We start from the raw sequence: 227015 nt of genomic DNA, 5'->3' as shown, positions 1-227015 counted from the left end.
CGACTACGGCGCGCTGGTCGTCGCGCCGGCCGTCGTCGCGCTGCGCGACACGCATCCGGGGCTCGACGTCGAACTCGTCGCGAACGACCGCGTGGTCGATCTCGTCGCGGACAACCTCGACGTCGCGATCCGCATCGGCCGTCTCGCCGATTCGAACTATCGCGCGGTGCAGCTCGGCACGTACGAGAAATGGCTGGTCGCGAGCCCCGCGTTCGTCGCGCGCCACGGGCTGCCGCGCGATCCCGATGCGCTCGCCGCGCTGCCGTTCGTGATGCTGTCGACGCTACCGCGCCCGCACACGCTCGAACTCGACCACGCGCGCGGCGGCAACACGTCGGTACGCTGTGCCGCGCCGGTCGTGTCGAACACCGCGACAGCGTGCCGCGCGATCGTGCTCGCGGGCGGCGGCTTCGGGCTGCTGACGGATTTCTCGACCGCCGACGACGTCGCGGCCGGCCGGCTCGTGCGGCTGCTGCCCGCGTGGGGTTCGGCGCCGGCCGGGATTCACGCGGTGTATCCGTCGACGCGGCTGCCGTCGCCGAAGGTGCGGGCGTTTATCGATGCGATGAAGGCGAGGATCGGGGAGGCGCGGCCGGTGCCGGACGCGAAGAACAGACGTTCGCGCTAGCCGCCTCGACGGGCGTTGCGTCTGCTACTCATTCGTCGGATTGATCGAGATCCCTCAATACATGCTCAGCGGGACGAAAACGCCCCTGTTTGATTTCATCCGCGCCGAAAGCAAGCAACTTCAGTAGCACCTGCGTTTCTTCAGACACGTCATACGATTCGGTATCCACGACAAACCTCTTCCATCAGCAATAGCAGCCTCGCATCACAACGGCATTTCGCGTCGCCGCAGCATTGATGAGGAACTGTCACGCGATACGCTCACGTCTCCCCGATCGCCCGCAACGTCCCCAACAACACCTTCCTGCAACTGGCGATCATCTGCGCTTCCGGATCGCGATACTCGGTGAGCAGCCACGCCGCGCCGACGTTCGTCATCGCGCCGACGAGCGCGAGCCCGATCAGCCGTTGCTCGGTGCGCTCCGCGGGCGTCGTCGCCTCGCCGGGCGCGCCGATCGCCATGATCAGCTTGCCGAAGTCGATCAGCATGCGCTGGTACGTCATGTCGGTATCCGCGCTCACGCCCATCACCTCGAGCAGCAGCACGCGCGCCGCGCACGGGTCGCGCAGGAACGCGAAGAACGCGGCGAGCCCCGCGTCGACGCTTTCGCGCAGATCGCCGCCGCGCGCGGCCACCGCCTGCGCGACCGCTTCATGCAGTTGCTGCGCGTGATGCAGGTAGGTGCAGCGCAGCAAATCCTCGGTGCTGTCGAACGCCGCATAAAAATAGCGATCGTTCAGCTTCGCTTCCTGGCAGATCGACCGCACGGTCGCCTTGCGGAAGCCGACCGTGCCGAACACGCGCGTCGCCGCGCGGATCAACGCCTCGCGCCGCTCGGCGGCACGCACCTCGGGCGCCACGCCGCCATACGACCGGCCCCGTTTTTCCGTTTCGAGTGCTTTCTCCATTCCGCTATTTGACATCAGGACACCCGAAAACTAAAGTGGTGACGATCAACACCACAATAGCGACGCCAACGGCGCAGCGCAAGCGGAACGGGAGGAACGACGGATGAAGGGGTTTTCCGGCAAGGTCGCCGCGATCACGGGCGCCGGTTCGGGCATGGGCCGCAGCCTCGCGGTCGAGCTCGCGCGGCGCGGCTGCGAGGTCGCGCTCGCCGACGTCAACGAAACCGGGCTCGCCGGCACGGCGGCCGCCTGCGCGCAGCACGGCGTGCGCGTGAGCACACGGCGGCTCGACGTCGCCGACCGCGACGCGGTGTTCGCGTGGGCCGACTTCGTGCGCGCCGAACACCGCAAGGTCAACCTGATCTTCAACAACGCCGGCGTGTCGCTGGCCGCCAGCGCCGAAACCGCGCGCCTCGCCGATCTCGAATGGATCGTCGGCATCAACTTCTGGGGCGTCGTGCATGGCACGCAGGCGTTCCTGCCGCATCTGCGCGCGTCGGGCGACGGGCACGTCGTCAACACGTCGAGCCTGTTCGGGCTCGTCGCGATGCCCACACAAAGCGCGTACAACGCGACCAAGTTCGCGGTGCGCGGCTTCACCGAGGCGCTGCGCATGGAACTCGAACTCGACGGCGCGCCGGTCAGCGCGACCTGCGTGCACCCGGGCGGCGTCGCGACGAACATCGTCGATGCGGCCCGCGTCGATACCAGCATCCATTCGCTCACCGGGCAGGACGAAGCGACTCATCGCCGCCAGGCGAACCGCCTGATCCACGCGACGACGGCCGACGATGCCGCGCGGCAGATCCTCGCGGGCGTCGAGCGCAATGCGCGCCGCGTGCTGGTCGGCGCCGACGCGCGCCGGCTCGACCGCATCGCACGCGCGCTCGGCGCCGGCTACCAGTGGCTGATGCTGCGCCACGTGCGCCGCGCCCGCGCCCGCAACCTCGATCGCGCGCACGCCACGGGCGCGCTCCCGACCACGCCGACCAAGGACCCCGCATGACCTCGACGACCGACCGGCGCGACGCGCCGCCCGCCCCCGGCGCCCGCCGCGACAACGGCGACAACCGCGACCTCGACGTGCTGATCGTCGGCGCCGGCCTGTCCGGCATCGGCGCCGCGTATCACCTGAAGCAGCGCTGCCCGCATGCGAGCGTCGCAATCGTCGAGGCGCGCGACGCGATCGGCGGCACCTGGGACCTGTTCCGCTATCCGGGCGTCCGTTCGGATTCCGACATGTTCACGCTCGGCTACAGCTTCCGCCCGTGGCACAGCGACAAAGCGATTTCGGACGGCCAGACGATCCTCGACTACATCCGCGAGACCGCGCGCGCCTACGGCATCGACAAGACGATCCGCTACGGCCAGAAAGTCGTCGCGGCCGACTGGGATTCGAACCGCGCACGCTGGACGGTACGCATCGAACGCACGCGCGACGGCGCGACCGACACGCTCGTCTACACCTGCCGCTTCCTGTTCATGTGCAGCGGCTACTACGACTACGACGCCGGCTACCGGCCCGACTGGCCCGGCATGGACACGTTCGAAGGCAACCTCGTGCATCCGCAGCACTGGCCGAAGGACCTTTCGTATGCGAACCGGCGCGTCGTCGTGATCGGCAGCGGCGCGACGGCCGTCACGCTCGTGCCGTCGATGGCGGCCGACGCGCAGCACGTGACGATGCTGCAGCGCTCGCCGACCTACATCGTGTCGCTGCCCGCGCGCGACAAGATCGCGAACGCGCTGCGCCGCGTGCTGCCGTCGCGGCTCGCGCACCGGCTCGTGCGCGTGAAGAACGTGCTGCTGACGATGTACCTGTACAACGTGTCGCGCCGCAAGCCGGACCAGACGAAGAAATTCATCATCCGCGCGGCCAGCAAGCAGGTCGGCCCCGGCTTCGACGTCGCGAAGCACCTGACGCCGCGCTACATGCCGTGGGACCAGCGCGTGTGCCTCGTGCCGAACGGCGACCTGTTCAAGTCGATCCGCGCGGGCCGCGCGTCGATCGTCACCGACGAGATCGAGCGCTTCACGCCGACCGGCCTGAAGCTGAAGAGCGGCCAGCAGCTCGACGCGGACGTGATCGTCACCGCGACCGGGCTGAAGGTGAAGATGCTCGGCGGCGCGCGCGTCACGGTCGACGGCCGCGCGGTCGACCTGCCGGACACCGTGTCGTACAAGGGCATGATGTACAGCGACGTGCCGAACCTCGCGTCGTCGTTCGGCTACACGAATGCGTCGTGGACGCTGAAGGCCGAGCTGATCGCGCGCTACGTGTGCCGGCTGCTCAACCACATGCGCGCGAACGGCTACGACACGTGCGTGCCGCGGCTCGGCGCCGGCGATCTCGGCGACGTGCCGGCCGTCAACCTGAGCTCGGGCTACATCCAGCGCGCGGCCGGCATCCTGCCGAAGCAGGGCCACCGCAAGCCGTGGAAATTCCACCAGAACTACGTGCTCGATCTCGCCTCGCTGAAGTTCAGCGGGCTCGCCGATTCGGCGATGCAGTTCGAACGCCGCGCGAAAGCCGGCCCGGCCGCCACGCCGGTGGCCGAACCCGCACTCGAAACCCGCTGAGGCCGACATGACCCATACGCTCCACCTGATCCAGACCGTGCTGCTCGGCTTCGTCGCGGTGCTCGCCGCGCTCGCGCTGTTTTCCGGGTACGTCGCCCGGCGCGTGACGCGCGCGTTTCCGCCCGAAGGCCGTTTCGTCGACATCGGCGGCGATCGCATCCACTACGTCGAATACGGCAACGGCGCGCCGATCGTGTTCGTGCACGGGCTCGCCGGGCAACTGCGCAACTTCGCGTACCTGCCGCTCGCGCGGCTCGCGCAGCAGCATCGCGTGATCATCATCGACCGGCCCGGCGCCGGCCGCTCGCTGCGCGGCGCAGGCTCGCAGGCGAACGTGTTCGCGCAGGCCCGCACGGTCGCCGCGTTCATCGACGCGCTGCGGCTCGACAAGCCCGTGCTCGTCGGCCACTCGCTCGGCGGCGCGATCGCGCTCGCGGTCGGCCTCAACCATCCGGAACGCGTGAGCCGGCTCGCGCTGATCGCGCCGCTGTCGCACCAGCAGCCCGAGCCGCCGGCGCCGTTCAAGCCGCTGATGCTGCCGTCGCCGCTCGTGCGCCGGTTCGTGTCGTGGACCTTCGCGATCCCGCTGACGATCCTGACCGGCCGCAAGGCCGTGCGCCAGGTGTTCGCGCCGGAAGACGTGCCGCGCGATTTCCCGGTCAAGGGCGGCGGCCTGCTCGGCATGCGCCCGCACGTGTTCTACGCGACCGCGACCGACCTGCTGTCGGCGCCCGCCGACCTGCCCGCGATGGAGCGCCGCTATGCCGACCTGTCGCTGCCGGTCGACGTGCTGTACGGCCGCGCCGATCCGATCCTGAACTGGCGCGAGCACGGCGAAGCGCTCGCGAAGAAATCGGCGCGCGTGCGGCTGAAGGTCGTCGAGGGCGGGCACATGCTGCCGGTCACGATTCCGGATGCAACGGCCGACTGGCTGCTCGAGGTCGCCGCCGCGCCCGCCGAGGCGGCCGCGCAGACGGCGCGCGTCGAGTAACAGACCCACGCCGGGCGAAGCGGGGCCTGATCTCGCGCCGCGCAGCCGATGCTGCCGATGCTGCGAAATCAGGCTTCGTCGTCGGGCACCTGCAGCCCGAGATCCGCGATCACCTCGCGCGCGTTGCGGAACGCCTCGACCGCGGCCGGCGCGCCTGCGTACAACGCGCTGTGCAGCAGCACCTCGCGGATCTCGACGAGGCTCGCGCCGTTGTTGAGCGCGCCGCGAATGTGCCCCTTCAGTTCCGTGCCGCGGCCGAGCGCCGCCAGCATCGCGCACGTGCACAGGCTGCGCGTCTTCAGGTCGATCCCGCCCCGCTGCCACGTGCTGCCCCACGCGTGTTCGTTCAGCCAGTCCTGCAGCGGACGCGAAAAACCGTCGAGGTCGCGCATCGCGCGCTCGACGAACGCCTCGCCCATCACGTCGGTCCGTCGCGCCTTGCCGTGTTCCCTGTCCTGTTCGCCCATGTTCGTGTCCTGAGTGGAGTCGTGGCCGCTTCGGTGCCGCCGGCAGCCGGGAGATTTCGGGTCATGTTTGCGGGACCGGCGCGTTTCGTCAAAGACGCCGCCCTCGGTTGGCGGTCGCCCGCGTCACGCGACGTCGGACGCTACGTAACATCGCGTCGCGCGTTACGGCTGCTGACGGGAACATCGCCGTTGCCTCACCGTCGCCTCGCCGGCGCACCGTGCGTGCCCGCCGCGCGAAACCGTTGTCACGCCGTTTAAATCGCGCCGATATTCCCGATTCCTGCAATAAAGCGCGATACCGTTTCGCACAAGCTGGCGTGGCGCGAAATTTGCAGTGGTGGCTTGGACACACTTCCAATGTCGAGGCCAACATGCAAAATTACTTCAAGAAGACGACGGTCACGCTGGCCGTCTCGTCGCTGCTCGCGCTGTATGGCTGCGGCTCGGTCGATGGACCGACCACCCCGCCGACGATCAAGCCGAGCACGTCAGGGACCGGCGGCAGTTCGGGGACTTCCGGCACGTCGGGTGGCGGGTCGTCGGGGACGTCGGGTGGCGGTAGTTCGGGGACGTCGTCGGGGACTTCTGGCACGTCAGGTACTTCGGGTACGTCGGGTACTTCCGGTACTTCGGGTACTTCGGGCACCTCCGGTACTTCAGGTACTTCCGGTACTTCCGGTACTTCGGGCACTTCCGGCACGTCGGGTACTTCCGGTACTTCAGGCACCTCCGGTACTTCGGGCACCTCCGGTACGTCGGGCACCTCCGGTACGTCGGGCACTTCCGGTACGTCAGGCACTTCCGGTACTTCGGGCACCTCCGGCACGTCGGGTACTTCCGGTACTTCGGGCACCTCCGGCACGTCGGGCACTTCCGGCACGTCGGGCACTTCCGGTACTTCGGGCACTTCCGGCACGTCGGGCACTTCCGGCACGTCGGGCACTTCCGGTACGTCGGGCACCTCCGGTACTTCGGGTACTTCGGGCACTTCCGGTACGTCGGGTACCTCCGGTACTTCGGGCACTTCTGGCACGTCGGGCACCTCCGGCACCTCCGGCACGTCGGGCACTTCCGGTACGTCAGGTACTTCCGGCACGTCGGGTACTTCCGGCACGTCGGGCACTTCCGGCACGTCGGGCACCTCCGGTACGTCGGGCACTTCCGGTACCTCGGGCACTTCCGGTACCTCGGGCACTTCTGGTACCTCGGGCACCTCCGGTACGTCGGGCACTTCTGGCACGTCGGGTACTTCCGGCACCTCGGGCACCTCCGGTACGTCGGGCACCTCCGGTACTTCGGGCACTTCCGGTACCTCGGGCACTTCCGGCACCTCGGGCACCTCCGGTACGTCGGGCACCTCCGGCACCTCGGGCACCTCCGGTACGTCGGGCACCTCCGGCACCTCGGGCACCTCCGGTACGTCGGGCACCTCCGGCACCTCGGGCACTTCCGGCACCTCGGGCACTTCCGGCACCTCGGGCACCTCCGGCACCGGCGTCACCCCGCTCGGCAACGTCCTCCAGAAATCCGGCAATCTCGTGACGGCAGTCGGCACGACGGTCGCGAACGGCGGTTCCGTGATCGGCGGCGTGCAGATCCCCGGCACGAACCCGACGACGGCCAACAGCATCGGCAACGCGGTCACGAGCCTCGGCAACGGCGTGCAGTCGCTCGGCAACGGCGTCGCGGCCGGCCTCGGCTCGATCGGCGTGTCGGCGAACCCGCTCGGACCGACCCTCACGTCGACCACCGGCCTGCTGACCGGCGCCGGCGGCGCGGTCAACAACCTCGGCAATGCGGTGAAGAGCCTCGGCACGGGCCCGCTGTCGCCGCTGTCGCCGGTCACGACGCTCGTCGGCGATCTCGTCAACACCGTCGGCGGCGCCGTCAACTCGACCGCATCCGGTCTCAACACGGCGCTGAACAGCTCGCCGGTCCAGCAGCTCGAAACGCAGGTCGGCAAGATCATCAACCCGATCACGAACACGCTGACCGGCGGCGTCACGACACCGGGCGCCACGCAGACGCTCGGCGGCGTGACGCTCCTCGGCACGCCGCTCAACGGCCTGCTGAGCGCGCTCGGCAACGGCCTCGCGCTTGCCGGCACGAAGGTCGGCGGCGCGACCGACAACCCGCTCGGCGTCGGTCTCGGCGGCGTCGTGGCGCAACTCGGCAACACGGTGACGTCCACCGGCGGCCTCGTCCACGACAACAACGGCAGCTCCAGCAGCGGCACGGGCGGCAGCAACCCGCTCGCCCCGATCACGGGCCTGCTCGGCACGCTGACGGGCGGGCTCGGCGGCGGCAGCTCGAGCGGTTCGGGCGGCACCAGCGGCACGAGCGGCGGCCCGCTCGGACCGGTCACCGGCCTGCTCGGCTCGCTGACGGGTGCACTCGGCGGCCTCGGCGGTTCGAGCGGCACCAGCGGAACCGGCGGCACGAGCGGCACCAGTGGCGGCGGCCCGCTTGCACCGGTCACCGGCCTGCTCGGCACGGTAACGGGCGCGCTCGGCGGCCTCGGCGGTTCGGGAGGCACCAGCGGAACCGGCGGCACCAGCGGCACCGGTGGCGGCGGCCCGCTTGCGCCGGTCACCGGCCTGCTCGGCACGGTAACGGGCGCACTCGGCGGCCTCGGCGGCGCGGGCGGCACCAGCGGGACCGGCGGCACGAGCGGCACTGGTGGTGCGGGTGTCGGCGGCCTGCTGGCGCCGGTCACCAACCTCGTCAACTCGCTGACGCCGCTTGGTGCAAGCCTGACCGGCACCGTCACGACGCCTGGCGGCAACCTGACCGGCACGCTCGGCGGCGTACTGACGAGCGGCCCGGTCGGCACGCTGACGGGCGCACTGACGACGCCGGCCGGCGGTGCAGGCGCGGGCGCGACGGTCAGCCCTGGCGGCGCAGCCGGTACGGTGACGACGCCGGCCGGCGGCGGCAGCGTCGTGGGCGGCCTGACCGGCAGCTCCAACGGCGGCGCCGCGGGCGGTGCAGGCAACCTGCTGTCGCCGGTGACGAACCTGCTCGGCGGTCTGCTGGGCGGCGGCACCAAGAAGTAAGTCACGCATCACGTATCAGAACCACAGGCCAATGGCCGGGCGCGCATCAATACAAAGCCCGGCCGATGGCCGGCGCCACCCGCTCAGCGGGGGCGCCGGCCTTCATCCCGACGAGGATCCCATCATGAATTCCACGCTCGACGGCATCGCCGCGGTCCAGGACCGCCCGCCCCGTTCCGCCACGCCGTTCCGCGCCGGCCTGCTCGGCATCACGGCCGGGCTCATCGCGCTGTGGGTCACGCGCGATCAGCCGGCCCTCGACGCCGCGACGCGCGCGGTCATCGCGAGCCTCGCGATCATCGGCACGATCGCGCTGCACGAAATCTTCATCTCGCGCGTCTACCTGCGCCCGAGCACGGGGCTGTCACGGCAAGCCGTCCGGCCGCTCGGCATCGCCCGCGTCGCGACGCGGCTCGGCGCGCTCGCGTCGATCTACGCCGGCATCGGGATGCTGTACTGGCTGCTGCCCGAATACCACGGCGATTTCTACCGGCCGTTCTGGTCGCTGCTGCGCTCGCTCGCGCCGTACGTGATCGTCGCCGCGCCGTTCTATTTCATGTGGATGGACCGCCATCAGCGCGAAACCGACGACGCCTACCTGCTGTGGGGCCGCTTCCTGTTCCGCCGCGAGAAGCCCGCGAGCTGGCAGCCGGTGCGCGAGATGCTCGCCGGCTGGGGCGTGAAGATGTTCTTCCTGCCGCTGATGACCGTCTATCTGTCGAAGGACGCCGACCATCTGACCGCGTCGCTCGCGCACATGATGAACGGGCCGATGACGCTCGCGACCTTCTCGTTCTTCTACGATCTGTCGTTCACGATGGACCTGATGTTCGGCACCGTCGGCTACCTGTGCACGTTCCGCATCCTCGACAGCCACGTGCGCACCGTCGAGCCGACCGCGCTCGGCTGGGGCGCCGCGCTGATCTGCTATCAACCGTTCTGGTCGCTGATCTCGGGCCACTACATCCGCTACGAAGGCACGCTGTTCTGGGACAACTGGCTGCTGTCCGCGCCGACGCTGCGCGTGATCTGGGGCACGGTGATCATCCTGCTGCTGCTGACCTACGCGCTGTGCACGATCTCGTTCGGGCTGCGTTTCTCGAACCTCACCAACCGCGGAATCATCACGTCGGGCCCGTACCGCTTCACGAAGCATCCGGCTTACATCACGAAGAACCTGTCGTACTGGATGGTGTCGGTGCCGTTCGTCGAGCCGCTCGGCTGGCAGGTCGCGCTGATGCACTGCGCCGGGCTCGTCGCGGTCAACCTGATCTACTACACGCGCGCGAAGACCGAAGAGCGCCACCTGATGCGCGACCCCGACTATCGCGCGTATGCCGAATGGATCGCGCAACACGGGCTGTTCGCGCGGATCAGGCAGGCGTTCGGGGTGCAGCAGCCGGCGTGACGGCCGGCCGGGGCGCCAACGCATCCCGGTCCCGCCACCGCGCCCGCGCCGACGTTTCATCGGCCCCGGCACACAAAGGCGCTCGCCACGCATTCCCCCTGCGCTGAACGATGCCTGTCCGCCCGCATCGTTCGGCGCGTCGACGCACCGCTCATTGCGACCAATTGTCGCGAAACGGCGCTTTTCTCCGCGTTTCTCCACCTTTCCCTACTCGTCCGATTGTCCGCCCCGACTGCCTCGCGTATGGTGCTGGCCGTCCGCGTGCGATCCGTCGCCCGGACACCCGACCGTCGTTCCACACGACGGCCGTGCGGGCCGTGCCCGCCGCTCACCGTCTCCGCGATGCCGCCCGCCGGCGCCGCGCATTCATGAGGAAAGAGGCGTGATCCACAAAGTCCTGATCCTGTTCGCACTCTGCATCGCGGGCCTCGCCGCGATCGCCGCCGGTTTCCAGCACATCCCCAGCTGATTCGCGGCCCCGGCTCGCTCGCCGAGCCCGGGGGCCGCACCCATTTTTTTCCCCTTTTGCGATGAACCACTTTCCTGAACCGCCCGGGACGGGCGGCTTTTGCCATGCGTATCGACGTACAGCATTCCCAGCACGACATCGACGATGAACTCGACGCGCTCTACGCGCGCCTCCACCAACCGGGCCATCGCCTGCACGGCCTGCCGGCCGTCGCGCTCGGCCGCTCGGGCCTGATCGTCCGCCACCGCGAGGCGGATGGCGAATACTTCCTGTATGTCGAGGAGCCGGCCGCGCGCCGGCTCGCCGGCTACACGGTGTTCAACCGCCTTCCCGAAATCCCGCGCCGCGCCGACCGCTACCTGCGCGCGCCGCATACGCGGCTGCGCGGCTCGGCGCAACGCCGGGGGCTCGCGACGACGCTGTATCGCTGGGGGCTCGACGCGGGCCTGTGCCTGATGAGCGGCGCACGCCAGTCGGTCGGCGCGGCGCAGCTGTGGACGACGCTCGCGCAGGATTACCGGCACGGCTTCGTCGATATCGAAGGCCGCGCGTTGCGCTATCTCGGCGACACCGTTGCCGACGACGTGCACGGCGCGCTGCATACGCGAAGGCTGTTGCTCGGCAACGGGTGGGCGATCGGGGAATTCGCGCGCGCAGCCGGAATGAGCGACATCGAACCGGTTCGACGCGATTACGCGACACGTTTCAACGCGGCAGCGCAAGCCGCGTAGCGTCGGCGGCACGCATCACGCCGCCCGAACGCCGATGCGATAATCCGTGCGACCTGCGGCGCGACGCCACCGCGCAATACGCCAATCGAAACGAAACGCACATCCATGGCTATCGAACCCCGCACCGACTCCGCCCGCCGCATCGACATCGTCGCGCTGTGCGGCAGCCTGCGGTCGCAGTCGTACAACGCCGCGCTGCTCGATGCGGCCGCGCTCGTCGCGCCGCGCGGCATGCGCATCGTGCGCTTCGATCGCCTCGGCGAATTCCCGCTGTTCAATCCCGATGCAGAATTTCCGTCGCCCGCCGCCGTACGCGACCTGATCGACCGCCTGAACGCAGCCGACGGCGTGCTGATCGCGAGCCCGGAATACGCGCACGGCGTGACCGGCGTGATGAAGAATGCGCTGGACTGGGTCGTCGGACGCGAGGCCGTCGTGTACAAGCCGGTCGCGGTATTGAATGCGTCGCCGCGTGCGACGCATGCGGACGCGGCGCTGCGGGAAACGCTGTCGGTGATGTCGGCGCGCATCGTCAAGCACGCGTCGATCGCGCTGCCGATCCTGGGAAGTCAGCTCGATGCGGCGGGCATCGCCGCGCATCCGCCGTTCGCGTCGGCGCTGGCCGATGCGCTGCACGCGTTCGCCGCGGAGATTGCCGAAGGCGCGCCGCCGCGCTGACGTCGCGTATCCGGAAACGCATCGCAGTCCGGACGAATCGGACATTGCGCCCGCCGGCAGGCGCAATGTCCGCGCCGGATCATCGTCCGCGATAGATCGGCAGCTCGCGGGCAATCGAGCCCGACTCGCTCGCGGCGGGCGCCATCGTCCCGTATCCGCTCGTATCGGCCGCCGGCGTGTTGGCCGAACCGATCTTCATCAGCGCTTCCGACAGCCGCGCCGGATAGTGCGGGTCTTCGCCGGTCTGACGGTAGCCGGCCGCGTGCAGCGCGGCCAGTTCGGCCGTGACCTCCGCGCGCGTCACGGTGGATTGGGGCGCGGCCCATGCGGAAACAGAAGCGGTCGCGGCAACCGTCGCGAGAACGTACTGAGCAAGCTTGTTCATGTGAACTCTCCTGAGCATCGACGACGTTGTCGATGGAGAGTGAGTCGAGCCGCAAGCGCAAAGATGACACACGCCGACGGAATTTATTCGACGTCGTGTCGTCATGCGGCTATCGGGCGTCGCGCCCGATGCGGGCCGCGTGCCCGGACGAAAACCGATTGGTTGTCAGATCGGGCCGGCTCGCGCGACTACAGATAGGTGGCCAGGCGCCACCTTCCGTTCTCGTTCAAAGGGTCCGATATGAAAACCAGAATCTGGATATTGATCGCGTCGCATCTCGCGACGGCGCTCGTGGCATTCGCCGCCGGCATCTACGTGCTGCCGATCCTGACGGCATCGGAAGGCGCAAGCGCGGTCGAGCTGCAAGTCGCCGCCGAAAACACGCGCCATACCGGCCGCTTCGAACGCAACCTGCCGGGCAGCGATGCGCTGCACTGGGCGAACGGCAAGCTGACGATCACCGATTCGTCGATCGCCTTCGAAGGCGACATCGCGCCGGGGCCCGACTACAAGATCTATCTCGTTCCGGAATTCGTCGACACCAAGGCGTCGTTCCTCGCGATCAAGTCGCAGGCCGCGCGCGTGGGCGATCTGAAGACATTCGGCAATTTCGTCGTGCCGCTTCCCGCCGACGTGAATCCCGCGCAATACACGTCGGTCGTGATCTGGTGCGAACGGTTTTCGAAATTCATCAGCGCGGCGCGGTATCAGAATGCGGCGGCGTCGGGCCAGGTATCGATGTGACCGGCCTCCGCGGCAATGGCGCGCGGGCGTGCGCTACCGGCTCTTGACGCGCGTGCCTTTCTTTACCGTCTTCGCGCGCGGCGCTTCCTTCTCGGGCTGCGCGCCGCCGCCGGCGAGATCCTCGAGCCACGCGAGCGCATCGACGTACGACAGGAACTGCTGCAGATATTCCGGCGACAGCTCGCGCATCGTCGCAAGCGACCGGTGCACGAGGCTGTTCGAATTGAGCGGCCCCGCGTTGCGCGGCACCTGGTCGAGCGACTGGCGGTACTGCTGTTCCGTGCGGACCTTCGACCACATCGTGCGGAAGTAGTCGACCAGTTCGGGATCGAGCCCGCGCCGGTCGGCCTGCGCGTCGCGCGCGAGCCGTTCGACGAGCCCGGCAAGCGCGCCGCGCGGTGGCACGCCTGCCGTTGCCGCACGCTCGACCGCGCCTTCACCGGCTCGCGCGACGACTTCCGCAAAGCCTTCCATCAGCGTCGCCAGCCGCGCATCGAGCAGCCCGCGCGCATCGCCGCCGAGCACGGCCGCGCGCCGTTCGAGCGCGTCGATCCGGTGAAAGCGCACGGGGTCGAGCCGATCGGCGCCCTGCTCGCGCCATGCGTCGAGCGTCGCGCGCGCATGCGTCGCGTCGTGCGTCACCGCGCCTTCCCTCCGTTCGACGCGGTCTTGCGCGGCACCGGCGCGATTTCCACGCGGCGGTTCTTCGCGCGGCCTTCATCGTCCGCGTTCGAGCTGACCGGCTGCTCGGAGCCGAACGCGGCCGCGAACACCGACGAAGCCGGCACGCCGGCGTCGATCATCGCGCGCGTGACCGTCAGCGCACGCTTGGCCGACAGCTCCCAGTTGTCCGCGAACTGGCGGTTGCCCGCATGCACCTGCTGGTCGTCGGCAAACCCGCTGACCATCAGGATCTCGTCGCGCGTCTTCAGGTAAGTGGCCAGCGGCACGGCCAGTGTCTTCAGCAGGTCGCGGCCGGCGGGCTGCAACTGGTCGGAGTTCAGCGCGAACAGCACGTTGCCGCTGATGCCGATGCGCCCGTTCACGAGCGTCACGCGGCCGGCCGCGAGCGGCCCGGCGAGCGCCTGTTCGAGCGACTTGCGCTGCTGCGCTTCCTGCTGGCGCGCACGCACCGCTTCCTCGAGCTTCGACGTGAGCTGCAGCTGCATGCCGATCACGCCGACGAGGATCAGCACGAACGCGCCGAGCAGCACCGACATCAGGTCGGCGAACGCGGGCCACACCGGCGCGGATGGCGCGCCGCCGTCGATTTCGTCGTGCATGCGTTACGCTCCGACGGGCGCCCGCCGGCCGGCGAGCTGCTGCAAGTCTTCGACGATCTGCTTCTGCGACATCATGCTCAGGTCGATCACCTCGCGCGCCTGCGCGACGTAGTACTCGAGCTGTTCGTCGCTGCGCGCGAGCGATTTCTCGAGCGCAGCCTCGATGCGTTGCAGATGGGTCAGCAACTTGTCGTTCGATTCGCCGAACACCTGCACGGCCATCCCGAACGCATCGCCGAGGCTCGCGACCTCGACCGCGCCCGCCGTCACCTGCGCGGCCACCGAATCGAGCTTGCGCGTTTCGGCATCGACGGTGTCGTTGAAGCGCGCGCCGACGCGGTCGAGCAGGTCGGCCGACGTGCTGACGAGCGCATCGATCGCGGTGCGTTGTTCGGTCGACGCGTGGTTGACCGCGCCGAGCAGCGTTTCGAGCGTCGCGAGCAGGCGGCTGCGTTCCTCGAGCGTCGCGGTATCGCGCACCATGCTGTCGGACAGCCGCTGACGCAGCTCGGCGACGACGTCGGCCGCGGCCTTCGGCGCTTCCGATGCAGCCTGCACGAGACGCGCGATTTCGTTGATCGTGTCGCTCGCATGCACCTGCGCCTGCGCGGTGATGTCGTTCGCGGTGCGGGCCAGCGTGTCGCAGATGTCCTGCTGGCGCGTCGCGGCCTGCGCGCTCGTCTGCGCCCATTCGTCGCGCAGCGCGGCCGCCATCGCGGCGAGCGAATCGTTCCAGGCCGACAGGCGCTGTTCGTCGCGTGCGGCGAGTTGCGTTTGCAGGCCCGTATGCGAATCGCGAATCGTCGTCAGCAGATCGTTCGAGCGTTGTTCGAACGTCGAGGCCTGTGCGGTGAGATCGCGTGTGGTTTGCGCGAGCGCGTCGCAGATTTCCTGCTGGCGGCCTGCGCTGTGCACGCCTGCGCGTTGCCATTCGTCACCGAGCTTCACGGCCATCGCGGACAGCGAATCGTTCCAGGCCGACAGGCGCTCTTCGTCGCGTGCGGCCAGCTGCGTTTGCAGGCCCGTGTGCGAATCGCGGATCGTCGACAGCAGATCGTTCGAGCGTTGTTCGAACGCCGAGGCCTGTGCAGTGAGATCACGCGTGGTTTGCGCGAGCGCGTCGCAGATTTCCTGCTGACGGCCTGCACTGTGCACACCTGCGCGTTGCCATTCGTCGCCGAGTTTCGTGGCCATCGCGGACAGCGAGTCGTTCCAGGTCGACAGGCGCTCTTCGTCGCGTGCGGCGAGCTGCGTTTGCAAGCCCGTGTGTGAATCGCGAATCGTCGACAGCAGATCGTTCGAGCGTTGTTCGAACGTCGAAGCCTGTGTCGTGAGATCGCGCGTGGTTTGCGCAAGCGCGTCGCAGATTTCCTGCTGACGGCCGGCACTGTGCACGCCCGCGCGTTGCCACTCGTCACCGAGTTTCGCGGCCATCGCGGACAGCGAGTCGCTCCAGGTCGACAGGCGTTCTTCATCACGCGCAGCCAGTTGCGTCTGCAGGCCCGTGTGCGAATCGCGAATCGTCGTCAACAGATCGTTCGAGCGTTGTTCGAACGTCGAAGCCTGTTCGGTGAGATCGCGCGTGGTTTGCGCGAGCGCGTCGCAGATTTCCTGCTGACGGCCCGCGCTGTGCGCGCCCGCGCGCTGCCATTCGTCGCCGAGTTTCGCGGCCATCGTGGCCAGCGAGTCGTTCCACGCGGCAAGGCGCTCCTCGTCGCGTGCGGCCAGTTGCGTTTGCAGCCCTTCGTGCGACTCGCGCATCGCGGCGAGCGTCGCGCCCGAATGCCGCTCGAACGTCGCGGCGGCTTCGCCGAGCGCACGCGCATGCTGGATGGCCAGCGTCTCGCCGACCTGCTCCTGGCGCGACAGCGCATCGCGCCACGCGTCCGACAGGCGGCCTTCGGTCGATTCGAGGCGCGTCGCGACGCCGTCGAGCAAATCCGTCGAACGCTGCGCGAACGTGTCGGTGAACTGGCCGAGTGTCGTCTGCAACTGCTGCGCGACGGCGTCGCCCGCGCGGCGCTGTTCGTCGATCGCGCGGTTCCAGACGGTCGTCACATTGCCGGTGGTTTTCTCGAAGCCGTCCGTCAGCCCGTCGAGCTGACGCTGCACGGCGCCCGTCACGGTGTCGCGCAACGCGGCCATCTCCTGCGCGAGCCCCGTCATCGTCGCGGCGACGACCGGCTGCAGCGCGGCGCCGGCCACGCGCGCGCTCTCGGCGGCGCTTTCCTTCAGCGCATCGCCGACGTTCGACGCGAGGCCCGCATACGCGCGCTCGGTCCGGTCGAAAAACGCCTGCTGGCTTTCGAGCTGGCGATCGTGCAACGCGACGCTGCGCGCTTCGAGCGTCGTCATCATCGTCTGCAGCCGGTCGACCAGCGCCGGCATCACGTCGGCCTGGCGCTGCAGCAGCCGGAACGATTCGTCGCGCTGGTGCGCGGACGAATGCACGCGCAACGTCGTCGCGATCTTCGCGTCGAGCTGCTGGCCCGCGTCGATCCGCTCGCGGCGCACGAGCGCGGACAGCAGGCCGAGCATCGCGGACGTCGCGACGCCGGCGATCGACGTGCCGAACGCGAACCCGAGGCCCTTCACCGGCGCGATCAGCGACGCGCGGATCGCATCGAGATCGGTCGCGCTTTCGAGCGCGGCGCCCGTGCCTTTCAGCGTCACGACCATCCCGAGCAGCGTACCGAGCATGCCGAGCAGCACGAGCAGGCCGACGAGGTAAGGCGTGAGCGACGGCCCCGGCAGCGCGACGCGCGCGCCTTCGACCCGTGCGCGCACCGCGCCGCGCAGGCCCGGGTGCAGCGTGTCGAGCCACGCGTCGAGCTTCGCGGGCGGCGCGGTCAGCCCGGCGACCGCGCGCGACAGCGTGGCGGTCGCCTGCCGGTAGCGCAGCAGCTCCCATGCGCCGGCGACGTAGCACGCGCCGATCAGCAGCGTGACGGCCGTCGCCAGCGGGTTCGACGCGACATAACCGACGCCGATCCAGCCCACTGCGAGCAGGCCGGCGGCGAAAACAACGAGATCGATGCGAATTCTGGACATAGCGTATTGATTAGCTGGTGCGAAGGGCCGCGAGCAGCCCTTCTACCGTTTGAAACCGGACTTCGAGTTCGGCAAGCAGGATGCTCTGCATCTCGTCGCGAAACGTGTCGAGCCATGCACCGGGGATGATCGCCGCTGCGGACGGGCCGTCGGCGGGCGGGCTGTCGACAAGCACGTCGCCGTCAGCCGTACCGGCCGTGTCGGCCGCTGCCGCTACCGCTACCGCTGCCGCTGCCGCTGCCGCTGCCGCTGCCGCCGATTCGGCGTCGGCCAGCGCTTGCCGTTCCGCGTCGCGCAGCCGCCCGAAACGCGTGCCGAGCAGCGCGGGCACGGCCGACAGCAGGCTGCGCTCGCGCGCGCCGAGCACGCGCTCCATGATCGTGTCGAGCGTCGCGAGCCGCGCCATCCCGGACGAGCGTGCGGCGAGCGCGACCCGCAGACGGCCGCGCAACTGGCCGATCGCCGTTTCCATGTCCTGCTGGAGCGACAGGTAACGCTGACGGAAATCCGCAAAATCGGCCGTGTCGGCGGCCGGCGGCGGCATGTCACCGGGCCGGCGGCGCGCAGGCCGCCGGTTGGTGGCCATGATCGCCTGCGCGAGATCGTGACGCACGCGCGCACCGTCGCGCTCCGCGTCGTAGCCGCGCACGCCGGCCGCGACGCCCGGCGGGCTCGCATTCAGTGCGGACGACAGCGTGATCGCGTCGGTCCAGCCGAGCCACTGGCTCAGGCGGTCGGACAGCGTCTGGCGGGATTCCGCGACGTCGGCATCGGCCAGGCGCGCGAGCAGCCGGACGAGGGTCGGACCGCTCAATGCCGGGCGCGGAGGAGCTTGCACCATGCTGCAAACCGTCAAAAAAGGCAGCAGTTTACACGTCGTCGGGGAGGCGGCCGTCAGAATCGGGGAAGCCGCGCCGGCCAGCGGACCGTGTGACGCACGCGAACGCCCGTTGGGCAAGGCTTGGCGGGTGGTAGAGGGGTTGGGAATCGCGTTGGCGACTGGTGCAGCCGCCGCGGACATCGGGAAGAAATGAACTCGTTCCGAGCAGGTGTCGGTGCCGGAAGCGTGACAGGCTTTCGGGCTTTCGGGCTTTCGGGCTTTCGGGCTTTCGGGCGGTTGGGCCGTTGGACGGTCAGGCGGTCAGGCGGTCGGGCGGCGGGCGGCTGGGCCGCTGGGCCGCTGGGCCGCTGGGCCGCTGGGCCGAAAACGCTAACGGCCGGCCACGGAAATGGCCAGCCGCCGTACCATGCCCGCCGGGAATGAACCCGGTCAGATCCCCGCTTTCGGCGCGTTCAGGATGAGCCGCAGCCCGAGCAGCGTGATCGCGCCGGCTGCGATGCGGTCGACCCATTTCTTCGCGCGCAGGTAAAGCTCGCGCGGTTTGCGCGTGGAAAAACACAGCGCGACGATCGTGTACCAGCCGAATTCGACGCCGAACACGAGCGGCGGCAGCGCGAGATAGCACCACAGCGGCGGATGCTGCGGAAGCAGCGCCGCGAAGATACTGCCGTACCAGATCGCCGTCTTCGGGTTGCTGAGCTGCGTCGTCAGCCCCGTCCAGAACGACTTGCGCGCGCTGCCGGCGGCCATCGCCTGCGGATCTTCCATCGCGATCGGACGATCGGCGCCGCGCCAGATCTTCGACGCCATGTAGATCAGGTACGCACCGCCCGCCACCTTGAGGCCCACGTACAGCCATTCGACGGCCTGCAGCAGCGTATAGAGCCCGGCCAGCGCGACGCCGCCGAACACGATGCCGCCCATGCCCATGCCGAGCGCGGTGGCGAGCCCGTCGCGGCGCGACAGCCCGATCGAATTGCGCGCAACCAGCACGAAGCTCGGGCCCGGAATCATCGCGCCGAGCCACAGCGCAGCCAGGATGGCGAGTACGGCAGCCGATGCAGTCATCGAAATCTCCTTGGTCAGCGACGCCGAAGCGCCGGCGCCTGCGTGTCGTTTCCGACGGGTCGAGCCGCTGATTCTGGCACGCTTCGCGCGCGGCCGAAAGCGCCCGCGCGCTGCTATGCTGGCCGTCTTTTCCGTCATCCCGCACCAGCACCCATGATCGAGATCCGCGCCGCCCGCTATCCCGACGACGCCCGCGTCGTCGAGGCGATCTTCCGCGAGTACATCGCCAGCCCCACCGTCAGCCTCGAATTCCAGGACTACGAGCCCGAGATCGCCGCGCTGCCCGGCAAATACGCGGCGCCGCGCGGGTTGCTGCTGCTCGCGTGGCACGGCGAGCGTGCGGTCGGTTGCGCGGCATTCCGGGAAATCGACGCGTCGTCGTGCGAGATGAAGCGCGTGTACGTACGCCCCGAAGCGCGCGGGCTGAACGTCGGCCGCCAGCTCGTCGAACGGCTGCTGCGCGACGCGAAGGCGGCCGGTTATGCGCGCATGTGCCTCGACGTGCTGCCCGAATTCGTCGCTGCAAGGCAACTGTATGCATCGCTCGGCTTCACGCCCGCGCCGCCCGTCGCGTTCAATCCGGTGCCGGGCACCGAGTTTCTCGGGCGCGACCTGTAACCGCGCACGGCCGGCAAGCCCTTTCCCCTTTCGACCGGACACTCCGCCATGCGCGCTCTCCGCCTGTTCCCGTTGCTGCTCCCGTTGCTCGCGGCATGGCCTGCCGGCGCCCGCGCCGACACCCTGCCGAAGCCGATCGCCGCACAGCTGCCACCCGGCTACCAGCCACTGCTCGCGCAGGCCGGCCCCGATCTCGGTGACGGGCGGCACAGCTTTCTCGTCGTCGTGCATCGCGCGGTCGATACGCGCGAGCAGCCGTCGCCGCGCCCGCTGCTGATCTACGAGGAACAGGCCGATCATGCGTTCCGGCTCGCCGCGCGTAACGACCAGGTCGTCCTGCGCGCGAACGAAGGCGGCCAGTGCGATCCGTTCGATCCGGAAGACGCCGCCGACAACGGCCTGTCGGTGAAAGGTCGCTACTTCACCGTACAGAATTTCGTCGCGTGCGGGCAGCACTGGACCGACTACGTGACGTTCCGCTACGACCCGCGCACGCACGGCTGGGTATTCTCGAACCAGATCGTCACCGAATCGTTTCCGCTCGACGGCAAGCCCGACGAGGTCACCGTCACGCGCGCCGACGCCCATCGGCCGGTGTCGTTCAGTCAGTGGAAACGCAAGGAATGACGCGACCGGTGGAGCGCGCCGCGACCGATTGCGGCGCGCCGGGCGCCTCCCGCGCGCACCAGCGCGCGGCCCGTCACTCGCGCTCGCCGACGCTTCGCCCTTCTCGCCCTTCTCGCCCTTCTCGTCCTTCTCGTCCTTCTCGTCCTTCTCGCCCTTCAGGCACTCGCAGCCCCGCGCCAACAGGACTACCATAAGCGCTCGCCGTCGCACGACGCGGCGCCGCACGCGGCTCGCCCGCCCGCCTTCTCACGTCGCACCCGCGCAGGAGGACGTCATGACGCAACACTTCGATGCGATCGTCATCGGCACCGGGCAAGCCGGGCCGCCCCTCGCCGCGCGGCTGTCCGGCGCGGGCATGAAAGTGGCGATCGTCGAACGCGGCCGCTTCGGCGGCACCTGCGTGAACACCGGCTGCATTCCGACCAAGACGCTGATCGCAAGCGCGTACGCCGCGCAGCTCGCACGCCGCGCGGGCGAATACGGCGTGTCGGTCGGCGGCCCCGTCACCGTCGACATGAAAGCCGTGAAGGCGCGCAAGGACCAGATCTCCGGCCGCTCGACCCACGGCGTCGAGCAATGGGTGCGCGGCCTCGCCAACACGACCGTGTTCCAGGGGCACGCCCGCTTCGAGCGGGCCGACGCGGTGCGCGTCGGCGACGAACTGCTCGAGGCGGAGCGCATCTTCATCAACGTCGGCGGACGCGCGCAGGTGCCGCCGATGCCAGGCCTCGACGCGGTGCCGTACCTGACCAACTCGACGATGATGGACGTCGACTTCCTGCCCGAACATCTCGTCATCGTCGGCGGCAGCTACGTCGGGCTCGAGTTCGGCCAGATGTACCGCCGCTTCGGCGCGAAAGTCACGATCGTCGAGAAGGGCTCGCGCCTGATCCGTCGCGAGGACGACGACGTCTCGCAAGCCGTGCGCGAGATTCTCGAAAACGAAGGGATCGACGTGCAGCTCGACGCGAACTGCCTGAGCGCGCGACGCGACGGCAGCAGCATCGTGGTCGGCCTCGACTGCGCGGGCGGCGGCCGCGAAGTCGCCGGCTCGCACCTGCTGCTCGCGGTCGGGCGCGTGCCGAACACCGACGATCTCGGGCTCGACCGGGCCGGCGTCGACACCGACGCGCGCGGCTACATCACCGTCGACGAGCAGTTGCGCACGAACGTGCCCGGCATCTGGGCGCTCGGCGACTGCAACGGGCGCGGCGCGTTCACGCACACCGCGTACAACGACTACGAGATCGTCGCGGCCAACCTGCTCGACAACGATCCGCGCAAGGTGTCCGACCGCATCACGGCCTACGCGATGTATATCGACCCGCCGCTCGGCCGCGTCGGCATGACACTCGCGGAAGCGAAGCAGACGGGCCGCCGGCTGCTCGTCGGCACGCGCCCGATGACGCGCGTCGGCCGCGCGGTGGAGAAAGGCGAGAGCCAGGGTTTCATGAAGGTGATCGTCGACGCGGACAGCCATGCGATCCTCGGCGCGTCGATTCTCGGCGTGACGGGCGACGAAGTCGTGCACGGGATGCTCGACGTGATGGCCGCCGGCGCGCCGTACACGACGATCAGCCGCGCGATGCACATCCACCCGACCGTGTCGGAACTCGTGCCGACGCTGCTGCAGGATCTGCATCCGGTCGAATGACGTTTGACGCGCGGCGTGCGGTCGGCCGCGCACAGGTGTCGCGCCGGTGCCGGGCCGTATGCGAAGATGGCCGTTCGCCACGACATCCGGGAACGCCATGGACCGCCTGCAAACGATGCAGATCTACGTACAGATCGTCGAGCGCGGCAACTTCACGCAGGCCGCCGACGCGCTGCAACTGCATCGCCCGGCCGTGACGAAAGCGGTGCAGCAGCTCGAACAGGAACTCGGCATCCGGCTGCTGAACCGCAGCACGCGCCGCGTGAGCATGACCGCCGAAGGCGAAGCGTTTTATACGCGCTGCGTGCAGTTGCTCGGCAGCATCGACGACGCGTTCGCATCGTTCCCGAAGCAGCGCGCGGTGCCGAAGGGCCGGCTGCGGCTCGACATCGCGCTGGCACTCGCGAAGACGGTCGTCATTCCGGCGCTGCCCGACTTCCAGCAGCGCTATCCGCAGATCGAGCTCGTGCTCGGCACGAGCGACCAGCCGGCCGACCTGATCGGCGAAGGCATCGACTGCGTCGTGCGGATCGGCACGCTGAAGGATTCGAGCATGATCGCGCGCACGGTCGGCGCGGTGCCGATGGTCATGTGCGCGTCTCCTACTTATGTTTCGCGCCACGGTTTGCCGCGCACGCTCGACGACCTGCGCACGCATCGTGCGGTCAACTTCTTCTCCGGCAGCAATCGCAAGGTGCTCGAATGGACGTTCCGCCAGAAAGGCGAAACCGTCTCGATGAAGCTCGCGAGCAGCCTCCTCACGGACAACTCGGAAGCGCTGCTGTCCTGCGGGCTGGCCGGCCTCGGCATCGTGTACGCGTTGCGGCCCGCGCTGCAGCCGAGCATCGACTCGGGCCAACTGATCGAACTGCTGCCCGGCGTGCCGGCCGTGCCGAAGCCGATTTCCGTGCTGTACCCGAACCGCGCGCATCTGCCCGACAAGGTGCGCGCGTTCATCGACTGGCTCACCGAGCTGATCGCGCGCCGCTATCCCGCGTGAAACAGGTTCCCGCCGATTGTTATTCGACGAATAACAATCAATGATTCCGTCGCGCGTTTATCCGGCGCAGGTACCCGCCTACAGTGCTCCTTCATCGACACCCATTCATCGAAGGAGCCATTCATGTCCCGCATCGTTCGTTTCCATCGCATCGGCGGCCCCGACGTGCTGCAGATCGACAACGTCGACGTGCCCGCGCCGGGCACCGACGAAATCCGCTTGCGCGTGAAGGCAATCGGCCTCAATCGCGCGGAAGTGATGTACCGCAGCGGCGCCTATACGTTCACGCCGCGCTTGCCCGCGTCGCTCGGCTATGAGGCATCGGGCGTCGTCGCGGCGGTCGGCAGCAACGTGACCGGGTTCGCCGAAGGCGACGCGGTGAGCGTCGTGCCGGCGTTCTCGTTCGCCGATTACGGGATGTACGGCGACGTGGTCAACGTGCCCGCGCATGCGGTCGTCAAACACCCGGACAGCCTGTCGTTCGAGGAAGCGGCCGCGACGTGGATGATGTTCGTCACGGCTTACGGCGCGCTGATCGAACTCGGCGGCCTGCAGCGCGGCGACGCGGTGCTGATCGGCGCCGCGTCGAGCAGCGTCGGGCAGGCGGCGATCCAGATCGCGAACCATGTCGGCGCGGTGCCGATCGCGCTGACACGCGGCGAAGCGAAGCGCCAGGCGCTGCTCGACGCGGGCGCGGCGCACGTGATCGTCGGCAGCCCGGCGGACCTGCCGCAGCAGGTGGCGGAGATGACGGGCGGCATCGGCGCGCGCGTCGTGTTCGATCCGGTCGGCGGCCCCGACGCGGCGAACCTGCTGCGCGCGCTGCGCACGAACGGCACGTTCTTCCAGTACGGCGCGCTCGACACGCGCGACATCCCGGTGCCGGTGATGGACCTGCTCGCGCGCCACCTGACGCTGCGCGGCTACGAGCTGTTCGAAATTACCGGCGATACGCAGCGGCTCGAACGCGCGAAGCGCTTCATCGTCGACGGGCTCGCGGCCGGCACGCTGAAGCCGTCGATCGACCGCACGTTCGCGTTCGACGACATCGCCGACGCGCATCGGTACATGGAAGCCGGCGCGCAGGTCGGGAAGATCGTCGTGACGGTCTGAGCGGTGAATGCGGGCGGGGCGCGCCGTGTGAAAGCAACGCCACGACACACCCCGCCCGTTCGTCAGCTTTCGAAATACCGCGGCCTGTCGATATCGGCGATCAGCCGCGGCTGCGTCGGCGCCCAGTCGAGCCACGCACGCGTGCGCTCGCTGGTTGCGGGCGCATCCATCCCCGCGAACATCGCGAACCAGCCGAAATGTTCGCCGGCTTCCGCCGCCGGTTTCGCGACGACCGGCACGTTCAGCCGGCGGCCGATCACTGCCGCGATCTCGCGGAACGGCACCCCCGTATCGTCGACCGCGTGATAGCGCGCGCCGGCCGCACCGCGTTCGATCGCGAGCCGGTACACGCGCGCCGCATCGAGCCGGTGCACGGCCGGCCAGCGGTTGTCGCCATCGCCGATATAGGCCGATACGCCCTTCTGCCTGGCGAACGCGATCAGGTGCGGCACGAAACCGTGATCGCCGTCGCCGTGTACGGACGGCGGCAGGCGCACGACCGACGCATGCACGCCCTGCGCTTCGAGCGCGACCGCCGTCGCTTCCGACGCACGCGGATAGCTTGCCGAAACCGGCACGTGCGGATCGGCCTCGGTCGCCTCGCGGCCGGGCGCGACGAGCGCGAGGCCCGACGTGACGACGAGCGGCCGCGCCGACCCGGCGAGCGCCGCGCCGAGCGTCTCGATCGCGCGGCGGTCGAGTTCGCAGTTCTGCGCGAAGCGCGAGAAGTCGTGATTGAAGCCGGTATGGATCACGGCGTCGGCGGCATCGGCGCCGCGCTTCAGGCTGTCGAGATCCTCCAGCGATCCGCGCAGGACGTCCGCGCCGGCCGCCGCGACCGATGCGGCAGCCGCATCGGAACGCGCGAGGCCACGCACCGCATGCCCCGCGGCGACGAGTTCGGCGACGACGGCGGAGCCGACGAATCCCGATGCTCCAGTGACAAAGACACGCATGTTCAGTACCTCCGGATGGAATGGAGGATTACTATCTGGCGACCGCCTCGCGCAGTGAAGACGTGACGGTTTACCGGTAAACGAACTAACAGGCTATGGCAGACGCATCCGACAACCTGCTCGGCGCGTACCTTCGGGATCGCCGCGAAAAACTCGACCCGGCCGCGCTCGGCCTGCCGGTCACGCGCCGCCGCACGCCGGGCCTGCGGCGCGAGGAAGTCGCCCAGCGTGCGCACGTCAGCGCCGCGTGGTACACGTGGCTCGAACAGGGGCGCGGCGGTGCGCCGTCGGCCGACGTGCTCGACCGGCTCGCGCGCGCATTGCTGCTGAACGACGCCGAGCGCGAGCACCTGTTCCTGATCGACCTCGGCCATCCGCCCGAAGTGCGCTACCACGCGACCGACAGCGTGACGCCGCGCCTGCAGCACGTGCTCGATTCGCTCGAAACGAGCCCGGCGATCGTGCGCTCGGCGACGTGGGACGTCGTCGCGTGGAACGACGCGGCGGCCGCGACACTGACCGACTACGCGACACTGCCGCCCGCGCTGCGCAACATCCTGCGGCTCATCTTCGTCGATCCGCGCGTGCGCGACGCGCAGTCGAACTGGCACCAGGTCGCGCGCTTCGCGGTGGGCGCGTTTCGCGCGGACGTCGCACGCGGCGGCGCGACGCACACCGTGCAGGCGTTCGTCGACGAGATGCGCGCGACGAGCGCCGAGTTCGACGCGCTGTGGCGCGACCACGATATCCGGTCGCATGAAGAAGGCACCAAGGAACTGCGCCATCCGGCCGTCGGGCGGATCGCGCTCGAATATTCGGCGTTCGCCGTCAGCGGCCGGCCCGACCTGACGCTCGTGATCTTCACGCCGGAGACGGTCGCCGATCGCGCGCGCATCCGGACGCTGGTGGCCGCGCGCGAAAAGGCTGCCGCTGAATACGCGCCGGCCGCGTCATGATGCTTGCGCGGGCGGCCGCTCCCGCGCCGCCGCAGCCGCGCCCATCCGTCCCCGTCATCCCGCCCCGCCCCATCGCAATCCGCACTGATTCGCAGTCGAATATTTAATTTTCTCCTGGCGTAGCGCGCGCTTACCCTTTCGGCATCGCATCACAGGGCCACCGGCCCCTCCCTGGAGCATCCCGATGACCGACCCCGGCACCGCGCACGCCGTACATCGCCCGCATGCGGCTTCCGTGTCCTATGGCGCGCTCGCGCTGCTGGTGCTGGCCGGGCTCAACCTGCGTCCGTTCCTGACCGCGTTCGGCCCCGTGCTCGACGTCGTGCGCGCCGATACCGGCCTCGGCTTTCGCGCGGCCGCGCTGCTGACCACGCTGCCGTTCGTGCTGATGGGTGTGGTGGCCGGCGTCGGCGTCGGGCTCGCGCGGCGTTTCGGCGAGCAACGCGCGCTGAGCGCCGCGCTGACGCTGATCGCGATCGGCTGCACCGCGCGCCTGTGGACGCACGGCAGCACCGGTCTGATCGCGACCGCGATCGTCGCGGGCGCCGGCGTCGCCGTGGTCCAGGCGCTCGTGCCGGGCCTTGCAAAGCGCTGGTTCGTCGACCGGCTGCCGCTCGTGATGGGTCTCTATTCGGCTGCGCTGGTCGGCGGCGGCGCGTTCGGCGCGGTCGCGGCCCCGTGGCTCGCCGCGCACGGCGGCTGGCATCTCGCGCTCGCCGTGTGGGCCGTGCCCGCCTTCGTCACGCTCGCGCTGTGGCGCGCGAAGGCGCCGCGCGACGCCGTGCACGCGAGCACCGCATCGGCGCCGATCAGCGCGTTCCTGCGCATTCCGCGCGCGTGGCAACTCGCGTTGTTCTTCGGCCTCAGCAACAGCGGCTACGCGAGCCTCGTCGCGTGGCTGCCCGCGTTCTACCGCAGCGTCGGCATGAGCCCGCAGGCGAGCGGCAACCTGCTCGCGTGGATGGCGCTGTTCCAGGCGACCGGCGCGCTCGCGATGCCGATGCTCGCGAAACGTTCGCCCGACCGTCGCACCGTGCTGTGGCTCACGCTCGCGCTGCAGGCGGCCGGCTTCGCCGGGTTCGCGACGCTGCCCGCGTTCGCGCCGTGGCTCTGGGTCGCGAGCGTCGGCCTCGGTCTCGGCGGCTTCTTCTCGATGAGCCTGATCGTCACGCTCGACCACCTGCCCGACGCACGGCTCGCGGGCGCGCTCGCCGCGTTCGTGCAAGGCGTCGGCTTCCTGACCGTCGCTGCCAGCCCCTGGTTGATCGGCTGGCTGCGCGACGCGGGCGGCGGCTTCGCGATCGCGTGGTGGATGCATATCGGCGTGATCGCCGCGATGGCCGCGCTGAACGCCGCATTCTCGCCTGCCGGCTACCGGCGCAGCATGGCGCGCATCACCGGCGCCGCGCACTGAACCCGAACCCCTGATCCGGGCGGGCGCCGGCCTCTTCCGGCGATCGTCCAGCCGCCCGCGCATGGCCGGGCGCGGGCCGTCACGCCCATCGGCCGCACCTTCGCTTCACGACAAACAACATCAATCGGTATTGGAGACAGTCATGAAAAAATTCGTTCTGGCCGCCGCGCTCGCGCTGGCGGCAGGCGCCGCCGCCGCGAAAGACCCGGCGGTCCTGCGCCTCGGCGTCGATCCCAGCTACGCGCCGTTCGAATCGCTCGCGCCCGACGGCAAGCTCGTCGGCTTCGACATCGATCTCGGCAACGCGATCTGCGAACGGATGAAGGTTCGTTGCGTGTGGGTCGAGAACGCGTTCGACGGGATGATCCCGGCGCTGAAGGCGCGCAAGTTCGACGGCGTGCTGTCGTCGATGAGCGTGACCGAGAAGCGCCTCGCGCAGATCGCGTTCACGGACAAGATCAACAACGTGCCGCCGCGCCTCGTCGCACGGCGCGGCGCGAACCTGCAGCCGACGCCCGAATCGCTGCAGGGCAAGAGCGTCGGCGTCGAGCAGGGGTCGACGCAGGAAACCTATGCACGCACGTACTGGGAGCCGAAGGGCGTGATCGTCCGCACGTACCAGACGCAGGATCTCGTGTATCAGGACTTGCTGTCGGGGCGCCTCGACGCGTCGCTGCAATCGTCGGTGCAGGCCGATCTCGGTTTCCTGAAGACCGCGAAGGGGGCAAACTTCGCGTTCGCGGGGCCGCCGCTGCACGATCCGAAGACGCTGGGCGTCGGGTCGGCGATCGGCGTGCGCAAGGATGACGATGCGCTGCGCACGCAGATCAATCAGGCGCTCGCGAGTTTGATTCAGGACGGCACTTACCAGCGGATCGCGAAGAAATATTTCTCGTTCGATATCTACAACTGACGAACGCGACCGGCGCATGGGCCGGTCAATGCAAAGGGGCGTCGCACGCGAACGTGCGACGCCCCTTTCCTGTTTCAGGCAACGGTTCGCCGATACGAGAAGCCCTTTCCGGGCTGGCGGGAATGCCGCTCGATGAATCGATCGCGCGTGATGTTCGGGCGCGCTGTGTGGGTCGCGCCCGGTTGTTTCATCTGCGTTCGACGTCTCGCACCGGGGCGCTGCGTTTAACCGCGCGTGTCGACCCAGTTGCGTGCCCAGCGCGCCGAGTGCTGCAGCGCCTGCGCTTCGCTCGCGAAATAGTCGAGCGAATAGAACTGGTAGCGGCCTTCGGTGCGCGCGCTGTCGGTGCGTTCGAGCAGCAGGTTGGATGAAAAGCTACCGTCGGGCAAACGATGCGCCGAGGGTTGGACGGCATAGCCGTTGTACTGTTGAATTCGATTGTTTTGCATTTTAATTTTAATGATGTACGAGTGCGTGCGTGCCGTGCGAAATGTGCACAGGCGCGCTGATTCAAGGCCATTGCGAGCCGAATCTGAAGCAGTCGGAAAGCGAAAAATGGGCGTTGCAGCCGGAGGGGAGAATGAATCGCAACGAGGCGTGTGGCGCTTGGCAAGCTGCTGAAAAAAACAAACGCAGCAATAAGCGATCGCGCCAACTGTAGGAGACCAGGCTCCGTGAGGATGTCGCTGCAACCCGGCCTCCGTCGGTGGAGGCCAGGTCCTTCAAACTTTACAGCGGCGTGATGTTGGCCGCTTGCAGACCCTTCGGGCCTTGCTTCGTTTCGAAGCTCACTTTCTGATTTTCAGCCAGCGTCTTGAAGCCGTCGGTCCGAATTTCGGAGAAATGAGCGAACAGGTCGTCGCCGCCCTTGTCCGGAGTGATGAAGCCAAAGCCTTTGCTGTCGTTGAACCACTTGACGATACCGGTATCCATGAAGATTCCTTGAGAAAAAAATATGAAGATTTGCTCTGTGGAAGAGCGCGTGAAGCGTCAAGGAGGGAGAGGACAACGAATACCGCTTGGGGGAGCGAGCAATTGATGAACAGCAATCGGACTTCTTGGACTTCAGCCATGCACACTAACTGCCGGACAGCACCACCGTCAACAACAATCTTGTAACTGTTTCACCAGGTGGCCTGTTTTGCGAGCGAAGCGATGTGGCCCCGCAACGCCGTCTTCCTTGCGGCACGGCCCGGAGAACCCGCGAGGCCCGCTGACGTTTTGTTCGGGTGCCTCACTATGTGGTCATGACAACAGCCCATCGCGAGAAGCGGCCCGAACGCGATACCGATGCCCGCAACGCGCAAATGCCACGGAACACGCAAGTGCGTGTAGATTGGAACGTCGCTGCGACCCGCCGCCGTGTCTTCGAATCGGTCGCCATCCGCGTCAGTCCTGAAGTTGCACGGGAGCCGGCATGAACACGAAGCACAGCAAGAAAGCGCATCTCGAAGCCGCGGCGTCACACCACGAGCAGGCCGCGCGATATCACCGCGAGGCGTCTCGCCATTTCGAGGACGGCAAGGACTTTGCCCATGCCGCACATCAGGCGATGATGGCTCATGGTCACACGTTGCATGCGATCGACCAGGCACACGATGCCGGCGCGCACAGTGCCAATACGCCGGCGGCGCCATCGGCCGGCTCGGGCGCCAATGCCGCCGACGTCGCAAAACTCCATGCGGCGGCCGTCGAACTTCACACGCAGGCGGCGCAGCACATGCGCCACGCCGTCAAGCTCTTCGAGCAGGATCGCAGCGCGGCCTCACACGACGCACAACTGGCGCTCTCCCTCGCGCTGCGCGCTTTGTCCGACGGCAACGAAGCCGCCCGACTGTTCGTCAAGCTCGCTGCCAGTGGTGCCGCGTGAATCGACGCTGATCGAATTCAAGCCGATCACATCGTATTTGACGGGGTATCCGGCATGATGCGGCACCCGGTTTCAACCATCGGGTTGCACCAGGCTGCCGCGCGGATCGACGGTCATGTGCATGCCGTACCGATCCGCGCATTGCCGGATGTATCGCGCCATCCTGCGTGAAGCGTGCGGTCAGGCCGTTCGTTGCAGCAGGTCCGTTGCGAACGACTTCGCATGCGCGACGGCTTCCTGTGCGTCGGGGAACACGCCGAGCTGCTCCCAGTGTTCTTCGGCCGCGTATGTTCCTTTTACGCCGAGCGCCCGCTGAACCCGCAATTGCGCTGCGTATCTGCCGTCCTCCAAAGGTCGGGCCGTTGCAATCACCTTATGAGGGAGGCTGGATCTGTCCGGCTGCACCAACTCGACGGGGCCGCCCGGCACGCCGATATCCTTCAACTCGTTCCTGGCCTTGCAATCGGGGCAGTAGAAGCACCACCCGTCGTCCTCGTGAGTGGACCTGACCTGCCCGCGAGCCAGTACGGCACGACATTCAACGTTTTCGCAGATGAACGGCATAGCAGTCTCCGGAGTTGTTTGAAGGAAATCCTAGCATGTCCGCCGACCGCCAACCATCGGCATTGTTGCGTTGCCCGATGCTGACGAAATCCTCACGCGCGTGCAGGTAGCGTCGCGTTACGCGGCCGCAGCAGCCATGTCTCCGCCGACGCGCGTGCCGGCCCCGCCGCCGCTTGCCGGGCCGTTCGACTCGAAGCCGTTTCAGCGACGCATCCGTGAAGCAAAAAGGCCGGCCCGAACCGGGCCGGCCTTGCCAGCGTATCGTCATGCGAACCGCCAGCGGCGCAGCGGTCGGTCAGTAGTGACTGCGCCCCCACAGCGTCGCCGGTTCGTCCAGCAGGTGACGCAACCCGCTGCGTTCCATCGTGATTTCCGCCACTTCCATCACGCGCTCGAGAATCGCGTTCTCGTCGACCGACAGCACGCGCCGGTCCTCCATCAGCACGCGCCCGCCGACCATCGTCATGCACACGTCGGCCGCATTCGCGAAGCACGTCACGCGATACACGGGCATGTTCATCGGCATCATGTGCGGGCGGAACAGGTCGACGAGGATGATGTCGGCAAGCTTGCCTGCTTCGAGCGAACCGACCTCGTGATCGATCGACAGCGCCTTCGCCGCGTCGATCGTCACCATCTCCAGCACCTTGCCGTGCGGCAGCACGTCCGGGTCGCGGAAGTGCCGGCGGTGATAGTGCATGCACTGCCACATGTGGCGGAACATGTCGTAGCCGCGATCGGGCGCCGCGCCGTCCGACGCGATCGCCACCGTCACGCCCGCATCGATCAGCTCGGGCACCGGGCAGCGCCCGATGATCGACATGATCGCGCTCGGGTTGTGCACGATCGCGGTGCCCGTCTCCACGCATGCCGCGATGTCGTCGTCGGTCAGGTCGATGCTGTGCGACATGAACGACGTCGGGCCGAGCAGCCCGAGCTCGCGATGCGCGAATGCGAGCGTGCCGGCGCGATGGCCGTCCTGCGTGAACGTGAGCCCGCGCTCGCGCGCGAGCGCGCCGTAACGCGCGGCCTGCTCGCGGAACGCGCGCTCGTACTGCGCGAGTTCCGGATCGTGCTCGGGGCCGTACACGGGCAGCGTGAGCGCGATCCGGATCCGGCCGTCGGCATCGCCGTGGCAGGTGTCGATGATCTCTTCGCACACGTCGGCCATCGTGTCGAAATCGATGTCGCGCGTGTCGCTGCCGTCCGGCGTGTGGCGCGTGTACGCTCGCGGTGCGGGCGGACGCGACGGGCCGACCGCGACGATCGAGCGTGTGCCGGTGCGCACGACCGCGTCGCAATGGCGCCGCGCGTAGACCGGATCGTCGACGCGCATGATCGAGTTGCCGCCGCCGAGCAGCGACACGCCGGTCGTCACGCCGGCCTTCAGCCGTTCCAGCGCGGCGAGATGCGATTCGGTTTCCCAGAACGCCTCGTCCGACGCGCGCGTGTAGATCGTCTCGGCCGCGGCGGACCATGCATCGCCGTCGGCGCCGCCGATCGTGCGCAGCATCGCATGGCCCGCGTGCGCGTGCGCATCGATCAGGCCCGGCAGCACGGCCTTGCGGCGCGCGTCGATCGTGCGCGCGGCGCGGTAGCGCGCCTGCAGTTCATCGGTGCCGCCCACGGCGACGATGCGATCGCCCTTCACGGCAACCGCACCGTTCTCGATCACGCGCCGTTGCGGGTCCATCGTGATCACGCAGCCGTTCGCGATCAGCGTGTCGATCGCTTCGCGCCTGTCGTCGTGTTTTTCCTCGGTAGTCATCGCGTATTGTCCTGTTTGGGTTCGAATGAATCGGTCAGCCGTCGAACGACAAAGCCGCCAGGCGGCTGCCCGGCGGCTCGACTGCGAACGGCGTCATGAAGCAGCCGCTGTCACGCGGAGCCGACCGGCGTCGCGATGCGCGCCTTCAGCTTGCGCTGCACCGCGCTGATCGCGACGAACACCACCGCGTTCACCGCGAGCGCAACGAGCCCCGGGTTGATCGACGTCAGCGTGTTCGATGCGCCCGGAAACAGCGACGCGAGCGTCACGCCATAGTAGTTCGTCATCGCGATCACGATCGCGCCGGTCGCGATGCCCGCGAACGCGCCTTCACGCGTGCCGAACGGTCGCTTCAGGAAGCTCGATGCGAGCATCGGCACGAGCTGCGTGAGCAGGCTCGACGAGAAGATCGCGAGCGTGACGAAGGTCGCGCCGCCGCGCAGCACGAAATAGACGACGACCAGCGTGAAGATCGGCAAGGCGATCCGCGCGACGCGCGTGACCTCGCGGTCGGTCGCGTTCGGTGCGAAGCCTTCGCGGTAGATGTTGCGCGCGATCGTCGTCGATGCATTCAGCATGATCAGCGAGCCCGGCACCAGCGCGGTCAGCAACCCGGTGCCGCCGACGATGCCCACGAACCACGCGGGGAACGTCTGCTTCACGAGGCGCAGCAGCGCGAGATCGGTCTGCGCGCCTTCGAGCCCGTGCACGGTCATCACGGCCGCGAAGCCGACGAGGAACAGGAACGCAATCAGCACCTGGTACAGCGGCATCAGTATCACGTTGCGGCGCAGCGCGCGTTCGTCCTTCGCGACGTAGATCGCGGTGAAGCCGTGCGGATACAGGTAGTAGCCGAGCGACGTGAGCAGGATCGTCGAGTTGTACCAGCTCAGGTTGAAGCCGTGCTCGGGCATGCGCAGCAGTTCGGGGTGCGCGGCCTCGATCTTCGCGAACATCTCGCCGAGCCCGCCGTAGTAATGCATCGGCAGGTACAGGCCCAGGAAGATCGCGATCGCGAGGATCAGCACGTCCTTGACGATCGCGATGCTCGCCGAGCCGTGGATGCCCGACACGACCATGTAGACGGCCATCAGCGTCGCGGCGATCCAGATCGCGGCCGATTGCGGAATCACCCCGTACGACATCTCCGACACGATCACGCCGAGCCCGCGCAGCTGGATCATCAGCAGCGACACCATCGCGAACACCGCGACGATCGAGACCAGCACGCCGATCGCGCGGCTGTCGTACTTCGACGCGAAATAATCGGCGAACGACACGAGCCCGCGTTCCTTCGCGTAGCGCCAGACCGCGGGCAGCATCCAGTAGCCGATCACGAACGCGAGGCAGCCGTACGACAGGATGTAGAACGCCGGCACGCCCTTGCTGTAGGTCCAGCCGCTCGCGCCGAGAAACGAGAACGTCGAGAACGCCTCGCCGGCCATCAGCAGGAACGTGAGCAGCGAGCCGAAGCCGCGCCCGCCGACCGCCCACTGCTCGAGCGTGAGTTTGCGGCCGCGGCGCGCCATCACGCCGATCGCCAGCGCGAACACGGCGAACGCCGCGATGATGATGATCGATGCGTTCATCGCGCGTCTCCCGTGCGGCCGTCGCGGGCCGCGTCGCGCTCGTCGAGAACGAACAGGATCGCGAGGATCGCGGCGGTCGCCGCCATCCAGGCGAGGTTCCAGACGAGCAGGAACGGCAGCCCGAACAGCAGCGGTTTCACCTCGGCGATCGAGCCGCCTGCATACATCCCGACGAACGGCAGCGCCGCCAGCAACAGTTTGAATTTCATGAGTGCCTCCTCCGGAAGACGCGCGTACGCATCAGAACATCAGAACTTCTGGCGGATGCCGACCACCACCGCCACCTGCGACGTCGTCGACGACGGGCTGTCCGTGCCGTCGATCCACGCCTGGCCGACGGACGACGACGCCTTCTGGTAGAAGCCGTTCACGTACACGTCGGTGCGCTTGGACAGCAGGTACTGCACGCCGGCCGACACCTGCTGATAGTGGCCGCTGTCGCCGCCGCGCGCGACCTTCGTATAGGTGTAGCCGGCCGCGGCCATCAGCGCGGGCGTCACCATGTAGCGCAGGCTGCCTTCGTAGTTGTTGAAGCGCAGCGCGCCGCCCGTTGCCTGCCCGAAGTTCGAGCCCGTGTACAACAGGCCGAGCGTCGCCTGCCCGATCGCGTAGCTGCCGCCCGCGCCCCAGATCTGCTGGCGCACCGCGCTCGACATGCCCGCGCCGAACACCGACGCCGACGACGGGTAGTAGTTGTCGGACGCAACCGCGCCCGCCGCGCTGCTCGCCGGATGATTCACGCGCGCATACGCGGCGCCCGCGTTGAGTGGCCCGTTCACGTACGTGACGCCCGCGCTCCAGCTGTTGTCGTTCGCGAAGCCGGTCGAGTTCGAGAAGCCGTACACGAGGTTCGCCTGCAGGCCCGCGATCGTCGGCGACACGTACTTCACCGCGTTGTTGAGACGGAAGGTGTTGTTGATGTCGTCGTTGTCGAACGGGTGCGTCGAGTATTGCGCGAGGAAGCTGCTCATCTGCAGCGAGCCGAGGATGTCCTGCGTCGAGTTGTACTGGCGGCCGAGCGTCACCGCGCCCCAGTTCGCGCCGCTCAGGCCGACCCACGCCGAACGCCCGAACATCCGGCCGCCCTGCCCGAGCGCGCCGTTCGCGACGTTGAAGCCGTTCTCGAGCCGGAAGTTCGCCTTCAGGCCGCCGCCGAGATCCTCGGAGCCGATCAGCCCCCAGCGCGGGCCCGATTCGTTGCCGCCCGTGAACTGCCACAGCGCATGCCCCTTCGCGTTGTTCGTGTAGGTCACACCCGCATCGACGATCCCGTACAACGTCACCGTCGACTGCGCGTGCGCGGTGCCCGCGAACAGCATCGCGACAGCCGCGCTCACGCATGCGGCGCCCGTTTTACCAGCCTTCATTCGCACCATCTCCGTCATCTCCTCTCCAAACCTGCTCATCGATGTTGTGTTGTGTTTTGTCGGTGCTGCCCATGCATCCCGATCGGGTTGTATAGACAGTCGCTGGATGGTATCCAGCCGCAATCACATCAAGAAATGAAATGTTCAACTGGTCGGCAGTTGAAAATCGAATGGAGGGGAAAGGCGCGGGGCACGCGTGTGCCCGCAAGAGAAACGAAAGCGCGCAGGTCCGCCGGACGCGGCGCGCTTTGCTCAGACGTGAATGGCTCGCGTAAGCAAGCTGACGAAACGGCGACGCGTGAGGCGCCTATGCGGTTTTCCCTGATGGCCCGTGCATCGGTCGCCGCAGCGCGGCGTCGAACGGGTTGGTGCGCACGGTGATGGTGGTCGATTGAACCGCGGTCAACGCGCGCCGCGCGCTGCGGGATACGCGCGGGAACCGGCAGATCGCGCGCTGACCCGCGCGGGTGCGCGGGCGCGCGGAGGGTGTTACCGCAGCCGCTCGGCGAGCGCGTGCGCGACCATGCTCAGCGCGTCGCCGCGTTCGAGCGCGGCGCGCGGCCGCAATGCATCGGTCTTCGCATCAAGCGCGCGCGGTGCGAAGTCAGGCGACGACGAGAACTTGACGATTGTCAGCGCGGCCTTCGGATCGACGAGGATCGACTGGCCGAAGCGCCCTGATGCGGCGAAGGAACCGTCACCATCGTTCACCTGATACCAGTAGTCCCGGTATGTGAAGCCGTCGCGGCCAGGCACGGCATTTCCTTTCGCAAACAAGTCCGCGTTGTGCACAGGCCGCAGCGCCGCGCGAATCGTCGCGGCGGGCAACGTGCCCGGCGCGCCGCCGAACCCGGTACGCACGCGTTCCGCAAAGCGCGCGGCATCGCGCAGCGTCGTGTAGAACCCGCCGCTCGCCATCGCCATCGCGTTGCGGTCCACCGCGACGTACGCGTCGTCTTCCGCGAAATCGCGCCACAGCCACCGCTCGACCAGCGCGCTCCACGACTGTCCCGTCGCGCGCTGCATCGCCCATGCGACAGCTTCCGGCGAGCCGTTCTGGTAGAACCACAGGCTGCCCGGCGCCACGTCCGGCACGCGCCGCACGGTTTGCAGGAAGTCGACGATGCTGGCCGGTGCGCCTTCGCGGCGCGGCACCAGCCCGACGGCGCCGAACAGGCCGAGATCGGGCGGCACGCCGGGCGCGTAGGCCGTGGGCACTTCCATGTCCAGGTTCTGCTGCAGCGTCGCGCTGCCGAACGGCGTGTCGGCCAGTTCCGGCACGGCGCGCGACAGCGGCGCACTCGCGTCGAGCACGCCGGATTCGACCATCTGCGCGGCCAGCAGGCCCGTCACGGATTTCGTCATCGACGCCCATGCGTGCTGCTGATCGGGCCGGAAGCCGTCGAAATACCGCTCGTAGACGATCCGGCCGCGCTGCACGACGATGAAGCCGTCGGTATGGGTCGCGCGCAGGTACGCGTCGAGCGCCAGCGTTTCGCCGCCGATCGTGACGGGCAGCGCGTCGAGACCGGACACCGGTTGCTCGGGTAACGGCATCGGCGTGGCCGCGTGCCGGATGCCGGCCGTCGGCGCGAGCATCCGCGTGTTGCTCAGCGCCCAGCGCAGCCGCGCCGGCGTGAACGCATTCGCCTTGCTGACGACCTGGTCGGCCGGCGGCGGAAAGCCCTGCATCACGCCCGGCGCGGCAACATCGGGCGCGGCGGGTGCTGCAAGTGCAGTTGCGGCGAGCGCGAGCCCGCCGGCGAGCACGAAGGTGCCGGCGATCCGGCGGGTGTACCGGGTCGTCGTAAAGCGTCGATCGAATCGCATCGAGTCATGCCTCGTAGTGAATAAATGAATGGGGCCACGCCCCGCAATCAGGGCTGCTGACCATCGATTCGCAACAGGTTCGACACCGACGCGACACCGTCGACGCGCCGCGCGACCGCTGCCGCGAGATTCACCTGGTTCGTATCGGTGACCGAGCCGGCCAGCGTCACGACGCCGTCGCGCGCCCGCACGAGGATGCGCGTCGCGTTCAGGTTTCTGGTGCGCGCGAGCGCCGAGCTGACGCGGCGTTGCAGCTTGCGGTCGGCTGCCTTGCGTTGAGCCGGCGACAGGCCGGGCGACGCGGTTGCCTGCGCGGATTCCTGCACGGGCATCGACGACGGCGCCGCCGCGCTCGCGGCGTCGGATTGCGCATGGGCGGCGACGGTGCAGCACGCAGCCGTCAGCAGCCCCGCGAGAAGTCGGGATGAAGTACGCATGATCGAATCACACTCCGGAAAAAGCCATTGAAGAAAACCTCAGAACTGCGTCATCAGGCCGATCGACACGCCGGTCGTCGCGCTCGCGCCGCGCCGCAGGTTCAACGCCGCGATCGTCGCCGGGTCGCGCATGTATGCGCCGGTCATCCCGTTGCGATCGACTTCGGCATACAGCTCGGTGCGCTTCGACAGGAAGTACTCGGCGATCGCATAGGTCGTCAGCTTGTGACCATCCGCGCCCGACGCATTGCCGAGATTGCGCGCCCGGTCGTAGAACGCGGCCGCGCTCAACTGCACCGACGGCACCGGCTGCACGACGACGCCGAACGACGGGATGTCGTCGCGCCGCGACGGCGCACCGGCCTTGTTCGCGGTCACGTTCAGCGACGCATAGCTCGCGTAGAAGCGTGCGCGGCCGAGCTGCAGCGTGCCGCCCGCCTGGATCGTCTGCGCCGACTGCGTGCCGTCCGGGCTGTACGTTTTCGCATACGACGCGCCACCCATCAGATCGGCCAGCGTATACATCGCGGCTACCGAATAGCTGGTGCCCGCACGCGACGCGCCCGCGACGCCGCCCGGCGAATAGCTCGCGCCGACCCGCAGCCCGCCGGCCTGCCCGAGATACTTGATCGTGTTGTTGAAACGAGAATCGAGCGTGAAGAAGTTGCCGTCGAACAGCACGCCCGGCTCGACCGAGAGCGACTGTCCGCGACCGCCGAGCGGATCGAGCGCGATGCCGAGATCCTCGGCCGCATTGAACTGGCGGCCGAGCGTCACACGCCCGAAATCGCCCGACAGGCCGACGTACGCCGCCTGCGAAAACAGCGTGCCGGCCGTCTTCACCGCGCCGGTGCCGCTGTTGAACGCACTGTCGAGCACGAACAGCGCCTTCAGCCCGCCGCCGAGATCCTCCTTGCCGCGAATGCCGAACTCGTTGCCCGCGATGATGTTGTTGTTGAAGCCGACCTGACTGCCACCCGGCAACCCGTTGACCCAGCGCACGCCGCCGCCGATCCGGCCGAACAGCGTCACACTGGACTGCGCGTGCGCGGCCCCCGAAAGCGCGCCGATCAGCGCCGCCGCCACCATCTTCTTCATCTGTCTCCTCCGTTTTGTTGAATCGCTTCCCTTCTTCCAACCGCACTACTTCAATCAGGATTTTTCAAAGCTGGGATGGCGTGACACATCGCGCCGCCGCGCGTGTCAGCCGCCCGACGCACCGATCGCGGCCTGCCCGCGCTGCACCGCGTGCGCCAGGCGCCGCTGCGAACGCTGCGGATCGAGCCACCACGCGCCGAGCACCCCGCACAGCACGAGCACCGCGCCGCAGACGAGGCATGCCTGCTCGAAGCCGCGCGCCGTCGACGCGCCGCTCGCCTCGATCAGCAGCCCGGTGACGATCGGGGCACCGAGGCCGGCAAGCGATGCGAATGCGTTGCTGATCGCGAGCACGCCGCCGCGCTGCGCATCGGGTGTCACTTCGGCGAGCATCGCGGGGCCGATCGAGTACATCGTCAACGTCATGCCGCTGCCGACCGTCAGCATCGCGAGCTTCATTGCGCGCGGCAGGCCCGGCACCGCGAGCGCCGCCAGCAGCAACCCGGCGATCGCGAGCGTCGCCGCGACGAACACGCCACGCCCGTAGCGCGACGGCACGCCGCGTGCGAGCAGCGCCTGCGACAGCCACGCAAGCCCGAGGCTCAGCGGCGATGTGACGGCCACGAACAGCGCGAACAGGCGGCCGGCCGCATGCGGCTGGAAGCCGAGCCCGAGTTGCAGGTAAGCCGGCATCCACGTGAGCGTCATCGCGAGAATCCAGTTCGCCGCGAAATGCCCGAAGAAATTGCCGAACACGGTGCGGTCGGTCAGGAGCAGCCCGTACGGCATGCGCTCGCCGTCAGCGGCACGCGCAGTACGCGCCGTATGCGTCAGCGGGCCTTCCTCGCCGTACACGGCCCATACAACGCACCAGGCCGCGCCGAGCAGCGCGAGCATCGCGAAGTTCGCGCGCCAGCCCCAATGCGTGGTCACGACCGGAATCGTCAGGCCCGCGATCAGGAGGCCGAGCGCGCTGCCCTGATGCAGCAGCGCGACCGGCAGGTTGCGGCGCGTGTCCGGAAACCATTTGTAGATCGCGTGGGTCGCGACCGGCGACGCGGGCCCTTCTCCCGCGCCCAGCAGCACGCGGCACGCGATCACGACCCAGATCGATCCGGCGAAGAGCATCGGCAACTGCAGCGCCGACCACGCGGCCGCCATGCCGAACAGCAGCCACTTGGCGGGCCTGCGATTCGCCGCGATTCCGCCGGCGACGGCCGAAATCGCGAACAGCCAGTTCAGGCTGCCGCCGACCAGCCCGAACTGCGCCGGCGTCAGATGCAGGTCGCGCATCATCGGCACCGATACGAGCCCGAGCGCGACCTTGTCGAGAAAATTCACCAGCATCATCAGCGCGAGCATGATCGCGATCGACCATGCGCGTGCCGGGCGGTACTGCGTGTCGCCTGTCGTCATCCGTGTCTCCGTGTTGTCTTTGTATGGGCCGTCGTACGCGGCCGCTACGCGTCGTGCTCGCCGAGATGCGGCACGTGCTCGTCGCCGTCCGGCAGCCCCAGCGAGAACTTCACCGGAAAGCGCACGGCGAGCGCGCCATCGATCTCGTGCGCGACGCCGCGCGCGCGCACGTGCGGATCGGCGAACAGTTCGTCCGGGCCGAGTAGCGGCGACACCGGCAAATCGAACCCGCGCAGCACGTGCATCCATTCCGCCAGCGTGCGGCTCGCGAACACCGACTTCAGCAGTTCGCTGATCTCGCACTTGTGCTGTTGCCGCCCGGCGCGACGGGCGAAACGCAGATCGCGCAAGGCAGGGAACGCGTCGCCCAGCGCATCGCCCAGCGTCATCCAGAACTTGTCCTCGAGGATGCCGAGCGCAAGATGGCGGCCGTCCGCCGTTTCGAACAGGTCGTTGTCGGGCATCACCCAGGGCGCATCGGACGGCGCTGCGCGATGCGCGCGCGACGCCCATGCCGCGGGCGCCGTCCACGCGAGCGTCGCATCGTGGATCGACACGTCGAGGTGTTGCCCGTGGCCGTTCGCGCGCGCGCTCATTACGGCCACCGACAGCGACAGCGCCGCATGCATCGCGGCCGCGTAGTCCGCGAGCCGTACGCGCGGCCGGCCGACCACGTCGTCGACCTGCGCCGGAATCGCCCAGAAGCCCGCTTCCGCCAGGAAATTCAGATCGTGGCCGGGGCGCGCCGCATTCGGGCCGTCCTGTCCGTAGCCCGAAATCGAGCACATCACGATGCGGGGGTTGATGCGCGCGAGCGTGTCGTAACCGATCCCGAGACGCGCCATCACGCCGGGCCGAAAACCTTCGACGACCGCATCGGCACGGCGCACGAGTTCGAGAAAACGGTCGCGATCCGCCGGCGCCTTCAGGTCGAGCGCGACCGAACGCTTGCCGCGATTGAATTGCGCGAACACGGCATCGCCGAGCAGACGCGACGCGTCACCGGTCAGCGGCGGCTCGATCTTCACGACGTCGGCGCCGAGTTGCCGAAGCAGCGCGCACGCATGCGGGCCCGGCAGCAACTGGCTCACGTCCAGGATCGTCACGTCGTTCAGGCACGACCATGCTGGTTTCGCATGCTGTTGCGGCGATTCGTCGTTACGCGGAGTATCGATCGTCATCGCTCACGCCCCCGCGCCGGCCGGGTCGAGAATCGCCTTCGCGATCGTGTTGCGCTGAATCTCGCTGGTGCCGGTCAGGATTCGGAACATCCGCAGCTTGCGGAAGGTCTGCTCGACCGGATGGCCGCGCGTCACGCCGACGTTGCCGTGAATCTGCACGGCCTTGTCCGCAACCTCGAAGCAGCGTTCCGACACGAACAGCTTGCACGCGGCCGCCGCCATGCGCAGGTCCGCGCCCGCGTCGGCGAGCATGGCCGTGTGCGCGATCATGCTCTCGCATGCCCACAGCGCGGCGGCCATGTCGGCGAGCATGTGCTGGATCGCCTGGAAGCGCGCGATCGGGCCGCCGAACTGCCGGCGCGTGCGCGCATAGTCGAGCGACGCGCGATACGCCGACATCGCGAGGCCGAGCATCGTCGGGCAATGCAGCAGCCGGTTCACGTTGATCCGCGACATGCCGAGCTTGAAGCCGTTGCCGACGCCGCCGAACACGTTCTCGCGCGGCACGCGCACGTTGTCGAAACGGATGTCCGCGTCGATGTGCTGGCCCGACATCGGCACGTATTCGTGCTCGACGGTGACGCCCGGCAGGTCGAGATCGACGAGCACCGCCGTGATCTGCGGCGGCGTCGCGGCCGGGTCGGTCACGCACATCACGATCGCGAAATCGGCGAACGGTGCGCCGCTGATGTAGTGCTTCGTGCCGTTGATGACGAGCGAGTCGCCATCCTCGACCGCGCTCGTGCTGATGCTCATCGCGTCGGAACCCGAATGCGGCTCGGTCAGCGCGAAGCAGGTCGACTTCTCGCCGCGCATCACCGGCTTGAAATAGCGCTCGAGCTGCGCAGGCGTCGCGTACTTCAGCATGTTGCCGACGCGCGGCGGCCCGCCCAGTTCGCCGAGCACGTGCGGCGCGAGCGCCGCGCCCGATGCGGCCAGGTCGGCCTTCAGCGCGCAGGTCTCGACGATCGACAGGCCCTTGCCGCCCAGCGCGACGGGCAGGCTCGCAGTGTAAAAGCCGAGTTCGGCCGAACGCCGCCACACGCGGCGCAGCACGTCGCGCGGCCACACGCTTTCGGCGTCGAGCCGCAGCTCGCGCTCGATCGGGCGCAGTTCGTCGTCGACGAAGCGCAGCACGTCCGCACGCAGCGTGACAAATTCGGGGCGATTCAGATGATCGAACATGGGGGTGTCTCCTTCAGTTGACGCGGCGCGCGACGCCGTGCCAGTACTGCTCGCGTACGAGCTTGCGGGCGATCTTGCCGCTGGCGTTCTTCGGCAGCTCCGCGACGAAATCGACGGAGCGCGGCAGCTTGTAGTCGGCGAGCAGCGCGCGGCAGTGCGCGACGAGATCGGCCGCCTGAGCGTCGCGGCCGGGCTTCAGCACGACGATGGCCTTCACGGCCTCGCCCCACTTTTCATCGGGCACGCCGACAACGCACGCCTCGAGCACGTCCGCGTGCCGATAAAGCGTCGCCTCGACTTCCGTCGGGTACACATTGAAGCCGCCCGAAATGATCATGTCGTTCTTGCGGTCGACGAGGTAGATGAAGCCTTCGTCGTCGGTGCGCGCGAGATCGCCCGTATGCAGCCAGCCGTCGACCAGTACTTCACGCGTCAGCTCCGGCGCATTCCAGTAACCCTGGAACACGTCCGCGCCGCGAATCACGATCTCGCCGATCGCATCGCGTTCGACTTCGCGACCGGTCGCGTCGACGACGCGCACTTCCGTTTCGCCGAGCGGCCGGCCGCACGACGCGAGCCGCGCATGATCGGACAGCAACGCGTGCGCGTGATCGGCGATGCCGAGGCGCGTGACGCCCGACGTCGATTCGCTCGCGCCATAGCCCTGCGACAGCACCGGGCCGATGCGCGACCACGCCTCCTCGATACGCGCGGGCGCCATCGGCGCCGCGCCGTAGCCCAGCACCTTCAGACTGCGCAGGTCGGCGTGCCCGAGGTCAGGCTCGTTCAGCACCATGTTGATCATCGCCGGCACCATGAACGCGTGCGTGATGCGCAACCGCGCCACTTCGGCGAGGAAATGCGCGGGCTCGAACGCATCGAACAGCACGAGCGTCGCGCCGCAGAACAGGTACGGCTGCATCAGCATCCCCGACGCGTGCGTGATCGGCCCGATCAGCGCGAGCCGGTCGCCGGGCTGCGCGTGGCGGTCCATCCCCAGCACGATCTTGCGCAGCGACGCAAGCCGGTTGCCGTAGCTCTGCATCGCGGCCTTGATGCGCCCCGTCGAGCCCGACGAAAAATGCAGCACCGCGAGATCGTCGGCCGTCGGCGCGTAGTCGGGCATCGTGCCGCTGCCCTGCGCGAGCAGCGTTGCGTAGTCGAGGTAGCCGTCGGTCACGCCGTCGATCGATACGAATCGCTCCACCGACGCGAAGCCCGGTGAATCCGGCGAGTAATGCGCATAGCCGCGGCCGCCGATGAACGCGACGGGCGTGCAGTTGCCGACGACGTCGGCCGCCTCGGCCGCGGTGAAACGCGGGTTCAGCGCGGCCTTGACGAGGCCGGCCTTGTACAGCGCGCATTCGATCTCGACGAGCTCGATGCTGTTGCGCGCCTGCACGGCAATCCGCGCACCGGGCATGAAACCCAGCCCGCGCAGCGCATTGGCGAGGCGCGTCGAACGCTCGTCGAGCTGACGGTAGGTGACGGCGCGGTCGCGATGCAGCACGGCGGGCTGGTCGCCCCAGTAACGGGCCGCGCGCCGCAGGAAGTAGGCGAAGCTCAAGCGAATTCTCCTGGTCGAACGATGCCGCCAGTCTGTAAGATGCATGGGCATCACCACAATGCATCACCGGCTATAAAGCCATAACTCTCAGGAATCCCCTGATGGATACGCGCGATCTGGAATACCTGCTGGCCGTCGAGCGGCACGGCAGCATCGGCAAGGCCGCCGACGCGCTGGGCCTGTCGCAGCCGGCGCTGACCAAAGCCGTGCAGCGGCTGGAGACGCAGGTCGGCGTGACCTTGTTCGAACGCACCGCGAGCGGCATGACGCCGACGCAGGCCGGCGCGCGGTTCGTCGCGCGCGCGCAGCGGATCGCGCTCGAATTCGACGATGCGATGCAGGAGATGCGCGCGATCCAGGGCGGCGAGCAAGGCGTCGTGCGGATCGGCTACTCGCCGACCGTGCCGACCGCGCTCGTGCTCGGCGCATGCCGGCAACTGATCACCGAACGACCGGCCGCGAAACTGCGGCTGCGCTGCCGGCTCGCGCGCGACCTGCTCGACCTGCTCGCGGCCGGCGAACTCGACCTCGTCGTGGCGCCCGCGCCGCCGCAAGCGGACGCGACGCTCGCGCTCGTCGAACTGTTTCGTGATCGCCTGTCGGTGCTCGCCGACGACGCGCATCCGCTGCAGCGCAAGCGCGGCCTGACGCTCGCCGATCTCGTCGGCCAGGAATGGCTGCTGCCCGAAACGACGCTGCCCGTGCGGCGCCAGATCGACGACGCGTTTCGCGCGCGCGGCCTGCCCGGCCCGCGCCTGCGTGTCGAAACGGATTTCGGCAGCACGGCGCTGCTGCACCTGCTGCGCGGCACGCCGCTGCTGTGCGTCGGCGGGACCGAGGCGCTCGATCAGTTGAACGGATTGCGTGCGCTCGACCTGCTGCCCGGCGAACTCGATCTGGGGCGGCGCATCGCCGCGATGCATCGGGCGGGTGCGTACCTGCCGCCGCTGGTGCAGCGGATCGTCGCACTCCTTCAGGCGCGCGTGAAATAGCCGCGCGCTCATCGCACCATCATTTGCGGGAGTGATGACACTCCCTTTTTTCTGCGGATTTGACCGGGGCCAGCGACGGCGGCAAAACTAGCCCGCAGTGCCGCACCTGTCTCGAGACGGCACGCGCCCGCCTCCCCTTCAGAGTCCGCCATGTACCCGACCGACACCGTGCAATCCCCGAGCGCCGCCCGGCCGCTCGCCGACCGGCAACTGCGCCGGATCGTCATCGCCTCCGTCGCCGGCAACGCGATGGAGTGGTACGACTTTTTCGTGTACGGCACAGCCGCCGCGCTCGTGTTCGGCCACGTGTTCTTTCCGCCCGGCGCGTCGCCGCTCGCGGGCAGCCTAGCCGCATTCGCGGCCTTCGCGCTCGGCTTCGTCGCGCGGCCGCTCGGCGGGATCGTGTTCGGCCACGTCGGCGACCGCTACGGGCGCAAGGCGTCGCTCGTATGGACGCTGCTGATCATGGGTGCATCGACCTTCGCGATCGGCCTGCTGCCGACCTACGCGCAGGCCGGCATCTGGGCGCCGGCCGCGCTCGTTGCACTGCGCCTGCTGCAAGGCGTCGCGTCCGGCGGCGAATGGGGCGGCGGCGTGCTGATGATCAGCGAGAACGCGCCGCCCGAACAGCGCGGCTGCTACGCGGCGTGGAGCCAGCTCGGCGTGGGCGGCGGCTTCGTGCTGTCGTCCGCCGCGTTTCTCGCCGCGCAGGCGCTGCCGGACGATGCGTTCCGCGCGTGGGGCTGGCGGCTGCCGTTCCTCGCGAGCATCCTCATCTTCGCGATCGGCATCTATATCCGCCGCCATCTGCCGGAAAGCCGCGACTTCGAGCAGGCCGGCAAGCGCGGGCAGCACACGCACTTGCCGATCGTCGAATGCATCCGCCGCCACCCGAAGGAAATCCTGCTCGCGATGGGGCTGCGCGTGGCCGAGAACGGCGGCGCATACATCTTCCTCGCGTTCTCGCTCGTCTACGGCAAATATGTCGGTATCCCGAACGGCGTGATGCTCACCGGCGTGATGATCGCGATGATCGTCGAGATGGGCGCGATGCTCGCGTGGGGCCGGCTGTCCGACCGGATCGGCCGCAAGCCCGTGTACCTGATCGGCGCGTTGAGCCTCGTCGCGTGCGCGTTCCCGTTCTTCTGGCTGCTCGACACGCGCGTGACGCCGCTCGTGTGGCTCGCGCTCACGGTCGGCACGGCCGTCAGTCACGGCGCGATGATCGGCACGCTGCCCGCGCTCGTCGGCGAGCTGTTCAGCACCGAGGTGCGTTATTCGGGCGTCGCGCTCGGGCATGAAGTCGCATCGATCTTCGCGGGCGGGATGTCGCCGCTGATCGCGACCGCGTTGCTCGCGCGCTATCACGCGTCATGGCCGGTGTCGCTGTTCCTCGTCGCGCTCGGGCTCGTGACGGTCGCGACGCTGTGCGTGATGCGCGAGACGCGTGTCGCGCCTGAGAACGTCGGGCGCGGCGACGCGGGATGACGGTGCTGCCGGCACGATCGCCGTGTGCCGACCACAAGCGGTCTACCTGGAATTATCCATGCGACTGATTAAGGAATCGTTTTTTTATCGATTTGATTTATGCGATGCCCGTCCCTATTCTCGATCGCATGATGGCGCGGTGCCCGCCGCGCTGCTGTCCTCTTACCCCACGGAATTTCCCATGCAAGCGAACCGCCACCAGGTCCGGATCGACGCGCTGATCGACGCGGCGCAGGACATCCGCTGTTTCCGGGTTTCGCGCGTCGACGGCCAGCCGTTCGACGCGTACGAACCGGGCGCCCATATCGACGTCACCGCGCCGTCCGGCATCACGCGGCAATACTCGTTGTGCGGCAACCCCGACGAGCGCGGCAGCTACCTGTTCGCGGTGAAGAAGGAAGCGCAGTCGCGCGGCGGCTCGCGCTCGCTGCACGACGACGTGACAATCGGCGCCGAGCTGTCGATCGGCGCGCCGCGCAACCTGTTTCGTCTGACGGATGACGCAAGCGAGCACGTGCTGATCGCAGCCGGCATCGGCATCACGCCGCTGCTGTCGATGGCGTATGCGCTGCACCGGCGCGGCGCGCGCTACCGATTGCATTACTTCGCGCGCAGCCGCGAACATGCGGCGTTCGTCGACGAGTTGTCGGCCGAGCCGTTTGCGTCGCACGTGACGTTTCATTTCGGCATCGAGCCCGATGCGCTCGCGGTTGAACTCGGCCGGTGCGTCGAGTCGATCGATACGCACGCGCATGTCTATACATGCGGCCCGGCACCGTTCATGGACGCGGTCGTCGCGGCAGCCGCGACGCGCATTCCCGACGATTCGATCCATCTCGAGCGCTTCGCCGCGGAACCGGCCGTTGCCGATGCAGGCACCGGCGCAGCCGACGGCTTCGAAGTGCGTCTGCAACGCAGCGGGCAATCGGTGCGCGTCACGCCCGACACGTCGATCGTCGACGCGCTCGCGCGCATCGGCATCGAGGTCGATACGTCATGCGGCGAAGGTGTGTGCGGCACCTGCATGGTGCCGGTCGTCGATGGCGAGCCCGATCATCGCGATCACTGCCTGAGCAAAGCCGAACGCGCGAGCAACACGGTGATCTGCTGCTGCGTGTCGCGTGCGCGCTCGGCGGTGCTCGTCCTCGATCTCTGAAGCATCCGACGCGCGCGGCGCGAGCCGCGCGCATTCCGCCCGTCACGCGTCGTCGAAACGCTCGACGATCTCGGCCAGCAGCGCGCGCATCCACGCGTTGCCCTCGTCCTCGTGGAAGTGCTCGTGCCAGTGCATCGTCACCGGCGCGGGCGGCAGCGTGACGGGCAGCTCGTAGAGGCGAAACGCGTTGTCGCGGTTCAGGATCTGCGCGAGGCGCTTCGGCAGCGTCGCATACAGATCGGTGACCGACAGCACGCTCGGCAGCGCGACGAAGTGCGGCACTTCGAGCGCAATGTTGCGGCCCACGCCCTGCGCGCGCAACGCATCGTCGAGCGCGTGGTGGCTGTGCTCGACCGATTTCACGTTGACGTGCGCGGCGCGCACGAACTGCTCGAGACTCAGCGCGGCGCCGGCCGGCAACCCGCGCCGGCGGCCCATCATGCACACGTAGGTTTCCTCGAACAGCACCTGGTGACGCGTGCGCGGCATCAATTCCGGCAGGTTGCCGATCGCGAAATCCAGCCGGCTCGCGCGCAGCGCTTCCTCGATCTCCTCCACCGGCATCGGCTGCACGCTCAGCGTCACGCGCGGCGCGCGCTCGCGCAGCACTTTGCAGATCGCCGGCAGGTACGCCATCTCGCCCGCATCCGACAGCGACAGCCGGAACGTGCGCGTGCTGGTGGCCGGATCGAAGCGCTCCGCATAGCGCAGCGCCACGCGCACCATGTCGAGCGCCTTGCCGACGATGCTCGCGAGTTCGAGCGCGACGGGCGTCGGCTGCATGCCCGAGCGCGTGCGCACGAACAGCGGATCGTCGAACAGCGTGCGCAGCCGGCCGAGCGAGTAACTGACGGCCGGCTGCGACAGCGCGAGCCGCTCGCCGGCTTTCGTCAGGCTGCGTTCCTCGACGATCGCCTGGAACACGCGCAACAGGTTCAGATCGAGATGATCGACCGACGTCATCGTTGCCTCCATTATTTGCCGCATTTATTGACCCGCCAATTTTAGATCAATTTGACGGATAGTTAGCGGAAGACGAGACTGGGCATTCGATACCGCGCCCCGCGCGGCCCGATTTCGCGACGCCTTCCCCACACGACGATGAGCGACATTCCCTACCAGACGATCGACACCCGCGCGTTGCACGACTTCGCGCAGCCCGACCGCATCGCGCCCGCGATGTATCACGATCCCGCGCTGTTCGAAGCCGAGCTCGACCGCATCTTCTACCGCACCTGGATCTGGGTCGCGCACGAGAGCGAGCTGCCGAAACCGGGCGACTTCATCACGACGACGATCGGCCGTCAGCCGGTGATCGTCGTGCGCGACAAGACCGGTGAGATCAACGTGCTGCAGAACCGCTGCCGCCATCGCGGCGCGACCGTGTGCGAATCGCACAAGGGCAACGCGAAGGGCTTCACGTGCCCGTATCACAGCTGGTCGTACGCGCTCGACGGCACGCTGCGCGCGCTGCCGTACGGCGACGGCTACGAAGGCGTGTGCGAGAAAGGCGACCTGCCGCTCGTGAAGCTGCGTGTCGGCGTGTACCAGGGGCTGATCTTCGCGAGCTTCAACGACGACATCGAACCGCTCGAGGATTTCCTCGGCGGCGCGAAGCCGTGGATCGACCTGTTCATGAAGCAGGGCGCCGGCTACCCGATCAAGGCGAACGGCGAGCACAAGTTCAAGTTCAAGGGCAACTGGAAGATCCAGCTCGAGAACACCACCGACCTCTATCACTTCCCGGTCGTGCACAAGTCGTGGATGAAGTCGATCGACGACGAGACGGCCGCCGCGATCACGAGCTTCATGACGAGCGAGGACGCGTTCTGCCGCGGGCTCGGCAACGGCCACAGCCTCGCGGTCTTGATGCCCGAGCTGATCGACCTCGACGAAGACGACGGCGCGCCGCTGCCCGAGCGCTTCGCGCCGCTCGCCGCGAAACTCGCCGAACGCCACGCACCGGACGAAGTGCGTCGCATCGTGCGCTCGCTGATGGGCGTCGGCTTCAACCTGAACCTGTTCCCGAACCTCGCGCTGTCGATGGCGTTCTTCCGCGTGCTGCGGCCGATCTCCGCGCAAGAAACCGAGATCCGCCACGTCGCGCTCGCGATGGACGGCGGCCCCGACGAAGCGAACCGCGAGCGGCTGCGCATCCATGAGCACTTCCAGGGCCCGTTCGGTTTCGGCAGCCCCGACGACGCGGAAGCATGGGAGCGCGTGCAGCGCGGCGCGCATGCGGGCCCCGACGTGCCGATCCTGGTGAACCGCGGGCTGAACCGCGAGACGACCGCCGCGAACGGCGAGAAGACCGCGCATGCGACCGACGAAACGGGCATGCGCGAGGCTTACCAGCAATGGCGCAAGATGATGGAGCAAGCATGATGGACGACCGCAACGCCCTTTTCTCGCAGCAGACCTTCGCCCATGCGGTCGAATTCGTGTGGCGCGAAGCCGAGATGCTGGACCGCCGCGACTATCGCGCGTGGCTCGACCTGTGGGACCCGGCCGGCCACTACGTGGTGCCGATCGATCCCGATGCGACCGATTTCGCCGCCACGCTGAACTACGTGTTCGACGACCACGACATGCGCGAAAAGCGCGTGCAGCGGATGCTGTCCGGCTATTCGGCATCGGCGTCCGACGCAGCGCGCACGGTACGCACCGTGTCGCGCTTCACGCTGGAGAGCGGCAGCGCCGAGACCGTCGAGCTGAAATCCGCGCAGGTCGTCGTCGCGTACAAGCGCGGCGTCGCGACGCTGTTCGCGGCCGACGTCACGCACCGGCTGCACGTCGATGCCGAAGGCGAGATGCGAATCGTCGAGAAAGTCGTGCGCCTGATCGACTCGACCGAAGCGCTCAGCGCGATCGGCTTCCTGCTGTAAGCCGTGGCCGGTTCGTCGCTGCAAGTGCAACGGTGAACCGGCAACCTTCACCTTTCCGGATCGCCATGCCCACACTCGAAGTTTTCCTGCCAGCCGGCCACGACGACGCACGCAAGGCCGAACTGATCGCGCGGCTGACCGGCGCGACCGTCGACGCGATCGGCGCGCCGATCGAATCCGTGCGCGTGCTGCTCACCGAATTGCCCGCGACGCACATCGGCCTCGGCGGACGCAGCGCCGCGGACGGCGCGCCGCCGTCGCTGCCCGTGATCGTCGCGATCCTGATCGCCGGGCGCACCGATGCGCAGAAACGCGCGCTGATCGCCGCGCTGTCCGATGCCGGCGCGAACGTGCTCGACGCGCCGTTGCAGACGACGCGCGTGATCATCAAGGACATTCCGAACACCGACTTCGGCATCGGCGGCCAGACCGCGCGGGCGCTGGGGCGCTGACGATGCGTCGGGCGTCGATACGTCGGGCGTCGATGCGCCGCTGCGATACGACGAAGCCGCTATGCGTGCTGGCCGGCGAGCGGCAGCGTCACGCGGCAGTCGAGGCCGCCGCCACTAGCCGGGCTCGCGCCGATCCGGCCGCCGTGGCGCGTCACGATGCTCTTGCACAGCGACAGCCCGATGCCGTTGCCGCCGGCCTTCGACGACGAGAAGCCGTCGAACAGTCTGTCGTGTGCGCCTTCCTCGATACCCGGCCCGTTGTCGATCGCGCGCAGCTCCGCGTACCCATCCACGTTCGCGGTGCCGAGCGTCAGCGTGCGCGGCACGCGCTCGCAACTGGCGAACGCCTCGATCGCATTGAACGCGAGATTCAGGATCACCTGCCCGATCAATACGCGCTCGCAGCGGATCGGCAGCGGCGCATCGGCCTGCACGATCGCGACCGTCACGCCGGCTTCCTTCGCGCGCAGCTCGATGAAATACGCGACGTCGGCAAGGATGTCGCGCAAGTCGGCAAGCGCGACGGCCGGCTCGCGCTTCACGATGAACTCGCGCACGCTCTTGATGATCAGCGCCGCATGCTCGGCCTGGCGATCCGCGCTGCGCAGGCCCCAGATCGCGTCGTCCACGTTGCCGCGCCCGTTCAGCCGCTGCACCGCGCCCTCGATGAAGTTGCGCACGGCCGCGAGCGGCTGGCTCAGCTCGTGCGCGATCACGGTCGCCATCTCGCCCATCGCGTTGTAGCGGCCTGCGTATTCGAGCATCCGCGCTTCGGCGCGCCGCGCGTCCTCGATCGCGACTTCGTCGCTGACGTCGCGGAACTGCACGAGCAGCCCGTCGAGATCGCCTTCGATCTCGACCTGCCGGCACGTGATGCGCAACCAGCACGTCGAGCCGTCGCGCCGCACGATCCGGTAGCGCTGCGGCTCGGACGGGCATGTAGACGGCGCATCGCGCAACTGCGCGACGAGCCGGTCGCGATCGGCCTCGGTGCAGTAGTCGAGCACTTCGCCGAGCGCTTCGTCGGGCGCGAGCCCGAGCACGCGGCGCCCCGACTCGCTGATGAACTGCGCGCCGCCGTGCGGCGTGACGACCGCGACGCCTTCGTCGAGATCCTGCATGAACTCGCGCAGCCGCGCCTCGTAGCGGCGCAGTTGCTGGCGAATCGCTTCCTCCGCGCTGATGTCGCGAAACTGCACCATCACGACATCGCGCCCGTGCAACGGCACGTAGGTGGCGATCGCTTCCGACAGCATGTCGACGCCGGTGCGCGACCGGTAGCACCACTCGTACACCTGCGGCCCGTCGGTCATCGCGCGATCCATCGCGCCGACACCGATCTCGCGCCGGTACTTCGGCTCGGGGCGCGTCATGTCCCGCGCCTTCAGCGGCAGCAGCTCCTCGACGGAAAAACCGAGCGCGATGCACGCGGCGCGATTGGCCCACACGATCGCTTTCGTGTGCGCGTCGTGCAGCAGCACGCAGGTCGTCAGCGCGTCGAGCAGCCGGTGGAAATCGTCTTCGTCGGGAAAACTCATGATCGGATTCGGATGAAGGCGCGCGGCGTCGCGCGGCCGGATGACCAACATAGCACCGGCGCGCGCAGCCCGCATCTGAAGATTTCTTTAGTGCGGCACGGAGCGTTACCAGTCGCGCGGTCCAACGCACCAATTGCTGCGTGTTTTCGGCGTTTCTAGACTGGTTGCATCGTCGTGCTTCGCATTGAAAAACCGCACAGCACGCATGCCGCCCCGCAATCGAACCCCAATCCGCCCCAGGAGACAGCCATGCTCAACGCCGCCCTCGCCCTCGATCCCGCACCGACTTCGCCGCCCGTGGCGGGCGACCCGGCCGGGCGGCTGTCGCCGCTCGACGCCGTGATCGAAACCGTCGCCGCACGTCGCGACGAATTCGACCGCCTGTCGCACGTGCCGCGCGACGTGATCGCGCTGTTCAGGCAGGCCGGCATCTATCGCGCGGGCACGCCGCGTCGCTTCGGCGGTGATGCACTCGCGCCGACCGCGTTCCTCGACATGATCGAGCGGATCGCGACCGCCGACGGTTCGGCCGCGTGGGTCGCGAGCTTCGGCTCCGCGAACGTCTATCTCGCCGCGCTGCCGCTCGAAACCCAGGCCGAGCTGTACGCGAGCGGCCCCGACCAGGTGTTCGCGGGCGGCTTGTTCCCGGTGCAGCCCGCACAAGCCGCAGCGGGCGGCTGGCGCGTGAACGGCACGTGGAAATTCGCGAGCGGCTGCAAGGGTGCCGACTGGCTCGGCGTCGGCATCGCCGTGCCGGGCGCGCAGGACGCCGCGCCGAACAAGCCGCGCACGGCCGTGTTCCGCGCGGCCGACGTCGAGATCGTCGAGAACTGGAACGTGGTCGGCATGCAGGGCACCGGCAGTCACGACCTGCGCGTGAACGACCGTTTCGTGCCCGAAGCATGGACCTTCGTGCGCGGCGGCGAGCCGACCGTCGACGAGCCGCTGTACCGCTATCCGACCGTCGCATACGCGGCGCAGGTGCTGGCCGTCGTCAACCTCGGCCTCGGCCGCGCGGCGCTCGACGTCGCGAACCGCATGTCGGGCGGGCGCCAGACGACGACCGGTGCGCCGCGCCTCGCCGATCGCGCGTATTTCCGCATCGAGCTCGCAAAGGCGGAAGCGCAGCTTCGCTCGGCGCGCGCGTTCTTCTACGACGCGACCGACACGGTCTGGCAATCGATCCTCGCGGGCAACCCCGTGACGCCCGACCAGGTCAGCCTGCTGCGTCTCGCGGCCACGCATATCGCACGCGAGGGTGCGAGCGTCGTCGAACGCGCGTACCGCCTCGGCGGCACGGCGGCGATCTACCGGTCACATCCGTTGCAGCGGCTACTGCGCGACGCGATGGTCGTCACGCAGCATGCGTTTCTCGCCGAAGGCAATTTCGACGGCGCCGGCGCGGTGTTCACCGGCGTCACGCCGTTTCCCGGCTATCTGTAACCTGCGCCGAGCGGCGCCGCTTTTTTAAACGCGCATGAAGCCGATGCCGAAGTGCCCTCGCCGGCCCGCTCGTGCGCCTGACCGATTCCTCTGGAGAACCTGAAATGTCCGATTCGAATCCGCTGCCGTTGCGCGTGCTGTTCTGCTGCGGCGTGTCGCAAAACTTCTTCGACCTGCCGCGCGAGAAGATCGGCGAAGTGTGGCAGGCGTACGGTGCGATGCTCGCCGCCGTCGAAGCGATGCCGGGCGTGCGCGTGCTCGGCGTGATGGACGACGATCGCCTCGTGGTCGGCCAGGCCGACGGCGCGCCGTGGACGTTCTACATCATGGCCGACGTCGCCGATTTCGATACGACCGTCGCCGTATGCAACCTCTATCGCACGACGCCCGTCGGCGAATACAACCTGTGGCGCTACGGCAAGATCGAGGCGCGGGTCGGCCGCGCGCTGACCGTGCCGCCGACCGCGCGCCCCGCGTCGTGAGGCGCGCGATGCCCGACCTGTCACCCGGCCTGATCGACGCGCTCGCGCAGCGCGTGGCGACGCTCGAAGCCGAGCGCGCGGTGCGCGCGACGATCACGCGCTACATGGCGCTGTGCGACGTACCCGAGGATGCCGGCGACGGCCCGGGGCTCGCTGGCCTTTTCACGGCCGACGCCGTGTGGGAAGGCATCGGCCCGCAGTACGCGCACAAGTTCGGCCGCCTCGAAGGCACGGCCGCGATCGTCGCGATGCTGCATCGTTATCTGCCGCCCGATCCACACTTCTCGGCGAACCTGCATTTCCTGACGTCGGAATCGATCGACGTCGACGACGATCGCACGCGCGCGCGCGGCCGCTGGATCATGCTGCAGGCGTCGCGCTACGCGGACGGCACGGCCGAGCTGATCGCCGCGCGGCTGACCGTCGATTTCGCGCCGGCCGCCGACCGCCCGGCATGGCTGATCCGTCACTTCCGCACCGAGCGCGTGCTCGACGGCCCGTGGCCGCTCGCCGCCGCGCCCCGGGCCTGACACTCTCACCGCTTCTTTACGATACCGACCATGACAGGCTTCATCGATACCTTCACGCTCGGCGGGCCGGGCCCGACGATCGCGATCAAGGACACGATCGACATCGCGGGCCATCCGACCCGCGCGGCGAGCCGCGCGCTCGCCGACGCACCGCCCGCCGCGCAGCACGCTGAGGTGGTCCGCCTGCTGCTCGACGCCGGCTGGCAGATCGCCGGCAAGGCGAACATGCACGAACTCGCGTTCGGCATGACCGGCATCAACGAATACACAGGCACGCCCGTCAATCCGCAGGACGCATCGCGCATTCCGGGCGGCTCGTCGAGCGGCTCGGCGTCGCTCGTCGGTATCGGTGCCGTCGACACGGCGCTCGGCACCGATACCGGCGGCTCGGTTCGCGGGCCGGCCGCGTGTTGCGGCGTGTTCGGGCTGAAGCCGACGTTCGGCCGCGTGTCGCGGCGCGGCGTCGCGCCGGCCGAATCCACGCTCGATTGCGTCGGCCCGTTCGCACGCGATATGCGTACGCTCGCCGCCGTGATGGCCGCGATCGCGCCCGGCTTCGATCGCGCGCTCGCGACGGCGCCAGTAGCAGACTGCACCGTTGCGCAAGTCGTCGTCGATGCCGATCCGGCGATCACTGCCGCGCTCGATGCAGCGATACACGCGGCAGGCCTGCGCTCGCACGCGATCGCGCTCGACGAAATGCCGGCTGCGTTCGCCGCGGGGCTCACCGTGATCAATGCGGAGACGTCGCGCGCATTCGGCCATCTCGTCGCAACGGGCAAGCTCGGCGCCGATCTCGATGCGCGGCTGCGCGCGGCCGCGACGACGACGCCTGCCGCACTCGCGGAAGCGGAAGCCGTCCGCGCGCGTTTCACCGCGCAGGTCGATGCGGCGCTCGAACACGCGGACGTGCTCATCCTGCCGACACTCCCCGCGCTGCCGATCACGCTCGACGACGCGCGCAACGGCGTATCGGTGATCGCGATGTCGTCGCTGATCCGGCCGTTCAATCTGAGCGGCCATCCGGCGCTCAGCGTGCCGCTGCCGCTGGCCGCATCGCCACTGAAGGCCGGGCTGCAAATCGTCGGGCGCAAAGGTGCGGACGAACGCGTATGCGCGATCGCCGCGCATATCGAAGCGGCGCTCGCCACATGAACCACGACGCGCGCGCCGCTTCCACCGGCGCGCGTTCGCGAACCAGGGAATCACACACCATGTCAGACCGAGTCGTCATCGTCACCGGCGCCGCGCGCGGATTGGGCGCCGTGATCGCCGAACGCTTTCATGCGGCCGGCTATCGCGTCGCGCTGGCCGACATCGCCGCCGACGCCATCCATGCGCATGCACGCGAACTCGACCCCGGCGGCGAACGCGCGATCGCGCTGCCGCTCGACGTCACGTCGAAACGCGATTTCGAAGCCGCGCGCGATGCGCTCGTCGCGCGCTGGGGCGCGATCGACGTGCTCGTCAACAACGCGGGCGCGTCGAAGGTCGTCCCCGCGATGGAGATCACAGCCGAGCAGTTCGATCAGGTGATCGACGTGAACCTGCGCAGCGTGCTGTTCGGCTGCCAGGTGTTCGGCCAGTATTTTGCGACGCGCGGCGCGGGCCGCATCGTCAACATCGCGTCGCTCGCCGGGCAGAACGGCGGCTCGGCGACGGGCGCGCACTATGCGGCCGCGAAAGGCGGCACGTTGACGCTGACCAAGGTGTTCGCGCGCGATCTCGCCGCGCAGGGCGTGACCGTCAACGCGATCTCGCCGGGCCCGCTCGATCTGCCGATCGTGTATGAAAGCGTCGCGCCGGAAAAGCTGCGACAGGTGCTCGCGAGCCTGCCGGGCGGCAAGCTCGGGTCGGCCGGTTTCGTGGCGGACGCCGCCGTGCTGCTCGCGTCGGGCGACGCGCATTTCGCGAACGGCGCGTGCTGGGACATCAACGGCGGGTTGTACATGCGCTGAACGACGGCACGCATCGACTGCGCGGTGTCGACCGGTGCCGCGCGCGGGACACGCGCCTGAGGATCGCTAGCGCGACGACTCCCCGTCGTCGCCCCACACGACCATCACGTCGCGCACGAGCGCGGCGATCGACGTCGCGCCGAGCTTCTCCTTGATGCTCGCGCGATGCACGTCGACGGTCTTCACGCTGATCGACAGGTCCGATGCGATCTGCTTGCTGCCCTTGCCGTCGACCACGCCGCGCAGCACTTCCTTCTCGCGCGCGGTCAGCGCATCGAGCCGCTGGCGCAGCTCGCGGTGACGCTGATCGACCGCATGCCGTTGCTGCGCGAGCCGCAGCGCGCGTTGCACGCGCTCGAGCATCTGCTGCGAGTTGTACGGCTTCTCGACGAAATCGATCGCGCCGTTCTGCAGCGCGCGCACCGACATCGGAATGTCGCCGTGCCCGCTGACGAAGATCACCGGCAGCGTCGCGCCGCGCGCATTCAGCTCGGCCTGCACGTCGAAGCCGCTTTTCTCCGGCATCCGCACGTCGAGCACCAGGCACGCGGGCAGGTTCACGTCGAAGCGCGCGAGAAAGTCGGCTGCGTTCGCGAACCCTTCGGACACGATGCCGACCGATTCGAGCAACCACGCGAGCGACGTGCGCATCCCGCTGTCGTCGTCGACGATGTATACGATCGGTGCGGGTGACGTCATCGGGGGTGTCTCGTTCAATATCGGTATGGGTATCGCACGCGCCGCGCGAGGGGCCGGTTGCCGGCTCGGGGCGCGCGTCGTTCGCCGGGCGTGTGCGGCACATCATAACGAGCCGAAAACCCGCTGAACACCCTTTTACGCGCTGCACGTCCGTGCAATCGCGCTTTTTTTGCACGATGCGCGACGCATCTAGGTAGAACCTTTAGACGCGTTGGCGAGAACGCCATCTCCGGCGTCAATCGTGCGAATGGTCGCCCGCTTTTTCGCGACGTACGCTAGGCCATCGTCGACGTTCGCGTGCTGCACCGGCAGCGCACGATCGCCGCTCATGTCCACTCAGGAGCGCCCATGTCCCCCACGTCCTCCACGACCGCTATCCCGCGACCGGCGCGCGTCGAGCCGACCGACGCGCAGAAGGCTTTCCGGCAAGCGATGGCCCACCTCGGCGCGGCCGTCAACGTGATCACCACCGCCGGGCCGCACGGCCGCTGCGGGATCACCGCGAGCGCCGTCTGTTCCGTCACCGACGCGCCGCCGACGCTGCTCGTGTGCCTGAACCGGTCGAGCGCGATGCACGCGACCTTCGAGCGCAACCGCCATGTCTGCATCAACGTGCTGCCGGCCGAGCACGAACTGCTCGCGCGGCATTTCGCGGGGCTCACTGATCTGCCGATGGAACGGCGTTTCGACCTGCCCGTTTGGGATCGCGGCGAACAGGACGTGCCCGTGCTGCGCGACGCGCTCGCGAGCCTGCAGGGCACGATCGCCGAGATGAAGGAAGTCGGCTCGCATTCGGTGATGTTCATCGAGGCGACGTCGATCCGCGTGCGCGACGACGGCGACAGCCTCATCTACTTCAGCCGCGCGTTTCATCGCGTCTCGCGCACGGCGTGCGTGCGCTGAGCGTTCGCCCGATTACGCCGCGGCCCGCAACGCGCGCTGCCCGGCCGCGAGCGCGGCGCCCGCGAACAGCGTCAGTGCGGAATACACGAGCCCGCGCGCGAGCCCCGCGCTGTCCGACACCCAGCCGATCGCGACCGGCCCGGCAATCTGGCCGAACGCGAAGACCGTCGTGAACGCGCTGATCCCTTTCGCCCAGCCGTCGGGCGGCAGGTTGTGCCGCACGAAGGCGGTCGTCGATGCAACCGCCGACAGGAACGTCGCGCCGAACAGCACGCCCGACACGAACGCGGCGGCAGGATGCACGAACATCGCGGGCATCAGCGTCGCGACGCCGAGCAACGCGTTGAGCACGGCCAGTGCCTGGCCGCCGCGCATCCGGTCGAGCAGTGTCGACCACAACCGCGCCGACACGACGGTCGCGACACCGAGCATCACGTAGAACGCCGACACCACCGTGCCGCTCATCCCCGCGCCGCGCAGCAGCGCGACAATGAACGTCATGTAGCCGATATAACCGACGCCGAACAGCCCGTAGCCGGCCAGCGCGAGCGCGAAGCGCGCCGGGCTCGCGGTGACGGCCGATACCGCACCGTCGCGCGGCGCGGCTTGCGCCGCGTGCTCGTGCTCGATGCGCCGCGCGGCCGACACGGCCACTGCCGAAAACAGCACGCATGCCAGCGCGAGTGCAAACCACGCGGGCTGCCAGCCGTGTGCGCGTTGCATGAGCGTCGCGGGCACGAGCAGCGACGATGCGACGATGCCCCACCCCGTGCCGCCGTAATAGAGGCCGAGCAGCAGCCCCGCATCGCGCGGCGACGCCGACGCGAGCCGCGCGGCGAGCACGCCGCCGCTGATGAAGATCAGCGCGCTGCCGACGCCCGTCGCGAGCCGCTCGACGAGCAACGCGTGCATGCCCGACGTGAGTCCGCATGCGGCCATCAGCAACGCGGTCAATGCGCAGCCGGCCGCCAGCAGCGTGCCCGTGCGCCAGTGCCGCGACAGAAGCGGAAAGGCGAGCGCGCCGATCAGGTAGCCGGCCGCGTTCGCCGTGTTCAGCGCGCCGGCCTGCGCGAACGTCCAGCCGAGATCGGCCTTCATCGGCGGCAGCAGCAGCGCATATGAAAAACGTGCGAGGCCGAGCGCGATCGCGCTGCCGAACGACAGGCAGATCGCCAGCCGCCACGCGGCCATGCGGCCGGGGTCCGTTGCACCGGCGTCCGGCCGCGATGGGCCGGCACGCTCCGGTTGCGGCGCTGTGGGCATCAGGTTGTCTCCGTTGTCGTTCGAGGCCAGGACGCGCGCATCCGCAGTGCCGACGTGACGTCGCGAACGTCGGTCGCTGCGTCGTCGGCGCGGAATCCGACGCCGGGCAGCGTCAATCCCGATTGCCGAGGCTGACGGCGCCGTCGAGCGATCATACTTGACCGCTCGTCCCGGCGGCATGCTCCGGCAACCGGAATCCGGCGACGATCGCGACCGCTTCCGGTTCTTCCATGCGGTGACGAAAAGCCCGGGAACATGTCGGCGCGCTTGCGTGCGCTATCGGCGCAATCCAGCGGTAAAGGCCGTGAGCAACGCGCCGCCTTCGCGCCATTCCCCCAACCCGGCACCCGCATTCAGATGGCCGCGCGCGCCGAGCAGAAGCGGCGTCGCGCCGTACGCCGTGGCCCATGCAATCCCCCGCCCCGCCGGGTCGTACGGATCATCCGAACTGGCGATCGCCAGAACCGGCAGGCCGTCGAAATCACCGGTCGGCAAATTCGCGAACGCCCTGGCGGCGATGGGAAAATGCGGGCCGCCCGGATCGGGCACCGCGACGAGAAACGCACCGCGCACGCTGCGCGTCGACGCGGCATGCCAATGCGCGAACAACAGGCAACCGAGCGAATGACAGATCACCAGCGGCGGCGTCGCGGCTTTCGCGACGGCCTCGTCCAGCGCCGCCATCCAGTCGGTCAGGTCGGGCACGTCCCATGAAGCCGGCGCAATGCGCGTGGCGCCGGGAAGCGTCCCCTCCCAGTGACTCTGCCAATGATCCGCTTCCGAGTTGCCGATACCCGGCACGACGACAATCGTTTGTTCCATCCTCGCCTCCATGAACACAGGAGTTCGCAGTCTGACCTGCAGGAAACACGCCCGGAATGGCAAGTCATCGGTTATTGAGACAAAATGCCGATGACTTAACGGAACAGGAGATCGGCAATGTCGAACGGAGAGCTCGATCGCCTGGATATCGCCATCCTCGAAGCGCTGCAGGACAACGCACGGATGCCGCTCTCCGAAGTGGGCCGGCAGATCGGGCTGTCGCAGCCCGCGACGTCGGAGCGCGTCAAACGCCTGGAAGAGCGCGGCATCATCACCGGCTATGGCGCGCGGATCGATCCGGCGGCACTGGGATTGGGGATGATGGCCATCATCCGTCTGCGAACGACGCACGAACACATCAAGCCCGCACTGAACGCGTTCGCCGACATGCCGCATGTGATCGAAGTCCACCGCATGACCGGCGAGGATTGTTTCCTGCTGAAGGTACGGGTGCCGACACCGGAGCAACTGGAAACCATCGTCGACGCGATTGCCCGCTTCGGCGCGGTCACGACTTCGCTGGTGCTCCGGTCCGAGCCGGTCAAGCCGCTCGGGAAAGCGCTGCTCGGTTGATGCACGTCACTGCCGCTTCGGGGCACCGCGCGATCCGTGTCGTCTGCCTTCTTTGCCGCACCCGATCGCGAAAATCCGGTGTTTAGCGCCGCGCGGCTAAAAACCTTGCAGTGCATTGCCTTCGCCAAATCATCAGACTAATATCGACGCCACTCGTCCGGCATTCACAAAATGCCGGGCGGGCAGCGGCACTTTCCTTGCCGCGCTTTCATGTTGAATCACTCATGTTCACCACAGGAGAATTGACATGCAGGAAACCCAGCAGATCGAGTTGCTTGACTGGATGCAGGAAGACACGCACCCCGAAGCCGTCGACATGATGGTCGAGGACGCCGTGGTGCCGTTCGGCACCGCGCTCTGGCCGGTCTGAGCGGGCCACCCGTTCTCGCGGAAGGGCACGGCCCTTCCGCCGTTTCCGGAGACACGCATGCTGAACCTGCACCGCGCGCTCGGCTTTCACCCGGCGCTGCGCGACAAGCTTGCGCGCGGCGAGTCGGGAAAACTGCTGGTCGGCTATGACACCCGCAACCGCGACACCGCGTTGCGCGCATTTTCCGCCCTGCCCGATTCGCTCGACGCGACCACCCTCTGCCTCGAAAGCACCCCGCCCGCCGATATCGCCGCCGCGCTCGATCGCGCCGACCTGTTCGTGCTGCTGTACGACTCGTCGTGCCTGCCGACGCCGTCGCCGAGCGGGCCGCCGTTCCTCGCCGCGATCCGCCCCGCGATCGTCGAGCACTGGAGCAAGTCGGTACTGTTCAAGGATTACGGCCCGCACCTCGACGAAGCGTTCGCCGAATCGCTCGACGACATCGCGGCACGCAACGGCCGGCTGATCGACGCGGCCGCGCACGCATCGCACATCCATTTCATCGACGAAGCCGGCAACACGCTGACCGGCTCGCTCGCGCCCGACCAGAAATGGACCAGCGTGGACGGCATGGGCAATCTCGACGTCGTGCCCGGCGAGATCGCGACGCACGTGACCGACCTGCATGGCTCGGTCGTGTTCAGCGGCACGTTTCTCGGCACCGTGCCGTTCGCGATCAAGTACAAGGTGGCCGAGCGGCTCGCGACGCTGCATGTCGAAGGCAGCACGATCGTCGATTTCGACAGCGACGACGCCGGCTTCCGGCGCGACTTCGCGACCTATCTCGACCGCCACGCGAATCATCGGCGAATCGAGGAATTCGGCATCGGCACGAACCTCGGCATCCGCGGCCTGTACGGCCGCAACGCGGGCTTCGAGGAGCGCCACCCGGGCCTGCATCTCGGGCTCGGCGGCGGCGAAAACGGCAGCCACCATCTCGACCTGATCTTCGCGCGCGGCACGCTCGCGCTCGACGAGCGGATCGTGTTCGACGGCGCGTTCGCCGTCTGACGAAACGGCTGCGTGCTCAGGCTTCGGCGGCAGGCGTGCCGCCGAGCCACTTGAACATCACGAGGCAATCGACGAACCCCAGCCGCGCGTGACAGTACGCGCGCGGCAAGCGACCGACGATGTCGAAGCCGAGCTTCTGCCACAGCGCGACCGCCACTTCGTTCGTCGCGACCACCGAATTGAACTGCATCGCGAGAAAACCGCGCTCGCGCGCGACCTGCTGCGAGTGCTCGCACATCAGGCGCGCGACGCCGCGCCCGCGCGCAGCGTCACTCACCATGTAGCCGCAATTGCTCACGTGACTGCCGGGCCCGGCTGCGTTCGCCTTCAGGTAGTACGAGCCGAGCAGCACGCCGTCCTCTTCCGCGACCCACGTGCAAAGCGGCGCGTCGAGCCACAGCGCGCGCGCGGATTCGGGCGTGGGTGCGGGATCGAATGCATAGGTTTCCTGCGCGGCGACGATGGCGCGATAGGTCGGCCAGAAACGCGGAAAATCGTCCTCGGTCATCGGGCGAAGCGTGATCATGCGGGTTCTCTCGTGAAGTGAATGCCGTCTGGAATGCGCGTGCGAATCCGGACGCGGATTCAAACGATATCGCAGTCGCGCAGGCAACGCAGCATCACGCCCGCGTCCTCGGAAAAACACGACGCCGAGCCGTGACTCACGAACGCTCCGCCTCACGCAGCGCCGCGCTGCGATACGCGCCCGGCGGCACGCCGTACCAGCGCTTGAAGGCCTGCGAGAAACTCGACAGGTCGCTGAAGCCGAGCCGCTCGGCCACTTCCGCGAGCGACAGGTGCGCATCGCCGAGCAGCGTTTCGGCCATCGCGCCGCGCGCCTGCGCGAGCAGCGCCCGAAACGTCGTGCCCTCTTCCTGCAGCCGGCGCTTGAGGGTGCGCGGGCTCGTGTTCATCAGCCGCGCCATGTCCTCGAGCGAGAACGGCGCGGTGCCGGGCGTCGCGCCCAGGTACTGGCGTACCATCTCCGACGTGCCCACGCGCGCGCGCCGCGCTTCGACGAGCTGGCCGCACATCTGCTCGCACATCGACACCGTCAGCGGATTCGCATGCGGCAGCGGCCGCTCGAGAAACGCGCGATCGAATGCGAGGCTGTTCGCGCGCGCCGAGAACACCGGCTCGGCGCCGGCGATGCGCGGCACCGGCTGCGACGGCGCGCGCGCGGCCTGCAGCGTGAGGCGCGACAGCGCGAAATCGTCGCCGCCGATTTCCTGCAGCAGCACGGCCGCGGCCGTCATGTCGCGTTCGACGAGAAACCGGCTCAGGCCGCCGTCGAGTTCCGGCGCGCCGAAGTTGAGCACGCCCGTCCCGGCTTCCTCGCGGTACGTGATGACGGTGAACGCATACGTGAGCGGCAGGAAGCGCATCGCGAGCGCCAGCGCGTCGCGCGCGGTCGCGCTCGCGATCAGCCCGTAACCCCACACGCCGTACGCGGAGAAGTGATAACGCAGGCCGATCTCGAAGCCGAGGCCCGGCGTGCGCCCGAGCGCGCGCAGCAGGTTGCCGGTCAGCCGCAGCTCCTGCGCGGCCGTCACCTCGACCTTCGGATCGTCGAGCTGCGCATTCGCGAGCCCCGTGCCGGCCAGCAAGGTGGCGTGCGGCACGCCGCGTTCGTCGCCGAAATCGACCAGCAGCCGGGCGCTGGCCGGACTCCGGGTGAAGTCCCAGAAGCTCATGCGGAGAAACCCTCGAAGCGCCAATTTGGCCCAAATACTAAAACAATTGTCCCGAAGCAGCATTGGTGTTTTCCCATGCGGCCAGCACCATCGGCGTCATCCAGTCGTCGCCCGAACGACGCCAACGCCCCCAGGAGGAGACACCATGCGACCGAGTCGCCCGACCGATCCCGCCACCCGTTTCGAACGCCAACGCGAAGCATCCGGCCGCGTGCCGGCGCGCATCGCCTGACCCACCGGACATCAGGAAAGGAGACGATTCCATGAGCAAGACTTACGATTACATCGTCGTCGGCGGCGGTTCGGGCGGGTGCGTCGTCGCGGGACGGCTGACCGAGGACCCGGCCGTGACCGTCTGCGTGCTCGAAGCCGGCGGACGCGGCGACAGCACGGTCGTGAACGTGCCGACGGGCGCGGTCGCGATGCTGCCGACACGCCTGAACAACTGGGCGTTCGACACCGCGCCGCAACCTGGGCTCGGCGGGCGCATCGGCTATCAGCCGCGCGGCAAGGCGCTCGGCGGTTCGTCGGCGATCAACGCGATGGTCTATATCCGCGGGCATCGCGTCGATTACGACGGCTGGGCCGCGCTCGGCAACGAAGGCTGGGCATACGACGACGTGCTGCCGTACTTCCGCCTGAGCGAGCACAACGAGCGCCTCGACGATGCGTGGCACGGCCGCGACGGCCCGCTGTGGGTCAGCGACCTGCGCACCGGCAACCCGTTCCATGCGCGCTACCTGGAAGCCGCGCAACAGGCCGGCCTGCCGCTCACCGACGATTTCAACGGCGCGCAGCAGGAAGGCATCGGCATCTACCAGGTCACGCAGAAGCACGGCGAACGGTGGAGCGCGGCGCGCGCGTATCTGCTGCCGCACATCGGCCGCCGCGACAACCTGACCGTCGAAACGCACGCGCAGGTGCTGCGCATCCTGTTCGACGGCACGCGCGCGATCGGCGTCGAAGTGCGGCAGCACGGCGCAATCCGCACGCTGCGTGCGCGGCGCGAAGTCGTGCTCGCCGCCGGCGCGTTGCAGACGCCGCAGTTGCTGATGCTGTCGGGCGTCGGCCCGGCGCGCGAGCTTCAGCAACTCGGCATTCCGGTGCGCGCGGATCTGGCCGGCGTCGGCCGCAACCTGCAGGATCATCCGGATTTCATCCTCGGCTACCGCACGCGCAGCGTCGACACGATGGGCGTGTCCGCGCGCGGCGGCGTGCGCATGCTGCGCGAGTTCGCGCGCTTTCGCCGCGAGCGGCGCGGGATGCTGACGTCGAATTTCGCGGAAGGCGGCGGCTTCCTGAAGACGCGCGCCGGCCTCGACGCGCCGGACATCCAGTTGCATTTCGTCGTCGCGCTCGTCGACGATCACGCGCGCAAGCTGCACACCGGCCACGGGTTGTCGTGCCACGTGTGCCTGCTGCGGCCGCGCAGCCGCGGCTCGGTCACGCTGCACAGCGCCGATCCGCTCGCGGCGCCGCGCATCGACCCCGCGTTCTTCGACGATCCGCGCGACCTCGACGACATGGTCGCGGGCTTCCGGCTCACGCGCCGGCTGATGGAGGCGCCGGCGCTCGCGAGCTGGACCACGCGCGACCTGTTCACCGCGAACGTCACGACCGACGACGAGATCCGCGACGTGCTGCGCCGGCGCACCGACACCGTGTATCACCCGGTCGGCACGTGCCGGATGGGACACGACGCGCTCGCCGTCGTCGATCCGCAGTTGCGCGTGCACGGCGTGCAGGGGCTGCGCATCGTCGATGCGTCGGTCATGCCGACGCTGATCGGCGGCAACACCAATGCGCCGACGATCATGATCGCCGAGAAGGCCGTCGACATGATGCGCAGCGTGTGCCGCACGACTGCGCAGTCGCATCGCGATACGCCGGCGCACGTCGACACCGCTCTTTCGTCGTGCGCCGCGCACGACGCCGCCCCGCCCGAGGAAACCCGCGATGTTCTCGCCTGACGCTTCCCGCCCGGCCGAACCGGCCGCGCCGCTTTCGGCGATCATCATCGGCGCCGGCTTCGCCGGCATCGGCATGGCCATCGCGCTGCAACGCGCCGGCATCCACGATTTCGTGATCGTCGAACGCTCGCACGACGTGGGCGGCGTATGGCGCGACAACAGCTATCCGGGCGCCGCCTGCGACGTGCCCTCGCATCTCTACTCGTTCTCGTTCGAGCCCAATCCCACGTGGTCACACGTGTTCGCGCCGCAGCCCGAAATCCATGCGTACCTGCAGCATTGCGCGCGCAAGTACGGGCTCGCGCGCCATCTGCGCTTCGGCGCCGAAGTCGAACGCGCGCGCTACGACGAAGCCCATGCGCTGTGGCGCGTCACGCTCGCCGACGGCACGACGCTGAGTGCGGCCGTGCTCGTCAGCGGCACCGGCCAGTTGAGCCGCCCGGCGATGCCCGACCTGCCCGGCATCGACACGTTTCGCGGTCGCGCATTCCATTCCGCGCACTGGGATCACGACACGCCGCTCGCGGGCAAACGCGTGGCGGTGGTCGGCACCGGCGCATCGGCGATCCAGTTCGTCCCGGCGATCGCCGGCGACGTGCAGCGTCTCGTCGTATTCCAGCGCTCGCCCGCCTACGTGATGCCGCGCCCCGATCGCGCGTACCGCCCGTGGGAAAAGGCGCTGCTTCGCGGTCTGCCGTGGGCGATGAAGCTGTATCGCGCGTCGATCTACCTGCGCTACGAATCGCGTGCGATTGCGTTCACGCGCCTGCACGGTCTGATGGATTTCGCGGTCGGCCGGCCGTTCCGCAAATTGCTCGCGCGCGACGTGCCGAGCGCCGCGCTGCGCGAACGGCTCACGCCCGACTACCCGATCGGCTGCAAGCGCATCCTGCTGTCGAGCGACTACCTCGCCGCGATGAGCCGCGACAACGTCGAGCTCGTCACGCAGCGCATCCGGCGCGTGACCGAGGATGGCATCGAGACCGCCGACGGTGCGCACCATCCGGTCGACGCGATCATCTACGGCACCGGTTTCGCGGCGACCGAATTCCTGTCGCCGATGCGCATCACGGGCCGCGACGGGCTCGACCTGAACGACGCGTGGCGCCGCGGCGCGCAGGCATATCTCGGGCTCACCGTGCCCGGCTTTCCGAACTTCTTCATGCTGTACGGCCCGAACACCAACCTCGGCCACAACTCGATCGTCTACATGCTCGAAAGCCAGATCGCGCACGTGATGCGCTGCGTGCGCGCGATGCGGCGCGACGGCGCGTGCGCGTGCGCGATCGACGTCGACGCGCGACGCTACCGGCGCTTCAACGCGCACGTGCAGCAACGTCTGGCCGGTTCGGTGTGGAGCAGTTGCAAGAGCTGGTACGTCGACGCATCGGGCCACAACAGCACGAACTGGCCCGGCTTCACGCTGACCTACCGGTGGATCACGCGCTTCGCCGGGCTGCGCGCGTATCGCTTCTCGCACCCGCTGCCCGATGCGCCCGCGCCCGCACATGGCGTGGTGATCGCGCCACCGGCAGGCGGACTGGAGGCGCTCGCCGCCGCGTCGCTGCGCGGCTTCCTGCGCGTCGCGTTCAGGCCGTTGATCGGGCCGCCGTTCGGCGCGCGCATGCAGCGCGGCGTCGTCGCGCTGCTGTCGCCTCTGATGCCCGGCGCGGGCGGTACGCTGCGCTACCGCACGTCCGCGCGCCGCGTGCCGGTCGAAGTGGTCGCGCCGAAACGCGGCGACACGGGCGGCGCGATCCTCTATCTGCACGGCGGCGCGTTCTGTCTCGGCGGGCCGCATACGCATCGCGGCGTGACGACGCGGCTCGCGAACGAAGCCGGCCTGCCGGTGTGGGTGCCCGATTACCGGCTCGCGCCCGAGCATCCGAGCCCCGCCGCGCTCGACGACGCGCTGGCCGCGTACGACGCGATGCGCGCGCAAGGCCATGCGCCTCACCGGATCGTCATCGCCGGCGATTCGGCCGGCGGCGCGCTGGCGCTGGCGCTCGCCATCGCGCTGCGCGAGCGCGGCGAACCGGCCGCCGCTGCACTGCTGCTGATCTCGCCCGTGACCGATCCCGCGCTCGGCGGCGCGACGCTGGCATCGCGCCGCCACGACGATCCGATGATCCGCCGCGGCTGGCTCGAACAGGGGCTGCGCTGGTATCACGGTGCCGGCTCGACCGCGGCGCGCGGCCCGCTGGACACCGACCTGCGCGGCCTGCCGCCGATGCTGATCCAGGCTGGCGACCAGGAGGTGCTGCTGTCGGATGCGCAGCGGCTCGCGCATCATGCGGCCTCGTGCGGCGTGCCGTGCCGGCTGGAGATTCATGCGGCGCGCTGGCACGTGTTTCATCTGCAGTCGTTTTACCTGCGCTCGGCGCGGGACGCATTGCGGACGCTGGCGGGGTTTGCGTCGGAGCGTGTGGCCGCGGCGGCGTGACGACGGAACGGTGACATGCGGCGATCGGGGCGGCGGTGTACGGCTTCCGCGATCGCCGCGATACCCGTGGCCACCGTCGCGCCCGCTTGCAACGAAGCGACACCATCTTGCGAAAACCGGTCGTTTATTTTTTTCCGCCGCATGCGGCCGTCATGATCTTCCGCAAACCCCGGCCCACTGCCGGGGCGACCTCACCTCATCATGGCGGAGACATCAATGAAAAGAAGCCACACCCTCAGCACGCTGGCGCTGCTCTGTTGCGTCGGCATCCAGTGCGCGACGTCGGCGTTCGCCGACGAACCGAAGAAAGTCGCGTTCGTCGACACGGGCAACACCGGGCGCAGCGTGATGGCCGAAGCGATCGCCGGCCAGCTGATCGCGCAGCGGCACGCGCACGTCGCGGTGATCTCGCGCGCGGTCGATGAAGATCCGTATGACGAAAAGCCCGAGGAAAACGGCGTGATCCTGATGAAGCGGCACGGCCTCGACACGTCCGCGCACCGCTCGGTGCAATTGAACGCGAACGACGTCAAGCATTCCGACGTAATCCTGACGATGACCGACAAGCACAAGGAGAAGGTGCTCGCGCTCTATCCGTCGGCCGCCGGCAAGGTCTTCACGCTCGCCGAATACGCGACCGGAAAGCACCTCGACGTGCCCGACGCATGGGGCAAGCCGATCGACTTCTACGAATCGGTGACTGCGCAGCTCGACACGTACATTCCGGCCGCGCTCGACAAGGTCGCGAGCACCGCGCCCGCGAAGCAGTAACGCCGCGACGAACCTGTCGGCCCGCCGGTCGCGCGATGCGCCGGCGCCGGCAGGTTTGCCGTTCGCATCATTTCCTGCCGACACCCCGCCCACCGCGCGTGCCCGTCATCGCGCCATCCAAACAGGCCATTCGGCCGAATCGCCGCCGTCCGCAACGGATGAAAGAATGATCGTCGTCCGGGAAGCGGGCTTCGTCGCCCGACAGCCCGAACCCTGAAGGCGTCGCCTGCGCACCGGCCGCCGCGTGGCTGGCCATCCCGATCCGGCGATCCGCGCACGCATGTATCGCTCCCCGTTCACCGCGTCGGCGGCAAGCTACACGACCGCCTCTTTCCACCACCCTTTTGTAGCTTATAAGTTACAATGCTAGCCAAGTTCGAACTGCTTCGCTATCAGCGCGACGATGGTCGCGAGCCTTTCACCGAATGGCTGAACGCCGTGCGCGACAAGCTCGCCCAGGCACGGATTCGCGAACGCCTGCGCCGCGTGCAGACAGGCAATTTCGGCGATTGCGAGCCCGTCGGCGAAGGCGTGATCGAACTGCGCATCCATGTCGGCGCCGGCTATCGCGTGTATTTCGGCCGGCACGGCGGCGCGCTGGTGCTGCTGCTGTCCGGCGGCGACAAGCGCAGCCAGCCCGACGACATCAGGCGCGCAAAGGAACACTGGTTGAACTGGAAACGGAGGCAAATGTGAACAAGCTCAAAGGCGCGGTATCGCACCACGATGCGGAAGTCGCCGAACTGGGCGCCGACCGCGAACTCGCGGTGGCTTATCTGCGGGTCGCCATGGAATCGCTCGACGATCCCGACAACCGCGCGGCCGGCCTGCTCGCGCTGCGCACGGTCGCGGAGGCCTATGGTGGGCTCGGCGCGGTCGCGGCCGAAGCCGGCATCAGTCGTGAATCGCTGTATCGCACGCTGTCGCCCAACGGCAACCCGACACTGAAAACCCTGCTCGCGGTGCTCAAGACGGTCGGCCTGCGCCTGTCCGTCGTCCCCGCGCAGCCGGCGCACGCGTAAGCGGCACCCTGCCCGCTCACGGCTGGACCATCCACACGAGCAGCATCTCGGCCGGCGCGGCGCTCATCCCCGCCGGCGGACGCTCGATCGTCGGCTCGACCGCCAGCGCCTGCGCAATCGTTGCCGCATCGTCGATCGGCGTCGTATGCACGATCGTCATCAGCCGCGCCGGCCGGCGCAACGTCTCGCGATACAGCGCGCCGTACCATAACGGCCGATTGCCGAGCGCGTCCTGCAACACGTACGGATAACGCCACAACCGCAACACGAGGCGGCTTTCCGGGCGGCCCGGATCGACGCGCACGAACACGCGGCGCGTGCTTTCGCCATGCGTATAGCGCGGCAGAACCGGCAGCGCGTCGGCCGGCGCCTGCGGCAACAGCCAGCGCAGTGCGGTGGCGGGCGACCACGGCGTCGCGCGTTGCCAGCCGGCCTGCGCGAGATGACGATCGAGCGTGTCCGACGTCGCGCTCCATTGCAGCGGCAGATATTCCTCGCGATCGCCGCCGATCTCGGTGCGCCGCGTCGGCACGCGCTGCCACCCGCCGCGCATCCACTGATCGACGGTCATCGCGACCACGTCGCCGACATGCGGGCGCGACGCGCGGTCGAGCTGCCATTGCGCGGGAATCGTCCAGACGCCGGCCGTCGCGAGCACCACGACCACCGCGACGAGCGCGCCCCTCGGCTGCACATGCTCGCGCACGCGCCAGTATGCGTAGGCGCCGGCGAGCACCGCGAACCACGCCAGCCCGAGGCTCCAGCCGCCGAGCAAACCCGACAGCCACGTATCGCCGACGTACAGCCGCGCGAAGCCGCCGAGCACGATCCACAGCACGACGCCCGTCACGACCGGAATGCGCCACCGCGCGGGCCGGTCGCGCGCGAGCACCCAGCCGATGCCGCTGCTCGCGAGCATCGCGAACGCGGCGTCGGCATCGGGCAACGGCACATGCAGCGCGCCGGGCGGCAGGCTCGCGGGCGTCGCGCCGGGCACGCCCGCACCGATCACCGGCACGAGCACGACGGCGATGCCGACCGTCGCGAGCCACCACGCGGCCGTCAGCCAGCAGCGATGGATCATCAGCCAGACGAGAAACGCGGCCGCGACGATCAGCCCCGTATCGTGCCCGTGCAGCACCGCGAGCGCACGCATCGCGGCGTCCGCGGGCGGCGTGCGCAGGTTCTGCAGGAACGCGTACAGCGCGATGTCGGCGTGCATCAGCGGATCGTTCGCGACGACATCCTGCACGAGGCCCGCGAACAGCCACACGCAACCGACGAACAGCAGCGCGAACACCGGCACCGCGCCCGGCACGCGGCGAGCAGCCGCGCGCCGAATCGCGGCCAGCGGCGCGCGCATGCGTGCACGACTTCGGCGATCGCGCGGCGCAACAGCGGCCAGCCGCGCCGCAGCGCGACGCGCACGCCGATCCACACGAGCGCGACCAGCGCGGCGACGACCACCAGGATCACGGCGACCCGCACGCTGATCGCCGCCGCCAGCGCGGCCGACGCGCCGAACAGGATGCCCGGCGCCACATGCACGGGCGCCCAGATGAGCGCCGATATCACGTTGACCGGATAGAACGACCGGCGCGGCAGCGTCGCGCAGCCGACGACGACCGGCACGACCGCGCGCACCGGCGCGAGGAAGCGCGCGAGCACGATGCTCTTGATGCCGTGCCGCAGTACGAACTCCTCGCCGCGCGAGTAAGCGGCCGCGTAGCCGAAGCGCGTCCACGCGTTGCGAATCACCCCGCGATAGTGCCGCCCGAGCTCGTAGCTGATCCCGTCGCCGATCACTGCCCCGACGGCCGCGACGCCGATCGTCGTCCACCCGTCGAGTGCGCCCGCGCCGATCAGCGTGCCGGCCGCGAACATCACGGCGCCGGCCGGCACCACCGTGCCGATCAGCGCGATCGCCTCGGCACAGGCGGTGACGAACACGATCGCCAGCACGAGCAGCGGATGCGCGCCGATCGTGCCGATCCACGCGTGGATCGTCTCGCTCATCGCGCGCTCCACAGCGGCGCGGCTCGGCGGGTGGACACCGGGCCGATGGGAGCGTCGGGAAGGTTCATCTCGAGGTGCGCGCGGTCGCGCCGGCGTGAGCGGTCAGTCGAACTCGTGCTGCCGCGCATCGGCCTCGAGCGGCGCATCGTGATACCCGACCGTCGCGATCTCTTGCAGATAACGCGCAAGAAACGCGCCGATCGATCCGGCGGCCTCGTACTGATGCACATGACGGAATTCGTGGGTCAGCAGGCGGCGCGTGTCGTGCCCGCGCAGTACGAACACCGCATGGCCGAGCGTCAGGCCGATCGTCCCGGGCGACAGCAGCCCCGTGTCGCGGGCGATCGCGGCCAGCGAAGGCGTTTCGGGAAACGGCAGGCGGTCGGCGGTCACGACACGAATCCGCTCCGGCTGCGCGACCCCGACCGTGCGCGCGTCGTCGGCCTGCGCGGGTGTGAGCGGCGCGCCCTGCGCGATTCCGCGCGCCGCCTCCGCGTCGGCCCAGGCGACGGCGGCAGGCAGCGCGGACGGCAGGATATCGGCAAGATCGATCATCGTGAGGTCTCCGGGGTGGCATCGGGCACCAGTTTAGACCCGAATCGGGACGGTTCGCGCGGCGCCTTGCCGGCCGCGCACGGCCGCGGCGATCATCCGGGAATACCCGTCCCCGCCCGCGCTCGGGATCGTGCCTTTCCCGTCGATTATTTCGCTTCAGTACACATTCATCCCCGGGATATCCCGAAAATCTCTCCAACGTGTACCGCTTTGGGATTCGGCGGAATATATTGATCAGAAGAACCGCCGCGACGAGAACCGGACGGCAGGGCCCGCGGCGTCATCCCGAAGAGGATCGCTCGATGATCAGGGTAATTCTGGCTGACGATCACGCAGTCATGCGGGACGGACTGCGCTACATCCTGGAGAGGGCCGGTGGCTTCGAAATCGTCGGCGAGGCGAGCGACGGTTCGGCCACGCTCGCGCTGGCCGAGCGCGGCACCGCCGACGTGCTGCTGCTCGACCTGTCGATGCCCGCACCAACCGGCATCGAGCTGATCCGGCTGGTCAAAAGCCATGCGCCGTCGCTGCGCACGCTCGTGCTGACGATGCACGCGGAGGCGCAGTACGCGGCGCGGGCGTTCAAGGCCGGCGCGACCGGCTACCTGACCAAGGACAGCGCGACCGCCGAGCTCGTCGAGGCGGTCGGCAAGGTGGCGGCGGGCGGCGTCTACGTGAGCCCGTCGGCGGCCGAAAGCCTCGCACGCACGCTGCGCACGCCGGCCCGGACGCTGCCGCACGAACGGCTGTCCGCGCGCGAGCTCGACGTGATGCGCCGCATCGTCGCGGGCCAGACCGTCACGCAGATCGCGTCCGAACTCGCGCTGAGCGCGAAGACGGTCAGCACCTACAAGACGCGGATCCTCGAGAAGATGGAGTTGCCGAACGAAGCCGCGCTGGTGCGCTACGCGGTGCGCCACGACCTCGACCCCGGCGGCGGCGACGCATGATGAACGCCTTCCGCTTCCAGCCGGTTCCCGGCGGCAACGACGATCCGGACGCGTCGCGCCTGTTCATGTCGTCGCTGCCGCCCGGCCGCCGCGAGCGACGGCTCGCGATCGCAACCGTGCTCGTGTCGGCCGCGATCTTCGCCATGCTTGCACCGTTCGCGGGCATGCCGCTGGCGGCGGGCTGGGCGTTCATTCCCGTGTACCAGTCGGCGATCGTCGTCAACGACATGGTGACGGCCGGCCTCCTGCTCGGCCAGTACGCGATCCTGCGCGAGAAATCGCTGCTCATGCTCGCGGGCGGCTACCTGTTCACGGGCTTCATGGCCGGCACGCACATGCTGACCTTTCCCGGGCTGTTCACGCCGACCGGCCTGCTCGGCGCGGGCGAACAGACCACCGCGTGGCTGTACCTGTTCTGGCACGGCGGCTTTCCGCTGACGGTCGCCGCCTACGCGCTGCTGCGCGCACCGTCGCGGGCGCACCCGATCCCCGCGCCGCAGCGCCGCGCCGCGATTCCGGTGGTGCTCTGCATCGCCGCGGCGGCGGGCGCGACCGCCGCGCTCGCGCTGCTCGCGACCGCCGGCCACGACCTGCTGCCGCGCATCATGCACGGCAACCGGATGGCCGCGTCGATGACGAACGCGATCACGGCCGTGTGGGGGCTGAACCTGCTCGCGCTCGTGCTGATGTGGCGGCAGCGGCGGCGCCATTCCGTGCTCGACCTGTGGGTGATGACCGTGCTCGTCGCATGGCTGTTCGACATCGCGCTGTCGTCGATGCTGACCCACGGGCGCTTCGACCTCGGGTTCTACGCGGGGCGCGCGTACGGCCTCGTCGCGTCGGGTGTCGTGCTGTTCGCGCTGCTGTTCGAGAACGGCCGGCTGCACGCGCAGACGGTGCGCGCGCTGGCCGGCGCGCGCTACCAGCATCTGCTCGTCCTGCAGAAGAGCGCGCAGCTGAACGAGGCGAACGAACGGCTCGAACAGCGCGTCGCCGCGCGCACCGCGCAACTGAGCGCGTCGAACCGCGACCTGCGGCGCGAAGTCGAGGAACGTGTGCGTGCGGAGCGTGCGCTGCAGGCGTCACGCGAGGAACTGCGCGAGATCGCCGCGATCAGCGCGAGCGCGCGCGAGGCCGAACAGCGCCGCATCGCACGCGAACTGCACGACGAACTCGCGCAGACGCTCGCGACGCTGAAGAACGATCTCGAATGGCTGATCGACCGCGTGCCGCAGGACGACGCGCCGCTCGCGCGCAAGATCGCGGCCATGCACATGCTGGCGCGCGGCGCGGTGGCCGCGACGCGGCGCATCGCATCGGACCTGCGCCCGCTGATGCTCGACGATCTCGGCTTCGCCGCCGCCATGCAATGGCTCGTCGAGGATTTCCGGCACCGTCACGGGATTGCATGCGCGCTGCACGTCGAGCCGCCCGAGCTGCAACTCGACGAACCGTATGCGACGGCCGTGTTCCGCATCGCGCAGGAAGCGCTCGCGAACGTCGCGCGGCATGCGGCCGCATCGCATGCGGACGTGGATCTCGTGTGCGGGGACGATGCGATCGCGCTGACGATTCGCGACGACGGCGCGGGGTTCGATCCCGGCGCGCCGCGCAAGTCGAGCTCGTTCGGGCTGGTCGGCTTGCGCGAGCGCGCGTATCTCGTCGGCGGTACGTTGCAGATCGCGACGACGCTCGGCGAAGGCACGACGGTCGAGGTGGAGATTCCGCTGTCACATGCGCATGCGGCGGTCACGCCCGGGATTTCGCGCCGTTAGGCGCGCTCGCGGTCGTCTGAAAGGTTCAACCGGCCGCCTTCGTCCGTCGTGCCGCTTCCAGCATGCGTTCGAGTGCTGCCCTTACGTTTTCAGCATCGATGTATTTGCCGGTACGCCGTGCCTCGTCGCGCGATGCCAGGCCACGCGCGACAAACTCGCGTCGTATGCGTCGCTGCGCAATGGCATCGCGAAACGCCGTGATCGTCGTCATTTTCATTGCATGCTCCATGTGTCACCCATGGCAGCACACGGTAGTACGTCGACGCGACGCGCAGAAAGTCGGCATGCTCGCCTGTACAGGCCTCGGCGCAACGCTACAATTCGCCACCTCGCTGTATGTCGCTCGAGCCGTACGCCGGCCGCGCCCCGACCCCGCCATTCGACACGATGAAAAACATCTTCTCCTACGCATTCAGTTTCTGCGCTGTCGTGGCCGGCTGGCTTGCGGTATCGCTGCTGTGCTGGCCCATCCTGCTCGCCCTGCAGGCGCTGACGACGGCCCTGTTCATCCCGCACCCTGCGGGCAGCTACATCGGGCTCGGGTTCGTGTCGACCGCGCGGCTCCTGGATTTTCCGACCAGCTTCGTCGGCGCCTTTTCGGTGCCGTTCATGAACGTGCCGCTCGGGTTCATCGCGGCGTTCTGGTGGGTCAGCGTGGTAATGACCGTGCCATCCGCCTACCGACGGTACCGCACCAAACCGCGCGGCCGCGCCTCGCGGGCCGTCGTCTGGCGCGCGGCCCGCTCGCTGCTGATTGTCACCGCCGTGCTCCTCATCGTCGCGACGCCATTCCTGCGCCGCTATGAAATCGTGACGCACGATCACCTCTACGTGCGGCACCTGTTCGACTGGCACGAGCGAGCATATCCGCTCGCGTCGCTGAAGGAGATCCGCGTGGACGATCCCGAGACCAGCCGCGGCATCATCATGTGGAACTTCATATTCGACGGCGGCGACCGCTTCTCGACGACCGCGCCGGACATCCGCGCGCTCAAGTACCTGCTGTCGAATACGCACGTGGCCACCGACTTCAAGATCGTCGGAAACCAGTTGATGAAGCGCTGACGCCGCCCACCATCACGCCCCCACCGCCACCATCCCCCGCTCCGAGCGCGTCCACGCGACCAGCGCGCCGATCCCGAGCAACGCGAGACACACGATCGGCACGATCATCGGCCCGAACGCGGTACCCGTCACCTTGCCGGCGAACGGCATCAGGTTCTGGCTGAAGAAGCCGCCGAGGTTGCCGATCGAGTTGATCGCCGCGACGCTCGCCGCCGCACGCGCGCCGGTGAAATAACGCGGCGGCATCGACCAGAAGCACGGATACAGCAGCGGGATGCACGCACCGCCGAGCACGAGCGCGACGAAGCGCAGCGGCGTCGACGGCAGCACGAGGCTCAGCAGGAAGCCGAGCGCGCCGAGCGCCGCGACGATCGCGATCGTGCGCAGAATGCTCTTCGCGCGGCGCAACTTTCCCGGCAGCCACTGCAGCAGCAGCACCGCGAGCGCCCACGGCAGCATGCTCAGGAAGCCGTTCATGCTGCTCGACACGCCGAACGATTTCACGAGCGTGGGCAGCCAGTACGTGACGCCGTACAGCGACGTCGACATCAGCATGTAGGTCGCCGCGAACAGCATCACGCGCGGGTCGAGCAGCGCCTTCCACGGCTGACCATGCTCCGCCTGCGCGGGCTTTTCGCGTTCGAGTGCGGCCGCAACGATCTGCTTCTCGCGCTCGTCGAGGAACGGCGCCTCGCGGAACGACGCGGGCAGCACACGGAACACGACGATTGCGACGATCACGGCCGGGATGCCCGTCGCAACGAACACCCATTGCCAGCCCGCGAGGCCCCCCACGCCGTTCAGGCTCAGCAACACGCCGCCGACCAGCGAGCCGAGCATGTTCGCGAGCGCACTGCCGAGCGTGAAGATGCCGAGCACCTTCGCGCGATAGCTCTGCGGAAACCACAGCGTCAGGTAATAGATCACGCCCGGATAGAAACCGGCTTCGGCGATGCCGAGCAGGAAACGCAGCGAACAGAATGCGGGCATCGACGTCGTGAAGCCCATCAGCACCGTGATGAGGCCCCACGTCAGCATGATCCGCGCGAGCCACACGCGTGCGCCGTAGCGATGCAGCGCGAGCGTGCTCGGCACCTCGAACAGCAGGTAGCCGATGAAGAACAGCGACGACGCGAGCCCGAACGCGGCCTCCGTCATCCCGAGGCTGTGCACCATCTGCAGTTTCGCGAAGCCGACGTTCTGCCGGTCGATGAACGCGATCAGGAACATCACGACGAGGATGGGCAGCAGGCGCCGCGCCATCTTCGACATGATGCGCTGTTCTTCGGCGGACGCGGGGTCCAGGGTTTCGGTAGCGTTCACTGCGGGCTCCTTACGTGAATCGGTTACGTGTCGGTTGCTTGTCGGTTGAGTCGGCGCCGCGCGCAGCGAAGGCGCGGGCCCAAGCGGGTTTCGATGCATATCGTTTGCCGGCGGCAGCGGCGTTCAGCCCGACCGGTAGTCGTCGAGCATCGGCGCGAACATCTCGTGCCACGCGCGCGGTTTCGCCTTGATCGTGCCGGCCAGGTACAGGAATTCGACGTAGTCCATCAGTTGGTTCGGCCGCACCGAAAAGCGCGTGTCGGGCGCGGCGAGCATCTGCATCACGTCGTCGTGCGACACGCCGACGCCGGACGACGCCGCGTAAAGCGCGGCCGCCGCGCGCGGGTCCTGCGAGATCAGGCGGTTCGCTTCGTCGAGCGCGCCGAGAAACGCCGAGGCCAGCGCGGGCTCGGTATCGACGAGCCGCTTCGGCGCGAACACGACGTCGAGCGTCAGCGGGCCGAGCACGTCGACCGAACTCACGACGCGGTGGATGCCCGGCTGCCGCAACTCCAGCGTCGAGAACGGCGGCGACGTGAAATGCGCGGTGACGCCGTTCTCGCGGCGGATCAGCGCCTGCATCGCCTGCGGATGCGGCAGGTTCACGGTGATCGAATCGAGTTTCGCGAAATGCGCAGGGCCGAGTTGCCGGCTCGCGACCATCTGCAGCACGACCGCCGACAGCGACGTGCGGATGCCGGGCACCGCGATCCGGTCGGCGGGCGTGAAGTCGCGCAGCGACGCGAGGCCCGGACGGTTCGCGTTCAGCGACAGCGACGTGGTCGACAGCCCGCTGATGCCGATCACCTCGACGTTCGGGATGCCGCGCGCCCGCGCCCACAGCTCGATGAAGCCCGGCGCACCGGCGCCGGCGAAATCGAGCGTGCCGGCCATCATCGCGTCGTTGACGGAATTGCCGCCGTCGAGCAGCACCCAGTCGACCGCAACGTCGCGCACGCCATGCCGCGCCGCGTGCTGCTCGAACAGGCGCTGCTTCTCCATCACGAGCAGCGGCAGGTACAGCACGCCATAACCTTTGGAAATCCGCACGGAGCGCGGCTTGGCGCGCACGAACGCCGGCGCGGCGAGCGCGCCGAGGCCGGCGGCGATCAGTGCGCGGCGGCGCAGCGACGTCGTCATGCGCGCGCCGCCGCGAGACGGACGGCCAACGGCCGCGCGAAGGCCGGCGTCGTGCCGCACCGCGCGTTCGTCGTGCCCGTGACATGCTGCATGTTGCCGTCTCCTTGAATATTTCTGGTATTAATGCCGTCCTTGCGTGCTGCTTCCGGCTCGACACAGGTTATCGACCGAGTCTGAGAAAATGCTGACATCCCGGCCCCGGGAAAACCCCTAATCCACTCACCTGCAAACGGCACCATGCGCATTCTCGTCGTGGAGGACGATGCCGAAATCGGCGCGGCGATCCGCAATCGCCTCGCGCGGCTCGGCCACGCCGTCGATCTCGAAACCGACGGCGCGACCGCGAACGGGCTGCTGCGCGTCGAGCGCTTCGACCTCGTCGTGCTCGACGCGAACCTGCCCGGCATGGACGGCTTCGCGGTGCTGCGTAACCTGCGCGCGTCGGGCAGCAAGACGCCCGTACTGCTCGTGACCGCACGCTCGGCGATCGACGACCGCGTGAGCGGCCTCGGCCTCGGCGCCGACGACTATCTCGTGAAGCCGTTCGACTACCGCGAGCTCGACGCGCGCGTGCAGGCGCTCCTGCGCCGCAACAGCGGCCACGCGAACGACGTGCTGACGCTCGGCGGCCTCGTGATCGACCGCAGCAGCCGCCTCGCGGAACTCGACGGCCAGCCGCTGTCGCTGTCTCGCCAGGAATTCGCGCTGCTCGAGATTCTTGCGAGCCGGCCGCAACGGATCTTCTCGAAGGAAGAACTGCTGAACCAGCTGTTCAGCTTCGGCAACGAGCCGACCACGAATGCGGTCGAGCAATACGTGACGCGCGTGCGCAAGAAGCTGCAGGGCAGCTCGGTCGAGATCCGCACCGCGCGCGGGATGGGGTATCAGATTGCGTCGCATTGACTGGTTCCCGAAGACGCTGTTCGGGCGCACGCTGCTTTTCATCGCGCTCGTCGTCGCGACCGGCGCGCTCGCGCTTGCGGCAATCGCGCGCTACTACGCGGGCGTCGCGGCCGAACGCGCATACGACCAGTTGCTTGCCGGCGCATCCATCCAGGTCGCGGAGAACCTCTACGTACAGGGCGGCGTGCTCGCGCTGAATCCGCCGGTGGCCGCATTGTCGACGCTGTCGCGCTACGACCTCGTCTACTACAAGGTCGTCGATTCGCGCGGCATCGTCGTGGCCGGTTACAACGATCTCGCGAGCCCCGCGACGCTTGCCGCCGCCAAACAGGGCCCTGCGTTCGCGAACGCCGTCTACCAGGGGCACCGCATCCGCACCGCGACCATCGCGCGCTACATGCCCGAGGAACGCACGCCGGGCTGGGCGCTCGTGACCGTTGCGCAAACCACCAATGCGCGCCAGCAGCTCACGAACGACATGAGCATCAAGGTGTGGACGCTGATCCTGCTGATGAGCGTGCTCGCGATCGGTGCGAGCGGCCTCGCGATCCGGCGCGGCTTGCGCCCGCTCGCGCAGATCGGCACGCTCATCGCCGCGCGCGACCCGGCCGACCTGCGGCCCGTGGCCGTCGATACGCCGAGCGAGATCGACGCCATCATCGGTTCGATCAACGGATTGATCCGTCGCCTGGCCGAGCGGATCAACGCGATGCAGCGCTTCATCGCCGACGCCGCGCACCAGATGCGCACGCCGCTCGCGCGGCTCGACGCGCAGATCGAGCTGCTCGACGGCGAAGCCGATCCTGCGCGTCACGCGGCGCGCCTCGACGCGCTGCGTGCAACCTCCGCGGACGTCGGCCGCCTCACTGGCCAGTTGCTCAATCACGCGATGGTGATCCATCGCACCGAGGCCGTGCCATTACAGCCCGTCGAACTCGTCGCGCTCGCCAAGGACGTGCTCGGCCGCACGATTCCGCTCGCGGACGAGCGCGACGTCGCCGTCGCGTTCGCGAGCGACGCGCCGCTGGCATGGATCGACGGCGATGCGATCAGCCTGCAGGAAGCGCTGTCGAACGTGCTGCACAACGCGCTGCTGCACGGTCATGCGGACGACATCGTCGTCTCGGTCGACACCACGGGCCATGCCGACGAGGCGGTCACGCTGACCGTCACCGACAACGGGCGAGGCATTCCGCGCGAGCACTGGGACGCGGCATTGCAGCCGTTCGTGCGGATCGCGCCGGACGGCAGCGAGCGGCGCACAGGGTCGGGCCTCGGGCTGGCGATCGTGCAGGAAGTGATGAAGGCGCACGGTGGGCGCGTCGGGTTCACGTTTCCCGATGCGGGCGGATTTGCGGTGGTGCTGACGTTTCCGCGCGCGGCGGGAACGGGGGCGAAGCGCGCCTGAAGCGGCGCTCAATCGTCGCTGTCATCACGGTCGGCGTTGCGCGCTGCATGTCGCGCCACGAGCCGGTCCAGCTCGTCATACTGACGATCGCAGAACAACCGGCACAACGTATCGACGTCGGCGCGCTTTTCGACGTCGATCGTCTCGACGTACTGCTCCGGCTTCGGCTTCCCCATGCCGAAGAGTCCCTTCTTCATGCGCATCGAGACCGCATTCAACTGGAACCCGTTCGCGCTCGCATCCTTCAGCGCGGTGACCCACAATTCCCGCTGATCGTCCGCATGCTGCAGCACGAGCGCCGGAAACGGGCCGTCTTGTATCTGGTCCCACTCGGCCTGCTGCACGGCCCACGGGAACGCATCGAATGCATGAATGAACGACGCGTAGTCCGTCGCGCCCTGTGAATCCAGTTGCGTGTAGTCGTAGCCGACTTTCTGAATGGAATAGGTCAACATGGCGCGGCGCTCCCGTTGTCGTTCGATATCAGGAAATCGCCAATCTACTCCGAATTTCGGGGTACAACACGCTTTTCGCTGCGGTTCGCGAGCGGGGGTTCGCCGTCGTATCGCACGATGCCTTCCAGGTAGCGCCGTGCCCGCGCAACGAGTTCGCGCTTCAGTTTCGGGGCCGCCAGCAGCCCGCGCCGCGCGGCATTGTGAACGACACCTTCGAGCGCGGACGACAGCACCTGCGCCATCATCACGTCGCGCTTGACGGGGCCGCGCGCATAATACGCGGCAACGATCAGCGCATATCGAATCACCTCTCCATTCCATTACAGGAACAGGAATTCGCATTTCCTCAATCGGGCAACTGTTACAAGAACGTGACGGTTTTTGTGTCGCTCGCACGTTTGTGCTCGAATCGCCGGACACTTTGCTCGCGATGCACGAGGGAACGCCAACAAATGGAAGCCGACAATCAGAAGCTGCCGTATCACAAACCAAACAAACTGCTCTGGAGATGGACGCACTGTGAAGGAGACGAGGGATGCAGAATAATCCGCGGATTATGCCTTTCGATGGCCCGGCTGCCGCCCGTTCCCGATTCGAAGGTATCGGCAGATAAGCCGATCAAGTCGCGCAAAACAGTACGCCCCGATCCCGCCACGAAGATGCTCGACGATATCGAGCGTATGGTGAACGCCCACGCCAGGTTCAGGAAATGGCTGAATACTCCCTCCCCGCCGAAACCACCTGCACCTGCACCTGAACCGAAAAAGAAAGAACCGCAGGTCGAGCCGTTCGACATTCAGGAAATACCCGGCGCAATGCGCAAGCTCATGATGCCCATATCAGCAACACTTATGGAAAAGTGGTTCGCGGGGCGTTTGAACTATTCCCCGACCGTCGACGACGAGCGAAACGGCATCAATCAGGATGGTGTTCCGTATCCCCCTGACATGATCGACACGACGACGGTAAAGCTCGAATGGGTGTTGAAATATGCCCGAGCGAAGGAACAGTTCGACAACCTGACATCGTCGGCGATCAATAGCAATGCCGCGTTGCGTGTAATCCGCGCCCGGTTGCTGCCCTACAAACACCGCTATCCCGTCATCTCGATCACCGATATGTGCAGTGGCGATATTCAGTTGATTCATCACCACTTTCATTTTCAGTATGCCAAGGTAGAAGGGACCTTCGAGCAGAAGGCACTGCAGTACCTGAAGCGTCTCACCGAGGCTAACGGCATTCCGGACGATCTGACCGGCGCACTCGGATCATTCAACCTATACGCCGCCGTCGAGCGCGCCGAGATCAGCTTCGACGGAACGACAGCCGCGATTACGCATATATCCGTCTACGTGAAGGATAACTACACCTTCGGAACCGAACCGGGCGAACCGTCTCAATACCTCGGCCACTGGAACGCGCGAAGCGTAAATCTCGTTCCTGCTACGCTCGCGATGCATGCGTTCGGTCGATCATGGATCGATTATCCAGTCGGTGTGGGCGATCTTCGCAAAAAGGAAAATTTTCTCTACCCGGTCCGGAATCAGGACTTCAGAGCGTGGCAGACAAAGCACCGCCGCGGAGGCGATTTCGTCATCTATTCCGATCGACGGATTATTCGTCTTCGGTATCCCGTCTACGTGAACCTGTCATGACGCGATCCTCGAAATATCTCGTAGGCGTCGCCATTGCCGTCGCACTGATTGGAACACTGCTTCCCTACGCATGGCGCGTAGATATCCGATCGAAGACGAACCACATGCGCCAGTGCCATACGGAGCAATCCCGGCAGGGCCATCAGCACTACACGGCAACGTACTGTTACGGGCCGGGTGAGCATGTCGTGTTGCGCTTATATCGCAGTAGCAACATGGACTTGATCGCCGAGCGCATGTTTCGCTATCCACGAGGAGAGCCTGTCAGACTGACGTGGGACCAGGACGCGGTCGTGTACGACACCGCCGCATCGGATGGCGAAGGCATCATCGAACTTCCTCCATCGTTCGGCGACCGCTTGCTGGCGAAACTTCCGTAACGATCTCATCCGATCGGTCGATCGGCACGGCGACGCAACGGTAAAAGAGCGGAATCGTCGCCTATGAATCGCATGTCGCCCGCTACGCCGCCACCGCTTCCCCACCCAGATACGCATCGCGCACGCGCTCATCGTCGAGCAGCGCCTTCGCGGGCCCTTCGAGCACCACACGCCCGGTCTGCAGCACGTACCCGTAGTGCGCGATCTCCAGCGCGAGGCTCGCATTCTGCTCGACCATGAACACCGTCACGCCCTGCCGGTTGATCGCATCGATCAGCTCGAGCACCTTGTCGACGTAAAGCGGCGACAGCCCCATCGTCGGCTCGTCCATGCAGATCAGCTTCGGCCGCGCCATCAGCGCGCGCGCCATCGCGAGCATCTGCTGCTCGCCGCCCGACAGCGTGCCCGCGCGTTGCGCCAGTCGCTCTCGCACGCGTGGGAACAGGTCCAGCACGCGCTCGTAATCCTCCGCCACCGCCGTACGGTCGCCACGCGTGTACGCACCCATCAGCAGGTTCTCGCGCACGCTCATGTCGCCGAACAGCCGCCGCGCCTCGGGCACGGCCGCAATCCCGCGCCGCACGCGCTGCGGCGTCGCGAGCGCGGTCACGTCGTCGCCGTCGAAACGTACGACGCCGCGGCGTGGCCGCATCAACCCGAGGATCAGCTTCATCGTCGTCGACTTGCCGCTCGCGTTGCCGCCGAGCAGGCTCACGATCTGCCCGCGCCCGACTTCGAAGTTCACGTCGAAATGCACCTGCACCGGCCCGTAGAACGTGTCGAGGTGTTCGAGTTTCAGCAGCGCATCGGTCATGGTCGTTCGGGTTCCGGAAGAAAGGGGCGTCATGCGGCCGCCTGCGCCGTGCGATCGGCGGCCGCGTCGCCCGCATGCCGGCGGCCGAGATAGGCTTCGATCACGCGCGGATCGTGCCGCACGTCGCGCGGCGCGCCTTCGGCGATCTTCACGCCGTTGTCGAGCACCATCACGCGGTCTGACACGCGCATCACGAGTTCGAGCTTGTGCTCGATCAGCAGGATCGTCAGGCCGCGTGCCTTCAGCGACTGGATCAGTTGCAGCATCTCGGCCGTCTCCGTCTCGTTCATCCCGGCCGTCGGTTCGTCGAGCAGCAACAGGCGCGGATGCAGCGCGAGCGCGCGGCCGATCTCCACGCGCCGCCGGTTCGCATACGACAGGCTGTGCGCCGGATGATCGATGCGCGGCGTGAGCCGTTCGCCGAATCCGGCGACGATCGCGCGTGCTTCGTCGCGCAGCGCCGCCTCCTCGCGCCGCACCGACGCGGGCCGCACGAGCGCGCGCAGCACCTCGGCCGCCGCGCCGAGCGCGGGCCACCCGGGCCGCGCCGCGCGCAGCCGCGCATGCGCGCCGATCAGCACGTTGTCGAGCACACTCAGGTTGCCGAACACACGGCCGTGCTGGAACGTGCGCGCGATGCCGAGCGCCGCGAGCCGTTCAGGCGCCGTGCCCGTGATGTCGCGGCCGTCGAACGTCACGCGGCCGGCGTCGGGCCGGTCGGCGCCCGCGATCAGGTTGAACAGCGTCGACTTGCCCGCGCCGTTCGGCCCGATCACGCTCAGCAGCTCGCCGTCGGCAAGCGTCAGGCTCGCACCGTCGAGCGCGGTCACGCCGTCGAAACGGCGCGTCAAACCCTGCACGTCGAGCAAAGGTCGATTGGTGGTCATCGCATTTCCCCTCACACCGTGCCGAGCAGGCCCTGCGGCCGGAACCGGACGAGCAGCAGCAGCACGACGCCGTAGATCAGCATCCGGTAGTCGGCCGCCCAGCGGAACAGCTCGGGCAACCCGATCAGCGCGACCGCGCCGACGATGCCGCCGAGCACGTTGCCGAGCCCGCCGAGGATCACCATCGTCAGCGCGAGGATCGACACCTGCGAATCGAACGTCTGGTGGTTGATGTAGCTGTACAGGTGCGCGGCAATGCCGCCGCTCACGCCGGCCGCGACGCCGCCGACCGCGAACGCGATCGCCTTGTAGCGGTTCGGTGCGATGCCGTGCGCGCGCGCGGCGACGTCGTCCTCGCGCACCGCGCGCAGCGTGCGGCCGAGATGCGAACGCAGCAGCCGCACCTGCACGAGCGCGAGCACGACGAGCACCGCGAGCGTGAACCAGTACGCGGCGCGCGCGGTGCTCGCCCACGGCAGCGGCGCGATGCCGGTGATGCCGAGCGGGCCGCGCGTGAGGCCGTCCCAGTTCAGGATCACGAGGCTCACCACTTCGCCGATGCCGAGCGTCGCGATCGACACGTAATGCCCGCGCAGCCGGAACGCCGGATAGACGAGCAGCGTGCCGAGCACGGCCGTGATGACGCCCGCGCACGGAATCGTCACGGCCGGCGACCAGCCGAGATCCGACGACAGCAGCGCCGACGCATACGCGCCGATCACGAGCAGCGCCGCGTGGCCGAGCGAGATCTGCCCGACCGTGCCCGCAACGAGCGTGAGGCTCAGCGCGAGCAAGCCGTACAGCCACGCGTTGGTCAGCGTCTGCAGCACGTATGGCGATACGCCGAGCCACGGCAGCACGGTCGCCAGCGCGATCAGCGCGACGAGCACCGGGCGCGGCACGCACACGGCCTTCGCAGCCGCGAGGAAGGTGCCCGTCATCGGCTCGGGCGGCAGCGCGCGCTTCGCGCTGAACAAGCCGTTCGGCCGCCACACGAGGAACACGATCAGTAGCCCGAACGCAAACAGGTCGCGATAGCTCGTGCCGAACAGCGCGACACCGTAGCTCTCGACGAGACCGAGCAGCAGGCTGCCCGCGATCGCGCCCGGCACGTTGCCGAGCCCGCCAATCAGCAGCGCGACGACGCCCTTCAGCGTGGCCTGGAAACCCATCGCCGGATCGATGCTGTTGTAGTACATGCCGACCAGCAGCCCGCTCACGCCGCCGAGCGCGCACGCAATCGCGAACACGGTCTGGTTGACGCGGTCCACGTCGACGCCCATCTGCAGCGCCGCGTCGCGATCCTGCGCGGTCGCGCGCACGGCCCAGCCGAGCCGCGTGAAGCGCAGGAAGCCGTACAGCAGCGCAGCTGCCGCGATGCCGATGCCCGCGATCAGCAGGTCGAGCGAGCCGAGCGTCGCACCGGCGATCCGCAGGTGCCAGTCGGGCAGCGGCGTCGGCACGGCGCGCGGGTCGGCGCCGAAGGCGAGCTGCGCGAGCTGGTCGAGGATAAAGCTGATGCCGATCGTCGCGAGCAGCGGCGCGATGCGCGCCGCGTGGCGTAGCGGCCGCAGCCCGATCCGCTCGATCGCGACGCCGAGCGCGCCGCACCCGACGACGACCGCCGCGAGCGCGACCGGCAGCGGCAGCCCGAAGCGCGTCAGGCACAGCCAGCCGATGAACGCGCCGACCATGTAGACCGAGCCGTGCGCGAAGTTGATCAGGTGCGACACGCCGAAGATCAGCGCGAGCCCGACCGCGAGCAGCGCGTAGATGTTGCCGACGATGAGGCCGTTGAGCGTGTAGTCGAGCCAGGAAGCCATCACGATGCGTCCGCGTCCCGAATCAGCGCGCGGCGAGCTGCGGCTTCGCGCCATCCCACAGCGCCCACTGCCCCTGCTTCACCACCAGATACACGGTGCGCGCGCCCGCGACGCGGCGCGTCTGCGGATCGAAGCGCACCTTGCCGAAGATCACGCTCGGCACGTCGCTCACTTTCGCGAAGCCGTCGTGCGCGGCCTGACGCGTCATGCCGTAGCGGCGCAGCACCTCCGCCGACAGGATCAGCGCATCGTAGGCGCGCGCCACGAACGAATCGGGATCGGTATGGAATTTCGCGCGGTAGCGCTGCACGAACGCCTGCACCTCGGGGCGCGGTTCGGCCGGGAAGAAGTTCGATTCCGTATAGACGCCGTCGACGGCCGCGCCGCCCAGTTCGAGGAACTTCGGCGAATACACGGAGCCGACCGCCGCGATCGGCAGCGTGACGCCCGACGTGCGCGCCTGCCGCACGATCTGCGCGCCGTCCGCGTAGTACGAGATCAGCACGATCGAATCGGGTTTCGACGCGCCGATCCGCACGAGCGTCGAGCGAAAATCCTTCTCGGTCGGCTGGTAGCCTTCGGCCGCGACGACCTGCGCGCCGAGCCCGGTCACCGCCTTCGCGAAGATGTCCTTGCTGGTGCGGCCCCAGTCGGTGTTCAGGTACAGCACCGCGATCCGCTTGAAGCCGAGTTCCTTCACCGCGTAGCGCGCGAGCAGCGGCTGTTCCTCGGCCTGGCTCAGCGCGGTGCTCCACAGATAATCGCCGCCCTTCGTGAAATCCGGGTGCGAGTTCGTGAAGCCGAATTGAATCAGTTGCCCGCGCTGGTAGATCGGCGACGCGGCCATCGACGTCGCGCTCGAGAAATCGCCGAGTTCGATCACGATGCGCGGATCGGCGACGAACTTCTGCGCGATCGCCACCGCCTGGCGCGGGTCGCTGCGGCTGTCCTGGAAGTCGACCGCGAGCGGCCGGCCGTGAATGCCGCCGCTGCCGTTGATCTCGTCGAGCGCGAGGTCGAAACCGCGCTTCCATTGCTCGCCGTATTGCGCGTCCTGGCCCGTGAGCGGCCCGCTCACGCCGATCACGACCGGCTCGCCCGATACGCCCGCGGCAAACGCGCCGCCCGCCGACAAACCCCATGCGGCAGCGAGCGCCGCCACCGTGCCCAGCACGCGCCGCCATGCGCCGCGTGCGTCGTTCCCCGAAACGTTCATGCCGCCCCCACCTTCAGTCAGTCGAAAAGAGTGAGGGCATGTAACCATCCGGTTCAGAGCGTTCAAACGAAGTTTTGCGCATATCGATATCGCGCGCGGCGTGAAGCGGACAACGCGTGTCGGTGGCCATGCACGCGCCGCGCGTCATGCGACGCCTCGGCCTCCGTCGCATCGCCTTGATTCGACTCACGTTTCTCGCGCGGCGGCACACGCCACCGATGCGCATGCGCGCACAACCGGCCGTCACGGCGATCGCACCCTTCGCAGTTTTCACGCTGTCGATAGCAAAAATCATTATATGAATCACGCATGCTCGCACTCCTACAATGCGAAAATCGCATCATCGGAACGCGTCATGGAGCTGCATCAACTCGAAGCCTTTTCCGCGGTCATGTCGGCCGGCAGCGTGACCGGCGCAGGCGAACTGCTCGGCCGCTCGCAACCGGCCGTCACGCGGCAGATCCAGGAGCTCGAAGCCGATCTCGGCTACGCGCTGTTCGACCGGCACGGCCCGCGCGTCACACCAACACGGCGCGCCTTCCTGCTCTACGAGGAAGTCGAGCGCTCGCTGGTCGGCCTGCGCGCGATCGAGGCACGGGCACGCGCGCTCGGCGACGAAACGGCCGAACCCGTGCGCATCGCGGCGACGCCTTCGCTCGCGGCCACGCTCGTGCCAGCCGCGCTCGCCGCGCTGCCCGACGGCGCCCACGCGCCGCACTATCAGTTGCGCAGCGAGTCGGCCGAACACGTCGTGCACGAGGTGCTCGCCGGCACGGCCGACATCGGCGTCGTCACGCTGCCGATGGCGCACGCGGGCCTCGACGTGCACTGGATCGCGCAAACGCCGTGCGTCGCCGTGCTGCCCGCCGGCGATCCGCTCGCGGCGAAGCCGCGCATCGCGCTGCGCGATCTCGCGCGCCGCCGCATCGTGACGGTCGCGAACCGGCACCGGCTGCGCCAGCGCATCGACGCGGCGTTCGCGGCCGCGCGCGTCGATGCACGCGTGTTCATCGAAACCAATGCGTCGCTGAACGCGGTGATGGCCGCGCGTGCGGGGATCGGCATCGGCATCGTCGACCCGGCCATCGGCGTCGCGCTGCCGGTGGACGGCGTCGTCGCGCGCCCGCTCGACGTCGACATCCCGTTCGCATTCGGCGTCGCGACGCCCGCCGGCAAGCCGCGTACCGCCGCCGTCGATGCGCTGCTCGACGCACTGCACCGCACGACGCGCGCGCTGCTCGACGACGTGATCTTTCACGACGCCGCCGCGCACGACGCGCTGCTGCGCGGCGACCGGCTGCGCAGCAGCGCGCCTCGCCCGCCGCGCGCCGCACGTGCGCGTCGCACCCGCCCGGAGGCCGCATGACGACCCCGCTCGACGCACTCGAGGCGCGGCTCGCGCAGGACCTGCGCTGGCTCGACCTGCCCGCACCGTCGTGGGTGCCGCCGCGCGAAGCCGACGGCGCGCGCGTGCTCGACGTCGCGATCGTCGGCGGCGGCATGGCCGGGCTCGCGGCCTCCGCCGAACTGCGCCTGCTCGGCATCGACAACCAGTGCGTGATCGATCGCGCACCGGCCGGCTACGAAGGCCCGTGGGTCACGTTCGCGCGAATGGACACGCTGCGCTCGCCGAAGCAGCTCGCCGGCCCCGCGCTCGGCTTGCCGGCGCTGACGTTCCGCGCGTGGTTCGAAGCGCAATACGGCCGCGACTCTTGGGACGCGCTCTACAAGATTCCGCGCACGCAATGGATGGACTACCTGCGCTGGTATCGGCGCGCGCTCGACCTGAACGTGCGCAACGACACGACACTGCTCGCGCTGCGCCCGCGCGACGACGGCCTGCTCGCGCTCGACGTGCACGGCAGCGGCGAAGCGCAGACGCTGCTCGCGCGGCACGTCGTGCTCGCGACGGGCCGCGACGGGCTCGGCGGCCCCTATGTGCCGCCCGTTGCGCAACGCGCGCCGCGCACGCGCTGGGCGCATTCGTCGGAGCCGATCGATTTCGCGGCGCTGGCCGGCAAGCGTATCGGCGTGGTTGGCGCGGGCGCGTCCGCCTTCGACAATGCGGGCACCGCGCTCGAAGCCGGCGCGGCGCGCGTCGACCTGTTCTTCCGCCGCGCGGACATTCCGCGCATCAACAAGCTGACCGGTATCGGCAGCCCCGGCCTCGTGCACGGCTATGCCGATCTCGACGACGCGACGAAGTGGCGCTTCATGCACTACGCACTGACGTCGCAAACGCCGCCGCCGCGCGACAGCGTGCTGCGCGTGTCGCGGCACGAGCATGCGCATTTTCATGCGGGCAGCCCGATCGAGACGCTGGCCGGCCACGCGGACGGCCTCGACGTGACGACGCCGCGCGGGCGCTACACGGTCGACTTCCTGATCTTCGCGACGGGCTTTCATTCGGACTGGACGACCCGCGCGGAATTCGCGTCGTTCGGGCAGCACGTGCGGCGCTGGAAGGATCGCTACCGGCCCGAGCCGGACGTATGGCTCGACGAACTCGCCGATTCGCCCGATCTCGGCTCCGCGTTCGCGTTCCAGGAGCGCGAGCCCGGCGCATGCCCGGCCGTCACGCACATCCACTGCTTCAACCATGCGGCGAGCCTGAGCCACGGCAAGCTGTCCGGCGACATCCCGGCAATCAGCGCGGGCGCGAAGCGGCTCGCGCGCGGCATCGCGAGCCGGCTGTTCGATGCCGACCGCGACCGCCACTACGACGCGCTGGTCGCCTACGCGAATGCGGAGCTGCAAGGCGACGAATGGCGCGACGCCGACGCGTAAGCGCGCGTCCATCGATCACATGAACGACGAAGGGAAATCGACACGATGACTGAATCCATCACGCCGGCCGCCGCGCCGGACACGATCGACGCGGCGGCCGGCCTGCGCGACGGCGATGCGGTGGCCACGCTGCGCCGCGCGCGCGACAAGGTGCTGCTCCATACGCGACTCAGCGAAACCGCGCTGTTCGATCCCGCGTTGCCCGATCTCTCGTTGGCCGAAAGACTGCATGCGGCGCGGTATGTCGCGCAACGGTCGAACGCGCACACACTGGCTGCGACGTATCGCACGCGATTGCTCGATGCGGGCGGCACCGTCGAGGAGATTGCCCTCGCCGACGCCGATGCGTTCGACGCACTGGCGCCGCGCGTCGGCGCGATCCTCGCCCATGCGCGGCTTCTGACACACGCGCCCGCCGACGCTCGCGCGTCCGATCTCGATGCGCTGAAGTCGGCCGGACTCACGACACCCGCGATCGTCGCGCTGTCGCAGCTCGTTGCGTTCATCGCATATCAATTGCGCGTCGCGGCGGCTGCGCAGGCGCTTCACGCGCGTGCCACAAAGGAGGCCGCATGACGACGACCACGCACGGCTTCACGTCCGACACGCTCGGCTGGCGCGCATGGCTCGACACCGTGCCACTCGATGCGGCGACACCCGACCAGCTTGCCGTACTCGAAGCAAGCCATCCGCACGCGAAAACGTCCGACTATTACCTGCTGCTCGTGCACCTGCCCGAGATCCTGCGGCAGCGCTCGGGTGTGTTCAACGCGATCATGTACGGACCGGGCGGGCTGTCGCGCGCGGAACGCGAACTGGCCAGCACGGCCGTGTCGCGCGTGAACGGCTGCGTGTATTGCGCGTCGGTGCATGCGCAGCGCTCCGCGCAGCTCGCGAAACGCACCGATGTCATCGAGCAGGTATTTGATGATCCGGCAACGGCCGGCACGACGGCGCGCGAACGCGCGATCGTGCGCTATGCGATCGCACTGACCGAACGACCCGACACGGTCGATGCGGACGACATCGCCGCGCTCGAAGCCGAAGGGCTGACGCATGAGGACATTCTCGACCTGTCGCACGCGGTCGCGATCTTCGCGTGGGCGAACCGGTTGATGCTGACGCTCGGCGAGCCGGTGTTTCCCGAGCCGGCGGCGAGCGCGTAACCCCACACTCACACGCTCACACGCTCACGCACGAGCGGGCGCGGGCCCGGCCCGCGTCACGCCTTGTGCGTCGACAGCAGAATGCTCGTCTCGGTGCTCGCGATCCCGTCGATCAGCCGGATCGCGCCGAGCACGCGATCGAAATGCTCGAGCGAATCGGCATGCAGCTCGGCGACGAGATCCCAGCGCCCGTTGGTGCTGTGGATCGACGCGACGTTCGGATGCCCGCGCAGCACCTTCACCACTTCCGCGCCGCGATTGCCCTGCACCGCGATCGACATCAGCGCGCGAATCCGGTGCCGCTCGGCCGCCGGCTTGAGCCGCACCGTATACCCGACGATCACGCCGTTCTTCTCCAGCCGCGTCAGCCGGTTCTGCACGGTCGCGCGCGCGACGCGCAATTCCTTCGCGAGCGCGACGACGGGCAGCCGCGCGTTGTCGCGCAGAAGGGCAATGAGCTGCCGGTCGACGTCGTCGAGCGTGATCATGTACGAGGCTTCCTGTGAGGAATGAGTCGCGGGGATGAGCCGGCCGCCAGCGTGCCGGAGACTGCGCATTCCGGCCAGCGCATAACTGACAAAGTGCCGGAACGGGCTGGCAATTTGCCAAGTCTATCGATAAATTTGCCACTTTTGCTGTCTTTTTGTTGGCTCGACTCGCGGAAATAATGACTCCATCGACCGGCCGGACACGCCGCGCCGCCGCTTTTGATGGAGCCGGAGCCCGCGCCGAAGCGCCGCCCGGTCGACCAGAACGCCGGACACCCGTACCGGCAATCAAAATGGAGACAGACCGATGACTCGCTTCCTCGACGTTCCCGCCACCGCCCGACTGATCGCCAAGACCGGCGTCACGACGTTCCTGCGCGAACTCGTCGACACGCTGCGCGCCGACTACCTGCACTGGGCCGACTTCGACAAATCGCCGCGCGTCGCCTGCCACTCGCGCGACGGCGTGATCGAGCTGATGCCCGTCGCGAACGCGTCACTGTTCGCGTTCAAGTACGTGAACGGCCACCCCGTCAACGCGGCGCGCGGCATGCACACCGTGATGGCGTTCGGCGCGCTCGCCGAAGTCGATACCGGCTACCCGCTGCTGCTCGCCGAACTCACGCTGACGACCGCGCTGCGCACGGCCGCCACGTCGGTGCTCGCCGCGCAGGCGCTCGCACGGCCCGACTCGCGCACGATGGCGCTGATCGGCAACGGCGCGCAGAGCGAATTCCAGGCGATCGCGTTCCACACGCTGCTCGGCATCGACGAAATCCGCGTGTTCGACGTCGATCCGCTCGCGACCGACAAACTCGTGAAAAACCTCGCCGCGTACTCCGAATTGCGCGTCGTGCGCGCCGCATCGACGGCCGACGCCGTGCGCGGCGCCGACATCGTGACGACCGTCACCGCCGACAAGGCCTACGCGACGATCGTCACGGCCGACATGATCGAGCCCGGCATGCACGTGAACGCGGTCGGCGGCGATTGCCCCGGCAAGACCGAGCTCGAAGCGGGCGTGCTGCACGCGGGCCGCGTGTTCGTCGAATTCGAGCCGCAGTCGCGCATCGAAGGCGAGATCCAGCAGATGCCGGCCGACTTCCCCGTCACCGAGCTGTGGCGCGTGCTGCAAGGTGAGACGACCGGCCGCGAACGCGCGGACGAAGTCACGGTGTTCGACTCGGTCGGCTTCGCGCTTGAGGATTATTCGGCGCTGCGCTACCTGTACGCGCTCGCGCAGCAGCACAACGCGGGCGTCGAGATCGCGCTGATTCCGCCGGCCGTCGATCCGAAGAACCTGTTCGCGCTGATCGACGATCCGGCCGCCGTCGCGCACGGTCACGCGGCGTTCGTCACCGAAGCCGTCGCCGCGCTCGCGCGCTGATCGTCATCGCCGGGCGGCCAGCGCGCCGCCCGGTTTCCAGCCTTTCGCTCCTGCCTTCCATGAATCTCGTATCGATCCAGGCGCCGGCCGCCGTCGTGATGATCCGGCCTCACCACTTCCAGCCGAACCCGCAGACCGCGGCCGACAACGCGTTCCAGCGCACGACCACCGGCGGCGCAGGCGACACGCCGTCCGTGTCCGCTACCGCGCGCGACGAAGTCACGGCCGCCGCGCAGACGCTCGCTGATGCGGGCGTGCGCGTGCACGTATTCGACGATCACGGCGAACGCGACACGCCCGACTCCGTGTTCCCGAACAACTGGTTCTCGACGCATCCGGGCGGCCACGTCGCGCTGTATCCGATGTACAGCCCGAACCGCCGCCGCGAGCGGCGCGCGGACATCGTCGAGATGCTGAAGGCCGAGTATCGCGTGCAGGACGTGATCGACTACTCGGGCCTCGAATACGACGACGTGTTCCTGGAAGGCACCGGCGCGATGGTGCTCGACCACGTCGCGCGGATCGCATACACCGCGCGCTCGCGCCGCGCCGATCCGGTCGCGCTCGAACGCTTCTGCACGCATTTCAATTTCGAGCCGATCTGCTTCGATACGGCCGATGCCGACGGGCGCCCGATCTATCACACCAACGTGATGATGAGCGTCGCGACGGAGTTCGCGATGGTCGGCCTCGACCTGATCGCCGACAACCGACGCCGCGCCGAAATCGCGCAACGCCTGACCGAAACGGGTCGCACGGTGATCGCGCTCGATCCGTCGCAGATCGCGAACTTCGCGGGCAATACGCTGGAATTGTCGGGCAAGGACGGGCGCGTGCTCGCGCTGTCGCGGCGTGCGTTCGATTGCCTCACACACGAACAGCGCGCGACGATCGAGCGCTCCGCACGGCTGCTGCCGCTCGACGTGCCGACGATCGAACTGGCCGGCGGGTCGGTGCGGTGCATGCTCGCGGGGATTCATCTCGCGCGGCGGGCCAACACGCCCGACACGATCGCCGTTGAATCGGCCGCATCGTCACGCGAAACGGTGCCACAAACCTGACCTGAGCAAACAGGTTCGCAAAAACGCAAACGGCTGCCGATGCAATGCAACGGCAGCCGTTTTTTTAGGGTCATCGAACCGGCGAACATCGGCCCGCATCGGCAACACCGCGGAATGCTCCGGCATCCGAACGATACCGGCACACCCCACGCTGCTCACCCGGCCAGCAGCTTCAGCCCCGCCGGCAGCGTTTCGCCGAACACGCGCACCGTATCGGCTTCGTCGAACGCGATCGCTTCGCGCACCATGTCGATCCATGCCGCCGACGCATTCGCGGCCGACAAACGTCGGATCACCGCTTCGCGCGTGTCGTCCGGCAGGTCGCGCGAACGATCGCCCGTCATCCGCGCGATCTGCGCGGCCGCGAACGCGGCAGGCTCGACCTGCTTCCAGTCGAGCGCGAACAGCGCGTCGAGCCAGCCGTTCGCGATGTCGGCCGGCACGACACTGTGCGCGCTGCCGTAGAACGGCCGGCGCGCGCCGATGCGGCCGAGCGCCCACGCGCACAACGCGCGCTCGGCCGGCTTCTGCAACTGTGCGATCAGGCGCTCGGCCAGCTCGACCTTGCGCTCGACCGGCAAGCGTTCGAGCGACGCGGACAGCCGCGTCATGTCGGCCGGGCCGACCTTGCCCGGATCGAACGGCAGCTTGCGCCGCTTGTCGTCGGACGGTTCGAGGAAAGCGATCGCATCGCGCACCTGCGTCTGCGCATCGTCGTCGAGGCCGCCGGCCACGCGCCGCCACAGCGTCCACCACTCGGACCACACCTGCGCGTCGTTCACGTATTGAATGCCGTCGTCGAACAGCGGCCACAGCTGCTCGATGCGCCACGCGTCGAGCGGATGGCCGAAGCCCGGACGCAGGCAAAAGCCGGCGAGGTTCAGCCACGCGCGTTCATGATCGGCCGAACGCCGGCGCCGCCGTGCACGCGCGAGCAACGCGTCGAACAGTTCGCGCGCGAGCGCGACGTCCCACTCGTCGCGCGCGCCGAGCACCTGTTCGAGCTGCGCGCGCAGCCGGCGCGTGTCCTTCGGCGTGACGCCCGCCGCCTTGCTGCCGAACGAGCGCTCGATCAGCTCGATCGCCTGGTCAAGACGCGGATGCCGCGCGGGCCCCGTATCGTCGCCATGAACCGGCGCATCGCCGCGCAACTGAAATTCGAGCTTCCAGCGGCGCGATGCGTCGTCGGTCGCGATGCAATGCATTTCGAGCGTGCCGACTTCCGTCAGCGACGCCGTGAGTTTCACCGGCGTTTCGCGTGCGTCGCCGCCTGCCTGCCGGTCGACGACCGTCGCGATCGGCGGCAGCCGCACGAAATCGCCGCCGTCGAGGTCGACGAGATCGCCGGGCCGGTACGCGGTGTCGGCCACCGTCGACACGAGGTGGAAACGCACCGGCTGCCCGAGCTGCAGTGCGAACGTGCGATCGTCAAGCCGGATCTCGTGGCCCTCTTCCGCGCCACGCGGCAGCAGGCAGACGCCACGCGCGGCGGCTTCGCCGGCGCCGTCGTCGAGTACGAGGAAATAGCTGCGCGCGGAGCCGCCGCCGATGCGCGGCGCATGCCCGGCGCGCGCGAGCCCGTAGGCCACCGCGCCGCGCGCGACCGCCACGTCCGGATGCGCGTTGTGCAACACGTCGAGCGGTGCGCCGCGCCACGCGCCGAGCGTCTGCGCGAGACGACCGGCGAGCGCGCCCGCGCGAAACACGCCGCCGTTGAGCAGCAGCGTGTCGGGCAACGGGCCTTCCGCATGACGGTTCAGGAACGCGGCGACGTGCCGCGTGACGGCCGCGTCGCTCGCATACGGCAGCCCGAATTCGACGATCGCCGCGCGCGCGCGACGCGGCAATTCACCGGCGTCAACCTGCGGGAAGAAACCGTCGACGACGATCTGCTCGACTTCCTGCCGCGTCAGCTCGGCCGAGCGCGCGCCGCCGACGAGCTTGCTGCCCGCGCCGAGCAGCGTGACCGTGACCGACGCCGGCGCGTCGTCGCCGAGCAGGCGCTCCTTCGCCGCGCGGCAGCGCTCGACCAGTTGCGACAGGCTCGCGGCCGACAGCCGCGTGCCGGGCTCGGTCAGCCGCGTCTCGACCAGGCGCGCGAGCGCGAGGTCCATGTTGTCGCCGCCGAGCATCAGGTGATTGCCGACGCCGACACGCGTGAAGGTCGGCTCGCCGTCGCCGCCCGGCGCGACATCGACGAGCGTGAGGTCGGTCGTGCCGCCGCCGACGTCGCAGATCAGCACGCGCCGCGCATCGGCGAACGTGTCGCGCAACGTGTCGCGCTGGCCGTACAGCCAGTCGTAGAACGCGGCCTGCGGCTCTTCCAGCAGCCGCAGCGCGGGTAGCCGCGCACGCCGCGCGGCTTCGACCGTCAACGCGCGCGCGCCGTCGTCGAACGACGCGGGCACCGTCAGGATCACGTTCTGTTTCGCAAGCGGCGCATCGGGGAAGCGCGCATCCCACGCGTCGCGCACGTGCGCGAGATAACTCGCGCTCGCATCGACCGGCGACACCTTGTCGACGCCGTCGGCCGCGCCCCACGGCAGGATCGCCGCGAGCCGGTCGACCGCTGCGTGCGACAGCCAGCTTTTCGCGCTCGACACGAGCCGGCCCGGCACCTGCGCGCCGAGCGTGCGCGCGTAGCGGCCGATCACGGCCGGCGGTGCGTCGGCCTGAATCGCGTTGGATTTCGCCTTGGGTTCAACCGACCACGGCAACCGCAGCGCATCCGGCGGCAATTCACCGGCCGCCGGGTGATAACGCACCGACGGCAGCAGCGGCTGCGCGGCCACCGAGCCGGGGCCGACCAGCTGCTCGACGTCGAACACGCGGATCGCGTCGGAGCCGGCCTCGACGTATGCGACGACCGTATTGCTCGTGCCGAGGTCGATGCCGACCGTATAACGCTTCATCGCGCTCAGGCGGCGCCGCGCACGTCGAACTCGACCTTCCAGCGCTCGTTCGTGCCACTCGGGATCGCCTCGAGCTCGAGCGTGCCGGCTTCGGTCACGCGCGCATGCAGCTTCACGGGCACGACTTCGCCGACCGTGCGCCCTTCGGCGGGCAGCGTCGCCTGGATTTCTTCGAGCTCCTGCAGCTCTTCCGGCGACCAGTAGTCGAGCAGCGTGCCGACCTGATCCTGGCGGCGCACCGACGAACCGAAGAAGCGGAACTGCACCGGCTCGCCGACGACGAGGCCGAACTCCTGCGGCGGCAACGCCGCGTCGGAGCCTTCCTCCATCCCGAACGGCGCGACGCACAGCGCCTGCACCGGCGGTTCGAGCCCCGGCACCGCGGGCATCGCCGATTCGATCGCGACGTAGTACGCACGCGCCGTGCCGCCGCGAATCCGCACGCCGCGACCGCGCTTCACGTAGCCGTAGTACGCCGCGCCGCGCGCGACCGCGAGATCGAGATCCGCGCCTTCGAGCAGGCGCGCGGGCGGCGCGCCTTCGGCGGCCAGCCAGCTGTTGAGCGTGTCGAGCACGCGCTGCGTGAGCAGCGCCGACTTGAACACGCCGCCGTTGAACAGCACGGCGGTCGGATGCAGGAACGTCGCGCCTTGCGGCAGCGTGCGCTGCACGCCTTCGAGCGTGTCGAGCGCCGCGACCTGGCGGCCGAGGAACGCCGCGAGATGGCGCGTGATGCCCGCGTCCTGCGCATACGGCAGGCCGAGCTGCGTCAGGCCGACGCGCGCGCGGCTCACCGGGCGCGCAGCCGCATCGACCTGCGGGAAGAAACCTTCGAGAATCGTCTGCGTAAGTTCGGTACGCGTGAGCTCCGTGCGGATCGAACCGCCGATCAGCTTCGAGCCGCGGCTCGGCACGACGAGCGGCACCGCGTCGGTGCTCGGGTCGGACAGCAGCGTTTCCTTCGCGGCGCGGCACGCGTACGTGAGCGCGCGCAGTTGCCACGGATCGGCCTGCGTGCCCTGCTGCGCGAGCTTGCGCGCGACGATGTGCGCGAGCGCGAGATCCATGTTGTCGCCGCCGAGCAGGATGTGCTCGCCGACCGCCACGCGATGCAGTTCGAGATTGCCGTCGCGCTCGACCACCGCGATCAGCGACAGGTCGGTCGTGCCGCCGCCGACGTCGACGCACAGGATCAGGTCGCCGACCTGCACCTGCTTGCGCCAGCCGCCCTGGCTCTTTTGAATCCAGCTATAGAGCGCGGCCTGCGGCTCCTCGAGCAGCGTCATCCGCGAGTAACCGGCGGCGCGTGCCGCCTCGGCAGTCAGTTCGCGCGCGGCCGGGTCGAACGACGCGGGGATCGTGACCGTCACGTCCTGGTCGGCGAACGGCGCATCGGGATGCGCGTGGTCCCACGCTTCGCGCAGGTGCGTCAGGTAGCGGATCGAGCTTTCCAGCGGCGACACGCGCGACACTTCCGGCGGCGCGTCGCTCGGCAGGATCGCCGCGCGGCGATCGACGCCCGCGTGGCCCAGCCAGCTTTTCGCGCTCGACACGAGGCGGATCGGCGTGCCGGCGCCGCGCGTGCGCGCCATCTCGCCGACCGCGAATGCACGCGATGCGGTCCACGGCAGCGTCAGGTCGCCCTGCGTCAGTTCGCTTTCATGCGGCAGATAGAGGAACGACGGCAGCAGGTCGCGCGATTCCAGCGCGCCGGGCGCGGTGAGCTGCGCGATCGGCAGCACCTGCTGCGCGATCTTTTCGCCGTCGCTCGCGGCGCTGTCGACATACGACAGCGCGCAGTGGGTCGTACCGAGGTCGATACCGATCGAATAGCGCGGATCGCTCACAGTTCCACCTCCGCCGGTGCGACAACCGAGGCGTCGTGGCTGCCCGTCAGCTTCGGCAGGCGCACGTCGGCGACGCGCCAGCCGCGATGGCTGACGGTGCCCGTAAACGGCGCTGAGCCGACGACGTTGCCCGTCACGCGCACGGCCGTGGCGTCGAAGCCGGCCGGCAGCGTCACGCGGCTGCCTTCGGCTTCGTCGCGCACCGGCACGATCGTGAAGTGTTCGCGCAGCGCGGCGCGGCAGCCGTCGTGCACGAGGCGCGCGGCCGCGCCGATGTCGGCGTCCGCGTAGCCGGCGATGTCTTCCTCGACGAAGTCGATGAAGCGCGCATCGCGCTGCAGCAGGCCGAGCAGTTGCAGCGCGGCCTGCGGGCTCGCTTCGCGCAGTTCCGGCGCGGGCGCCTTCACGGGCTCCGGCACCACGGGTGCCGCGGCCGGGGCCGGTGCAACCGGGGCCGGGGCGCCGTCGCGCACGCGCAGCACGCCGGCCGCGAATTCGCGGTTGCCGAGCACGGAGAAGAACGTGCCGACGGCAAGCGACAGCCGGCCGAAGAAGGACAGGTTGGATTCGGGCATGGGGTCTGGACTCCTGTGGGCTCGCGACACGGCGAGCGATCTTGCCTGGGCGCCGGGCGGCGGCGTGCGGATTGCGCACTGCCGCCGCCCGGCGCGTGATTCGAACGCGCCCTCGCGGGTGCGGAAAACCCGTATTTTGCCCTGTGGCGGGCGAACCGGGCAGAAGTTGGGGGACAGAACATCGCGGCGCGGCGGTTTCAGCCGCGCCGGATCGTGCCGGATTGCACGTCAGGCGCGATCGATCGGGATGCTGCGCCGCGTCAGCGCGTGTAGCCCCGCAGCACGGCCTTCGCTTCGAAATCGCGCGACAGCATGCCGAGCGTGACTTCGCCGAAGCGCGCCAGCAGCGACGCTTCGGCATCCTTCAGGGTTGCCGACAGATGCGCGTTGACGGCCTGCTCGACCAGGCATTCGGGCTCGTCCTCGGGCACCAGATCGGAGAACAGCGGCGGCTCGCCCACCGCGCGATAGACATCGAGCAGCGTGATGTCGTCGAGCGCGACGCTCAGCACCCAGCCGCCGCCGTGCCCTTTCTCCGACTGCACGTAACCGCAATCGCGCAAGCCGCCGAGCAGGCGCCGCACGACGACCGGGTTCGTGCCCAGCATCGTCGCGATCGTCTCCGACGTCAGCGGGCCGTCGGCCTGGTCCATGTGGATCAGCGCATGCAGCATGCGCGACAAACGGCTGTCGGTTCTCACGGGCGGCTCTCCCCTTTCTCGAAACTTCTGAAGTTGCGTGAATCATAGCATCGAACTATCATGCAACTTCTCGTGTTCCATGAGTTGGCCGCCATCGACGCACGTTCGTCATTCACGCAGGTTCAGGAAAGGAGTTGGTGCATGCATACCCATCGTGACCATCATGAAGTCATCGTGATCGGCGGCAGCTTTGCGGGGTTGTCGGCCGCGATGCAGCTTGCGCGGGCGCGGCGCCGCGTGCTCGTGATAGACGCCGGCCGGCCGCGCAACCGCTTCGCCGAACACGCGCACGGATTCTTCGGGCAGGACGGCAAGCCGCCCGCGCAGATCGTGGCCGACGCCACCGCGCAGCTCGTCGCCTATCCGACCGTGCAGCGGATCGAAGGCGAAGCGCTCACCGCCGAGCGCGATGCGGACGGCCGCTTCCACGTGACGCTCGCGGACGGCCGCCGCGCGAGCGCCGGGCGGCTGATTCTCGCGACCGGCATCCGCGACGAATTACCCGCGCTGCCGGGGCTCGCGGAACGCTGGGGCATCAGCGTGCTGCACTGCCCGTACTGTCACGGGTATGAAGTCGGCGGGCAGCGGCTCGGTGTGCTGGCCACGCATCCGCTCTCCGTGCATCAGGCGATCCTGATCCCCGACTGGGGCCCGACGACGTGGTTCACGCAGGGCGTGGCCGAAGCGAATGAAGAAGAAGCCGCGTTGCTCGACGCGCGCGGCGTGCGCATCGAGCGCTCGCCGGTCGTCGAGATCCTCGGCGATGCGCCGCGCCTCGAAGCGTTGCGGCTCGCCGACGGGCAGATCGTGCCGATCGATGCGCTGTTCGTCGGCGCGCGCACGGAGATGGCGAGCGATCTCGCGCAACAGCTCGGCTGTGCATTCGACGAAGGGCCGCTCGGCCCGGTCGTCCGGATCGACGCGTGGAAGCAGACGAGCGTCGCGGGCGTATTTTCAGCCGGCGACGCGTCGACACCGATGACCAACGCGACGTTCGCGTCGGCGTCGGGCGTGATGGCCGGCGTCGCCGCGCACCGGTCGCTGATTTTCGGGCTGCACGCGTAACCACGCATGCAGCCAGGCGTCATGCGATGCGCGGCGAAGCGTCCACCGCCGGCTGCACGTCCAGCTCCGTGCTGCATTCCTCGAGCGAAATCCGCCGCGTTTCGCGCCCGTTGATCCACCACAGGCCGGCCGCGAGCGGCCCCGGCAACGCGAGCACCAGCAGCACGATCAACGCGGCCGACGGCGAGCCGGACATCGCATAGACGTTCGTCAGCATCAGCGGCGCGATCACCGCGCCGAGCCGGCCGATCGCGACCGACACGCCGAGCCCGGTCGCGCGAATCCGCGTCGGCAGGATCTCGGACGACACGACATAACCCGAGATGTACGCCCACGTGACGCCGAACTGGATCAGACAGTAACCGAGCACCATGCCGGGCAGCGCGTGCATCGCATAGATGAACACGATCGCCGCAACGGTGAACGTGTAGCTCGCGAACAGCGACGCGCGCCGCCCCCACGCCTCGACGAGCACCGCCGCGACGATGCCGCCCGCGAGCGCCGCGGCGTTGCCGATCATGTAGTAGATCGGCATGTCGGTCGACGACACTTTCAGGTACGGCAGGATCACGAGCGCCATCAGCGACAGCACGCCGTACACCACGGCCGCCTGCGAAAAGTTCAGCGCCCCGGCGAGCGCGCAGCGCGCGCGATAGGCGCCGAACAGTTCGCCGACGTTGCGCCAGAACGCAGGCGCCTGGTGTTCGAAACGGGTCGGTGTGTAGCGCTGCGCCAGTTGCGCGCGATCGGCCTGTGCACGCGGATCGCGCGCCGCGCTCGCGACGATCTGCTCGACGATCGCATCGGCTTCCGCCACACGCCCCTGCTGGATCAGCCAGCGCGGCGACTCCGGAATCACGCGGCGGATCCAGAAGAACACCAGCGCCATCGTCGTGCCGAGGCCGAAGCCCACGCGCCACGCCCACTCGGCCGGCAACTGGTTCAGCACGAGATACGACACGGCCGCCGACAGCAGCGCGCCGACCGGAAAACCCGACAGGATCAGCGCGTCGGTGCGGCCGCGATGGCGCTTCGGAATGAATTCGCCCATCGTCGCGGTCACCGCCGAATATTCGCCGCCGACGGCCAGCGCCGTCATCGCGCGGAAGAACAGGAACGACTCGTAGTTCCACGACAGCACGGTCGCGACGCTGAAGAACGCGTACCAGAGCAGTGTCGCGAGAAACAGGCGCTTGCGGCCGTAGCGGTCGGCCAGATAACCGAACGCGATCGCGCCGACGAGCATCCCGAACACCCAGATGCTGACCGCGAGCGAGCCCTGTGCGGCGCTCAGGTGCCAATGCGACTTGAGCACGCCGAACACGCTGCCGATGATGTTGGTTTCGAACGAATCGAGCGCCCAGCCGACGCCGAGCGCGACCAGCATCAGCGTGTGGAAGCGCGTCCACGGCAGGTTGTCGAGACGCGCAAGCGCGTCCGTTTCGATCGGGTGAGACGTTTTCATGATGCGGGGTTCCTCGTCAGTGAAGCGCCCGCTCGGGCTGCTCCGGGCTGAAATCGAAATGCGGAAAGCGTGCGCGCGTGCCGATGAAGTTGCGGCCGCGCGCACCGTCGAACGCGTGGTCCACGATTCGCGCCCATTCGTGCGCGTCGATGCCGTAAGCGGCCGGGTGGCTCGCGACGCCGAGCGCGTCGAGCAGCGCCTCGAGCTGCGCGGGCGCCGACGCCGTGTCGCCGAAGATCTCGCGCAGCGCGGCGTCGCATGCGTCGTCCATGCCGAGCGCCGCCTGCATCACAGCCGGCAGGCAGAACGAGCACGCGATCCCGTGCGCGACGCCGCGCGTCAGCGTGATCGCGTAGGAGATGTTGTGTGCGAGCGCCGTATGCGTATTCGAGAACGCCAGCCCCGCGCGCAGCGCGCCGAGCGCCATGTCGCTGCGTGCATCGAGATCGTCGGGATGCGCGTTCACGCGGCCGAGGCCGCCGATCAGCTCGCGCGCCGCCTGCACGGCGAGGCCGCGCGTCACCGGGTTCGCATGGATGTTCCAGATGCTTTCGAGCGCGTGCGACAGCGCGTCGAGGCCGCTCGCGAGCGTCGGCTGCATCGGCAGGCCGACCATCAGGCGCGGATCGACGATCACCGTTTCCGGATAGAGATCGGGCCGCGACAGCGACAGCTTGCGCGCGTTGTGCGGATCCCAGACGGTCGCCCAGTGCGTCACTTCGCTGCCCGTGCCAGCCGTGGTCGGGATCGCGACGATCGGCAGCGCGGGGCGCCCCGTATCGTCGACGTCGGCGTTGCCCGACAGGATGCGCAGCACGCGATCGAAATCGCCATGCTCGGCCGCGAGCACTTTCGCCGAATCGATCACCGAGCCGCCGCCGAGCGCGATCAGCACGTCCGGCTTCGCGGGCAGCGCGGCGAGCCGATCGCACGCGCGCCGCAGCATCGGCACCGACGGGTTCGCCTCGACGCAATCGATCCGCGTGAGCGCAGGCCCGAGCTGCGCTTCGAGACGGTCCGCGATCCGCGCGAATACCGCGTCGGGATACGTGACGATCGCGTAGCTGCGGCCGGCGAGCGCGTCGCTCACGCTGGCCAGCGCGTCGACGCCGAAGCGGATCCGCACGGGATTGTGGAAACGCCAGTCGCGTCGTACGACGGGTGACGTGACATCGTCGGCATCGCGAATCGTGCCGGACGGTGAATCTGCAGCGGAATTCATGCTCGCACCTGAATCGAGTGGGTATGCGCAGCAGGTTAGGCATCCGCGATGACGCGTTCGTGATCGAAAATCCCGGTCATTTGCTATGGATCGACCGAATTTTTCGATCGATCGCCGCTGCGGGCCCGCGAGCACCAGCCGCCTTCATGCGGCGCGCGACCGGCACCGCGCGACCGCATCGAAGAACGACGCGACCAGCCGGCTGTCGCGCCGCTCGCTCAGGCAGCACACGTGGATATGGGTTTCGACCGGATCGCCGTCGATGCGCAGCGGCCGCAGCCGCTCGTCGGGCACGTATTCGGCCTTCGACACCGTGCCGACGCCAAGCCCGCGCGCGACGGCCTCGCGCAACGCTTCGCGGCTGCCGATGTCCATCGCGACGCGCGGCGTCAGGCCGGCCGACGCCATCGCGTCTTCGAGCGCGCGGCGCGTCGTCGAGCCCGGTTCGCGCATCAGCAGCGGCTCGCCGGCCAGTTCGCGCAGCGTGATCGCATCGCGCTTCGCAAACGGATGCGTCGCGCGCACGAACGCGATCACCGGAAAGCTCGCGTAGCGCTGCGTAAAGTAACGCGCGTCCTCGAACGCGCGGGCCACCACGCCGACGTCGCATACGTACTGGTCGAGATCGCGCAGCACGGTTTCCGAATTGCCGAGCGCGACCGACAGGTGCATGTGCGGATGAAGGGCGTGATACGCCTCGATCATCTCAGTCACGTGGAACGGGCCGACCGCGCCGATCTTCAGCGAGCCGCGCTGCAATGCGCCGCTGTCGCGCAGCAGCGCGGCGGCATCGGTCTCGTCGCTGCAGATCCGCCGTGCGATCGGCAGGAATTCCAGCCCGACCGCGGAAAGCTCGACGCGCCGGCCGCGCCGGTGGAACAGCTCGACGCCGTGTTCGTGTTCGAGGGTCTGGATCTGCGACGTGATCGTCGTCTGGCTGGTGGACAGCGCACGTGCGGCCGCCGTGAAGCCGCCGTGCTGAACGACGGCGATGAAACTGCGAAGCTGGGTGAGGGTCATGACGGTCGATCGATCGGGAATTTCGTGTCGAATGCCGTGTGGCATCGGGAAATTCAATGTATCGGGCGAATGTGACAGGCACGCTCCCGCTGCCTCGATGGATTCGCGGCGTGATGTGCGGTTTAATGCCTGACACTTCCGGCATTAAGAGACATGAAATGCTCGACCTCGAGGATCTTCGCCTGATACGCGCGATCGGCACGTCGCGTTCGCTGGCTTCCGCCGCCCGGTTGCTCGATCTCACACCGCCCGCGGTCACGATTCGCCTGCAGCGGATGGAGGCGCGCCTGGACGCCAGGCTCGCCGTGCGACAACCGAAAGGGATCGCGTTGACCGACGAAGGGCAGCGGCTGTACCAGGAAGCCGTCGACATTCTCGAACGCGTGGAGGCGCTGCCGGTCACCATCGCGGGCGACCACGGCGACGTGCAGGGCACGCTGCGCGTCGTCGCGCCGCTCGGCTTCGGGCGCAAGTACGTCGCCCGGATCGTGCGCGACGTGCAACGCGCGCATCCGAGGCTGGAAATATCGCTTCACCTGTCGGAGAGCCCGTTGACCAGCGCAGCGGGGGCCGACGTGGTCGTTCATGTCGGCAGCCTCAAGTCGTCGTCGTGGATCGCGTATCCGCTCGCGCCCAACGAGCGCTTCCTGTGCGCGAGCCCGGCATACGCACGCCGCATCAAGGTGCTGGAACATCCGTCCGATCTGGCGCAATACGACTGCCTGTGCCTGCGCGAGAACGACGAGGACATCCCGCGCTGGCGCTTCTCGCCCGGCGGCGACGCCCAAGGCGAGCCGCGACGCTCCGTCGTAATCCGCGCGACCGGCGCGCTCTCCTCCAACGACGGCACCGTCATCACCGAATGGGCGCTCGCCGGGCTCGGCATCGTGGAGCGTTCCGAATGGGATGTCGCGCCGCTGCTGGCGAACGGCAAGCTCGTCCGGTTGCTGCCCGGCTGGAATTTGCCGCCCGCGCCCGTGACCGCGCTGTTGCCATCGCGCACCGGCCGATCCGCCCGGCAACGGATTTTTCTCGAAGCCGCAAGGCAGTTTCTCGATCCGCCGCCGTGGCGGGGCAACGCATGAGCCGCGCTCGTGCGGCTCACACGGCTCATGTTCGTTAAATTGCACTTAATGACGAATTAGACATGCGTTAAACACGGCACTCGCCGGCGGCTCTACAGTGTTCGCGTCGGCAACACTCCGAGGCAACGCATCGTGGATATTCAAACCCTCAACACCCCTGCTGCATTGATCGACGTTCGCCGCATGCGTCGCAACATCGACCGCATGCAGGCGCATCTGGACGCACTCGGCGTCCGCTTCCGGCCGCACGTGAAGACCACCAAATGCCGGCACGTCGTCGACGCGCAAATCGCGGCGGGCGCGCAAGGCATCACGGTATCGACGCTCAAGGAAGCCGAACAGTTCTTCGCGGGCGGCATCCGGGACATCGTCTATGCGGTCGGCATGGTGCCGGCCAAGCTTGGTCAGGCGCTGGCGCTGCGCCGGCAGGGCTGCGACCTGAAGATCGTCGCCGACAACCTGCAGGCCGCGCACGCCATCGCCGCGTTCGGGCGCGAGCACGGCGAGCGCTTCGAGGTCTGGATCGAGATCGACGTCGACGGCCACCGCTCGGGTGTGCCGCCCGAATCCGACCTGCTGATCGCCATCGGCCGCGCGCTGGTCGATGGCGGGATGGTGCTGGGCGGCGTGCTGGCTCACGCGGGCTCGAGCTACGAATACGACACGCGCGAAGCGCTGGCGGCGATCGCCGAACAGGAGCGCAGCCGCACCGTGCGGGCCGCGGAGCGCCTCAGGGCCGCCGCGCTGCCCTGCCCGACCGTGAGCATCGGCTCCACGCCCACCGCGCTCTCGGCGAACAACCTCGACGGCATCACCGAGGTGCGCGCCGGCGTGTACGTGATGTTCGACCTCGTGATGCACAACATCGGCGTGTGCGAACTGTCGGACATCGCGCTGTCGGTACTGACCACCGTCATCGGACATCAGGAAGAAAAAGGCTGGGCGATCGTCGACGCGGGCTGGATGGCGATGAGCCGCGACCGCGGCACGCAGCGCCAGGCGCGCGATTTCGGCTACGGGCAGGTTTGCACCGAAGACGGCGAAGTGCTCGGCGGCTATGTCGTGAGCGCGGCCAACCAGGAACACGGGATCGTGTCGCGTGCAGGCTCGCCCGACCCGGGCATCGCACAGCGTTTTCCGGTCGGCACGCGCCTGCGCATCCTGCCGAATCACGCTTGCGCCACCGGCGCGCAACACCCCGAATATCTGGCCATCGGCGAAAACGGCGACGCGCACGCGTGGCCGCGCTTTTACGGGTGGTGAGCGCCGCCTTCGCCCTTGCATTGACTATTTGTCTAAATCTGGACACACTTTAAACCTTCCTCGATCCGCCTTGCGCCGGCAAGGCTCGCCCGACATGCCGACCGACGCCCGACTCCTGCTGCTCGACCGCGACGCCATCGCCCCCGCCCTTCAGGCGGAGCGAGTGATGGCGGCCGTCCGCGAAGCCTTCGTGCTGCACAGCCAACGGGCCGGGCGCGTGTTCCCGGTGGTCCGCGAGAAACTGCACACCGGCGGCGTATTCGGCATCAAGTCGGGCGACGTCGCGAGCCAGGATCTGCTCGGCTTCAAGGCGGCCGGGTTCTGGCCCGGCAACCGGAGCCTCGGCGGCGAGCCGCATCAGGCCACCGTCGCGCTGTTCGATCCGGCCACGGGCAGACCGCTGTGCATCATGGATGGCAACGCGATCACCACCGCGCGGACCGGCGCCGCAGGCGGCCTCGGGCTGCAACTGCTCGCCCGCCGCGACAGTACGCGGATCTGCGTGTTCGGCACGGGCGTGCAGGCGCGTGTCCAGCTCGACTACGCGCTCCGGCTGCTGCCGCAACGTTGCTCGGTGCAGTACGTGAACGTCGGCGGCGAGCCGGACGCGGTGTTCGAATCGGCTTTCAGCGAACGCTGTACGATCCGCGTGGCACGCAGCCGGAACGATGCGGTGGCCAACAGCGATGTGGTCATCACGACCACGCCCGGCGGCGGCGCATTGTTCGACGCGGATGCGGTTCAGCCGGGCACCCATCTGACCTGCGTGGGTGCCGACACGGCCGGCAAGCGCGAGTTGCCGGCCGGCGTGCTGGAACATGCGCGTATTGTCGTCGACGATCACGATCAGGCGCGCAGCATCGGCGAGTGTCAGTGGGCGCCGGATCTGCCGCGCACCGAAATCGGCGACGTGCTCGCCGGAACGGTGTCGATCGACCGCTCGCCGGATGAAATCACCGTATTCGACATGACCGGGCTCGCGCTGCAGGACCTGACCGTCGCGCGTTTCCTGTATCAGCAGGCGCTCGATAACGGCACCGGTATCTCCGTTCCGTGGCCCTGGTAAACGACTTCCGCTCCATCAACCGCCATGCGTCTTGCCAAAGTATCCGCCCTCTCGTTCGACCTGGACGACACCCTGTGGCCATTCGGGCCTTCCGTCGAACGGGCCGAAGCAGCGCTTCGCGCGTGGCTGATCGAGCACGCGCCCAATACCGCGAGCGTGCTGCCCGAACAACAGGCGCTGAGCGATCTGCGTGAGGAATACGAACGTTTGCGACCGGACCTCGCCAGTGACTATCGCGCGCTGCGGCTCGGATCGATCCGGCTTGCGCTGGCGCGCGCGAACGAGGACGTCACGCTGACCGAACGCGCATACGAAGTCTTCTATGCCGCGAGGAACAGGGTCGAGTTCTATGAAGATACGTTGCCGGCGCTGGCGTGGCTGAGCGCCCGGTTCCCGTTGATCGCGGTGACCAACGGCAATGCCGACCTCCGGCTGACCGGGGGCGGCGAATTCTTTCGTGCAACGCTCAGTGCGCAGGCGTTCGGGACGGCCAAGCCGGAACCCGGAATATTCCACGCGGCGGCGAAGGCGCTCGACGTGCAGCCGGCGGAACTGCTGCACGTCGGGGACGATTACCACCTCGATATCGTCGGCGCGTTGAACGCGGGGCTTCAGGCGGCGTGGGTGGTGCGCGACACGCATCCGGAAGTGGAGCGCGGCGTGCCTGCCGCGACGCCGCATCTCACGCTGCGCGATCTGTCGATGCTGTGTCGCGCGCTTGGCGGGCCGGTCGGGGTGTCGTGACTGCAGGCCGGCGCGTTGCAGCCGGTCATGCCGATGCAGCGCATGACCAGCCCGCTTTCCATCACGCCGCCTTCCTCGCATCCGCGATCCGCTGCGGCGCCTTCGGCCGCGCATACAGCCGTTCGAGATACGCGCGCAGTTGCGGGAACGGTTCGATCAGGTGGCATTCGCTCGCCCAGTCGATCAGGTAGACCGTCACGCAATCGGCCACCGTCAGCGAATCGCCGACGATGAATTCGCGCCCTTCGAGATGCTTGTCGAGAATCGCGGCCATCGTCGTGAAATCCTCGCGCGCCAGCTCGATATCGGCCGGCGAACGCTTCTCGGGCGGATAGAGGAACGTGTGCCGCGTAATCCGCCACAACGGCTGCTCGAGCTCCGTCACCGCGAACATGACCCACCGATAGGCCTCGGCGCGCAGCGCCGGATCGACGGGCAGCAGCGCCTTCTCCGGGTACTTGTCCGCGAGATACAGCACGATCGCGGCCGACTCGGGAATCACGAGGTCGCCGTCCACCAGCACGGGCACCTTGCCGGCCGGATTGAGGCGCAGGAATTCGGGCCGCTTGTGCTCGCCCTGGAGCAGGTTGACCGACACGAACTCGAAATCCGCATCCAGTTCCTTCAGCCCCCACAACGCGCGTTGCGAGCGGGTGCCAGCGAATCCGTAAAGCTTCATCGCAAATCTCCATCCAGAATGTCGGAAAAATTTCCGCATGCGGGCCGCGGCGCATCGACGACGCGCGGCGCCCGGCATGGCTCATCGCGCGTCGCTCACGCGCCGGGAATCGCCAGCACCGGCATCACGTCGACCGTCTCGCCCGGGAACAGCGTGAAATGCGGATGGCCCTCGAACAGCGCGGCCGCCGCATCATGCGATGCCGCACGCACGACGGTGAAACCGCTCATCGCGTTGGCCGTGTCCTCGACGCCGCGCTTCCCGACGGTCTTGGTCCTGCCGAGCGGCCCGCCCAGCTCGACGATCGCGTCGCGATGCCGGTCGACCCACGCCTTCCATGCGGCAATCCCTTCCTGCTCCCGCTTGCGCCGCTCCTGTTCGGGCAGCGCCACCCATGCCTGCATGGCCGGGCTATCCTTGCTCCCGAGGAATACGGCGAGATACAACTGCTGTTGAGCACTCATGCTGCCTCCTCCAGTGACGGGCACGGCGGGCTGCCGCGCCTCGACCTTGACAAGATAGGTTGATATCAACACAATTGCAACATGGCACGCAAAGAAAAGCTCCCTTTCGAAACGACGCTGATGGTGCGCGACTGCTGCCTGTGCCTGCACATGCAGCGCGCGGCGCGCAATCTCGCGCGCATCTTCGACGATGCGCTGCGCCCGCTGGATCTCACCAACGGCCAGTTTTCGCTGCTGATGTCGCTGAACCGGCCGCAACCGGCCCCGATGAAATCGGTGGCGTCGCTGCTCGCGATGGATCGCACCACGCTGACGGCCGCGCTCAAGCCGCTCGAGCGGCGCGGCCTCGTCACGATCGTGCAGGACCCGGACGACGGCCGCAGCCGCCTGCTCGAACTGACCCAGGCCGGCCACGACCTGCTCGCCGAAGCGTTTCCGCTGTGGCAGCAGACGCATGCCGACATCGAACGGCCCTTCGCGCCGGGGGAAGTCGATCTGTTGCGCGATCAGCTGCGCACGCTGTCGGTCGATCCGGCAGCACGCGACTGAACCGGCCCGCGAAACGCGGCGGGCGGTGCCCCGCTTACTTCCTGCCCTTCTTCGGCAGCAGCAATTGCGCGATTTCCTGCAGGAAATGCACGGGCCCATGCTCGTGCAGCGCGCGCCCGCTGCTGAGCGCGCCGTCGATGACCGTCGCGAGCCGCAGCGCGAAGGTTTCCGGCTCGTCGACCCGCATCGCGCCCGCCAGCTCCGTCAGCCGGCGCCGCAGTTCCTGCTTGTGCGCGACGGCGACTTTGCGCGCCGGATGGTTGTCGTCCGCATATTCGGCGGCGATGTTGATCTGCGGGCAGCCGCGATAGCCGGGGCGCGCGATGCGCTCGCCGATCCATTGAAGCTGCGCGTCCAGCTCCTCGCGCGGCGTGCGCTTGTACTGCTGCGCCACGACATCCCAGTGCGCCCAGAAATCCGCGTCCTCGCGCAGCAGGAACGCCTCGATCAGGTCGTCCTTCGTCGCGAAGTGCCGATAGAGGCTCGTCTTCGCGACGCCCGCCTGCGCGACGATCAGGTCTACGCCCACCGCCCGCGTGCCTTCCCGGTAGAACAGCGCGCTGGCCGTTTGCAGAATGCGTTCGCGCGTATCGGGCGCGCCCGCCTGTGTATCCGTTCCTTTTTTCATCCCGACTCGGCCGCTCAGGGCCGCCCGTACCGCAACAGTGAAGCGATCATAGCACCGCAGGGTTGACGACGCTACAGGTCTGTACTATAAAACAGACCGTTCTGTATCGGAGTTGATCATGAATGATCGGATGACGGTTGCAGTCTATGGCGCCACGGGTCACACCGGGCGGTTCGTCCTCGCCGAACTGGCACGGCGCGGGCTCGGCGCGATCCGCATCGGGCGCGATGCGGCGCGGCTCGCGGAAGGTGGCGGCGACGCCGGTTCGTCACGCGTCGCGGCGATCGACGATCCGGCCGCGCTCGATGCCGCACTGCACGGCGCGGATGCCGTGATCAACTGCGCGGGGCCGTACCTCGATACCGCGCTGCCGCTCGCCGATGCCGCGTTGCGAGCCGGCATCCCCTACCTCGACCTGACGGCCGAACAGCCTTCGGTGCTGGCGCTGGCCGAACGAACCGACGCCCGTGCGCGCGCCGCCGGCGTGACCATCGTGCCCGCCGCGGCGTTCTACGGCGGCCTGGCCGACCTGCTCGTCACGGCCGTCGCCGACAGGAACCAGCCGATCGACCGCGTCGACATCGCGACCGGGCTCGACAGCTGGCATCCGACGCGCGGCACGCGCGTGACCGGCGAACGCAATCACGCGGTGCGGCTCATCCAGAAGGATGGCAACCCGACACCGGTTCCTTCAACGGCACTCGAACGCACGTGGCCGTTCGCGCCGCCGATCGGCAGCGTCGGCGTAACGCTGCTGCCGTTTTCGGAAGTGATGACACTGTCGCGTCATCTGCGCATCGATACGATCGAATCGTGGCTCGCGACGCTGGCGCTGCGCGACGTGCGCGATGCCGCCACGCCGGCGCCCGAGCCGGCCGACGCGCTCGGCCGCTCGGCACAGCAGTTCGCGATGGACGCGATCGTCGTGCAGGGCGGCACGACGCACCGCGTCACCGCATCGGGACGCGACATCTACGCGGTGAGCGCGCCGATCATCGTCGAAGCGGCCGTGCGCCTGATGACCGGCAATGCCGTCGTGTCAGGCGGCGTACGCAGCCTCGGCGAATTGTTCGATGCGCGCGATTTCCTCGCGGCGCTCGATACGGTGGCAGTATCGTTCGGCACGACCAACGACCCGGTTTTCACAAGGAGAGACAAGCATGGGCAGCAATGAGAAAGGCGCGTATTTCCGTTCGCTTCACCGCGCGGGCCAGCCGCTGGCGCTGTTCAACGTGTGGGATGCCGGCAGCGCGCGCACGGCGGCCGACGCGGGCGCCGTCGCGCTGGCCACCGGCAGCTGGTCGGTGGCGGCAGCCAACGGTTTCGTCGACGGCGAGCAGATGCCGCGGGCGCTGATGATGGAAGTGCTCGAACGGATCACGCGTGCAACCGACCTGCCGGTCACCGTCGATCTCGAAAGCGGATACGGCGAGCGGCCGGAAGATGTCGCCGAGACGATCGCGCTCAGCATCCAGGCCGGCGCGATCGGCTGCAATCTCGAGGACAGCTTTCCGGCAACGGGCGAACTGCGCGACGCCGAAGGAGCTGCGACCCGCGTCGCGGCGGCACGGCAGGCGGCCGATCGCGCGGGCGCCGACTATTTCATCAATGCGCGCACCGACGTGTTCTTCAAGGCCGCGGCCGACACGCACGACGAACGGCTGCTCGACGCAACGCTGGCGCGCGCACGTGCGTACGCAGCGGCCGGTGCGAACGGCTTGTTCGTGCCTGGCCTTCGTTCGCCGGCGCTCATTCGCGCGCTGACGGCCGCGTCGCCGCTGCCGGTGAACGTGATGCGCGTGTCGGAAACGCCGACGCTCGCCGAACTCGCGGAATACGGCGTGGCCCGCATCAGCCACGGGCCGTATCCGTATCTGCAGGCGATGAAGGCGCTTGCGACGCTGGTCAAGCAAGGCGGCTAGCGGAATCGCGGCACGGACGGCCGTCGCGCGCGCGTCGAACGATTACATCCGATGTAATTGGCGCCCGACATGCCCGCCCCTACGCTTCGGGTGTCGCGCCGCCATTCCGGCGGCGCGCCTCACCCGGGAGACATCATGTCCGCCTATCCGCTTCATACGGTCGACTCGGCGCCGGCCGAATCGCAGCCCGTACTCCGGCAACTCCAGCAGACCTTCGGCCTGATCCCGAACATCGCGGCGGCGATGGCCGCATCGCCGGTGCTGATCAACGGCTTCATCGGCCTGTTCGAACGCGTGCACGCAAGCAGCCTCACCGAGCCGCAGATCCAGACGCTGCTGCTCACCAACGCGGTCACGAACGCGAGCGAATGGCCGGTCGCATTCCACACCGCGCTCGCGCTGAAACAGGGCGTATCGCCCGCCGACGTCGATGCGATCCGGCGCGGTGGCCTGCCCGGCGACGCGAAACTGGCCGCGCTGTCGGCCACGGCGCGCACGCTGATCGAAACCCGCGGCCGCATCGCCGACGCCGACCGGCAATCGTTCGTCGACGCCGGATTCAGTGCCGAGCAGTTGCTCGAAGTGATTGCGGTAGTCGCCGCATCGACGATCACGAACTACGTCGGCAGCGTCGCGCGGCCGGCGCTCGAAGCGCCGTTCGACGCATTCGCGTGGCATGCGCACGCCGCGTGAGTCCGATATAGTCGTGCGCGTCGATCACGGAACGATCAGGGCCATCCGATGAACGCCAGCCGCCGCGATCCGAACGCGCCGCCGCACGAACTGGGCCGGTTGTTGCGCTACTGGCGCGACGTGCGCGGCGTGAGCCAGCTCGACCTGTCGCTCGACGCGGGCATCTCGCAACGCCAGATCAGTTTCATCGAAAGCGGGCGCAGCGTGCCGGGCCGCGACACGCTGCTCACGCTCGCGCAGACGCTGGATGTGCCGCTGCGCGAGCGCAACGCGCTGCTGCTCGCGGCCGGGTATGCGCCCGTGTATTCGGAAGCGCCGTGGGACGCGCAGGAGATGCAGGGCGTGATCCGCGCGCTCGAGCGGGTCGTGCGCCAGCACGATCCGTTTCCGGCGATCGTGATGGACCGCCACTGGAACGTGCTGATGACCAACGATGCGGCCCCGCGTTTTTTCGGCTGCTTCATCGACATGGCCGCACGCGAAGGCCCGCGCAACCTGCTGCGCCTGATGTTCGATCCGCACGGCATGCGGCCGTTCGTGGCCGACTGGGACACCGTATCGCGCAGCCTGCTGCAGCGCGTGCATCGCGAATCGGTCGGCCGCGTGCTCGACGACGACACGCGGCACCTGCTCGACGACCTGCTCGCGTTTCCCGATGCGCCGCACGACTGGAACACGCCGCCGGCGCCGGCCGCCGCGCCCGCGATGCCGGTCATCCCGATCGGCTTCGTGCACGAAGGCGTCGTGCTGCGTTATTTCTCGCTGGTCACGACGGTCGGCACACCGCAAAGCGCCGCCGCGCAGGAGTTGCGCATGGAATGCATGTTTCCCGCCGACGACGCGACCGAAGCGCGCCACCGGCGGTTGCTCGACGCGCACGCGCCGGCGCGTTGAGCGGCGGGCCGATGCGCGATCGCGCCAGGCGGCCCGCCGGCGCCGGTCATTCCGCCAGCGCGGGCACCACGCCGACCCGCTTCGGCACGCCGGTCACGATCGTCGCGACCGCGACGGCCAGCACGACGGCCGCGCCCACGAACACGCCGGCCGCGCCGTTCGCATCGAACACGACGCCGCCGGCCGCCGCGCCCGTCGCGATCGCGAGCTGGATCGCCGCGACGATCAGCCCGCCCGCGCTTTCGGCCTCATCCGGCACGGTGCGCGTGACCCACGTCGACCACGCAACCGGCACGCCGCCGAACGCCATCCCCCACAACGCGACGAGCACCGCGTCGATCATCGGCGCGCGGCCGAGCGCGACGAGCGCGATGCCGAGCACGACCATCAGCGCGGGCATCGCGATCAGCATCGGCCGCAGCCGGTGTTCGAGCACGCGGCCCGCAAGCGACGTGCCGACGAAGTTGGCAATGCCGTAGCCGAGCAGGATCGCCGACAACCCGTTCACGCCGACGCCCGCGACCTGTTCGAGGAACGGCCGCAGATACGTGAAGAACGCGAAATGCCCGGTGAACACGAGGATCGTCGCGAACATCCCGAGGCCGACGGTCGGCCGGCGCAGCACGTCGATCAGCGTGCGCAGCCGCGTCGTGCCGCTCGGCGGCATCGACGGCAGCGTCATGAGTTGCGACACGAACGAAACGCCGCCGAGCACGGCCGCGATCAGGAACACGTTGCGCCAGCCGATCAGGTGACCGAAGTAGCTGCCCATCGGCGCGGACGCGATCGTCGCGACCGCCACGCCGCTGAAGATGATCGACAGCGCGCGCGGCACCATCGACGTCGGCACGAGCCGCATCGCGGTGGCCGTCGCCATCGTCCAGAAGCCGCCGAGCGCGACGCCGAGCACCACGCGGCCGATCAGCAGCGTCGTCAGGTTGGGCGCGAACGCGACCGCCAGATTCGCTCCGACGAGCAGCACCGAGAACGCGAGCAGCACGCGGCGCCGGTCGATCGTGCGCGTCACGGCGGAAATCAGCAGGCTCGTGACGAGCGCGACCGTCGCGGTGGCCGTGACGGCCTGCCCGGCCACGCCTTCGGTCACGCCGAGGCTCTCGGCCATCGGCGTGAGCAGGCTCGCGGGCAGGAATTCGGCCGTGACGAGCCCGAAGACGCCGAGTGCCATCGCAAATACCGCGCCCCAGGCCGGTTCGCGGGGGGCCGCCGTCGTGGCGGCCGAGGAGATTCCGGGATTCATGCGTGGTTCCGTTGTCGTATAGGGAAAATACCGATGACGGCGTATCGTAAGGAACGGCAACAGGACGGTCTATGACATACAATCCGCTCTTGTTGATCGATCGTCCGAATCTCAAAATGTCCGATCCCGTTCTTCCCCCCATTCCCGACGTGCACGACCTCGTCAGCGAGCTGCTGCTGGGGATGCGGTTGAGCGGTGTCCAGTACCGCCGCATCCAGGTCGCACGGCCGTTCGGATTGCGCTTTGGCCAGGCGCCGGGCCGTGCGCAGTTCCACTTCGTCGGGCGCGGGCCCGTGCTGCTGCGCGACGCGTCCGGCGAAACGATGCGGCTCGAGGCCGGCGACGCCATCCTGCTGCCGCACGGGCGCATGCATTCGCTGGTGTCCGATCCGGATGCGCCGTGCCGCGAGATCCACGGCTTCGAGGCCGCGAAGATCTGCGATACGGTCGCATCGGTGGCGCCGGCCGGCGCCTCGCCCGCAGGCTGTGCGACGGCGGAGCCGGGCACCGGCGATGCGCTGATCTTCAGCGCGTGCATGGAGCTCGATCTCGGCGGCATGCAGCCGCTGGTCGGCACGATGCCCGAGTTCATGCACGTCGGCACGCTGCTCGCGCGCTACCCGGAAATCCGCCCGATGCTCGACGCGATGGAGCGCGAATCCTGTTCCGCGCGCGCGGGCTTCGCGGGCATCCTCGCGCGGCTCGCGGACGTGGTCGCGGCGTTCATCGTGCGCGGCTGGGTCGAGTGCGGATGCGGCGACGCGACGGGCTGGGTGCAGGCGCTGCGCGAGCCGAAGCTCGGCCGCGCGATCGTCGCGCTGCATCGCGATCCGGGCCGCAACTGGAGCGTCGCGGAGCTGGCCGCCGAGGCGGGCGTATCGCGCTCGGTGTTCGCCGAGCGCTTTCTCGCGGCGACCGGGATGACGCCCGTGCGCTACCTGACCGAGCTGCGGATGCGGCTCGCCGCGCAGTGGATCGCACGCGACCACGAGGCGATCGAAGCCGTCGCGTACCGGCTCGGCTACGGCTCGCTCGCCGCGTTCAGCCGCGCGTTCAAACGCGTGGTCGGCAAGCCGCCGGGCGCCGTGCGCGCGGACGGCGAGGTGCGCGTCGACGCGTAACGCTGGGCGCTTGGCGCTTGGCGCGCAACCCAAGCATGGAGCCGCCGTGCGTCGCCTCTCTCCGAAGCCGCACGCGCTCCGACGCAGTTCAAGCTGACGCCGCGCGGGATGTCCGCTTACGTTCAGCCGCTACGCGCTTCGAGCGTGTCGACCAGCGCCGTCGCGCACTGCACGGCAAGCGCCGCGCACTGTGCTGCGTCCACTGGCGCGCCGCTCGCGACGGTACCCTGCACGATCCGGCCCAGCAATTCCTTCGAGAGATCGGCGATCTCGTAGTCACGTTCCGTCATGATGTCGCTCCTGCGCGTCGCGCCGATGGCGGCAACGCGCTCACTGCCCCTGCCCGTTCAACGCCCTTTCGCCCGCACGACGATCTGCGCCTGCGTGTCGCGCTCGATGCGTTCGAGCGACGCGCGCAGCGCCGAGAATTCGTCGGGCGTGCACACCTGTCGGCCGAAATCCGCCTTCATCCGCCGCGAGACCTGCACGACACGCGCGGCCGCGTCGAACACGTAATGCGACGTGAAATCGACGAAGCGATCGTGCACGGCCGCATCGGCCGGCAGGTCGGTCACGACGACATCGGCCGGCAGCGCGATCTGGCCGGTCTCGTCGAACGTGCCGCCGATACAGCCCCACGGCTGCGTGCGCACGGGTTCGGCCAGCCAGCTTTCGACCTGCGTCGCGATCCCGCCCGTGAGGCTCGACAGCGCGGGCAACGCGGTCGTGCCGTCGGGCCACACGAAGTGATCGAGCGTGCCCGATACCGTCACGTCGAACGGGCCGTCGGTCGTGCGCCGGTCGCTGGTCGACAGTTGCGCACGGCCGCGCAGGCCGCTTTGCCGCAGGCGTTCGGTCGCGAGCTGCTCGATGCGGTCGCGCGGCGCGCGACGAAACAGGTTGCGTTCGAGTTCGGCCGTCCAGCCGTCGTCCTCGATGTACGCATGAAAGCGCGCGTCGCCGCGCTGCGCGGCATCGATCGCGAGCCGCGCAATGCGCGCGCGCGGCTGCGTGGCCGGCGTGCGCGACAGCACGCCGGTGTCGACCAGCAGCGCGGGGCGATCCATCACGATCGGCGGCACGTAGCCGAACGCGATGCCGGCGGTCGTCGTATCCGCGTAGAGCGCGAGGTCGGGCAGCCACGTGATCGCATGATTGATCGCGCCGCCGCCGTAACCGGGCACGGACGGCAGCGTATAGACGGCGCCCAGATTGATCAGCACCGGCTCGCTGCGGATGCCGACCGCCGCGAGCAGCGCGCCGAACAGCGCGACATGGTCCTTGCAGTCGCCGTAGCGGTTGCGCAGGATGTCCGTCACGCGATGCGGCGCGGCGGCCGTTTCGCCGAGAAAGAGGCCGACGTAGCGCACGTTCGCCTGCACCCAGTCGTACAGGATGCGCGCCTTGTCGCGTGAATCGGCGGCGTCCGCGGTGAGCGTATGAGCGAGCTGCACGACGGCCGGATCGCCCGCGCTCGGGTCGACGGCGGCGTTGCGATAGCGCGCGGCGAACGCCGCGTAATCGGGCAGCGTCGACACGACGAGCCGGTCGCCGTAGGTCGGGTAGCCGACCGCGCCGTTCTCGATGCGGTCGTACGGGCCGTGCCGGTAGTCGAATTCGTAACGCGTGCGGCCGTTCGCGGTCACCGGCGGCAGCGCGACGTAGCCGCGCGCGTCCGCGTACAGCGGCATGTCGGCCGGCACGTCGAAGATCAGCCGCTGGCTGTCGACGGGCTCGCGCGACGGCTCCACGTAGTAGCCGAAGTAGCCGCGATTAACGGGCTTCGTGCGCGTCTTGCGGAACGCGACGCGCGTGCTCCATCCGGCTTCGACGCCGGGAAACACGACCGTGCGCAACAGCCCGTCCTGGAACGTCGGCGCACCGGCCGAGCGCGGCTCCTGTATGTCGCGGATGCCGTCCGCGCCGACCGGCCGCGCGACGCCGTCGCGGTCGATCGTCTCGGCCGCGAGCAGGTCGACCTTCTCGAGATTCTTGTCGAACCACACGTAGCGCTGCGCGACCGCGTCGATGCCGTTCGCATTGTTCGCGCGCAGCGTCGAATCGTCGTGCTCGTCGAGCGATCCGTCGTGCTGGATCACGAATTCGTGCACATCGCTGACGAGCGTGACGGGGGCTTCGTCGCCGGCGTTGCCCGTGTCGGCCAGGGTCGTGCCGGCGCCGAGCGCAGCGGCGCAGACGAGCAGGCAGCCGGTCAGTCTGGAAGGAAAACGCACCACGTCGAGGCTCTCCGCGCGTTCGTTTCGGGACGCCAGGGTTGCGCGTCGGCGTAGGCGGTTCGACCCGCATGACGCGCACATGACAGGCCGCGCGCCGCGCGGCCATCGTGCGACCCAGTGTGGGTGACGTGCCGGCGAGCGTCAAGCCGCGGGGCGGAAGCTTGCTCGCGAAGCCTCCGGCCGCTCACGGCAGCGTGACTGTCTTCGCAATGCCGGAATGCCACCCTTGCGCAATAGATTCCGCGTTAGATCGGCATTTATATCACGACGTGATATATAATTCCGGTATGTCATCCGTGCGTGCGGTGTCGACGGAGCGAACGACGCGCCGCCGAGCCTGACATGCCGACATGGGGAAGGAGACATCATGCTGATCAACAACGACTTCGAAATCGGTTACCTCGTGATTGCATTCGCGCTGCTGGGCGTGATCCTGTTCGGCGCGCTGCTGACGGCGCTGCATCTCGAGCGGTGGCATCCGAAACTGGTCGGCGCCGCGATCGGCGCGCTGATCGGCATCGCGCTGATCGAAGCGATGCCGATGCTGACGTGAACATTGCCCGGCGCGGATTCGTCCAATCAACCGCCGCGCGGGGTCGGAACGACCGGCACCCGCCCGGGAAACCGTCATGGAATCGCCGCTCTGCCTGACCTATCGTGCGTGCGAAATCCGCGCGTGCGCGCTCGTCGACCCGGTAGCCGGCGAAGGGCTCGAACTCGGCGCGCTGTACCGACCGCTCGCTGTCGTGCACTGGCGCGATGCGGGCGGGTACCACGAAACGCACCTGCTCGACCCGAAGCACCACGTGTTTCGCAACCACGCGGACGCGGTCAGGATCTCGGTCGCGCTGGCCAAGCGCTTCATCGACACGCAGCTCGACGGCACCGTCATGCCTGCCGGCTGACCGGTAGCCGTCGCGCACCTCGTCCGTTGTCCATCCGGAGGCGACATGGAAAACGCCATTGTCCAGGCCCTGATCCTGCTCACGATCCTCGTGTTCGCGGTACTGTTCTTCACGGCCCGGCGCGACCGCGATCGTACGCGCGACAGGCTGCTGCACCGGCCCGCGCGACGCTCGTCGCGCTCGCATACGCATCATCATTCGTAACCGGGCCGCACAAAAAAATCGGCCGGCGGCCGACGCATCGTTCGACGCGAGGCCGCCGGCCTTTCAGCGGAGGTCCAGTTTCGTGGGCGGCACGCGCACGATGCGCGCCTACACGCCCCACATCACGTGCCGGCCCTGTTCGTCGGCCGCACGCATCATGTCCAGCAGCGGCCACGCGCGCTGCGCGAGCCCGCCCGCGGGCCGCGACGTATCGTCGTGCAACGCCAGCGTCGAATGCGCATGCGCGCTCTCTCTCGCCGCATCGTCCCTGATGGCCTGTTCGAGCCGCGCGATCGCGCCCGGCAGCTCGTCGGTGGAAATCACACCGCGCACGTCGAGCCCCTTGCCGACGAGCCCCAGCAGATACTGCGCCAGATCACGCAACATCACGATATCGGGTGCGGCGGAAGACCGAAACGTCACCAGCATCGTCATTTTCCCTTGTCGTCGCCGCGAAACCGCACGGCGCATCGCGCCGCCGGTCGCGGCGAGGCCCGTCGGCGCCCCTGCTCTGTGCGCGCGCCGCCCGGTTCTCCTGAACCGGACGTTCGCCCGGCACGATGCGCGTCGCGCGGCCGGGTTCATTTACGACGCAGAAGCAGGATGGCGCGAAGACCTGCTTTCATTTTATATCACATTATGATGTATTCAAGCGTAGAGATCGGGAATAAGCACAATCACATGTAAAAATCGCCCGCTGATTCGACACGCTTCGAGCAAAGCGCTGCACTACCCGACGTTCATCGGCAGCAGCACCATCTGCTTGCCCTCGACATGCAGGCGCGCCTGCAATTCGACGGGCGTCTGGTTGTGCAGCCACGCGGTCAGGAAATTCACGCGCCGGAAGATCAGCTTGCTCGCGAAGCACACGGCGTTCGGATACGCGTCGAGCGTCGACGATGCGAGGTTCATGAATTCCACGACGGGGTTCGTGCCGAACGCGATCCGGTAGTCGGCCGCGATGCCGTTGCGGCGGCAGTGCGCGACATAGTAGTCGAGCGCTTCGGTGATCGTGTGACGCAGCCGTTCGAGATGCTCGTGCCCGTCGTACGCCTTCGCATCGACCTCGCCGACCGCGAGGAAGATCACGTTGCGGAAATGCCCGGGAAACAGCCGGTTGACCCACAGCAGCGCGTGCATGCTCGCGCCGCGATGCTTGCCGACCAGCAGCACGGCCGTCGGCTGCAACGGATCGGGCTTGCCCGGCGCGGTGGCCTCGTCGACTTCCGGCGGCTTCCCGGAGAACAGCGCGTCCTCCTTCGCGAGTTGCGCGCGCGTGTACGCGTAGTGGCGGTTGATCATGAAGCACAGCGCGATCACCGCGCTCGTCACGAGCACCGTGAGCCAGCCGCCCGCGGTGAACTTCTCGACCAGCGTGATGACGAGCACGGTCGCCGTCACGCTCAGCCCGAGCGCCGACAGGAAGAAATGCTTGAACCAGCCGCGCTCGCTGCGATGGCGCCACCAGTACGTGCACAGCCCGAGCAGCGACAGGCTGAACGTGAGGAACACGTTGATGCTGTACAGCACGACGAGCACGTCGACGCTGCCGTGCGTCCACAACAGGATCAGCAGGCTCGACAGGCCGACGACGATGATGCCGTTCTGCCGCACGAGGCGCGTCGACAGGTCGCGGAAATGGCGCGGCACCCACGAATCCGACGCCATGTTCGACAGCACGGCCGGGCCGTCGAGGAAGCCGGTCTGCGCGCCGACCATCAGCAGCCCGGCTTCGAACGCGAGCACGGCCGCGAGCAACGCGTGGCGCGCGAACGCGGAGCCGAGCCCGAGATGATCGATCACGCTGCCGAACACGACCGCGTTGAGCGTCTCGCCTTCGACGGGCCGCGCGTGCCACAGCATGTACAGCAGGATGATGCCGCCGGCCGTGAACGCGAGCGACGTCGACATGTACCACATCGTCACCTTGCCGTTCGGCACGCGCGGATCGGCGAGCATGTTCACGTTGTTCGACACGGCCTCGAGGCCCGTATAGGTGCCACCGCCGAGCGAGAACGCGCGCATCAGCAACGCAAGCATCACGAACACGCCGAGCGACTGCGACATCCCGTGCGCCTCGTGCACGGCGTCGGGCACGATCATCGCCAGGTTGCTGCCGTGCACCGCGACGCCGTACACGATCAGCCCGAAATGCAGCACGACGAAGCCGATGAAGATCGGCAGCAGCACCATGATCGATTCGCGCATCCCGCGGAAGTTGAGCCCCGTCATCATCAGGATCAGCACGATTTCGGTCGTGAGCTTGAACGCCTGCGCGCTGATCGGCAGCAGGCTGAAGAATGCGTCGACGCCGCTTGCGAGCGACGTCGCAACCGTCAGCACGTAGTCGACCAGCAGCGCCGCGCCCGACACGAGCCCCGGCTTCGAGCCGAGCAGCGACGTCGCGACGCGGTAGCCGCCGCCGCCCGTCGGGAACAGCTCGATCACCTGGTTGTAGCCGAGCGCGATGATGAACACGGTCGCCGCCGTCGCGAGCGCGAGGAACAGCGCGAGCGGCGTGTGGTGCGCAAGCGCGAGGAACGCCTCTTCCGGGCCGTAGCACGACGACGACAGGCCGTCGGCGCCGAGCCCGACCCAGGCCAGCAACGGCGTCACGGCGATCGCATGCCGCGTGCGCGGATCGAGCGGGTCCAGCGGCTTTCCGACCAGCAACTGCCATACCTTCTGGAATGCGGTCATGGTCTCCTCCCGGAGCGCCGGACGCGGCGGCGTGATCTTCTAAAGCTAATCGACGCGCAGGCGTCGCGCCAGTCCGCATCTTCCATAAGGGCCGCCCGGCGGCCGCGCGCCGCTTTCAGCGTGTAAACGAACGCCGCCGGCAGCCACGCGCCGGATCGGCCGCCTGAACGCGCTCGCGCGGGGCGGCGCACCCGGTCCGGCCGCGTCGCGGTCGATCTTCCCGCCCGCCCCGGCCATGCCCGGCGCCCGGGTTTCCGTCTCCCGATATCCATCGCCGCGCCTGTCGCCGCCCGCTCCGTCCGCACGAATGCGATCCGGGCCCGCGTCCCGGTCGTGCGTTGTTCCCCGCAATTCGACTTTTGTGCGCGCGCAACAATGGCGATGCCTCGCGCCCGGCGCCAGGCGGGCAACCCGATTCCCGCATGGCGCCGGGCGCGGCGGTCTTCAAAAACCACATCTCACGAGGACATACCATGCAACTCCAATCCCATCCGGCGTGCCGTCCGTTTTATGAAGCCGGCGAACTCACGCAACTGACTGCCTTTTACGAAGAGGGCCGCAACGTCATGTGGATGATGCTGCGATCGGAGCCGCGGCCGTGTTTCAACCAGCAACTCGTCACCGACATCATCCATCTCGCGCGCGTCGCACGCGACTCGGGCCTGCCGTTCGACTTCTGGGTGACGGGCTCGCTCGTCCCCGAGCTGTTCAACGTCGGCGGCGACCTGAGCTTCTTCGTCGACGCGATCCGCAGCGGCCGGCGCGACCAGCTGATGGCCTACGCGCGCTCGTGCATCGACGGCGTGTACGAGATCTATACCGGCTTCGGCACCGGGGCGATCTCGATCGCGATGGTCGAGGGCAGCGCGCTCGGCGGCGGTTTCGAGGCCGCGCTCGCGCATCATTACGTGCTCGCGCAGAAGGGCGTGAAGCTCGGGTTCCCCGAGATCGCGTTCAACCTGTTCCCGGGCATGGGCGGCTATTCGCTCGTCGCGCGCAAGGCGGATCGCGCGCTCGCGGAATCGCTGATCGCGACGGGCGAAGCGCATGCGGCCGAGTGGTACGAGGATCGCGGGCTGATCGACCAGACGTTCGATGCCGGCGACGCGTATCTCGCGACGCGCACCTTCATCGACGTGACGAAGCCGAAGCTGAACGGCGTGCGCGCGATGCTGCGCGCACGCGACCGCGTGTTCCAGCTGACGCGCTCGGAGCTGATGGACATCACGGAAGAGTGGGTACATGCGGCGTTCACGATCGAGCCGAAGGACCTCGCGTACATGGAACGCCTCGTGATGCTGCAGAACCGGCGCGTGTCGAAGCTGCGCACGGTGTGATGCGACGGGCGCCGTCGTGTGCCGGCGGCGCCCTTTTCCGCGCAACGAAGCTCAGGCGATCAGCCTGAGCTTCCTCGTCTCGGCGAGCCACGCCTCGAATGCCGGCGCCGGCATCGGGCGCGCGAAGTAGTAGCCCTGCGCGTGATCGACATCGAGCTGCTTGAGGAATTCGGCTTCCGCATGCGTTTCGACGCCTTCGGCGACCACCGCGAAATTCAGCGCCTTCGCGAGCGACACGACCGAGCGCACCAGCGCCTGCGAACGCGGATTGCGGTCGATGCCGGTGATGAAGGTGCGGTCGAGCTTGATCGCGTCGAGCGGCAGGCGCGACAGTTGCGACAACGACGAATAGCCGGTGCCGAAATCGTCGAGATGAATCTCCGCGCCGAGCTGGCGGAACTGCCGCATCAGCCCGTTGGCCGAATCTTCATCCTCGATGAAGCAACTCTCGGTCAGCTCGATGTCGAGCAGGCCGGGTTTCAGCCCCGCGCCGTCGAGAATCGACGCGAACTGGTGCACGATGTTCATGTCCTGCAACTGCCGCGCGGACACGTTCACCGCGATCCGGATGCCGAGCCCCTTCGCCTTCCACGCGGCGGCCTGTGCGGCCGCGGTACGCATCACCCAGCGCCCGAGCGGCGCGATCAGGCCCGACTCCTCCGCGAAGCGGATGAACTCGACCGGCGCGACGAGCCCGCGATCGGGCGACTGCCAGCGGATCAGCGCCTCGACGCCGTGCACGTCGCCCGTCGCGATATCGACGACCGGCTGGTAGTGCAACACGAACTGCTCTTCCTCGAGCGCTTTGCGCAGGTTCGTGTCGAGCCACATGTACTTCGCGACCTTCTGGTTCATCTCCAGCGAGAACACACGATACGTGTGCTTGCCTTCTTCCTTCGCGACATACATCGCGGTGTCGGCGCTGCGGATCAGCGTCTCGAGCGAATCGCCGTGCTGCGGATGCATCGCGATGCCGATCGAGCAGCTCGTGTAGACCTCCATCAGCCCGAGGTGAATCGGCGTGCGCAACCGTTCGAGGATGATCTGCGCGGTCGCTTCGAGCAGCGGCCGCGTGCCCTGCTCGAACAGCACGAGGAATTCGTCGCCGCCGAGCCGCGCGAGCGTCGCGCCGGACGGCAGGCAGCCGCTGATGATCGAGGACACGTCCTGCAGCAGGCGGTCGCCGGTGATGTGTCCGTAGTGATCGTTGACGCGCTTGAAGTTGTCGAGATCGAGGAACAGGATGCCGACCTGGCCGCGCTTGTCGGCGCTCTCCGCGGCGATCGCCGCATGGATGCGCTCGCTGATCGCATGGCGGTTCGGCAGCCCGGTGAGCACGTCGGTGTTCGCGAGCTCGGTGAGCCGCTGCTGCGCGTTGCGCTCCTCGGTGATGTCGATGCCCGAACAGATCAGGAACTGTTCCTCGACGCCGCTGCCGCTCTGCACGAACTTGTTGCGGAACTGGAACAGGCGCGGCCCGTTGACCGTGTTGATGTAGCGCTCGACCGCGAACGAATGGTTGCTCGCGAAAAAGCCCGTGATGTTGCTGCGCGACTGCGCGCCCTGCTCGGGACTCATGAACAGCTCGAATGCGCTGCGGCCGATCACGTCGACCTCGCGCTTGCCGGTCACTTCCTCGCACAGCCGGTTGAAGCGCTGCACCATCCCGTTGCGGTCGAGGATCACGACGAGCGAATTCACTTCGGACACGACCTGCTCGGCGAACGCGAGCCCGTGCGCGAGATCGCCCGCGACGGACACGGTATCGGAATAGGCGGAGGCCGTGCCGGCCCAGTCGGTCGTGTCGACCTTCTTGCCGACGAGATGGAGGCTGACCGGATTGCCGAACAGCACGATGTCGAGCACCAGATGCGACGTGACGCCCGTCAGCGCGCGGATGCGCGCCGCCTGCTCGAGCGTCAGCGCAACGGCGACGTTGGTCAGGCCGCGCACGGCGGCCAGTTCGAGCGCGTTGCTGTCGCTGCCGAGACGCCAGCAGGGGCTGCGCGTACCGACATGCGCCTCGAGCACCGCGCTATCGTTTTCGTCATCCATGGACACGCCCCGATCCAGAAAAAACGCACAGTGTAGACGGAGGCGAGCTGGCAGACTGCCCTCCCGGGCCGCGCAGCGCGCGTTCCCGGCAGGTCAGCCGTGATTGCCGTGACAACGTTCCTCGTTCCGTACTTGTTTCCAACTCATGCGACCCGGCGTTCGCGCTTGACGCGCGCAGGTTCTGCCAAACGAATGATGAGAGCCATCTTATCAAATGACGATGAGGATTGGCACTCACATTTAGAGCAGAGTGTCAAGGAATCGGGACTCGATTGGCAAGCCGGATTTTTCATGATTGGCGGCATGCGCAACAACAGGTGGGGCGGCCTGGAACGAGGCGGGCGGGACAGGCGGAGTGCCCCGCCGGACGGGCGTTTGCGGCGAATTTCGGCATCCCGGGTCCGACCGGCCGCAGCGCGCGGCGACAGGGTCGGATCGCGTGACCGCGACATGACTTTTTGCCGCTTTTTGATTCCTTTCGTGCGTGAATGCGCGGTTTTATTCCACAGTTGCTTGCAATATCGAGGCGACTGCCGGAGTGGCGTGTTTTACCGGATCACGCCGCCCCGACGCGCGGTTTTACCGGGCCCGGCTGCCAGCGCGGGTGGAACCGGTACGGCCGCCGTTGCGGCCGGCGCGCGCGACGTGCGGCGGGCGTTCGCCGCCCCGCACGAACGCCCGCCGTCACCGCCGCCACGCGTGCGCCGCGCTCAGAGCGCCGCGCCGTACCCGCCACCGCCCGGCGTTTCGACGACGAACACGTCGCCCGGCGCCATCTGCGCGCGGCCGATATGGTCGAGCGCCTCGACCGAGCCGTCCGCGCGCTCGATCGTGTTGCGGCCGAGCGCGCCCGCTGCGCCGCCCGCCGCGCCGAACGGCGCGTGGATCCGGTTGTTCGACAGGATCGACGCGGTCATCGGCTCGAGGAACCTGATCCGCCGCACCGCGCCGTCGCCGCCGCGCCAGCGTCCGCCGCCGCCCGATCCGGCGCGGATCCGGTGCGAATCGAGCCGTACCGGGTAGCGCCATTCGAGCACTTCCGGATCGGTGAGCCGCGAGTTCGTCATGTGCGTCTGCACCGCGCCGACGCCCGCGAAGCCATTGCCCGCGCCGCTGCCGCCCGCGATCGTCTCGTAGTACTGGTATTGATCGTTGCCGAATGTGAAGTTGTTCATCGTTCCCTGGCTCGACGCGACGCAGCCGAGCGCGCCGTACAGCGCGTTCGTGATCGCCGACGACGTCTCGACGTTGCCCGACACGACCGCCGCCGGATACCCGGGGTTCAGCATCGAGCCGGCCGGCACGATCACCGTCAGCGGCTTCAGGCAGCCGGCGTTCAGCGGGATGTCGTCACCGACGAGCGTGCGGAACACGTACAGCACGGCGGCCATGCAGACGGCCTTCGGCGCATTGAAGTTGTTGTCGAGCTGCGCGGACGTGCCGGTGAAGTCGATCTCCGCGCGCCGTGCCGCGCGGTCGACGCGGATCGCGACGCGAATCTCGGCGCCGTTGTCGAGCGGGTAGCGGTACGCGCCGTCCTGCAGCGCGCCGATCACGCGCCGCACGGCTTCTTCCGCGTTGTCCTGCACGTGCCCCATGAACGCGAGCACGACGTCGCGGCCGAACTGCGCGACCATCCGGCGCAGCTCGTCGACGCCCTTCTGGTTCGCGGCGACCTGCGCGCGCAGGTCGGCCATGTTCTGCTCGACGTTGCGCGCCGGGTAGCGGCCCGACGCGAGCAACGCGCGCGTGTCGGCATCGCGCAGCACGCCGGCCGACACGAGCTGCCAGTTGTCGATCAGCACGCCTTCCTCGTCGATATGGGTCGAATCGGGCGGCATCGAGCCCGGCGTCGTGCCGCCGATGTCCGCGTGGTGGCCGCGCGAGCCGACGTAGAACAGCGGCGCGTCCGAGCCGTCCGCGAACACCGGCGTGATGACCGTCACGTCCGGCAGGTGCGTGCCGCCGTGATACGGGTCGTTCAGCATGAACACGTCGCCGTCGCGCATGCGGCCGCGGTTGCGCTCGATCACCGTGCGGATGCTCTCGCCCATCGAGCCGAGATGCACGGGCATGTGCGGCGCGTTCGCGATCAGGTTGCCGTCGCCGTCGAAGATCGCGCACGAGAAGTCGAGCCGCTCCTTGATGTTCACCGAGTACGCGGTGTTCTGCAGCCGCAGCCCCATCTGCTCGGCGATCGACATGAACAGGTTGTTGAAGATTTCGAGCCGCACCGGATCGGCGTCGGTGCCGAGCGAGCGGCGCGACGGCAGCGGCGTCGCGCGCGTCAGCACGAGATTGCCCTGCGCGGTCATCTGCGCGCGCCAGCCGGGCTCGACGACGGTCGTGCCGTTCTTCTCGGCGACGATCGCCGGGCCGTCGATCGCGTCGCCGGCCAGCAGCGTGTCGCGCACGTACAGCGCCGCGTCGTGCCACGTGCCGCCGGAATAGAAGCGCACGGCGCTGTGGGCGCGCGGCGTGTCGCCGCCGGCGCGCGGCGCGAGCGGCGCGATTTCCACCGGCGCGTCCGAGCGGCCGATCGCCTCGACCGACGCCAGTTCGGCGACGAGCGGCGTGCCGGGCATCAGGAATGCATAACGCTGCCGGTACGCGGCCTCGAAAGCCTGCTGCATCGCATCGACGCTGCCGGCCGGCACGTCGAGCGCCGAATCGGTGCCCTGGTAGCGCAGGTGTACGCGCCGCCCGGTCGCGATCCGCTCCGGCGGCACGCCCTGTTCGAGCAGCGCGCCGACGGCCTCGTCGGCGAGCCGGTCGAGCGCCGCGTTCAGCGCCGGCAGCGACGCGTCGGACAGCACCGCCTCGACCGCGCGCTCGCGCATCGCGGTCTGGTCGGCGAGACCCATCCCGTAGGCGGACAGCACGCCTGCGAGCGGATGCGCGAACACCTGCGTCATCCCGAGCGCGTCGGCCACGCCGCACGCGTGCTGGCCACCCGCGCCGCCGAAGGTCGTCAGCACGTAGCGCGACACGTCGTGGCCGCGCTGCACGGAAATCTTCTTGATCGCGTTCGCCATGCTGCCGATCGCGATTTCCAGGAAACCTTCGGCCAGCGCCTCGGGCGTTTCGCGCCGCCCGGTCGCCGCGTGGATTTCGTCGGCGAGCGCCTCGAACTTCGCAACCACGCCGTCGCGATCGAGCGGCTCGTTCGCATGCGGGCCGAACACGCGCGGGAAGTGATCGGGCTGGATCTTGCCGAGCATCACGTTGCAGTCGGTGACCGTCAGCGGGCCGCCGCGCCGGTATGCGGCCGGCCCCGGGTTCGCGCCGGCCGATTCGGGCCCGACGCGCAGCCGCGCGCCGTCGAAGCCGAGCACCGAGCCGCCGCCGGCCGCGACCGTGTGGATGCTCATCATCGGCGCGCGCATCCGCACGCCGGCCACCTGCGTCTCGAACACGCGCTCGAACTCGCCGTTGTAGTGCGACACGTCGGTCGACGTGCCGCCCATGTCGAAGCCGATCACCTGCGCGAAGCCGGCCGCGCGCGCGGCGCGCACCATCCCGACGATGCCGCCCGCCGGGCCCGACAGGATCGCGTCCTTGCCCTGGAACGCGTCGGCGCGCGTCAGCCCGCCGCTGCTCTGCATGAACTGCAGGTTCACGCCCGGCATCTCGTGCGCGACCTGCTCGACGTAGCGGCGCAGGATCGGCGACAGGTACGCGTCGACCACGGTCGTGTCGCCACGCGACACCATCTTCATCAGCGGCGACACCTCGTGCGACACGGACACCTGCGTGAAGCCGATGCGGCGCGCGAGCGCCGCGAGTGCGCGTTCGTGCGCGGTGTAGCGATAGCCGTGGATCAGCACGATCGCGAGCGCTCGCACGCCCGAGTCGTATACGCGGCGCAGCGACGCCTCGGCCTGGCCCTGATCGAGCGGCGAGACGATGTCGCCATGCGCGCCGATGCGCTCGTCGATCTCGACGACGGTTTCATACAGCGCGTCGGGCAGCACGATGTCGAGATCGAACAGGCGCGGACGGTTCTGGTACGCGATGCGCAGCACGTCGCGAAAGCCGCGCGTCGTCGCGAGCGCGGTGCGTTCGCCCTTGCGTTCGAGCAGCGCATTAGTCGCGACCGTCGTGCCCATCTTCACCATGTCGACGCGCTCGGGCGTGATCGGCTCGCCGTCGGCGAGGCCGAGCAGGTGGCGGATGCCGGCCACGGCCGCGTCGCGATACTGCTCGGGGTTCTCCGACAGCAGCTTGTGCGTGACGAGCGTGCCGTCGGGCCGGCGCGCGACGATGTCGGTGAACGTGCCGCCGCGGTCGATCCAGAATTGCCAGCGGGCGGCGTCGGAGGAAACGGGAGAAAGGTGTCGGTCAGTCATGATGTCGGGTCGATGCGTCGTTGATTCGAAGGACGAGCGCCGCCGCACGGCGCGCCTGGCGCGCCGCGTCACGGTGTCGATGAAAAGGGAAAGAAAACGGAGGGCGGGCCGCCCCGCCGCTTACGCGGCGTCGAGTTCGCGGCCGCGCGTCTCGGGCAGCGTCAGCGCGGCGACGATCACGACGCCGTACGCGGCGACCGCGAAGATCCCGATGCTCGTGCCGAGGCCGTATTGCTTCGACAGCGCGCCGATCAGGAACGGGAACAGTGCGCCGATCGCACGGCCCACGTTGTAGCAGAAGCCCTGGCCGGAGCCGCGCACGCGGGTCGGGAACAGCTCGGTAAGGAACGCGCCCATCCCCGAGAAGATGCCCGATGCGAAGAAGCCGAGCGGGAAACCGAGCCACAGCATCGACGCGTTGGTCAGGTTCAGCGACGTGTAGGCGAACGCGATCACCATCGAGCCGACCGCGAACAGGATGAAGTTCGGCTTGCGGCCGAGGCGGTCGGTCAGGTACGCGCTCGTCAGGTAGCCGACCCACGAGCCGAGGATGATCATCGCGAGATAACCGCCGGTGCCCATCACCGTCAGGTGCCGTTCGGTCTTGAGGAAGGTCGGCAGCCACGTCGTGATCGCGTAGTAGCCGCCCTGCGCGCCGGTCGTCAGCAGCGCCGCGCGCAGCGTCGTCGTGATCAGCTTCGGCGCGAAGATCTCGGTGAAGCGCGGCGCGTCGGCCACCTTCGCCTGCGCGGCCTTCTCCTTCTCGTAGACGTCCGGCTCCTTCACGTAGCGGCGGATCACGACGACGAGCAGCGCGGGCGCCAGCCCGACGAGGAACAGCGCGCGCCATGCGTCCTCGGCCGGCAGCACCGAGAACAGCAGCGCATACAGCAGCGCCGACAGCCCCCAGCCGATCGCCCAGCCCGACTGCACGAGGCCGACCGCCTTGCCGCGATCGCGCGCGCGGATCACTTCGCCGATCAGCACCGCGCCGGCCGTCCATTCGCCGCCGAAGCCGAAGCCCATCAGCGCACGCGCGGCGAGCAGCTGGTGATAGTTCTGCGCGAGCCCGCACAGGGCCGTGAACACCGCGAACCACAGCACGGTGAGCTGCAGCGTGCGCACGCGGCCGATCCGGTCCGACAGGATGCCGGCGATCCAGCCGCCGAGCGCCGATGCGAGCAGCGTCATCGTGCCGATGAAGCCCGCGTCCGCGAACGAGATGCCCCAGGTCGCCACGAGCGTCGGGATCACGAACGACAGCATCTGCGTGTCCATCCCGTCGAGCATGTAGCCGACCTTGCAGCTCCAGAAGGCGCGGCGCTCGCGCGGCTGCGCGTCGCCGTACCACGAGAACAGGCCGCGGCTCTCGGGGCTCGCGGGCTCGGCGGCCGGCGCCGCGAAGGTCTTGCTTTCCATGGTGGTGCTCCTGTCGTTATGCGCCGTCAAAGCGGTGTGGTGTGTCGTGCGTGCGTATGTCGTGCCTGCGTGGTGCGGTCAGCCGCCATCCCGGATCAGAACACGGCCAGCGACGCGTTCGTGATGTCGGTCATCAGCATGTGGCCGGGCGTATGCGCGATCGCGATCGGCAGCTTCGCGTCCATCAGCGCGGTTTGCGGCGTCACGCCGCACGCCCAGAACACCGGCAGCTCGCCGTCGCGGATCGTCACCGCGTCGCCGAATTCGGGCGCGTTCAGATCGGCGATGCCCAGCTCCTGCGGGTGGCCGATATGGATCGGTGCGCCGTGCACGCCCGGGAAGCGGCTCGTGATCTGCACCGCGCGGATCGCGTCGGCGCCGCGCATCGGCCGCATCGACACGACGAGCTGGCCGCCGAAAATCCCCGCGCGGCGGTTCGGGATCGACGTGCGGTACATCGGCACGTTGCGCCCTTCCTCGACGTGGCGCAATGCGATGCCTTCGCGCGCCAGCATGTCCTCGAACGAGAACGAGCAGCCGATCGCGAACACGACGAAATCGTCGCGCCACACGGCTTCCAGCGACTCGACGCGTTCGGTCAGGCGGCCGTCGCGGTAGAGGTTGTAGCTCGGCACGTCGGTGCGGATGTCGAGATCCTCGCCGAGCGCGTCGATCCGGAACGCGCCCGGTTCGCCGACGCCGAGCAGCGGGCACGCTTTCGGGTTCGCCTGGCAGAAACGCAGGAAATCGTGCGCGTACGCATCGGGCAGGATCGCGAGATTCGCTTGCGCGAACGGGCCGCAGTGGCCGGCGGTCGGGCCGCGAAACGCGCCGTGGCGCACGGACTGGCGGAATTCGGAAGGCGTCATGGTGTTCATTGGCAGATCGGAGTGTGGTCGGGATGACGGTGTCGTGTCATCGGATACGGCGAAGAATAGAAAAGAAAAAATTTTGTCGCCAACGAGTTTTTTTGCGCTTCGTGTATAGAATTTCTTAACGGATCTCCGGGTTTTCCCCGGTCCCGTTCACTTTTCCTCACCGGCAAGCTGCGCATCCACCGTCCGCCCGACCGCCATGAACACGCGTTTTCTCGAAACCTTCGTCACGCTCGCGAAGCTGCGCAACTTCCGCACGACGGCCGCCGCGCTGCACGCGACGCCGGCCGCGATCTCGCAGCGCCTGAAGGCGCTCGAGGACGAACTGCAGACGATACTCGTCGATCGCGACAGCCGCGAATTCCGGCTCACGCCGAACGGCGAGTACCTGCTCGGTTATGCGAAGGCGGTCGTGGAAGCCACGCAGCAGCTGCAGGCCGCCGCGTCCGGCGAAAGCGCGCTGCTCGGCAAGCTGCGGCTCGGCGTGATCGAGACGGTCGTGCACAGCTGGCTGCCGCACTACCTGCGCCGCCTCGCGGCCGATTATCCGCAGCTCGAAGTGGATCTGACCGTCGACGTGAGCGTCGTGCTGCAGCGCCGGCTGATGGCCGGCGAGCTCGACCTGATCATCCGCGTCGAAGGCAGCGACGAGGCGTCGGTCGTCTGCGATGCGCTCGCGAACTACCCGGTGCGCTGGATCGCGCGCGCGGGGCTGCTGCCGAACACGCGCACGGGCCTCGCGCGGCAGGTGCTGCGCCAGCCGATCCTCACCTACGGGCGCGGCACCGCGCCGCATCGCGCGCTCGAAGACATCGTGCGCACGCTCGCGCATGCGCACGGCGTGCCGCTGTCGGACACGCGCATCACCGGGTCGCCGTCGATTTCGGTGATCGTGCAGCTCGTGCGCGACGGCTTCGGCGTCGCCGCGATTCCGGTGCTGTTCGTCGATGCACTGATCGAGAGCGGCGAAGTCGTCGAGCTGCCGCTGCAGCCGTCGCCGCCGTCGATCGTCGTGTCGATGTCGCGGCGCGCGGATGCGCCGCGGTTCGTGCACGGCGCGTCCGTCGCCGCGCGGGCCGCGTGTCACGAATACTGCGAGAAAAGCACGCGGCGGCTGGTCGAAGCGCTTTGATGTGGCGTGAGCCGATGTGTTGCGGCGTCGGGCAGGCAGTCCAGCGCCGACACGCCGCAGGCAGCGCCGAAAGACGGTGAAACGCAACGCGCCGATTGAACGCGCGCGCCAAAGAAAACGTTCGGGGAGCGCCGCCGCGCAACAGGCGGCCACGCTCCCCGTTCCCGCATCACGCGGGCATGGCGTGCCTCAATGCGACCGCGCCGCCCACGTACCCGGCGCGAACTCGATGCCGCGCAGCACTTCCGCGAACTTCGCCGTGCGCAGCACCGCGAACTGCTCGTGCGCGGCCGTCGCCGCGCTCGTGTTCTTCAACACGTCGCGCACCGCGACCAGACGGTTCGGGTCCGCGCCGGTATCGCCGTTGCCGCTGACGGTCGACGTGATCGCCCAGATCGTCACCGTGCCGTCGGGCTCGACGCGGCCCGTCAGGTTGCGCAGGCCGTCGGTTGCGGGCGCCCACGGCAGGCCGGTCGCCGAGTTGCTGCCGGCCGGGTAACCGGCCACCGTGTACGGCGTGCCGAGATTCAGCCCGTTCTGCAGCGTGTACGCGAGCTTCCACTGCTTCGCGAGCGCGTCGTACACCCACTTCTGCAGGCCGGCGCCCGTCTGCGCGGCCGCATGCGTGTACAGGTCCTGGCCGCCCGTGTAGCCGTCGCCTTCGTCCGCGACGTACAGCGTGTTCGCGTCGGCGAACCACATCCCGAACGGGTAGGACAGCGTCGTCGCGGTCTTGTTCGGCGTGCTCGGGAAGCCGGCCAGCACGCACATGTTGTTCGGCAGGCCCGTCGTTTGCAGCGTGGCCGCGTTGTACGCGAGCGGCGCCGTCGGCAACACGGCCTTCGGCGACGGCACGCCGACGCCCGACGGGCATGCCGTGCCGGTCGTATCGACGAAGTACACCGTGTTCACGCCGTTGCCGCCGCTGCCTTTCGAGTAGTACACGACGTTATCGTGCACCGTGATGCCGCGGAAGTTGTCGTCCTTGCCGATCTTGTCGGCCTTCGCGCCGAGCTCCGTGACCGAGAAGCTCGCGAGCGGCGTCGGCATGCCCGGGTCCTGCTGCGCTTCGTGATGCTTCGACGCGTCGATCAGTTGCGCGCCCGCGCCGAGGATCACACCGTCGGGTTGCGGATTCGCGCCGTTGCCGGCGTTGCCCGACGTGTAGTAGATGTCGCGGCCATCGCGGTTGTTCAGGATCGCTGCGCGACCGTTGTTGCCGCTGTACGCATTCGTCTCGGTGAAACGGAAATGCCCGTGACGATCGACGCGCGCGACCGCGCGATAGACGTTCTGCCCATCCGGGTTCGTCGTATCGACCGCGGCCGGCGTGTTCGAGTTCGACACGTCGATCGCGTTGACCGGCGCGACGTAACCCATGAACGTCAGGTAGTTGCCGTCGGTCGACAGGTGCAGGCCGAGTTCCGACTTCGAGCTGAAGCTCGTCACGAGCTGGTCGTGCGCGAAGCCCTTCTGCAGGCTGTTCGGCACTTCGAGCGTGCCGACGACACCGCCGCCCGGCGTGATCTGGTCGAGGAAGATGCGCGACGTGATGCCGAAGCTGCCGTCGTAGCGATCGTTGTTCCACACGGTCGGATAGGTGCCGTCGTTCGTCGCGCCGGTCGCCGCGCCGCAGCCGCCGGTGGTTTTTGCGCAGTTCGGCGGCAAGATCGCGCCGGGCTGGACATTGCCCGACACGTTGTCGTAAACGCTGCGGCTGAGCACCAGGAAGCCCGGCACGAAACCCGGCTCGAAACGACGGGCGTCGCCGTCGTCGTGCTGGGCGGCGTACGCGCCGATGCTGGCGGCGATCAGCGTCAGTGCGACGGCGGGAACGGTTCGATCGCGCAGCGCGCGGCGGCGCTTCGCGGACAGGACGGGATTCGGCATGGAAAAGGCTCCGTACGACATCGAGTGGGGACGTTGTTTTCGGACAGACTGACGACGTGAAGCCCCGCCACCTTAGCCATGCTTGATGAAGAATTGATTGCACGCGACGCCGCCGAAACCCGCATGCGCATGCGGGTAGCCAGGCGTAACCTGCCGTTATTCATCCGTAATGCCAAAGAAATGAATCAGACAGCCGGTCACGCGAGCTGCCCTGCATGCGGCTGCGCCAGCTTGCCGTCGCCGTACTCGCGCAGCACCTTCGAGATCACGACGCGATACCCGTCCAGCCAGTGTGCCTGTTTCGCCTTCGCTTCGAGGTGCGCCGGATGCTGCATCAGTTGCTGCAGCGCGGCCTCCGATTCCCAGTAATAGACGTTCTGGATCAGCCCCGATTCCGTGTTCTCCCACGTCTCCTCGCCGAGATAGCCGGGCGTCGCGCGCGCCATGTCGGCGATCTGCCGGTCGAGTCGGTGGAATTCGTCGTCGTATTGCCCGGCACGAAAAATGAAGGTCGATGCGTACATGCGCGCTCCATCGGAGACGATTGAAGAAGCGCAGAGTGTAAGGCACGCGCCGCGTGCCGCGATCGTCACGCGGCGAGCGTGCCGGTGTCGGGCCGATCGTCGAGCCACGCGTCGATGCGCGGCGCGTCGGCCGCGGGCGCCGGCATCGCCGCAAGCGCGTGACGCGCACGCTCGAGCGCCTGCGCAAAGCCGCGCAATTCGCGCGTCGCGGGACGATCGTCGGCATGTCGGCGCGCAAGCGCAGCGTCGACGCTCGCGCCGATCAACGCAAGCTGATCGTCGATGAAGCCGATGCACAGTGCGCGGCAATGCGCGGAAACCTGCGCGACGGCCAGCAGCACCGGCACGATCGACACGGTCAGGTAGCCGCCCGGCGCGAGCCGCGATACCGCGTCACGCAAGCCCTGCCCGCTCTCCGCCAGCGAGGCGAACACGGCATCGCGCCATACCGCTCGCTCGAACACGAGCGCGTCGCGATGCGTGTCGAGCGCGATGCGGTCGGCCACGTGCCCGGCCGTCACCAGTGGAATCGGGAATACGGATGCGGGGGAACGCATTTCATCCCCTGCTTCGACGATGCAGTTCGCGCCGAGCCAGGTCGCATCGTCGCGCCGCGCGGCGAGCACGCGTGTCTGCAACCGGTCCGGCAGCAGCGGATCGAGCGGCACCGCGCCGCAAATCGACGGCTTGTCCGCATGCACGCTGCAGCGGCCGTCGTCGGCGAGCGCCGCGCAACGGCCGAGCGACGGATAGTCGTAGCCCTGCAGCGTCAATGCAACCCATTCGCCGCCCGAATTTCCCGGGCCGCCGATACGATGAAACAGGCGCGCCGCAAGCGCATCCGCAGCGGCTACGTCGTCCGCGTCGAGCGCATGCTCGCGCCCGCCCGCACGCCAGCGTTCGCCGACGCGATGCTTCGGCACGCGACGGATCGTCAGCGCGCCGACGAAGCGCCGCCGATGCCGGAACAGTTCGCGCAACGACAACGCAGGCGCGCTGTTGCAGCAGCGTCCGCATGCGTTGCACGCGAGCAGGTACGTGTCTACCACGGCCGCCGCACCGAATCCTGGTAGCGCGTGAGGATGAAGCGCGCGACGTCGTCCGAGTGATACGCGGCGACGAGTTGCGCGACCCACGGTTTCGCGCGATCGGCGTTGCGCACCGTCAGCACGTTCGCATACGGCGAGCGCGCATCCTCGATGCTGATGCTGTCGCGCGCGGGCTGCAGCCCGGCGCGCGCGGCGTCGTCGCTGTCGATCGCGACGAACGCGGCCGTGTCGAGCGCCGCGTAAAGACGATCGTGGCGCAGCGTGACGAGCTTCAGCCTGAGCCGGTTGCCCGTCACGTCACGCAGCGTTGCGTGCAGGCCGGCCTTTTCGCGCAGCGTCACCAGCGTGTCGTTCTGCAGCAGCACGAGCGCGCGCGCCATTCCGCGCGGGTCGGCCGGAATCGCGACCGTCGCGCCGGGCTGTAGTTCGTTCAGGCTTTTCAGCTTGCGCGAATACAGCGCCATCGGCAGCGTGACGGTCGGCGCGACTTCGGTCAGCGCATGACGCTGCTGTGCGCGCGTCGCGGCAAGCTGTTGCGCATCCTCGAAGCTGGCCGCGTCGATCCGCCCGTCCGCGAGTGCCGCGTCGATGCGCGACGCATCGTCGAATTCGACGACATCCACGCCGAACCCGCGCGACGCGGCGACCCGCTTCACTTCGTCCATGATCTGCGCATGCACGCCGCGCGTCACGCCGACGCGCACGGCCGGCGCGGCGGATTCGGCCGCCATGACCGGTGCATGCTGCACGACGCCGCACGCGGCCAGCAGCCACACCGAAACGAATCGCGCGATGCGCTTCATGAAGCATCCCTCAGAATCGTGCGAAAGCCGATGTGCGACGCACCGAGATCGGCCTCCTGCTGTTCGCGCGACGACGCGCGATAGCGCACGCAGTAATCGCGCGAGCACAGGAACGAGCCGCCCTTGATGACCATCGGCGTATCGTGCCGGCGCGTCGGCGGCGCAACGGCCGCCGTGTCGCCGTTCGTGTGCGACTGATGCGGGCCCGTGTACGCGTCCTTCGTCCATTCCCATGCGTTGCCGATCATGTCGTAGAGCCGGAAGCCGTTCGCCGCGTAGCAGCCGACCGGCGCCAACCCCGCATGCCCGTCCTCGGCCGTATCGAGCACCGGGAACGCACCCTGCCAGTAGTTCGCGGCCGGCTTGCCCTGCGCGTCGCGCGGCGCCGCGTCGAGCGATGCGTCGTCGCGGCCGGCCTTGCCCGCGTATTCCCATTCGGCTTCGGTCGGCAGGTCGCGGCCGAGCCAGCGCGCATACGCGAGCGCATCGCGCTGCGTGACGAGCGTGACGGGCAGGTTGCCGAGCCCGTCGACGTTGCTGCCCGGCCCGCGCGGCGTGCGCCACGACGCGCCCTTCACCCAGGTCCACCACGCGAGGTCGCGCGCATTCATTTCGGCGCGCGTCGGCACGTGGAACACGGCCGCGCCGCCCTGTTGCTCGGCTTCGGTCACGTAGCCGGTCGCCTGCACGAACGCGGCGAACTGCGCGATCGTCACGTCGGTCTGGTCGATCCAGAATCCGCCGACACGCGTGCGGCCGTCGCCAACCGGGCGCTCGTCCGCATAACCCCGCGTGCTGCCGAACACGAACGCACCGCCGCCCAGATGCACCATCCCGGCCTTCGGGTCGTCGCGCCAGTGCGCCGGCAGCCCCGAATAGCGCTCGCACTGCCGCTCGGAGCCGAGCGGCGCGAGCGCGCGGCCGCGATTCGCATCGTCGAATACGCCGGCCGCCGGCGCCGCCGGGCTCGCATAACCGGCCGCGAACGCGGCGGCGAACAGCGTGGCGGCAAGCGCCGCGCCGATCGTCCAGAACCGGAACCGCATCGTGTCGTCCTTTCAAGAAAATGCCGGGCCGCCCCGGGTTTGCCGCCTCGCATGACGTCCCCTCTCGGGGCGCCTGAAGCGAAGCGACAGTGACGGGGACTCAGTAATAACCGCGCGGACGCAACGGCTCGACACCGCCGACGTTGCTCATGTAGGTCTTCCACTGCGCGACGAGCGACTGGATCACCGACGGGTTCTGCGCCGACACGTCGGTCGTCTCGCCGCGATCCGACGCGAGGTCGTAAAGCTGCCAGTGACCGTCGGGCGGCCCGAGCGGCGGCTCGGTCCACAGCGCCTTCCAGCGCCCGTCGCCGCTGCGAAGGTACGCGCGGCCGTAGGCTTCATCGCCGAACGGGGCCGTGTGCACCTCACCCGTCGCCGAGCCCGTGAGCACCGGCAGCAGCGACTGGCCCGTGACCGGATACACGTAGCGGTTGTTGTAGATCACCTTGCCCTTGTTCTGGTCGACGCCCGTCAGCGTGTTGACGAGCGGCGGCGCCGGCTGCGACGGCGGCGTGACGCCCGCGACCGCGAGGAAGGTCGCCGTGTTGTCGGTCACGTGCGTGAACGCGCGCAGCGTCGGCGACTGCTGCGACTGTCCCGGCAGGCGCACGATCGTCGGCGTCGACACGCCGCCTTCGGCCGAATAACCCTTCGTGAGCCGGAACGGCGACGCGCTCACCTCCGCCCAGCGCAGCCCGTACTGCAGGCGCTGCGCGTTCTGCTTGCCGTTGTCGGTGCCCAGCGCCGAATAGGTCGGCTGCTGCGCGTTCGCTGTGTCGGTCGCCGTCGGGTCCGCGCCCGAATCGATCGGCCAGCCTTCCGCGCCGTTGTCCGACTGGAACATGATGAACGTGTTGTCGTATGCGCCGATGTCCTTCAGGTGCTGGATCAGCAGGCCGATGTTGTAGTCGAGGTTCTCGACCATCCCTGCGTAGATCTCCATGTAGCGCGCTTGCGCACGGCGCTCGGCCGGCGACAGGCTCGACCACAGCTTGTCGACCTTGCCGGGGCCGTAGTCGCTGTAGCCGTCCGCGGCCGAATGCACCGCGCTGATGTATTTCGCGCTCGCGGTGCCGTTGTTCGCGGTCGCGGGCGATGCCGTCGTCGTTTCGGGCAGGCCGTCGAACGGCTTGAAATCCGCCGGAATGAGGCCGAGCGCTTTCTGCCGCGCGATTCGCGCGTTGCGGATCGCGTCGTAGCCGGCGTCATAGACGCCCGCGTATTTGTGCAGCCACGGATCGGGCACCTGCAGCGGCCAGTGCGGCGACGTGTATGCCGCATACGCGAAGAACGGCTTGCCGTCGCGCTGGTTCGAATCGATGTACGAGATCAGCTTCTGCGTATAGAAATCCGTCGAATAGAACACCGCCGGGCTGCCGCCGGCGCCGCCCGGTTGCCCCGGCTGGCCGGGCTGCACGTAGCGGCCGTCTTCCGTGTAGTTCGACGAGCCGGCCGGTTCGTGCGCGAAGTGGTTCGTCGCCGCGCCGCCGAGCAGCACGTAGCTGCGCTCGAAGCCCCATTGGTCGGGCGTCTGCCCGCTGCCGGTCGCGCTGCCGACGATCCCCGAGCCGATGTGCCACTTGCCGGCGATATACGTGTGATAACCGGCGTCCTTCAGCAGTTGCGCGACCGACAGCGCGCGGTCGTTCAGGTAGCCCTCGTAGCCGGGCAGCCCGCGCCGCTCGTCGGTCGGCACGCCCATCGTGCCTTCGCCGACGAGATGGTGATCGGTGCCCGACACCAGCATCGCGCGCGTGATCGCGCAGACGGTGCCGGTGTGATGGTTCGACAGGATGCGGCCCGATGCGACGAGCGCGTCGAGGTTCGGCGTGTTGATCTCGCCGCCGAACGCATGGATGTCGGAATAGCCGAGATCGTCGGCCATGATGTACAGGATGTTCGGACGTTTCGCGGCGAGCGGCGGCGTCGTGTTGCCTTGCGGCGGGGTCGCGTCGGCCTGCGACGGCGGCGCATCGCTGTCGACGCCGCCGCACGAGGCAAGCGACAGCGCGCCGGCAATCGCGGCGCAGACCACACGGAAACGGAAAGCATGTAACGGCGCTGCGGACTTTTTCATTGTTGTGAACGCTCGATCTACGGGATCGGCGATCTTAGCGTCGCGCGCGCGGCCCCCAAAGTCGGATTCGTCACATGCTAACGGGGCGCGGGAATATGCGATGCGGGCCGCGTCCGAGGGCCCGGATCGCGGTACATCAACTCCGCCCGCCGAGACTGCCGCCGCCGTCCACCGACAGCACCTGCCCGGTGACGAAGCCGGCTTCGTCGGCCAGGAAGAACGCGATCGCAGCCGCCACGTCGTCGGGCGTGCCGAGCCGGCGCGCGGGAATCGTCGCGAGCACCCTGCGTTCGGCCTCGCTGCCGACCGGCCGCGTCTGGCGGAACAGTTCCGTCTCGATCGGGCCCGGCGCGACCGCGTTGACGGTCACGCCATGTTCGGCCAGCTCAAGCGCCCACGTGCGCGTGCAGCCGACGAGCGCGCTCTTCGCCGCCGAATACGCGGTGCGGTCGAGCCCGCCGTAGATCGCGCGGCTGCACACGTTGACGATGCGCCCGTAGCGGCGCGCCTTCATTGCCTCGGCAAAATGCTGCGTGACCTGGATCGCGGCCCGCACGTTGAGATCGAGCACGGCCTGCAGCGACTGGAAGTCGATCTTCCCGAGCGGCTGCGGCAGCACGATGCCGGCATTGTTGACGATGCCGTCGACGTCGTGCCGCTCGCCGATCTGCGTGAGCGTCGCGGCAGTCTGTTCGATGTCGGCGAGATCGCATGCGAGCAATTCGCCGGGAAAGTCGACGCCCTGTGCGCGCCGCGCAAGGCCGATGACGCGATGGCCGCGCTGCGCAAGGCGTGTGCTGACCGCGAAGCCGATACCGCGCGACGCGCCGGTGACGACGAAAGTTCGAGATGACATGTGCGTGCCTTTGGCGAGAGAGGCGGAAGGACGGCGTGCATGCCCGCGCGATCGTGCCGCCTGGCGCGAGGCTGCCGCACGATTGTGCCGCAGCCTCGCAAAACGCGTGCGTTCGCGCGCTTCCGTTCGCCCGCGCTCGCCGTTCAGCCCGCCCGCCCCGCCGCGACCCGCATCACGCGCCGCGTCGCGATGCGCAATGCGAGCACGCCGCCGGCCAGCAGCGCGACCGCGACGAGCAGCAGCGCCAGATCGTACGAATGCGTGACGTCCTTGATCCGCCCCATCACCGGCGGCAGCGCGAGGCCCGCGATGTTCGCGACCGCATTGATCAGCGCGATCGACGCGGCGGCCGTCAGGCCCGATACATACTCGGTCGTGACGGCCCAGAACACCGGCGTCGCGGCCCAGTTGAAGCCGACCGCGAGCACGAGCAACGCATACGCGACGGGCAGCGCCGGCGTATAGATCGCCGCGATCAGCAGCGTGCCGGCCAGTAGCATCGGCACGCCGAGGTGCAGCGCGCGCTCACCGCCGAGATCGGAATGGCGGCCATTCAGGTACATCGCGATGCAAGCGAACAGGAACGGCAGCGCGGACAGGCTGCCGACGGCGAAGCTCGACTGCCCCGACAGGCTTTTCACGAGCAGCGGCAGGAACAGCGTGAGGCCGATCGTGCCGAACGCCTGCAACAGCCAGAACGCGGCGAGCGCCCATACCTTGCCGTCGCCGAACGCGCGCCGCAGCGCGGCGCCGTGCGACAGGTGCTCGCGCGGCGCGCCGTCGCGCAGCGTCGCTTCGAGCCACGCGCGCTCGTCGGCCGGCAGCCAGCGCGCATGCGCGGGCGTGTCGGGCAGGCGGCGCAGCACGACGAACCCGAGCAGCACCGCGGGCACGCCTTCGAGCAGGAACAGCCAGCGCCAGCCCTCGATGCCGAGTACGCCGTTCAGGTTCAGCAGCGCACCCGACAACGGCAGCCCGATCACCGATGCGAGCGTCGCGCCGATATAGAAGAACGACATCGCCCGCGCGCGATCGCTCTGCGGACACCACCCGGACAGGTAGTAGATGATGCCCGGCGTGAAGCCCGCCTCGGCCGCGCCGAGCAGCAGGCGCATCGCATAAAGCTGCCCCGGTGTATGGACGGCGCTCATCGCGGCCGCGACGATGCCCCACGAAATCATGATGCGCGCGATCCAGCGACGCGCGCCGACGCGCGCGAGGAACAGGTTGCTCGGCACCTCGAACAGGATGTAGGTCACGTAGAACAGCCCCGCGCCGAGCCCGTACATCCCGGCACTCAGGCCGAGGTCGGCGTTCATCTGCAGCGCCGCGACCGAGATGTTCGAGCGGTCGATGTACGCGACGAGATACAGCAGCATCAGGAACGGAATCAGGCGCAGGTTCAGCCGCCGCATCGTCGCGGCGTGCAGCTGCGGGGCGGCAGCATTCATCGGCATGTCTCCTGGATCGTCTCGCGGGGCGGTACGGGCGCCGCGCGGCAGCGCCATCGTCGCGCCGCGTGAAGCGCGGCGTCATGCAGCAGAGTCTAGGAGTCGCGCGAAATTCGCGTCAATTAACGGGATGTCGTCTCGATATGTGAGATGCGGGCGTTCAGTAACGCATCACGAGAAACAACCCGGCCGCCGCGAGCGCCATGCCCGGCCATGCGAGCGCACCGATCGTCTCGCCGAGCGCCACGAGCGCGATCAGCGCGGTCGCGGGCGGAATCAGGAAGAACAGCGCCGAGACGCGCGACGCTTCGCCGTATCGCACCATCGCGAGCAGCAGCGAGATCGCGATCAGCGAATTGCAGATGACGAGGTACGCGAGCGAACCGGCGAGGCCGGCGGTCCATTGCACGTGCATCGGTTCGAGCGCGAACGCGAGCGGCGCGGTGACGCCCAGGCCGACCGCGTACTGCACGAGGTTCGCGGTGACCGGATGCACGTCGGTGCCGAAGCGTTTTTCCCACAGCGTGCCGCCGGTGATGCTCACGAGCGCGAGCAGCGCGAACGCCAGCGCCCACGGCGACGCGACGTCGACCGACGAGCGCGCGAAAATCACGAGCACCGCGCCTGCAGCGCCGAGCGCAAGCCCGATCCAGCGCAGCACGCCGACACGCTCGCCGGCGATCATCGGCGCGAGCAACCCGACGAGGATCGGCTGCTGCGACGTGACGAGCGCCACCGCGCCGGCCGACATGCCGAGCTTCAGGCTCAGGTACGTAAACGCGAAATAACCGGCCTGCAGCAACAGGCCGACGACGACGAGATTGCGCCATTCGCGCCGCGTGCGCGGCAACGCGGGGCGAAGCCACAGGAACGGGCCGGCGAGCAGCGCGACGACGCATGCATAGCGCAACGCAAGAAACGTGAGCGGATCGGCATAACGCAGGCCGAGCTTCAGGAACACGAAGCCGCTTGCCCACAACAGCAGGAACAACGCCGGCGCGAGGCGCAGCCAGCCCGGTTGCCGGCGGGTCGTCGCGGTATCGATCGCGGTCATGTGCGCTCGCATCGCATCATTGGATGGGCGGCTGCGTCGCGTGCGCCGGGGCAGCATGCGGGCCGGCGCATCATTGGCGGATCAGGTGATGGATGACGTTGAGCACGGTCATCGCGATGCCGATGACGATCACGATCTGCAGCTTCCTGTTCATCACTGCGTGCCTCCGTGCTATCCGTTGTGCGGCGATCATACGCCGCGTCGGCCGACCGTGCACGGCGCCGTGCGCGTGTCAGTCGTCCGACGCAGGCAGTCGATCGCGTGTTCGGCTTCCACGAAGCGCCGCCGGCGTATGCGTACCTGCAGTCGGCGCAGCATTTCGGCAAGGTCGCGATTCGGGTCGCGCAATAACGATCTATCGCGCGACCCGCCGCCGCGCCGATGCATCCGGCACCCGCACCGCGGCATGCGTCGCGCATCAGATCTTCGCGGTCAGCGTGATCCCGACCGTGCGCGGATCGCCGTACAGCACCGGGTACGCGCCATACGACGGCAGCAGTTCGAGCTTCTTGTAAACCTTGTTCGTCAGGTTCGTCACGTAGCCCGTCACGATGTACTTCTGGTTCGGCGTCGTGTACGACACGTGCGCGTTCAGCACCGTATAACCGCCCTGCCACAGCTGCGGCATCGTCTGCCGCGTCGCGCTGAAGTATTCACGGCTGCGGTAGTTCACGTCGCCGCCCGCCGTCAGCGTGCCGAACGACACCGGCACGCGATAGTAGAAGCCCGCGTTCAGCGTCGTGTGCGGCGAACGCGCGAACGAGTTGCCGACGGCGGTCGGCACATTGCGGAACTCCGTGTAGCGCGTGTTCAGCATCCCGAGGTTCGCGAACAGGTAGAGGCTGTTGACCGGCTGCGCCTTCAGCTCCAGCTCGAAGCCGTCCGCGCGCCCCTGCCCCGCGTTCGACAGCGTCGACACCGGCGGCCCGCCGAACGGGTTCGGCGCGAGCGCGAACACCTGGATGTCGCGATAGTCGTAGTGGAACACGCTCGCGTTGACGATCAGCCGCTTGTCGAACCATTCGCTCTTGATCCCGACTTCGTAATCGGTCAGGTACTCCGGCGTGACGGTCGACACCGTGCTCTGCGTATACGCGTTGCCGTTGTAGCCGCCCGAGCGGAACCCGCGCGCATAGCGGAAATACGCACGCACGTTGTTGCTGAGCGCATATTCGGGCGTGAGATCCCAGGTCGGCGCGCGCCACGTGTTCGACTGGTTCTGCTGCGCGCTGACCGCGAGCGGCGACGAGACCGACGACGGCGCCCACCAGCTGTTCGGATCGCTGAACGTCACATTGCCCGTGTCCTGCAGCCCGGTCAGGTTGATGGTCTTGCGCTCGATCGTGTAACGCAGCCCGCCGGTCACGTTGAAGCGGTCGGTGAAGCGGTACTTCACGCTGCCGAAGATCGCCGCGCTCTGCGTGTGCTGCGTGAGGTCGGTCAGGTGGTAGAACGCGGGCGACGGCGAACCCGGCAGGCCGCCGCCCGCGCCTTGCTCGGCCAGTTGCTCGGTGAACAGATGCGTACCGAGGATCCAGCTCAGCCGGTCGTTCTGCGGCGATTCGAGCCGGAATTCCTGCGAGAACTGGCGGCTCGACAGGCGGTCGTGCGTGCGCGCGGCATCGAACGGCGAATAGTCCTCGTCGTCCTGATACCAGCGATGCAGCCCTTCGAATGCGGTGATCGACGTCAGCGACACGGCCGGGTTGATGCGCCAGTGCGCGGTCAGCGACGTGCCCCACGTCGAGATGTGATCGCTCGACGGCGCATTGAGCGACACCGTGTACGGATCGGTCGCCCCGACGAAACCGAACTGGTTCGCGCCGCCCGGCCCCGCGCCCTGCGCATGCCACGCATTGCCGCCGCCCGTGTAGTTGCGGCCGTGGATGTTGAACAGGAAGTCGGTGTCCGACGTCGGCACGGCCAGCACCTGGAAGCGCACCGCGTTGTCGTGGAAGCCGCCGAAGCGCCCTTGCTGCACGGTGTTCGTGTAGAAGCTGTCGGCGTTCTCGTGATACACCGACACGCGCGCGGCCAGTACGTCGTTCTTGCCGATCGGCCCGCCGATCGCGGCTTCCGCGAGCCGACTGTTGTACTGCCCCAGCCCGATCTTGCCGTAGCCGCTCACGTCGAAGGTCGGCTTCTGCGACGTGATGCTGAGCGCGCCGCCGACGGTATTCTTGCCCCACAGCGTGCCCTGCGGCCCGCGCAGCACTTCGATGCGGTCGAGGTCGAACAGCGGGAAACCCTGCCCGAACACGCTGTTGATGTACACGTCGTCGAAGTACACGCCGATCGGGCTCAGCGACAGGTCCGACGGATCGTTGCTGCCGACCCCGCGCATGAACCAGCGCGGCCGCTCGCGCCCCTCGGTCGATTGCCCGGTGAAGTTCGGCACGTACTTCGTCACGTCGTTGACCACACGCAACTCGTTGTTCCGGATCGTATCGCCGCTCAGCGCGCTCACCGCGACCGGCACGTCCTGGATGCTTTCCTTGCGCCGGCGCGCGGTCACGGTCACGGTGCCGAGATTCGTTTCGCGCGTGGCCGCGCCGCGAGTCGAGCGGGCCGCTTTCGGCTTCGCCGCGGCCGCATCGTCCGGCGCCTGTTGCGCCGGTTTCGCGTCCGGCGCCTCCGCTGTCGCCGCGCCGTCCTCTGCCCATGCCGGCAGCGATACGGTGCCGCCCGTCAGCAGTCCCCCCAGTGCGGTAACGATGAGTTTTTTCCTGAACATCGATGAGTCATCCTGTTTGATCGGTTGAACGCACGTGCGTGCGCGACGCACGGGTTCTGTAATGCAATTCGGATGCCAGCATCGAAAAGCCCGTCGTACGGGGCTTCCGGCGAGTGTGCCGCGCACGTGTTGCTGCCTGCGCATCTGTGATGTGGTGCGAACTGTTTGTCACGCAACACCGCTGCATCGCGCGACGCACACGTCGAAAGCGATCAGGACAGCTTCGCGGGCAGCGTTTGCAGCGCGATGCGACGCATACGCGAACGCTGCAATGCGAGCGCCGCCAGTGCGACGACCGGCAGCCAGCACAGAAACACGGCCGGCAACCCGACCACCGGCGCGAGTGCGCTGCCGGCCAGCGGGCCGCAGAATGCGCCGGTCATCGATGCCAGGTTGTAAAGGCTCGACACCTGGCTCTTGTCGGCCGGGTGGCGGCCGAGGCGCTGCATGTTGACGAGATGCAGCAGCGACGACCCGGTGCACAGCGCGGCGAGCCCCGCGCCGACGATCCATGCGTCGCGCGCAAGACCGAGCGCGAGCAGCCCGGCGATGGCGCCCGCGAAGCTGAGTGCATGACAACGGCGCTCCGTCATTCGCTGCGCGACGTGCCCGAGCCCGAACAGTGCGATCACGGCGACGGCGCCCTGCAATGTGAGCAGCGCGACGGCCCGCGTCTGCGACAGCCCGAGCGACTGGATCGCGAGCACCACCGTATACGTCGCGGCAAGCGAGCGTGTCGCGCTGTTCACGGCCTCCAGCACGAGCTGCTCGCGCACGTCGTGCGTCCACGCGAGCGCCAGCAACGCGCGCAGCCCGCCGGTTGCCTGCTGCGCGCCGCGCGGCAATTGCTCCGCATCGCCGAGCAGCACCCGGCTGAACAGCGCCATGCCCGCGAAGCTCGCCGATGCCGCGCAGAACGTCGCGCCCGCGCCATGCGCGCCGATCAGCCAGCTCGCGAGCCACGGCCCGACCATGCCGGTGCCGACCGACATCGCCGCGCGATACCAGCCCGCGCGCGCGAGGCCGATCTGCGCGAGACGCGCGAGGAACACGCCGTTGATCGACACGATCCGGAACGGGATGCACAGCCCGATCAGCCCTTGCGTGAGCGCGATCAGCGGCCATGCGCCGGTAAACGGCACGACGAGATTGAGCAGCATCGGCCCCATGCTCGCGGCGAAGTACACGCGCCGCGCGCCGTAGCGCGCGACGAGCAGCCCGGCCGGCAGCGTCATCAGCGCGATGCCGAGCGGCTCCATCGCGGCGATGATGCCGAGCCGCGCGCTGTCCACGCCGAGCGCCAGCGCGTAGAGCGTCGTCGCGAGCTGCGCCATGCTGATCGTCGTGCCGCTCGCGAGCGCCAGCAGCATGAAGCCGCCGGTGAAACGCTCGCGCCGCCATGCGTTGGCGACGCGTGCCGGCGCGCTCACCGCGCGGCGTCGCGAGACAGCGTCGCGATGCCGTCGAGCGCGCGTCGGTCAATCCACGCGCGCACGTCGAAATCGGCAGGCAGGAACTGCCAGTCGACCAGGAAGCGCTTGAAATCGTCGAGCGCGGCGATCGACGCTTCGTCGAGATCGGTGCGCAGCCGCCGGTGGACGTCGGCGCCGTACGCGAGCCGCAGCCAGTCGTGGCCGGAACCCGTCTCGCGGCAGAGATAACCGAGCACTTCGTCTTCGTGCTCGCGCGCCCAGCCTTCGACATCGGTCACGCGCGCGAGAAAACGGCTGACGATGTCGGGATGGCGCTCGAGCGTCGACGCGTTGACGGTCAGCGGGCGCGGCGAACCATTGTTGATGCGGATCTGCGGATCGGGATGAAAGCCGATGTCGACGACCGGCTGCGCGCCGATCAGGTGCGCGGTTTCCAGCCCGAGCGAGCCTTTCACGTAGATCGCGTCGACGTCGCCGCGCACCAGCGCGGCCGCCTCGGCCGCATAGAGCCGGCGGCTCGTCAGGCTCGCCGGATGGCTGAACGCCGCGTCGCGCGTGAGCGGCGTCGACACGGGCGCGCGCAGGTTCGACGCGCTCACGTCGACCCATTCGACGTCGCCGGGGCCGAGCCCGTCGAGCGACAGCGCGCTGACGAAGCCGCGCAGCGCCGCCGCGCGGAAGATGTCGATGCGTTCGCCGTCGCGGCGGGGCAAGCCGATGCGGCGCCCGCGCAAGTCCTTCGGCCGCGTCAGGCCGGTTTCCGGCAGCGCGACGATCGCCTGCGCCTCGTCGACCCACGTGAGCGCGACCACGCGCGTGTCGGCGCCGGCCGCGCGCGCCCACAGCGCGGGAATGCTGCCGCCCTGCCGGAACGCGTTGTCGAGCGAATGATCGACGAGCGCGTGATGCAGCGCTGCGTGCTGGCTTTCCTGCAGCGCGCGCACGGTGATGCCGTCGCCGGCGAATTCGCTGTCGAGCCAGCCGAGGTGCGCGGCGATGCCGAGCGGCGTCGGCACCGGGCAGCGCGTGTACCAGATCGAGCGGACGTTGTATGAAGCCGTGTTGCTCATGGATGCGTTCGGGAAAGGAGTCGAGAAAGGCGCGTCAGCCGCGCGGCGCGGTGAGCACCGACAGCCGCGTGATGCCCGCGTGCTCGATCGCGGCCATCAGCTTCGCGACGGTGCCGTACGGCACGTGCTCGTCGGCCTGCAGGTCGAGCGCGACGTCGGGCCGGCCGGCCTTCAGCGCGGCCAGCTCGGCCGGCACGGTGTCGAGCGCGACCGCGCGCTTGTCGAGATACACGACGCCCTTCGCGTCGACGCTCACGGTGACGTTCGGCTTGCGGTCGGCCGGCGCCGTGGCGACGGTGTTCGGGAGATTCACGTGCACCGCGTTGTTGAGCAGCGGCGCCGTGACGATGAAGGCGACGAGCAGCACCAGCATCACGTCGACGAGCGGCGTGATGTTGATTTCGCTGAGCACGTCGTCGTTGTCGGAAGAGGACGAGAAAGCCATTATGCGAACGCCTCCTGACGGGTTTCGCCGGAACGGTGTGCCGGCGCGGGTGCGGGCACGGCGGCCGGCACGCGGAAGCCGGCCTTCTGTGCGAGCGTGACGAAATCGGTTGCGAACGCATCGAGATCGGCCGAAGCAGCCTTCACGCGCCGCACGAAGAAGTTGTACGCGAGCACGGCCGGCACGGCGACCGCGATGCCGATCCCGGTCGCGACGAGCGCCTCGCCGATCGGCCCGGCGACGACGTCGATGCTCGCCGACGCGCTGTGCGCGATCGCGGTCAGCGCGTGGATGATGCCGAACACGGTGCCGAACAGGCCGACGAACGGCGCGGTGCTGCCGATCGACGCGAGCACCGCGAGCCCCGCTTCCTCGCGCCGGCGCGCGTTGTGGATCTGCTGGCGCAGATGGCGTTCGAGCAGATCGTGGCGGCTCCAGCTGTGTTCGAGATCGTGCGCGCTGCTCTCGTCGGCGCGCCGCAGCGCGTCGAAGCCGGTCGCGGCGAGTTCGCCGACGGGGCTGTTCGCGCCGTCGAGCGCGGCGGCCTCGTGGAAGCTGTTCGCGGCCCAGAACGCGCGCGTGTAACGCCGGTTGCGCGCGCTCGCCCGCAGGCTCTGGATCGCCTTCACGACGATCAGCGTCCACGTGACGACGGAAAAGACGATGAGCAGCCAGAGCGCGCCCTGGACGATGAAGGTGGTCGGGATACCGTTCATGAGTTGAGTTCCTTGAAAAAAGTGAGGCTGCCCGGCGGGTCAGCCCAGCTTGAAATCGATCGGCACGTTGACCCAGCCGTCGACCGCTTCGTCGCCGCGCTTCGCGGGCACGAACGTCCAGCGCTTCACCGCGGCCACCGCCGCGTTGTCGAGCATGCGGCGGCCGCTGCTCGTGCGCACGTCGACGGAATCGGGCGTGCCATTCGCGAGCACGTGCACGCGCAGCACGACGCGCCCTTCCCAGCCCTGGTCCTGCGCGAACGCCGGATAGTCGGGCGCCGGGTTGCGCAGGTAGGCCGCGTCGCCGATCGGCGCGGTTTCGCGCACGGGTGCGGCGGGTGCGGGGGCGGGAGCCGGCGTCGGCACGGCTGGCGCGGCTGCGGCCGGCGCCGTGGCCGCAGGCGCCGCCTCACGCGCCACCAGCGGCGCAGGCGCAGCATGCGCGACGCTCGCGCGCGGCTTCGGCGGCGTCGGCGCCTGCTTCAGCGGTTTCGGCGGCACGGCCGGCGGCGGATGCGCGGCCTGCGGCAGCGGCTCGGGCGGCCGCGTCAACTCGACCGTCATCGGCAGCGGCCTCGGCGGTTGTACGGGCGGCGCGGCGGGCGCGCGTGCGGCCAGCAGCGCGATGCCCGCATGCAGCGCCGCGACGGCCAGCGCAACCGCGCCCGCGCCGCGCCATGCGTTCGGCTTCGCGGCACGCGTATCCGGCCGCTCGACCGGCGCCGCCGACGGCGGTCGCGCCACCGCGGCGGCGGCCGGGCGCGGCGCGGCGCGCACCGCATGCCGGCGCGCATGCGGCGCGCCGTATTCGATGGTCAGCCCTGTCATGTTCGACTCCTTGCAATGACGCGCGGCAACGCGCTACGCGACCCACGCATGGCGGTGCCGGTCGATCTGCGTGAACGGCGCCGGATCGATCCACGCGCGCGCATCGAAATCGTGTTCGAGAAATCCCCATTCGACGAGAAAGTCCTTGAATGCAACCAGCCCGTCGATCGACGTCGGCGCGAGCCCGGTTTCCAGATGCCGGTGCACGTCCGCGCCATACGCATAGCGCACCCACTCGTCGGACGCGCGCGTTTCGCGGCCGATATACGCCACCGTCTCCGCTGGATGACGCGCGGCCCAGTCGCCCGCGCCAACCACGACCGACAGGAAGCGGCTCACGAGATCGGGGCGCGTGTCGATCAGCGCGCGGTCGACGGTCAGCGTGCGCGGCGTGCCGTTGCCGATCCGCACGAGCGGATCGGGGTGCGCGCCGAGATCGATAACGACCTGCGCGTCGATCAGATGCACGGTTTCGAGCCCCGCGACGCCCTTCACGAACACAGCATCGACATCGCCGCGCACGAGCGCCGCGATCTCCAGCCCGTACTCGTGCGGGCCGCGCGCAAACGACGCCGGCCCGGTGCGGCGCTCGCGCGTGTCGGGCAAGTCGATCCATTCGGCGTCGCCGTGGCCGAGCCCTTCCAGTTCGAGCGCGCTCAGGAATCCCTTCAGCGCGGCCGCGCGCCAGAAGTCGATGCTGATCGGATGGCGCGGCAAGCCGAGGCGCCGGCCGCGCAGGTCGCGCACGGTGCGGATGCCGCGCTCGGGCAGCGTGACGATCGCCTGGAATTCGTTGGTCCACGACAGCCCGATCACGCGCGTATCGGCGCCGCGCGCCCGCGCCCACAGCGCGGGAATGTTGCCGCCCTGCCGGAACGAGTGCGGCAGGCTGTGATCGAAGTGCGATTCGCGCTTGTCGGCGTCGGCCGTCTCCTGCAGCGAATGCAGCGCGATGCCGTCCGGCCCGAACTCCTCGTCGAACCAGCCGCGATGCACGGCGATGCCGAGCGCGGTCGGCACCGGGCAGCGCGTGTACCAGAGTGCGTCGCAGGCCGTGGCCTGCGCAGCGAGTGTCGTCATGGTGTGTGTCCTTGTCGTTGGAATGCGGGGAATGCCGTCGCGCTCACGCGCCGGCCACGCGCAGCGCCGCCTGCGTGCCGCGCGCGTTCAGCGCGCCGTCGACGAGCGGCAGCACTTCCTCGCCCACGCGGTACGCTTCCTCGAGATGCGGATTGCTCGCGAGGATGAACGTCGATACGCCGATATCGACGTATTCCGCGAGCCGCTCGGCCACCTGCTCGTGGCTGCCGACGATCACGCAACCCGGGCCGCCGCGAATCTGCGACATCCCGGCCCACAGGTTCGGGCCGACGATCAGGTCGTCGAAGTGCTGCGTGTTGCCCTGGTGCAGCGCGAACTGGCGTTTCGCGCCGACCGATTCCGACGATTCGCCGCGCCCGCCGAAACCGTTGCGCGTCGATGCGCCCACCGTCGCGAACATCTGCCGCAACTCGGCCCACGCCTGCTCCTCCGTCTCGCGCGCCAGGATGTCGATGCGCATGCCGAAACGCAGGTCGCGTTCGGCGTTCTGGCGGTCGAGTGCACGGCGTGCGGCGTCGATCACTTCCTTCTGTTTCGCGAGCGGCTCGCCCCAGCTCAGGTGCACGTCGCCATGCTTCGCCGCGACCGCGAGCGCGGCGTCGCTCGCGCCGGCCAGATAAATGCGCGGCGGCTTCTGGCCGCTCAACGGCGGCAGCAGGCCGCCGGCTTCGACGCGGTAGAAGCGGCCGTCGAACGTGAACGGCTCACCGGCCGCCACGCCCTTCACGACATCGAGGAATTCGTCGGTGCGCGCATAACGACTGTCGTGATCGATGAAGTCGCCGTACGCGCGCTGGTCGGGCCCGCCGCCGCCCGTGACGACGTTCCACTCGACGCGGCCGCGGCTGACCCGCTGCAGGCTCGCGGCCATCTGCGCCGCATAGACCGGATGCACGAAATGCGGCTGCAGCGCGATCAGGAGCCGCAGCCGGCGCGTCTCGCGCGCGAGCGCCGCCGCGACGACCCACGGTTCCTCGGTGAAGCGGAAAATCGGAATCAGCGCGCCGTGGAAGCCGGCGATGTCGGCCGCGCGTGCGACCTGCGACAGATAGTCGATGTAGCCGAAATCGTCGTCGTCGACTTTCGGCGCGACGCGCGATGCGCGCTGGCGATTCCATTCGCCACGCGTATGCAGGTCGTGCGCGCGGCGGCCGTCGCCGTGCATCGGCAGGCGCCACAGAAATTCAACAGCCATCGGGGTTCTCCTTGTCGGCCCGTTCGGATTGCGTGCGGCACCGGCGTGCCGCGCGTATGCCGGGCTTAAAGCACGCGGTGTGCCAACACGCATCGCCGCGATGCTGGCGGCCCGCCGATCGGCACGCGCGACGCCTTGCGCATCGGGCGTTCTCGGCAATCGAACGATGCGCGCCGATGCTTGCCGGCGGCATCGGCACAGGCTCGCACCGTGCTGTTGCGCCTGCCGCACCGGTGCTGCAGGCGCAACAGCGGCCGATGCGACTGTTGCTGACGCAACAGGCCAGGCGCCGGCGATCGCGCCGCGCATCGGAGGCGATGCCCGCGCCGCCTGCGACAGCGCCGCTTCCGCTCACTGGCCCGGAACTTGCAACGTCGAGCTGCCCGCGCGTGCGACACCGTGCGCGACCGCGCATCGACCATGCTTACCCAGAGAGGACATCTCACCCATGACAGACAGGCCCGATTCGTCATCGGACAAGCAGCAGACGTTCTGGTACGCCCGATCGCCCGTGCCGACGCCGCTCGGCATCGCCGTGCATCTCGGCTGGCTCAACGGCGAGACGTCGGCCGACGGCGTCGCGATCCGCTCGCCGCGCGGCGCCACCCGGCACGACGTGTCGTCGATCAGCGATCACACGCTCGCGCAGTCGTTTCGCCAGGGCGGCAGCATCCCCGCGATGTGGGCGCGCTCGAACGCCGCGAACACGCGCGTGATCGGGCTGTCGTGGGTCGACGAATCGCAGTTGATCCTCGCGCGACCCGATTCGGGCATCCGCTCCGTGAAGGCGCTGCGCGGCCGCCGGATCGCGATCCCGAGCCGCCCCGACGATCGCATCGACATCTTTCGCGCGTCGGCGCTGCGCGGCTTCGTCAACGCGCTGAGCCTCGACGGGCTGACCACCCGCGACGTCGAGCTCGTCGACGTGCGCGCGCGCACGCTGCAGGCCGTCGGGCCCGCGCGCGCGGCGAACCTGTTCGCGTCGCCGCACGGTTTTTCGAGCCGCGCGCTGTACGCGGCCGAAGCCGGCGCGCTGCTGCGCGGCGAAGTCGACGCGATCTACGTGAAAGGCTCGACGGGCCTCGAGATCGCGCAGCTGATCGGCGCGCATGTCGTGATCGACATCGGCTTCCATCCGGAGCGCTCGATCCGCAACAACAACGGCACGCCGCGCCCGCTGACGGTCAACGCCGACGTACTCGCGAATCATCCGGACATCGTCGCGGGCTTCCTGAAGCTCGTGGTCGCCGCCGGCGACTGGGCGAGCACGCATCCCGACGAAACCGCGCACTACATGGCCGGCGAAACCGCGTCGTCGATCGACTGGGTCCGCGCCGCGTACGGCAACCAGCTGCACCGGCATCTCGGCGTGAACCTCGATGACGAATCGGTCGCCGCGCTCGACGACTTCAAGACGTTCCTGCACGACTGGGGCTTCCTCGAAGCCGACTTCGACGTCGCCGACTGGATCGACCCGCGCCCGCTCGCCGACGTGCTGCGGCCGTCGCTGCAGAAGCGCGCGTGAACACCTCTTCGCCCAACCTGTCCGGATCATCATGAAACACACACGCTCCTTCGCTTCGCTGCGCCGCCCGCTGCGCGCGCTGCTCGCCGCGCTGCCGCTTGCCGCGGCATCGTTCGCCGCACCGGCCGCCCACGCAGACGACGCGCCCAAGGTCGTGCGGATCGCCGTCGTCGCGTATTCAGGCGGCGGCAAAACGCAATACGCGGGCGCCTCCGCGCTGATCGACGCCGACAAGTCGCTCGAGAAGGCGCTCGCCGCGAAACACGTGAAGCTGCAATGGGTGCCCGTATCGACCGCGGCGGTCGGCACGCTCGTCAACGAGGCGTTCACGAACGGCAGCATCGATTTCGCGGGCTACGGCGATCTGCCGTCGGTCGTCGTCAACGCGTCGGGCACACGCACGCGCCTGATCGTGCCGGGCGGCGTCGGCAGCAACACCTATCTCGTCGTGCCGGCCGGCTCGACCGAGAAGTCGATCGTCGATCTCAAGGGCAAGCGCATCGCGCTCAATCGCGGCCGGCCGTGGGAAGTCACGTTCAGCAAGCTGCTCGCCGAAAACGGGCTGAAGCTGTCCGACTTCAGGATCTACAACCTCGATCCGCAAGCCGGCGCGGCAGCCGTCGCGGCAGGCCGCGTCGACGGTTTCTTCACGCTGTCCGACGCGTATTCGCTGGTCGACAAGCACGTCGGCAAGATCATCTGGTCGACCAAGACCGCGCCCGACGACTGGAAGATGCGCGCGGAACTGTGGGCGTCCGACGATTTCGTGCGGCGCTACCCGGACATCACGCAGCTCGTCGCGACGGCCTACGTGCGCGCCGCGCACTGGATCTCGCAGCCGCAGAACCGCGACGCGTACGTGAAGATCCTGAGCGCGTCCGGCCAGCCGGAAAGCGTCGTGCGCCGCGAATACGCGGACGAATCGACGCCGTGGAAGGAGCAATGGACGCCGCTCTTCACGCCCGCGCTGACCGGCCACTATCGCGACGTCGTCGCGTACAGCCGCCAGGCCGGCCTGACATCCACGCCGGTCGACGTGAATGCGCTGCTCGCGCCGACGTTCGTCGCGACCGCGTTGAAGCAGCTCGGCCTCGACGGCTACTGGCGCGCCGACGCGTCGCGCGTCGCGAGCCGTTGATGTCGACGCGCGCCCTGCCATCGAACGGCCCGCGCGCGATACGCGGGCCCGCCCTCGCACGGCTCGGCGAGCACGCATTGTGGTGGGTCACGCCCGTCGCGTTCGCCGCGCTGTGGTGGCTCGCGAGCGCGCAACGCTGGTTCCCGCCGCAGCTCGTCGTGCCGCCCGGCCGTCTCGCCACGACACTGCGCGCGCTGATCGACACCGGCGAGCTGCGCGACAACCTGCTGATCACGCTGCATCGCCTGGCGCTCGGTTTCGCGATCGGCGCGACGAGCGGCGCCGCGTTCGGCATCCTGCTCGCGCGCAGCCGGCTGTTCTCCGACTACCTGCGGCCGACGTTCGACCTGCTGCGGCAAGTGCCGACGCTCACGCTGATTCCGTTGCTGATCCTGTTGATCGGTGTAGACGAACCGCTGAAGCTCGTCGTCGTCGGCAAGGCCGTGTTCTTCCCGGTTGCGCTGGCCGCGTACACGGGCGTGCACGACGCGCCGCGCGATCTCGTCGAGATGGCGCGCCATTACGGGCTCGGCCGCTTCGCGCTGCTGCGCGACGTGCTGCTGCCGGCCGCGTTGCCCCCGCTGCTGACGGGCATCCGGATCGCGCTCGCACGCGCGTGGCTCGCGCTCGTCGCGGTCGAGCTGCTCAGTGCCGACAGCGGGATCGGGCAGATGATGGAACTGGCACGGCAGATGCTGCGGCTCGACGTGGTGCTCGTCGACGTCGCGGTGATCGGGTTGATCGGCTTCGCGCTCGACCGCACGATCACGCTCGTGCAGCGCTACGCATTGCGCTGGCAGACGCCGGCGCGCTGATTTCACACGCATCCGAATGACGACCCTGACACGCTCCCTTTCTCTCGCCCCGCTGCGCCGCCGCGCACGCGGCCTCGTCGTGCCGGCCCTGCTGGTGGCCGCATGGCAGGTTGCGTCGTCCGGCGACGCGGCCCATCAATACGCGTTCGTGCCGCTGCAGCAGGTGGGTGCCGCGCTGGTCGAACTCGCACGCAGCGGCGAGCTTGCGACCGATCTCGGCGCGAGCCTGCACCGCACGACGCTCGGGCTCGCGTTCGGCGTCGCGTTCGGGCTCGTGTTCGGCGCGGCGATGGCGCGCTCGCCGCTCGCGCGCAAGCTGTGCGAACCGGCGTTCCAGGCGCTGCGCTACGTGCCGCTGCTCGGGCTGATTCCGCTGCTGAGCCTGTGGGCCGGCACCGGCGAATTCGCGAAAGTGCTCATCATCGCGCTCGCCGCGTTCTACCCGATGACCACGGCGAGCTTCGACGGGCTGCGCCGCGTCGATCCGCGTTATGTCGAGCTGGCGCAGTCGTATCGCCTGACGCGCGTCGGCCTGTGGCGCGACGTGCTGATTCCGGGCGCGTTGCCCGACCTGTTCGCCGGCGTGCTGCAAGCGGTGCCGTTCGCGTGGATCACCGCGACCAGCAGCGAGCTGCTGTTCAACGCGGGCGCGGGGGTCGGCAGCCTGATGCAGAACGCGCAGGCCGGCGCGCGCGCCGACGTGCTGCTGGTATGCGTGCTGGGGGTGACGGCGCTGGCCGTCGGCATGAGTGCGTTATGCGAGCGGATCGCGCAGCGCGCGCTGCGCTGGCGCGATCACGCCTGACGGCGCAGCCGCGCGTCGGCGTCGCCCGCGTCGCGCGGCTTCAGGATGCCGAGCTGCGCAAGCCGCGCGCGCACGATGTTGCGCGACTGGTCGAGCAGGCGCGACATGCGCAGCTGGTTGTGCTCGCTGTAGTCGAACACGCTGCGGTAGACGGTGTCCTCGATGTGCTGCCACAACGCCGGCGTGCCTAGATCGAGCAGTTCGATCACCGCGTTGCGCAGCGCATCGGTCGCTTCGGCCACGTCGCGCGCGCGGCGCGGCGGTGCGGCAACCACGTGCGCGCTGGCCGTGTCGGGCGCGAGCGACAGCGCGGAGAATTGCAGATCGCCGACGTCGATCGCGCCGCCCGCGCAGATCAGCACCGCGTGGTGGATCACGTTCTCCAGTTCGCGGATGTTGCCGGGCCACGCATGCGTGTGCAGCCGCGCACGCGCGGCGTCCGTCAGCGCCGGCGCGGCCACGCGCAGCCGCTTCGCGTACGTATCGATGAAGTGTTCGATCAGCGGCGCGATGTCGCCGGGCCGCTCGCGCAGCGGCAGCAGGCTCAGCTTCACGACGTTGAGCCGGTAGTACAGGTCCTCGCGGAAATTGCCCGCACGCACCGCGGCTTCGAGATTCACGTTGGTCGCGGCGACGAGCCGCACGTCGATCTTCACGGTCTTGCGTGAGCCGACCGGCGTCACTTCGCGCTCCTGCAGCACGCGCAGCAGCTTGACTTGCGCGGACATCGGCAGGTCGCCCACTTCATCGAGAAACAGCGTGCCGCGATTCGCGGATTCGAACCAGCCGGGCTGGCTGTTGATCGCGCCGGTAAACGCGCCGCGCTCGTGGCCGAACAGCTCGCTTTCGATCAAGGTTTCCGAGAACGCGCCGCAGTTGACCGCGACGAACGGGCCGTCGTGGCGCTCGCTCAGCGAATGCACGAGGCGCGCGATCAGCTCCTTGCCGGTGCCGCTCTCGCCGGTGACGAGCACCGTCGCATCGCTGGGCGCGACGAGCTGGATGCGTTCAAGCAGCACCCGCGATTTGGGATCGTCGAACGTCAGCGCCTTCGCACGGATCGTGATCGCGTGCGAAGTCGGGTCCGGCAAGCTGAAGATGGCCATGGCACGACCGGCGTGTTGAACGGGGAAGGTTCGACGATAGCAAGACGCGCGCCGGCCACGAACCAATTCATCGAGCTATCGGTATGACGGCGGCCGGATTGCGCCGGCCGCCGCACAGCATCATGCGAGGCCGGTCATCTTCCATTGCTGTTCGAGCGCACCCGGCCCGAATTCGAGCGAGCCGCCGAGCGGTTCCGCGAGCGCCTGGAAATACGCAGCTTCCTCGAGGATCAGGATGTACTTCGACACGTCGAGGATCGACTTGCCCCAGAACGTCGCGCCGCCGTTCGCCTCGATGATCGCCGGCACCTCGGGATCGCGCCGGATCGTGTCGACGATGAAGCGCGGCTCACCGGGGCGGCGATCGACGTACACCGGGATCTCGCGCGCCCGCGTGTAGCGCGCGGCCGGCGCGTAGCGGATCGGCAGCGGACGATGCGCGCTCGCCCATGCGCCGAGGTACGGGCCGTGCACGTGAATCACGACGTCGACTTCCGGCACCTCGCGGAATACGCCCGCATAACGCGGCCCGTTCCCGCCCGCACGCGCATCGCCGTGCAGCACGTCGCCGTCGAGCGTCACGACGACGGGCTGGATGTCCTGCGACGCGGCCCACGGGCTCGGCGCCGACAATGCGACGACGAGCTCCGTGCCCGGCACGCGCTGGAACGCCTGGAACGTGTTGGTCGCGGAGAGCGTGCGCGTTTCCTTCAGCACGCGTTCGGCCTGCGTGAATTCGCGCGTCGCGCGCTCGACGAATGCCACGAGTTCGCCGCTGTCGATGGCTTGGGTGACTGACATGAGTGTGGTTTCCTGAGTCGGGTGAACGGATCGGCCTGCGTCGCAACGGCGCGACGCACGGCGACCGGATCAGCAGCAATCGTGCCAGCCGCGCCCGCGCGCATCGCATGGCCGCGCCGCGGCGGGCGGACACGTTTCGCGAATCGCGCGGCGCGATCCAGGCACGCGCATCTGTTGCGCAAGCAACAGCCCGCCTGCCCGGATTGCTGCACGAGCCGCAACCGGCACACGCGCGACGTGTGTGCCCCACGGACGAAGCGCCCGCCAGCCCGCGTACCCGGCACGCACGATCCGGCTGGTTCGAAACTTGCGTCGTGGTCGGCCCGTGCCAGGTATTGCCCGGCGCGCCCGATCCGACCTCATCGATATTCATCCGACCATGACGCTCCTCCCCTTGCGCGGCATCGCCGCGCGCACGCTGCTGGTTTCGGCGCTCGCCGTGCCGTCCCTCGTTTCGCACGCGGCTTCGCCCGGCCACGTCCCGGCGCCCGATCCGTTGCAGGGCGACGGCCGCGTATCCGCGTTCTACACGTGGGACCGCGACATTCCGGCGACGCCCGGTGCGTTGCTGCGCTCCGAACCGCTGCCCGCGACGCTCGGGCTCGCGAGCGCCGCGCGGCAACTGCGCATCCTGTACGCGTCGACCGACGGCGTCGGCGGCCACGACCCGATCGCCGTGTCCGGCGCGCTGTTCGTGCCGCGCGGCACGCCGCCGGCCGGCGGCTGGCCGATCGTCGCGTGGGCGCACGGCACGTTCGGGATGGCCGACATCTGCGCGCCGTCGTGGTTCGGCCGCTCGTATCGCGACGTGCGCTACCTGAACGCGTGGCTGCAACAAGGGTTCGCGGTCGTCGCGACCGACTATCAGGGGCTCGGCACGCCCGGCCCGAATCCGCAGCTCAACAACCGCTCGAACAGCTACACGCTGCTCGACAGCGTGCGCGCGGTGCTCGGCGGCGTGCCGGGCCTCGCGAATGAAGTCGTGCTCGTCGGCCAGTCGCAAGGCGGCTCGGCCGTGTTCGCGGCGGCCGGCTACGCGCCCGCCTATGCGCCGGAGCTTGCGATCCGCGCGACCGTCGCGACCGGGACGATCTACAACGCGTCGCGCGCCACGCTCGCGTCGCTGCCGAAGTTCGAGACGGCGTACCGGCGCGATCCAGACCGCGTCGATCCGACGCTCGCGTATCAGTTCTATTCGGTGTTGTCGGCGCAGCAGATCGACCCGTCGCTGCGCGCGGACGAAGTGCTGACCGACAACGCGCTGCCGATCCTCGAACAGGCGCGCATCAGTTGCCTCGCGTCGCTCGAGGACGATGCGGCGCTCGCGCACCTGACGCACGCGAACACCGTGAAGCCGGGCGGCGATGCGCGGCTGCAGGCATGGTGGGACGACTACCTGAAATTTCCGACGCTGAAGATCGCCACGCCCGTCTTCATCGGTGCGGGCGCGGACGACGGGCTCGCGCCGCTCGAACTCGCGCTCGCGAAGGACGCGTGCACGGCGGGCACGACGGTCGAGGCGCACCTGTATGCGGGCCGCGAACACAACGGCACCGTCAACGCGTCGCTCGCCGATTCGATTCCGTTCGTGAAGCGCGTGCTTGCCGGCAAGACGATCCGCCCCGTGTGCGCACCTTCCGCGCAGCAGGCCGTGTTGCAATAGCCGGCTGCATGCGCTTTGCACGACGGCACGAATGCTTTCCCGAAATCGGCAGGTTGGCCGCCTCGCCCGGCACACGCATCCATAGCGTGTGCGCGCAAATGCTTTTCGGAATCCGTTATTGGATCGCGCCGTCGTGCGTTTTTATACTCGTCAGCACTCTCTGATGAAGAGTGCCAGCCAATTTCGACAGAACAGGACAGGACGAAGAGATGAGCCTACGCCCCTTGCACGACCGCATCATCGTCAAACGACTCGACCAGGAAACCACCACCGCGTCGGGCATCGTGATCCCCGACAGCGCCGCGGAAAAACCCGACCAGGGCGAAGTGATCGCCGTCGGCCCCGGCCGCAAGGACGCGGACGGCCAGCGCATCGTGCCCGACCTGCAGGTAGGCGAGCGCGTGCTGTTCGGCAAGTACGCGGGCCAGGCCGTCAAGGTGGACGGCACCGAGTTCCTCGTGTTGCGCGAGGAAGACATCGTCGCCGTCGTCAATCAATAACGGAGCGCAATCATGGCAGCCAAGGAAATCATTTTCAGCGACGTCGCACGTTCGAAGCTGACCGAAGGCGTGAACATTCTCGCGAACGCGGTGAAGGTCACGCTCGGGCCGAAGGGCCGCAACGTCGTGCTCGAACGCAGCTTCGGCGCGCCGGTCGTCACGAAGGACGGCGTGTCGGTCGCGAAGGAAATCGAACTCGCGGACAAGCTGCAGAACATCGGCGCGCAGCTCGTGAAGGAAGTCGCGTCGCGCACCAGCGACGCAGCCGGCGACGGCACGACGACGGCCACCGTGCTTGCACAGGCGATCGTGCGCGAAGGCCAGAAATACGTCGCGGCGGGGTTGAACCCGCTCGACCTGAAGCGCGGCATCGACAAGGCCGTCGCAGCGGCCGTCGAAGAGCTGAAGAAGATCAGCAAGCCGACCACCACGAGCAAGGAAATCGCGCAGGTCGCGACGATCTCCGCGAACGGCGAGGAATCGATCGGCCAGCGCATCGCCGAAGCGATCGACCGTGTCGGCAAGGAAGGCGTGATCACCGTCGAGGACGGCAAGTCGCTCGCCGACGAGCTCGACGTCGTCGAAGGGCTGCAGTTCGATCGCGGCTACCTGTCGCCGTACTTCATCAACAATCCCGACAAGCAGATCGCTGAGATCGAGAACCCGTACATCCTGCTGCACGACAAGAAGATCTCGAACATCCGCGACCTGCTGCCGGTGCTCGAACAGGTGGCGAAGTCGGGCCGTCCGCTGCTGATCATCGCGGAGGACGTCGAGGGCGAAGCGCTCGCGACGCTGGTCGTGAACAACATCCGCGGCATCCTGAAGACGGTCGCGGTCAAGGCGCCGGGCTTCGGCGACCGCCGCAAGGCGCTGCTCGAGGACATCGCGATCCTCACCGGCGGGCAGGTCGTCGCCGAGGAAACGGGCCTCACGCTCGAGAAGGCGACGCTCGCCGAACTCGGCCAGGCGAAGCGCATCGAGGTCGGCAAGGAAAACACGACCGTGATCGACGGCGCGGGCGATGCGAAGAACATCGAAGCGCGCGTGAAGCAGATTCGCGTGCAGATCGACGAAGCGACGTCCGACTACGACCGTGAAAAACTGCAGGAACGCGTCGCGAAGCTCGCGGGCGGCGTTGCGGTCATCAAGGTCGGCGGCGCGACCGAGATTGAGGTGAAGGAGAAGAAGGATCGCGTGGACGACGCGCTGCACGCCACGCGCGCGGCCGTCGAGGAAGGCATCGTGCCGGGCGGCGGCGTCGCGTTGATCCGCGTGCGGCAGGCAATCCGCGAACTGAAGGGCGTGAACGCCGACCAGGACGCGGGCATCAAGATCGTGCTGCGCGCGCTCGAGGAACCGCTGCGCCAGATCGTCACGAACGCGGGCGAGGAAGCGAGCGTCGTGGTCGCGAAGGTCGCGGAAGGCTCGGGTAATTTCGGCTACAACGCGCAGACGGGCGAATACGGCGACCTCGTCGAATCGGGCGTGCTCGATCCGACCAAGGTCACGCGCACCGCGCTGCAGAACGCGGCGTCGGTCGCCGGGCTGCTGCTGACGACCGATGCAACCGTGTTCGAAGCGCCGAAGGATGCGGCGCCGGTGGCCGGGCCGGGCGGCCCGGGCGCGGGTGGGCCGGGCTTCGACTTCTGACGGCATTCCGCGCGCGCCGGTTCGCCGGTTTGCGCGCGGTCTCGCAACACCGATGCAACGCGCGGCGACGGAAGTCGTCGCGCGTTTTTTGTTTGGGTCGGCGGCACGCAGGCCCGTAGCCGCGCTCGGGTAAGATGAAAGCCCAATTCGCCCCGCCGCCTTCCGCGCCATGTCGACCACCGTCAACACGCTTCTGCCGCTCGCCGGCGTCCTGTTGCTGAGCGTTGCCAGCCCCGGCCCGAATTTCGTGATCGTCACGTCGACCGCCGTCGTGTCGCGTCGAGCGGGCGTAATGACGGGGCTCGGCCTCGCCGCCGCGTCGGGCACCTGGGCGGCGATCGCGATCGCCGGGCTGAGCCTGCTCGTGACCCACGTCGCGTGGGTACACACCGCATTGCGGCTTGCAGGCGCCGCGTACCTGATCTGGCTCGGCCTGAAAATGATCCTGACCGCACGCAAGCCATTGCCCGCTTCCACGCCGGCCGTCGCCACCGACTGGAACGCCGCGAGGAAAGGCTACGTCGTCAGCATGACGAACCCGAAATCCGTCGCGTTCTACGGCAGTATCTTCGCGCTGATGGTGCCCGCCCAGGCGCCGGCATCGCTCGACCTCGCGGTTGTCGCGCTGTCGATCGCGATCTCGGCCGCGTGGTATTGCACGATGGCGCTGCTCGCGTCGCATCCGTCCGTGCGCCGGCTGCTGGTCCGGCGCAAGGCCGTACTCGACACGACGGCCGGCCTGCTGCTGGTGGGCGTCGGCGGACGGATGCTCGCGGGGCGTTGAGCCATCGGCGCACCGCCCGCGCGGGCGACCGCCTTCGAACCTTCATCGCTCCCCCGCCATGCTCACCGCCCAGACGATTCTCGACGACTACGAACGCCTCCGCTGGACCGGCAACGATCCGACGTCGCAAATGCTGACGCTGCGGCGCGACAACCCGGCCGCACTCGCCGATCTCGTGATCGCGTCGTTCGATCGCACGTTGCAGCACGCGACGTTCCTCGACGCCGCGCTCGACCTGACGGACGACGCGTCTTTCACGACTGTCGCGACCGAAGCGTGGCAACGCGTGCGCGACGGCGCGTGGAACGAGCGGCTCGCGAACGTGCTGTCGAGCGTGGCGCTACGGGCTCCGCACGTGTTTGCCGATCACTGGGATGCGTTCCTCGATGTCGTCCGCACACCGCGGTCGCCGAGCCTGTATCTCGCGGAAAACGCATGGCGTGCGCTCGACGCGGCGACGATCGACGCATGGCGCCGCCGGCTCGCCGACGATCCGGCCTGCGACGATGCCACGCACGAACGGACCATCGCGCTGCTTCACTCACGACAACCGGCGGCCGTGCTCGATGCGGCGACACGGCTGTTTCCGGACGATCCCGAGCAATCCGCCAACTGGCTCATGTCCGCAGGCTACGTGCAGGAACACGGCACATTGCGCGCATTGCATGGCGAATCGGCGCTGCATATCGATTTCGGCCGAACACTGCGCGCGCCGATTCTCCGCGACACGCCGAAGTGGAAGCGCGAGATTTATGCCAATCACGCGACCTGGCACGCCGGCGAATCGCGCCGGGCGAGCGCGCGCTTCGGCGGCGTGTCGACGCATCGATGCGGGCTCTGCCATGAGCCGCTGCACCGGCTGCTGACGCTGCCGCAACCGGCCGACGCCGACATCGACGGCACGACACCCGTATCGTTCGACACCTGCCTGTCCTGTCTCGGCTGGGAAAGCGACGGCCCGCTGTTCCACCATCACGACGACGCCGGCAATGCATATGCCCACCCGTCGCAGCAACGCGACGCCGCAATCCAGCCGGACTATCCGGCAGCGGCGTTGGTGGAAGCCGACGTGGCGCTTTTTGCCGCGCCGGCGCGCTGGACCTGGCAGGACTGGGGGGAATCGAACGACCGCCAGAACCTGAGCCGCGTCGGCGGCCCGCCGTCGTGGGTGCAGTCCGCGTGGTATCCCGACTGCCCGGATTGCGGCCGCAAGATGCACTTCGTGATGCAGCTCGATTCGCGGCTGCCGCAAACGGACGGCGGCGAATGGCTGTGGGGCAGCGGCGGCGCGAACTACACGTTCTGGTGTGCGCCGTGCCGCACCAGCGCGCACCTGTGGCAGTGCACGTAGCGAGCCGCCCGCACGCCTTTACGACCTTTTTACTTGCGGCGGCGTGTGCGTTCACTAGAATGTGTTCGCCAGCCACCACCGAGCACGCGACATGCGCATCCGAAGTCCTCGCCCCCGAGTTGCTTTTCTGCCTGACAGGCAGGACGCCTGCGTCTCCGTTTCCCGAGCCACCGTCCTGCCGACAGGCGGACGGTGCGCGCCGTAGTCGTTCCCGCGCACGCTTGAACATCGCATCGATGCGCTGACCGGCATCGTGCGTGCCAGCGTGCGCTCCCCGGCCATTCCCCTGTAACGACGCGCCATCGATCCGCCCTGCCGGCGACGATCGATCGCATGCCTGCATCCGGCATGCCGACCCGGTCACGTTGCTTTGCATTCCAAAGTTCATTCACCGAAATTTCCGATACCGGAGCCCGGTCATGTTCGAGATCGACAAGCAGTACACACGTGAATTCATTCACACCGCATGCGGCGGCAGCAAGCAGGCGTTCCTGCCGACGAAGAACGGCAAGGTCGTGGCCGCCTGCCTGCGCGCGGACCTCAACCCGCACGCGCCCGACGTGATCCTGTGCGACGGCAGCGCGTCCGCGCGATCGGCCGGCAGGATGCTCGCCGCGCAACGCGATCCGATTCCGGTGTTCATCAAGATGGAAACGGATGCGTTCCGCTTCGTCGGCCGGTACGTCGTCAGCGCATCGCTCACGGCCCCGCTCGACTGCGCGCCCTACGTGCGCAACAGCGGCTTCACGCCCGCGCAGATCTCGCGCGTGCTCAAGCTCGAGCGTTGCTGACATGCCCGCTCGCACATCGCGTCGTTCGTCTTTCAAACAGGAGCAATCATGCTTGGCCTGACGTTCTGGAAACACGTGATCGGCGCGCGGGTCGATGCCGCCCGCGAGGACCGCGTGACTGCACATGACCGGCATCGCATCAGGTCGAGAACGCTCGTGCTGACCAGCGCGGCGGTGGCCTTCGCCGCGATCGCGTTCGGCGCGCCGGTCGTCGGCATCTCGATCTTTCTGCTGACGACGCTGCCGTTCGTCCTGTCGGGCACGTGATCGATACGAAATTTTAATGCCCCGCCCCCGCGTAACTGACACCGTCTTTACGCGGATGTGTCTAGGATTTCCGTGTCATCACGACACGGAGAAATCCGAATGCACACACAGCAGGCCGCCGCCGGCGGCCAACCCGACCTTCCCCACCGAATCGACCGCATGCCGCTCGCGACACGGCTGGCCGACGCGTGCCCGCCGGAGAACATCCTGCTCGACGTGCCGATCGAGAGTGCGGCCCAGTTGTTCGACGTCGCAGCACGGCATATCGCGCGCGGCAGCGGGTTTCCCGCGGAACGGATCAAGGCCGAACTGACGAAGCGCGAACAGCTCGGCTCGACCGCGCTCGGCCAGGGCGTCGCGATTCCGCATGCACGCGTCGGCGGGCTCGGCTCGGCCGTCGCGCTGTTCGTTCGCACGCTGTACCCGTTCGCGTTCAATGCACCGGACCGCAAACCAGTGCGCGAATTCATCGTGCTGGTCCTGCCGCGAGAGGACGACCGCGCGCACCTCGAACTGCTCGCCGATGCGGCGCGGTGTTTCAGCGAGCGGCCGTTCCGGCAGGCGTCGCGCGACGCGCTGACGCCCGGCGAGATTCACCGGCTCATGCAACGCACGCACTGATGCCGCATCGCGCGGCGGCAGGCACTCCCTTCATCCTTTCGGATTCCCATGTTCCCAGACCCTGAAAGTCCCACTCTTACGTCGCGACGCGTGGCCGGACTGGCGCGCTCGCTGCCGTTCATGCAGGCGCTGCACGGGCAGACCGTCGTCATCGTCGATGGCGGCGCCGCTGGCGATGCGCGCTTTCGCCAGACGTTCGCGCAGGACGTCGCGCTGCTCGCGCTCACCGGCATTCGTCCGATCGTCGTCCAGGGCGGTCGCGCCGCGTCCGGCGCGCAGTCCGTACAAGCCGCGCGCGTCGCGATGACCGACGTCAACCATGAGCTGGTCCGGCTGATCGGCAGCCACGGCGTCAAGGCGATCGGCATCGACGGTCACGATGGCGGCCTGCTGCGCGCAGGCGCCGAATCCGACCGCGCGAACACGAGCCCGGTCGCCCAATTCGACGGCACGGCATTGAACACGTTTCTCGGCAACGGGCTGGTACCGGTCGTGATGCCCGTCGCGCCGGACGACGGCGGCCAGGATCGCCTGCTGTGCGCGGAGCGGCTCGGCAGTCTGTTTGCGCAACGCACGGGTGCGGTGACGCTGGTGATGATGGTGGAACGTGCATTGCTGCAAGAACTCGGCGAACTCGCGGGGCTCTACGGCATCACGGAACTCGAGCAATGGCTCGCCGAGCATCCGGCCGCGGATGCGGCGCCCTGCGTTCGGGAAGCACTCGATGCGCTCGCGCACGGCGTGCAGAACGTCCATCTCGCCGATATCGGCCAACCCGAATCGCTGATCGACGAACTGCTGACGGACGAAGGATCGGGCGTGGTGTTCTGCCGGCGCGGCAATACCGACCTGCTGTCGGAAACGCGCCGCTACTTCGCCGATTCGGCGTGCGTGCTGCGCGACGGCTTCAGCGTGGAGCGCAAGCAGGTTGTGCGCTTCTGATCGGCAAAGAGAAAACCGCTTGCGGCGACCCGCGAGGGCCGCCGCAAGCGAACGGCGTCAACGCCGCGTCGCAAGCCGCCTCACCACACGCACGAGCGCATCGACCTCGTCGCACGTGTTGTAGAACGCGAGCGACGGCCGCACGGTCGCTTCGAGCCCGAAGCGCCGCAGGATCGGTTGCGCGCAGTGATGCCCCGAGCGCACCGCGATGCCCTCTTCGTTCAGCGCCTGCCCGACCTCTTCGGTTTCATAGCCCTTCAGCACGAACGACAGCACGCTCGCCTTGTCGCGCGCGGTGCCGACGAGCCGCACGCCCGGCACCGGCGCGAGCACGCTCGTCGCATACGCGAGCAAATCGTGCTCGTAGCGAGCGATGTTCTCGATGCCGACGCGGTTCACGTACTCGAGCGCGGCGCCGAGCCCCACCGCATCCGCGATGTTGCCGGTGCCGGCCTCGAAGCGGTTCGGCGGCGGCTGGAACACGGTGCGTTCGAACGTCACGTCCGCGATCATGTTGCCGCCGCCTTGCCACGGCGGCATGTCGTCGAGGATCGCGCGCTTGCCGTACACGACGCCGATGCCGGTCGGCCCGTAGATCTTGTGCCCGGAGAACACGAAGAAATCCGCGTCGAGCGCCTGCACGTCGACGCGCATGCGCGAGATCGACTGCGCACCGTCGACGAGCGCCTTCGCGCCCGCGCGATGCGCAAGCTCGACGATCTCCTTCACCGGCACGACCGTGCCGAGCGCATTCGACACCTGCGTGACCGACACGATCTTCGTGCGGTCGTTGAGCAGCTTCCGGTATTCGTCGAGCAGCACCTGCCCCGAATCGTCGACCGGAATCACGCGCAGCTTCGCGCCCTTCTGCGCGGCAAGCTGCTGCCACGGCACGATGTTCGCGTGATGCTCGAGGTTCGACACGATGATCTCGTCGCCTTCGCCGACGTTCTGCACGCCCCACGACTTCGCGATCAGGTTGATCGCCTCGGTCGTGCCGCGCACGAACACGATCTCGTCCGGCGACGACGCGCCGATGAAGCGCCGCACCGTTTCCCGCGCATGCTCGTACGCATCCGTCGCGCGGCCGGCGAGCGCATGCGCGGCGCGGTGGATGTTCGAGTTCTCGTGCGCATAGAAATACGCAAGACGGTCGATCACGGCCTGCGGCTTGTGCGTGGTCGCCGCGTTGTCGAACCACACGAGCTGCTTGCCGTTCACGCGTTCCTGCAGGATCGGAAAATCCCGGCGGATCGCGTTCACGTCGAACGGCGGGTGCGCGCCGCGATACAGGCTGCCTTGCGGCTCGGCCGCGTGCGCATCGTCGATGAAATAACGCGGCACGTCTGCGCCGGATGCACCCGATGCGCGCGCAACCGGCACGTCGCGATGCACGGCGAGCAGGTCGCGCAGCGCATCGTCACCCGGTAGCCCGAACGCTTCCGGCGACGCGAGGCCGTTCGACGGCACGACGATGTCCTGCGGCGTCGCTTGCCAACCCTGCAGCGAACCGTCGGTGAAGTAGTACGGCGACGCCTTCGCCGCACCTTCCGACGCCGGCGCGTTCACCTGCGGCACGCCGAGCGCGGCGCCGCCGATCCGCGGTTCGAGCGCGGGCGCGATCTGCACGGCATTGTCGGGCAGCCCGTTCTGCGCGGCCGCATGCGGCGCAAGCGCGGGCACGCGATTGCCGAGCGACAGCACATGCGTCGGCGCGGACGGTGCGAGGTTCGTGCCGGGCGCCTTGCCTTGCGGCAACGCGAGACCCGGCACGCCGGTGCCCGCGCCGCCGGGCCCCGCGAGCGGCGAGCCGCCCGGCGCCGGGTTGCTCACCGACGCGAGGATCGGCGCGGCGGCCGGCAACGCCGACGGCACGCCGCCGACCGCACCGCTGCCCGCCGACAGCCCGGGGGCCGTAGCCTGCCCGGGCGGCGTCGCGAAGAACTCGGACGCGAGCCGCGCAAGCGTCGCCGGGTCGGGCAAGCCGGCCGGCAGCGGCGCGTGCGGCAGCGCGAGCGCGTCGCCGCCGGCCAGGCCGGGATTAACGGTAGGTGTCGGGATAGTCATGGAACTTGGCGATTTCGACGTCATCGAGGACAGCCAGCGCATCCGGCGAATGGACCGCGAGCGAGCAATACAGCGAGATCAGGTACGACGCGATCGCCTGGTTGTTGATCCCCATGAAGCGCACCGACAGGCCCGGGCCCTGCTCGCCTGCGACACCCGGCTGATACAGGCCGACGACGCCCTGGCGCTTGTCGCCGACGCGCAGCAGCAGGATCTTGGTCTTGCCGTCCGCGACCGGCACCTTGTCCGACGGGATCAGCGGAATGCCGCGCCACGTGAGGAACTGCGAACCGAACAGGCTGACCGTTGGCGGCGGCACGCCGCGTCGCGTGCATTCGCGGCCGAACGCGGCGATCGCGAGCGGATGCGTGAGGAAAAACGCGGGTTCCTTCCACACCTTCGTCAGCAGCTCGTCGAGATCGTCCGGCGTCGGCGCGCCCGTCAGCGGGAAGATCCGCTGTTCGTCGGTCACGTTCGCGAGCAGCCCGTAGTCGGGGTTGTTGATCAGCTGGCTTTCCTGCAGCTCCTTGATCGTCTCGATCGTCAGGCGCAGCTGTTCCTTGATCTGGTCGTGCGGGCTGCTGTAGAGATCGGAGATCCGCGTATGCACGTCGAGCACCGTGCTCACCGCGTTCAGGAAGTATTCGCGCGGCTGTTCCTCATACGGCACGAAGGTCTGCGGCAGCACGCTTTCGTCCTCGAGCTGCGTGCAGGCGGCGCGCACGGCTTCCGGGTTCTTCACCTGGTTCAGGCGATAGATGCCGGCCTCGACCGGCACCCATTGCAGCAGATGGGTCAGCCAGCGCGGCGTGATCGTGGAAAGCTGGGGGACGGTCTTGGTAGCGTTCGCTAGTTGGCGGGCGGCGTGATCGCTCAGCGCGGCCGTGCCGCTTGCAACGGTCGACATGTGTGGCTCCGGGTTCTTAAGATGAAAAACGGGATTGCTTATGACGCTGGGTGATTATCGGAAGCACGCACCTGCCGGCTCAACATGCTATAGCCGTCACGCGGTACGACCGAAAGGGAAACGAAGCGAAACGACGTCAGGTGACGTACGCGCCCGGCAACAGCGTCGAGATCGACACGTCGAACGCGCGCGCGATCTTGTCGGCCGTGACGATCGACGCGATCGCCTCGCCGCGCTCGATCTCGCCGACGTATGACCGGTTGAGCCCCGCATGCTCCGCGAGTTGCTCCTGCGACCACGTGCGCGCTTCGCGCAGCTTGCGCACGTTGGCGCCGAAGTGATGGATGAGGTCGCTCATCGCGTCACCTATGCGGCCTGCGCCGGCGCGCGCGGCGCGGCGGTCGCTTCGCTGCGCAGCACGGCCTGCGTGATGTTCGCGCCGGCCGGCACGTCCTGCGTGAGCCACACGTTGCCGCCGATCACCGCGCCGCGCCCGATCGTCACGCGGCCGAGAATCGTCGCGCCTGCATAGATCACCACGTCGTCCTCGACGATCGGATGGCGCGCGAGCCCTTTCTCAAGATGGCCGGCCGCATCGCGCGGGAAGCGCTTCGCGCCGAGCGTGACGGCCTGGTACACGCGCACGCGCTCGCCGATGATCGCCGTCTCGCCGATCACGACGCCCGTGCCGTGGTCGATGAAGAACCCGGCGCCGATGCGCGCGCCCGGATGAATGTCGATGCCCGTCTCCGCATGTGCCTGCTCGGCGATGATCCGCGCGAGCAACGGCAGGCCGAGGCGGTACAGCTCGTGCGCGAGCCGGTGATGAATCATCGCGAGGATGCCCGGGTAGCACAGCAGCACCTCGTCGACGCTGCCGGCCGCCGGATCGCCGTGGAATGCGGCGAGCACGTCGCTGTCGAGCAGCCGGCGGATCTCGGGCAAGCGCGCGGCGCATGCCTGCACGGCCGTCGCGGCGACTGCGTCGACGGTATCGATCGGGCCATCGGTGTTGTTGCGCTGACGCGCTGCGTAACGCAGTTCGAGCGTCACCTGCGCGAGCAACGCGTTCAGCGCCGCATCGAGCGCATGCGCCACGTGGAAGTTCTCGCTTTCCTGGCGCAAGTCGGGCGGCCCGAGCCGCATCGGGAACAGCACGCCCTTCAGCGCGCGGATGATTTGCGCGAGCGCTTCGCGCGCCGGCAGGTCGCGCCCGCCCGGTTCGAGCGAGCGCCGCTGCTTCTCGCGCCATGCGCGGCGCACGGCTTGCAGCGACTGAACGATGTCGTCGATTTCGAATGCGGCCATGCTCACTTCTCCCCGTTACAACCTTGATTCAGTCCTGCGTCCACGGCAGGCCGTGAAAACGCCAGCCGTTGCTGCCGCCGCGATGCTGCCGCTCGTCGAGGTCGCCCTCGAACCCTTCGAGCACGTTGAATACCTGCGTGAAGCCGCCCTTCGTCGCGGCCTCGGCCGCCTGCGCGGACCGGTTGCCGCTGCGGCACAGGAGCAGCAACACCGCGTCCTTGCCGGTCTTCGCTTCCAGTTCGCGGACGAAGCGCGGGTTGCGCGTCAGGCTCGTGCCGGTCGCCCACGGCACATGCAGCGACTCCGGCACGTGGCCGACGAATTTCCGTTCTTCGGCAGTGCGCACGTCCACCAGCAATGCGTCGCCGGCCGAGAACAGCGCCCATGCCGCTTGCGGCGATACGCCGCCCGCATAGGGCGCGCCGGCCGATGCCGCCGCCGCGCGGGCGTCTTCGAGCGCCTGTTGCGCCGCGGTTCGTTCTTCCAATGCAACCGTCATGACACTTCCTTGTTTTCGCAGATTCGTATGAACAAAAACACCGGGAATGCGGCTGGCGCAGCTTGCGTGCTGTCTATAGCCGTCAGCGCCACTATGCGAGTGCGAACGGGCGAGCAGAACCAATAAAAATTCATTTCCTAATCAGCGGCGCGGGGAATGCAATAGCAGAGGCGCGCTATTAGGTGTGCGGCCGCTGGCGGGTGAGAAATGGAGGAGGATGACCGTTCGATGCCGTGCACCGAAGGGATTTGGGAGGAAGGACGGACCTATCCGTCATTTCGTGGGCGAGGCAATGGAATGGACACCTCCCATCCCGTCAGTTGCCGAGGTGGCAAGCCTGAGGACAGGTTCGATAGTGAAGGCTGCCCCTCACTAGCCGACGGCATCGAGGTTCCCGACAGCAATCCCAGCCTCAGATAAATCAAGTCGGGCTGACCGGCTCTGCAACACCACGCAGAACCGCGATTGCTTACCCGTGCTGCAACGCTTGCTGAACCTGTGAAAGCAGCCAGAGCACAAGCCAGATTCGCGCAAGATACATCCACAAACGATGTCTCACATTCGGAGCACAAATCCAGGCCGTTCGTACCCACGCAGCGATCAATACGAGCTGCACACAGAGCAGCGGTACCAAGTAGATATTCGGGATCGACAGGTGAACCACGTATCTGACACAGACGTTGATCAGAAATATGGCCGCTCCTGTGAGAATACCGAGTCCCCACCAGACCTTCCAGAGAGGTTCATTTCCGGCCCATGCATTCTTCAGCATCGGGAATCTCCATGATGTCAGCAATTGATCGCTCACTCCGCGTTGCCTCTTGCATTGCATCGGCAAACGAATTTCAACCCACTGCCCTATATGCATGACTGGCGTTCACGCGAATGGCTATTTGCTTTTACATGCTTCGTTCAGAATTGCGCGGTCAGCTGAAACCCAAGCGTCACGCGCGCAGTCTCAAACCCGGAAGGCTTGTAGACCGGCGTACCCGCAAAGAGATCGTAGGCGTAGGCACCGAAGCGCGTCGCGACGCTGCCTTTCACGCCGATCACAGCGCCCGCGAGCTGTGTGCCGACTAGCGCGACCGGCTCAGGTCCCCAGACGCGGCCGTAGTCGAGGCCGGCATAGGCCGCGAGCCCGGTCTGCGCAATCGGGACCTGCAATTCGTTGCGCCAGTACAACCCGCGCGATCCTGCCAGCAGCGTTTCACCGTCGAATCCCCGCACGGTATAACGGCTACCGATCGTGATGCTATCGAGGTATGAAACCGTGTTGCCGGTGTACTGACCATGAAAGGTCGTCACATATTTGAACGGCTGCGTACCGATGACGAACGGTGTCGACAGATTCGCATCGAGCACGACCATCTTGAATCTGTAAGTCTGTCCACCCTCCGCCGCGAACATGCTGTCGGTCGAGCCGAGCCAACCCAAGCCCTGACGATAAGCAAGCGAGCCGTCGAACTGCGACGAGCCGAAATAGTGCCGGTCGTTCAGCCCGAATTCGAGAAAGGTCGCGTTCTGGTGCGACGACGGTATCGTCGTGCCTTCGATGTAGCTGTCGCCGAAGCGGCGCGTCAGCCGCACCTGTGCGCCGAACACGTCGTCTTGGCTGCGCATTAGCACGCGATTGAGCCTGAAGTCGACAGTCTTCATGTTGCCGCTCGCAACGAACGTCTGGTTCACGGCCGCGAGCGGCTGGAAGTATGTGCTGGTATAGGCCGATAGCGTGCCGGTCCAGTAGCCCCAAGGAACCGAGTAGAACGCGTTCCAACCGTGCGAACCGAAGCGCTTGTCGCCGAATTCCAGGTCCTGGTTGAAGCCGACGTTGAAGATGTCGTTCAGGCCCAGCGGATTGTCGATGCCAAGCGATACATTGCCTTGCAGCTTGCCGGTCGCGCGCGTGCCGGAGTTGTCGATGGATGCGACAACGGTCCATGGTTTGCCGCGCTTCACGTCTAGCACGACATCGCTTTCGCCGGGCACGTTACCTGGAGCGATCTGCATAGTCACATCTTGGCTTGAGACGCGCTTCATCTGCTCAAGCCCTTGCTCGATGTCACGCAGGTTCAACACGTCGCCGTCGCGAGTCGGGAAAGCAGTCTTCCATGTTCCACGCAACTTTTCGTCGACGAAACGCACGTGACGGATGACGCCCGGAATCAGGGCAAGCTTCAATGTGCCGGTGGACAAATCCTGCTCGGGCACGAGTACGCGGGTCGTGATGTAGCCGCGTGCGAGGATGGCCTGCGATAGTCCCTTTACGATCAGGTCGACGCCTTGCTTACCGACGCATTGGCCGGCGTAGTGGGTGAGCCAGTCGCGCGCAAAGGCGAAGCGATCCATCGGCAAGGCTGACGCGCCTTGCGCCTTTGATGCGGCCGGTAGCGAGTCGGGCACGTCGAGCGCGAAACGATCGATTCGAAAGCACGGTGTTTCGGTCGGCAATACCGGATAGGCTTCCGGGCGCGGCACGTCCGAGCGCACACCCGGCGCTTGCACGGTGGCGTCGCGCTGCAGGGCATCACGGCGCTGTTGCACTTGCTGATTCTGCTCGGCGTTCGCGCGGGCAGCGGCGGCCTGGTCGCTCGGCGACGGCGCCTGTTGTGCTTGCGCAGCAAGCGTGATCAGAATAGTGATTGGCAAAACCGCCAGCCGTCTGGTCTTTTTCATTTGCTTATTTTTAATTAACGGGAATAAGCAGTAAGAATTCCCTGTTATCGATATAACGCCGACCATCGACTCGCATCAATGCCTCATCATGGTCGAGATTTAAATCAATTCCCCGAAACTCCGAGCCGTGCATCCTGCCGCAACTTCTCAACCAATTGATTCCATACATTCTCGTATAGGGGAAATGAATCCTCAGCCTGAGAAGCGGCTCTAGCCCGCATCACAGCCGTCAGAAAAATTGACAGCCCGTTAGAATTCAACGATTTCGTTGAGATAAAGTTCATCCCTTCCTCTTCCATAGGAAGGTAAACCTCATCCTTAACCCACATGTCGGACGAGTCAAATTGATCACCGATTCTACTGACCAAATAATCGAACTGACTCGTACTCACAGGAACGCGTACGTCTTTAGAAATAGTTACCGACCCTGCCATTTTCTGCTCACCCGACTGAACAAAATCCTCACCAGAGAGCTAAGCCTCTGTATTTCCAGTACTAAATATTAAGATTGATGCCACATTCCCCAATCTCTCAAATACGCTCTTGACGTACTCCCAAATTGCACCTCCATACGCGTCAGGAGGGCATTATCCCCACGAGCTTGCGTATACAGAGACTCCAGCAGGCCCGTTGCAACGAATGCCTTCAGATCAACGCTCTCTGACCTCATACCACGCTCGATAGTATCGAAGATATAGGTACGATCCTCGAGGGAATATCCATCGAATCTTTCGGCCACCCTCTTTCCTAACTTCCCGAAGAGAAGTGTGGTTGGAATATCTTCCCCCCAGTCCTCAACAGCTTCATCTCTAGCCGATCGAAGAGATTCTATCTTCATCAAATCGATAACAAAATATTTCCATGTGCTCATCGCCTTCCTTTCAATGCATCCTGGAGATCTCTCAGATCGCCCTGTGCTGCCGAACGATCGCTGAACAAAGCATCTAGATTTGACGCGAACCATTCTTGCAGCGCCGTTGAATAGTCTTGCACTTTCCGAGTATGGAAAACACCACCAGCTGGGCTCCCAGTCTCAGCTTCATAGCAGACCGCATCAGCAGTACTAGCAGTATTCCCGGTGGAAATCCGGGCACCATTGCGATAAATGGTCATCCATCAGCCCACTAAACTTCATGTCCGTCGCCGCGACGACTCAAGATATTCCAATCAACTCCGCGATACGACGTATCACATCTGTTTCGTCATGGTGACGACGTCTATAAACTTTCATCAGCGCAACAACATACTGAATAAATGTCCGTCGATCAACGAAGAACTCTGGGTGAGAAAGTGAATACTCATTTGGATCGACGAAAGCTCTGAATTCAGCTCCATTTGACCACCCTTCATACCCGCCCCCCTCATCTCGACGCTCAATAATCCACCCTGGATCACCCTCAACACCACCAATATCATTACCCCCTTCGATCAACTGAAGCAACTCCTGCATCCTGCTATCGAGCACCAACACGCAGAGACTAAATTTTAGCGCTGCATCCCTATCACTTTCCGGATTAAATCCGCCAAATGCCTCATTAAAATAATCCACCTTTCACTCACTTAATTGGATGCACATTAATCAGGGCAAGCTTCAATGTGCCGGTGGACAAATCCTGCTCGGGCACGAGTACGCGGGTCGTGATGTAGCCGCGTGCGAGGATGGCCTGCGATAGTCCCTTTACGATCAGGTCGACGCCTTGCATTGGCCGGCGTAGTGCGTGAGCCAGTCGCGCGCAAAGGCGAAGCGATCCATCGGCAAGGCAGATGCCCCTTGCGCCTTTGACGCGGCCGGTAGTGAGTCAGGCACGTCGAGCGCGAAACGATCGATTCGAAAGCACGGCGTCTCGGTCGGCAATACCGGATAGGCTTCCGGGCGCGGCACGTCCGAGCGTACACCCGGCGCTTGCAAGGTGGCGTCGCGCTGCTGAGCCTCACGGCGCTGCCGCACCTGCTGGTTCTGCTCAGCATTGGCGCAGGCGGCGGCGGTCTGGTCGTTCGGAGTGGGGACCTGTTGTGCCTGCGCGGTAAGCGCGATCAAGGCAGTGAGTGGCAAGACCGCAAACCGAGTAGGCGTCTTCATCGTTTGAGTTAAATTTTAATGCCGATCTCAAAAAATCGACGATACGAATACTAAAATCCCGGAGCATCTCTCCAGTGGACATCCGCAGGCAGCTCTGCACCATTCAGAAACGCGACAAACACCTCCTCCACCTTTCCAGACATGAACCACTCATCAGATTTCATCGGAATATTTCCCGCGCGAAAGGATAATATCGTCCCATCTGGACGGACAGCACTTGGGTTACCATGAAAAGCACGGAAGCGTTTTTTCTGGGCAAAATCATATCGTTCGATCATGCACGATGCACCACCACCAGCAACCTGCACGTAGCCCCCCTCCGCATCAGTTAATGACGCGTACGAGGAAGATCCATAGCTTTTCAGTGACTTAATCACTCTCTTCACTTGAAATTCCTTTGGCTCATGAATCACCTGCCTTCCTTCAGTCTCAAGCTTCATCACCTGTATCTCTTACGGTATATAGACGGTCGTTGCGCTAGCGTGATCAGAGTAGTGATTGGCAAAACCGCCAGCCGCCTGGTCGTTTTCATTTAATTATTTTTTTGATTTGACGGGAATAGACAGGAAACACTCCCCGTTATCGATATAGTACTGGCCACAAATCCGCATCAACACCTCAATCAATTGATTCCGCACATTCTCGCATAGAGGGAATGATTCCTCGGCCTGAGAAGCGGCTCTAGCTTGCGTCACATCCACAAAAAATTGAAATCCCACTCGATTACCAAAAGTCACGAAACCGAAAGCCCCCTAAAAAAAATTTTCGCTCAAGCATCCGCAATTGAAATCAGATAAAATTTCAACATTTCATCGAATATTTTCTCACATCAATCCGCCTTTATCTTTCCAATCTTCTTTTTTACGAGTTGCTTGAGCTTTTGCGTCACCCATCTCTGCTCGGACATTCTACGGAGACTCTCCCTCACCTTAGGGTCGATCGCCTGCTCACCGTCAATCCAATCCAGAGCCTTGAGAGGCCAATACTCAGAAAATGACGACTCAAATGCAAATCGAAGCAAGAGCGACGTTGGAAATGATTCAGCCATACCAAGAGAACTTCCCCGCTCCGACTCAAACAAATTTAAATGCTCAAAAAAACGCTCCCTTCTCACCTCAAGCAAAGGTAGTATAGGCATCGTATCATCTGGTGTTAGCACGAGCCTTTCTTTCCCATTGACATCAATGCACCATTGACGATTGCAATTGATGCCAAGTCGAACATTTCCAATGCACACAAGCCAGATCGGCGATTCATCAAGAACTGAAGGAGAAAGCAGTTCTACTTTCATTTTCCGCCCCAAGGTTGGTGATTGACAGGAACGCCAACTCGATCCGAGAGCCATCGTTGAAATTGATCCCAGATTTGAGGCGTCCAGTTTTGACCATAATGGCCACTATTCTCGGTTGTGACGATTGATCCGTCTGGAGCACGACTAAATGTCCCCCCTACGATATTTTTATCATTTGCCCCAATTGATTGAACCAATTGTTGATGTGGGGACCCATCAAACAAGCCCGCCTTGGGCTTTCCAACGGCAAATGTGTTAGTTGTTGGATCAAAAACAAATTCCACGCCGCCCCCGATGGGTTGTAGTTTCGCAATGCGCCCACCGATGTATTGTCGGTGATTGCAATGACACCCGGAACAGGTCCTGAGCCAGAAAAATTGGGAGCCGCAGAACTCGGAGGGGTTGCAACTTTCCCTCCTTGGGAGACATTCGTGGAGACAATAGAAATAGCTTGGCTAGGTGTCTCAACGATCGGCTTGGTTGCGTTGCTTACGACTGCGGTTTCCGTTTCAGTCCCGACTGCAGCTTTGCCACCAAGACCCAGCGTCGCCAAGATAGGCGTCCAGAACTCCGCGTCAGGACCAACCGACGTCCCCGACTTGTACGGCTTCTTCAGCCCGTCAAGCGAGACATAGCCCGGATCGCCCGGCGTGGCAAACGGCCCGCCGTTCGGAAGGTTGACGATCACCCCCGCGAAGTTGACCATTCCGTTCCAAGCACCCGCCTTGGCATCCGATGTCATGACGATAGCTTGGGCAACCTTCTTCGACAACGATGCGAAAACGTCGTTTGACTGCTGGTTGCCCGAATCGTTACCCGCATTGTAAAGCTGCACATTCGACGCCATCGACGCGCCCGCGCTACCGCCGACCAATGCGCCACCAACCGTCGCCGCGACGTTCGCGGCAATATTACCGACCAGTGAAGAGCCGGTCGAATCGCCGACCGACTTGCTGATCTTCTCTGCTTGTCCTGCCAGCAGCGACGACATACCGGCACCCGCGGCACCACCGATCGCCGTGAGCGCACTTCCGCCACCGAGGCCGCCGATCAGCGCACCGCCGCCAATCTGCAGTTCCGCGCGCGACGCACCGCCTTCCATCCAACCCTTGGCCTCGTTCAGCGCCGCCTGTGCGCCCGCCAGATCGCCGTTGTCATACGCCGCCTTGGCCGCGTCCAGCGCCGCATCGCGCTTGTGGTCGGCATACAAGCCGATCCCCTGCGAAACCGTCTGCCCTGCCGCCTGCGCCGCATTCATCGTATCGGCCTGCTGCGACAACGTCTTTTGCACATCGGGCGTCTTCGAAACGGTCCCGTTCAGATTCGTCGCATCGCGATTCAGGTTGGCGAGATCCTGCGTCTGCTCGCCCGGCTTCGTGATGTTGATCGTGCCTGCACTTACCGCGCTCTTCGTCGTCGCGCTCTGGTCGCCGCTGTCGTTCTGGAACACCATCGGCGTGACGCCACCTGAGCCCGATACAGAAGACGGACCCACGGCCTTGTTGCTCGGTCCGACTGATGCACCGGCGCTAAAGCCCGCACTGTTCGCGCTGTAGTGCGAGTGGTTCTCGATGTCGCTTGTCGTCAACGTGCCAGTCGTCAGACTGTTCTTCGACGGATCGGCCGTGCTGCCGATATACGCGCCCTTCAGATCGGTATTGCCCTTCACGGTCACGTCGAATCCGCCCGCACCCGCCTGGATGCCGGCCTGCTCGGTCACACCCGCATAGTTGCCGTCCGCGTGGCCGTTCTGCGCACTGAAACTCCCGCCGACGCCGCCCGCCTGACTGATCGTGACGCCGCCGCCCGCGCTCGACTGATGCGCGGCGCTCGAGGTCGTATCCTGGACGCTCGCGACGTTCAGGTTGCCGCCCACATCCACCACAACCTTGTTCGCGTTCACGTTCGCGCCGATCACGTTCGTGTCGCCGCCGCTCACGATGGTCGCGGTCTGGCTGGCGTTGATGTGCGTGTTGTTCTGGATCGCCGCGTCCGAATTCCCGTCGCCGTGCGCACGCTGCATCGATGCGGACACGCCGACACCGTTCGTGCCGATCGACACGCCGACACTCGATCCCGACGACGAATTCGAACTCTGCGTCTTGTCGGTATCGGTCGTGTTGACGAGATTGACCTGGTTGTTCGCGATCAGCGCCACGTTGGCGGCGTTCACGTTCGAGCCCGCGATCGTGATGTTGCCGTCCTTCGGCGTACCGTTGCCCGTCGCAATCAGCTTCGCGTTGCCGCCTGCATTGATGCTGGAGCCCCGCTGAATCGTCTGGTCTTCCGACGACTGCATCGAACTATGGCTCGAGCCAACGCTGACCTGCACGCCGATGCTCGGGGCCTGCGTCCCCTTCGCTCCGTTCAGCAGGTCCTTGGCTCCCATGCCGCCGAATGCCACGTCGCCGGCCGCCGCGATGCTATGCAGCGCCGACGCGCGCCCGTTGCTGTCCTTCGCCGATTCGCGCGCGGCCTGCGTCTCGCTGATCGCATTGTTGATCGCGTCGCCCACCGAACCCGACAGGCCGACCGTCAGCCCGCTCTTGCTCGTCTGCTGCTGCTGCGCCTGGTGCGAGGTGTCGGTTGCCGAATCGACAACGATATTCGCCGCCGTCCCGGTCACGTCCTTGCCTGCGACCAGATCGCTGCCTTGTACGTGCAGCGTATTGCCCGCGTTGACGGTCAGATTGCCGTCTACCGAGCCGACCGTGCTGGCGTTGTTCGTGACGCTGGACGATTGATTCTGCTGCGCGAGCTTGCTGTTGCCGACCGAGAACGACAGGCCGCCGCCCGACATCAGGCCCGAGTGCTGTTCCTGATAAGTGGTCGACGACTGGCTGGTGTTCTGGGAAGTCGTTATGTTCACGTCGTGCGCCGCGTTCAGCGCCACATCGTGCGTACCGACGACCGTACTACCTTGAACGTTGATGTCCTTGCCGCTGCCGATCGACACACCGTCCGCCGAAATCAGGCTGCCGTTCGCGACCGTCGAGGTCGCGTCCTGTGAACTGGCGATCTTCGTGCCGCTCACGACGCCACTACGACTATGCGTCTCACGCGAGTTGTACATATGCGTTTCAGTAGCCGCCCCGACGTTCACATCGCCGGCCGCCAGCAGGTTCGCCTCACCCTTCTTCAGATCGATCGTGCTGCCGATGACATTGATGTCCTTGCCCGACACCACATTGAGCGTATCGCCGCCCTTGACGGTCGTGCCGGTCAGCGCCTGGTCCGACCCATGCCGGGTTTCCGCATAGCTGCGATTCCCTTGGTCGCCCGAACTGTTGGCGTTGATCGTCGACGTGACGCTCGCCGCACCGAAGGTCACGTTACCCTTGGCCGCGATCGCGCCGCCCTGGCCGAAGTCGAGTTGCGCACCTTGCGCCGTCAAGTCACCGCCCACGCCGATGGCCGACCTGCCGCCGACGTTCACCGTGCTGCCGGTTGCGCTGTTGAGGTCCGTATCCGACACCCCGTTCGCGCGCTGCACGACCTTGTGTTCGCCGGTTTGCTGCACGCCAAGCGTCCAGTTGCCGCCGACATTGGCGGTCAGGTTCCCGCCGACATTCAGGTTGCCCGCGTTCTGCTGGAAATCGCCGCCGGTCTTGATCGACGCGTCGCCGGCCACGTTCAGGTTCGCAGCAGGGCCGAGCGTCGTCTTGTCGCTCGTCGCGCCATCGCGGCTGACCTGGTGCGTCTTCTGCGTCGCCGTATCCAGAATCAGCTTGTTGCCTGCGTTCAGATCAAGACTGCCGGCCTTCACATTGGCCGACGTGAGATCCACGTTGCCCGTCGTGTCCAGCGACATCAGCCCGCCGCTTTGCAGCGCGCCGAACGCGTTATCGATCTGCTTGCCCTGAAGGGCGAGTGTCGTGTCCGCCTTCACGGTGCCGCTGTTCGTGAAGACCTGCGTATTCTTCAAGTCGATATTGCCGGCCGTGATCAGCGGGCCATTCGCGTTCTGCTGATCGGCTTTCGCCAGATACACGACCGGTACGAGCACTTGCTGACCGCCAACCGTCTCGGTCTGCATGATGATCACGTTGGTCGTGAGCGCGGCCACTTGCTGCGGCGACAGGCTCATGCCGAGCGGCAAGTTCAGCGACTTCGACAATTCAGCGCCTGCGGCCATCAGCGACTGATACATGCCCTGCAGGTCCGTATACGGCCCCAATACCGCCTTGCCCGTCAGTTGCGTGACCTGGTTGCGCACGAGCTGCTGTTCGTAGAACCCGTCTCCGAGACGCTTTTCGGTGGTCAGCGGATTCACGCCGATCTGGTTCAGGTAATAGTCGCTCGACAGGAAATTGTTCATTCGAGTGAACGCGGGGTTCGTCTCGATGAGGTATGTCGGGTCCGGAGCAGGATTCGGCCGGTACAGGCCGCCTTGCGGAATCGTCAGGTTGTTCAACACGTTCACGGCGGTCGCGCTCGCGATCACCGGATCGACCCAAGTGGGCGTACCGCCCTTGATCGCGGCGGATCCCGATTGCGTGCCGCTTGCGTTACCGCTCACCGTCCCGATCGTCAGTCCCGGCACCGCCTGACCGGGCAACAGCCCCAGCGACGGAATCGTCGCGTTGGCCGCCGTGTTGTTCACGCTGACACCATTGCCCGAGATCGTACCGGTCGCGCCCCAGGTCGAACGGTAGTCCGGCAGACCGTACTTCTTCACGTCGGCTGGCGCTGCCTGCGTATAACCACCCGGGCCGCCGACGAACGGCTTGTCGCCGAACGGCAAGGTCCAGTTGTGTTCCGTATTGTCGTAGTTGTTGTAGTGGTAGTACCCGGAATAGGTGACCGTCACGCCGGGCGCCTGCTGCCCCGTCGCGCCCCAGCCGTCCATATCGAGGTTCACGGGCTGCTTGATGTTGCCGACCGCCGTCACGCTGCTCCAGTAGTTCTGGAACGTCTTGACCGTCGATGCGTCGAGATCGCCTCCGGACGCGATCTGCGCGCCCGGGCTCAGATTCGTCACCGTGTTGGCGACGGCCTTGCCCTCATAGGTCGTGTACTGATAACCGCTGTTCCACTGCCCGCCGTTCGGCGGTACCGTGAAGACCCCGCCCGGCTGCAATTTGAGCGCGGCGATGATGGGCGCGGGATCGTAATCAGGGAAATTCGGATCGTGGAACAAGTTGATCCAGTGCACGTCGTGACCGCTACAGGCCGCGATGTAGTAAGCAGCGCATCCGGACATACTGATGCCGAGCTGTTGCAGCAGCGCCGGGTCGACCTGGTCCGTATAACCCGAAGTCTGCATCACGCGTCGCGTGTTCGTGACCTTGTCGGCATGCAGTTCCATCGCACCGCCCGACTGGATCGCCGCCGACGAATTGTTGATCAACGCCGCGTTCGTATAGTTGCCGTTTGCATCCTTGCCGCCCGCCAAAACCACTTTGCCGAGCCCGAAGATCGTCGCAGTCGGCATCGAATCGCCCAACGTCGTGTCGTCGCGGTTCTCGATGTCGTGCGCAAGGATTTCGAGCAGGCCCGACGTGTCCGATGCGCCGATCAAAGCGACGGGTCCGAGGTTCGACACCGTGCTGCTCGCCTGAATGCCGACGCTGCCGCCGACCATCGCACCATAGTTCGTCAGGTCGCCAGAATGGGTGCTCAGCAGATTACCGGCGGTGATCGCCCCCGTGTTGACGATGTTTCCGGCGTTGACCGTCAGGTTGTGGACCGATTGCAGGTTGGCGCTGTTGGCGAATGTGCCCGGCAACGTAAAAGTCAGGTCGCGACCCATGTTGAACTGCGTTTGCGGCGTAGTCGTGAAGTCGCCTTGCAGATTGATCGCCGCGTCGCGCGCCGCACTGTACGTGCCGCCGCCGAGCAGCGTGGAAGCCGCTACCGATAGATCACGCGTCGAGGTGATCGACCCATTAGTATTCGTCACCGCATCCGACATCGCGACGTTCACGTCGCCCGTGGCATTCGCGACGTTACCGACCTGCCCTCCCGAGTTGTCGAGGCGATTGCCCTGAACGCGGAGGTTCGCACCCATCAACTGGCCGCCCTGCGTGTTCGAGATCGAAGCCGCACCGATCGTCACGTCGCCCTGACCGGCAATCTGCCCCATGCCATCGACACCGCCCGCGTGGCTGTTCACGATCTGGTTGCCGCCTTGCACGGTCATCTTGCCCGTGCCGAAGCCGTGCACCGCGCCATCGGTGTTGTCGATCGACGCGGCCTGAATCGACAACGTGCTCGTGTCGCCGGCCGTGCCCGCCTCGATGTGCCCTTGCTGGTTCGACAGCGCCCCGTTGCTGATGATCGACAGCGCCGCGTTCGAGCGCATCAGGCCCTGAGCATTGTTCATCGCCCCGGCGATCGCGGCCGACAGACCCAGTTTGGCGGCGATGGCCCCGCTACCGTTGTCCAAACTGCCGGCCTTCACGATGGCCTGCCCGTTGGTACCGATCGTGCCGCCGATATTTTTCAAGGCCCCCGCGCCGTTGCCCGGTGCGAGCGTCAGCGTGCCGGCGCCGCCGTGCGTGATGGTGCCTTTCGAGTTGTCCAGTTCGGCCGGTGCGAGCGTCAGGTCGGTGCTGTTGGTCTGGATGACGCCGCCATTCGAATTGTCCAGCGTGCCGGAAACGGCAAGTGTCGTCGGGCCGCTCTGCCATTGCGAAATGTGGCCGCCCTGGTTTTTCAGGTTCGCGGCGGTCAACGAAAGCTGATTGGCTTCGATGTCGCCGTTCTGGCTGTTGTCGATCAAGCCGGCGACGGTTGCCGTCAACGTGGGGGAGACGATCTTGCCGTCGAGGTTCGACAGTGAGGCACTGCGAATCGTTGTCGCCGCGGTCTTCGAGCCGAGTTCACCCCCGTCGTTAATCAGCGCGCCGCCTGTGGTCACGTCGACGTTAGCGTTCGACGCAAGCTTGCCGCTCGTATTCGTGATCGAGTCAGTGGCGTTGACGCTCAGACCCGTTTGACCGGACGCAGAACCAGCCGAGTTGTCGATCGTCTTGCCTTGCAGGACGGTTTGGCCGTTACTGGCAATCGTGCCCGCCTTATTGCTGACGGTGCCCGAGGCGTTGCCGACGGTCAGCGTTCCGGTGCCGACGTGCGTGATCGTGCCGCCGTTGTCGTTGATCAGGGCTGCGGGCGTGAGCGATAGATCGGTGCTGCGCGTCTGGATCAGGCCATTGTTCGAATTGTCGAGCGTATCGGTGATCGCGACCGTCATCGGGCCGGTGCCGGTTTGTGTGACCGTCCCCCGTGGTTCAACAAAGTCGAACCGGTAAGCGAGACGTGAGCGGCATTGACGCTACCGAGGCTGTTGTCCAGCGTCGTGCCGTTCAGCACGGCGCTTTGCCCTTCGACCCGGCCATTCGTATTCGCGAAATGATTGCCCGCGTCGACCGTCGCTGTCTGTCCAGCGTGCAGCGTGCCACTGCTGTTGTCGACACGCTGGCCCGTCACGTGCAGGTTCGCATCGGCCCCGATCGTGCCGCTGTTCGTCACGCTCGCACCTTGCACCGTCACGTCGCCCTTGCCGCCGATCACGCCGCCTGGATCGCCGCCTGCCGTCGTACCGGGCGCGTTCGTGACTGCACCCGTTGCCGTCACGGACAGACCGTCCGCGTTCAGGGAAATCAGCCGGCCCGCGCTATTGTCGACCGACGCACCCGCAATCGTTTGCCTGCCCGCGCTCTGAATAAGCCCTGCATTGTTCTGGATCGCCCCGCCGTGAACGTCAGCGGCGCTTTGCGAAATCAGTGCGCCGTTCCGGTTCGAAACGGTTCCGGCCATCTGCACGGACAGCGGCCCTTGCGAGCCCGCGCGGCCGCCCTGATTCGACAGGTTGCCGCCGCTCAGGGTCATGCCCGCGCCACTGGACAGATTGCCTCGATCATTGACGATCGTGCCGCTCGCCTGGGCATTCACAGTACCCTTGGCGCTGGCGGTCGAGCCGGTCAGGTTCACATCGCCCGCCGTCGCGGTCAGCGCGAGATTTCCGTTGGCAGCCGTTGCGCTATTCGACAGATCGACGCCGCCGCCGGCAAAGCTGGCGTTGCCGCCCGCGTTGTTCCGGCCCGTCGCGGCAACCTGTCCGGCGCCCGTGACGCTCAGGTCGCCACTCGACCCGATCGTGCTGTCGGCATTGATGCCTGCGCCGAGCGTACCCGTCGAGTTGAGGCTGCCGACGTTGGCCGTCAGATTCTGCTGGGCGGTCAACGTGCCGCTGTTCGTCAGATCGGCCGCTCCGGTATCGACCGTAACGGACTGCTTGCCGTAGGTCGTCCCGCTGTTCTGGATGCCGCCGGAAGCCGACAACGACATATTGCCGCTGGCATTCGTCTGGCCCGACAAAACGAGGCGGCCATTCGCTTGTAGCGTCAAGTCACCGGCTTGCGCAGCGATGTTGCCGGCGTTTGCGACACCCACGCCATTTTCTGAACTAACGAGAAACACCCTGTTCGCGTACATGCCACCAAGCTGGCTGACATCGATCGCGATGGCTGGCGCGGCGCCATTGCCTGCGATCGGAGTCGCGTTCAGCGAGTTGTAGTCGACCTGGTTCGATCCCGCGACGACATTCAGATTCTTCCCGTAGATCTTGGCATTGGCCTGCACCGCACGAGAAATCAGATCCACCTGATCGATGTTCGATGCATTCAGGCCTGCACCAACAACTGAAATCAACCCTTGATTGACATTGAATCCGGCAAGCGAGCCATCTGGTCCGAAATAGGGCTGGCCTGTTGTCAGCGTGGCGCGGCTCGTATTGATGAAGGCGCCACCGTCGACCACCAGCCCCGCTTGATTGGCGATCACGAGCTGCGCCCGTGCGCCACCAATTTCGATGGGACCACGAATAAAAGAAGGGTTGTTGCTGTTGACCTGATTGACGATGAGGCGCGCGGCATCGCCTGGCTGAAAATTGGGGTTGCCGTTGATGAGGCCGCCAAGCTGAGTCTGAACCACAACCGGCGAGTTGTTGAGAATCGCCCCAGGTTTGGATACGTCGAACTGATTGTAGGTATTCATCGATACGCCCGACGATCCCGGGCGATTGATATTGACTTGCGGAATACCGTTTTGTGTCTGGATCACGGACGGGGAATGGGCCCCGCCCCCGACAATCTGGGCATTCGCCCATATCGGCATCACACCGACTGCAACCAGTGCCGCGAGTGCCATCTGCCGAAGCGCGAATCTTGCGAATGTATACGGCACGCGAATGGCGAAACCGATTTCGCCCCGCCCTGCGTTACCTGACGCACAAGCGGTTTCTTCGACGGCAATCAACATACCCCGCACGCGGCTGAATACCAGCCGATAGTGATTTTTATTCATGACTTTGGTCTACTCGCGATTCGTCTGATCCGCTCTCACGGACCTCGAACATCGCATGAAATCCAATCTAATAGCGTCAAGGAGTGTCAAGCGTTACCGATACGCGACAAGTTGCGCTGTTCGAAGCACCACTTTCGTATTCGTACCAGCGGCCAGTCCACTGACCGGCAATCCAGTGCCCGGACTGGACACCGTATTAGGCCAGTTACAAACACTGATGGTGTTGGTTACAGAAACCGCTTGAATGTTACCCCGCCCTTCATCTCAAAATTTCCTGACAGAATTGCGAGGCTGGATGCACCGATCCGTATTTTTATATTTTTAATGAGGGCGGACAGGCACAACCGCTCCGCCGCTGAATTTCCGATTCGACTCACTTGCCTCGGGAAATCCAGGGAATCCCGCTTCCCACACTGCCGTGCTGATCTGCCTGGCCGGCTCGTTGTCCGTCAGGAAATCCGAAGTGGAAAGTACTACCGCGATCGAAGGTTGCGATGCATCGGCATGATGCCCAGCGGCATCGCCGATGCATGCACCTGTCAGCGCATCACGACTGTGGATCAACCGGCGCAACCACCAAACCGCGCGCTTCGATATCGCGCCCCGCGAGCAGACACAGATCCTCGCGATGATGCGCGGCAACCACCTGTACGCCCACCGGCACGCCGTTCACGAGCGACGTCGTGACAGCCAGCCCCGGCAGCCCCATTGCGGGCAGCGCGCGCAACGTGAGCTGCGCTTCCCACACCCGCTCGAACCCGTCGAGCCCCTGCCGGTCGAGATCGTCGCGAAACGGCAGTTCCGACGACACGGGCAGCAGCACGACCGCATACTCGTCGAGAAACAGCCGCCACTGTCGCGTCAGCGTGGTGCGCCGGACGAGCGCGCGGCTGATCACGTCGGCCGGCAGATCGCGCACCTTGCCGCGCACGGCAGAGATCACCACGGCCGCACCCGGATCGCCATCGCGCTCGACCGCATTCGACAACGCATCGAACCCGTCGCCGAGCCAAAGCTGTTCCTGCAACAGCGCGGCCTCGCGCATCGGCGGCGTGTCGTCGATCTCGTCGACGGTCCAGCCCGCATCGACGAGCCGGCGCGCGGCATCGCGCAACGCGGCCTCGACCTCGGGCACGACCTGCAAGCCGCCCGGCCGCACGCACAGCGCCGCGCGCTTCGGCACCGCCGGCCCGTCGAACGGCACCTGCACGTGCCACGGATCGCGCGGGTCCGGCGCGGCGAATGCACGCAACGCGAGCGAGAGATCGTCGATCGTGCGCGCGATCGGCCCCGCCGTCGACATCAGTTGCGCGCCGATCGCACGCTCGGGCGACGACGCGTTGAAGGCCGGCACACGCCCGAGCGACGGCCGGATGCCGTGCACGCCACATGCGTAGGCCGGGTAGCGCACGGAGCCGCCGATGTCGGTGCCGAGCGCGAGCGGGCCGATCCCGGCAGCCACGGCCGCCGCCGCGCCGCCGCTCGACCCGCCCGGCGTCAGCGACGGATCGCGCGGATTGCGCGTGTGACCGTGTACGCGATTCGACGTGAACCAGCGCAACGCGAACGTCGGCGAATTGGTGCGGCCGAGCAGGATCGCGCCGGCCTTCCTGAGGTTGCCGACCACCGGGCTGTCGGCTTGCGCGATCAGGTTTTCCTGCAGGCGCGTGCCGTTGGTCGTCGCAAAGCCGGCCTGGTCGACGTTGATCTTCACGGTCACGGGCACGCCCGCGAGCGGCCCCGGATCGTCGCCGCGCGCGATCGCGCGATCGACTTCGTCGGCCTGCCGCCGCACGTCGTCGGGCCGGTGTTCGATCACCGCGTTGATCGCCGGGTTCACCGCATCGAGACGATCGAGCACGGCGTCCGCCACTTCGCGCGCGGACACGTCGCGATGCCGTACGCGTTGCGCGAGTTCGGTTGCCGACAGTTGCCAGAGTTCCGTCATGACTTCTCCTTGTGAAAAGACATCGCCATCACACGCGACGCCGCGCTTCAACCCGAACGCGGCGCCGCATCCGCTCACTGCGTATCCTGCTTCGCGCGTTCCGCCGCCGCGATGATCGCATCGGCCACGGCCTTCGGCTGGCTCAGCATCGCGACGTGGCTGCCGTTCACACGCGTGACCGTCGCGCCGATCCGCTTCGCCATCGCTTCCTGCAACGTCGGATCGATCATCCGGTCCTGCGTCGCGACGACGAACGACGACGGCTTCGCATGCCACGCGGCCTGCGCGACCTTCTCCGAGATGCACCCGCCATACCACGGCCCCTGGGTCGCCGCGACGATGCGCTGCTGCGCGGGCGGCAGGTCCGGCGCGAAATCCTGCGCGATCGCCTTGTCCGAGAGCCGCGTGAACCCGCCCGCGTCCTTGCGCAGTTCACCGGCCCATGCCGGCGCGGGCAACCCCTGCGTGACGTCGGCGATCGACTGGCCATTGTCGGGCGCGAACGCCGCGACGTAGACGAGCGACTTCACCTTGTCGTCGTTGCCCGCATCGCTGATCACGACACCGGCCCACGAATGACCGACCAGCACGACCGGCCCTTTCTGCTCGTCGATCGTACGCTTCGTCGCCGCCGCATCGTCGGCGAGCGAGCTCAGCGGATTCTGCACCGACACCACGTGCAGCCCGCGCGCCTCGAGCAGCGGAATCACGCGGTTCCAGCTCGACCCGTCGGCGAACGCGCCGTGCACGAGCACGACGTTCGTGCCCTTCAGGTCGTCCTTCGGCGCGGCCTGCGCCGCGGCCGCACCGGACAGTGCGCCGATCACCGCGGCGGATACCAGAACGCGTTTCATCAAACCGGTCATCGTGATGCTCCTTTCTCAGTGTTGTTCTACATGAAGTACTGCGATGAGCCGCGCGTGCCGGCAGCAGGCGCGGCAACGGATCAAGAATGCGCGTACAGATCGTCGGCGGCGTTCTGCGTCGAGCGCGACCGCGCGGCGTCGCGATGGCTTGCCGGCGTCGACGTATCGGCCACGTTGTCGCCCTGCGACTTCGACGGGCCGTTCTGGTCGGAACGCGCGACCTGCAGCGCAGCGGCGACGTCTTCCGGATAATTCGGTTCGCTGCGTGCCGGGTTGTAGCCGGCCTGTTCGAGCCGGACGAGTTCGGCGCGCACGTCGGCGCGCGTCAGGCCGTGGCCGGTATCGGCGAACGACAGCGCGGGGATGGCGACGAGTGCGGCGACGGCGAGGATACGGGTGGTTTTCATGAGCATGCTCCTTGACGAAAGTTGGGGTATCGAACACTTGGCATCCGATGCAAACGCGTGGCATCGAACGTTTCCTGCATGTCGACAGTAGAACCCGCCCACGTATCCGGCATGTTTCCGAAACCGGTGCTTTCTGCATGCCAGTTTTTCCACAACGGCCGCAGATACAGTGCGATACAAACCCGCAATCGATGCGCTCGCCAGCGCACACGCACCAACAAAAAAAGGCGTGCCTCGCACGGCACGCCTTTCGTTGCATCGAACCCGCGATGCCGCATCACGTTACGGCGCGAGCCGCGTGAACACGTAATCGTGGTTCTTCACGCGCGCCTGGTGACACGCGAAGCACGTCTGGTGCTGGCCGATGTCGGCCGGCACACCGTTGATGAAGCGCCCGAACCCCCAGCCGCCCGTCGACGCATAACGACGCGAGTCCTTCACCATCACCTGCACGGTCGTCGCCTGGCCGGGCACCGTCGCCGGCGCGAACTCGTCGGACTGCTTGCGCTTGTACGCGAGCTTCACGAGGATCGTGCCGTCCGGGAACGGCAGCGTCGCCTGTTCGAGCGCGCGGATCGCGACCGGGTTGCCGAGCACCACGCGCAACTCGTCGAGCGGCGCAGCCTCTTCGGCCGGCGCGACCATTTCCCATTTCCGGTAGCCGGGCGGGATCGTCACGCCGTAGATCGGCGACGCGGCGGCTTTCGGCTGTTCCGCGAACGCGGCCGGGCCGCTCGCCGACCACGCACCGGCCAGCAGCGCGCCCGCGACGAGCGCGCGGCCCGCGCCGCGACGCAGGAAGCCTGCTCCCGAGCGCATCACAGATGCTCCACTTGCAGGATCGCATCCGCGAACGCCTGCGGCGCTTCCTGCGGCAGGTTGTGGCCGATGCCGCCGGTGATCGTCCGGTGCTGGTACTTGCCCGTGAACTTCTTCGCATACGCGGCCGGCTCCGGATGCGGCGCGCCGTTCGCATCGCCTTCCATCGTGATCGTCGGCACGGTGATCGCCGGGCCGGCCGCCAGACGGCGCTCGATGTCGTCGTATTGCGCCTCGCCCTTCGCCAGCCCGAGACGCCAGCGATAGTTGTGGATCACGACGGCGACGTGATCGGGGTTCTGGAACGACGCGGCCGAGCGCGCATAGGTCTCGTCGGAGAACTGCCACTTCGGCGACGCGAGTTGCCAGATCAGCTTGTTGAACGCATCGCGGTTCGCCGCGTAGCCGAGCGCGCCGCGCTCGGTCGTGAAGTAGAACTGATACCACCACTGGAATTCGGCCTGCGGCGGCAGCGGCTTGCGGTTCGCCTCCTGGCTGCCGATCAGGTAGCCGCTCACCGACACCAGCGCCTTCACGCGCTGCGGCCACAGCGCCGCGATGATGTCGGCCGTGCGCGCGCCCCAGTCGTAGCCGCCGAACACCGCGCGGTCGATCTTCAGCGCATCCATCAGTGCAACGATGTCGACGGCGGTCACGGCCTGCTGGCCGTTGCGCACCGTGTCGGCGGAGCGGAACGTCGTCGAGCCGTAGCCGCGCAGGTACGGCACGATCACGCGATAACCGGCCGCGACGAGCAGCGGCGCGACTTCCGCGTAGCTATAGATGTCGTACGGCCAGCCGTGCAGCAGGAACACGACGGGGCCGTTCTTCGGCCCGAGGTCCGCATACCCGACGTTGAGCACGCCCGCGTCGATCTGGTGGATCGTGCCCAGCGACGCAGCGCCGGCCGCGCGCTTCGCGCTCGATGCATCGGGCGCCGACTGCGCGCGCGCCAGGTTGCCGAGGCCGAGGTCGGCGAGGCTCAGGCTCGCCAGTGTCGTACCCAGGATCAGGCGGCGGCGGGTGTTCACGGTATCAGGCATGACTCGTTCTCCATTGTCGATCGCTAAGGAAGGGGCCCGCGGCACGTGCGGGCGCTCCGGTATCGCCGTTCGCAGCGGCGGCGCATGGCACTGCGCCGCCGTGTGAAACGCTTCACCGGTTTTATATCCGAACCATCCGGATGCTTTGTATCCCAACGTATCTGTGTGCGAACACGACACACAGCGATTCAAAAATCGCACGCGAAACGGCGGTTCGCGGCGGGCCGCGCGGCACACGCGGCCCCGTACGCCGATGCATCAGAGCAGCTTGACGATTGCGGGCACGCTCAGCACCGCGACGTAGTACCCCATGAACTGCACGCCCGTGTTGAACGCGAACAGCCGCGACAGCATCCCGCCGAACAGGCCGATCGTCACGATCACGGCCAGCCCGAGCAACTGCCCTTCCCACACGCCGATCACGACGATCAGCCCCGCGAAGGTCGCGATGATCGCTTCGTGGCTCAGCTTCCTCGCGACGAACGACGCCGCGCGGTGCGCGTGATGCATCGCGAGCGGATACGCGATCAGCGCGGCCAGCAGGATCGACAGCAGCCCGTAGCCGAGGAACTCGGGCCAGCTCATCAGCGTGTGCAGGTTGTGGATCTGCCCGCTCGCGGCGTCGACCGTGAAGCGCGGCGGCGCATTGAACAGCGGCGCGGCCGGGCCTGCGGCCACCGGGCTCAGCGGCAGCCCGAACGCGATCAGCGGAATCAGCGCCTCGGCGATGTAGGTCGCCTCGGTCACGCCGTTGCGCGCGGCGATCACGGTCGTCAGCCGCTGGTACGCGTGGCGCACGCGCGCGCCGACGATCTCGCCCATCAGCACGGTCATCGCGACCGGGCTGAACACGAACGTCGCGCTCGACACGGCGGCCGTCCCGACCGTCCACGCGACCTGTTCGCGGTCGAGCACCTTCAGCGGATTCGGGAAATAGCCGCGCCAGCTTTTCACGTCGGGCGCGAGCACGAAGGTCGACGGCCCGTCGCGGCGCATGCGACGCCGCTCGGCCGGCGACAGGATCGAGAACAGGTCGGCAACCAGCGGCCCGATCGCAATGCCGAGAAAGTAGCTGACGCTCAGCTTCACGCCGTAATGGCCGGTCAGCGCCTGCAACCCGACCACCAGCATCACGAACGGCACGAGCAGCAGCACCGACGCCCAGCGCCCCGCCGAGAAATACGCGATGCCGACGGCCGCCGCGAGGAACACCCACGGCGCGGCCTTCGCGATCGCCGCGCCGAACGGCGCGAGCAGCGACGCGAACAGCACGGCGAGCGGCAGCGCGACGAACGCGGCGACGATCGCGCCGGAGATCATCTTGCGCAGCGCGATGTGCGGCACGCCGAGCGCGCGCAGCAACGTCGCCTGCTGCAACAGCGGCGCGGCCATCGTGTCGCCGGGAATGCCGAGCAGCGCGGTCGGGATCGCATGCGTGATGTGCTTGGCCACCGCGCCCGCGAGGAAGAACGTGAACACGCCGGCGGGCGGCACGCCGAGCAGCGCGACGAGCAGCGTGAGCGGCGCGATCGTCGTCGTTTCGTCGGTGCCGGAGATCAGCCCGATGCCGGAGAACACGATCGCGCCGAGCAGCCCCATCGCGAACGCGGCCGGCAAGGCTTGCAGCAGCGCGTCCATCAGAGGCCTCCCGCGCGTGCGCGCTCGGGCGACGCGTCGTACGACGCGAACAGGTCGAGCAGGCCGAGTTCCTCCATCTCGGCGCGCGCGCGGGGCGACAGGTCGGCCGGCGACCCGAGCCCGCCCGATGCCTCGGCAAGCTGCCGGAGCGCCGCGTCGCGCTCGGGGCCGCCCGCCGCATGTTCGATCACCGTGCGTTTCGGCTTGAACAGCATCGCGCAGATCGTACCCGCCAGCAGGCAGCCGCCGAGGCCGATCAGCATCGCGTAGGCGCGCGCGATCGCCGCGTCGTGCACGAACGACGCGAGCGCGAGCCGGCCGATCTCGAATGCGCCGAGGCTGATCGAGATGCCCAGCAGCACCGACCACGCCAGGTGCTTCGTGGCTACCGTGTCGCCCCACACCTCGACGAGCGTCGCGGCCGGCGCATCGGCATCCGCGAACGGCCGGACGTGATGCGGCACCGGCGCGACAGCGCTTGAACCGGTCTGTTCCATGTGTCTCCTCCTTGATTGATATGTCGCCGGCGGTGCCGGCGCGGCACGCCACGCACGCCGCTTACGGCGCGCGTGCCGCGCGTCAGCCGCCGCTGCTGCCGGCCAGTAGCGCGAGCGCGAAATCGGCGCGCACGTCCTTCGCCTCGACCATCTGCTGCGCGATGCGGTCGACGTCCGCGCCGGTCGCGCCTGCCGCGACGGCGATATTGCGTGCATGCAGCGCCATGTGGCCGCGCTGGATGCCTTCGGTCGCGAGCGCGCGCAGCGCACCGAGATTCTGCGCAAGCCCGACCGCGACCGCAATTTCACCGAGTTCCTGCGCCGATGTCACGTTCATGATCTTCAGCGCGAGACGCGCGAGCGGATGCGTCTTCGTCGCGCCGCCGACGAGCCCGACCGGCATCGGCATCTCGATCGTGCCGACGAGGTCGCCATTGGCGGCCTTCTCCCAGGTCGTCAGCGACGTATAGCGCCCGCTGCGGCTCGCATACGCATGCGCGCCGGCCTCGACCGCACGCCAGTCGTTGCCGGTCGCGACCACGACCGGATCGATGCCGTTCATGATGCCCTTGTTGTGTGTCGCCGCGCGGTACGGGTCGATCGCCGCGAACGCGTAGGCGTCGATCACGCGATCGATCACCGCTTCGCCCGGATAGTCGTCGGTCGAGAGCGTGTCGGCCGCGTACCGTACCTCTGCGCGCGCGAGGCGCAGATCCGCGAGGTTGGACAGTATCCGCAACCGTACCTGCCCGCCGGTGATCGCTTCGATGCGCGTCGCGACGGCTTCGGCCATCGTGTTGACCGTGTTCGCGCCCATCGCGTCGCGCACGTCGACGATCAGGTGCGCCACCACCATCGCGCCGCGCGGCGTGTCGGGGAACACGTGAACCTCGATGTCGCGGCAGCCGCCGCCCAGGCCGACGAGCACCTTGTCGCGGCCGTTCGCGAGTTCGATCAGCTCGGCGGCGTGCCGCAGGATCGCGAGCCGCGCGCCGTACGGATCGCCGACGCCGATCACCTGCACCTGCGCGCGCATCAGCGGGCCGCTGCTCGACGTACGAAAACCGCCGGTCGCGCGGGACAGCTTCGCCATATACGATGCGGCCGCCACGATCGACGGCTCCTCGACGGCCATCGGCACGATCACGTCGCGGCCGTTGATCCGGAAGTAGCCGGCCACCGCCATCGGCAGCTCGAACGTGCCGATCACGTTCTCGATCATCCCGTTCGCCGTCTCGAGCGGCAGCGCGCCCGGCTTCGCGAGCAGCGCGTGCTCGGCATCGTCGAGCCCGACGGTACGGGACAGGTGGGACAGGCGTTGCTCGGGCGTGAGCGAGCGGAAGTTCGGCAAGGCGGAATCGATCGGCATGATGTCGTTCTGTTTCGGGGTGGCGGGGTGGCGGGGTGGCCCGGCGACGCTTGCGGCGGGCTGCGGATAGCCGAATAATAGACACGCTGTACCCATTGAAAAGGTACAGACGGCGCAGACACTCAACCATCCGTACCCATGACAGTGGGCCGGCCCGACGGAACATCGCGATGAAGCAGCGTGCAAAAGCCAGCCTGTCTGGCGCCATGGCGGACAATCTCGCCAGACAGATCGAGGAAGGCGTGTTGCCGGCCGGCGCGAAGCTGCCTTCCATCAGGGAATACGCTGAGGCGTCCGGTTGCTCGAAGAACACCGTGATCAGCGCGTTCGAGATGCTCGCGGCCGACGGCCTGATCGAGCCGCGCCGCGGCTCGGGGTTCTTCGTTACGCGGCGCGCGGCGGCCGCGCCCGACATCGACGAACCGAGCTCGCTCGACCGCGCGATGGACATCGTGTGGCTGATGCGCGAGCAGCTGCACGTGAAGCCCGACGTGCTCAACCTCGGCGAAGGTTTTCCGCCGATCGAGTGGCTCGAGGAAACGCGGCTGAACCAGTACCAGCAGCGCATCATGCGCACGAGCGCCGCATCGCTGTTCCGTTACGGCAGCCGCTTCGGCTACCTGCCGCTGCGCCAGTCGCTGCAGCAGAAGCTCGCCGGTTACGAGATCGAGGCGCCGCCCGCACAGATCGTGCTCACGCACGGCGCGAACCAGGCGATGGATCTCGTGCTGCGCTACTTCGTGCGCCCCGGCGACACCGTGCTCGTCGACGATCCCGGCTACTACCCGCTGTTCGGCAAGCTGAAGCTGAGCGGCGCGAACATCGTCGGCGTGCCGCGCGAGATCGACGGCCCCGACGTCGCGAAGCTGGCCGAGCACATCGCCGCCTACCGGCCGAAACTGTTCTTCACGCAATCGGTCGGCCACAACCCGACCGCGACCGATACGAGCGCGGCCAAGGCGCACCGCATCCTGCAGCTCGCCGACGCGCACGATCTCATCATCGTCGAGGACGATGCGCTGGCCGACCTGCGGCCGCGTTCGCTCACGCGCATCTCGACGCTCGACCAGCTGCGCCGCACGATCTATATCGGCAGCTTCTCGAAATCGGTGTCGGCCGCGCTGCGCGTCGGCTTCCTCGCCTGCAACGCGGCGCTCGCGAGCGATCTCGCCGACGTGAAGATGCTGACCCACGTCAGCAGCTCCGAATATTGCGAGCGTACGCTCGACGCGATCGTCAGCGACGGCCACTTTCTCCGGCATACGAATCATCTTCAGGAGAAGCTGCGGCGCGCGACCGCCACCGCACTCGACGCGCTCGACCGGCTCGGCGCGCAGGTCTACCGGCCGTGCGAGCAAAGCCTGTATCTGTGGGCCGCGCTGCCCGGCTGGCCCGACTCGATGCAGCTCGCGCAGGCGATGCTGGAGCGCGGCGTGATTCTCGCGCCGGGCGCGGTGTTCTCGCCGCAGGCCGATCGTCCTTCCGCGTTTTGCCGGTTCAATGTCGCGTATCTGGCGGACAAGCGGTTCGCGCAGGCGTTGCGTGCGGTTGCGTAGCCCCGCGAACCGCACGCAACGCCTGCCCGTGTCGAATGCGAACGGGTGCGAGCCGTCAGACGCATCGACGGCCGCCGCCGACAAGACATTCGACGATCGACGACGGAAAAGCCGCCAACGCCCCGCCAACGGCCGCCCATCCCGGGCTTCGCCGTTCTCCGGCATGCGTTCCTGCTATGCTCGCCCGAGACTGCCGACAGGGCAGCCGCTACGATCGACCAGGTTCGATTCCGCCGATGCGGCAAGCCAAGGAGACGAAACATGAATCGGTTGCTGGAAATCCGCACCTACCGCCTGAAGCCGGGAACGTTGCACGCCTTTCATGCGGCCATGCACGAGCTTGCCGTTCCGATGATTCGTGCCAGCGGCATGGATGTCGTGTGCTACGGTCATTCGGACCACGAAGAAGAAAGCTATTGCCTCGTGCGGGCCTACACCGACCGCCATGCCCTGGAAACGGAGCAGGCAGCGTTCTACCACTCGGCGGCATGGCGGGAAGGCCCGCGCCAGGCGCTTGTCGTCCATATCGACACGTACCTCAACACGCTGCTATGGATGACGGACGACGCTGTCGAGAGCCTGCGCACGCTCAATCGGTCGTGACGGCCGGCCGGATCGCGCGGAACGCATCATGACGAAGTGAACGCGGGCGGTAGTCAGCCAGCCCGCGCCCACCGCTCAAACCCCGCTTACACGCGACGCAACGGCCGGAACCCGGCACGCACTTCGCGAGCAAACAGTTCCGGCTCCTCCCACGCCGCGAAATGCCCGCCCTTGTCGACTTCGTTGAAGTAGATCAGGTTGTGATAACTGCGCTCGGCCCAGCTGCGCGGCGCCTGGTAGATCTCGCCCGGGAACACCGTGATCGCGGCCGGCAGCGAGATGTCCACCGCGTTGAAGTTGTTCGAGTGATCCTCCCAGTAGATCTGCGCGGCGGACGTCGCGGTGTTCGTCAGCCAGTACAGCGAAATATCGTCGAGAATCTCGTCGCGCGGAATCGAGCGTTCGGGCACGCCGCCGCTGTACGTCCATTGCGAGATCTTGTCGTACATCCATGCGGCCTGCCCTGACGGCGAATCGGCGAGCGCATAACCGACCGTCTGCGGGCGCGTCACCATCATCGCCGAGTAGCCGCAGTTGTCGCGATAGAACGTCGCGAGCTTCTCGTACGCGGCCTTCTCCTTCGGCGACAGCGAAGCCGGCGCGGGTGAATCGGTCGCGAGCAGCGCGGCGATGTCCGGCGGCACCGTCGCCGGCATGTTCACGTGAATCCCGGCCAGACCCTGCACGCGCTGCATCGCCATCCGGTGCGAGATCACCGAGCCGCAGTCGCCGCCCTGCGACACGAAACGCGTATAGCCGAGCCGCGCCATCAGTTCGCCCCAGGCACGCGCGATGTGGTCGGAGCCCCAGCCCGTCTGCGTCGGCCGGCCCGAAAAACCGAAACCCGGCAGCGACGGCACGACGACATGGAACGCGTCGTCGGCGCTCGCGCCGTGCGCGGTCGGGTCGGTCAGCGGGCCGATCGCCTTCAGCAATTCGAAGATCGAACCAGGCCAGCCGTGCGTCATGATCATCGGCATCGCGTTCTCGTGCCGCGAGCGCACGTGGATGAAATGAATGTCGAGCCCGTCGATTTCGGTGATGAACATCGGGAACCCGTTCAGGCGCGCCTCGCCCTTGCGCCAGTCGTAGTCGGTGCCCCAGTAGCGCAGCAGCGCCTGCATGCGCGCGAGCCGCACGCCCTGCGATTCGTCGGCGACGGTCTCGCGGCCCGGCCAGCGCGTCGCGGCAATGCGGCGGCGCAGGTCGGCCAGCGCTTCGTCGGGAATGTGCGCGGTGAACGGGCGTATGCCGCTGCCGCCGGTTGCGGCATGGAGCGCGGTGGGCAGCATCGCCGATACCCCGGCGGCCACGGAAGTGGCCAGCAGGTGGCGACGCATCGGGGAAAACGGTGTGGAAGACATCGTTCGGCATCTCCTTTCGTGAAGTGGAAAGTGAACATGCCGCGCGCTCGATCGCGCCTTCGCTTTCAATCCGGCGCGCCCTCGTCACGCGGCGTCGCCCATTTGAAAGGTCTGATGTATCCCGGATTTGTCTGGTTTGTACGCGTTTGTAGCCGTTGCCTGTAGCCGCTGCGGGCCGACCGAGGCGCCCCGACGATCGCGCCATCGGACAAACCGGATCACGACGGGGCGTCTTTCTCGTCCAGCCAGCCGCCTGTAACAGTCAGAAAGGTTTCGCCGCCGCGATTCGAGCCGGATGACCACGCGCTTGCGTGACGTTGCGGCATTGGCACCGATCCTTCACCAGCACGGCTCTGCCTTCGGACTCTCGCAGGAAGCGGACGGATACCTTCCGGACACCCGATGCTTCGGGCACCGGAAGTCGACATAGGCGGGCACTTCACACACGGCAACCAGCTTGCCAATATCTGTTACGTGTTCAGTAACACATTCATCGTTTCTTCAACCCCGCAAGGAGTTTTCCATGGTCAATGTCGCAGTCGTTTTCCACAGTGGTTATGGCCACACGTCCGTTATCGCCGAAGCCGTCGCTCGCGGCGCCGAGAAAATCGAGGGTGCTGTCGTCAAGCTGATCCCGGTCGACGCCATCGATCAGCATTGGTCGTACCTCGCGAACGACGCCGACGCGATGATCTTCGGCTCACCGACTTACGTGGGCAGCGTATCCGCGCAGTTCAAGACCTTCATGGACGCGTCGACCAAGCAATGGGGCAAGTGGCGCGACAAGCTCGCGGCCGGCTTCACGGTCTCTGCGTCGCAAAGCGGCGACAAGCTCGCGACGCTGCAGCAGCTTGCGCTCTTCGCGGCGCAGCATCACATGATGTGGATCAGTCTCGGGCTCATGCCCGGAAACAACAGCAGCACGGGGTCGGTCGACGACATCAACCGGCTGGGCTCGTTCCTGGGCTCGATGGCGCAGGCCAACGCCGATCAGGGCGGCGACACCATCCTGGAAAGCGACCGGCTAACGGCCGAATTGCTCGGCGAGCGTGTCGCGAAGGCCGCGCTGCGCTGGATTGACGCGTAACGCCGTCGCCGAAGAAACCGAAAGATAGCCCGACGGTCGCAGTTTCATGCCGAAGCGCGGCGACGGTTCGGGCCGCCGAGGATTCGGCGAATCGCTCAGGAGACCAGCGGCCGACATCGAGCAAATTCGAACGGCTGCATAAATGGACCGGCCCGTTGTGTTCACAACGGGCCGGTTGTTCTCCACTCATTCATCCTGCGGCGTAGCCACCGAAACGCCGATACGGCTGGGAAGGTCTCTATTCTTTATCGCCGAGGTCTGAGCGCAAGGGTCCACGCGAACACTTGCACTCAGCCCCTTTACCGCTCACTGGCTCTGATTCGTACCGCTTTGCAGCAGGCAGGCGGCTCCGTCGCGACGCTCAAAGTGCCTTGACGATCGCGCCGTCGACGCGAATGTTCTGCCCGGTGATGTAGCCCGCGCCGTCCGACAACAGGAACGCCACCGTCTTCGCAATCTCGCCCGTCTTGCCGAAACGGCCGGCCGGAATACGCGCGACGATCTCCGGCGTTTCCGGCCAGCTGTCGATGAAGCCCGGCAGCACCGCGTTCATCCGGATGTTCTCGGCCGCATAGCGTTCCGCGTACAGGCGCGTCCATGCGCTCAACGCCGCGCGCAACGTCGACGACACCGGCATCGGCTGCTCGGGCGCATCGGCCGCGAAGCTCGAGATGTTGACCACCGCGCCGCCGCCCTGCTTCTGGAAGACCGGCGTCACGCGGCGCATCACGCGCACGACGTTCAGCAGGATCAGGTCGAGCCCCGCGTGCCAGTTTTCATCGGTGATCGACAGCAGCTCGCCCTTCGGCGGATGCCCGGTGTTGTTCACCACCGCGTCGATGCGCCCGTAACGCGCAAGCGTCTCCTGCACGAGCCGGTCGATATCGGCTTCTTCCGTCACCGAGCCCTGGATGCCGAACCCGCCGAGTTCCTCGCCCAGCGCCACCGCGCTGCCCGACGGCGACATCAGCGCGACACGGTAGCCCGTCGCCGCCAGTTCGCGCGCGATCGCCGCGCCCATGCCCTTGCCTGCCGCCGTGATCAACGCCACTTTTTCTACAGTCACGATCTGCTCCTCGTTCGAATCCTGCCGCCGCGCAGCCGCCATTCGGCGCGCCATGGTGGTAATGTAGGCGCATCACCCGCGACTGTCGAACCAGTATTTCTGCCTCTAGCCGATAGTTTTTCTACAGCCTTACGATGCCGCCCCGCCCCTCCCGCCTGCCGCCGCTGAATGCGCTTCGCGCGTTCGAAGTCTCCGCGCGGCACCTCAATTTCCGCGCCGCGGCCGACGAGATCGGCGTAACCCAGGGCGCCGTCGCGCAGCAGGTGCGCCACCTCGAGGACGTGCTCGGGCTGAAGCTGTTCGAGCGCCTGCCGCGCGGCCTGGCGCTGACGCACGACGGCGCCGCGTATTTCTCCGACGTGCAGCGCGCGCTGCACGCGATCGCCGACGCCACCGACAAGCTCGTGAAACGGCGCGCGGCGCTGACGATCAGCACGACGCCTTCGTTCGCGTCGAAGTGGCTGATCCCGAGGCTCGCGCTGTTCACCGACGCGCATCCCGACTACGACGTGCGCGTGATCGCCGACCAGCAGCTCGCGACGTTCCGCCACGACGGAGTCGATCTCGCGATCCGCTACGGCAAGCCGCCGTTCGGCAAGCATCTCGCCGCGCACGCACTGTTCCCGCTCGACGTGTGCGCCGTGTGCAGCCCCGCGCTGCTGGCCGCGCCCGCGTCGCCGCGCGCGCTTGCCGGCCACGTGCTGCTGCACGATGCGCACGACCTGTGGCCCGCGTTTCTCGATGCGATGCCCGAGCCGGTCGACGTCGATCCGCACAAGGGGCTGCGCTTCAACCAGACGTCGCTCGCGATCGATGCGGCCGTCGCCGGCCAGGGCATCGCGCTCGCGACCGATCCGTTGGTCGAACGCGATATCGCGGCAGGCCGGCTGTGCAAGCCGTTCGATTTCGCGTTTCCGCTGTCGGTGGGGTTCTATCTCGTGTATCCGGCCGAGCGCCGCGACGACGATGCGATCGCCGTGATGCGCGACTGGATGGTCGGACAGGCGGCGAACGAGCCACCTCCCGGCCGCACGACGGACAAGGAATAAGCGCCATGCTCGATCTCGATCACCCGATGGCCCCGCACATTCTCAAAGCCGCTGAAATCGAAGATCGAATCCGGCGGCGGCTTCTCGCATGGCGTGACGCGCCGGCGTCCGGACAGGCCGCGTCGGCCACCGCTGAAATCACCGGGCAACTCATTCCGCTGCTGCGTGCGCTCAACGATGAGCGCTTCGGCGCCGATCAGGGCATCGCCGCTACGCTGGACGAACTTCACGCCGCCGTCGGCAATGGCGACCCCGAGACGAGCTGGCAAGTCTTCCTGCAACTGGCGGAAGGCCCGGGCAGGAATTTCGGCACCTGGGCGATATAGCCTGAAGGGGAGCACGGATGGGATGGGAAGAAAAGTACGGCGGCATCTGGAGCGGCGCGCTCATGCCCGGCGAGATGCCCGTCGTCGAAACGCATCTCGCCGATCGCCATCTGGTCGCGCTGATTGCTCGACGTCCCGACGGCTTTTATCGGGCCGTCGTCCTCGGTCATCACCATGATCCCCAGTGGCGCCTGCCGTTCTGGGGTGAAGTCACCGCACCGGCCATCGTCCCGTCGGCCGACGACGGAGAACATGACCTCGCGGCCGCATTGGCCAATCTCGCGGATCGCGGGTCGTAATCGACCGATGCGCGTCGACGTGCATCAAGGCGCGATCCAGCGGCCTTCGTACCCGCCTTCATGCAGATCGAACACCGCGCGGCGATGGCCGGCGCGTGCGAGTTCGAGCCAGTCGATGCGCGTGATCGTCATGTGAATCAGGCAGAAGTTTTCATAGCCGTCGCCGGTTGGCGCCGTGCCGTCGACATGCGCATCTTCGGGCGACTCGACCGGCGTGCCGGGTGGCAACGGTGCGCGATACAGCAGCAGCGTATGCGGGCGGCTCGATTGCCAGATCGCGCGCCGTTGCGCTTCGTCGTCGCAGATCGATGCCGCGCCTTCCGCGCGAATCTGCACGAGCGAATCGAGATCGTTCGCGACGATCGACATGCGCGGATCGCGGCGCAGCTCCGCGACCTTCTCCGAACGCGCATCGGTATGAAACGACAGCACGCGATCGGCGCGGCTCACCTGCCGCAGCACGATCGTGCGCACCTTCGGTGCGCCGTCGATGCCGAGCGTCGCGGCCTGCAGCATCGTGAACGGCGAGCGTTGCACGCTGACGCCGGCTTCGAGGCAGGACCACACGCGGTCGTATGTTCGCGCGAGCGATTCGGAGGATGAGTCGGGCATGAGGGAGAGGCGATCGCACGTGTTTCGATCGCGCAAGCTTAACCGTTTGCTTCGGCGACGGCTCGCGCCTGATGCGGCCGCCGCCTTCCTTCGCGACGCTCAGTTGTAGCCGAGCACGACCGGCGCCGCATCGCCGGCCTCCGTCGCCGGCTCCGCGCCGAACCGGCCGAGCACGTCGGCCACATACTGCGGCCCCGCGCTGATCTGCGACGACCGGTGTTCGACGGGCCGGTTGTCACCGGCGCGTGACGCCGCGCCCATCGGCGCGGTGGGGTTGACGATGATGTTCACGTTCCTGTCTCCTCACGCGGCCAGCGCCGCACCATACGCGCGCACGAGGCGCGCGACGCCTTCCCGGATCGCGTCGACGTCCGGCGCGGCGAACGACAGGCGCAGCGACGCCGCGTCGACGTTGTCCGCAAAGAACGCCTTGCCGGGCACGAACACGATCTTGTTCGCGATCGCCTGTTGCAGCAGCACATCCGACGACACCGCGCCGATCCGCGCCCACACGAACATCCCGCCCTCGGGGCGATGGAATTCGATCGCATCGCCGAAGCCGTCGCGCAGCGCATCGCACATCGCGTCGCATTTGCGCTGGTACGCGGCGGTGATGCGCGGCAGATGGCGTTCGAGCGCGCCATCGGCCAGGTATTCGGCGGCGGTAGCCTGCGTCCACGGTGCGCTGCACAGATCGACCGTCTGCTTCGCGATCACGCAGCGCCGCGCAATCTCGGCCGGCGCGATCGTCCAGCCCACGCGCAAGCCGGGCGCGACGATCTTCGACAGGCTCGCGAAATGCACGATCCAGTCGCGCGCGCCGTCCACTTCGCCGGCCAGCGCGAGCATCGACGGCACGGCTTCGCCTGCGAAGCGCAGATCGCCGTACGGATCGTCCTCGACGATCAGGAAACGGTATTGCACCGCGAGACGCAGCAGTTTCAGCCGGCGTTCGCGCGTGAGCGTCGCGCCCGTCGGGTTCGCGAAGGTCGGAACCGTGTAGAGCAGCTTTGGCTGCGCGATCGCGCCGGACGCGAGTTGTTCGGCGAGACGATCGACGTCGAGACCTTCGCCGTCGACGGGGATCGTCACGATGCGCGCCTGCTGCAGACGCATCGCCTGCAGCGTGGCCGGGTAAGCCGGCTGTTCGGTCAGCACGACGTCGCCGGGCGACACCATCACGCGCAGCAGCAGGTCGAGGCCCTGTTGCGAGCCGGTCGTGACGAGCAGTTCGGCCGGCGTGCACGCGACGCCACGGCGCGCCATCAGCGCGATCAATTGCTGCTTCAGTTCGGCGAGGCCGTCGGTCGGCCCGTATTGCAGGCAGCGCACGGGCTGCGAATACGCGCGTTCGGCGGCCGCGTTCAGGCCGTCGACGTCGAACAGGTCGCTGGCCGGATAACCGCCCGCGAAGGAAATCATGCCCGGTTCGGACAGGTACTTGAACAACTCGCGGATCGGCGAGCCGGCGGGATTCTGGAATGAGGGAGTGAACGCGTACATGTCGTCGTGAGCTGGATGGCGCGGACGGCCGGGATAGCCGCCAGATACCGGCCGCCGCGCCGCTTCTGGCGCCACGGCGGCGAATTCGAGCCACGATTGTCGATAGTCATTAAGGCCGCGGCAAACGATATCTATGCACTAGGTCTTGCGGTTTGGTCATCAAATGGGCGCGCGGGATGCGCCGGGGGATGGGGGTTGATGCGGGGTTTCGGGTGGGTGGGCTGTCGCGCGGGCATGCAATCGGGGCGATTGTTTCGTCGGGCGTCGTGCGGCCTTGGGGGCCTTGCAGCGAGGGGGTTTCGTCGCCCCCGGAACCCGGCGCGCGCGTGCTCCGTCAATCCGATGCCGCCGGCGCCTCGTTGCCCTGCGCAGCACCGCATTGATGGCAATGCGGGAAGAAGAAGAAATTGCGGCCACCGCATCCGCATACATTGAAGAGCCTCAACCCGCAATGCACGCAGAACGTGGAATCGTCGCCGCCGAGATTCCATTGTTTGTCGCATGACGGGCAGCGCTTCTTTTCGAGTGAGCGAACGGCCTTTTCATATCCGATCGTACGCGCGCGTGCGCCCTGATCCTGCTGCAATTCGAGCCGCTTGCGTTCGGCGTAGCGCTGAAACGCCTTCATCATGTAAAGGCCGGCGAATACCGTGAGCGCAATGCCGACCAGGACCCGGACATAACCGCCGAAATTCGGCAGGTACGGAACCAGTTCGATGAAAAACGCGCTCAGCGCAAACAGGCCGAACCCGTACACGAAAGGCCAGTAGCGCGCCTTGCGGTAGCGGATGAACAGCCAGATCGCAATCAGCAGTATCGGTAACGTCAGCGCAAGCCGCAGGCCGAACACCTGCAACTCGTAATGCCGGGTCGCCGCGTCGAGGCGCCGTTCGGCTGCGGCGGCCGCATCGGCGATTTGCGTGTCCACGCGAGCCTGCTGCGATGCCAGTGCCCGTTGCTGGTCGCCGATCGCATCGATCTGATGCTGCCAGTGGGTGACCACGGCCTGCAGCATGTCCAGCTTGCGCGTTCTCGCCAGAATGTCCGGGTCCCGCGCGCTGTCTCCGGTCACCGAGCGGGTGGCCAGCCAGTTGCGGAAGCTTTCCTTCTCGGCCGCGTACTCCTTCGCGGCACGCCCGCGTGCCACCTCCATGGCGTCGGCCTTCCCGGCAAGCGTGTCGTGTTGCGCCTGCAGATCGCGCCGCGCAGCGTCCAGCCGCGCTTTCGCCGGCGCATCCGCGAATTGCTCGATGACGGGCGGCCCGCCTCTCGGGGCGAAGGCCATGTCGCGAATCACGAGACTGCCGAGCATGTTCAGAAAGACGGCGAAGATGATCGCAATCACCCATGAGGCGAGTCGCAGGAGCCGCGCGGGACTGGTCAGGCCGTCGCTGGAAGTCATCATCGTTTTGCCTGTGCTGGAAGGGTTATGTCCGTGTTCGACCCGGGCGTTTTCGATTGTTTCAGGCTTGCCTTAACGCTTCGCACAGAGACGGACGACATGCGTCATGGCGAATCATCGCGAGCCGCTGCCATCGGAGGATATCGCAAGTTTCAATGCCCGCCGCCGCCCCGCCCTGCGCTGGAACGGCTTCCGAACCGGCGCGACAACCGGAGGCAATGCATGTCGGGCAATTCTCATCGGGATCAACGGGGCTCGCGACCTGGCCATCAAACGATTGAACGGCGCGACAGCGCCGAATCAATGCCCCGGCCCGGCAGGCGCGACCGGAGCCGGCTTGGCCGTCCAGTTCGCGAGTTCGCGCGTGAGGTCGTCCGACACATAGTGCGGACCATCGAACAGATAAACCGAATAGCCGCGATAGGCCTGAAGCTGCCTGCCCAGCTCCTCGGCGCTGGCCGAACGGAACCCGCCATGCTCGGCCGGCCGGAACGCTTCGGCGATGACCCGCACGCGTCGTTTGCCCAGGCGCGCCGTCAGCTCGTCGAGGTAAGTGCGCGCGACGTACGGCTCGCGGGCATAGACGCCGCAACCATCCTGGAAGAACACGCCGACGTCGGCAGGCAGCCACGCGGCGAGCCAGTCCGCCAGCGCTTTTCCGCCGATGTTGGTCTGGTCGTAGACGCTCACCCACAGCGGGTGCGGCAGCCGCTGCAGAATCTCGGCGAGCTTGGGCGCGTCCTGCCAGGTCGGGTCGATTTCGACCGGGAAGTAGTAGCCGGTCACATGCAGCGGGATCGGCGCGCGCGCCGCCTCGACGGACTGGTCCGCGAGCGTGGACAGGTGGGTGCGCGCACGCTTTTCGTCCTGATAGCCGGCCAGGCCCAGGATCACGTTCCTGGCCCACGGCGCGCGGCCGATGCGTTCCCAGTCGGGAAGATGCGCCGCGGCAGGCAGGCGCGTGCCGACAACGTACGCGGTATCGTCGACGACGACCCACTGGATCAGCAGATCGCTTACACCGAGCGCCTGCCAGTTGCCGACGGGATTCGTCGTCGCGTTGTCCACCTGCCAGACGATGCCGTCGGCACGCACGCCTTGCGCGGCCCAGCTGCATGCGGCCAGGACGAGCGATGCGCCGATGGCCGCGAGCGTCGCCGCCCGGGGCGCGCGCGGCGCGCCGGCAAGCCGGAGCCGGCCCATGCGCTGTCGAATGCCGCGCCTGGCCGGGTTGGCGGACTGGGTCATTACGGATTCCCCGGAAGCCTCTTCGGGCCTCATCGTAGTCGATCGAACACGAACGTGCGACCCGCGTTGTCGGCGCGGGTCGCACAAGCTTGCCACCACGCCCGCCTCACTTGGCGGTCGTGCCATCCACGAACTTGTAGCCGAGATTCGTAATGCCGGTGATCAGGCTCTGGAAGTCCTGGTAGGCCGGCAAGTGGAGATCGGGTTCAAGCCAGTACGGGTGGAAGAAGAAGGACGCGAAACCGTCCCGCACCGCCAGGCCGTATTGCGCATTGGTGACGAGTTGCTGCCACGTGTACGAGATGCACGAGAACGGGTCGATATTGCAGATGTTGTACTGGATACTGCCCATGTTCTCCGGAACGATCCGCTGTCCGTAATAATCGGAATTGATGATGTACGGGAAGAACTGCCCGGCCGAAAAGTCCTGGTTGGGCGCCCCCGTTCCGATTTGCGGATTGGTCGCGGTGTAGTAGACGGCCCGCTGGAACGTCGTCGGGAACGTGAGGGCCGTAGCGGTCGATGCATTCGGCGACATCTGGTATTGCGGCGCGGCGAAGCCGACGATCTTGTAGCCGCTGAGCGTGAACTCGAGCAGGCCCGCAGCCATCCTGGCTTCCGCCCACGGAACGGAATCCTCGTCGACGGGGCGGTTCTGGACCGCGAACCAGAACTCATAGTCGTTGCCGGTGACCGCGTTCAAAAGGTTCGGCGTCGAATCGTACTGGTGCGTCATGCCATGCATCACGATCGAGCCGCCGCGCGCGAGCGCATAGTTCAGCGAACTCTTGAGGCCTGTTGCCTGCGCAAGATGGATCGTCTCCGAGACGCCGCCGTTGTAATAGCCGTTCGGGTCCGTATACACGGGGATGGTGGCCATCGTGAACGGGATGCGCTTCGAGTACAGGTAATTCGTCAGCAACGTCATCGAGCTGGTCGTCGTAAATGCGTCGAGGTCTTCCAGGCGAACGAGCGCACGGTGATTCACCGGTGCATTGGTCTGCAGGATGTCGTGCAGGATGTCGCAGATCACCAGGTATCGATCCGTCGGCCCGATGTAGGAGAACGGTACATCGGCGAAATACCAGAGCTTGCCCGAACGCATGATGTACGGCGCGGTTGCGCCGCTCACGCTGTTCTTGATCGTGACGAGCGCCTGCGCCTTGGTCGAGTCGACGACCTGGGTCAGCCCGACGTCCGGGTCCGCACTGATCGCGCCGGTCGACGCGTTGTACGCGTAGTACTTCACCATCGACAGGTTCTTGTACGTGACCGTGTCGTAGAACCCGGGGCTCGGATTGCTCGACGATGGCGTCGTGTTCAACCCGGCAATGCCCTGGAAGCTGAACCCGAAGGTCTGGTTGAAGGTGTACGCCGTGTTCCACGCCAGCTGCCACAGGTTGTATTTGAACCAGACCACGGTCTTCGTGGCGGTCATCACGTCGCTCATGAACGCCGTCGGGATCGGGTTGTTGTAGTAGTCGCCGATGTAGAACGTGACGTCGTGGTTCGCGACCATGCCGGCCGTGTAGTTCTGGATCGGCACCAGATCGACCGTCGCGTTGAAGTGGCCAAGCAGGTTCCTCAGCATGATGCTGTACATCAGGCCGAGCTTCGAATACGGGTCGTTGGCCGGGTTGTCGTACAGCACGAGCGTATGGGCAGTGGTGGTCTGCGCTTGCGCGGTGCCCGGCAACGTCATTTGCGCGAGCCCGGCCAGCAGGGCGATGACAAGCAGGATCTTTTTCATGGCCGTTTCTCCCTAGTCGCGTTGGACGTTGTCACCGGTTTTCTTGATCGACTTCCTGTTGAACTTGGGGCGCCCCGTCTCCTTGTAGGCGTTCTCCCAGTCCTCTTCGGACATGCCCGGCTTCACGTTGGCCTGGGCGGAGCCGTTCGGCAACGGCGGCGGCTTGATCTGGCCGACAGCCGGCTTGCCTTTCTCGTCCGCATTCGCATCCTGAACAGCGACGGCAAAGACGAGCGTAGAGATTAATGTGACGAGTGCTCCGACTGTGCTCAATCCGAGCCGAAAAGATTGATTGCGGTGAGAAGGCATGATTTTCATCCTTTGATATGCAAAATAAGTTCATCTCGTTAACGAAACGAGCACGGCGACGTGCCATTCAGAATCGGGGTGTTATGTCGTGATTTTTTCTGTGCGCTTTATGCCAGACAAAAAAATCCGGATTCTTATAGTTCTGCTTTCAAGCTAGAACCGTACCATCGGTCGCAAATGGGCACCGGACCAAGGCGCCGAAATTGACACGTCATCGCAATCCAAAATTGCGTCGATAAAACGTTTCAGGCATGCAACGTCGTGAACGTCGCAGCCTTCATCTGACAAACGAGTGAAATCAGCTCGGATGATTCAGGGAAAACCAGTTCCTGGCCATGCTCCGAAGGAGCAATGCGGAAATCGTCCCGGGTTGCGCGCATATGAAATGACGACTGGCGAACCTGATTTTCGGATTCAAATCCGATCTTTCCCTCCGGCGCTCGCGGAATTCGCATGACGATTTCCCGGCAGCTACCGCGCGGGTCCGCCGGAAAGTCCGAAATTCGTTTTCCATCAGCCCCTTTGACCGGGCGTTTCAGCACTGAAACATTTGGCTCGGATTCGGTGAGCCGATCCCGCTCGACGTCCCTCGACGCCCGGAAGGTCAAGGGCGGCGCGGCAATGGCGCACGAATTGCTTGATGGGCTGTGTGCCGCGACGACGGTACGCGGAGCCTGCGGCGAGGCGCGGGATCGGAAGCGGCTGCAAGCGTTGATGGTGCGTGATCCATCCGGGCCGGAAACAGGGGCGGGCAAGCGAAGAACCAGCTTTCAAAAGTCACCCACCGAACACGTTTCATTTTTAATGATGTTACGTGGCCGCATCGAAAAAGCGCCGGGCCGGACAGCGCTTTTCCGTGCGACGGAAATGCGCATGGCACGAGCCATGGAGTGGGCGTGACGGGGTCGACGAGGACGGGAATGATTCGTCTTGCGTTGGTACGAGGGAGACGATTTACCCATAAGAGAAAATCGCGGGAAAATGATGGACAATACAATATGGATTGCATATTTATATGCACTAAACATTATTGCCATTATGACCGCAATCGTCATCTTGGTAAGCACGCTGGATGACCTTACGCTGGACATCTGCTATTGGTCATTCGAATTAGGGCGATTTCTGCGTCGCGAAAAATCGCAGACCATCGATATCGCAATGCTGCGCGCGCTGGAAGAGCGGCATCTGGCGCTGATGGTGCCGGCCTGGAAAGAATATGACGTAATCGCCAAGATGATTGAAAACACCTTGGCGACGCTCGAATACGAGCGATACGTCATCTTCGTCGGGACCTATCACAACGACGCGGAAACCACGGCGGAAGTCGAGCGGATGATCCGCCGCTATCCGGGCCGGGTGACGCGCGCGACCGTCATGAACGACGGGCCGACCTGCAAGGCCGACTGCCTGAACTGGATCGTCGAAGCGATCCTGCGCTACGAAGAGACGCATCACATTCAGTTCGCGGGCGTCGTGATGCACGACTGCGAAGACGTCATCCACCCGATCGAGCTCAAGTACCTCAGCCACGCAGTGGCGGACAGCGATCTGGTCCAGCTTCCGGTTCTGTCGTTGCCGCGGAAGTGGAACGAGTTCGTGGCCGGATGCTATCTGGACGACTTCAGCGAAACGCACCAGAAGGACATGCCGGCCCGGGCCCGCCTGACCGGCGTCGTGCCCGGCGCGGGCGTGGCGTCTTGCTACAGCAGGCGCGCGATCGAAGCGGCGATGAAGGAACGCGACGGCTGTCCGTTCAACACCCGAACGCTGGCGGAAGACTACGACTTCAGCTTCCGGTTGAGGGACCTGGGCATGAAGGAAACCTTTGCCCGCTTTCCGCTTTCGGATATCGCGCAGGATGCCGGTGCCGGGCGCGCCAGGGGCGGCGCCGTCAAGCGCAACCTGTTGGCCACGCGCGAGTATTTTCCGAAAACATTCCGGACCGCCTATCGACAGCGTTCGCGCTGGATCCTCGGCATCTCCTTCCAGGGCTGGGAGCAACTCGGCTGGAAGGGCGACCTGCTCACCCGCTACCTGTTCTTCCATGACCGCAAGGGCATCGTGACATCGCTGTTTTCAGTGATCGCGTATGGCGTGCTGATCAATTTCGTCGCGTTGGCTGCACTGCAGAAATTCGGCCATGTCGTGCCCGTCAACGCGTCGCTTGTCACCGCGGGCGACTGGATCAGTCCGCTGCTGTGGGTCAACACCGTCATGCTGTTTGCCCGCGCCGGGCAGCGCTACTACTTCGTCAGTAAGCTGAACGGCCCGCTCCAGGGGCTGTTGTCGATTCCGAGGATGTTCGTCAACAACCTGATCAATTTCTACGCGGTTTGCCGGGCATGGCGCATCTATATCGGCCACCTGGCGAGCGGCAAGCCCATCGCATGGGACAAGACCAGCCATACCTACCTGTCGAACGAAGAGCTCGGAAAAGCACACCTCAAGATCGGCGAGATCCTCGTCGGCTGGGGTGTGGTCACGCTGGAGCAACTGCAGGCAAGCCTCGAGAAACAACTGACATGCGGCAGGCGGCTGGGCGAACTGCTGATCGAAGGGTGTGCGATCTCCAGCGAATCGCTCGCGGATGCGCTCGCGGAGCAGGCCGACCTTCCCCGGGTGAGCCTGGGTAACGTGGCGGTCGGCCACTTCGCGGATTCACTCGCATTCGAGCTGCAGTACGCGTACCACGCCGTCCCGTTTTCGACGGCGGACGACGGAACGTTGAACGTGGCGGTCGGGCGGCCGCTCACGCAGGACGAGCAGGACATCGTGCGGCGCGGCGCCAGGGCGAACGTCGCCTATTTCATTGCCTGCGATGCGGAGATTGCAGCCGAACTCGCCCGACACTCCCGCTTCGTCGAACTCGCGCGCGCACGCGACGGCGACGACGCGGCATCGCAAGCATCTCCGGTGAAAAAGCCGTCGGGAGAACAGGCATGAAACACTCACAGCTCCCGATCACGGACGGCCTCAGGCGCTACGCGCGGCTGAGCGCATTGACGCTCGCGCTGTCGCTGGCCTGGCAGGCCCCGGCTTACGCCGCGCAGCCGCTCACCCACAAGGCGTATCGGCTCGCCGATGGCGCCTACAAGGCGATCAGCGCCGGCGACCTGCCGCGCGCGGAAGACTATGCGCAACGCGCGCTCAAGATTCAGCCCGGCAGCGAACAGCTCGGGTTGCTGCTCCTCGATGTCTACAAGCGGGAAGGCAAAGTCGACGCGGCGGACGCGATGGTGGAATCGATGCGCGAGCGCTTCCCGAAGAGCGCGGCGGTGATGGCGGAACATGGCTACCTGGCGCAGCGGCAGGAGCGTTACGACGTGGCGTGCAGCGATTTCTCGGCTGCCGTCGAGACGGGAAAATGGAGTGCGGAGCAACAGCGCAACCTGCGTCTCGCCTGGTCGGACAGCGCGCTCGCGGCACAACGCCCGCATGATGCCGGCGTGGCGCTGGCGCCGCTGGCCGATGAAAAATCAGCCGCGATCCAGCTGCGGATCGCGCAGTTGAGCCTGATGTCGGGCGATCGCGAAAGCGCGATCCGCGTGGCGGACCTCGCCGCCAACGATGCAAAGACGGACGGCGAGCGGAAAATGGCCGAGTCGATCGTGGCGCAGGCGCAGCAACCCGAGGATGCGCCGCAAGTACCGGTCGACAATACTGCGCAACAGAAATTGCAGCAGGCCTACGACCTGCTGCGCGAGCACAAGGATCGCGAGGCGCTCGACTCGTTCCAGGAAGGGTTCGACGGCGGCGCCGGCAACGCGATGAACTACGCGGACGCAGGCTATGCCGCCAAGCGGATCGGCCTGAACGAGCAGTCCATCCAACTGTTCGAGCACAGCCTCGACGCCGATGAAAACGAACACGCATTCGATGCGCAGCACAAGTTCGGCTATCGGCGGGAAGTCGAGCAGCTTCAGCGCACCTGGGGTTTCGTGCTGAGCGCGCCTTACCAGTCGGCCGCGTTCGGTCCGCAAGGCACCATCAGCGTGTTGCAGCCAGGGATCGAAGCGTACTGGCAGCCGCCGAAGATCGGCTACCAGAACGGGCGCATTCTTCAGTTCTTCCTGCGCGGGTACGGCACCGCTTACGACGGGACCGGCAACGTCACCGGCATGCCGACCGTGCAAGGCTCGGTCGGCGTGCGCTACAAGCCGATACCCGACCAGAACGTCGTGTTGACCGCCGAGCGGCTGTTCCACGTCGGCAGCCTGTCGATGACGGACTGGCTGGTGCGTCTGGGTTATTCGTCGGAAGCGGGCACCGACCTGCAGGTCACCGAGCCGAGCTGGCGCAGCTGGCAGGCGTACGTCGAAGGCGCCTACTTCATCAAGGCGGGCCGATACATCATCTATTCGGAGTTGCGTTACGGGCACACCTGGCGTTTGACGGCGATCAGCGACCGGCTGACCGTCTACCCGCACGCCGCGGTGGCCGGCGATCACGACAACCGCGAGCTGGACAAGACCGCAATCGGCGCGGGGCCGGGCATCCAGTTCCGGTACTGGTTTCGCGAAGGCAGGTATAGCGCACCGGCGAGTTATCTCGATGTCACGGTGCAATACAGGTTTCCGTTGACGTCAGCGGCACGCGCACGTGGTCTCGTGGTACGCGCGACATTGTGGTTCTAACCAGCGACGCTGACGCTTGCGCACGGATGGCGCGATCAGTTGGGCGATTTAAGCGTGATGATCGTCTGACGCAGCAACTGGAAGTACGAGCTGGTCGAGTACGGGAGCATCTGTTCGACGTAGTTCCACCAGAAGAAACCACCGATGAAACGCGGGTCGTTCATGCTGTTGACCATCGGGTAGTAGGTTTTGATCAGGTTCTGCTGCACCGACGCCGGCGCGGAGGTGTCCGAGGTGCCGATTTCGCCGAAGCCGACCTTCGCGTTCGGGAAGATGCTTTCCAGCGCCGCGAAGTCGTTCTTCCACGTCGGATTCAGCCCCGGGCAATCCTGGTACGGGTAGTAGCTGAACAGCGCGTAGTCGGCCTGCTGGCGAACCGTCGACGACAGGAAAGTCGTCGGCCACGTCTTCCAGTAGTCCTGCGGCTTCTCCCAGCAGTTGTTGCCCTTGCTGTCGTCGTTGTAGTACAGCGTGATCGCGGTCTTGCCGCCGTTCGATTTGACGATCGTGTTGGCCGCGGCAACCATCTGGCCGATCTGCTGTTCTTGCGCATTGACCACCGAGTTCGTCCCGCTCGGGTTGTTGCGCAGCCATTCGCCGTTGATTTCGTTGGCGATTTCCCACACGTCGACGGTGTTCTTCAGTTGCGACACCAGTTCCTGCGTTCTCGCCTGGTACGTGGCGAGATTCGTCGGGAAATAGTAGGAATCGTAGATTTCGCCCATCACGTACGCGACCGCGTGCAGGCGCAGCAACGGAGCGTAGTAGTCGGCGGCCGACGTGCCCGGATCGAACACGACGCGCACGGTCGGCCGGTACGGCAGGTTCTGCAGCGACGCGATGATCGAATCGAGTTTCGTCAGATCATCGAGCGTCACGCCGTAGACCGGATTCTTCAGGGGTTCGACCTGGGCTTGGGCGGATTGGGACAAGGGCAGCAGCCCGGCATAGGCAATGCACGCGGCAACGGCCGTGCGCGAGAAGTTTTTCGTCAGTCTTTTCAAAACGTCCTTCCATCCTAAAGTAAGAAGAAGCGCGATTTTAGACGAAAATAAAAGCTAATTATCGGACGATATCGGCAGAAATGGCGACGGAACGCCGCAATGCTGCGATTGGCGGCGGGCGCCAGGGCGTCACGCGGGAGAAGTTGCGACGCCGGGAGACAAGTGCAGTATCCCTAAACGAATGCCCTGCGGCGGCGGCCGCAAGGCGTCCGGACGGTGCAACCCGCGCCGCCGTCCGGCTCCGTCACGCGGCGCCTTGCGAACCCGTCGCCGCACCGCTTGCGACGCCTGCTCAGGCAGGCATGTTGCGATTGGCTTCGATCACGGTCAGCGCCGCCATGTTCACGATCCGGCGCACCGTCGCGCTCGACGTGAGGATGTTCACCGGCGCGTTGACACCGAGCAGGAACGGCCCCACCGCCACGTTGCTGCCCGCCTCGGTCTTGAGCAGGTTGTAGGCGATGTTGCCTGCGTCCACATTCGGGCAGACCAGCAGATTCGCGGCACCCTTGAGCGGCGACATCGGCAGCAGGCGCGAGCGCAGGCCCTCGTCGAGCGCACAGTCGCCATGCATCTCGCCGTCTGCCTGGATGTCGGGCGCCTGCTCCCGGACGATCTCGAGCGCGCGGCGCATCTTCACGCCGGAGGCCGCGCTGCCCGATCCGAAGTTCGACCGCGACAGCAACGCGACCTTCGGCGTCAGGTTCAGCCACTCCATCTGCCGGGCCGCGGCGATCGTGAATTCCGCGATCTGCTCCGCGTCAGGATTGTCGTTGACGTGCGTATCCACCAGCGCCACCGTCCGCTGATCGAGCAACAGGATGTTCATCGCCGCGTAGGTGGATGCGCCGGCCTTCCGGCCGATCACTTCGTCGACGAACCGCAGATGATTGTGATATTCGCCGACCGTGCCGCAGATCATGCCGTCCGCATCGCCCAGCCGCACCATCATCGCGCCGATCAGCGTCAGGCGGCGGCGCATCTCGACCCGCGCCATCTCCTTCGAGATGCCGTCGCGGCACCGCAGTTCCCAGTACGTCGTCCAGTATTGCGGGAACCGCTCGTCGTATTCCGGGTTGGTCACTTCGACGTCCTGGCCGAGCCGCAGGCGCAAGCCGAAGCGCTCGATGCGGGCCAGCAGCACTTCCGGACGGCCGACCAGGATCGGACGGGCCAGCTTTTCGTCGACGATGACCTGCACCGCGCGGAGCACGCGCTCATCCTCGCCTTCGGTAAACACGATGCGCGCCTTGCCGCCGTCGCGCACGAGCTGGCGCGCCGTCGCGAACAGCGGCTTCATGAACGCGCCGGAGTGGTAGACGAATTGCTGCAACTGCTCGACATACGCGTCGAGGTCGGTCAGCGGGCGCGTCGCCACGCCGCCTTCCATTGCCGCTTTGGCCACGGCCGGCGCGATACGCACGATCAGACGCGGGTCGAACGGCTTCGGAATCAGGTATTGCGGGCCGAACGACACGTCGTAGGCGCCGTAGGCCGCCGCGACGACTTCGTTCTGCTCTTCCTCGGCGAGCCCGGCGATCGCGTGTACCGCGGCGATCTCCATGTCGCGGGTGATCGTCGTCGCGCCCACGTCCAGCGCGCCGCGGAAAATGTACGGGAAGCAGAGGACGTTGTTGACCTGGTTCGGGTAGTCCGAGCGACCCGTCGCGATCACGACGTCGTCGCGCGTCTCATGCGCCAGTTCGGGGAAGATTTCCGGCGTCGGGTTGGCCAGCGCGAGGATCAGCGGGCGCGGCGCCATCGCCTTCAGCATCTCCGCACTCAGGATGCCGCCGACCGACAGGCCCAGGAACACGTCCGCGCCGCCGATGACTTCGGACAGCTTGCGCGCGTCGGTTTCCTGCGCGAAGCGCGATTTTGCCGGGTCCATCAGCGCAGTACGGCCACGATAGACGACGCCTTCGATATCGGTCACCCAGACGTTTTCGACCGGCAGTCCGAGGTCGACCAGCAGGTCCAGGCAGGCCAGCGCGGCCGCACCCGCACCCGACGTGACGACCTTCACCTCCGAAATCGACTTCCCGACGACCTTCAGCCCGTTGATGAACGCGGCCGACACGGTGATCGCGGTGCCGTGCTGATCGTCGTGGAAGACGGGAATTTTCATGCGTTCGCGCAGCTTCTGCTCGACCGTGAAGCATTCCGGCGCCTTGATGTCCTCGAGATTGATGCCGCCGAAGGTGGGTTCGAGGCCGGCGATGATGTCGACCAGCTTGTCCGGGTCGGTCTCGTTGATCTCGATGTCGAAGACATCGATCCCGGCGAACTTCTTGAACAGGACGGCCTTGCCTTCCATGACCGGCTTGGACGCGAGCGGGCCGATGTTGCCCAGACCGAGCACGGCGGTGCCGTTCGTGATCACGCCCACCAGGTTGCCGCGGCTCGTGAAGCGGTGCGCCTGCAGTGGATCGGCCGCGATCGACTCGCACACGCTCGCGACGCCGGGCGTGTAGGCCAGCGACAGATCGCGCTGGGTCACGAGCGGCTTGCTGGCGACGACCGAGATTTTCCCGGGCGTCGGAAACTCGTGGTAATCGAACGCTGCCTGCTGCTGTGTCTCTGTCTGTTTCATGTTGTTCGGTCCGGGCTCGCGCGCCAGGCCAGCCCCGGCGCGATCGTTGGAGACGATTCTAGGGTTCCGGCATAAGGCGATGATTCTGTTTTAATATCGGCCCATCACTTTTTCCTGATGGCTACACGGTCGGCCCATGAGTTTCGACGCGAACGAGGTGGTCAGGCGGCTTGGCGCGCGCCTGAAGATGCGGCACCTGGTGCTGTTGCTGCAGATCCAGCAGCACGGGTCGCTGACGCGCGTCGCCGAGCACATGGCCAGCAGCCAGCCGGCCGTGACGAACGCGCTGTCCGAGCTGGAGAGCATGTTCGGCACGCCGCTGTTCGAGCGCACGTCGCGCGGCATGCGGCCCACCGCGCTCGGCGCGGTCGTGCTCGAACGGGCAAAGGCGATGATCCAGGATCTCGATCACCTCGCCCGCGAGATGGAGACGGTCGCCGCCGGACATGCGGCCCACCTTCACATCGGCGTGATTCCGTTCATTTCCGGCCAGATGCTGTCGGCGGCGCTCAAGCGACTGCAGTCGCGCATGGAGCGGCGCCTGACCGTGACGATTCACGAAGGCACCAGCGATCAACTGCTTTTGCAGCTCAAGGATCACAGCGTCGACATCGTGATCGGGCGCGCGTCGTCGGCGATCGATCTGGGCCAGGTTTCCTTCGAGGTGCTGTATCAGCAGCAGCCGCGCATGATCGCGAGCCGGCGTCTTGCCGCGAAACTGGCCCGCATGCCGCTGGACTGGCACAAGCTGCACGCGCTCGACTGGATTCTCGGCGCGCCGCATACGCCGATGCGGGAACAGGTGACCGATCTCTTCCTGTCGGCCGGCATCGCGCCGCCGGTTCCGGTCGTCGAAAGCTATTCGTCGAAGCTGATCGGCGAAATGATCGCGTCGAGCGACGAAGCCGTATCGATCGTGCCGGCCGACATCGCGGAGGAGCTGGTCCGGATTGCCGGCGTGGCGATCGTGCCGTATTCGCTGGTATGGACGCTTCCGCCCATCGCGCTGTTCACCCGCGCCGCCGATTCGCATTCGCCGGCGCGCGATCTGCTCGTCGACGCGCTGCGTGAGGTATGCAGGGAAACCTACGGCGAAGCGCAGCGATGACGGCGCGCCTGACGAGCACGCTCGCCAAATAAAAAACGCCAGCCCTGACGGGCTGGCGTTTCGCTTCGGGGATGACCGGTATCAGAACTGGTTCATCGTGTTGTCTTTACCCGCCGCCTTCAGCGCCGCTTCGCCGCTGAAGTATTCCTTGTGGTCGTCGCCGATATCCGAGCCGGACATGTTCTGGTGCTTGACGCACGCGATGCCCTCACGGATTTCCTTGCGCTGCACGCCAGCCACGTAACCGAGCATGCCCTGGTCGCCGAAGTATTCCTTGGCCAGGTTGTCGGTCGACAGCGCGGCGGTGTGGTACGTCGGCAGCGTGATCAGGTGGTGGAAGATGCCCGCTTCACGCGACGCATCGGCCTGGAACGTGCGGATCTTCTCGTCGGCGAGCGTCGCCAGTTCGGTCTGATCGTATTCCACGCTCATCAGCTGCGCGCGGTCGTATGCCGACACGTCCTTGCCCTCGGCCTTCATCGCGTCGTAGGCCTGCTGGCGGAAATTCAGCGTCCAGTTGAACGACGGGCTGTTGTTGTACACCAGCTTCGCGTTCGGGATGACCTTGCGGATTTCGCTGACCATGCCGCCGATCTGCGCGATATGCGGTTTTTCGGTTTCGATCCACAGCAGGTCGGCACCGTTCTGCAGCGACGTGATGCAGTCCAGCACGCAGCGCGCTTCACCCGTGCCGGCGCGGAACTGGAACAGGTTGCTCGGCAGGCGCTTCGGACGCAGCAGCTTGCCGTCGCGCTTGATGATGACGTCACCGTTGCCCAGTTGGTCGGCCGACAGCTCTTCGCAATCGAGGAACGCGTTGTATTGGTCGCCCAGGTCGCCCGGCGTGTTGGTCACGGCGATCTGCTTGGTCAGGCCGGCGCCGAGCGAGTCGGTACGGGCGACGATGATGCCGTCGTCCACGCCCAGCTCCAGGAACGCGTAACGGATCGCGCGAATCTTCGCGAGGAAATCCTCGTGCGGCACGGTGACCTTGCCGTCCTGGTGGCCGCACTGCTTCTCGTCGGACACCTGGTTTTCGATCTGGATACAGCACGCGCCCGCTTCGATGAACTGCTTGGCCAGCAGGTAGGTGGCCTCCGCGTTGCCGAAACCGGCGTCGATGTCGGCGATGATCGGCACCACGTGCGTGACGTGGTTGTCGATCTTTTCCTGGATCGCGGCCTTGGCAGCGCCTTCGGCGGCATCCAGTTGACGGAACAGGCCGCCCAGTTCACGCGCGTCGGCCTGGCGCAGGAACGTGTACAGCTCGCGGATCAGCGCGCTGACCGAGGTCTTTTCGTGCATCGACTGGTCCGGCAGCGGGCCGAACTCGGAGCGCAGCGCGGCGACCATCCAGCCCGACAGATACAGGTAGCGGCGTTCGGTGCTGTTGAAGTGCTTCTTGATGGAGATCATCTTCTGCTGGCCGATGAAGCCGTGCCAGCAACCCAGCGACTGCGTGTACTTGGCCGGGTCGGCGTCGTAGGCGGCCATGTCGGCGCGCATGATCTTCGCGGTGTACTTGGCGATGTCCAGGCCCGTCTTGAACTTGTTCTGGGCACGCATGCGAGCGGCGTACTCGGGGCTGATCGCATTCCATGCGCTGCCGTACGTTTCTTTCAAACCGGCAACTGCCTTGATGTCGTCTTGATACTGGGCCATGTCTATCTCCTAAGAGCAAAGCACGTTTGAATGAAGGATTCGGTTTGCCGCTTCGTCTGCCGAAGCGAACTGCATGGACTTAATAGTAACGCCGCTTCGATCGGCTTCGGCGAAGTCTTATATAAGACATAAGAGATAATTTTTCTTTGTTTTTCAATGAGATACGCTGATGTTTTTGCGATGCAAAACAAGTTTTCAAGCGGCGAAAAAGGGACGCGGCAGGAATTCGACGGGGATTCCGCAATGCGAAACGTGCTTTCGGCTGCTGAAGGCGGGGCATGCGATGGATGGCTCGGGCAACGGCTGCCGATGTCTTCAAGACTGCACTGAGCGAACACCGTCCCGCATGAACGGCTTTGCTGCCGCGTCGCATGCACGACTCAGCGGAGCACCGACTCCGTCAGCCACTCGCGCGCGATCGCCGTGCAGCGCGACGGCCGCTCCAGGGTCGGGAAATGGCCACATTCGTCTATTGATTCGAAACGGGCGTGCGGCATCAAGCCGGCGATACGACGGCCGACATCGACGGGTACGAAGCGGTCCGCTGCGCCCCATATGAGTAACGTCGGGACCTTGTTCGAGGCGAGTGTCGACCAATGGTCCGAACGCGTCAGCGTGGCGTCGGATTGACGGGCAAACAAATCCGCACCGGCATCGCGTGCCATCTGCGTGAACGCCACCTTTGACGTGCCGTCGTGTGCCGGGATTGCATGCTCGGCAAACTCCGCAATGACGCGCTCGTGTTCGCCGGCGCGAATTCTCCGGCTGGTGGCGCGCGCGGCGTCCGGGTCAGGATGAACGCCCGGCTGGCAGTTCATCAGCCAAAGTCCACGGACACGCTCAGGTGCTCTCGCGAGCACTTCCATGGCGAGGCACCCGCCATACGCCGTCCCCGCGAGAATGAATGCGCCGCTTGTCGATGCGAGGAGACGCTCGGCACTCTCGACGAATGTCGCATGCGCCAGGATCGCCACCGTCGGCCGGACAAGATCCTCGAGTCCTGCAATCTGGTCGGCATACATGCGGCCGTCGCACGGCATCGCGGGTAGAAATATGAGCGGTAGCGACATCGGAATGGTTCGGGCTGACGGTTGAATCGGGCCAACTGGCGGCGCTCGCATCACGGTGCGGCGGCAGCCCGATTGATCGCACGCTGGCCAACGTGACCGGCTGACCGCTCGCGCGGCATTCCGGACACCGACGTATATAGCACCCTTTTTTCTACCGATGAGCGGAATGCTTACCTGTCAGCCTTTTGCCTCGGTACTTCACCACCTTAGATGAATCGGTAGATACGGTGACCTGCTTCCAGCGGTGTGGATCGTCGAGGCCGACTCAGCACATGGCAAACTACATCTGGCGCTTGCCGCTGCAAGTCGCGACGCGGTCAACGCGTTCCATCGTGAAGCCCTGGAGGCGGGTGGAGTGGACAACGGCGGCCCGGGCTACAGGCAGTATCACGCGGGTTACTACAGCGCCTTTGTTCTCGACCCAAACGGGAATAACACCGAAGCGGTATTTCACGATCTGTCGAGGGTTTGAACCTGCTGGGCGGCGCTCCCACCG

The 227015-nt window shown here is 67.3% G+C and carries 209 protein-coding genes and 3 pseudogenes (1 of these 212 running past the window's edge); 92 read left to right on the top strand and 120 right to left on the bottom strand.

Features of this window, described 5'->3' with window-relative positions; genetic code table 11:
• Positions 1-628 carry the 3' portion of a LysR family transcriptional regulator gene (locus BBJ41_RS31105; RefSeq protein ID WP_069749995.1) on the top strand. It extends 314 nt beyond the left edge of the window, so the window shows 628 of its 942 coding nt (coding positions 315-942); its start codon lies beyond the left edge, outside the window; it ends in the stop codon at positions 626-628.
• 28 nt (positions 629-656) lie between these two features.
• Here BBJ41_RS31105 and BBJ41_RS40800 read toward each other — a convergent pair whose 3' ends face one another.
• A complete protein-coding gene (locus BBJ41_RS40800; RefSeq protein WP_156814910.1) occupies positions 657-797 on the bottom strand; it encodes a hypothetical protein in 141 nt (46 codons plus the stop codon).
• Positions 798-888: 91 nt separating this feature from the next.
• On the bottom strand, positions 889-1551 hold the full coding sequence (locus tag BBJ41_RS31100; protein ID WP_069749994.1) for a TetR/AcrR family transcriptional regulator: 663 nt from the start codon (positions 1549-1551) through the stop codon (positions 889-891).
• 88 nt (positions 1552-1639) lie between these two features.
• Here BBJ41_RS31100 and BBJ41_RS31095 point away from each other — a divergent pair, with 88 nt between their 5' ends.
• Genes BBJ41_RS31095 through BBJ41_RS31085 form a run of 3 tightly spaced genes read left to right on the top strand, consistent with a single transcriptional unit; the run spans position 1640 to position 5107 of the window.
• Positions 1640-2542: an SDR family NAD(P)-dependent oxidoreductase gene (locus BBJ41_RS31095; protein ID WP_069749993.1), complete on the top strand. Its 903-nt coding sequence runs from the start codon at positions 1640-1642 to the stop codon at positions 2540-2542.
• Entirely contained in the window at positions 2539-4116 is a 1578-nt protein-coding gene (locus tag BBJ41_RS31090; protein WP_069749992.1) for a flavin-containing monooxygenase, read from the top strand. Before BBJ41_RS31095 ends, BBJ41_RS31090 begins: the two co-directional genes overlap by 4 nt.
• 7 nt (positions 4117-4123) lie before the next feature.
• Positions 4124-5107, top strand: coding sequence for an alpha/beta fold hydrolase (locus BBJ41_RS31085; protein ID WP_069749991.1), 984 nt, complete (start codon positions 4124-4126; stop codon positions 5105-5107).
• Between the two features lie 68 nt (positions 5108-5175).
• Here the strand turns inward: BBJ41_RS31085 and BBJ41_RS31080 are convergent, their stop codons facing one another.
• Entirely contained in the window at positions 5176-5574 is a 399-nt protein-coding gene (locus BBJ41_RS31080; RefSeq protein ID WP_069749990.1) for a carboxymuconolactone decarboxylase family protein, read from the bottom strand.
• Positions 5575-5953: 379 nt separating this feature from the next.
• Positions 5954-7129, bottom strand: a complete 1176-nt coding sequence (locus BBJ41_RS42205) for a highly repetitive protein (RefSeq protein WP_472293375.1) — start codon at positions 7127-7129, stop codon at positions 5954-5956.
• On the opposite strand from BBJ41_RS42205, the gene BBJ41_RS42200 reads away from it, so the two are divergent.
• The 4 genes from BBJ41_RS42200 to BBJ41_RS31055 all read left to right on the top strand — a co-directional run bounded on the left by BBJ41_RS42200 (position 7113) and on the right by BBJ41_RS31055 (position 11916).
• The gene (locus tag BBJ41_RS42200; RefSeq protein ID WP_175972512.1) at positions 7113-8630 is read left to right on the top strand and encodes a collagen-like triple helix repeat-containing protein; all 1518 of its coding nucleotides are present in this window, start codon (positions 7113-7115) and stop codon (positions 8628-8630) included. The two genes, BBJ41_RS42205 and BBJ41_RS42200, sit on opposite strands and share 17 nt — an antisense overlap.
• Before the next feature lie 124 nt (positions 8631-8754).
• On the top strand, positions 8755-10038 hold the full coding sequence (locus BBJ41_RS31065) for an isoprenylcysteine carboxylmethyltransferase family protein (RefSeq protein WP_069749988.1): 1284 nt from the start codon (positions 8755-8757) through the stop codon (positions 10036-10038).
• 573 nt (positions 10039-10611) lie between these two features.
• Positions 10612-11238 carry a histone acetyltransferase gene (locus tag BBJ41_RS31060; RefSeq protein ID WP_069749987.1) on the top strand — a complete coding sequence of 209 codons (627 nt, stop codon included), beginning with the start codon at positions 10612-10614 and terminating at the stop codon, positions 11236-11238.
• Between the two features lie 105 nt (positions 11239-11343).
• On the top strand, positions 11344-11916 hold the full coding sequence (locus tag BBJ41_RS31055) for an NADPH-dependent FMN reductase (RefSeq protein ID WP_069749986.1): 573 nt from the start codon (positions 11344-11346) through the stop codon (positions 11914-11916).
• Positions 11917-11995: 79 nt separating this feature from the next.
• Here the strand turns inward: BBJ41_RS31055 and BBJ41_RS31050 are convergent, their stop codons facing one another.
• Positions 11996-12301 carry a DUF4148 domain-containing protein gene (locus tag BBJ41_RS31050; protein WP_069749985.1) on the bottom strand — a complete coding sequence of 102 codons (306 nt, stop codon included), beginning with the start codon at positions 12299-12301 and terminating at the stop codon, positions 11996-11998.
• A 240-nt stretch (positions 12302-12541) separates the two neighbouring features.
• On the opposite strand from BBJ41_RS31050, the gene BBJ41_RS31045 reads away from it, so the two are divergent.
• Positions 12542-13045: a DM13 domain-containing protein gene (locus BBJ41_RS31045; protein WP_069749984.1), complete on the top strand. Its 504-nt coding sequence runs from the start codon at positions 12542-12544 to the stop codon at positions 13043-13045.
• A 33-nt stretch (positions 13046-13078) separates the two neighbouring features.
• Here the strand turns inward: BBJ41_RS31045 and BBJ41_RS31040 are convergent, their stop codons facing one another.
• The 4 genes from BBJ41_RS31040 to BBJ41_RS31025 are packed head-to-tail and all read right to left on the bottom strand — an operon-like array spanning position 13079 to position 18220.
• Positions 13079-13687, bottom strand: coding sequence for a DUF2894 domain-containing protein (locus tag BBJ41_RS31040; protein ID WP_069749983.1), 609 nt, complete (start codon positions 13685-13687; stop codon positions 13079-13081).
• Positions 13684-14328 carry an OmpA family protein gene (locus tag BBJ41_RS31035; RefSeq protein ID WP_069749982.1) on the bottom strand — a complete coding sequence of 215 codons (645 nt, stop codon included), beginning with the start codon at positions 14326-14328 and terminating at the stop codon, positions 13684-13686. The genes BBJ41_RS31040 and BBJ41_RS31035 overlap by 4 nt, the downstream gene beginning before the upstream one ends.
• A gap of 3 nt (positions 14329-14331) precedes the next feature.
• Positions 14332-17379, bottom strand: a complete 3048-nt coding sequence (locus BBJ41_RS31030; RefSeq protein ID WP_069749981.1) for a DUF802 domain-containing protein — start codon at positions 17377-17379, stop codon at positions 14332-14334.
• 10 nt (positions 17380-17389) lie between these two features.
• Positions 17390-18220, bottom strand: a complete 831-nt coding sequence (locus BBJ41_RS31025; RefSeq protein ID WP_069749980.1) for a DUF3348 domain-containing protein — start codon at positions 18218-18220, stop codon at positions 17390-17392.
• On the opposite strand from BBJ41_RS31025, the gene BBJ41_RS40795 reads away from it, so the two are divergent.
• On the top strand, positions 18219-18413 hold the full coding sequence (locus tag BBJ41_RS40795) for a hypothetical protein (protein ID WP_156814909.1): 195 nt from the start codon (positions 18219-18221) through the stop codon (positions 18411-18413). The two genes, BBJ41_RS31025 and BBJ41_RS40795, sit on opposite strands and share 2 nt — an antisense overlap.
• Positions 18414-18649: 236 nt before the next feature.
• Here the strand turns inward: BBJ41_RS40795 and BBJ41_RS31020 are convergent, their stop codons facing one another.
• A complete protein-coding gene (locus BBJ41_RS31020) occupies positions 18650-19288 on the bottom strand; it encodes a LysE family translocator (protein WP_069749979.1) in 639 nt (212 codons plus the stop codon).
• Between the two features lie 153 nt (positions 19289-19441).
• Between BBJ41_RS31020 and BBJ41_RS31015 the strand changes: the two genes are divergently transcribed.
• The 5 genes from BBJ41_RS31015 to BBJ41_RS30995 all read left to right on the top strand — a co-directional run bounded on the left by BBJ41_RS31015 (position 19442) and on the right by BBJ41_RS30995 (position 24300).
• Positions 19442-19906, top strand: a complete 465-nt coding sequence (locus tag BBJ41_RS31015) for a GNAT family N-acetyltransferase (protein ID WP_069749978.1) — start codon at positions 19442-19444, stop codon at positions 19904-19906.
• A gap of 48 nt (positions 19907-19954) precedes the next feature.
• The gene (locus tag BBJ41_RS31010; RefSeq protein WP_069749977.1) at positions 19955-20533 is read left to right on the top strand and encodes a hypothetical protein; all 579 of its coding nucleotides are present in this window, start codon (positions 19955-19957) and stop codon (positions 20531-20533) included.
• Positions 20534-20807: 274 nt separating this feature from the next.
• Complete coding sequence (locus BBJ41_RS31005; RefSeq protein WP_069749976.1) at positions 20808-22187, top strand: FAD-containing oxidoreductase; 1380 nt, start codon at positions 20808-20810, stop codon at positions 22185-22187.
• Positions 22188-22284: 97 nt separating this feature from the next.
• Positions 22285-23187 carry a LysR family transcriptional regulator gene (locus tag BBJ41_RS31000; RefSeq protein WP_069749975.1) on the top strand — a complete coding sequence of 301 codons (903 nt, stop codon included), beginning with the start codon at positions 22285-22287 and terminating at the stop codon, positions 23185-23187.
• A gap of 123 nt (positions 23188-23310) precedes the next feature.
• On the top strand, positions 23311-24300 hold the full coding sequence (locus BBJ41_RS30995; RefSeq protein WP_069749974.1) for a zinc-dependent alcohol dehydrogenase family protein: 990 nt from the start codon (positions 23311-23313) through the stop codon (positions 24298-24300).
• Between the two features lie 62 nt (positions 24301-24362).
• Here the strand turns inward: BBJ41_RS30995 and BBJ41_RS30990 are convergent, their stop codons facing one another.
• Positions 24363-25256 (bottom strand): SDR family oxidoreductase, encoded by an 894-nt coding sequence (locus BBJ41_RS30990; RefSeq protein WP_069749973.1) that lies wholly within the window; start codon positions 25254-25256, stop codon positions 24363-24365.
• A gap of 95 nt (positions 25257-25351) precedes the next feature.
• Between BBJ41_RS30990 and BBJ41_RS30985 the strand changes: the two genes are divergently transcribed.
• The 3 genes from BBJ41_RS30985 (at position 25352) to BBJ41_RS30975 (ending at position 28539) form a co-directional block, all read left to right on the top strand.
• Complete coding sequence (locus BBJ41_RS30985; protein ID WP_069749972.1) at positions 25352-26212, top strand: helix-turn-helix transcriptional regulator; 861 nt, start codon at positions 25352-25354, stop codon at positions 26210-26212.
• 184 nt (positions 26213-26396) lie between these two features.
• Positions 26397-27626 carry a cyanate transporter gene (locus tag BBJ41_RS30980; protein ID WP_083282023.1) on the top strand — a complete coding sequence of 410 codons (1230 nt, stop codon included), beginning with the start codon at positions 26397-26399 and terminating at the stop codon, positions 27624-27626.
• A gap of 142 nt (positions 27627-27768) precedes the next feature.
• Positions 27769-28539, top strand: a complete 771-nt coding sequence (locus tag BBJ41_RS30975; protein ID WP_069749971.1) for an ABC transporter substrate-binding protein — start codon at positions 27769-27771, stop codon at positions 28537-28539.
• A 224-nt stretch (positions 28540-28763) separates the two neighbouring features.
• On the opposite strand, the gene BBJ41_RS30970 is transcribed toward BBJ41_RS30975, so the two are convergent.
• Both BBJ41_RS30970 and BBJ41_RS30965 read right to left on the bottom strand, forming a co-directional pair.
• On the bottom strand, positions 28764-28988 hold the full coding sequence (locus BBJ41_RS30970) for a hypothetical protein (RefSeq protein ID WP_069749970.1): 225 nt from the start codon (positions 28986-28988) through the stop codon (positions 28764-28766).
• Positions 28989-29268: 280 nt separating this feature from the next.
• On the bottom strand, positions 29269-29472 hold the full coding sequence (locus BBJ41_RS30965; RefSeq protein ID WP_069749969.1) for a cold-shock protein: 204 nt from the start codon (positions 29470-29472) through the stop codon (positions 29269-29271).
• Between the two features lie 484 nt (positions 29473-29956).
• Between BBJ41_RS30965 and BBJ41_RS40790 the strand changes: the two genes are divergently transcribed.
• Positions 29957-30409 (top strand): hypothetical protein, encoded by a 453-nt coding sequence (locus BBJ41_RS40790; protein WP_069749968.1) that lies wholly within the window; start codon positions 29957-29959, stop codon positions 30407-30409.
• A gap of 180 nt (positions 30410-30589) precedes the next feature.
• Here the strand turns inward: BBJ41_RS40790 and BBJ41_RS30955 are convergent, their stop codons facing one another.
• From BBJ41_RS30955 to BBJ41_RS30900, 12 genes are all read right to left on the bottom strand, one after another.
• Entirely contained in the window at positions 30590-30973 is a 384-nt protein-coding gene (locus tag BBJ41_RS30955; RefSeq protein WP_069749967.1) for a hypothetical protein, read from the bottom strand.
• 295 nt (positions 30974-31268) lie between these two features.
• On the bottom strand, positions 31269-32741 hold the full coding sequence (locus BBJ41_RS30950) for an amidohydrolase family protein (RefSeq protein ID WP_069749966.1): 1473 nt from the start codon (positions 32739-32741) through the stop codon (positions 31269-31271).
• A 110-nt stretch (positions 32742-32851) separates the two neighbouring features.
• Positions 32852-34330: a sodium:solute symporter family protein gene (locus BBJ41_RS30945; RefSeq protein WP_069749965.1), complete on the bottom strand. Its 1479-nt coding sequence runs from the start codon at positions 34328-34330 to the stop codon at positions 32852-32854.
• Positions 34327-34539 (bottom strand): DUF3311 domain-containing protein, encoded by a 213-nt coding sequence (locus BBJ41_RS30940; RefSeq protein ID WP_069749964.1) that lies wholly within the window; start codon positions 34537-34539, stop codon positions 34327-34329. Before BBJ41_RS30940 ends, BBJ41_RS30945 begins: the two co-directional genes overlap by 4 nt.
• 39 nt (positions 34540-34578) lie before the next feature.
• A complete protein-coding gene (locus BBJ41_RS30935; RefSeq protein ID WP_069750453.1) occupies positions 34579-35649 on the bottom strand; it encodes a porin in 1071 nt (356 codons plus the stop codon).
• A gap of 537 nt (positions 35650-36186) precedes the next feature.
• Positions 36187-37527: a serine hydrolase domain-containing protein gene (locus BBJ41_RS30930; protein WP_069749963.1), complete on the bottom strand. Its 1341-nt coding sequence runs from the start codon at positions 37525-37527 to the stop codon at positions 36187-36189.
• Positions 37528-37574: 47 nt separating this feature from the next.
• Positions 37575-37964 (bottom strand): BON domain-containing protein, encoded by a 390-nt coding sequence (locus BBJ41_RS30925; RefSeq protein ID WP_069749962.1) that lies wholly within the window; start codon positions 37962-37964, stop codon positions 37575-37577.
• 39 nt (positions 37965-38003) lie between these two features.
• On the bottom strand, positions 38004-39062 hold the full coding sequence (locus BBJ41_RS30920; RefSeq protein ID WP_069749961.1) for a porin: 1059 nt from the start codon (positions 39060-39062) through the stop codon (positions 38004-38006).
• A gap of 105 nt (positions 39063-39167) precedes the next feature.
• Positions 39168-40478 carry an MFS transporter gene (locus BBJ41_RS30915; RefSeq protein ID WP_069749960.1) on the bottom strand — a complete coding sequence of 437 codons (1311 nt, stop codon included), beginning with the start codon at positions 40476-40478 and terminating at the stop codon, positions 39168-39170.
• Between the two features lie 44 nt (positions 40479-40522).
• Positions 40523-41659, bottom strand: a complete 1137-nt coding sequence (locus tag BBJ41_RS30910) for a CaiB/BaiF CoA transferase family protein (protein WP_069749959.1) — start codon at positions 41657-41659, stop codon at positions 40523-40525.
• Positions 41660-41662: 3 nt separating this feature from the next.
• The gene (locus BBJ41_RS30905) at positions 41663-42844 is read right to left on the bottom strand and encodes an acyl-CoA dehydrogenase family protein (protein WP_069749958.1); all 1182 of its coding nucleotides are present in this window, start codon (positions 42842-42844) and stop codon (positions 41663-41665) included.
• A 13-nt stretch (positions 42845-42857) separates the two neighbouring features.
• Positions 42858-44411: an AMP-binding protein gene (locus tag BBJ41_RS30900; RefSeq protein ID WP_069749957.1), complete on the bottom strand. Its 1554-nt coding sequence runs from the start codon at positions 44409-44411 to the stop codon at positions 42858-42860.
• A 101-nt stretch (positions 44412-44512) separates the two neighbouring features.
• Between BBJ41_RS30900 and BBJ41_RS30895 the strand changes: the two genes are divergently transcribed.
• The 3 genes from BBJ41_RS30895 (at position 44513) to BBJ41_RS30885 (ending at position 48047) form a co-directional block, all read left to right on the top strand.
• Entirely contained in the window at positions 44513-45403 is an 891-nt protein-coding gene (locus tag BBJ41_RS30895; RefSeq protein WP_069749956.1) for a LysR family transcriptional regulator, read from the top strand.
• 150 nt (positions 45404-45553) lie between these two features.
• On the top strand, positions 45554-46891 hold the full coding sequence (locus tag BBJ41_RS30890) for an MFS transporter (RefSeq protein WP_069749955.1): 1338 nt from the start codon (positions 45554-45556) through the stop codon (positions 46889-46891).
• Between the two features lie 181 nt (positions 46892-47072).
• Positions 47073-48047, top strand: a complete 975-nt coding sequence (locus tag BBJ41_RS30885) for a PDR/VanB family oxidoreductase (protein ID WP_069749954.1) — start codon at positions 47073-47075, stop codon at positions 48045-48047.
• A 42-nt stretch (positions 48048-48089) separates the two neighbouring features.
• Here BBJ41_RS30885 and BBJ41_RS30880 read toward each other — a convergent pair whose 3' ends face one another.
• Entirely contained in the window at positions 48090-49010 is a 921-nt protein-coding gene (locus BBJ41_RS30880) for a LysR family transcriptional regulator (RefSeq protein WP_069750452.1), read from the bottom strand.
• A gap of 138 nt (positions 49011-49148) precedes the next feature.
• On the opposite strand from BBJ41_RS30880, the gene BBJ41_RS30875 reads away from it, so the two are divergent.
• The 3 genes from BBJ41_RS30875 to BBJ41_RS30865 all read left to right on the top strand — a co-directional run bounded on the left by BBJ41_RS30875 (position 49149) and on the right by BBJ41_RS30865 (position 51384).
• The gene (locus BBJ41_RS30875) at positions 49149-50432 is read left to right on the top strand and encodes an aromatic ring-hydroxylating oxygenase subunit alpha (protein ID WP_069749953.1); all 1284 of its coding nucleotides are present in this window, start codon (positions 49149-49151) and stop codon (positions 50430-50432) included.
• Positions 50429-50932 (top strand): aromatic-ring-hydroxylating dioxygenase subunit beta, encoded by a 504-nt coding sequence (locus tag BBJ41_RS30870; protein WP_069749952.1) that lies wholly within the window; start codon positions 50429-50431, stop codon positions 50930-50932. The genes BBJ41_RS30875 and BBJ41_RS30870 overlap by 4 nt, the downstream gene beginning before the upstream one ends.
• Before the next feature lie 65 nt (positions 50933-50997).
• Complete coding sequence (locus BBJ41_RS30865; protein WP_069749951.1) at positions 50998-51384, top strand: tautomerase family protein; 387 nt, start codon at positions 50998-51000, stop codon at positions 51382-51384.
• Between the two features lie 59 nt (positions 51385-51443).
• Here BBJ41_RS30865 and BBJ41_RS30860 read toward each other — a convergent pair whose 3' ends face one another.
• Positions 51444-52997, bottom strand: a complete 1554-nt coding sequence (locus BBJ41_RS30860; RefSeq protein ID WP_069749950.1) for a sensor histidine kinase — start codon at positions 52995-52997, stop codon at positions 51444-51446.
• Positions 52998-53171: 174 nt separating this feature from the next.
• Here BBJ41_RS30860 and BBJ41_RS30855 point away from each other — a divergent pair, with 174 nt between their 5' ends.
• The 5 genes from BBJ41_RS30855 to BBJ41_RS30835 all read left to right on the top strand — a co-directional run bounded on the left by BBJ41_RS30855 (position 53172) and on the right by BBJ41_RS30835 (position 57335).
• On the top strand, positions 53172-54365 hold the full coding sequence (locus tag BBJ41_RS30855; protein ID WP_069749949.1) for an acyl-CoA dehydrogenase family protein: 1194 nt from the start codon (positions 53172-53174) through the stop codon (positions 54363-54365).
• Between the two features lie 104 nt (positions 54366-54469).
• Entirely contained in the window at positions 54470-54847 is a 378-nt protein-coding gene (locus BBJ41_RS30850; RefSeq protein ID WP_069749948.1) for a hypothetical protein, read from the top strand.
• An 8-nt stretch (positions 54848-54855) separates the two neighbouring features.
• Positions 54856-55377 (top strand): nuclear transport factor 2 family protein, encoded by a 522-nt coding sequence (locus BBJ41_RS30845; protein ID WP_069749947.1) that lies wholly within the window; start codon positions 54856-54858, stop codon positions 55375-55377.
• Positions 55378-55407: 30 nt separating this feature from the next.
• The gene (locus BBJ41_RS30840; RefSeq protein ID WP_069749946.1) at positions 55408-56532 is read left to right on the top strand and encodes an amidase; all 1125 of its coding nucleotides are present in this window, start codon (positions 55408-55410) and stop codon (positions 56530-56532) included.
• A gap of 59 nt (positions 56533-56591) precedes the next feature.
• Complete coding sequence (locus BBJ41_RS30835; RefSeq protein ID WP_069749945.1) at positions 56592-57335, top strand: SDR family NAD(P)-dependent oxidoreductase; 744 nt, start codon at positions 56592-56594, stop codon at positions 57333-57335.
• A gap of 66 nt (positions 57336-57401) precedes the next feature.
• Here BBJ41_RS30835 and BBJ41_RS30830 read toward each other — a convergent pair whose 3' ends face one another.
• The gene (locus BBJ41_RS30830) at positions 57402-58034 is read right to left on the bottom strand and encodes a response regulator transcription factor (RefSeq protein ID WP_069749944.1); all 633 of its coding nucleotides are present in this window, start codon (positions 58032-58034) and stop codon (positions 57402-57404) included.
• 348 nt (positions 58035-58382) lie between these two features.
• On the opposite strand from BBJ41_RS30830, the gene hpaC reads away from it, so the two are divergent.
• A complete protein-coding gene (gene hpaC, locus BBJ41_RS30825; RefSeq protein WP_069749943.1) occupies positions 58383-58937 on the top strand; it encodes a 4-hydroxyphenylacetate 3-monooxygenase, reductase component in 555 nt (184 codons plus the stop codon).
• A gap of 12 nt (positions 58938-58949) precedes the next feature.
• On the opposite strand, the gene BBJ41_RS30820 is transcribed toward hpaC, so the two are convergent.
• Both BBJ41_RS30820 and BBJ41_RS30815 read right to left on the bottom strand, forming a co-directional pair.
• Entirely contained in the window at positions 58950-60200 is a 1251-nt protein-coding gene (locus BBJ41_RS30820) for a YbfB/YjiJ family MFS transporter (RefSeq protein ID WP_069749942.1), read from the bottom strand.
• 276 nt (positions 60201-60476) lie between these two features.
• Positions 60477-61022, bottom strand: a complete 546-nt coding sequence (locus BBJ41_RS30815) for an RBBP9/YdeN family alpha/beta hydrolase (protein WP_069749941.1) — start codon at positions 61020-61022, stop codon at positions 60477-60479.
• A 117-nt stretch (positions 61023-61139) separates the two neighbouring features.
• On the opposite strand from BBJ41_RS30815, the gene BBJ41_RS30810 reads away from it, so the two are divergent.
• From BBJ41_RS30810 to BBJ41_RS30805, 3 genes are all read left to right on the top strand, one after another.
• On the top strand, positions 61140-61595 hold the full coding sequence (locus BBJ41_RS30810; protein WP_069749940.1) for an Lrp/AsnC family transcriptional regulator: 456 nt from the start codon (positions 61140-61142) through the stop codon (positions 61593-61595).
• 247 nt (positions 61596-61842) lie between these two features.
• Entirely contained in the window at positions 61843-61965 is a 123-nt protein-coding gene (locus BBJ41_RS41940; protein ID WP_006479692.1) for a hypothetical protein, read from the top strand.
• Between the two features lie 57 nt (positions 61966-62022).
• Positions 62023-62976 carry a M29 family metallopeptidase gene (locus BBJ41_RS30805; RefSeq protein WP_069749939.1) on the top strand — a complete coding sequence of 318 codons (954 nt, stop codon included), beginning with the start codon at positions 62023-62025 and terminating at the stop codon, positions 62974-62976.
• Positions 62977-62992: 16 nt separating this feature from the next.
• Here the strand turns inward: BBJ41_RS30805 and BBJ41_RS30800 are convergent, their stop codons facing one another.
• Together BBJ41_RS30800 and BBJ41_RS30795 are read right to left on the bottom strand one after the other, a co-directional pair.
• The gene (locus BBJ41_RS30800; RefSeq protein WP_069749938.1) at positions 62993-63502 is read right to left on the bottom strand and encodes a GNAT family N-acetyltransferase; all 510 of its coding nucleotides are present in this window, start codon (positions 63500-63502) and stop codon (positions 62993-62995) included.
• Positions 63503-63638: 136 nt separating this feature from the next.
• Complete coding sequence (locus tag BBJ41_RS30795; RefSeq protein ID WP_069749937.1) at positions 63639-64670, bottom strand: AraC family transcriptional regulator; 1032 nt, start codon at positions 64668-64670, stop codon at positions 63639-63641.
• A gap of 263 nt (positions 64671-64933) precedes the next feature.
• On the opposite strand from BBJ41_RS30795, the gene BBJ41_RS30790 reads away from it, so the two are divergent.
• From BBJ41_RS30790 to BBJ41_RS30770, 5 genes are all read left to right on the top strand, one after another.
• Positions 64934-66640, top strand: coding sequence for a GMC family oxidoreductase (locus BBJ41_RS30790; RefSeq protein ID WP_069749936.1), 1707 nt, complete (start codon positions 64934-64936; stop codon positions 66638-66640).
• A complete protein-coding gene (locus BBJ41_RS30785; protein ID WP_069749935.1) occupies positions 66627-69083 on the top strand; it encodes an alpha/beta hydrolase fold domain-containing protein in 2457 nt (818 codons plus the stop codon). The genes BBJ41_RS30790 and BBJ41_RS30785 overlap by 14 nt, the downstream gene beginning before the upstream one ends.
• Positions 69084-69299: 216 nt before the next feature.
• Positions 69300-69854, top strand: coding sequence for an arsenate reductase/protein-tyrosine-phosphatase family protein (locus BBJ41_RS30780; RefSeq protein WP_069749934.1), 555 nt, complete (start codon positions 69300-69302; stop codon positions 69852-69854).
• 363 nt (positions 69855-70217) lie between these two features.
• On the top strand, positions 70218-70550 hold the full coding sequence (locus BBJ41_RS30775) for a type II toxin-antitoxin system RelE/ParE family toxin (RefSeq protein ID WP_069749933.1): 333 nt from the start codon (positions 70218-70220) through the stop codon (positions 70548-70550).
• Positions 70547-70876 (top strand): helix-turn-helix domain-containing transcriptional regulator, encoded by a 330-nt coding sequence (locus tag BBJ41_RS30770; RefSeq protein ID WP_047901651.1) that lies wholly within the window; start codon positions 70547-70549, stop codon positions 70874-70876. Before BBJ41_RS30775 ends, BBJ41_RS30770 begins: the two co-directional genes overlap by 4 nt.
• Before the next feature lie 16 nt (positions 70877-70892).
• Here BBJ41_RS30770 and BBJ41_RS30765 read toward each other — a convergent pair.
• Both BBJ41_RS30765 and BBJ41_RS30760 read right to left on the bottom strand, forming a co-directional pair.
• Positions 70893-72892, bottom strand: a pseudogene (locus tag BBJ41_RS30765) (VTT domain-containing protein).
• 102 nt (positions 72893-72994) lie between these two features.
• On the bottom strand, positions 72995-73447 hold the full coding sequence (locus tag BBJ41_RS30760) for a hypothetical protein (protein WP_069749932.1): 453 nt from the start codon (positions 73445-73447) through the stop codon (positions 72995-72997).
• 302 nt (positions 73448-73749) lie between these two features.
• Here BBJ41_RS30760 and BBJ41_RS30755 point away from each other — a divergent pair, with 302 nt between their 5' ends.
• Positions 73750-74397: a response regulator gene (locus BBJ41_RS30755; RefSeq protein WP_069749931.1), complete on the top strand. Its 648-nt coding sequence runs from the start codon at positions 73750-73752 to the stop codon at positions 74395-74397.
• Positions 74394-76172, top strand: coding sequence for a sensor histidine kinase (locus BBJ41_RS30750; protein WP_069749930.1), 1779 nt, complete (start codon positions 74394-74396; stop codon positions 76170-76172). Before BBJ41_RS30755 ends, BBJ41_RS30750 begins: the two co-directional genes overlap by 4 nt.
• A gap of 25 nt (positions 76173-76197) precedes the next feature.
• Here the strand turns inward: BBJ41_RS30750 and BBJ41_RS30745 are convergent, their stop codons facing one another.
• Positions 76198-76389, bottom strand: a complete 192-nt coding sequence (locus BBJ41_RS30745) for a hypothetical protein (RefSeq protein ID WP_232036211.1) — start codon at positions 76387-76389, stop codon at positions 76198-76200.
• A 119-nt stretch (positions 76390-76508) separates the two neighbouring features.
• Between BBJ41_RS30745 and BBJ41_RS30740 the strand changes: the two genes are divergently transcribed.
• Positions 76509-77237, top strand: coding sequence for a hypothetical protein (locus BBJ41_RS30740; protein WP_069749929.1), 729 nt, complete (start codon positions 76509-76511; stop codon positions 77235-77237).
• A gap of 12 nt (positions 77238-77249) precedes the next feature.
• Here the strand turns inward: BBJ41_RS30740 and BBJ41_RS30735 are convergent, their stop codons facing one another.
• Positions 77250-78560 carry an MFS transporter gene (locus BBJ41_RS30735; RefSeq protein ID WP_069749928.1) on the bottom strand — a complete coding sequence of 437 codons (1311 nt, stop codon included), beginning with the start codon at positions 78558-78560 and terminating at the stop codon, positions 77250-77252.
• Between the two features lie 123 nt (positions 78561-78683).
• Positions 78684-79700 carry an ABC transporter substrate-binding protein gene (locus BBJ41_RS30730; protein WP_069749927.1) on the bottom strand — a complete coding sequence of 339 codons (1017 nt, stop codon included), beginning with the start codon at positions 79698-79700 and terminating at the stop codon, positions 78684-78686.
• 237 nt (positions 79701-79937) lie between these two features.
• On the opposite strand from BBJ41_RS30730, the gene BBJ41_RS30725 reads away from it, so the two are divergent.
• Together BBJ41_RS30725 and BBJ41_RS30720 are read left to right on the top strand one after the other, a co-directional pair.
• Complete coding sequence (locus BBJ41_RS30725; RefSeq protein WP_069749926.1) at positions 79938-80603, top strand: response regulator transcription factor; 666 nt, start codon at positions 79938-79940, stop codon at positions 80601-80603.
• Complete coding sequence (locus BBJ41_RS30720) at positions 80590-82011, top strand: sensor histidine kinase (protein WP_069749925.1); 1422 nt, start codon at positions 80590-80592, stop codon at positions 82009-82011. The genes BBJ41_RS30725 and BBJ41_RS30720 overlap by 14 nt, the downstream gene beginning before the upstream one ends.
• Before the next feature lie 8 nt (positions 82012-82019).
• Here the strand turns inward: BBJ41_RS30720 and BBJ41_RS30715 are convergent, their stop codons facing one another.
• Together BBJ41_RS30715 and BBJ41_RS30710 are read right to left on the bottom strand one after the other, a co-directional pair.
• Positions 82020-82466: a hypothetical protein gene (locus BBJ41_RS30715; RefSeq protein ID WP_069749924.1), complete on the bottom strand. Its 447-nt coding sequence runs from the start codon at positions 82464-82466 to the stop codon at positions 82020-82022.
• A gap of 44 nt (positions 82467-82510) precedes the next feature.
• Positions 82511-82774, bottom strand: a complete 264-nt coding sequence (locus BBJ41_RS30710) for a hypothetical protein (protein ID WP_069749923.1) — start codon at positions 82772-82774, stop codon at positions 82511-82513.
• Positions 82775-82918: 144 nt separating this feature from the next.
• On the opposite strand from BBJ41_RS30710, the gene BBJ41_RS30705 reads away from it, so the two are divergent.
• Positions 82919-84121: a DUF6402 family protein gene (locus BBJ41_RS30705; protein WP_175972517.1), complete on the top strand. Its 1203-nt coding sequence runs from the start codon at positions 82919-82921 to the stop codon at positions 84119-84121.
• Positions 84118-84501, top strand: a complete 384-nt coding sequence (locus BBJ41_RS30700; protein ID WP_156814907.1) for a hypothetical protein — start codon at positions 84118-84120, stop codon at positions 84499-84501. The genes BBJ41_RS30705 and BBJ41_RS30700 overlap by 4 nt, the downstream gene beginning before the upstream one ends.
• Positions 84502-84583: 82 nt before the next feature.
• Here BBJ41_RS30700 and BBJ41_RS30695 read toward each other — a convergent pair whose 3' ends face one another.
• Genes BBJ41_RS30695 through BBJ41_RS30680 form a run of 4 tightly spaced genes read right to left on the bottom strand, consistent with a single transcriptional unit; the run spans position 84584 to position 89241 of the window.
• Positions 84584-85348, bottom strand: coding sequence for an ABC transporter ATP-binding protein (locus BBJ41_RS30695; protein ID WP_069749920.1), 765 nt, complete (start codon positions 85346-85348; stop codon positions 84584-84586).
• Positions 85345-86202, bottom strand: a complete 858-nt coding sequence (locus BBJ41_RS30690; RefSeq protein ID WP_069749919.1) for an ABC transporter ATP-binding protein — start codon at positions 86200-86202, stop codon at positions 85345-85347. The genes BBJ41_RS30695 and BBJ41_RS30690 overlap by 4 nt, the downstream gene beginning before the upstream one ends.
• Positions 86203-86213: 11 nt before the next feature.
• Positions 86214-88025, bottom strand: coding sequence for an ABC transporter permease (locus BBJ41_RS30685; RefSeq protein WP_069749918.1), 1812 nt, complete (start codon positions 88023-88025; stop codon positions 86214-86216).
• 22 nt (positions 88026-88047) lie between these two features.
• Positions 88048-89241, bottom strand: coding sequence for an ABC transporter substrate-binding protein (locus BBJ41_RS30680; RefSeq protein ID WP_069749917.1), 1194 nt, complete (start codon positions 89239-89241; stop codon positions 88048-88050).
• 355 nt (positions 89242-89596) lie between these two features.
• Between BBJ41_RS30680 and BBJ41_RS30670 the strand changes: the two genes are divergently transcribed.
• The 4 genes from BBJ41_RS30670 to BBJ41_RS30655 are packed head-to-tail and all read left to right on the top strand — an operon-like array spanning position 89597 to position 93194.
• Positions 89597-90607: a LysR family transcriptional regulator gene (locus BBJ41_RS30670; RefSeq protein WP_069750451.1), complete on the top strand. Its 1011-nt coding sequence runs from the start codon at positions 89597-89599 to the stop codon at positions 90605-90607.
• Positions 90604-92028, top strand: a complete 1425-nt coding sequence (locus tag BBJ41_RS30665; protein ID WP_069749915.1) for an NAD(P)-binding domain-containing protein — start codon at positions 90604-90606, stop codon at positions 92026-92028. Before BBJ41_RS30670 ends, BBJ41_RS30665 begins: the two co-directional genes overlap by 4 nt.
• Positions 92029-92073: 45 nt before the next feature.
• The gene (locus tag BBJ41_RS30660; RefSeq protein ID WP_069749914.1) at positions 92074-92604 is read left to right on the top strand and encodes a CMD domain-containing protein; all 531 of its coding nucleotides are present in this window, start codon (positions 92074-92076) and stop codon (positions 92602-92604) included.
• Positions 92601-93194, top strand: coding sequence for a peroxidase-related enzyme (locus BBJ41_RS30655; protein ID WP_069749913.1), 594 nt, complete (start codon positions 92601-92603; stop codon positions 93192-93194). The genes BBJ41_RS30660 and BBJ41_RS30655 overlap by 4 nt, the downstream gene beginning before the upstream one ends.
• A 56-nt stretch (positions 93195-93250) precedes the next feature.
• Here BBJ41_RS30655 and BBJ41_RS30650 read toward each other — a convergent pair whose 3' ends face one another.
• On the bottom strand, positions 93251-93682 hold the full coding sequence (locus tag BBJ41_RS30650) for an Lrp/AsnC family transcriptional regulator (protein WP_006753967.1): 432 nt from the start codon (positions 93680-93682) through the stop codon (positions 93251-93253).
• Positions 93683-93989: 307 nt separating this feature from the next.
• On the opposite strand from BBJ41_RS30650, the gene BBJ41_RS30645 reads away from it, so the two are divergent.
• Together BBJ41_RS30645 and ctlX are read left to right on the top strand one after the other, a co-directional pair.
• Complete coding sequence (locus tag BBJ41_RS30645) at positions 93990-95069, top strand: ornithine cyclodeaminase (RefSeq protein ID WP_069749912.1); 1080 nt, start codon at positions 93990-93992, stop codon at positions 95067-95069.
• 59 nt (positions 95070-95128) lie between these two features.
• On the top strand, positions 95129-96130 hold the full coding sequence (gene ctlX, locus BBJ41_RS30640) for a citrulline utilization hydrolase CtlX (protein WP_069749911.1): 1002 nt from the start codon (positions 95129-95131) through the stop codon (positions 96128-96130).
• A gap of 155 nt (positions 96131-96285) precedes the next feature.
• Here ctlX and BBJ41_RS30635 read toward each other — a convergent pair whose 3' ends face one another.
• From BBJ41_RS30635 to BBJ41_RS30620, 4 genes are all read right to left on the bottom strand, one after another.
• Positions 96286-99042 carry an Hsp70 family protein gene (locus BBJ41_RS30635; RefSeq protein ID WP_069749910.1) on the bottom strand — a complete coding sequence of 919 codons (2757 nt, stop codon included), beginning with the start codon at positions 99040-99042 and terminating at the stop codon, positions 96286-96288.
• 5 nt (positions 99043-99047) lie between these two features.
• A complete protein-coding gene (locus tag BBJ41_RS30630; protein ID WP_069749909.1) occupies positions 99048-100889 on the bottom strand; it encodes an Hsp70 family protein in 1842 nt (613 codons plus the stop codon).
• The gene (locus BBJ41_RS30625) at positions 100886-101464 is read right to left on the bottom strand and encodes a DUF2760 domain-containing protein (RefSeq protein WP_069749908.1); all 579 of its coding nucleotides are present in this window, start codon (positions 101462-101464) and stop codon (positions 100886-100888) included. The genes BBJ41_RS30630 and BBJ41_RS30625 overlap by 4 nt, the downstream gene beginning before the upstream one ends.
• Positions 101465-101724: 260 nt before the next feature.
• Positions 101725-102165: an Rrf2 family transcriptional regulator gene (locus BBJ41_RS30620; RefSeq protein WP_069749907.1), complete on the bottom strand. Its 441-nt coding sequence runs from the start codon at positions 102163-102165 to the stop codon at positions 101725-101727.
• Positions 102166-102306: 141 nt separating this feature from the next.
• Here BBJ41_RS30620 and BBJ41_RS30615 point away from each other — a divergent pair, with 141 nt between their 5' ends.
• The gene (locus BBJ41_RS30615) at positions 102307-103230 is read left to right on the top strand and encodes an NAD(P)/FAD-dependent oxidoreductase (protein ID WP_069749906.1); all 924 of its coding nucleotides are present in this window, start codon (positions 102307-102309) and stop codon (positions 103228-103230) included.
• 19 nt (positions 103231-103249) lie between these two features.
• On the opposite strand, the gene BBJ41_RS30610 is transcribed toward BBJ41_RS30615, so the two are convergent.
• From BBJ41_RS30610 to BBJ41_RS30600, 3 genes are all read right to left on the bottom strand, one after another.
• Positions 103250-104695, bottom strand: a complete 1446-nt coding sequence (locus tag BBJ41_RS30610) for an MFS transporter (RefSeq protein WP_069749905.1) — start codon at positions 104693-104695, stop codon at positions 103250-103252.
• Between the two features lie 16 nt (positions 104696-104711).
• Positions 104712-105917 carry an iron-containing alcohol dehydrogenase PsrA gene (gene psrA, locus BBJ41_RS30605; RefSeq protein WP_236872092.1) on the bottom strand — a complete coding sequence of 402 codons (1206 nt, stop codon included), beginning with the start codon at positions 105915-105917 and terminating at the stop codon, positions 104712-104714.
• Positions 105918-106061: 144 nt separating this feature from the next.
• Positions 106062-106937 (bottom strand): LysR substrate-binding domain-containing protein, encoded by an 876-nt coding sequence (locus BBJ41_RS30600; RefSeq protein WP_069749904.1) that lies wholly within the window; start codon positions 106935-106937, stop codon positions 106062-106064.
• A gap of 125 nt (positions 106938-107062) precedes the next feature.
• On the opposite strand from BBJ41_RS30600, the gene BBJ41_RS30595 reads away from it, so the two are divergent.
• The 4 genes from BBJ41_RS30595 (at position 107063) to BBJ41_RS30580 (ending at position 111095) form a co-directional block, all read left to right on the top strand.
• Positions 107063-108022: a LysR family transcriptional regulator gene (locus BBJ41_RS30595; RefSeq protein WP_069749903.1), complete on the top strand. Its 960-nt coding sequence runs from the start codon at positions 107063-107065 to the stop codon at positions 108020-108022.
• 183 nt (positions 108023-108205) lie between these two features.
• Positions 108206-109285, top strand: coding sequence for a DSD1 family PLP-dependent enzyme (locus BBJ41_RS30590; protein ID WP_418222322.1), 1080 nt, complete (start codon positions 108206-108208; stop codon positions 109283-109285).
• A 94-nt stretch (positions 109286-109379) separates the two neighbouring features.
• On the top strand, positions 109380-110351 hold the full coding sequence (locus BBJ41_RS30585; protein ID WP_069749901.1) for an ornithine cyclodeaminase family protein: 972 nt from the start codon (positions 109380-109382) through the stop codon (positions 110349-110351).
• 24 nt (positions 110352-110375) lie between these two features.
• Positions 110376-111095: an HAD family hydrolase gene (locus BBJ41_RS30580; protein ID WP_069749900.1), complete on the top strand. Its 720-nt coding sequence runs from the start codon at positions 110376-110378 to the stop codon at positions 111093-111095.
• Between the two features lie 61 nt (positions 111096-111156).
• Here the strand turns inward: BBJ41_RS30580 and BBJ41_RS30575 are convergent, their stop codons facing one another.
• A complete protein-coding gene (locus BBJ41_RS30575) occupies positions 111157-111774 on the bottom strand; it encodes a glutathione S-transferase family protein (RefSeq protein ID WP_069749899.1) in 618 nt (205 codons plus the stop codon).
• Positions 111775-111869: 95 nt separating this feature from the next.
• On the bottom strand, positions 111870-112238 hold the full coding sequence (locus tag BBJ41_RS30570) for a hypothetical protein (RefSeq protein ID WP_069749898.1): 369 nt from the start codon (positions 112236-112238) through the stop codon (positions 111870-111872).
• Between the two features lie 81 nt (positions 112239-112319).
• Here BBJ41_RS30570 and BBJ41_RS30565 point away from each other — a divergent pair, with 81 nt between their 5' ends.
• Complete coding sequence (locus BBJ41_RS30565; protein WP_069749897.1) at positions 112320-112787, top strand: MarR family winged helix-turn-helix transcriptional regulator; 468 nt, start codon at positions 112320-112322, stop codon at positions 112785-112787.
• 34 nt (positions 112788-112821) lie between these two features.
• On the opposite strand, the gene BBJ41_RS30560 is transcribed toward BBJ41_RS30565, so the two are convergent.
• The gene (locus BBJ41_RS30560) at positions 112822-113415 is read right to left on the bottom strand and encodes a TetR/AcrR family transcriptional regulator (RefSeq protein ID WP_069749896.1); all 594 of its coding nucleotides are present in this window, start codon (positions 113413-113415) and stop codon (positions 112822-112824) included.
• A gap of 118 nt (positions 113416-113533) precedes the next feature.
• Between BBJ41_RS30560 and BBJ41_RS30555 the strand changes: the two genes are divergently transcribed.
• The 4 genes from BBJ41_RS30555 to BBJ41_RS30540 all read left to right on the top strand — a co-directional run bounded on the left by BBJ41_RS30555 (position 113534) and on the right by BBJ41_RS30540 (position 116924).
• Positions 113534-114589, top strand: coding sequence for a saccharopine dehydrogenase family protein (locus tag BBJ41_RS30555; protein ID WP_069749895.1), 1056 nt, complete (start codon positions 113534-113536; stop codon positions 114587-114589).
• On the top strand, positions 114576-115337 hold the full coding sequence (locus BBJ41_RS30550; RefSeq protein WP_069749894.1) for an isocitrate lyase/PEP mutase family protein: 762 nt from the start codon (positions 114576-114578) through the stop codon (positions 115335-115337). The genes BBJ41_RS30555 and BBJ41_RS30550 overlap by 14 nt, the downstream gene beginning before the upstream one ends.
• A 135-nt stretch (positions 115338-115472) precedes the next feature.
• Positions 115473-116030, top strand: coding sequence for a carboxymuconolactone decarboxylase family protein (locus BBJ41_RS30545; protein ID WP_069749893.1), 558 nt, complete (start codon positions 115473-115475; stop codon positions 116028-116030).
• Between the two features lie 48 nt (positions 116031-116078).
• Positions 116079-116924 (top strand): helix-turn-helix domain-containing protein, encoded by an 846-nt coding sequence (locus BBJ41_RS30540; RefSeq protein ID WP_069749892.1) that lies wholly within the window; start codon positions 116079-116081, stop codon positions 116922-116924.
• Between the two features lie 46 nt (positions 116925-116970).
• Here the strand turns inward: BBJ41_RS30540 and BBJ41_RS30535 are convergent, their stop codons facing one another.
• Entirely contained in the window at positions 116971-118182 is a 1212-nt protein-coding gene (locus BBJ41_RS30535) for an MFS transporter (protein WP_069749891.1), read from the bottom strand.
• Between the two features lie 71 nt (positions 118183-118253).
• On the opposite strand from BBJ41_RS30535, the gene BBJ41_RS30530 reads away from it, so the two are divergent.
• Positions 118254-119303 carry an AraC family transcriptional regulator gene (locus BBJ41_RS30530; RefSeq protein WP_069749890.1) on the top strand — a complete coding sequence of 350 codons (1050 nt, stop codon included), beginning with the start codon at positions 118254-118256 and terminating at the stop codon, positions 119301-119303.
• A gap of 122 nt (positions 119304-119425) precedes the next feature.
• Here the strand turns inward: BBJ41_RS30530 and BBJ41_RS41315 are convergent, their stop codons facing one another.
• The gene (locus BBJ41_RS41315) at positions 119426-119593 is read right to left on the bottom strand and encodes a hypothetical protein (protein ID WP_167362228.1); all 168 of its coding nucleotides are present in this window, start codon (positions 119591-119593) and stop codon (positions 119426-119428) included.
• A gap of 57 nt (positions 119594-119650) precedes the next feature.
• Positions 119651-121540 (bottom strand): DUF3857 and transglutaminase domain-containing protein, encoded by a 1890-nt coding sequence (locus tag BBJ41_RS30525; protein ID WP_069749889.1) that lies wholly within the window; start codon positions 121538-121540, stop codon positions 119651-119653.
• Positions 121541-121907: 367 nt separating this feature from the next.
• Here BBJ41_RS30525 and BBJ41_RS30520 point away from each other — a divergent pair, with 367 nt between their 5' ends.
• From BBJ41_RS30520 to BBJ41_RS41310, 3 genes are all read left to right on the top strand, one after another.
• Positions 121908-122093, top strand: a complete 186-nt coding sequence (locus BBJ41_RS30520) for a hypothetical protein (RefSeq protein WP_069749888.1) — start codon at positions 121908-121910, stop codon at positions 122091-122093.
• A gap of 76 nt (positions 122094-122169) precedes the next feature.
• Entirely contained in the window at positions 122170-122445 is a 276-nt protein-coding gene (locus tag BBJ41_RS30515; RefSeq protein ID WP_069749887.1) for a hypothetical protein, read from the top strand.
• 45 nt (positions 122446-122490) lie between these two features.
• A complete protein-coding gene (locus BBJ41_RS41310) occupies positions 122491-122649 on the top strand; it encodes a hypothetical protein (RefSeq protein ID WP_167362227.1) in 159 nt (52 codons plus the stop codon).
• Between the two features lie 108 nt (positions 122650-122757).
• Here BBJ41_RS41310 and BBJ41_RS30510 read toward each other — a convergent pair whose 3' ends face one another.
• Both BBJ41_RS30510 and BBJ41_RS30505 read right to left on the bottom strand, forming a co-directional pair.
• Entirely contained in the window at positions 122758-123078 is a 321-nt protein-coding gene (locus BBJ41_RS30510; protein WP_069750449.1) for a DUF1840 domain-containing protein, read from the bottom strand.
• Positions 123079-123378: 300 nt separating this feature from the next.
• A complete protein-coding gene (locus BBJ41_RS30505) occupies positions 123379-125349 on the bottom strand; it encodes an APC family permease (RefSeq protein WP_069749886.1) in 1971 nt (656 codons plus the stop codon).
• 473 nt (positions 125350-125822) lie between these two features.
• On the opposite strand from BBJ41_RS30505, the gene BBJ41_RS30500 reads away from it, so the two are divergent.
• Positions 125823-126686, top strand: coding sequence for a crotonase/enoyl-CoA hydratase family protein (locus BBJ41_RS30500; protein WP_069749885.1), 864 nt, complete (start codon positions 125823-125825; stop codon positions 126684-126686).
• Positions 126687-126737: 51 nt separating this feature from the next.
• Here the strand turns inward: BBJ41_RS30500 and pdeR are convergent, their stop codons facing one another.
• The 4 genes from pdeR to BBJ41_RS30480 all read right to left on the bottom strand — a co-directional run bounded on the left by pdeR (position 126738) and on the right by BBJ41_RS30480 (position 135378).
• Positions 126738-128741 carry a cyclic di-GMP phosphodiesterase gene (gene pdeR / locus BBJ41_RS30495; protein ID WP_069749884.1) on the bottom strand — a complete coding sequence of 668 codons (2004 nt, stop codon included), beginning with the start codon at positions 128739-128741 and terminating at the stop codon, positions 126738-126740.
• A 710-nt stretch (positions 128742-129451) separates the two neighbouring features.
• Positions 129452-133090, bottom strand: a complete 3639-nt coding sequence (locus tag BBJ41_RS30490) for a hydantoinase B/oxoprolinase family protein (protein ID WP_069749883.1) — start codon at positions 133088-133090, stop codon at positions 129452-129454.
• 120 nt (positions 133091-133210) lie between these two features.
• Positions 133211-134509, bottom strand: a complete 1299-nt coding sequence (locus tag BBJ41_RS30485) for an MFS transporter (protein WP_069749882.1) — start codon at positions 134507-134509, stop codon at positions 133211-133213.
• 95 nt (positions 134510-134604) lie between these two features.
• Positions 134605-135378, bottom strand: a complete 774-nt coding sequence (locus BBJ41_RS30480; RefSeq protein ID WP_069750448.1) for a putative hydro-lyase — start codon at positions 135376-135378, stop codon at positions 134605-134607.
• A 205-nt stretch (positions 135379-135583) separates the two neighbouring features.
• Between BBJ41_RS30480 and BBJ41_RS30475 the strand changes: the two genes are divergently transcribed.
• Positions 135584-136516: a LysR family transcriptional regulator gene (locus BBJ41_RS30475; protein WP_069749881.1), complete on the top strand. Its 933-nt coding sequence runs from the start codon at positions 135584-135586 to the stop codon at positions 136514-136516.
• A 189-nt stretch (positions 136517-136705) separates the two neighbouring features.
• Here BBJ41_RS30475 and BBJ41_RS30470 read toward each other — a convergent pair whose 3' ends face one another.
• From BBJ41_RS30470 to BBJ41_RS30390, 18 genes are all read right to left on the bottom strand, one after another.
• Positions 136706-138406, bottom strand: coding sequence for a hypothetical protein (locus BBJ41_RS30470; RefSeq protein WP_069749880.1), 1701 nt, complete (start codon positions 138404-138406; stop codon positions 136706-136708).
• A gap of 197 nt (positions 138407-138603) precedes the next feature.
• Positions 138604-138930 carry an antibiotic biosynthesis monooxygenase family protein gene (locus BBJ41_RS30465; RefSeq protein ID WP_069749879.1) on the bottom strand — a complete coding sequence of 109 codons (327 nt, stop codon included), beginning with the start codon at positions 138928-138930 and terminating at the stop codon, positions 138604-138606.
• A gap of 65 nt (positions 138931-138995) precedes the next feature.
• Complete coding sequence (locus BBJ41_RS30460; RefSeq protein WP_069749878.1) at positions 138996-139979, bottom strand: YkgJ family cysteine cluster protein; 984 nt, start codon at positions 139977-139979, stop codon at positions 138996-138998.
• Positions 139973-140782, bottom strand: coding sequence for a MetQ/NlpA family lipoprotein (locus BBJ41_RS30455; RefSeq protein ID WP_069749877.1), 810 nt, complete (start codon positions 140780-140782; stop codon positions 139973-139975). Before BBJ41_RS30455 ends, BBJ41_RS30460 begins: the two co-directional genes overlap by 7 nt.
• Entirely contained in the window at positions 140779-141828 is a 1050-nt protein-coding gene (locus BBJ41_RS30450; protein ID WP_069749876.1) for a formylglycine-generating enzyme family protein, read from the bottom strand. The genes BBJ41_RS30455 and BBJ41_RS30450 overlap by 4 nt, the downstream gene beginning before the upstream one ends.
• 100 nt (positions 141829-141928) lie before the next feature.
• The gene (locus BBJ41_RS30445) at positions 141929-143908 is read right to left on the bottom strand and encodes an arylsulfatase (RefSeq protein WP_069749875.1); all 1980 of its coding nucleotides are present in this window, start codon (positions 143906-143908) and stop codon (positions 141929-141931) included.
• A gap of 136 nt (positions 143909-144044) precedes the next feature.
• Positions 144045-144764, bottom strand: coding sequence for an SDR family oxidoreductase (locus BBJ41_RS30440; protein WP_069749874.1), 720 nt, complete (start codon positions 144762-144764; stop codon positions 144045-144047).
• 143 nt (positions 144765-144907) lie between these two features.
• Positions 144908-146215 carry an MFS transporter gene (locus BBJ41_RS30435; RefSeq protein WP_069750447.1) on the bottom strand — a complete coding sequence of 436 codons (1308 nt, stop codon included), beginning with the start codon at positions 146213-146215 and terminating at the stop codon, positions 144908-144910.
• Positions 146216-146375: 160 nt separating this feature from the next.
• Positions 146376-147269, bottom strand: coding sequence for a DMT family transporter (locus tag BBJ41_RS30430; RefSeq protein ID WP_069749873.1), 894 nt, complete (start codon positions 147267-147269; stop codon positions 146376-146378).
• A gap of 70 nt (positions 147270-147339) precedes the next feature.
• A complete protein-coding gene (locus BBJ41_RS41935; protein WP_257786472.1) occupies positions 147340-147462 on the bottom strand; it encodes a hypothetical protein in 123 nt (40 codons plus the stop codon).
• 225 nt (positions 147463-147687) lie between these two features.
• The gene (locus BBJ41_RS30425; protein ID WP_069749872.1) at positions 147688-150003 is read right to left on the bottom strand and encodes a TonB-dependent receptor; all 2316 of its coding nucleotides are present in this window, start codon (positions 150001-150003) and stop codon (positions 147688-147690) included.
• Positions 150004-150215: 212 nt separating this feature from the next.
• Entirely contained in the window at positions 150216-151433 is a 1218-nt protein-coding gene (locus tag BBJ41_RS30420) for an MFS transporter (RefSeq protein WP_069749871.1), read from the bottom strand.
• Positions 151430-152506, bottom strand: coding sequence for an ABC transporter substrate-binding protein (locus tag BBJ41_RS30415; RefSeq protein WP_069749870.1), 1077 nt, complete (start codon positions 152504-152506; stop codon positions 151430-151432). The genes BBJ41_RS30420 and BBJ41_RS30415 overlap by 4 nt, the downstream gene beginning before the upstream one ends.
• Before the next feature lie 34 nt (positions 152507-152540).
• Positions 152541-152951: an ExbD/TolR family protein gene (locus tag BBJ41_RS30410; protein ID WP_069749869.1), complete on the bottom strand. Its 411-nt coding sequence runs from the start codon at positions 152949-152951 to the stop codon at positions 152541-152543.
• The gene (locus BBJ41_RS30405; RefSeq protein WP_069749868.1) at positions 152951-153667 is read right to left on the bottom strand and encodes a MotA/TolQ/ExbB proton channel family protein; all 717 of its coding nucleotides are present in this window, start codon (positions 153665-153667) and stop codon (positions 152951-152953) included. The genes BBJ41_RS30410 and BBJ41_RS30405 overlap by 1 nt, the downstream gene beginning before the upstream one ends.
• A gap of 39 nt (positions 153668-153706) precedes the next feature.
• On the bottom strand, positions 153707-154495 hold the full coding sequence (locus tag BBJ41_RS30400) for an energy transducer TonB (protein ID WP_069749867.1): 789 nt from the start codon (positions 154493-154495) through the stop codon (positions 153707-153709).
• 33 nt (positions 154496-154528) lie between these two features.
• Positions 154529-155575, bottom strand: a complete 1047-nt coding sequence (locus BBJ41_RS30395) for an ABC transporter substrate-binding protein (protein ID WP_069749866.1) — start codon at positions 155573-155575, stop codon at positions 154529-154531.
• 43 nt (positions 155576-155618) lie between these two features.
• Positions 155619-156791, bottom strand: coding sequence for an LLM class flavin-dependent oxidoreductase (locus tag BBJ41_RS30390; protein ID WP_069749865.1), 1173 nt, complete (start codon positions 156789-156791; stop codon positions 155619-155621).
• A 448-nt stretch (positions 156792-157239) separates the two neighbouring features.
• Between BBJ41_RS30390 and BBJ41_RS30380 the strand changes: the two genes are divergently transcribed.
• Genes BBJ41_RS30380 through BBJ41_RS30365 form a run of 4 tightly spaced genes read left to right on the top strand, consistent with a single transcriptional unit; the run spans position 157240 to position 161074 of the window.
• Positions 157240-158316, top strand: coding sequence for an ABC transporter substrate-binding protein (locus tag BBJ41_RS30380; RefSeq protein ID WP_069749863.1), 1077 nt, complete (start codon positions 157240-157242; stop codon positions 158314-158316).
• A gap of 31 nt (positions 158317-158347) precedes the next feature.
• Positions 158348-159454 (top strand): PhnD/SsuA/transferrin family substrate-binding protein, encoded by a 1107-nt coding sequence (locus BBJ41_RS30375; RefSeq protein ID WP_069749862.1) that lies wholly within the window; start codon positions 158348-158350, stop codon positions 159452-159454.
• Positions 159454-160269, top strand: a complete 816-nt coding sequence (locus BBJ41_RS30370; RefSeq protein ID WP_069749861.1) for an ABC transporter permease — start codon at positions 159454-159456, stop codon at positions 160267-160269. Before BBJ41_RS30375 ends, BBJ41_RS30370 begins: the two co-directional genes overlap by 1 nt.
• A gap of 16 nt (positions 160270-160285) precedes the next feature.
• Positions 160286-161074: an ABC transporter permease gene (locus tag BBJ41_RS30365; protein ID WP_069749860.1), complete on the top strand. Its 789-nt coding sequence runs from the start codon at positions 160286-160288 to the stop codon at positions 161072-161074.
• Here the strand turns inward: BBJ41_RS30365 and BBJ41_RS30360 are convergent.
• Entirely contained in the window at positions 161065-162180 is a 1116-nt protein-coding gene (locus BBJ41_RS30360; protein ID WP_069749859.1) for a sigma-54 interaction domain-containing protein, read from the bottom strand. The two genes, BBJ41_RS30365 and BBJ41_RS30360, sit on opposite strands and share 10 nt — an antisense overlap.
• A 120-nt stretch (positions 162181-162300) precedes the next feature.
• Complete coding sequence (locus tag BBJ41_RS30355; protein WP_069749858.1) at positions 162301-162981, bottom strand: class II aldolase/adducin family protein; 681 nt, start codon at positions 162979-162981, stop codon at positions 162301-162303.
• Between the two features lie 379 nt (positions 162982-163360).
• Between BBJ41_RS30355 and BBJ41_RS30350 the strand changes: the two genes are divergently transcribed.
• The 9 genes from BBJ41_RS30350 (at position 163361) to BBJ41_RS30310 (ending at position 171553) form a co-directional block, all read left to right on the top strand.
• Entirely contained in the window at positions 163361-164644 is a 1284-nt protein-coding gene (locus tag BBJ41_RS30350; RefSeq protein WP_069749857.1) for an alpha/beta fold hydrolase, read from the top strand.
• A gap of 209 nt (positions 164645-164853) precedes the next feature.
• A complete protein-coding gene (locus BBJ41_RS30345) occupies positions 164854-165144 on the top strand; it encodes a co-chaperone GroES (RefSeq protein ID WP_069749856.1) in 291 nt (96 codons plus the stop codon).
• A 12-nt stretch (positions 165145-165156) separates the two neighbouring features.
• Entirely contained in the window at positions 165157-166797 is a 1641-nt protein-coding gene (gene groL / locus BBJ41_RS30340) for a chaperonin GroEL (protein ID WP_069749855.1), read from the top strand.
• Between the two features lie 169 nt (positions 166798-166966).
• Positions 166967-167581, top strand: a complete 615-nt coding sequence (locus BBJ41_RS30335) for a LysE family translocator (RefSeq protein ID WP_069749854.1) — start codon at positions 166967-166969, stop codon at positions 167579-167581.
• 58 nt (positions 167582-167639) lie between these two features.
• Positions 167640-168932 carry a hypothetical protein gene (locus BBJ41_RS30330; protein ID WP_069749853.1) on the top strand — a complete coding sequence of 431 codons (1293 nt, stop codon included), beginning with the start codon at positions 167640-167642 and terminating at the stop codon, positions 168930-168932.
• A 419-nt stretch (positions 168933-169351) separates the two neighbouring features.
• The gene (locus BBJ41_RS30325) at positions 169352-169723 is read left to right on the top strand and encodes a DUF6697 family protein (protein ID WP_069749852.1); all 372 of its coding nucleotides are present in this window, start codon (positions 169352-169354) and stop codon (positions 169721-169723) included.
• Positions 169724-169771: 48 nt separating this feature from the next.
• A complete protein-coding gene (locus BBJ41_RS30320) occupies positions 169772-169990 on the top strand; it encodes a hypothetical protein (protein ID WP_236872091.1) in 219 nt (72 codons plus the stop codon).
• Positions 169991-170089: 99 nt separating this feature from the next.
• Positions 170090-170611: a PTS sugar transporter subunit IIA gene (locus tag BBJ41_RS30315; RefSeq protein ID WP_069749850.1), complete on the top strand. Its 522-nt coding sequence runs from the start codon at positions 170090-170092 to the stop codon at positions 170609-170611.
• 48 nt (positions 170612-170659) lie between these two features.
• Positions 170660-171553: an amino acid kinase family protein gene (locus BBJ41_RS30310; protein WP_069749849.1), complete on the top strand. Its 894-nt coding sequence runs from the start codon at positions 170660-170662 to the stop codon at positions 171551-171553.
• A 57-nt stretch (positions 171554-171610) separates the two neighbouring features.
• On the opposite strand, the gene BBJ41_RS30305 is transcribed toward BBJ41_RS30310, so the two are convergent.
• From BBJ41_RS30305 to BBJ41_RS30210, 23 genes and pseudogenes are all read right to left on the bottom strand, one after another.
• The gene (locus tag BBJ41_RS30305) at positions 171611-173620 is read right to left on the bottom strand and encodes a family 2A encapsulin nanocompartment cargo protein cysteine desulfurase (RefSeq protein WP_069749848.1); all 2010 of its coding nucleotides are present in this window, start codon (positions 173618-173620) and stop codon (positions 171611-171613) included.
• The gene (locus BBJ41_RS30300) at positions 173595-174527 is read right to left on the bottom strand and encodes a family 2A encapsulin nanocompartment shell protein (protein ID WP_006479760.1); all 933 of its coding nucleotides are present in this window, start codon (positions 174525-174527) and stop codon (positions 173595-173597) included. Before BBJ41_RS30300 ends, BBJ41_RS30305 begins: the two co-directional genes overlap by 26 nt.
• A 136-nt stretch (positions 174528-174663) precedes the next feature.
• Entirely contained in the window at positions 174664-174885 is a 222-nt protein-coding gene (locus BBJ41_RS30295) for a helix-turn-helix domain-containing protein (protein ID WP_011356215.1), read from the bottom strand.
• Positions 174886-174893: 8 nt separating this feature from the next.
• Positions 174894-175835 carry a serine O-acetyltransferase EpsC gene (gene epsC, locus BBJ41_RS30290; protein WP_069749847.1) on the bottom strand — a complete coding sequence of 314 codons (942 nt, stop codon included), beginning with the start codon at positions 175833-175835 and terminating at the stop codon, positions 174894-174896.
• 28 nt (positions 175836-175863) lie between these two features.
• Entirely contained in the window at positions 175864-176334 is a 471-nt protein-coding gene (locus tag BBJ41_RS30285; RefSeq protein ID WP_069749846.1) for a rhodanese-like domain-containing protein, read from the bottom strand.
• A 469-nt stretch (positions 176335-176803) separates the two neighbouring features.
• Positions 176804-177106: a hypothetical protein gene (locus BBJ41_RS30280; protein WP_069749845.1), complete on the bottom strand. Its 303-nt coding sequence runs from the start codon at positions 177104-177106 to the stop codon at positions 176804-176806.
• A gap of 140 nt (positions 177107-177246) precedes the next feature.
• Positions 177247-179007, bottom strand: coding sequence for a ShlB/FhaC/HecB family hemolysin secretion/activation protein (locus BBJ41_RS30275; protein ID WP_069749844.1), 1761 nt, complete (start codon positions 179005-179007; stop codon positions 177247-177249).
• A gap of 104 nt (positions 179008-179111) precedes the next feature.
• Entirely contained in the window at positions 179112-179441 is a 330-nt protein-coding gene (locus BBJ41_RS41960; RefSeq protein WP_265736952.1) for a hypothetical protein, read from the bottom strand.
• Positions 179442-179509: 68 nt separating this feature from the next.
• A complete protein-coding gene (locus BBJ41_RS30270) occupies positions 179510-179878 on the bottom strand; it encodes a hypothetical protein (protein WP_069749843.1) in 369 nt (122 codons plus the stop codon).
• Between the two features lie 282 nt (positions 179879-180160).
• Complete coding sequence (locus BBJ41_RS40780) at positions 180161-180556, bottom strand: hypothetical protein (protein ID WP_156814905.1); 396 nt, start codon at positions 180554-180556, stop codon at positions 180161-180163.
• Positions 180557-180584: 28 nt separating this feature from the next.
• A pseudogene (locus BBJ41_RS30260) lies at positions 180585-181087 on the bottom strand (POTRA domain-containing protein); the annotation flags it as partial.
• Positions 181088-181137: 50 nt separating this feature from the next.
• Positions 181138-181527: a hypothetical protein gene (locus tag BBJ41_RS39795; protein ID WP_083282018.1), complete on the bottom strand. Its 390-nt coding sequence runs from the start codon at positions 181525-181527 to the stop codon at positions 181138-181140.
• A gap of 389 nt (positions 181528-181916) precedes the next feature.
• Entirely contained in the window at positions 181917-182378 is a 462-nt protein-coding gene (locus BBJ41_RS40775) for a hypothetical protein (RefSeq protein WP_156814904.1), read from the bottom strand.
• The gene (locus BBJ41_RS42140) at positions 182375-182662 is read right to left on the bottom strand and encodes a polymorphic toxin type 43 domain-containing protein (RefSeq protein WP_167362226.1); all 288 of its coding nucleotides are present in this window, start codon (positions 182660-182662) and stop codon (positions 182375-182377) included. Before BBJ41_RS42140 ends, BBJ41_RS40775 begins: the two co-directional genes overlap by 4 nt.
• A 520-nt stretch (positions 182663-183182) precedes the next feature.
• Positions 183183-191687, bottom strand: a pseudogene (locus BBJ41_RS30250) (hemagglutinin repeat-containing protein); the annotation flags it as partial.
• A 547-nt stretch (positions 191688-192234) separates the two neighbouring features.
• Positions 192235-193635 carry an amidase family protein gene (locus BBJ41_RS30245; protein ID WP_069749839.1) on the bottom strand — a complete coding sequence of 467 codons (1401 nt, stop codon included), beginning with the start codon at positions 193633-193635 and terminating at the stop codon, positions 192235-192237.
• A gap of 74 nt (positions 193636-193709) precedes the next feature.
• A complete protein-coding gene (locus BBJ41_RS30240) occupies positions 193710-194501 on the bottom strand; it encodes an alpha/beta fold hydrolase (RefSeq protein ID WP_069749838.1) in 792 nt (263 codons plus the stop codon).
• Between the two features lie 80 nt (positions 194502-194581).
• Complete coding sequence (locus BBJ41_RS30235; RefSeq protein ID WP_069750446.1) at positions 194582-194908, bottom strand: DUF4148 domain-containing protein; 327 nt, start codon at positions 194906-194908, stop codon at positions 194582-194584.
• A gap of 282 nt (positions 194909-195190) precedes the next feature.
• A complete protein-coding gene (locus BBJ41_RS30230) occupies positions 195191-195727 on the bottom strand; it encodes a cytochrome P460 family protein (RefSeq protein ID WP_069749837.1) in 537 nt (178 codons plus the stop codon).
• Positions 195727-196770: an alpha/beta fold hydrolase gene (locus BBJ41_RS30225; RefSeq protein ID WP_069749836.1), complete on the bottom strand. Its 1044-nt coding sequence runs from the start codon at positions 196768-196770 to the stop codon at positions 195727-195729. The genes BBJ41_RS30230 and BBJ41_RS30225 overlap by 1 nt, the downstream gene beginning before the upstream one ends.
• A 258-nt stretch (positions 196771-197028) precedes the next feature.
• Complete coding sequence (locus tag BBJ41_RS30220) at positions 197029-198408, bottom strand: tripartite tricarboxylate transporter permease (RefSeq protein WP_069749835.1); 1380 nt, start codon at positions 198406-198408, stop codon at positions 197029-197031.
• Complete coding sequence (locus tag BBJ41_RS30215) at positions 198408-198905, bottom strand: hypothetical protein (protein ID WP_069749834.1); 498 nt, start codon at positions 198903-198905, stop codon at positions 198408-198410. The genes BBJ41_RS30220 and BBJ41_RS30215 overlap by 1 nt, the downstream gene beginning before the upstream one ends.
• An 82-nt stretch (positions 198906-198987) precedes the next feature.
• Positions 198988-200274 (bottom strand): hydroxymethylglutaryl-CoA reductase, degradative, encoded by a 1287-nt coding sequence (locus BBJ41_RS30210; RefSeq protein ID WP_069749833.1) that lies wholly within the window; start codon positions 200272-200274, stop codon positions 198988-198990.
• Between the two features lie 170 nt (positions 200275-200444).
• On the opposite strand from BBJ41_RS30210, the gene BBJ41_RS30205 reads away from it, so the two are divergent.
• Positions 200445-201830, top strand: coding sequence for an aminotransferase-like domain-containing protein (locus tag BBJ41_RS30205; protein ID WP_069749832.1), 1386 nt, complete (start codon positions 200445-200447; stop codon positions 201828-201830).
• Between the two features lie 261 nt (positions 201831-202091).
• Positions 202092-202433, top strand: a complete 342-nt coding sequence (locus tag BBJ41_RS30200) for an NIPSNAP family protein (protein WP_069749831.1) — start codon at positions 202092-202094, stop codon at positions 202431-202433.
• An 86-nt stretch (positions 202434-202519) separates the two neighbouring features.
• Here the strand turns inward: BBJ41_RS30200 and BBJ41_RS30195 are convergent, their stop codons facing one another.
• Positions 202520-203797, bottom strand: a complete 1278-nt coding sequence (locus tag BBJ41_RS30195) for an epoxide hydrolase family protein (protein WP_069749830.1) — start codon at positions 203795-203797, stop codon at positions 202520-202522.
• Between the two features lie 523 nt (positions 203798-204320).
• Here BBJ41_RS30195 and BBJ41_RS30190 point away from each other — a divergent pair.
• Positions 204321-204884 (top strand): flavodoxin family protein, encoded by a 564-nt coding sequence (locus tag BBJ41_RS30190; protein WP_069749829.1) that lies wholly within the window; start codon positions 204321-204323, stop codon positions 204882-204884.
• A 361-nt stretch (positions 204885-205245) separates the two neighbouring features.
• Here the strand turns inward: BBJ41_RS30190 and BBJ41_RS30185 are convergent, their stop codons facing one another.
• Positions 205246-205950 (bottom strand): SDR family oxidoreductase, encoded by a 705-nt coding sequence (locus tag BBJ41_RS30185; protein ID WP_069750445.1) that lies wholly within the window; start codon positions 205948-205950, stop codon positions 205246-205248.
• 134 nt (positions 205951-206084) lie between these two features.
• Between BBJ41_RS30185 and gcvA the strand changes: the two genes are divergently transcribed.
• The 3 genes from gcvA (at position 206085) to BBJ41_RS30170 (ending at position 207624) form a co-directional block, all read left to right on the top strand.
• Positions 206085-206999 (top strand): transcriptional regulator GcvA, encoded by a 915-nt coding sequence (gene gcvA, locus BBJ41_RS30180; protein ID WP_069749828.1) that lies wholly within the window; start codon positions 206085-206087, stop codon positions 206997-206999.
• A 5-nt stretch (positions 207000-207004) separates the two neighbouring features.
• The gene (locus tag BBJ41_RS30175; protein WP_069749827.1) at positions 207005-207325 is read left to right on the top strand and encodes a hypothetical protein; all 321 of its coding nucleotides are present in this window, start codon (positions 207005-207007) and stop codon (positions 207323-207325) included.
• Positions 207326-207387: 62 nt separating this feature from the next.
• Positions 207388-207624, top strand: a complete 237-nt coding sequence (locus BBJ41_RS30170) for a hypothetical protein (RefSeq protein WP_167362225.1) — start codon at positions 207388-207390, stop codon at positions 207622-207624.
• Positions 207625-207648: 24 nt separating this feature from the next.
• Here the strand turns inward: BBJ41_RS30170 and BBJ41_RS30165 are convergent, their stop codons facing one another.
• The 8 genes from BBJ41_RS30165 to BBJ41_RS40770 form a co-directional block, all read right to left on the bottom strand.
• On the bottom strand, positions 207649-208236 hold the full coding sequence (locus BBJ41_RS30165) for a pyridoxamine 5'-phosphate oxidase family protein (protein ID WP_069749825.1): 588 nt from the start codon (positions 208234-208236) through the stop codon (positions 207649-207651).
• A 99-nt stretch (positions 208237-208335) separates the two neighbouring features.
• A complete protein-coding gene (locus BBJ41_RS30160) occupies positions 208336-208527 on the bottom strand; it encodes a hypothetical protein (protein WP_069749824.1) in 192 nt (63 codons plus the stop codon).
• A gap of 12 nt (positions 208528-208539) precedes the next feature.
• Positions 208540-209739: an aminotransferase-like domain-containing protein gene (locus BBJ41_RS30155; protein WP_069749823.1), complete on the bottom strand. Its 1200-nt coding sequence runs from the start codon at positions 209737-209739 to the stop codon at positions 208540-208542.
• A 334-nt stretch (positions 209740-210073) separates the two neighbouring features.
• Positions 210074-211141 carry a zinc ribbon domain-containing protein gene (locus tag BBJ41_RS30150; RefSeq protein WP_069750444.1) on the bottom strand — a complete coding sequence of 356 codons (1068 nt, stop codon included), beginning with the start codon at positions 211139-211141 and terminating at the stop codon, positions 210074-210076.
• Positions 211142-211441: 300 nt separating this feature from the next.
• Positions 211442-212389 (bottom strand): alpha-amylase family protein, encoded by a 948-nt coding sequence (locus BBJ41_RS30145; RefSeq protein WP_069749822.1) that lies wholly within the window; start codon positions 212387-212389, stop codon positions 211442-211444.
• Between the two features lie 106 nt (positions 212390-212495).
• The gene (locus BBJ41_RS30140) at positions 212496-214139 is read right to left on the bottom strand and encodes a DUF2334 domain-containing protein (protein ID WP_069749821.1); all 1644 of its coding nucleotides are present in this window, start codon (positions 214137-214139) and stop codon (positions 212496-212498) included.
• 12 nt (positions 214140-214151) lie between these two features.
• Positions 214152-214457, bottom strand: coding sequence for a hypothetical protein (locus BBJ41_RS30135; RefSeq protein ID WP_232036203.1), 306 nt, complete (start codon positions 214455-214457; stop codon positions 214152-214154).
• A gap of 236 nt (positions 214458-214693) precedes the next feature.
• The gene (locus tag BBJ41_RS40770; RefSeq protein ID WP_156814903.1) at positions 214694-214903 is read right to left on the bottom strand and encodes a hypothetical protein; all 210 of its coding nucleotides are present in this window, start codon (positions 214901-214903) and stop codon (positions 214694-214696) included.
• Here BBJ41_RS40770 and BBJ41_RS40765 point away from each other — a divergent pair.
• The 3 genes from BBJ41_RS40765 (at position 214902) to BBJ41_RS30125 (ending at position 219082) form a co-directional block, all read left to right on the top strand.
• Complete coding sequence (locus tag BBJ41_RS40765) at positions 214902-215348, top strand: hypothetical protein (protein ID WP_156814902.1); 447 nt, start codon at positions 214902-214904, stop codon at positions 215346-215348. The genes BBJ41_RS40770 and BBJ41_RS40765 overlap by 2 nt on opposite strands.
• Before the next feature lie 81 nt (positions 215349-215429).
• Positions 215430-217391, top strand: a complete 1962-nt coding sequence (locus tag BBJ41_RS30130; RefSeq protein ID WP_069749820.1) for a glycosyl transferase family protein — start codon at positions 215430-215432, stop codon at positions 217389-217391.
• The gene (locus BBJ41_RS30125) at positions 217388-219082 is read left to right on the top strand and encodes a bacteriophage N4 adsorption protein A (RefSeq protein ID WP_069749819.1); all 1695 of its coding nucleotides are present in this window, start codon (positions 217388-217390) and stop codon (positions 219080-219082) included. The genes BBJ41_RS30130 and BBJ41_RS30125 overlap by 4 nt, the downstream gene beginning before the upstream one ends.
• A gap of 35 nt (positions 219083-219117) precedes the next feature.
• Here BBJ41_RS30125 and BBJ41_RS30120 read toward each other — a convergent pair whose 3' ends face one another.
• Together BBJ41_RS30120 and BBJ41_RS30115 are read right to left on the bottom strand one after the other, a co-directional pair.
• Complete coding sequence (locus BBJ41_RS30120) at positions 219118-220086, bottom strand: hypothetical protein (protein WP_069749818.1); 969 nt, start codon at positions 220084-220086, stop codon at positions 219118-219120.
• Positions 220087-220378: 292 nt separating this feature from the next.
• Complete coding sequence (locus BBJ41_RS30115; RefSeq protein WP_069749817.1) at positions 220379-222679, bottom strand: NADP-dependent malic enzyme; 2301 nt, start codon at positions 222677-222679, stop codon at positions 220379-220381.
• Between the two features lie 136 nt (positions 222680-222815).
• Here BBJ41_RS30115 and BBJ41_RS30110 point away from each other — a divergent pair, with 136 nt between their 5' ends.
• A complete protein-coding gene (locus BBJ41_RS30110; RefSeq protein ID WP_069749816.1) occupies positions 222816-223787 on the top strand; it encodes a LysR substrate-binding domain-containing protein in 972 nt (323 codons plus the stop codon).
• Between the two features lie 81 nt (positions 223788-223868).
• On the opposite strand, the gene BBJ41_RS30105 is transcribed toward BBJ41_RS30110, so the two are convergent.
• Positions 223869-225449 carry an isocitrate lyase gene (locus tag BBJ41_RS30105; RefSeq protein ID WP_069749815.1) on the bottom strand — a complete coding sequence of 527 codons (1581 nt, stop codon included), beginning with the start codon at positions 225447-225449 and terminating at the stop codon, positions 223869-223871.
• Positions 225450-225829: 380 nt separating this feature from the next.
• Complete coding sequence (locus tag BBJ41_RS30100; RefSeq protein WP_069749814.1) at positions 225830-226519, bottom strand: alpha/beta fold hydrolase; 690 nt, start codon at positions 226517-226519, stop codon at positions 225830-225832.
• Between the two features lie 244 nt (positions 226520-226763).
• Here BBJ41_RS30100 and BBJ41_RS39775 point away from each other — a divergent pair, with 244 nt between their 5' ends.
• Complete coding sequence (locus tag BBJ41_RS39775; protein WP_156814901.1) at positions 226764-226991, top strand: VOC family protein; 228 nt, start codon at positions 226764-226766, stop codon at positions 226989-226991.
• Positions 226992-227015 lie beyond the last annotated feature (24 nt).

The organism is Burkholderia stabilis, assembly GCF_001742165.1.
Lineage (GTDB): Bacteria > Pseudomonadota > Gammaproteobacteria > Burkholderiales > Burkholderiaceae > Burkholderia > Burkholderia stabilis.
The sequence above is the reverse complement of the archived record's forward strand: the minus strand, read 5'-3'. Positions and strand labels throughout refer to the sequence as shown.

Coding starts and splice junctions, on each gene's coding strand:
- BBJ41_RS31100 (WP_069749994.1), bottom strand. CDS start 1,551: ATGTCAAATAGCGGAATGGAGAAAGCACTCGAAACGGAAAAACGGGGC.
- BBJ41_RS31095 (WP_069749993.1), top strand. CDS start 1,640: ATGAAGGGGTTTTCCGGCAAGGTCGCCGCGATCACGGGCGCCGGTTCG.
- BBJ41_RS31090 (WP_069749992.1), top strand. CDS start 2,539: ATGACCTCGACGACCGACCGGCGCGACGCGCCGCCCGCCCCCGGCGCC.
- BBJ41_RS31085 (WP_069749991.1), top strand. CDS start 4,124: ATGACCCATACGCTCCACCTGATCCAGACCGTGCTGCTCGGCTTCGTC.
- BBJ41_RS31080 (WP_069749990.1), bottom strand. CDS start 5,574: ATGGGCGAACAGGACAGGGAACACGGCAAGGCGCGACGGACCGACGTG.
- BBJ41_RS31065 (WP_069749988.1), top strand. CDS start 8,755: ATGAATTCCACGCTCGACGGCATCGCCGCGGTCCAGGACCGCCCGCCC.
- BBJ41_RS31060 (WP_069749987.1), top strand. CDS start 10,612: ATGCGTATCGACGTACAGCATTCCCAGCACGACATCGACGATGAACTC.
- BBJ41_RS31055 (WP_069749986.1), top strand. CDS start 11,344: ATGGCTATCGAACCCCGCACCGACTCCGCCCGCCGCATCGACATCGTC.
- BBJ41_RS31050 (WP_069749985.1), bottom strand. CDS start 12,301: ATGAACAAGCTTGCTCAGTACGTTCTCGCGACGGTTGCCGCGACCGCT.
- BBJ41_RS31045 (WP_069749984.1), top strand. CDS start 12,542: ATGAAAACCAGAATCTGGATATTGATCGCGTCGCATCTCGCGACGGCG.
- BBJ41_RS31035 (WP_069749982.1), bottom strand. CDS start 14,328: ATGCACGACGAAATCGACGGCGGCGCGCCATCCGCGCCGGTGTGGCCC.
- BBJ41_RS31030 (WP_069749981.1), bottom strand. CDS start 17,379: ATGTCCAGAATTCGCATCGATCTCGTTGTTTTCGCCGCCGGCCTGCTC.
- BBJ41_RS40795 (WP_156814909.1), top strand. CDS start 18,219: ATGCTGCAAACCGTCAAAAAAGGCAGCAGTTTACACGTCGTCGGGGAG.
- BBJ41_RS31025 (WP_069749980.1), bottom strand. CDS start 18,220: ATGGTGCAAGCTCCTCCGCGCCCGGCATTGAGCGGTCCGACCCTCGTC.
- BBJ41_RS31020 (WP_069749979.1), bottom strand. CDS start 19,288: ATGACTGCATCGGCTGCCGTACTCGCCATCCTGGCTGCGCTGTGGCTC.
- BBJ41_RS31015 (WP_069749978.1), top strand. CDS start 19,442: ATGATCGAGATCCGCGCCGCCCGCTATCCCGACGACGCCCGCGTCGTC.
- BBJ41_RS31010 (WP_069749977.1), top strand. CDS start 19,955: ATGCGCGCTCTCCGCCTGTTCCCGTTGCTGCTCCCGTTGCTCGCGGCA.
- BBJ41_RS31005 (WP_069749976.1), top strand. CDS start 20,808: ATGACGCAACACTTCGATGCGATCGTCATCGGCACCGGGCAAGCCGGG.
- BBJ41_RS31000 (WP_069749975.1), top strand. CDS start 22,285: ATGGACCGCCTGCAAACGATGCAGATCTACGTACAGATCGTCGAGCGC.
- BBJ41_RS30995 (WP_069749974.1), top strand. CDS start 23,311: ATGTCCCGCATCGTTCGTTTCCATCGCATCGGCGGCCCCGACGTGCTG.
- BBJ41_RS30990 (WP_069749973.1), bottom strand. CDS start 25,256: ATGCGTGTCTTTGTCACTGGAGCATCGGGATTCGTCGGCTCCGCCGTC.
- BBJ41_RS30985 (WP_069749972.1), top strand. CDS start 25,352: ATGGCAGACGCATCCGACAACCTGCTCGGCGCGTACCTTCGGGATCGC.
- BBJ41_RS30980 (WP_083282023.1), top strand. CDS start 26,397: ATGACCGACCCCGGCACCGCGCACGCCGTACATCGCCCGCATGCGGCT.
- BBJ41_RS30975 (WP_069749971.1), top strand. CDS start 27,769: ATGAAAAAATTCGTTCTGGCCGCCGCGCTCGCGCTGGCGGCAGGCGCC.
- BBJ41_RS30970 (WP_069749970.1), bottom strand. CDS start 28,988: ATGCAAAACAATCGAATTCAACAGTACAACGGCTATGCCGTCCAACCC.
- BBJ41_RS30965 (WP_069749969.1), bottom strand. CDS start 29,472: ATGGATACCGGTATCGTCAAGTGGTTCAACGACAGCAAAGGCTTTGGC.
- BBJ41_RS40790 (WP_069749968.1), top strand. CDS start 29,957: ATGAACACGAAGCACAGCAAGAAAGCGCATCTCGAAGCCGCGGCGTCA.
- BBJ41_RS30955 (WP_069749967.1), bottom strand. CDS start 30,973: ATGCCGTTCATCTGCGAAAACGTTGAATGTCGTGCCGTACTGGCTCGC.
- BBJ41_RS30950 (WP_069749966.1), bottom strand. CDS start 32,741: ATGACTACCGAGGAAAAACACGACGACAGGCGCGAAGCGATCGACACG.
- BBJ41_RS30945 (WP_069749965.1), bottom strand. CDS start 34,330: ATGAACGCATCGATCATCATCATCGCGGCGTTCGCCGTGTTCGCGCTG.
- BBJ41_RS30940 (WP_069749964.1), bottom strand. CDS start 34,539: ATGAAATTCAAACTGTTGCTGGCGGCGCTGCCGTTCGTCGGGATGTAT.
- BBJ41_RS30935 (WP_069750453.1), bottom strand. CDS start 35,649: ATGCTGTTCGCGGGCACCGCGCACGCGCAGTCGACGGTGACGTTGTAC.
- BBJ41_RS30930 (WP_069749963.1), bottom strand. CDS start 37,527: ATGCGATTCGATCGACGCTTTACGACGACCCGGTACACCCGCCGGATC.
- BBJ41_RS30925 (WP_069749962.1), bottom strand. CDS start 37,964: ATGCGTACTTCATCCCGACTTCTCGCGGGGCTGCTGACGGCTGCGTGC.
- BBJ41_RS30920 (WP_069749961.1), bottom strand. CDS start 39,062: ATGAAGAAGATGGTGGCGGCGGCGCTGATCGGCGCGCTTTCGGGGGCC.
- BBJ41_RS30915 (WP_069749960.1), bottom strand. CDS start 40,478: ATGACGACAGGCGACACGCAGTACCGCCCGGCACGCGCATGGTCGATC.
- BBJ41_RS30910 (WP_069749959.1), bottom strand. CDS start 41,659: ATGACGATCGATACTCCGCGTAACGACGAATCGCCGCAACAGCATGCG.
- BBJ41_RS30905 (WP_069749958.1), bottom strand. CDS start 42,844: ATGTTCGATCATCTGAATCGCCCCGAATTTGTCACGCTGCGTGCGGAC.
- BBJ41_RS30895 (WP_069749956.1), top strand. CDS start 44,513: ATGGATACGCGCGATCTGGAATACCTGCTGGCCGTCGAGCGGCACGGC.
- BBJ41_RS30890 (WP_069749955.1), top strand. CDS start 45,554: ATGTACCCGACCGACACCGTGCAATCCCCGAGCGCCGCCCGGCCGCTC.
- BBJ41_RS30885 (WP_069749954.1), top strand. CDS start 47,073: ATGCAAGCGAACCGCCACCAGGTCCGGATCGACGCGCTGATCGACGCG.
- BBJ41_RS30880 (WP_069750452.1), bottom strand. CDS start 49,010: ATGACGTCGGTCGATCATCTCGATCTGAACCTGTTGCGCGTGTTCCAG.
- BBJ41_RS30875 (WP_069749953.1), top strand. CDS start 49,149: ATGAGCGACATTCCCTACCAGACGATCGACACCCGCGCGTTGCACGAC.
- BBJ41_RS30870 (WP_069749952.1), top strand. CDS start 50,429: ATGATGGACGACCGCAACGCCCTTTTCTCGCAGCAGACCTTCGCCCAT.
- BBJ41_RS30865 (WP_069749951.1), top strand. CDS start 50,998: ATGCCCACACTCGAAGTTTTCCTGCCAGCCGGCCACGACGACGCACGC.
- BBJ41_RS30860 (WP_069749950.1), bottom strand. CDS start 52,997: ATGCGGGCTGCGCGCGCCGGTGCTATGTTGGTCATCCGGCCGCGCGAC.
- BBJ41_RS30855 (WP_069749949.1), top strand. CDS start 53,172: ATGCTCAACGCCGCCCTCGCCCTCGATCCCGCACCGACTTCGCCGCCC.
- BBJ41_RS30850 (WP_069749948.1), top strand. CDS start 54,470: ATGTCCGATTCGAATCCGCTGCCGTTGCGCGTGCTGTTCTGCTGCGGC.
- BBJ41_RS30845 (WP_069749947.1), top strand. CDS start 54,856: ATGCCCGACCTGTCACCCGGCCTGATCGACGCGCTCGCGCAGCGCGTG.
- BBJ41_RS30840 (WP_069749946.1), top strand. CDS start 55,408: ATGACAGGCTTCATCGATACCTTCACGCTCGGCGGGCCGGGCCCGACG.
- BBJ41_RS30835 (WP_069749945.1), top strand. CDS start 56,592: ATGTCAGACCGAGTCGTCATCGTCACCGGCGCCGCGCGCGGATTGGGC.
- BBJ41_RS30830 (WP_069749944.1), bottom strand. CDS start 58,034: ATGACGTCACCCGCACCGATCGTATACATCGTCGACGACGACAGCGGG.
- hpaC (WP_069749943.1), top strand. CDS start 58,383: ATGTCCCCCACGTCCTCCACGACCGCTATCCCGCGACCGGCGCGCGTC.
- BBJ41_RS30820 (WP_069749942.1), bottom strand. CDS start 60,200: ATGCCCACAGCGCCGCAACCGGAGCGTGCCGGCCCATCGCGGCCGGAC.
- BBJ41_RS30815 (WP_069749941.1), bottom strand. CDS start 61,022: ATGGAACAAACGATTGTCGTCGTGCCGGGTATCGGCAACTCGGAAGCG.
- BBJ41_RS30810 (WP_069749940.1), top strand. CDS start 61,140: ATGTCGAACGGAGAGCTCGATCGCCTGGATATCGCCATCCTCGAAGCG.
- BBJ41_RS41940 (WP_006479692.1), top strand. CDS start 61,843: ATGCAGGAAACCCAGCAGATCGAGTTGCTTGACTGGATGCAGGAAGAC.
- BBJ41_RS30805 (WP_069749939.1), top strand. CDS start 62,023: ATGCTGAACCTGCACCGCGCGCTCGGCTTTCACCCGGCGCTGCGCGAC.
- BBJ41_RS30800 (WP_069749938.1), bottom strand. CDS start 63,502: ATGATCACGCTTCGCCCGATGACCGAGGACGATTTTCCGCGTTTCTGG.
- BBJ41_RS30795 (WP_069749937.1), bottom strand. CDS start 64,670: ATGAGCTTCTGGGACTTCACCCGGAGTCCGGCCAGCGCCCGGCTGCTG.
- BBJ41_RS30790 (WP_069749936.1), top strand. CDS start 64,934: ATGAGCAAGACTTACGATTACATCGTCGTCGGCGGCGGTTCGGGCGGG.
- BBJ41_RS30785 (WP_069749935.1), top strand. CDS start 66,627: ATGTTCTCGCCTGACGCTTCCCGCCCGGCCGAACCGGCCGCGCCGCTT.
- BBJ41_RS30780 (WP_069749934.1), top strand. CDS start 69,300: ATGAAAAGAAGCCACACCCTCAGCACGCTGGCGCTGCTCTGTTGCGTC.
- BBJ41_RS30775 (WP_069749933.1), top strand. CDS start 70,218: ATGCTAGCCAAGTTCGAACTGCTTCGCTATCAGCGCGACGATGGTCGC.
- BBJ41_RS30760 (WP_069749932.1), bottom strand. CDS start 73,447: ATGATCGATCTTGCCGATATCCTGCCGTCCGCGCTGCCTGCCGCCGTC.
- BBJ41_RS30755 (WP_069749931.1), top strand. CDS start 73,750: ATGATCAGGGTAATTCTGGCTGACGATCACGCAGTCATGCGGGACGGA.
- BBJ41_RS30750 (WP_069749930.1), top strand. CDS start 74,394: ATGATGAACGCCTTCCGCTTCCAGCCGGTTCCCGGCGGCAACGACGAT.
- BBJ41_RS30745 (WP_232036211.1), bottom strand. CDS start 76,389: ATGAAAATGACGACGATCACGGCGTTTCGCGATGCCATTGCGCAGCGA.
- BBJ41_RS30740 (WP_069749929.1), top strand. CDS start 76,509: ATGTCGCTCGAGCCGTACGCCGGCCGCGCCCCGACCCCGCCATTCGAC.
- BBJ41_RS30730 (WP_069749927.1), bottom strand. CDS start 79,700: ATGACGACGTCGCTGCGCCGCCGCGCACTGATCGCCGCCGGCCTCGGC.
- BBJ41_RS30725 (WP_069749926.1), top strand. CDS start 79,938: ATGCGCATTCTCGTCGTGGAGGACGATGCCGAAATCGGCGCGGCGATC.
- BBJ41_RS30715 (WP_069749924.1), bottom strand. CDS start 82,466: ATGTTGACCTATTCCATTCAGAAAGTCGGCTACGACTACACGCAACTG.
- BBJ41_RS30705 (WP_175972517.1), top strand. CDS start 82,919: ATGGAAGCCGACAATCAGAAGCTGCCGTATCACAAACCAAACAAACTG.
- BBJ41_RS30700 (WP_156814907.1), top strand. CDS start 84,118: ATGACGCGATCCTCGAAATATCTCGTAGGCGTCGCCATTGCCGTCGCA.
- BBJ41_RS30695 (WP_069749920.1), bottom strand. CDS start 85,348: ATGACGCCCCTTTCTTCCGGAACCCGAACGACCATGACCGATGCGCTG.
- BBJ41_RS30690 (WP_069749919.1), bottom strand. CDS start 86,202: ATGACCACCAATCGACCTTTGCTCGACGTGCAGGGTTTGACGCGCCGT.
- BBJ41_RS30685 (WP_069749918.1), bottom strand. CDS start 88,025: ATGGCTTCCTGGCTCGACTACACGCTCAACGGCCTCATCGTCGGCAAC.
- BBJ41_RS30680 (WP_069749917.1), bottom strand. CDS start 89,241: ATGAACGTTTCGGGGAACGACGCACGCGGCGCATGGCGGCGCGTGCTG.
- BBJ41_RS30670 (WP_069750451.1), top strand. CDS start 89,597: ATGGAGCTGCATCAACTCGAAGCCTTTTCCGCGGTCATGTCGGCCGGC.
- BBJ41_RS30665 (WP_069749915.1), top strand. CDS start 90,604: ATGACGACCCCGCTCGACGCACTCGAGGCGCGGCTCGCGCAGGACCTG.
- BBJ41_RS30660 (WP_069749914.1), top strand. CDS start 92,074: ATGACTGAATCCATCACGCCGGCCGCCGCGCCGGACACGATCGACGCG.
- BBJ41_RS30655 (WP_069749913.1), top strand. CDS start 92,601: ATGACGACGACCACGCACGGCTTCACGTCCGACACGCTCGGCTGGCGC.
- BBJ41_RS30650 (WP_006753967.1), bottom strand. CDS start 93,682: ATGATCACGCTCGACGACGTCGACCGGCAGCTCATTGCCCTTCTGCGC.
- BBJ41_RS30645 (WP_069749912.1), top strand. CDS start 93,990: ATGACTCGCTTCCTCGACGTTCCCGCCACCGCCCGACTGATCGCCAAG.
- ctlX (WP_069749911.1), top strand. CDS start 95,129: ATGAATCTCGTATCGATCCAGGCGCCGGCCGCCGTCGTGATGATCCGG.
- BBJ41_RS30635 (WP_069749910.1), bottom strand. CDS start 99,042: ATGAAGCGTTATACGGTCGGCATCGACCTCGGCACGAGCAATACGGTC.
- BBJ41_RS30625 (WP_069749908.1), bottom strand. CDS start 101,464: ATGCCCGAATCCAACCTGTCCTTCTTCGGCCGGCTGTCGCTTGCCGTC.
- BBJ41_RS30615 (WP_069749906.1), top strand. CDS start 102,307: ATGCATACCCATCGTGACCATCATGAAGTCATCGTGATCGGCGGCAGC.
- BBJ41_RS30610 (WP_069749905.1), bottom strand. CDS start 104,695: ATGAAAACGTCTCACCCGATCGAAACGGACGCGCTTGCGCGTCTCGAC.
- psrA (WP_236872092.1), bottom strand. CDS start 105,917: ATGAATTCCGCTGCAGATTCACCGTCCGGCACGATTCGCGATGCCGAC.
- BBJ41_RS30600 (WP_069749904.1), bottom strand. CDS start 106,937: ATGACCCTCACCCAGCTTCGCAGTTTCATCGCCGTCGTTCAGCACGGC.
- BBJ41_RS30595 (WP_069749903.1), top strand. CDS start 107,063: ATGCCTGACACTTCCGGCATTAAGAGACATGAAATGCTCGACCTCGAG.
- BBJ41_RS30590 (WP_418222322.1), top strand. CDS start 108,206: ATGCGTCGCAACATCGACCGCATGCAGGCGCATCTGGACGCACTCGGC.
- BBJ41_RS30585 (WP_069749901.1), top strand. CDS start 109,380: ATGCCGACCGACGCCCGACTCCTGCTGCTCGACCGCGACGCCATCGCC.
- BBJ41_RS30580 (WP_069749900.1), top strand. CDS start 110,376: ATGCGTCTTGCCAAAGTATCCGCCCTCTCGTTCGACCTGGACGACACC.
- BBJ41_RS30575 (WP_069749899.1), bottom strand. CDS start 111,774: ATGAAGCTTTACGGATTCGCTGGCACCCGCTCGCAACGCGCGTTGTGG.
- BBJ41_RS30570 (WP_069749898.1), bottom strand. CDS start 112,238: ATGAGTGCTCAACAGCAGTTGTATCTCGCCGTATTCCTCGGGAGCAAG.
- BBJ41_RS30565 (WP_069749897.1), top strand. CDS start 112,320: ATGGCACGCAAAGAAAAGCTCCCTTTCGAAACGACGCTGATGGTGCGC.
- BBJ41_RS30560 (WP_069749896.1), bottom strand. CDS start 113,415: ATGAAAAAAGGAACGGATACACAGGCGGGCGCGCCCGATACGCGCGAA.
- BBJ41_RS30555 (WP_069749895.1), top strand. CDS start 113,534: ATGAATGATCGGATGACGGTTGCAGTCTATGGCGCCACGGGTCACACC.
- BBJ41_RS30550 (WP_069749894.1), top strand. CDS start 114,576: ATGGGCAGCAATGAGAAAGGCGCGTATTTCCGTTCGCTTCACCGCGCG.
- BBJ41_RS30545 (WP_069749893.1), top strand. CDS start 115,473: ATGTCCGCCTATCCGCTTCATACGGTCGACTCGGCGCCGGCCGAATCG.
- BBJ41_RS30540 (WP_069749892.1), top strand. CDS start 116,079: ATGAACGCCAGCCGCCGCGATCCGAACGCGCCGCCGCACGAACTGGGC.
- BBJ41_RS30535 (WP_069749891.1), bottom strand. CDS start 118,182: ATGAATCCCGGAATCTCCTCGGCCGCCACGACGGCGGCCCCCCGCGAA.
- BBJ41_RS30530 (WP_069749890.1), top strand. CDS start 118,254: ATGACATACAATCCGCTCTTGTTGATCGATCGTCCGAATCTCAAAATG.
- BBJ41_RS41315 (WP_167362228.1), bottom strand. CDS start 119,593: ATGACGGAACGTGACTACGAGATCGCCGATCTCTCGAAGGAATTGCTG.
- BBJ41_RS30520 (WP_069749888.1), top strand. CDS start 121,908: ATGCTGATCAACAACGACTTCGAAATCGGTTACCTCGTGATTGCATTC.
- BBJ41_RS30515 (WP_069749887.1), top strand. CDS start 122,170: ATGGAATCGCCGCTCTGCCTGACCTATCGTGCGTGCGAAATCCGCGCG.
- BBJ41_RS41310 (WP_167362227.1), top strand. CDS start 122,491: ATGGAAAACGCCATTGTCCAGGCCCTGATCCTGCTCACGATCCTCGTG.
- BBJ41_RS30510 (WP_069750449.1), bottom strand. CDS start 123,078: ATGCTGGTGACGTTTCGGTCTTCCGCCGCACCCGATATCGTGATGTTG.
- BBJ41_RS30505 (WP_069749886.1), bottom strand. CDS start 125,349: ATGACCGCATTCCAGAAGGTATGGCAGTTGCTGGTCGGAAAGCCGCTG.
- BBJ41_RS30500 (WP_069749885.1), top strand. CDS start 125,823: ATGCAACTCCAATCCCATCCGGCGTGCCGTCCGTTTTATGAAGCCGGC.
- pdeR (WP_069749884.1), bottom strand. CDS start 128,741: ATGGATGACGAAAACGATAGCGCGGTGCTCGAGGCGCATGTCGGTACG.
- BBJ41_RS30490 (WP_069749883.1), bottom strand. CDS start 133,090: ATGACTGACCGACACCTTTCTCCCGTTTCCTCCGACGCCGCCCGCTGG.
- BBJ41_RS30485 (WP_069749882.1), bottom strand. CDS start 134,509: ATGGAAAGCAAGACCTTCGCGGCGCCGGCCGCCGAGCCCGCGAGCCCC.
- BBJ41_RS30480 (WP_069750448.1), bottom strand. CDS start 135,378: ATGACGCCTTCCGAATTCCGCCAGTCCGTGCGCCACGGCGCGTTTCGC.
- BBJ41_RS30475 (WP_069749881.1), top strand. CDS start 135,584: ATGAACACGCGTTTTCTCGAAACCTTCGTCACGCTCGCGAAGCTGCGC.
- BBJ41_RS30470 (WP_069749880.1), bottom strand. CDS start 138,406: ATGCCGAATCCCGTCCTGTCCGCGAAGCGCCGCCGCGCGCTGCGCGAT.
- BBJ41_RS30465 (WP_069749879.1), bottom strand. CDS start 138,930: ATGTACGCATCGACCTTCATTTTTCGTGCCGGGCAATACGACGACGAA.
- BBJ41_RS30455 (WP_069749877.1), bottom strand. CDS start 140,782: ATGAAGCGCATCGCGCGATTCGTTTCGGTGTGGCTGCTGGCCGCGTGC.
- BBJ41_RS30450 (WP_069749876.1), bottom strand. CDS start 141,828: ATGCGGTTCCGGTTCTGGACGATCGGCGCGGCGCTTGCCGCCACGCTG.
- BBJ41_RS30445 (WP_069749875.1), bottom strand. CDS start 143,908: ATGAAAAAGTCCGCAGCGCCGTTACATGCTTTCCGTTTCCGTGTGGTC.
- BBJ41_RS30440 (WP_069749874.1), bottom strand. CDS start 144,764: ATGTCATCTCGAACTTTCGTCGTCACCGGCGCGTCGCGCGGTATCGGC.
- BBJ41_RS30435 (WP_069750447.1), bottom strand. CDS start 146,215: ATGAATGCTGCCGCCCCGCAGCTGCACGCCGCGACGATGCGGCGGCTG.
- BBJ41_RS30430 (WP_069749873.1), bottom strand. CDS start 147,269: ATGACCGCGATCGATACCGCGACGACCCGCCGGCAACCGGGCTGGCTG.
- BBJ41_RS41935 (WP_257786472.1), bottom strand. CDS start 147,462: ATGATCGCCGCACAACGGATAGCACGGAGGCACGCAGTGATGAACAGG.
- BBJ41_RS30425 (WP_069749872.1), bottom strand. CDS start 150,003: ATGTTCAGGAAAAAACTCATCGTTACCGCACTGGGGGGACTGCTGACG.
- BBJ41_RS30415 (WP_069749870.1), bottom strand. CDS start 152,506: ATGAGCAACACGGCTTCATACAACGTCCGCTCGATCTGGTACACGCGC.
- BBJ41_RS30410 (WP_069749869.1), bottom strand. CDS start 152,951: ATGGCTTTCTCGTCCTCTTCCGACAACGACGACGTGCTCAGCGAAATC.
- BBJ41_RS30405 (WP_069749868.1), bottom strand. CDS start 153,667: ATGAACGGTATCCCGACCACCTTCATCGTCCAGGGCGCGCTCTGGCTG.
- BBJ41_RS30400 (WP_069749867.1), bottom strand. CDS start 154,495: ATGACAGGGCTGACCATCGAATACGGCGCGCCGCATGCGCGCCGGCAT.
- BBJ41_RS30395 (WP_069749866.1), bottom strand. CDS start 155,575: ATGACGACACTCGCTGCGCAGGCCACGGCCTGCGACGCACTCTGGTAC.
- BBJ41_RS30390 (WP_069749865.1), bottom strand. CDS start 156,791: ATGGCTGTTGAATTTCTGTGGCGCCTGCCGATGCACGGCGACGGCCGC.
- BBJ41_RS30380 (WP_069749863.1), top strand. CDS start 157,240: ATGACAGACAGGCCCGATTCGTCATCGGACAAGCAGCAGACGTTCTGG.
- BBJ41_RS30375 (WP_069749862.1), top strand. CDS start 158,348: ATGAAACACACACGCTCCTTCGCTTCGCTGCGCCGCCCGCTGCGCGCG.
- BBJ41_RS30370 (WP_069749861.1), top strand. CDS start 159,454: ATGTCGACGCGCGCCCTGCCATCGAACGGCCCGCGCGCGATACGCGGG.
- BBJ41_RS30365 (WP_069749860.1), top strand. CDS start 160,286: ATGACGACCCTGACACGCTCCCTTTCTCTCGCCCCGCTGCGCCGCCGC.
- BBJ41_RS30360 (WP_069749859.1), bottom strand. CDS start 162,180: ATGGCCATCTTCAGCTTGCCGGACCCGACTTCGCACGCGATCACGATC.
- BBJ41_RS30355 (WP_069749858.1), bottom strand. CDS start 162,981: ATGTCAGTCACCCAAGCCATCGACAGCGGCGAACTCGTGGCATTCGTC.
- BBJ41_RS30350 (WP_069749857.1), top strand. CDS start 163,361: ATGACGCTCCTCCCCTTGCGCGGCATCGCCGCGCGCACGCTGCTGGTT.
- BBJ41_RS30345 (WP_069749856.1), top strand. CDS start 164,854: ATGAGCCTACGCCCCTTGCACGACCGCATCATCGTCAAACGACTCGAC.
- groL (WP_069749855.1), top strand. CDS start 165,157: ATGGCAGCCAAGGAAATCATTTTCAGCGACGTCGCACGTTCGAAGCTG.
- BBJ41_RS30335 (WP_069749854.1), top strand. CDS start 166,967: ATGTCGACCACCGTCAACACGCTTCTGCCGCTCGCCGGCGTCCTGTTG.
- BBJ41_RS30330 (WP_069749853.1), top strand. CDS start 167,640: ATGCTCACCGCCCAGACGATTCTCGACGACTACGAACGCCTCCGCTGG.
- BBJ41_RS30325 (WP_069749852.1), top strand. CDS start 169,352: ATGTTCGAGATCGACAAGCAGTACACACGTGAATTCATTCACACCGCA.
- BBJ41_RS30320 (WP_236872091.1), top strand. CDS start 169,772: ATGCTTGGCCTGACGTTCTGGAAACACGTGATCGGCGCGCGGGTCGAT.
- BBJ41_RS30315 (WP_069749850.1), top strand. CDS start 170,090: ATGCACACACAGCAGGCCGCCGCCGGCGGCCAACCCGACCTTCCCCAC.
- BBJ41_RS30310 (WP_069749849.1), top strand. CDS start 170,660: ATGTTCCCAGACCCTGAAAGTCCCACTCTTACGTCGCGACGCGTGGCC.
- BBJ41_RS30305 (WP_069749848.1), bottom strand. CDS start 173,620: ATGACTATCCCGACACCTACCGTTAATCCCGGCCTGGCCGGCGGCGAC.
- BBJ41_RS30300 (WP_006479760.1), bottom strand. CDS start 174,527: ATGTCGACCGTTGCAAGCGGCACGGCCGCGCTGAGCGATCACGCCGCC.
- BBJ41_RS30295 (WP_011356215.1), bottom strand. CDS start 174,885: ATGAGCGACCTCATCCATCACTTCGGCGCCAACGTGCGCAAGCTGCGC.
- epsC (WP_069749847.1), bottom strand. CDS start 175,835: ATGGCCGCATTCGAAATCGACGACATCGTTCAGTCGCTGCAAGCCGTG.
- BBJ41_RS30285 (WP_069749846.1), bottom strand. CDS start 176,334: ATGACGGTTGCATTGGAAGAACGAACCGCGGCGCAACAGGCGCTCGAA.
- BBJ41_RS30280 (WP_069749845.1), bottom strand. CDS start 177,106: ATGCTGAAGAATGCATGGGCCGGAAATGAACCTCTCTGGAAGGTCTGG.
- BBJ41_RS30275 (WP_069749844.1), bottom strand. CDS start 179,007: ATGAAAAAGACCAGACGGCTGGCGGTTTTGCCAATCACTATTCTGATC.
- BBJ41_RS41960 (WP_265736952.1), bottom strand. CDS start 179,441: ATGGCAGGGTCGGTAACTATTTCTAAAGACGTACGCGTTCCTGTGAGT.
- BBJ41_RS30270 (WP_069749843.1), bottom strand. CDS start 179,878: ATGAGCACATGGAAATATTTTGTTATCGATTTGATGAAGATAGAATCT.
- BBJ41_RS39795 (WP_083282018.1), bottom strand. CDS start 181,527: ATGAAGCTTGAGACTGAAGGAAGGCAGGTGATTCATGAGCCAAAGGAA.
- BBJ41_RS40775 (WP_156814904.1), bottom strand. CDS start 182,378: ATGAAAGTAGAACTGCTTTCTCCTTCAGTTCTTGATGAATCGCCGATC.
- BBJ41_RS30245 (WP_069749839.1), bottom strand. CDS start 193,635: ATGACGGAACTCTGGCAACTGTCGGCAACCGAACTCGCGCAACGCGTA.
- BBJ41_RS30240 (WP_069749838.1), bottom strand. CDS start 194,501: ATGACCGGTTTGATGAAACGCGTTCTGGTATCCGCCGCGGTGATCGGC.
- BBJ41_RS30235 (WP_069750446.1), bottom strand. CDS start 194,908: ATGAAAACCACCCGTATCCTCGCCGTCGCCGCACTCGTCGCCATCCCC.
- BBJ41_RS30230 (WP_069749837.1), bottom strand. CDS start 195,727: ATGCGCTCGGGAGCAGGCTTCCTGCGTCGCGGCGCGGGCCGCGCGCTC.
- BBJ41_RS30225 (WP_069749836.1), bottom strand. CDS start 196,770: ATGCCTGATACCGTGAACACCCGCCGCCGCCTGATCCTGGGTACGACA.
- BBJ41_RS30220 (WP_069749835.1), bottom strand. CDS start 198,408: ATGGACGCGCTGCTGCAAGCCTTGCCGGCCGCGTTCGCGATGGGGCTG.
- BBJ41_RS30215 (WP_069749834.1), bottom strand. CDS start 198,905: ATGGAACAGACCGGTTCAAGCGCTGTCGCGCCGGTGCCGCATCACGTC.
- BBJ41_RS30210 (WP_069749833.1), bottom strand. CDS start 200,274: ATGCCGATCGATTCCGCCTTGCCGAACTTCCGCTCGCTCACGCCCGAG.
- BBJ41_RS30205 (WP_069749832.1), top strand. CDS start 200,445: ATGAAGCAGCGTGCAAAAGCCAGCCTGTCTGGCGCCATGGCGGACAAT.
- BBJ41_RS30200 (WP_069749831.1), top strand. CDS start 202,092: ATGAATCGGTTGCTGGAAATCCGCACCTACCGCCTGAAGCCGGGAACG.
- BBJ41_RS30195 (WP_069749830.1), bottom strand. CDS start 203,797: ATGTCTTCCACACCGTTTTCCCCGATGCGTCGCCACCTGCTGGCCACT.
- BBJ41_RS30190 (WP_069749829.1), top strand. CDS start 204,321: ATGGTCAATGTCGCAGTCGTTTTCCACAGTGGTTATGGCCACACGTCC.
- gcvA (WP_069749828.1), top strand. CDS start 206,085: ATGCCGCCCCGCCCCTCCCGCCTGCCGCCGCTGAATGCGCTTCGCGCG.
- BBJ41_RS30175 (WP_069749827.1), top strand. CDS start 207,005: ATGCTCGATCTCGATCACCCGATGGCCCCGCACATTCTCAAAGCCGCT.
- BBJ41_RS30170 (WP_167362225.1), top strand. CDS start 207,388: ATGCCCGGCGAGATGCCCGTCGTCGAAACGCATCTCGCCGATCGCCAT.
- BBJ41_RS30165 (WP_069749825.1), bottom strand. CDS start 208,236: ATGCCCGACTCATCCTCCGAATCGCTCGCGCGAACATACGACCGCGTG.
- BBJ41_RS30155 (WP_069749823.1), bottom strand. CDS start 209,739: ATGTACGCGTTCACTCCCTCATTCCAGAATCCCGCCGGCTCGCCGATC.
- BBJ41_RS30150 (WP_069750444.1), bottom strand. CDS start 211,141: ATGACTTCCAGCGACGGCCTGACCAGTCCCGCGCGGCTCCTGCGACTC.
- BBJ41_RS30145 (WP_069749822.1), bottom strand. CDS start 212,389: ATGACCCAGTCCGCCAACCCGGCCAGGCGCGGCATTCGACAGCGCATG.
- BBJ41_RS30140 (WP_069749821.1), bottom strand. CDS start 214,139: ATGAAAAAGATCCTGCTTGTCATCGCCCTGCTGGCCGGGCTCGCGCAA.
- BBJ41_RS30135 (WP_232036203.1), bottom strand. CDS start 214,457: ATGAAAATCATGCCTTCTCACCGCAATCAATCTTTTCGGCTCGGATTG.
- BBJ41_RS40765 (WP_156814902.1), top strand. CDS start 214,902: ATGACGATTTCCCGGCAGCTACCGCGCGGGTCCGCCGGAAAGTCCGAA.
- BBJ41_RS40770 (WP_156814903.1), bottom strand. CDS start 214,903: ATGCGAATTCCGCGAGCGCCGGAGGGAAAGATCGGATTTGAATCCGAA.
- BBJ41_RS30130 (WP_069749820.1), top strand. CDS start 215,430: ATGATGGACAATACAATATGGATTGCATATTTATATGCACTAAACATT.
- BBJ41_RS30125 (WP_069749819.1), top strand. CDS start 217,388: ATGAAACACTCACAGCTCCCGATCACGGACGGCCTCAGGCGCTACGCG.
- BBJ41_RS30115 (WP_069749817.1), bottom strand. CDS start 222,679: ATGAAACAGACAGAGACACAGCAGCAGGCAGCGTTCGATTACCACGAG.
- BBJ41_RS30110 (WP_069749816.1), top strand. CDS start 222,816: ATGAGTTTCGACGCGAACGAGGTGGTCAGGCGGCTTGGCGCGCGCCTG.
- BBJ41_RS30105 (WP_069749815.1), bottom strand. CDS start 225,449: ATGGCCCAGTATCAAGACGACATCAAGGCAGTTGCCGGTTTGAAAGAA.
- BBJ41_RS30100 (WP_069749814.1), bottom strand. CDS start 226,519: ATGTCGCTACCGCTCATATTTCTACCCGCGATGCCGTGCGACGGCCGC.